Annotated in this window: 187 protein-coding genes, 6 tRNA genes and 1 pseudogene (1 of these 194 cut by a window edge); 78 read left to right on the top strand and 116 right to left on the bottom strand. The window is 61.8% G+C overall.

Annotation, left to right across the window (positions count from 1 at the left end; all coding sequences use genetic code 11):
• The 3 genes from moaC to lexA all read left to right on the top strand — a co-directional run.
• Positions 1-204 carry the 3' portion of a cyclic pyranopterin monophosphate synthase MoaC gene (gene moaC, locus GRI97_RS13035; RefSeq protein WP_161391594.1) on the top strand. The gene continues 267 nt to the left of window position 1, outside the view, so 204 of the gene's 471 nt are visible here — the last part of the coding sequence; its start codon lies off the left edge, out of view; its stop codon occupies positions 202-204.
• A complete protein-coding gene (locus GRI97_RS13030) occupies positions 201-1,397 on the top strand; it encodes a molybdopterin molybdotransferase MoeA (protein ID WP_161391593.1) in 1,197 nt (398 codons plus the stop codon). The genes moaC and GRI97_RS13030 overlap by 4 nt, the downstream gene beginning before the upstream one ends.
• A 78-nt stretch (positions 1,398-1,475) precedes the next feature.
• Positions 1,476-2,162 (top strand): transcriptional repressor LexA, encoded by a 687-nt coding sequence (gene lexA, locus GRI97_RS13025; protein WP_161391592.1) that lies wholly within the window; start codon positions 1,476-1,478, stop codon positions 2,160-2,162.
• Positions 2,163-2,741: 579 nt separating this feature from the next.
• Here lexA and GRI97_RS13020 read toward each other — a convergent pair.
• A complete protein-coding gene (locus tag GRI97_RS13020; protein ID WP_235917786.1) occupies positions 2,742-4,994 on the bottom strand; it encodes a ComEC/Rec2 family competence protein in 2,253 nt (750 codons plus the stop codon).
• Positions 4,995-5,080: 86 nt separating this feature from the next.
• Here GRI97_RS13020 and gltX point away from each other — a divergent pair, with 86 nt between their 5' ends.
• Positions 5,081-6,517 carry a glutamate--tRNA ligase gene (gene gltX, locus GRI97_RS13015; protein WP_161391590.1) on the top strand — a complete coding sequence of 479 codons (1,437 nt, stop codon included), beginning with the start codon at positions 5,081-5,083 and terminating at the stop codon, positions 6,515-6,517.
• A gap of 32 nt (positions 6,518-6,549) precedes the next feature.
• A complete protein-coding gene (locus GRI97_RS13010) occupies positions 6,550-7,836 on the top strand; it encodes a citrate synthase (RefSeq protein ID WP_161391589.1) in 1,287 nt (428 codons plus the stop codon).
• 116 nt (positions 7,837-7,952) lie between these two features.
• Here the strand turns inward: GRI97_RS13010 and GRI97_RS13005 are convergent, their stop codons facing one another.
• The 4 genes from GRI97_RS13005 to GRI97_RS12990 all read right to left on the bottom strand — a co-directional run bounded on the left by GRI97_RS13005 (position 7,953) and on the right by GRI97_RS12990 (position 11,939).
• Entirely contained in the window at positions 7,953-9,323 is a 1,371-nt protein-coding gene (locus GRI97_RS13005) for a sensor histidine kinase (RefSeq protein ID WP_161391588.1), read from the bottom strand.
• Complete coding sequence (locus GRI97_RS13000) at positions 9,323-10,291, bottom strand: hypothetical protein (RefSeq protein ID WP_161391587.1); 969 nt, start codon at positions 10,289-10,291, stop codon at positions 9,323-9,325. Before GRI97_RS13000 ends, GRI97_RS13005 begins: the two co-directional genes overlap by 1 nt.
• A 35-nt stretch (positions 10,292-10,326) precedes the next feature.
• Positions 10,327-11,334: a hypothetical protein gene (locus tag GRI97_RS12995; RefSeq protein ID WP_161391586.1), complete on the bottom strand. Its 1,008-nt coding sequence runs from the start codon at positions 11,332-11,334 to the stop codon at positions 10,327-10,329.
• A gap of 293 nt (positions 11,335-11,627) precedes the next feature.
• Positions 11,628-11,939, bottom strand: coding sequence for an Hpt domain-containing protein (locus GRI97_RS12990; protein WP_161391585.1), 312 nt, complete (start codon positions 11,937-11,939; stop codon positions 11,628-11,630).
• Between the two features lie 70 nt (positions 11,940-12,009).
• Here GRI97_RS12990 and GRI97_RS12985 point away from each other — a divergent pair, with 70 nt between their 5' ends.
• Positions 12,010-14,583, top strand: coding sequence for a coiled-coil domain-containing protein (locus tag GRI97_RS12985; protein ID WP_161391584.1), 2,574 nt, complete (start codon positions 12,010-12,012; stop codon positions 14,581-14,583).
• A gap of 87 nt (positions 14,584-14,670) precedes the next feature.
• Here the strand turns inward: GRI97_RS12985 and GRI97_RS12980 are convergent, their stop codons facing one another.
• The 20 genes from GRI97_RS12980 to ndhC all read right to left on the bottom strand — a co-directional run bounded on the left by GRI97_RS12980 (position 14,671) and on the right by ndhC (position 33,262).
• A complete protein-coding gene (locus tag GRI97_RS12980; RefSeq protein ID WP_161391583.1) occupies positions 14,671-14,973 on the bottom strand; it encodes a DUF1467 family protein in 303 nt (100 codons plus the stop codon).
• A 6-nt stretch (positions 14,974-14,979) separates the two neighbouring features.
• Entirely contained in the window at positions 14,980-16,629 is a 1,650-nt protein-coding gene (locus GRI97_RS12975) for a ribonuclease J (RefSeq protein WP_161391582.1), read from the bottom strand.
• Positions 16,626-17,405 (bottom strand): type III pantothenate kinase, encoded by a 780-nt coding sequence (locus GRI97_RS12970; RefSeq protein WP_161391581.1) that lies wholly within the window; start codon positions 17,403-17,405, stop codon positions 16,626-16,628. The genes GRI97_RS12975 and GRI97_RS12970 overlap by 4 nt, the downstream gene beginning before the upstream one ends.
• Positions 17,405-18,130: a biotin--[acetyl-CoA-carboxylase] ligase gene (locus tag GRI97_RS12965; RefSeq protein ID WP_202392730.1), complete on the bottom strand. Its 726-nt coding sequence runs from the start codon at positions 18,128-18,130 to the stop codon at positions 17,405-17,407. Before GRI97_RS12965 ends, GRI97_RS12970 begins: the two co-directional genes overlap by 1 nt.
• A 1-nt stretch (position 18,131) precedes the next feature.
• Complete coding sequence (gene nuoN, locus GRI97_RS12960) at positions 18,132-19,595, bottom strand: NADH-quinone oxidoreductase subunit NuoN (RefSeq protein ID WP_161391580.1); 1,464 nt, start codon at positions 19,593-19,595, stop codon at positions 18,132-18,134.
• Positions 19,595-21,130, bottom strand: coding sequence for an NADH-quinone oxidoreductase subunit M (locus GRI97_RS12955; protein WP_161391579.1), 1,536 nt, complete (start codon positions 21,128-21,130; stop codon positions 19,595-19,597). Before GRI97_RS12955 ends, nuoN begins: the two co-directional genes overlap by 1 nt.
• Complete coding sequence (gene nuoL / locus GRI97_RS12950; protein ID WP_161391578.1) at positions 21,130-23,214, bottom strand: NADH-quinone oxidoreductase subunit L; 2,085 nt, start codon at positions 23,212-23,214, stop codon at positions 21,130-21,132. The genes GRI97_RS12955 and nuoL overlap by 1 nt, the downstream gene beginning before the upstream one ends.
• A gap of 3 nt (positions 23,215-23,217) precedes the next feature.
• Positions 23,218-23,523, bottom strand: a complete 306-nt coding sequence (gene nuoK / locus GRI97_RS12945; protein WP_161391577.1) for an NADH-quinone oxidoreductase subunit NuoK — start codon at positions 23,521-23,523, stop codon at positions 23,218-23,220.
• The gene (locus GRI97_RS12940; protein ID WP_161391576.1) at positions 23,520-24,140 is read right to left on the bottom strand and encodes an NADH-quinone oxidoreductase subunit J; all 621 of its coding nucleotides are present in this window, start codon (positions 24,138-24,140) and stop codon (positions 23,520-23,522) included. The genes nuoK and GRI97_RS12940 overlap by 4 nt, the downstream gene beginning before the upstream one ends.
• A 26-nt stretch (positions 24,141-24,166) precedes the next feature.
• On the bottom strand, positions 24,167-24,652 hold the full coding sequence (gene nuoI / locus GRI97_RS12935) for an NADH-quinone oxidoreductase subunit NuoI (protein ID WP_161391575.1): 486 nt from the start codon (positions 24,650-24,652) through the stop codon (positions 24,167-24,169).
• A gap of 82 nt (positions 24,653-24,734) precedes the next feature.
• Positions 24,735-25,781 carry an NADH-quinone oxidoreductase subunit NuoH gene (gene nuoH, locus GRI97_RS12930; protein ID WP_161391574.1) on the bottom strand — a complete coding sequence of 349 codons (1,047 nt, stop codon included), beginning with the start codon at positions 25,779-25,781 and terminating at the stop codon, positions 24,735-24,737.
• Positions 25,778-27,787 carry an NADH-quinone oxidoreductase subunit NuoG gene (gene nuoG / locus GRI97_RS12925; RefSeq protein ID WP_161391573.1) on the bottom strand — a complete coding sequence of 670 codons (2,010 nt, stop codon included), beginning with the start codon at positions 27,785-27,787 and terminating at the stop codon, positions 25,778-25,780. Before nuoG ends, nuoH begins: the two co-directional genes overlap by 4 nt.
• Before the next feature lie 97 nt (positions 27,788-27,884).
• Entirely contained in the window at positions 27,885-29,177 is a 1,293-nt protein-coding gene (gene nuoF / locus GRI97_RS12920; protein ID WP_161391572.1) for an NADH-quinone oxidoreductase subunit NuoF, read from the bottom strand.
• Positions 29,177-29,845 (bottom strand): complex I 24 kDa subunit family protein, encoded by a 669-nt coding sequence (locus GRI97_RS12915; protein ID WP_161391571.1) that lies wholly within the window; start codon positions 29,843-29,845, stop codon positions 29,177-29,179. The genes nuoF and GRI97_RS12915 overlap by 1 nt, the downstream gene beginning before the upstream one ends.
• Complete coding sequence (locus GRI97_RS12910) at positions 29,845-30,150, bottom strand: nuclear transport factor 2 family protein (protein ID WP_161391774.1); 306 nt, start codon at positions 30,148-30,150, stop codon at positions 29,845-29,847. The genes GRI97_RS12915 and GRI97_RS12910 overlap by 1 nt, the downstream gene beginning before the upstream one ends.
• A gap of 22 nt (positions 30,151-30,172) precedes the next feature.
• On the bottom strand, positions 30,173-30,355 hold the full coding sequence (locus GRI97_RS12905; RefSeq protein ID WP_161391570.1) for a hypothetical protein: 183 nt from the start codon (positions 30,353-30,355) through the stop codon (positions 30,173-30,175).
• Positions 30,352-31,566 (bottom strand): NADH-quinone oxidoreductase subunit D, encoded by a 1,215-nt coding sequence (locus GRI97_RS12900; protein ID WP_161391569.1) that lies wholly within the window; start codon positions 31,564-31,566, stop codon positions 30,352-30,354. The genes GRI97_RS12905 and GRI97_RS12900 overlap by 4 nt, the downstream gene beginning before the upstream one ends.
• On the bottom strand, positions 31,563-32,333 hold the full coding sequence (locus GRI97_RS12895; RefSeq protein WP_161391568.1) for an NADH-quinone oxidoreductase subunit C: 771 nt from the start codon (positions 32,331-32,333) through the stop codon (positions 31,563-31,565). Before GRI97_RS12895 ends, GRI97_RS12900 begins: the two co-directional genes overlap by 4 nt.
• 9 nt (positions 32,334-32,342) lie before the next feature.
• A complete protein-coding gene (locus GRI97_RS12890) occupies positions 32,343-32,897 on the bottom strand; it encodes a NuoB/complex I 20 kDa subunit family protein (protein ID WP_161391567.1) in 555 nt (184 codons plus the stop codon).
• Complete coding sequence (ndhC, locus tag GRI97_RS12885) at positions 32,888-33,262, bottom strand: NADH-quinone oxidoreductase subunit A (RefSeq protein ID WP_161391773.1); 375 nt, start codon at positions 33,260-33,262, stop codon at positions 32,888-32,890. Before ndhC ends, GRI97_RS12890 begins: the two co-directional genes overlap by 10 nt.
• 327 nt (positions 33,263-33,589) lie before the next feature.
• Here ndhC and GRI97_RS12880 point away from each other — a divergent pair, with 327 nt between their 5' ends.
• Positions 33,590-34,783, top strand: coding sequence for an acetyl-CoA C-acyltransferase (locus tag GRI97_RS12880; protein WP_161391566.1), 1,194 nt, complete (start codon positions 33,590-33,592; stop codon positions 34,781-34,783).
• 101 nt (positions 34,784-34,884) lie between these two features.
• Here GRI97_RS12880 and GRI97_RS12875 read toward each other — a convergent pair whose 3' ends face one another.
• The 7 genes from GRI97_RS12875 to GRI97_RS12845 all read right to left on the bottom strand — a co-directional run bounded on the left by GRI97_RS12875 (position 34,885) and on the right by GRI97_RS12845 (position 43,006).
• Positions 34,885-35,319 carry an SH3 domain-containing protein gene (locus GRI97_RS12875; RefSeq protein ID WP_235917785.1) on the bottom strand — a complete coding sequence of 145 codons (435 nt, stop codon included), beginning with the start codon at positions 35,317-35,319 and terminating at the stop codon, positions 34,885-34,887.
• Between the two features lie 159 nt (positions 35,320-35,478).
• The gene (locus GRI97_RS12870; protein WP_161391565.1) at positions 35,479-36,885 is read right to left on the bottom strand and encodes an NAD(P)H-dependent flavin oxidoreductase; all 1,407 of its coding nucleotides are present in this window, start codon (positions 36,883-36,885) and stop codon (positions 35,479-35,481) included.
• A gap of 26 nt (positions 36,886-36,911) precedes the next feature.
• Positions 36,912-37,472 carry a class I SAM-dependent methyltransferase gene (locus GRI97_RS12865; protein WP_377019313.1) on the bottom strand — a complete coding sequence of 187 codons (561 nt, stop codon included), beginning with the start codon at positions 37,470-37,472 and terminating at the stop codon, positions 36,912-36,914.
• A gap of 304 nt (positions 37,473-37,776) precedes the next feature.
• Positions 37,777-38,904, bottom strand: a complete 1,128-nt coding sequence (gene prfB, locus GRI97_RS12860) for a peptide chain release factor 2 (protein ID WP_161391563.1) — start codon at positions 38,902-38,904, stop codon at positions 37,777-37,779.
• A 134-nt stretch (positions 38,905-39,038) separates the two neighbouring features.
• Positions 39,039-39,581 carry a peroxiredoxin gene (locus GRI97_RS12855; protein ID WP_161391562.1) on the bottom strand — a complete coding sequence of 181 codons (543 nt, stop codon included), beginning with the start codon at positions 39,579-39,581 and terminating at the stop codon, positions 39,039-39,041.
• 24 nt (positions 39,582-39,605) lie between these two features.
• The gene (locus tag GRI97_RS12850) at positions 39,606-42,128 is read right to left on the bottom strand and encodes a penicillin-binding protein 1A (protein WP_161391561.1); all 2,523 of its coding nucleotides are present in this window, start codon (positions 42,126-42,128) and stop codon (positions 39,606-39,608) included.
• A gap of 59 nt (positions 42,129-42,187) precedes the next feature.
• Entirely contained in the window at positions 42,188-43,006 is an 819-nt protein-coding gene (locus GRI97_RS12845) for an N-acetylmuramoyl-L-alanine amidase family protein (protein ID WP_328598551.1), read from the bottom strand.
• 496 nt (positions 43,007-43,502) lie between these two features.
• Here GRI97_RS12845 and GRI97_RS12840 point away from each other — a divergent pair, with 496 nt between their 5' ends.
• From GRI97_RS12840 to zapE, 3 genes are all read left to right on the top strand, one after another.
• Positions 43,503-46,370 (top strand): Rne/Rng family ribonuclease, encoded by a 2,868-nt coding sequence (locus GRI97_RS12840; RefSeq protein ID WP_161391559.1) that lies wholly within the window; start codon positions 43,503-43,505, stop codon positions 46,368-46,370.
• Between the two features lie 147 nt (positions 46,371-46,517).
• Positions 46,518-47,303, top strand: a complete 786-nt coding sequence (locus GRI97_RS12835; RefSeq protein ID WP_161391558.1) for a succinate dehydrogenase iron-sulfur subunit — start codon at positions 46,518-46,520, stop codon at positions 47,301-47,303.
• Positions 47,300-48,418 (top strand): cell division protein ZapE, encoded by a 1,119-nt coding sequence (zapE, locus tag GRI97_RS12830; RefSeq protein ID WP_161391771.1) that lies wholly within the window; start codon positions 47,300-47,302, stop codon positions 48,416-48,418. The genes GRI97_RS12835 and zapE overlap by 4 nt, the downstream gene beginning before the upstream one ends.
• 35 nt (positions 48,419-48,453) lie before the next feature.
• On the opposite strand, the gene GRI97_RS12825 is transcribed toward zapE, so the two are convergent.
• The 13 genes and pseudogenes from GRI97_RS12825 to GRI97_RS12765 form a co-directional block, all read right to left on the bottom strand.
• Complete coding sequence (locus tag GRI97_RS12825) at positions 48,454-49,377, bottom strand: crotonase/enoyl-CoA hydratase family protein (protein WP_328598550.1); 924 nt, start codon at positions 49,375-49,377, stop codon at positions 48,454-48,456.
• Positions 49,378-49,592: 215 nt separating this feature from the next.
• On the bottom strand, positions 49,593-51,491 hold the full coding sequence (locus GRI97_RS12820) for an XrtA/PEP-CTERM system amidotransferase (protein ID WP_161391770.1): 1,899 nt from the start codon (positions 51,489-51,491) through the stop codon (positions 49,593-49,595).
• 10 nt (positions 51,492-51,501) lie between these two features.
• Positions 51,502-52,983 (bottom strand): exosortase A, encoded by a 1,482-nt coding sequence (gene xrtA / locus GRI97_RS12815; protein WP_235917784.1) that lies wholly within the window; start codon positions 52,981-52,983, stop codon positions 51,502-51,504.
• Positions 52,984-53,047: 64 nt separating this feature from the next.
• On the bottom strand, positions 53,048-54,292 hold the full coding sequence (locus GRI97_RS12810; protein WP_161391556.1) for a TIGR03087 family PEP-CTERM/XrtA system glycosyltransferase: 1,245 nt from the start codon (positions 54,290-54,292) through the stop codon (positions 53,048-53,050).
• Positions 54,289-55,347 carry a FemAB family XrtA/PEP-CTERM system-associated protein gene (locus tag GRI97_RS12805; protein ID WP_161391555.1) on the bottom strand — a complete coding sequence of 353 codons (1,059 nt, stop codon included), beginning with the start codon at positions 55,345-55,347 and terminating at the stop codon, positions 54,289-54,291. Before GRI97_RS12805 ends, GRI97_RS12810 begins: the two co-directional genes overlap by 4 nt.
• The gene (locus GRI97_RS12800; RefSeq protein ID WP_328598560.1) at positions 55,344-56,228 is read right to left on the bottom strand and encodes an XrtA system polysaccharide deacetylase; all 885 of its coding nucleotides are present in this window, start codon (positions 56,226-56,228) and stop codon (positions 55,344-55,346) included. The genes GRI97_RS12805 and GRI97_RS12800 overlap by 4 nt, the downstream gene beginning before the upstream one ends.
• Before the next feature lie 1,040 nt (positions 56,229-57,268).
• Positions 57,269-58,165: pseudogene (locus GRI97_RS19010) on the bottom strand (XrtA/PEP-CTERM system-associated ATPase); the annotation flags it as partial.
• Between the two features lie 2 nt (positions 58,166-58,167).
• Entirely contained in the window at positions 58,168-59,844 is a 1,677-nt protein-coding gene (locus tag GRI97_RS12790; RefSeq protein WP_161391552.1) for a preprotein translocase subunit YajC, read from the bottom strand.
• Between the two features lie 5 nt (positions 59,845-59,849).
• Positions 59,850-60,980, bottom strand: a complete 1,131-nt coding sequence (locus GRI97_RS12785; protein ID WP_202392729.1) for a P-loop NTPase family protein — start codon at positions 60,978-60,980, stop codon at positions 59,850-59,852.
• An 11-nt stretch (positions 60,981-60,991) separates the two neighbouring features.
• On the bottom strand, positions 60,992-62,515 hold the full coding sequence (locus tag GRI97_RS12780) for an XrtA system polysaccharide chain length determinant (protein WP_161391551.1): 1,524 nt from the start codon (positions 62,513-62,515) through the stop codon (positions 60,992-60,994).
• A gap of 13 nt (positions 62,516-62,528) precedes the next feature.
• Complete coding sequence (locus GRI97_RS12775) at positions 62,529-63,170, bottom strand: XrtA/PEP-CTERM system exopolysaccharide export protein (RefSeq protein WP_161391550.1); 642 nt, start codon at positions 63,168-63,170, stop codon at positions 62,529-62,531.
• A 192-nt stretch (positions 63,171-63,362) separates the two neighbouring features.
• On the bottom strand, positions 63,363-64,589 hold the full coding sequence (locus tag GRI97_RS12770) for a pyridoxal-dependent decarboxylase, exosortase A system-associated (RefSeq protein WP_161391549.1): 1,227 nt from the start codon (positions 64,587-64,589) through the stop codon (positions 63,363-63,365).
• Complete coding sequence (locus tag GRI97_RS12765; protein ID WP_161391548.1) at positions 64,586-66,121, bottom strand: acyl-CoA ligase (AMP-forming), exosortase A system-associated; 1,536 nt, start codon at positions 66,119-66,121, stop codon at positions 64,586-64,588. Before GRI97_RS12765 ends, GRI97_RS12770 begins: the two co-directional genes overlap by 4 nt.
• 21 nt (positions 66,122-66,142) lie before the next feature.
• Here GRI97_RS12765 and GRI97_RS12760 point away from each other — a divergent pair, with 21 nt between their 5' ends.
• The 4 genes from GRI97_RS12760 to GRI97_RS12745 all read left to right on the top strand — a co-directional run bounded on the left by GRI97_RS12760 (position 66,143) and on the right by GRI97_RS12745 (position 68,958).
• Complete coding sequence (locus tag GRI97_RS12760) at positions 66,143-67,129, top strand: GNAT family N-acetyltransferase (RefSeq protein WP_328598549.1); 987 nt, start codon at positions 66,143-66,145, stop codon at positions 67,127-67,129.
• Positions 67,130-67,201: 72 nt separating this feature from the next.
• Positions 67,202-67,510, top strand: a complete 309-nt coding sequence (locus GRI97_RS12755; RefSeq protein WP_161391547.1) for an acyl carrier protein — start codon at positions 67,202-67,204, stop codon at positions 67,508-67,510.
• A gap of 9 nt (positions 67,511-67,519) precedes the next feature.
• Entirely contained in the window at positions 67,520-68,185 is a 666-nt protein-coding gene (locus GRI97_RS12750) for an alpha/beta hydrolase family protein (RefSeq protein ID WP_161391546.1), read from the top strand.
• The gene (locus GRI97_RS12745) at positions 68,182-68,958 is read left to right on the top strand and encodes a hydrolase 1, exosortase A system-associated (protein WP_161391545.1); all 777 of its coding nucleotides are present in this window, start codon (positions 68,182-68,184) and stop codon (positions 68,956-68,958) included. Before GRI97_RS12750 ends, GRI97_RS12745 begins: the two co-directional genes overlap by 4 nt.
• A 5-nt stretch (positions 68,959-68,963) precedes the next feature.
• Here GRI97_RS12745 and GRI97_RS12740 read toward each other — a convergent pair whose 3' ends face one another.
• The 3 genes from GRI97_RS12740 to ilvD form a co-directional block, all read right to left on the bottom strand.
• Positions 68,964-70,175 (bottom strand): class I SAM-dependent RNA methyltransferase, encoded by a 1,212-nt coding sequence (locus GRI97_RS12740; protein ID WP_161391544.1) that lies wholly within the window; start codon positions 70,173-70,175, stop codon positions 68,964-68,966.
• Positions 70,172-71,557, bottom strand: coding sequence for an NAD(P)H-hydrate dehydratase (locus GRI97_RS12735; protein WP_235917783.1), 1,386 nt, complete (start codon positions 71,555-71,557; stop codon positions 70,172-70,174). The genes GRI97_RS12740 and GRI97_RS12735 overlap by 4 nt, the downstream gene beginning before the upstream one ends.
• Before the next feature lie 80 nt (positions 71,558-71,637).
• Positions 71,638-73,500: a dihydroxy-acid dehydratase gene (gene ilvD / locus GRI97_RS12730; protein ID WP_161391542.1), complete on the bottom strand. Its 1,863-nt coding sequence runs from the start codon at positions 73,498-73,500 to the stop codon at positions 71,638-71,640.
• Between the two features lie 171 nt (positions 73,501-73,671).
• Between ilvD and GRI97_RS12725 the strand changes: the two genes are divergently transcribed.
• Complete coding sequence (locus GRI97_RS12725; RefSeq protein ID WP_161391541.1) at positions 73,672-74,217, top strand: MSMEG_1061 family FMN-dependent PPOX-type flavoprotein; 546 nt, start codon at positions 73,672-73,674, stop codon at positions 74,215-74,217.
• A gap of 16 nt (positions 74,218-74,233) precedes the next feature.
• On the opposite strand, the gene GRI97_RS12720 is transcribed toward GRI97_RS12725, so the two are convergent.
• Complete coding sequence (locus GRI97_RS12720; RefSeq protein WP_161391540.1) at positions 74,234-74,818, bottom strand: hypothetical protein; 585 nt, start codon at positions 74,816-74,818, stop codon at positions 74,234-74,236.
• Positions 74,819-74,851: 33 nt separating this feature from the next.
• A complete protein-coding gene (locus tag GRI97_RS12715) occupies positions 74,852-77,110 on the bottom strand; it encodes a putative bifunctional diguanylate cyclase/phosphodiesterase (protein WP_161391539.1) in 2,259 nt (752 codons plus the stop codon).
• Between the two features lie 187 nt (positions 77,111-77,297).
• Between GRI97_RS12715 and GRI97_RS12710 the strand changes: the two genes are divergently transcribed.
• The 3 genes from GRI97_RS12710 (at position 77,298) to GRI97_RS12700 (ending at position 79,868) form a co-directional block, all read left to right on the top strand.
• Complete coding sequence (locus GRI97_RS12710) at positions 77,298-77,732, top strand: MarR family winged helix-turn-helix transcriptional regulator (RefSeq protein WP_161391538.1); 435 nt, start codon at positions 77,298-77,300, stop codon at positions 77,730-77,732.
• 53 nt (positions 77,733-77,785) lie between these two features.
• Entirely contained in the window at positions 77,786-78,532 is a 747-nt protein-coding gene (locus GRI97_RS12705; protein WP_161391537.1) for an SDR family oxidoreductase, read from the top strand.
• Positions 78,533-78,647: 115 nt separating this feature from the next.
• The gene (locus tag GRI97_RS12700) at positions 78,648-79,868 is read left to right on the top strand and encodes a hypothetical protein (RefSeq protein ID WP_161391536.1); all 1,221 of its coding nucleotides are present in this window, start codon (positions 78,648-78,650) and stop codon (positions 79,866-79,868) included.
• A 31-nt stretch (positions 79,869-79,899) separates the two neighbouring features.
• Here GRI97_RS12700 and GRI97_RS18920 read toward each other — a convergent pair whose 3' ends face one another.
• The 3 genes from GRI97_RS18920 to GRI97_RS12685 are packed head-to-tail and all read right to left on the bottom strand — an operon-like array spanning position 79,900 to position 82,261.
• A complete protein-coding gene (locus GRI97_RS18920; protein ID WP_161391535.1) occupies positions 79,900-81,255 on the bottom strand; it encodes a sensor histidine kinase in 1,356 nt (451 codons plus the stop codon).
• Positions 81,252-81,950 carry a response regulator transcription factor gene (locus GRI97_RS12690; RefSeq protein WP_161391534.1) on the bottom strand — a complete coding sequence of 233 codons (699 nt, stop codon included), beginning with the start codon at positions 81,948-81,950 and terminating at the stop codon, positions 81,252-81,254. Before GRI97_RS12690 ends, GRI97_RS18920 begins: the two co-directional genes overlap by 4 nt.
• The gene (locus tag GRI97_RS12685; protein ID WP_161391533.1) at positions 81,950-82,261 is read right to left on the bottom strand and encodes a PepSY domain-containing protein; all 312 of its coding nucleotides are present in this window, start codon (positions 82,259-82,261) and stop codon (positions 81,950-81,952) included. The genes GRI97_RS12690 and GRI97_RS12685 overlap by 1 nt, the downstream gene beginning before the upstream one ends.
• A gap of 108 nt (positions 82,262-82,369) precedes the next feature.
• On the opposite strand from GRI97_RS12685, the gene GRI97_RS12680 reads away from it, so the two are divergent.
• Positions 82,370-82,654, top strand: coding sequence for a PepSY domain-containing protein (locus GRI97_RS12680; protein ID WP_161391532.1), 285 nt, complete (start codon positions 82,370-82,372; stop codon positions 82,652-82,654).
• A 51-nt stretch (positions 82,655-82,705) separates the two neighbouring features.
• Here GRI97_RS12680 and GRI97_RS12675 read toward each other — a convergent pair whose 3' ends face one another.
• Positions 82,706-83,254 (bottom strand): SMI1/KNR4 family protein, encoded by a 549-nt coding sequence (locus GRI97_RS12675; RefSeq protein WP_161391531.1) that lies wholly within the window; start codon positions 83,252-83,254, stop codon positions 82,706-82,708.
• A gap of 111 nt (positions 83,255-83,365) precedes the next feature.
• Here GRI97_RS12675 and GRI97_RS12670 point away from each other — a divergent pair, with 111 nt between their 5' ends.
• Positions 83,366-83,614, top strand: coding sequence for a type II toxin-antitoxin system ParD family antitoxin (locus GRI97_RS12670; protein ID WP_161391530.1), 249 nt, complete (start codon positions 83,366-83,368; stop codon positions 83,612-83,614).
• Positions 83,611-83,913 carry a type II toxin-antitoxin system RelE/ParE family toxin gene (locus GRI97_RS12665; protein ID WP_161391529.1) on the top strand — a complete coding sequence of 101 codons (303 nt, stop codon included), beginning with the start codon at positions 83,611-83,613 and terminating at the stop codon, positions 83,911-83,913. Before GRI97_RS12670 ends, GRI97_RS12665 begins: the two co-directional genes overlap by 4 nt.
• Positions 83,914-83,919: 6 nt before the next feature.
• Here GRI97_RS12665 and GRI97_RS12660 read toward each other — a convergent pair whose 3' ends face one another.
• Genes GRI97_RS12660 through GRI97_RS12650 form a run of 3 tightly spaced genes read right to left on the bottom strand, consistent with a single transcriptional unit; the run spans position 83,920 to position 87,153 of the window.
• The gene (locus tag GRI97_RS12660) at positions 83,920-84,651 is read right to left on the bottom strand and encodes an N-formylglutamate amidohydrolase (protein WP_202392728.1); all 732 of its coding nucleotides are present in this window, start codon (positions 84,649-84,651) and stop codon (positions 83,920-83,922) included.
• A 36-nt stretch (positions 84,652-84,687) separates the two neighbouring features.
• Positions 84,688-85,497 carry a 4-(cytidine 5'-diphospho)-2-C-methyl-D-erythritol kinase gene (locus GRI97_RS12655; protein ID WP_161391527.1) on the bottom strand — a complete coding sequence of 270 codons (810 nt, stop codon included), beginning with the start codon at positions 85,495-85,497 and terminating at the stop codon, positions 84,688-84,690.
• A 12-nt stretch (positions 85,498-85,509) separates the two neighbouring features.
• Positions 85,510-87,153: an electron transfer flavoprotein-ubiquinone oxidoreductase gene (locus GRI97_RS12650; protein WP_161391526.1), complete on the bottom strand. Its 1,644-nt coding sequence runs from the start codon at positions 87,151-87,153 to the stop codon at positions 85,510-85,512.
• A 110-nt stretch (positions 87,154-87,263) separates the two neighbouring features.
• Between GRI97_RS12650 and GRI97_RS12645 the strand changes: the two genes are divergently transcribed.
• From GRI97_RS12645 to GRI97_RS12625, 5 genes are all read left to right on the top strand, one after another.
• Positions 87,264-88,013, top strand: a complete 750-nt coding sequence (locus tag GRI97_RS12645) for a hypothetical protein (protein WP_161391525.1) — start codon at positions 87,264-87,266, stop codon at positions 88,011-88,013.
• On the top strand, positions 88,013-89,785 hold the full coding sequence (locus tag GRI97_RS12640; RefSeq protein WP_161391524.1) for a transglycosylase SLT domain-containing protein: 1,773 nt from the start codon (positions 88,013-88,015) through the stop codon (positions 89,783-89,785). Before GRI97_RS12645 ends, GRI97_RS12640 begins: the two co-directional genes overlap by 1 nt.
• Positions 89,785-90,312, top strand: coding sequence for a molybdenum cofactor biosynthesis protein B (gene moaB / locus GRI97_RS12635; RefSeq protein ID WP_161391523.1), 528 nt, complete (start codon positions 89,785-89,787; stop codon positions 90,310-90,312). The genes GRI97_RS12640 and moaB overlap by 1 nt, the downstream gene beginning before the upstream one ends.
• Positions 90,313-90,385: 73 nt before the next feature.
• Positions 90,386-91,456, top strand: a complete 1,071-nt coding sequence (locus GRI97_RS12630; RefSeq protein WP_161391522.1) for a PA0069 family radical SAM protein — start codon at positions 90,386-90,388, stop codon at positions 91,454-91,456.
• 272 nt (positions 91,457-91,728) lie between these two features.
• Entirely contained in the window at positions 91,729-92,841 is a 1,113-nt protein-coding gene (locus tag GRI97_RS12625; protein WP_161391521.1) for an OmpA family protein, read from the top strand.
• 191 nt (positions 92,842-93,032) lie between these two features.
• On the opposite strand, the gene dnaE is transcribed toward GRI97_RS12625, so the two are convergent.
• The 3 genes from dnaE to GRI97_RS12610 are packed head-to-tail and all read right to left on the bottom strand — an operon-like array spanning position 93,033 to position 98,483.
• The gene (dnaE, locus tag GRI97_RS12620; RefSeq protein WP_161391520.1) at positions 93,033-96,500 is read right to left on the bottom strand and encodes a DNA polymerase III subunit alpha; all 3,468 of its coding nucleotides are present in this window, start codon (positions 96,498-96,500) and stop codon (positions 93,033-93,035) included.
• Positions 96,501-96,547: 47 nt separating this feature from the next.
• Complete coding sequence (locus GRI97_RS12615; protein WP_161391519.1) at positions 96,548-97,249, bottom strand: ABC transporter ATP-binding protein; 702 nt, start codon at positions 97,247-97,249, stop codon at positions 96,548-96,550.
• Positions 97,242-98,483 carry a lipoprotein-releasing ABC transporter permease subunit gene (locus GRI97_RS12610; RefSeq protein ID WP_161391518.1) on the bottom strand — a complete coding sequence of 414 codons (1,242 nt, stop codon included), beginning with the start codon at positions 98,481-98,483 and terminating at the stop codon, positions 97,242-97,244. Before GRI97_RS12610 ends, GRI97_RS12615 begins: the two co-directional genes overlap by 8 nt.
• 111 nt (positions 98,484-98,594) lie before the next feature.
• Between GRI97_RS12610 and GRI97_RS12605 the strand changes: the two genes are divergently transcribed.
• Positions 98,595-99,806 (top strand): sensor domain-containing diguanylate cyclase, encoded by a 1,212-nt coding sequence (locus GRI97_RS12605; RefSeq protein WP_161391517.1) that lies wholly within the window; start codon positions 98,595-98,597, stop codon positions 99,804-99,806.
• A 64-nt stretch (positions 99,807-99,870) separates the two neighbouring features.
• Here the strand turns inward: GRI97_RS12605 and GRI97_RS12600 are convergent, their stop codons facing one another.
• Positions 99,871-101,298, bottom strand: a complete 1,428-nt coding sequence (locus GRI97_RS12600) for an aldehyde dehydrogenase family protein (RefSeq protein ID WP_161391516.1) — start codon at positions 101,296-101,298, stop codon at positions 99,871-99,873.
• A gap of 116 nt (positions 101,299-101,414) precedes the next feature.
• Here GRI97_RS12600 and GRI97_RS12595 point away from each other — a divergent pair, with 116 nt between their 5' ends.
• Entirely contained in the window at positions 101,415-102,341 is a 927-nt protein-coding gene (locus GRI97_RS12595; RefSeq protein WP_328598548.1) for a LysR family transcriptional regulator, read from the top strand.
• 4 nt (positions 102,342-102,345) lie between these two features.
• On the opposite strand, the gene recG is transcribed toward GRI97_RS12595, so the two are convergent.
• A complete protein-coding gene (gene recG / locus GRI97_RS12590; protein WP_161391514.1) occupies positions 102,346-104,406 on the bottom strand; it encodes an ATP-dependent DNA helicase RecG in 2,061 nt (686 codons plus the stop codon).
• Positions 104,407-104,560: 154 nt separating this feature from the next.
• Between recG and GRI97_RS12585 the strand changes: the two genes are divergently transcribed.
• The 3 genes from GRI97_RS12585 to mfd all read left to right on the top strand — a co-directional run bounded on the left by GRI97_RS12585 (position 104,561) and on the right by mfd (position 109,214).
• Entirely contained in the window at positions 104,561-105,289 is a 729-nt protein-coding gene (locus GRI97_RS12585; protein ID WP_161391513.1) for a tetratricopeptide repeat protein, read from the top strand.
• A 31-nt stretch (positions 105,290-105,320) separates the two neighbouring features.
• Positions 105,321-105,593 carry an FAD assembly factor SdhE gene (locus tag GRI97_RS12580; protein ID WP_161391512.1) on the top strand — a complete coding sequence of 91 codons (273 nt, stop codon included), beginning with the start codon at positions 105,321-105,323 and terminating at the stop codon, positions 105,591-105,593.
• A 129-nt stretch (positions 105,594-105,722) separates the two neighbouring features.
• Complete coding sequence (gene mfd / locus GRI97_RS12575; protein ID WP_161391511.1) at positions 105,723-109,214, top strand: transcription-repair coupling factor; 3,492 nt, start codon at positions 105,723-105,725, stop codon at positions 109,212-109,214.
• Here the strand turns inward: mfd and GRI97_RS12570 are convergent.
• Positions 109,135-110,517: a bifunctional diguanylate cyclase/phosphodiesterase gene (locus GRI97_RS12570; protein ID WP_161391510.1), complete on the bottom strand. Its 1,383-nt coding sequence runs from the start codon at positions 110,515-110,517 to the stop codon at positions 109,135-109,137. The genes mfd and GRI97_RS12570 overlap by 80 nt on opposite strands.
• Positions 110,518-110,641: 124 nt before the next feature.
• Here GRI97_RS12570 and GRI97_RS12565 point away from each other — a divergent pair, with 124 nt between their 5' ends.
• The 3 genes from GRI97_RS12565 (at position 110,642) to GRI97_RS12555 (ending at position 112,499) form a co-directional block, all read left to right on the top strand.
• Positions 110,642-111,427: an NAD kinase gene (locus tag GRI97_RS12565; protein WP_161391509.1), complete on the top strand. Its 786-nt coding sequence runs from the start codon at positions 110,642-110,644 to the stop codon at positions 111,425-111,427.
• Positions 111,428-111,494: 67 nt separating this feature from the next.
• A tRNA-Asn gene (locus GRI97_RS12560) sits at positions 111,495-111,569 on the top strand.
• Positions 111,570-111,698: 129 nt separating this feature from the next.
• On the top strand, positions 111,699-112,499 hold the full coding sequence (locus GRI97_RS12555; RefSeq protein WP_161391508.1) for a heavy metal-binding domain-containing protein: 801 nt from the start codon (positions 111,699-111,701) through the stop codon (positions 112,497-112,499).
• 591 nt (positions 112,500-113,090) lie between these two features.
• On the opposite strand, the gene GRI97_RS12550 is transcribed toward GRI97_RS12555, so the two are convergent.
• Both GRI97_RS12550 and GRI97_RS12545 read right to left on the bottom strand, forming a co-directional pair.
• On the bottom strand, positions 113,091-113,327 hold the full coding sequence (locus GRI97_RS12550; RefSeq protein WP_161391507.1) for a hypothetical protein: 237 nt from the start codon (positions 113,325-113,327) through the stop codon (positions 113,091-113,093).
• A gap of 133 nt (positions 113,328-113,460) precedes the next feature.
• The gene (locus GRI97_RS12545; RefSeq protein ID WP_161391506.1) at positions 113,461-113,907 is read right to left on the bottom strand and encodes a DUF3597 domain-containing protein; all 447 of its coding nucleotides are present in this window, start codon (positions 113,905-113,907) and stop codon (positions 113,461-113,463) included.
• A gap of 302 nt (positions 113,908-114,209) precedes the next feature.
• On the opposite strand from GRI97_RS12545, the gene GRI97_RS12540 reads away from it, so the two are divergent.
• The gene (locus GRI97_RS12540) at positions 114,210-114,680 is read left to right on the top strand and encodes a pyridoxamine 5'-phosphate oxidase family protein (protein ID WP_161391505.1); all 471 of its coding nucleotides are present in this window, start codon (positions 114,210-114,212) and stop codon (positions 114,678-114,680) included.
• A 70-nt stretch (positions 114,681-114,750) separates the two neighbouring features.
• Here the strand turns inward: GRI97_RS12540 and GRI97_RS12535 are convergent, their stop codons facing one another.
• Entirely contained in the window at positions 114,751-116,292 is a 1,542-nt protein-coding gene (locus tag GRI97_RS12535) for an amino acid permease (RefSeq protein WP_161391504.1), read from the bottom strand.
• Positions 116,293-116,501: 209 nt separating this feature from the next.
• On the opposite strand from GRI97_RS12535, the gene panB reads away from it, so the two are divergent.
• Positions 116,502-117,371 (top strand): 3-methyl-2-oxobutanoate hydroxymethyltransferase, encoded by an 870-nt coding sequence (gene panB / locus GRI97_RS12530; RefSeq protein ID WP_161391503.1) that lies wholly within the window; start codon positions 116,502-116,504, stop codon positions 117,369-117,371.
• A 47-nt stretch (positions 117,372-117,418) separates the two neighbouring features.
• Here the strand turns inward: panB and GRI97_RS12525 are convergent, their stop codons facing one another.
• From GRI97_RS12525 to GRI97_RS12510, 4 genes are read right to left on the bottom strand one after another with little or no spacing between them, the layout of a single operon-like run.
• A complete protein-coding gene (locus tag GRI97_RS12525) occupies positions 117,419-119,167 on the bottom strand; it encodes a tetratricopeptide repeat protein (protein ID WP_161391502.1) in 1,749 nt (582 codons plus the stop codon).
• Positions 119,168-119,198: 31 nt separating this feature from the next.
• The gene (gene prsR, locus GRI97_RS12520; RefSeq protein ID WP_161391501.1) at positions 119,199-120,563 is read right to left on the bottom strand and encodes a PEP-CTERM-box response regulator transcription factor; all 1,365 of its coding nucleotides are present in this window, start codon (positions 120,561-120,563) and stop codon (positions 119,199-119,201) included.
• Complete coding sequence (prsK, locus tag GRI97_RS12515; RefSeq protein WP_161391500.1) at positions 120,563-122,680, bottom strand: XrtA/PEP-CTERM system histidine kinase PrsK; 2,118 nt, start codon at positions 122,678-122,680, stop codon at positions 120,563-120,565. The genes prsR and prsK overlap by 1 nt, the downstream gene beginning before the upstream one ends.
• Positions 122,677-124,062 carry a TIGR03013 family XrtA/PEP-CTERM system glycosyltransferase gene (locus tag GRI97_RS12510; protein ID WP_161391499.1) on the bottom strand — a complete coding sequence of 462 codons (1,386 nt, stop codon included), beginning with the start codon at positions 124,060-124,062 and terminating at the stop codon, positions 122,677-122,679. The genes prsK and GRI97_RS12510 overlap by 4 nt, the downstream gene beginning before the upstream one ends.
• A 210-nt stretch (positions 124,063-124,272) precedes the next feature.
• Between GRI97_RS12510 and GRI97_RS12505 the strand changes: the two genes are divergently transcribed.
• Entirely contained in the window at positions 124,273-124,653 is a 381-nt protein-coding gene (locus GRI97_RS12505) for a hypothetical protein (protein ID WP_161391498.1), read from the top strand.
• A gap of 43 nt (positions 124,654-124,696) precedes the next feature.
• On the opposite strand, the gene GRI97_RS12500 is transcribed toward GRI97_RS12505, so the two are convergent.
• The 3 genes from GRI97_RS12500 to efp form a co-directional block, all read right to left on the bottom strand.
• Positions 124,697-124,780: transfer RNA gene (locus GRI97_RS12500), tRNA-Leu, on the bottom strand.
• Positions 124,781-124,837: 57 nt separating this feature from the next.
• Positions 124,838-125,659, bottom strand: coding sequence for an inositol monophosphatase family protein (locus tag GRI97_RS12495; RefSeq protein WP_161391497.1), 822 nt, complete (start codon positions 125,657-125,659; stop codon positions 124,838-124,840).
• Between the two features lie 177 nt (positions 125,660-125,836).
• The gene (gene efp, locus GRI97_RS12490) at positions 125,837-126,400 is read right to left on the bottom strand and encodes an elongation factor P (RefSeq protein ID WP_161391496.1); all 564 of its coding nucleotides are present in this window, start codon (positions 126,398-126,400) and stop codon (positions 125,837-125,839) included.
• A gap of 126 nt (positions 126,401-126,526) precedes the next feature.
• On the opposite strand from efp, the gene GRI97_RS12485 reads away from it, so the two are divergent.
• A complete protein-coding gene (locus GRI97_RS12485; RefSeq protein WP_161391495.1) occupies positions 126,527-126,862 on the top strand; it encodes an elongation factor P in 336 nt (111 codons plus the stop codon).
• Between the two features lie 46 nt (positions 126,863-126,908).
• Here the strand turns inward: GRI97_RS12485 and thiE are convergent, their stop codons facing one another.
• Complete coding sequence (thiE, locus tag GRI97_RS12480) at positions 126,909-127,520, bottom strand: thiamine phosphate synthase (RefSeq protein WP_161391494.1); 612 nt, start codon at positions 127,518-127,520, stop codon at positions 126,909-126,911.
• A gap of 212 nt (positions 127,521-127,732) precedes the next feature.
• Between thiE and GRI97_RS12475 the strand changes: the two genes are divergently transcribed.
• Entirely contained in the window at positions 127,733-128,125 is a 393-nt protein-coding gene (locus tag GRI97_RS12475; protein WP_161391493.1) for a hypothetical protein, read from the top strand.
• A 62-nt stretch (positions 128,126-128,187) separates the two neighbouring features.
• Here the strand turns inward: GRI97_RS12475 and GRI97_RS12470 are convergent, their stop codons facing one another.
• Genes GRI97_RS12470 through tkt form a run of 3 tightly spaced genes read right to left on the bottom strand, consistent with a single transcriptional unit; the run spans position 128,188 to position 132,388 of the window.
• Positions 128,188-129,387, bottom strand: coding sequence for a phosphoglycerate kinase (locus GRI97_RS12470; RefSeq protein ID WP_161391492.1), 1,200 nt, complete (start codon positions 129,385-129,387; stop codon positions 128,188-128,190).
• Between the two features lie 10 nt (positions 129,388-129,397).
• A complete protein-coding gene (gene gap / locus GRI97_RS12465; RefSeq protein ID WP_161391491.1) occupies positions 129,398-130,405 on the bottom strand; it encodes a type I glyceraldehyde-3-phosphate dehydrogenase in 1,008 nt (335 codons plus the stop codon).
• A gap of 15 nt (positions 130,406-130,420) precedes the next feature.
• Complete coding sequence (gene tkt / locus GRI97_RS12460) at positions 130,421-132,388, bottom strand: transketolase (protein WP_407924101.1); 1,968 nt, start codon at positions 132,386-132,388, stop codon at positions 130,421-130,423.
• 254 nt (positions 132,389-132,642) lie between these two features.
• On the opposite strand from tkt, the gene GRI97_RS12455 reads away from it, so the two are divergent.
• The 4 genes from GRI97_RS12455 (at position 132,643) to GRI97_RS12440 (ending at position 134,131) form a co-directional block, all read left to right on the top strand.
• Positions 132,643-132,810 (top strand): hypothetical protein, encoded by a 168-nt coding sequence (locus GRI97_RS12455; RefSeq protein WP_161391489.1) that lies wholly within the window; start codon positions 132,643-132,645, stop codon positions 132,808-132,810.
• Positions 132,807-133,103: a cell division protein ZapA gene (locus GRI97_RS12450; protein ID WP_161391488.1), complete on the top strand. Its 297-nt coding sequence runs from the start codon at positions 132,807-132,809 to the stop codon at positions 133,101-133,103. The genes GRI97_RS12455 and GRI97_RS12450 overlap by 4 nt, the downstream gene beginning before the upstream one ends.
• Positions 133,104-133,331: 228 nt before the next feature.
• The gene (locus tag GRI97_RS12445) at positions 133,332-133,919 is read left to right on the top strand and encodes a 5-formyltetrahydrofolate cyclo-ligase (RefSeq protein WP_328598547.1); all 588 of its coding nucleotides are present in this window, start codon (positions 133,332-133,334) and stop codon (positions 133,917-133,919) included.
• Complete coding sequence (locus tag GRI97_RS12440) at positions 133,919-134,131, top strand: DUF2842 domain-containing protein (RefSeq protein WP_161391486.1); 213 nt, start codon at positions 133,919-133,921, stop codon at positions 134,129-134,131. Before GRI97_RS12445 ends, GRI97_RS12440 begins: the two co-directional genes overlap by 1 nt.
• Positions 134,132-134,255: 124 nt before the next feature.
• Here the strand turns inward: GRI97_RS12440 and GRI97_RS12435 are convergent.
• Positions 134,256-134,332, bottom strand: a tRNA-Asp gene (locus GRI97_RS12435).
• Between the two features lie 180 nt (positions 134,333-134,512).
• A tRNA-Asp gene (locus GRI97_RS12430) sits at positions 134,513-134,589 on the bottom strand.
• Positions 134,590-134,773: 184 nt separating this feature from the next.
• Between GRI97_RS12430 and GRI97_RS12425 the strand changes: the two genes are divergently transcribed.
• A complete protein-coding gene (locus GRI97_RS12425; protein WP_161391485.1) occupies positions 134,774-135,163 on the top strand; it encodes a hypothetical protein in 390 nt (129 codons plus the stop codon).
• A gap of 22 nt (positions 135,164-135,185) precedes the next feature.
• Here the strand turns inward: GRI97_RS12425 and GRI97_RS12420 are convergent, their stop codons facing one another.
• From GRI97_RS12420 to thyA, 4 genes are all read right to left on the bottom strand, one after another.
• Positions 135,186-136,472, bottom strand: coding sequence for a dihydrolipoamide acetyltransferase family protein (locus GRI97_RS12420; protein WP_161391484.1), 1,287 nt, complete (start codon positions 136,470-136,472; stop codon positions 135,186-135,188).
• 5 nt (positions 136,473-136,477) lie between these two features.
• Positions 136,478-137,533 carry an alpha-ketoacid dehydrogenase subunit beta gene (locus GRI97_RS12415; RefSeq protein WP_161391483.1) on the bottom strand — a complete coding sequence of 352 codons (1,056 nt, stop codon included), beginning with the start codon at positions 137,531-137,533 and terminating at the stop codon, positions 136,478-136,480.
• Positions 137,530-138,822 carry a thiamine pyrophosphate-dependent enzyme gene (locus GRI97_RS12410; protein ID WP_161391482.1) on the bottom strand — a complete coding sequence of 431 codons (1,293 nt, stop codon included), beginning with the start codon at positions 138,820-138,822 and terminating at the stop codon, positions 137,530-137,532. The genes GRI97_RS12415 and GRI97_RS12410 overlap by 4 nt, the downstream gene beginning before the upstream one ends.
• Positions 138,823-138,933: 111 nt before the next feature.
• A complete protein-coding gene (gene thyA, locus GRI97_RS12405; protein WP_161391481.1) occupies positions 138,934-139,887 on the bottom strand; it encodes a thymidylate synthase in 954 nt (317 codons plus the stop codon).
• Between the two features lie 282 nt (positions 139,888-140,169).
• Here thyA and GRI97_RS12400 point away from each other — a divergent pair, with 282 nt between their 5' ends.
• From GRI97_RS12400 to GRI97_RS12350, 11 genes are all read left to right on the top strand, one after another.
• The gene (locus tag GRI97_RS12400; RefSeq protein ID WP_328598559.1) at positions 140,170-141,021 is read left to right on the top strand and encodes a class I SAM-dependent methyltransferase; all 852 of its coding nucleotides are present in this window, start codon (positions 140,170-140,172) and stop codon (positions 141,019-141,021) included.
• 83 nt (positions 141,022-141,104) lie between these two features.
• Positions 141,105-141,181 (top strand) — tRNA-Pro (locus tag GRI97_RS12395).
• Between the two features lie 308 nt (positions 141,182-141,489).
• The gene (locus tag GRI97_RS18915) at positions 141,490-143,307 is read left to right on the top strand and encodes an HAD-IIIC family phosphatase (protein ID WP_161391479.1); all 1,818 of its coding nucleotides are present in this window, start codon (positions 141,490-141,492) and stop codon (positions 143,305-143,307) included.
• A complete protein-coding gene (locus tag GRI97_RS12385; protein ID WP_161391478.1) occupies positions 143,300-144,070 on the top strand; it encodes a polysaccharide deacetylase family protein in 771 nt (256 codons plus the stop codon). The genes GRI97_RS18915 and GRI97_RS12385 overlap by 8 nt, the downstream gene beginning before the upstream one ends.
• Positions 144,071-144,169: 99 nt before the next feature.
• The gene (locus tag GRI97_RS12380) at positions 144,170-145,132 is read left to right on the top strand and encodes a class I SAM-dependent methyltransferase (protein WP_161391477.1); all 963 of its coding nucleotides are present in this window, start codon (positions 144,170-144,172) and stop codon (positions 145,130-145,132) included.
• Positions 145,133-145,340: 208 nt separating this feature from the next.
• Positions 145,341-146,699 carry a hypothetical protein gene (locus GRI97_RS12375; protein ID WP_161391476.1) on the top strand — a complete coding sequence of 453 codons (1,359 nt, stop codon included), beginning with the start codon at positions 145,341-145,343 and terminating at the stop codon, positions 146,697-146,699.
• A 224-nt stretch (positions 146,700-146,923) separates the two neighbouring features.
• A complete protein-coding gene (gene rfbB / locus GRI97_RS12370) occupies positions 146,924-147,985 on the top strand; it encodes a dTDP-glucose 4,6-dehydratase (RefSeq protein ID WP_161391475.1) in 1,062 nt (353 codons plus the stop codon).
• The gene (locus tag GRI97_RS12365) at positions 147,982-149,145 is read left to right on the top strand and encodes an acyltransferase family protein (RefSeq protein ID WP_161391474.1); all 1,164 of its coding nucleotides are present in this window, start codon (positions 147,982-147,984) and stop codon (positions 149,143-149,145) included. The genes rfbB and GRI97_RS12365 overlap by 4 nt, the downstream gene beginning before the upstream one ends.
• A 60-nt stretch (positions 149,146-149,205) precedes the next feature.
• A complete protein-coding gene (locus GRI97_RS12360) occupies positions 149,206-151,470 on the top strand; it encodes a hypothetical protein (RefSeq protein ID WP_161391473.1) in 2,265 nt (754 codons plus the stop codon).
• Positions 151,471-151,523: 53 nt separating this feature from the next.
• Positions 151,524-152,957, top strand: a complete 1,434-nt coding sequence (locus tag GRI97_RS12355) for a lipopolysaccharide biosynthesis protein (protein WP_235917782.1) — start codon at positions 151,524-151,526, stop codon at positions 152,955-152,957.
• A gap of 107 nt (positions 152,958-153,064) precedes the next feature.
• Positions 153,065-155,671: a hypothetical protein gene (locus GRI97_RS12350; RefSeq protein ID WP_161391471.1), complete on the top strand. Its 2,607-nt coding sequence runs from the start codon at positions 153,065-153,067 to the stop codon at positions 155,669-155,671.
• A gap of 83 nt (positions 155,672-155,754) precedes the next feature.
• Here the strand turns inward: GRI97_RS12350 and GRI97_RS12345 are convergent, their stop codons facing one another.
• Both GRI97_RS12345 and GRI97_RS12340 read right to left on the bottom strand, forming a co-directional pair.
• Positions 155,755-156,954: an NHL repeat-containing protein gene (locus GRI97_RS12345; RefSeq protein WP_161391470.1), complete on the bottom strand. Its 1,200-nt coding sequence runs from the start codon at positions 156,952-156,954 to the stop codon at positions 155,755-155,757.
• A gap of 64 nt (positions 156,955-157,018) precedes the next feature.
• Positions 157,019-157,843: a sulfite exporter TauE/SafE family protein gene (locus tag GRI97_RS12340; protein WP_161391469.1), complete on the bottom strand. Its 825-nt coding sequence runs from the start codon at positions 157,841-157,843 to the stop codon at positions 157,019-157,021.
• A 159-nt stretch (positions 157,844-158,002) separates the two neighbouring features.
• Between GRI97_RS12340 and GRI97_RS12335 the strand changes: the two genes are divergently transcribed.
• Complete coding sequence (locus tag GRI97_RS12335) at positions 158,003-158,905, top strand: LysR family transcriptional regulator (protein WP_161391468.1); 903 nt, start codon at positions 158,003-158,005, stop codon at positions 158,903-158,905.
• A 4-nt stretch (positions 158,906-158,909) separates the two neighbouring features.
• Here the strand turns inward: GRI97_RS12335 and GRI97_RS12330 are convergent, their stop codons facing one another.
• The 6 genes from GRI97_RS12330 to GRI97_RS12305 all read right to left on the bottom strand — a co-directional run bounded on the left by GRI97_RS12330 (position 158,910) and on the right by GRI97_RS12305 (position 166,439).
• Positions 158,910-159,593, bottom strand: coding sequence for a Fe2+-dependent dioxygenase (locus GRI97_RS12330; RefSeq protein WP_161391467.1), 684 nt, complete (start codon positions 159,591-159,593; stop codon positions 158,910-158,912).
• Positions 159,594-159,603: 10 nt separating this feature from the next.
• Positions 159,604-160,389: an energy transducer TonB gene (locus GRI97_RS12325; protein ID WP_161391466.1), complete on the bottom strand. Its 786-nt coding sequence runs from the start codon at positions 160,387-160,389 to the stop codon at positions 159,604-159,606.
• A 220-nt stretch (positions 160,390-160,609) separates the two neighbouring features.
• Positions 160,610-163,042: a TonB-dependent receptor gene (locus GRI97_RS12320; protein ID WP_161391465.1), complete on the bottom strand. Its 2,433-nt coding sequence runs from the start codon at positions 163,040-163,042 to the stop codon at positions 160,610-160,612.
• A 524-nt stretch (positions 163,043-163,566) separates the two neighbouring features.
• Positions 163,567-164,304, bottom strand: a complete 738-nt coding sequence (locus GRI97_RS12315) for a class I SAM-dependent methyltransferase (protein ID WP_202392727.1) — start codon at positions 164,302-164,304, stop codon at positions 163,567-163,569.
• Between the two features lie 79 nt (positions 164,305-164,383).
• Positions 164,384-165,580, bottom strand: coding sequence for an MFS transporter (locus GRI97_RS12310; protein ID WP_161391464.1), 1,197 nt, complete (start codon positions 165,578-165,580; stop codon positions 164,384-164,386).
• Positions 165,573-166,439: an SMP-30/gluconolactonase/LRE family protein gene (locus GRI97_RS12305; protein WP_235917830.1), complete on the bottom strand. Its 867-nt coding sequence runs from the start codon at positions 166,437-166,439 to the stop codon at positions 165,573-165,575. Before GRI97_RS12305 ends, GRI97_RS12310 begins: the two co-directional genes overlap by 8 nt.
• 175 nt (positions 166,440-166,614) lie before the next feature.
• Here GRI97_RS12305 and GRI97_RS12300 point away from each other — a divergent pair, with 175 nt between their 5' ends.
• Positions 166,615-167,124 carry a hypothetical protein gene (locus GRI97_RS12300; protein WP_161391462.1) on the top strand — a complete coding sequence of 170 codons (510 nt, stop codon included), beginning with the start codon at positions 166,615-166,617 and terminating at the stop codon, positions 167,122-167,124.
• Positions 167,125-167,246: 122 nt separating this feature from the next.
• On the opposite strand, the gene secA is transcribed toward GRI97_RS12300, so the two are convergent.
• Together secA and GRI97_RS12290 are read right to left on the bottom strand one after the other, a co-directional pair.
• Positions 167,247-169,997: a preprotein translocase subunit SecA gene (gene secA / locus GRI97_RS12295; RefSeq protein ID WP_161391461.1), complete on the bottom strand. Its 2,751-nt coding sequence runs from the start codon at positions 169,995-169,997 to the stop codon at positions 167,247-167,249.
• 91 nt (positions 169,998-170,088) lie between these two features.
• Positions 170,089-170,343 (bottom strand): hypothetical protein, encoded by a 255-nt coding sequence (locus GRI97_RS12290; RefSeq protein WP_161391460.1) that lies wholly within the window; start codon positions 170,341-170,343, stop codon positions 170,089-170,091.
• Between the two features lie 141 nt (positions 170,344-170,484).
• On the opposite strand from GRI97_RS12290, the gene argJ reads away from it, so the two are divergent.
• Both argJ and GRI97_RS12280 read left to right on the top strand, forming a co-directional pair.
• Positions 170,485-171,711: a bifunctional glutamate N-acetyltransferase/amino-acid acetyltransferase ArgJ gene (gene argJ / locus GRI97_RS12285; protein ID WP_161391459.1), complete on the top strand. Its 1,227-nt coding sequence runs from the start codon at positions 170,485-170,487 to the stop codon at positions 171,709-171,711.
• Positions 171,708-172,517 (top strand): inositol monophosphatase family protein, encoded by an 810-nt coding sequence (locus GRI97_RS12280; RefSeq protein ID WP_161391458.1) that lies wholly within the window; start codon positions 171,708-171,710, stop codon positions 172,515-172,517. Before argJ ends, GRI97_RS12280 begins: the two co-directional genes overlap by 4 nt.
• Before the next feature lie 125 nt (positions 172,518-172,642).
• On the opposite strand, the gene trxA is transcribed toward GRI97_RS12280, so the two are convergent.
• From trxA to ahcY, 8 genes are all read right to left on the bottom strand, one after another.
• The gene (gene trxA / locus GRI97_RS12275) at positions 172,643-172,963 is read right to left on the bottom strand and encodes a thioredoxin (RefSeq protein WP_161391457.1); all 321 of its coding nucleotides are present in this window, start codon (positions 172,961-172,963) and stop codon (positions 172,643-172,645) included.
• Between the two features lie 36 nt (positions 172,964-172,999).
• Entirely contained in the window at positions 173,000-176,479 is a 3,480-nt protein-coding gene (gene addA / locus GRI97_RS12270; protein ID WP_161391456.1) for a double-strand break repair helicase AddA, read from the bottom strand.
• Positions 176,476-179,436 carry a PD-(D/E)XK nuclease family protein gene (locus GRI97_RS12265; protein ID WP_328598558.1) on the bottom strand — a complete coding sequence of 987 codons (2,961 nt, stop codon included), beginning with the start codon at positions 179,434-179,436 and terminating at the stop codon, positions 176,476-176,478. Before GRI97_RS12265 ends, addA begins: the two co-directional genes overlap by 4 nt.
• The gene (locus GRI97_RS12260) at positions 179,429-180,145 is read right to left on the bottom strand and encodes a nucleotidyltransferase family protein (protein ID WP_161391454.1); all 717 of its coding nucleotides are present in this window, start codon (positions 180,143-180,145) and stop codon (positions 179,429-179,431) included. The genes GRI97_RS12265 and GRI97_RS12260 overlap by 8 nt, the downstream gene beginning before the upstream one ends.
• Positions 180,142-181,134 (bottom strand): aminoglycoside phosphotransferase family protein, encoded by a 993-nt coding sequence (locus tag GRI97_RS12255; RefSeq protein WP_161391453.1) that lies wholly within the window; start codon positions 181,132-181,134, stop codon positions 180,142-180,144. The genes GRI97_RS12260 and GRI97_RS12255 overlap by 4 nt, the downstream gene beginning before the upstream one ends.
• Positions 181,131-181,574 (bottom strand): tRNA (adenosine(37)-N6)-threonylcarbamoyltransferase complex ATPase subunit type 1 TsaE, encoded by a 444-nt coding sequence (gene tsaE, locus GRI97_RS12250; protein WP_161391452.1) that lies wholly within the window; start codon positions 181,572-181,574, stop codon positions 181,131-181,133. The genes GRI97_RS12255 and tsaE overlap by 4 nt, the downstream gene beginning before the upstream one ends.
• Positions 181,571-183,913 carry a PAS domain-containing sensor histidine kinase gene (locus GRI97_RS12245; RefSeq protein ID WP_161391451.1) on the bottom strand — a complete coding sequence of 781 codons (2,343 nt, stop codon included), beginning with the start codon at positions 183,911-183,913 and terminating at the stop codon, positions 181,571-181,573. The genes tsaE and GRI97_RS12245 overlap by 4 nt, the downstream gene beginning before the upstream one ends.
• A gap of 91 nt (positions 183,914-184,004) precedes the next feature.
• Positions 184,005-185,411, bottom strand: a complete 1,407-nt coding sequence (ahcY, locus tag GRI97_RS12240; protein ID WP_202392726.1) for an adenosylhomocysteinase — start codon at positions 185,409-185,411, stop codon at positions 184,005-184,007.
• A gap of 199 nt (positions 185,412-185,610) precedes the next feature.
• On the opposite strand from ahcY, the gene GRI97_RS12235 reads away from it, so the two are divergent.
• Entirely contained in the window at positions 185,611-186,090 is a 480-nt protein-coding gene (locus GRI97_RS12235; protein WP_161391449.1) for a peroxiredoxin, read from the top strand.
• A gap of 77 nt (positions 186,091-186,167) precedes the next feature.
• Here GRI97_RS12235 and GRI97_RS12230 read toward each other — a convergent pair whose 3' ends face one another.
• The 4 genes from GRI97_RS12230 to GRI97_RS12215 form a co-directional block, all read right to left on the bottom strand.
• Positions 186,168-187,460 (bottom strand): UDP-N-acetylglucosamine 1-carboxyvinyltransferase, encoded by a 1,293-nt coding sequence (locus tag GRI97_RS12230; RefSeq protein WP_161391448.1) that lies wholly within the window; start codon positions 187,458-187,460, stop codon positions 186,168-186,170.
• 41 nt (positions 187,461-187,501) lie between these two features.
• Positions 187,502-188,110 (bottom strand): GTP cyclohydrolase I FolE, encoded by a 609-nt coding sequence (gene folE, locus GRI97_RS12225; RefSeq protein ID WP_161391447.1) that lies wholly within the window; start codon positions 188,108-188,110, stop codon positions 187,502-187,504.
• Between the two features lie 116 nt (positions 188,111-188,226).
• Positions 188,227-189,693, bottom strand: coding sequence for a glycosyltransferase family protein (locus tag GRI97_RS12220; protein WP_161391446.1), 1,467 nt, complete (start codon positions 189,691-189,693; stop codon positions 188,227-188,229).
• A gap of 175 nt (positions 189,694-189,868) precedes the next feature.
• Positions 189,869-191,236: a tetratricopeptide repeat protein gene (locus GRI97_RS12215; protein ID WP_161391445.1), complete on the bottom strand. Its 1,368-nt coding sequence runs from the start codon at positions 191,234-191,236 to the stop codon at positions 189,869-189,871.
• Positions 191,237-191,529: 293 nt separating this feature from the next.
• Here GRI97_RS12215 and GRI97_RS12210 point away from each other — a divergent pair, with 293 nt between their 5' ends.
• Positions 191,530-192,543 carry a LysR substrate-binding domain-containing protein gene (locus GRI97_RS12210; protein WP_161391444.1) on the top strand — a complete coding sequence of 338 codons (1,014 nt, stop codon included), beginning with the start codon at positions 191,530-191,532 and terminating at the stop codon, positions 192,541-192,543.
• Positions 192,544-192,567: 24 nt separating this feature from the next.
• Here GRI97_RS12210 and GRI97_RS12205 read toward each other — a convergent pair whose 3' ends face one another.
• Positions 192,568-193,302 (bottom strand): GntR family transcriptional regulator, encoded by a 735-nt coding sequence (locus GRI97_RS12205; RefSeq protein WP_161391443.1) that lies wholly within the window; start codon positions 193,300-193,302, stop codon positions 192,568-192,570.
• A 41-nt stretch (positions 193,303-193,343) separates the two neighbouring features.
• Positions 193,344-196,199, bottom strand: a complete 2,856-nt coding sequence (locus GRI97_RS12200; RefSeq protein WP_161391442.1) for a TonB-dependent receptor domain-containing protein — start codon at positions 196,197-196,199, stop codon at positions 193,344-193,346.
• Between the two features lie 440 nt (positions 196,200-196,639).
• On the opposite strand from GRI97_RS12200, the gene GRI97_RS12195 reads away from it, so the two are divergent.
• Together GRI97_RS12195 and GRI97_RS12190 are read left to right on the top strand one after the other, a co-directional pair.
• Positions 196,640-198,151 carry a serine hydrolase domain-containing protein gene (locus tag GRI97_RS12195; RefSeq protein ID WP_161391441.1) on the top strand — a complete coding sequence of 504 codons (1,512 nt, stop codon included), beginning with the start codon at positions 196,640-196,642 and terminating at the stop codon, positions 198,149-198,151.
• A gap of 541 nt (positions 198,152-198,692) precedes the next feature.
• Positions 198,693-199,187 carry a hypothetical protein gene (locus GRI97_RS12190; RefSeq protein ID WP_161391440.1) on the top strand — a complete coding sequence of 165 codons (495 nt, stop codon included), beginning with the start codon at positions 198,693-198,695 and terminating at the stop codon, positions 199,185-199,187.
• Between the two features lie 925 nt (positions 199,188-200,112).
• Here the strand turns inward: GRI97_RS12190 and GRI97_RS12185 are convergent.
• From GRI97_RS12185 to GRI97_RS12175, 3 genes are all read right to left on the bottom strand, one after another.
• A complete protein-coding gene (locus GRI97_RS12185) occupies positions 200,113-200,304 on the bottom strand; it encodes a hypothetical protein (protein ID WP_161391439.1) in 192 nt (63 codons plus the stop codon).
• Between the two features lie 1,499 nt (positions 200,305-201,803).
• Complete coding sequence (locus tag GRI97_RS12180) at positions 201,804-204,287, bottom strand: TonB-dependent receptor (RefSeq protein ID WP_161391438.1); 2,484 nt, start codon at positions 204,285-204,287, stop codon at positions 201,804-201,806.
• Positions 204,288-204,343: 56 nt separating this feature from the next.
• Entirely contained in the window at positions 204,344-205,699 is a 1,356-nt protein-coding gene (locus tag GRI97_RS12175; protein WP_161391437.1) for an SMP-30/gluconolactonase/LRE family protein, read from the bottom strand.
• 235 nt (positions 205,700-205,934) lie between these two features.
• On the opposite strand from GRI97_RS12175, the gene copC reads away from it, so the two are divergent.
• Both copC and copD read left to right on the top strand, forming a co-directional pair.
• The gene (gene copC, locus GRI97_RS12170) at positions 205,935-206,318 is read left to right on the top strand and encodes a copper homeostasis periplasmic binding protein CopC (protein ID WP_161391765.1); all 384 of its coding nucleotides are present in this window, start codon (positions 205,935-205,937) and stop codon (positions 206,316-206,318) included.
• A gap of 4 nt (positions 206,319-206,322) precedes the next feature.
• Positions 206,323-207,243 carry a copper homeostasis membrane protein CopD gene (copD, locus tag GRI97_RS12165; RefSeq protein ID WP_161391436.1) on the top strand — a complete coding sequence of 307 codons (921 nt, stop codon included), beginning with the start codon at positions 206,323-206,325 and terminating at the stop codon, positions 207,241-207,243.
• A 58-nt stretch (positions 207,244-207,301) separates the two neighbouring features.
• Here copD and GRI97_RS12160 read toward each other — a convergent pair whose 3' ends face one another.
• The 3 genes from GRI97_RS12160 to GRI97_RS12150 are packed head-to-tail and all read right to left on the bottom strand — an operon-like array spanning position 207,302 to position 210,447.
• Positions 207,302-208,915 (bottom strand): GMC family oxidoreductase, encoded by a 1,614-nt coding sequence (locus GRI97_RS12160; RefSeq protein ID WP_161391435.1) that lies wholly within the window; start codon positions 208,913-208,915, stop codon positions 207,302-207,304.
• Positions 208,912-209,889: a glutathione S-transferase family protein gene (locus GRI97_RS12155; protein WP_161391434.1), complete on the bottom strand. Its 978-nt coding sequence runs from the start codon at positions 209,887-209,889 to the stop codon at positions 208,912-208,914. The genes GRI97_RS12160 and GRI97_RS12155 overlap by 4 nt, the downstream gene beginning before the upstream one ends.
• Positions 209,890-209,904: 15 nt before the next feature.
• Entirely contained in the window at positions 209,905-210,447 is a 543-nt protein-coding gene (locus tag GRI97_RS12150) for a hypothetical protein (protein WP_161391433.1), read from the bottom strand.
• Between the two features lie 194 nt (positions 210,448-210,641).
• Between GRI97_RS12150 and GRI97_RS12145 the strand changes: the two genes are divergently transcribed.
• Both GRI97_RS12145 and GRI97_RS12140 read left to right on the top strand, forming a co-directional pair.
• Complete coding sequence (locus tag GRI97_RS12145; protein ID WP_161391432.1) at positions 210,642-212,351, top strand: Hsp70 family protein; 1,710 nt, start codon at positions 210,642-210,644, stop codon at positions 212,349-212,351.
• The gene (locus tag GRI97_RS12140) at positions 212,314-214,170 is read left to right on the top strand and encodes a hypothetical protein (RefSeq protein WP_161391431.1); all 1,857 of its coding nucleotides are present in this window, start codon (positions 212,314-212,316) and stop codon (positions 214,168-214,170) included. The genes GRI97_RS12145 and GRI97_RS12140 overlap by 38 nt, the downstream gene beginning before the upstream one ends.
• A 46-nt stretch (positions 214,171-214,216) precedes the next feature.
• On the opposite strand, the gene GRI97_RS12135 is transcribed toward GRI97_RS12140, so the two are convergent.
• Positions 214,217-215,290, bottom strand: a complete 1,074-nt coding sequence (locus GRI97_RS12135) for a hypothetical protein (protein WP_161391430.1) — start codon at positions 215,288-215,290, stop codon at positions 214,217-214,219.
• Between the two features lie 81 nt (positions 215,291-215,371).
• Here GRI97_RS12135 and yghU point away from each other — a divergent pair, with 81 nt between their 5' ends.
• Entirely contained in the window at positions 215,372-216,241 is an 870-nt protein-coding gene (gene yghU, locus GRI97_RS12130; RefSeq protein WP_161391429.1) for a glutathione-dependent disulfide-bond oxidoreductase, read from the top strand.
• 64 nt (positions 216,242-216,305) lie between these two features.
• Positions 216,306-216,380 (top strand) — tRNA-Gln (locus GRI97_RS12125).
• A 397-nt stretch (positions 216,381-216,777) separates the two neighbouring features.
• Here the strand turns inward: GRI97_RS12125 and GRI97_RS12120 are convergent.
• Positions 216,778-217,485 carry a hypothetical protein gene (locus tag GRI97_RS12120; RefSeq protein WP_202392725.1) on the bottom strand — a complete coding sequence of 236 codons (708 nt, stop codon included), beginning with the start codon at positions 217,483-217,485 and terminating at the stop codon, positions 216,778-216,780.
• Between the two features lie 495 nt (positions 217,486-217,980).
• Between GRI97_RS12120 and GRI97_RS12115 the strand changes: the two genes are divergently transcribed.
• From GRI97_RS12115 to GRI97_RS12090, 7 genes are all read left to right on the top strand, one after another.
• The gene (locus GRI97_RS12115; RefSeq protein ID WP_161391427.1) at positions 217,981-218,883 is read left to right on the top strand and encodes a hypothetical protein; all 903 of its coding nucleotides are present in this window, start codon (positions 217,981-217,983) and stop codon (positions 218,881-218,883) included.
• A gap of 138 nt (positions 218,884-219,021) precedes the next feature.
• Complete coding sequence (locus GRI97_RS12110; protein WP_161391426.1) at positions 219,022-220,050, top strand: transferrin-binding protein-like solute binding protein; 1,029 nt, start codon at positions 219,022-219,024, stop codon at positions 220,048-220,050.
• A gap of 202 nt (positions 220,051-220,252) precedes the next feature.
• On the top strand, positions 220,253-221,260 hold the full coding sequence (locus GRI97_RS18445) for a transferrin-binding protein-like solute binding protein (RefSeq protein WP_202392724.1): 1,008 nt from the start codon (positions 220,253-220,255) through the stop codon (positions 221,258-221,260).
• Positions 221,261-221,366: 106 nt separating this feature from the next.
• Complete coding sequence (locus GRI97_RS18440; protein WP_202392723.1) at positions 221,367-222,335, top strand: HupA family protein; 969 nt, start codon at positions 221,367-221,369, stop codon at positions 222,333-222,335.
• 108 nt (positions 222,336-222,443) lie between these two features.
• On the top strand, positions 222,444-223,532 hold the full coding sequence (locus tag GRI97_RS18435; protein WP_202392774.1) for a HupA family protein: 1,089 nt from the start codon (positions 222,444-222,446) through the stop codon (positions 223,530-223,532).
• Between the two features lie 37 nt (positions 223,533-223,569).
• Complete coding sequence (locus tag GRI97_RS12095) at positions 223,570-223,953, top strand: VOC family protein (protein WP_161391425.1); 384 nt, start codon at positions 223,570-223,572, stop codon at positions 223,951-223,953.
• 235 nt (positions 223,954-224,188) lie between these two features.
• On the top strand, positions 224,189-224,980 hold the full coding sequence (locus tag GRI97_RS12090) for a HupA family protein (protein WP_161391424.1): 792 nt from the start codon (positions 224,189-224,191) through the stop codon (positions 224,978-224,980).
• 22 nt (positions 224,981-225,002) lie between these two features.
• Here GRI97_RS12090 and GRI97_RS12085 read toward each other — a convergent pair whose 3' ends face one another.
• On the bottom strand, positions 225,003-225,950 hold the full coding sequence (locus tag GRI97_RS12085) for a LysR family transcriptional regulator (RefSeq protein WP_161391423.1): 948 nt from the start codon (positions 225,948-225,950) through the stop codon (positions 225,003-225,005).
• Between the two features lie 183 nt (positions 225,951-226,133).
• On the opposite strand from GRI97_RS12085, the gene GRI97_RS12080 reads away from it, so the two are divergent.
• Positions 226,134-229,151 (top strand): TonB-dependent receptor domain-containing protein, encoded by a 3,018-nt coding sequence (locus tag GRI97_RS12080; RefSeq protein ID WP_161391422.1) that lies wholly within the window; start codon positions 226,134-226,136, stop codon positions 229,149-229,151.
• A 33-nt stretch (positions 229,152-229,184) separates the two neighbouring features.
• The gene (locus GRI97_RS12075) at positions 229,185-230,627 is read left to right on the top strand and encodes a sulfatase-like hydrolase/transferase (RefSeq protein WP_328598546.1); all 1,443 of its coding nucleotides are present in this window, start codon (positions 229,185-229,187) and stop codon (positions 230,625-230,627) included.
• Positions 230,628-230,686 lie beyond the last annotated feature (59 nt).

The raw sequence follows: 230,686 nt of genomic DNA, 5'->3' as shown, positions 1-230,686 counted from the left end.
TTTGAGGACGATGGCTTGCGCGTGACGGCGCGGGCATCACTTACCGGCAAGACCGGCGTAGAAATGGAAGCGATGACAGCAACTTCCATCGCGCTTCTGACAATCTATGACATGGCCAAGGCGATCGACAAGGGCATGGTGATCGACGCCATTCGCCTGATCGAGAAAACCGGCGGCAAGAGCGGCACCTGGCGCGCGGAATGAGCCTGCCTGCGCCTCTGCCGCTGGAGGATGCGCAACGGCGGCTGCTTGATCTGGTCACCGCGCTGGGCAGCGAAAATCTGCCGGTCGCCGATGCGCTGGGGCGGTGCCTCGCACAGCCGGTTCTCGCACAGCGGCGGCAGCCGGCAGCCGATCTTTCGGCGATGGATGGTTATGCCATGCGCATCGACGATCTGGCCGGGCCGTGGCAGGTGATTGGCGAAAGCGCGGCCGGGCACCCCTTCCCCGGGGGATTGCAGCGCGGCGAGGCGATCCGTATTTCGACCGGTGCGTTGATGCCGACAGACGGCGGTGCCGTGCTGTTGCAGGAAGAGGCGCTGCGCGACGGGGACCATCTGGCGCTGGCAGCCGGAGGCGAGGCGACCGCGAGACACATTCGCCATGCCGGATTCGATTTCCAGCCCGGCATGGAACTGCTGCGCGCCGGCCAACGGATCGGCCCGGCACAATTGGCGCTGGCACTTTCCGGCGGGCATGTGCATCTGCCTGTGGCTCGATTGCCCCGTATCGCGGTGATCGACAGCGGCGATGAATTGTCCACCAATCCAACGGATTGCGCGACACATCAGATACCGGCCAGCAACGGCGCCATGCTGGCAGCCATGGTTGCGCCCTATTCATCAAGCATCGATCGAATCGGGCCAGTGGCCGACGACATGGCAGCGCTGGCCCAAGCCCTGAAACAGGCCGAAGCCGCCAATGTGATCGTGACCAGCGGCGGCGCCTCCGTCGGCGATCACGATCTGATCCGTCCGGCATTGGCAGCCTGGGGTGCAGAGATCGACTTCTGGCGGGTGGCTATGAAGCCGGGTAAGCCGCTGCTGGTGGCGCGGCGCGGACATCAGTTCATCCTCGGCCTGCCGGGCAATCCGATATCGAGTTATGTCACGGCTTTCCTGTTTCTGCTGCCCCTGCTGCGCGCAATGGGCGGCGCGGAGCGCGCGGTGCCCCGCCCCCTGACCCTGCCGCTGCGTGGCACATTGCCGGCCGTGGGCAACAGGCTGGAATTCGTGCGCGCGCGCATGGATGGTGATGGCGTTGCGCCGTTGACCGAACAGGACAGCAGCGCGCTGGCAGCGCTGGCGCGCGCCGATGTGCTGATCCGGCGGGAAATCGGTGCCGTTGCAGCAACAGATGGGCATCTGGTGGCAGCCTATCTGCTCAATGCCGCTTAGATGCTTGACGGCATTACAATCGTTGCCTAATTGTTCCTCGTTCGTTCCCGTATTGGAACGGTTGCGGAGTGTGGCAGCATGTTGACCGCCAAGCAGCATGAGCTCTTGCTGTATATTCAGCGCAAGCTGGAAGAGACGGGCATTTCGCCCAGTTTTGAAGAGATGAAGGAAGCGCTCGATCTCAAGAGCAAATCCGGGGTGCACCGATTGATCTCTGCGCTGGAAGAGCGTGGATTTCTACGCCGCTTGCCCAATCGCGCGCGGGCGCTGGAAGTGGTCAAACAACCGGACAACCAGCCGGTTCGCGCCACTGCCGCCAATGATCAGCAGACCCTGGCCCCCATGGTGCGCGCGCCCAGCGTTGCGCCGCAGCCGGCCAATGATGTGATCGAAGTGCCCTTGCACGGGCGGATCGCCGCCGGCGTCCCGATCGAGGCACTGGAAGACAGCCGCAGCCTGCCTGTTCCTGCCGCCCTGCTGGGTGCGGGCGAGCATTATGCGCTGGAAGTTTCCGGCGATTCCATGATCGAAGCGGGGATTTTCGACGGCGATTATGCGCTGGTCAAACGCACCAGCACAGCGCGCGACGGTGAAATCGTCGTCGCCCTGATCCGCAATGAAGAAGCCACGCTGAAATATCTGCGGCGGGAAAACGGCATGATCCGGCTAGACCCGGCCAATGCCGCCTATGATCCACAAATCTATCGCCCCGATGAAGTGGAAGTTCAGGGCAAGCTGGCCGGGTTGCTGCGCCGCTATCACTGATCGGACTTCGCTGATCAGCAAGACGTCTCCAAGGATTTGTTAGACACTTTACAGCAAGACTGGAGGTGGATGATCGGGGGACGTCTTGTGAAGCGGATTGCGTCCATCGTAACGGCGACAGCCATTCTTGGCGCTTGCGCCGCCACATTGACGTCGTCCGGCCTGGGCGCGAGCAATGAAGCCTTGGGCGAGCCTGCCGACAGCCATGTCTGCCGTGCTTCCGCTCCGCCAATCGAGGCCATGCCGGCGATAGCTTCGATGAGCCCGAGCGGCAGGCCACGGCCGGAACCGCCCGAACAGCCCCCTCAAATGATGGGATGTCTGAGCCGCGATTACCCCCTGCGTACCAGAGAAGCCCCCGGCGCGCTGGCGGCGATTGCCATTGCCGAAGATCCAAGTTCGATTGCCGAAATTCACGTCTTTTCCAACGCTGAGGTTCGCGATGCTCTGGTCGTCGAATGGTTGAAGCCCGCTCAGTCGAGCGAGGAGCCTATGGCGATGTGGATCGCGGATTGGCAGCATATTGCCGTGGCGGGAAAGCAACGCACTGTTTTTGGCGCCATGGTTCCCAACCAGAATTCAGGGCGCCTGTGCCTCGTCCGGGCCAATTCGGCTGCGCTGAGGGATGCCCTGCCCGTGCTCAACAATTGGTGCATGGATTTGTTGAAGCTCTGGCGTGAATGATGCCCGCGGCGATGGTGGCGGCAGGCCGGCAAGCCACCAGCCATGGTCGCCCTGCGCATCCGCCACGCTGGTGATTTTCTGCCCATCCAGCACGATTGCCAGGCCGCCGCTTTGCGACAGCATGGAGCGATCCGCCTTGAGCCAGCGTGGCCGGCATGACCGGGGCAGCCAGCGTTCCGACACAACGATATCAGCGCGTTCGCAGGCGGCAGCGAGAGCGCGTTCCTCGATCCGCTGGCGGCTGCGGCCCATCAGCACATCCCAGTCCCGCCCGGCGCGATTGAACCTGATGACGCAGAAATCGCGGCTGCATTTGGCACCGGGCCAGGCGGACAGTGGCAGGGGTTCCCCTTCGGCGCCGGACAGTTCGCGCAGGTTGTCGAGCGTGAAATCGCTGTTCGTATCGCGCAGCAGCAGCAAGCGATCCCCCTCCCCGGTAATGGCGACATGTCGGCCATCGCCGGTGATCAGCAAATCGGGTACAGGCGTGGCGAGCAGCATGACCGTGGCGATGGCGGTCGGCACCAGGCCGAGCAGGCGGGCCTTGCCGCGCCATAACGCGAGCCAAAAGCCGCCGGCGAGGAACAGCGCGAAGGTCGGATAGTCCATCTGCGGCATCAGGCGCACGGCGCCGGGACGATTGGCCGTATATTCTGCAATGGCGATCAGCAGATCGAGCGACTGGCCCACCAGCCACCAGGCAGGTCCGCCCAGCCCAACCAGGTCAAGCAATAGCGCAAGCGCGATCAGCGGCATGGAAATGAATGTTACCAGAGGAATAGCAACGACATTTGCGAAGGCGCCGTAGGCCCCGGCGCGATGAAAATGGAAAAGCACGATCGGCATCAGGGCGATTTCGATGACGATGCCGGCCAACAGCAAGATGGCCATCCGCCGCCCGCCGCGCATGAGCCAGCCTTCTTCTCGCGGCGCGAGAAAGGTGCGAACCGGTTGGCATTCGTGCAGCGCGACCAGCGCGATCACGGCGGCAAAGCTCATCTGGAAGCTTGGTCCTGCCAGGGCTTCGGGCCAGAGCAGCAGAACAAAGGCGGCGCCGACCGCCACCATGCGGAGCGAAAGCGCCTCGCGCCCCAAGGCCAGTGCGATCAGCACCAGTACGGCGCCGACGCAGCTGCGGATCGTAGGCACTTCGGCGCCGGTCAGCAGGGTGTAGAAGATGCCGGTCAATGCCCCGAGCCCGGCCGCCATCAACGGCAGGCGCACGCGCAGCGCCAGCCAGGGCAACAAGGCCAGCAGGCGCAACGCGAGCAGATAGGCGGCGGCGATCACGGCGCTGACATGCAGCCCGCTGATTGACAGCAGGTGGGTGAGGCCTGAATCGCGCATCGCCTCTTCGTGTTCGGGCGCGATGCCGCCGCGATCGCCGCTGGCGAAGGCCGCAGCAATGGCGCCCGCCGATCCGCCCAATTGGCTGCGGATATGATCGGACAGGCTGCGTTGCCATTGGGCCAGGCCACTGCCCTGATTCGATGATGCAACCAGAGTGATGTCGCCAATGACATTGCCCGTCGCGGCAAGCCCCTGAAACCATGCGGTGCGGGCGAAATTGTAGGCGCCGGGTACCATCGGTGGCGCTGGTGGCATCAAGCGGCTCCGCAACTGAACCACGGCCCCTTCGCGAAAGTCGGCACTATCCTTTTCCAGCGGGACGTTGATCCGCACGCGCAGCGCGCGTTGGGTTTGCGGATCGCGGATGGCCAATACCAGGCGGGTGCGCCCCTCTGCCGGCTGTTCGATGCGGTCCAGCACCCGCCCCGTGATCGTCATGACCTGGGTCCGTTCCAGCGGCGGCATGCCCGCCATTTCGGACCGGGACCAGATCAGCGCCACACCGAAAGCGAATAGCAGGGTGACGGAGGCGATCGCCGCCAGCAGATGCACCCGATCGTCCCGCATCCGCCATTGGAGCCAGGCAAGGCACAGCAAGATCAGGGGGATGGCCATGGCCAGCAACCAGGATGGCCGATCCGGCAGCACGAACCAGGTGGCAATTCCAGCCAGCAGCGCAACCGTCAACCACGGGCCGCGATCAAAGCCGGCAGAGGCCAGGAACTGATCGGCACGGCCGTTGATCCATCCGCCCACGCTGGACAAGCGCGCGCGGCTGCGCCAAGGCGTATGCCGCATCGCAGCATCTCCCGGCTGTTCCCCCAATGGAACGATCGGTGGCAGGCGCGGCGCCATGGAAGAATTTGATAGAAAGTGCATGAAGAATGGCAAGCGATAGCGTAACGGGAACCGCAGCAGATCGCCCGGTCGTTACCCGTTTCGCCCCCTCGCCCACCGGATTTCTCCACATCGGTGGTGCGCGAACCGCATTGTTCAATTGGCTCTATGCCCGCCATTTCGGCGGCAAGGTGCTGCTGCGGATCGAGGATACGGACCGCAAGCGCTCGACGCAGGAAGCGATCGACGCGATTCTCGACGGGCTCGACTGGCTGGGTCTGGATTTCGACGGGGATACGGTGTTCCAGTTCGAACGCGCAGCCCGGCACGCAGAGGTTGCGGAAAAGCTGCTGGCCAATGGTCATGCCTACAAATGCTTCGCAACCCCCGAAGATCTGGAAGCAATGCGCGAAGAACAGCGCGCAGCGAAGAAGCCGCTCCGCTATGACGGGCGCTGGCGTGACCGCGACCCGGCAGAAGCACCCGAAGGTGCGCCATTCGTCATCCGCCTCAAGACCCCGCAGGATGGCGAAACCGTCATCGACGATGCCGTGCAGGGCCGCGTGACGGTGAAGAACGTCGAAATCGACGACTATGTGCTGCTGCGCGGCGATGGGACGCCGACCTACATGCTGGCGGTCGTGGTGGACGACCACGACATGGGGGTAACCCACATCGTGCGTGGTGACGACCATCTGAACAATGCCTTCCGCCAGTTGCCGATCATTCGTGCGATGAACGCGCTGGAAGGCGGCTGGCCCGACCCGATCTATGCGCATATCCCGCTGATTCACGGCAATGACGGGGCCAAGCTGTCCAAGCGGCACGGGGCGATGGGCGTGGACGCTTATCGTGATGAGTTGGGCATCCTGCCCGACGCACTGTTCAATTATCTGCTTCGTCTTGGCTGGGGCCATGGTGATCAGGAGGAATTCACCCGCGAGGAAGCCATCGCGGCCTTCGATCTGCCAGGCGTGGGCAAGAGCCCGTCACGTTTCGACATGAAGAAGCTGCTGAGCATGAACGGCAATTACATCCGGACGGCGGATGATGCGCAACTGGCCGAACTGATCGCCCCGCGTATTGGCGCTGCAGCCGATGTAGGTTTGCTGACGCAGGCGATGCCGGTGCTCAAGACCCGCGCGCGCGATCTGCTGGAGCTGGCCGATGGGGCAGCCTTCCTGTTCAAGACCCGGCCGCTCAAACTGACCGAGCAGGCCGCAGCCCTGATCACGCCCGAAGCGCGTGAACTGCTGGCCGGCATTTCCGCACGTCTGACCGCTGAACAGGACTGGACAACGGCGGCGTTGGAAGCCAATCTCAAAGCCTATGCCGAGGATCTCGGGCTGGGCCTGGGAAAACTCGCGCAACCGCTTCGTGCGGCGCTCACGGGGCAAACCACCTCGCCGGGTATTTTCGATGTGCTGGCGCTCCTCGGCCAAGAGGAAAGTCTGGCGCGGATAAACGCGCTGGCGTTGGCATAAAATAACTAACATGGATCGCAAGGAGACTGGTTTTGGCGGATAAACAGGCAAAACTCTCTGTAGACGGCAAGGAATTCGACCTTCCCGTGCTCAATGGTACTGACGGCCCGGATGTTATCGACATCCGCAAGCTCTATGGCCAGACCGGGAAGTTCACGTTCGACCCGGGCTACAAATCCACCGCTTCATGCGAAAGCGCGCTCACCTACATCGATGGTGAAGAAGGCGTCCTGCTTCACCGCGGCTATCCGATCGGCCAACTGGCCGAAAATTCAACCTTCATGGAAACGGCTTACCTGTTGCTGAACGGCGAACTGCCCGACAGCGGCGAGCTGGACGATTTCAACAACACCATCACCCGTCACACCATGCTGCATGAGCAGCTCTCGACGTTCTATCGCGGCTTCCGTCGGGATGCGCACCCGATGGCCATAATGTGTGGCGTAGTCGGCGCGCTGAGCGCCTTCTATCACGACAGCACGGATATTTCCGATCCGAAGAACCGCCGGATCAGCAGCCACCGCCTGATCGCCAAGATGCCGACCATTGCGGCCATGGCGTATAAATATTCGGTCGGTCAGCCGTTCCAGTACCCGGACAATTCGCTGAGCTATACGGGCAATTTCCTGCAGATGACCTTCGGCGTTCCGGCCGAAAAATACGAAGTCATCCCCGAAGTCGAACGGGCGCTGGACCGCATCTTCATCCTGCATGCCGACCACGAACAGAATGCATCGACGTCGACCGTGCGTCTGGCCGGTTCTTCGGGCGCAAATCCCTTCGCCTGTATCGCAGCGGGTATCGCCTGCCTGTGGGGCCCTGCCCATGGCGGCGCGAATGAAGCGGCGCTGGAAATGCTGCGTGAAATCGGCACACCGGACAAGATCCCGCATTATATCGAGCGGGCCAAGGACAAGAACGATCCGTTCCGTCTGATGGGCTTCGGCCACCGCGTGTACAAGAACTACGATCCGCGCGCGACCGTGATGCAGAAGACAGTGCGTGAAGTGTTCGATGCGCTGAACGTGAAGGATCCGCTGTTCGAAACTGCGCTGCGTCTGGAAGAACTGGCGCTGAGCGACGATTATTTCGTCGAAAAGAAGCTGTTCCCCAATGTGGACTTCTATTCGGGCATCATCCTGTCTGCGATCGGTTTCCCGACCACCATGTTCACCGCATTGTTCGCCCTGGCCCGCACCGTCGGCTGGGTCGCGCAGTGGAACGAAATGATCTCCGATCCCGGCCAGGTCATTGGTCGTCCGCGCCAGCTCTATACCGGGCCGACGCAGCGCGATTACATTCCGCTCGACAAGCGTTGAGCGAAGCAAGTTTGTTGAACGGGAAAGGCCGGCACGCGAGTGCCGGCCTTTCTTGCGTCTGAGGCTATGAGCTGATCTGCGGGCGTGCGAGCAGCAGGCGGCACAAATGGGCGCGATCAGCCGCCGGAACTGTCGGCCGGAAGATCGAGCGTAAATCGCGCGCCCTTGCCCGGTTCGCTATCGACCGTCAGAGTGCCTGACATGGCTTCCGCGAGGCGGCGGGAAATATAGAGACCAAGGCCGGACCCGCCATCCCCGCTGCGGCCGAGGCGTTCGAACTTCTCGAAAGCGCGGGCCTGCTGTTCCTGGCTCATCCCATCGCCTGCATCGCCCACGGTAATCTGCGCCCGCTTTCCGTCTGTCGCGACGCTCAGCCAGACATGCGAACCGCGCGGGGCATAGCGGATCGCATTGCCGAGCAGGTTGAGAAGGATTTGCAGCACACGACGAAATTCGCCGATGGCCGGCGCCGATTCTCCGAGCGGCGGGGTATCGACGATGATACCGTTTTCCCGCGCACGCACGCCCAGAATGCCAACGGCCCGGCGGGCGAGATCGGCAAGATCGATCTGGTCAGGTGCGGTGGTAAACTGTTCGTCTTCCACCACTTCGAGATCGGCAAGATCGTCGATCAAAGCCAGCAGATGTTGCCCGGCGGCCGCGATGTCTGCGGCATAGCTGCTGTATTCATCGGCCAGCGGACCGGCCAGTTGGGTGCGAATGGTTTCGGCATTGGCGATGATCCGCGCAATCGGCTGCCGCAGCACCGGGGCAATTTCACGCCCCAGCGCCGCGTTGAAACTGCGATCCTGATCCTGATCGGCGGACGCGCCTGCCCTGGTCAGATCGGGAAGCGGCTGTTCGGCAACCAGCAGCAATTCGTAACCCGCGCTGCCTGGTACCGGCCGGCCCAGCGGAACAAGTGTCGCCCGCCAATCGCGCCGTGATCCATGGAGACGCAAACGGGCGTTGTTCAACCGGTGCCATTCCGACGGCAACGGTGCATCGGAATCGGCCAGGGCGACATGATCGAGCCACGAGCGCACCGGCCCTTCGTTCAACCGCGCGGCAAAATCAGCCAGATCCGCTGCCTCGGCCGTAAAGGTGATGACCGACAGCGACGTATCGAGCCGGGCGGTAAAATCGGCCAGCTGGCGCGCCAGTGCGATCTTGCGCGCATCATCGCCATCATCTTCATCCGAGCGGGGCACAGGCATTGCGCGCCAGCCTGTCAGCGTCACCGAGCAACCTGCACCGTCACTGTCAGGAACCACTTCGACCCAGGCACTGATCTGCTTGCCATCAATCTGGGTGCGAATGGTGCGCGCTAGTTTCAACCCGTAGCTGCGCGATTTGCGCACAAGTTCCAGCAGCGCCGGGATCACGATCGGCCCAGGCAGCGTGCCGCCGCCCAAAGTCTGCAACTGGTCCAGCGGCTCATCTGCGGTCAGCAGCCAGTCGCGCGCGTCGGTGCGTCCGCTCGACATCAAGAAACCGGATCCCCGGCATAGGGCGAAGCCGCCGCCAGCAGTGCGGCCGCACGGTCGGCCGATAGCCCCAACACCTGCTGGGGCACGGCAGCGCGCGGGTGAATATGGTTGAATTGTTCGCGCAATGCACCGTCCGACAGTTCCGCCGCCCGCAAGGCCAGCCCGAGACGGAGTTTCTGCCGTTCGCTGAACGACAGGATGATGAGATCACGTTCCTGATGCACGAGCGTGGCCAGCGCGGTGGAGAAGATCGCCAACCCGGCTTCCTCAACCGCCAGCGCCTGGCAAGTGCGAGTGCCCAAAGCCGCCACGAAACGCGACAGCGCGCCCAACCTGCTCTGCCCTTCGGCATAATCGGCCCGCAACCGGGCAGCCGCACGGGCAGCCGGTTCGGCATGATCGGCTGACAGGCACATCAAGGTCACAACCACCTGATGGAACAATTCGCCCGGCAATTCGGCGAGCGGCAAGGCCATGCGTGCCTGCTGCCGCATGAAGCGTGCCTGCGCCGCAAGTACCGCCATGGCCAGCCCAGCCAGCACGGCATCGGAACCGGCAGCCTCATCCTGAATCAGGGCCGTCAGCACGGGATCTACGCCGCTGGTTTCCAGCAGCCGGTCGGTCAGCTGGGCCTCCAGCGTCAAAACATGCGCATGGGCGAGCAATTCGGCATTTTCGGAAAGGCCGGCAGCGCAGCTTTCTATCCGATCCTCCACGAAACGGTCGCGGTGGGGCAGTTGGGCCGCCTCCGCCAGGGCCAACAGCCACTGGCGCGCGATATCGTGCAGAATACCGCGCACGCGGGCAATGATTTCATCGTTGAACAGCGTATCCCGGTCATTGTTGACCAGGTGCAGCAGGACCGGGCGCGCCGTGGCCAGCACAGCATCCCCGCTGGCCAAGGCATCGCGCAGCGATTCCTCAACCGTATCGGCCGTCTGTTCGATTAGCGCACCCTCGTTCATCGCATTGTTCTAACGCGCCCAGGGTTAATCTGACGTTATTCGCTGTCATCCGCTTTTGCTGCTGGCGACAACAAAATTGCCACCAGGCCGGCCAGCATCAACACCGGTTCGAACAGACCGAGCGCCGCCGCCAACGCCAGAATCACGGACAGAAGGAAGCGGTCACCCGCCAGCGCCTTCCACCCCGACTGACGCTGGGGTTCAAGCCGGTGCAGGACCAGCAGCAGCACCAGCATGGGGAACAGGCGCACAGGCCATGCCGCATCGCTGGCGAACCACGCAGTGGCCAGCAGGGCCGCATCAATCACCCAATGCGGCCATTCCCGCGTTGCGCGCGGAGCCGGCGGCACAGCATAGGGCGCAAAGGACAACAGGCGCTGGCCATCACCCAACACCGCCAGCAGCCAGGCGGCGGCGATCAGCAGCAATCCCGGCGCAACCAGGCCAACCATGGCCAGGCTTGCCCCGCCAAGGGCCAGCAATGCGCCGGCAGCCCCGATCCCCCGCCCATATTTCCACGCTGCAAGATGGAGACCGGAACGCCGGAGAATACGGTTGGAGATGATCGCGGACAGGGTGGCGGCCGTTGATTGCACCGGCATATTGCGGTCGAGCCAATGTTCTTCGATTTCGGCCAGGCGTTCGTGCGTGACCAGCGACCATGCCCCGTCGACCACGGCGCGGGCCGAAAGCGCGCGATAGGCGAGCCGGGATTGAAGGGCGATCCGCAACAAAGCCGCCGGCGTGTCGGTTTCCGCCGGAAGTTCCGCAAGACGTTCGACCAGGGCACCGGGCAGCAGCATCGCCCCGGCCCAGACCCAATCTGCATCAATGCGTTCAAATCCGGCAGCCGCCCCCTGCCCCGCCGGCAGGACCACAATCCCATCACGATCCAGCAACGCTAGAGTGAGGTCCGATTCCGGCAGCAATTGCCGCGCCAGGACGAGCACGTCATCGCTGGTGCTCACGGTGCCCAACAGGGCGTGACCATCCGCGACGGCGCTGAAACGGGCACCGGCCTGTTCCACGGCGTGACGGGTCAAAATCGCATCAGACGATGCGCCATCACCCAAAATGACGATTCGATCGCAGCCGGCCGCCAAAGCGAAATCGACCTGTCGCAAACACAGCGGTTTCCCCGCGATGCGCGGAGAAGGTCCGTTCTGGTTTCCGATCGATATCAGCGCGACCCGCAAGGCAATGGCTCCTGTCCTGTGCCGGAGCGGACCTAGGCCTTCCGGCGCAGCATGCCAAGCGCTGGCCGGAGCCATGCGTGTAAACTATGAAATGGATAAAGCCGGCACGATGGCGACGGCGCCCGTCACAGGGTTGGGGCTCAGTCGGCGCGACCGACGCCGAAGTCTTTCATCAGTTGCCGAAAACGTCGCAGAACCACAGGGTCACCCGGCGCACTGTCCAGCGCGAGCACCGACAGATCGACCAGATCGGGCGAATGGAAACTGGCGCCGAGCCCGCGCAGACGAAGCGCGGCCATTTCCCAGTTCCCGTCGCAACGAGCGCGATGCAGCAAATCCACCTGATGCGTCAGGCTTTCCACAAAGCCCGCGCGCAATTCGGCCAGCAATACGGGATCATCCCCTGCCGCTGCGGAAAGTGTCGCGTCGAAATCTGCTGCCTGGATGGCCATAGTACACCCATTAAGCATGAAAGAGTTAAACTGAGGTTTATCCTGCCCGCCCTTGTGATATCTGTTATCAATGACCGGGAGGAATAATCTGATCGCAGTCGGCCAAGCAGCCGATGAACCGCAGGATACGCTCGTCCTCGACGAAGCCTATAGCGCGACGGTGGAAGATGTCGGGGACGAATTGCCCTGGCATTCCGGCTTCGACGAAGAACCGGCAGCCCGCCCGCAGCGGGAATGGCTGCTGCCGGCCGCAGCTGGACTGGTGACGATGGCCTGGACCGGGTTTTTCCTGTGGGCGAACAGCCGCGCCATATTGAATGGCGCGACCCCGGCGAAATGGTCTGCCCTGATCAGCGAGTGGGCCATTCCGGTCGTGCTGGTGGTTGGCATATGGATGCTGGTGATGCGCAGCAGCCGGCGCGAAGCCAACCGGTTTGGCGATGCCGCCCGGCTGTTGTCCGAAGAATCCCGCCTGCTGGAAACGCGGCTGGAAACGGTCAACCGCGAACTGAGCCTCGCGCGCGACTTCATCGCGGCGCAATCGCGCGATCTCGAATCGCTGGGCCGGGTGGCGGCTGAGCGGCTGTCTAGCAACGCCGATCGGCTGCAGCAGCTGGTGCGCAACAATGGTGCGCAGGTTGAAGCAATCGGTGCCGTCAGCGTTACGGCAGTCGAGAACATGGATCGGCTGCGCGATAGCCTGCCGGTGATTTCCAATTCCATGCGTGATGTTGCCAGCCAGATCGGCCAAGCCGGCAATGTCGCCCACACCGAGCTGGAAGGGTTGGTAGAGGGCTTGGGGCGCCTGAAGGACGCCGGCACGCAAAGCGATCAACAGATCGCCAGCGTCCAGCGGCGGGTTGAAGAGGTGGTCAGCACGTTCACCACGCAGGCCGAGCATATGGATAATGTCGCCACAACCCGGTTCGGCATGCTGGCAGAACGCAGTGCCGCCTTCCGCGCGGAACTGGATGGGCGAGAAGTGGAAGCCTTCGCCGCCTTGCACCGCCGGGCCGATGCGCTGAGTGAAGAGCTGGCCCAGCGATCCGAAGCGATCCGTTCCGGGGAGGAGGAGGCCGTTGTTGCCATGCGTGAGCGCATGGCGGCCCTGCGCCAGGAAGGCACGCAGCTGACCGCCGCGTTGCGCGATGGGCAGGAGCAGGTCAGCGATGTCTGGGGCCAGGCGATCACATCGCTTGAAGCCCAGCTGTATGAAGCGCTGGAACGCATGGCAGCCGCCGACAGCAAGGCGCTGGACGCAGCACGCCAGCGGCTGGACGCGCTGGATGCGCAGGCGCAGCAGATCGATACTACCATCGTGCGTCGGCGCGAATTGCTGGATGCAGAATTCGAACGGCGCAGCCGCCAGGCGGACGATCGCGAAGCCACGGCCATCGCCGGGCTGGAAGCGCGGATGGCCGGTTTCGACCAGTTGATGGTCGATCAGCAGAAAGACCATCTGGCGCATCTGGCTGCGATCGCGCAGCGCTGCGACGGGCTGCAGCTGCGGCTGACGCAGCTGACGGACGGACTGCAACGGCTGACATCCGAAGGAGGCGAAGCACAGGAACGTGTGGCCATCGCGTCTCACGATCTTTCGATCAGCCTCGACCGCAATCGCAATGCGTTGAAGGACAGTGGCGAGCAATTGGCACGCCTGACCGAAGACAGTATGCGATTGCTGGAAATCATCCGGTCTGGCGCGCAGCACAGCCGCGAGGAACTGCCCGATGCGCTGGAAGAGGCAGAGACCCGACTGAACCGTTTCGACACGCGCGCACAAGAGCTGACCGCGCTGATCGTCGAAGCCAATCTCAACAGCGCCAATCTGGCCAACCATGTCGAAAACGCCTTCATCAGCGGGCAGATGACGGTCGAACAACTGCAGCAGATCGAAAAGCGGCTGAACGGCCTTGCCCAGTTGTCAGAAGCTCTTTCCGTGCAATCACGGTCGGAACTGGCGGCAGCGGTGGCCACGCTGGAACAGAAGGCCGGCAGCGTGCTGTCAGCGCTGCGTTCGGAAAAATCGGAAGCGATCCGGGAAATCGCCGAACAGCTGGCCATCGAAAGCGGTGCTGCAGTGGATCAGGTGCTGAGCGAACGTGCCGCGACCAGCATCGCGTCACTGGAAGATATGGCCCGCAGGGCGGGAGAAGCAGGACGTGAGACGCTGTCCCAGCTGGGTGCCGAGCTCGACCGGGTCAGCGAGTTGGCGGACAGTCTGGAAACCCGCGTTGCCGATGCCAGGGAACAGGCCACCGAGCAGGTCGACAATGATTTCACCCGCCGCACCGCGCTGATCACCGAAAGCCTCAATTCCGCTGCGATCGACATCGCCAAGGCGCTGGAAAGCGAAGTGTCCGACACGGCATGGGCAAGCTATCTGCGCGGCGATCGCGGCATATTCACCCGCCGTGCGGTCAAGCTGCTGGATGCAGCTGATGCGCGTGGCGTGACAGACATCTACCAGGCGGACGACGAATTCCGACATACCGTCAACCGTTACATCCATGATTTTGAATCCATGCTGCGAACGGTGCTGGCGACGCGGGATGGCCATTCCATGGCAGTGACCCTGCTGTCGTCCGACATGGGCAAGCTTTACGTGGTGCTGGCCCAGGCGATCGACCGCTTGCGCGATTGATGCCGCAAACCGGCAAGCCTTCGCCCGACAAAAAAAAGGGGGCGCACGATTGGATCGTGCGCCCCCTTTTTTGATAGCTGAATCCGCTTACTGCTGGGCCGGATAATCGAATTCTTCCAGATTGGGCGGCGTGCCGAACATGTTGATGTCCTCCACGCCAATCCAGCCATACTTGTAATTGAGCACGAACAGCGCGCACAGTGCCGTTGCCAGCACGGTGGCGCGCAGGATCACCTGCCAGGGACGGAAGTTGGAGGGTGCGCTGGGCGCCTGCCCCGGCACCAGCGACTTGCCTTCCTCATTGTCCGTGCGGATTCCCAGCGGCAGGACGATAAAGGCACTCATCGTCCAGATCAGCAGATAGATCGCAAGGATGGAGGTCCATTTCATCGCCCGTCATCCATTGGTCAGGATGACGCGAGTCTGCGGCTTCTTGCCCGACCAGCGCTGCGCCGCACGCCGCGCGGCCAGCCGTGCGGCTTCGGAAACCACGCCCCGATCCTGCCGATCCGCGCCGCGCAGTTTCTGCAGCGCTGCGGTAATGTCCCGTTCGGCTTCGGCCACGAATTCGGGATAGTCTTCCTCCAGCGGCAGGCCCACGCCTTCCACCTGAGGGCGCCCTCGCCCGTCAATGACTACGATCAGCAAGCCATCGCGCGCCAGCCGGCGGCGCGTGGTGATCGCATCGCCATTGGCAGGAACGATGATGTCCCCATCCAGCACCAGGCGTCCGGTGCGGGTAACCGCCAGCTTGCCAGGCTTGCCGGGCGCGAGGCGCACGATATCACCGTTTTTCTGCGATACGGTGTGAGCGATCCCCCGTTCCTTGCCCAGGCGCGACTGTTCGAGCATGTGGCGGATCTCCCCGTGCACCGGCACAAGGATTTCCGGGCGCAGCCAGCTGTACAGCGCTTCCAGTTCGGGGCGGCCAGGATGCCCGGAAACGTGAATTTCGCTCTGCCGATCGGTGATCATGGTGATCCCGCGATCGGCCAGCGCGTTCTGGATCTTGCCAATGGCCAGTTCATTGCCCGGGATCTGACGGCTGGAAAACAACACCACATCGCCGGCCGTCAGGCTGATCTGGTGGTTTTCTTCCGCGATCCGCGCCAGGGCAGCGCGGGCTTCGCCCTGACCACCCGTCGCGATGATCAGCACCTGACCACGCGGCAGATCCATGGCCCGGTCAAAATCGATCGTCTGCGGAAAATCCTGCAGATAGCCATTATCCTGCGCGACTTCGATGATGCGATCGAGCGAGCGACCGGCCACGCACAGCTGGCGGCCGGTTTCCTGCGCGATGTAGCCCAAGGTCTGCAGCCGAGCGACGTTGGAGGCAAAGGTAGTGACCAGCACCCGCTTGCCGCTGTGACGGCGCACTTCTTCCAGCAGGCCGCGATAGACTGCGCCTTCCGATCCGGACGGGGCAGGGTTGAAGACGTTGGTGGAATCGCAGACCAGCGCCAGCACGCCTTCATCGCCGATGGCGATCAGTTCTTCTTCGGTGGCCGGTTCGCCGATCAGCGGTTCTTCATCCAGCTTCCAGTCGCCCGTGTGGAACACACGCCCGAAAGGCGTTTCGATCAGCAGCGCGTTGCCTTCCGCAATCGAATGGGCGAGCGGAATATAGGTAATCTCGAACGGACCGAGCGCGATGCTGCCGTGGTCTTCTTCGATGATGTTGAGCTCAACCTCCCCCGCAATGCCGGCTTCCTGCAGCTTGCGCAGGATCAGTTCGGCGGTGAAAGGCGTGGCGTAGAGCGGAACACCCAGATCGGCGGCGAAGTACGGGATCGCGCCGATATGATCTTCATGCGCATGGGTCAGCACGATGCCGAGCAGATCCTCCGCCCGATCCTCTATGAACTCCATGTCCGCGAACAGCAGCTCGGTGCCGGGATATTCATTCGCGCCGAAGCTCATCCCCAGATCGACCATCAGCCATTTGCCGCGGCAACCATAGAGATTGACGTTCATGCCGATTTCCCCCGACCCACCCAGGGCGAGGAACAGCAGTTCGTCTTCGGGAGCAAAATTCTTCTTCATTGTGTTTTTGCCTGTTCGGCCAGCATTGCCAGCCCTTCCAGAGTAAGGTCAGCTTCGACCGCATCGAACATGTCCGTGTGCCGATCGAACAATATGGCGAGCCCGCCGGTGGCTATCACCTGAGCTGGCCGCCCGATTTCTTCCTTCAGCCGGGCAATCAGCCCTTCCATCATGGCCACATAGCCCCAGAACACACCGATCAGCATCGCATCTTCGGTGTTCCGCCCGATGACCGAGCGATTGCGGGGGCTTTCGATCGCAATACGCGGCAGCTTGGCTGTGTTGTTGACCAGCGCATCCAATGACAGATTGATCCCGGGCGCGATGATCCCGCCCTTATAGGCGCCGTTGAAATCCACCACATCAAAAGTGGTGGCGGTGCCGAAATCAATGATGATCAGATCGCCCGGATAACGGGCATGGGCGGCGATAGCGTTGACCGCCCGGTCCGCCCCCAGCGATCGCGGTTCATCCACATCGATCGGGATGGTCCAGGCTGCAGCCCCCTCCCCCGCAAACAGCGGAGTCAGACCGAAGTACTTCTGGCCCAGCACTTCGAGATTGTGCCGCGCGCGCGGCACGACCGTGCTGACGATCATGCGCGTGATGGCCGCGCGATCGATCGATTCCAGCTGGAGCAACTGCATCAGCCAGACGGCATATTCATCACCGGTACGGCGGGCGTCGGTGGCGATACGCCAGCGGGTGCGCAGTTCGGCCCCATCATAAAGGGCGAACACGACATTGGTGTTCCCGACATCAACAGCCAGCAGCATCAGCTTCCCTCCACCACGACATCCCCGGCATGAATGACATGCACCCGGCCATCATCCAAGCGCAGCCGCAGCGCGCCATCGAGTTCCAGGCCGGCGAAACGACCATGCACGCGAATGCCGCGCCCGTCATGGACCGAAAGCGCCGATCCCAGCGGATGGGCGGCGGCAAGCCAGCGGGCCAGCAAGGGCGCAAGCCCGAACTGCCGCCAGCGATCGAGTTCCCTGCTCAGACAATCGGCCAGCCCTATGGCAAAACCGTCTCGATCCGGTGCGGGCCCGCTCTGCGCCAGGCTGCGCGTCTCTCGATCCGGCAAGGCCGGGGCGGCGGCGAGATTGACGCCAATCCCCAGCACAGCCCAATCACCTTCGCGTTCAAGGAGAATGCCGACGAATTTGCTGCCCGACAGCAGCACGTCATTGGGCCATTTCAGCATCAGACCCACAGGCTGCGCCAGATGGGCCAGGATGGCTTCATACACGGCAAGAGCCGCCACGAAGGACAGGCTGGGCGCAGGCGGTTCACCGGGGTGCAGGCGAATTGCCGTCGACCCCATGAAGTTGCCGGGGGCATCGATCCACTGCCTCCCCTGCCGGCCGCGACCGGCCCGCTGGCGGTCCGCAACCAGCCAATGCCCTTCAAGCAGCGGCTCACCAGCGGTGAGCCGCGCTATCAGATCGGCATTCGTCGAACCTGTTTCGGCAATGGTTTCGATGCGGGGTGGCAAATCAGCTCAGCAAGAACAGCGTAGCGGCGGCGCGCTGCGCCAGATCGCCGAACCAGCTGGTGGCGAGATATCCCAGCGGGGAAATCACCAGCGTGCTGATGATCAGCAAAGCCCAGTGAACGCCATCGCTCTTGCCCAGCACCACGCCCGAAGGCTGATCGAAGAACATCACCTTGACGATCTTGATGTAGTAGAAGGCGCCGATCACGCTGGCCGCAATCGCCAGCAACGCCAGCACGACCAGATTGGCATCGACAGCCGCCTGGAACACCACCAGCTTTGCCCAGAAACCCAGAAACGGCGGGATGCCGGCAAGGCTGAACATCATCGACATCAGGCAGAAGGCGAGAACCGGGCTGACCGACCGCAAGCCGGACAAATCGGAAATCGATTCAAGCTGATCGCCGTTTTCATTCTTCAGCATCAGCAGGGCAACGAAGCTGCCCACCGTCATTGCCACATAGACCGCCAGATAAAGCAGCATCGAAGCTGCACCCTGCGCGGTACCCGCGGCCAGGCCGACAAGGATGAAGCCGACATTGTTGATCGAGGAATAGGCGAGCAGACGCTTGATGTTCTTCTGCCCGATTGCGCCGAGCGCACCGACGATGATCGAAGCCAATGCGGCGAATACCACCACCTGGCGCCAGGCATCCACCTGAGTACCGAACGCTTCGAGAGCGACGCGGGCCAGAAGGGCCACGGCAGCAACCTTCGGCGCGGAGGCAAAGAAGGCCGTCACCGGCGTGGGGGCACCCTCATACACGTCCGGCGTCCACATGTGGAACGGCACGGCGCTGATCTTGAAGGCAAGGCCGACCAGCATGAAGATCAGCCCGAACATCGCCCCACCCGACAGACCACCGGCAACGACCGTGCTGATGGCATTGAAATTGGTGGTTCCGGTGAAGCCGTAGGTCAGGCTCATGCCGAAGAGCAGGATGCCCGATGCCAGGGCGCCCAAAACGAAATACTTCAGGCCAGCTTCGGCAGAGCGGGAATCCGACCGGACGAAAGCCGCAAGGACATAGGCCGCCAGCGAGTTCAGTTCGAGCCCGATGTAGAGCGTCAGCAGATCGCCGGCCGAAACCATGATGCTCATGCCCAGCGTCGCCAGGATGACCAGCACCGGATATTCGGCGCGCATCGCGCCAACCCGTTCAAGATAGTTGGGTGCGATCAACAGCGCAGCCACGCTGCCGGCATAGATCAGCAGCTTGGCAAAGCCGGAAAAGGCATCAGCCTTGAACTGACCGAAGAAGGCCACCGCATCGGGTCCACCGACGCCGGCGCATACGCGCGGTGCAACAATAGCGAAGCAGAAGGCGATCGCGATGCAGGCAGCAATGCTGTTCATGCGGGCGGTCTTGTCACCACCCCATGCACCGATCAGCAGCAGCGCCAGGGCCGACAGCGACAGAACGATTTCCGGCGCAATCAGCGAGAGGGAAGCCTGTAATTCCATTAGTGCGCCCCCTCATGCGCGGCATGTTCATCGGCAGCAGCTGCCTTTTCGGTAATAACCAGTTTCGCATCCCCATGCGGCGCTGCACGGGCAAGACGCGCGTCCAGGGTGGCGATATCCTTGCGCATCGGCGCCAGGAAGCTTTCGGGATAGACACCCATCCACAGCGCAGCGGCCGCCAGCGGTGCCAGCATCAGCCATTCACGTACGTTGATATCCTTCATGGCGGCGGCATCGGCATTCACCTGATCGCCAAAGGCAACCCGACGATAGAGCAGCAGCATATAGGCCGCGCCCAGGATGATGCCCGTGGTGCAGACCAGCGCCACCCAGCTTGACACCTGATAGATGCCCGCCAGCGACAGGAATTCACCCACGAAGCCGCTCGTCCCCGGAAGGCCGATGCTGGCCATGGTGAAGAGCAGGAAGAACATCGCGTACATCGGCATGTTGATCGCTAGGCCGCCGTAGCGGGCGATTTCACGAGTGTGCAGCCGATCGTAGATGATGCCGACGCACAGGAACAGCGCGCCCGAAACCAGGCCGTGGCTGAGCATGACGACCATGGCGCCTTCGAGGCCCTGCACGTTGAAAGCGAACAGACCGATCGTCACGATCGCCATATGCGCGACCGACGAATAGGCGATCAGCTTCTTCATGTCGGCCTGCACCAGCGCGATCAGGCTGGTGACGACGACAGCCACCATGGACAGCGACCAGATCAGCCAGCCAAACTGCGCGCTCGCTTCCGGGAACATCGGCAGGCTGAAACGGATGAAGCCATAACCGCCCATCTTCAACAGCACGCCGGCCAGAATGATCGAGCCCGCCGTCGGTGCCTGCACGTGTGCATCAGGCAGCCATGTGTGCACCGGCCACATCGGCATCTTCACCGCAAAGCTGGCGAAGAAGGCCAGGAACAGCCAGGTCTGCGCGCCGGCCGGGAAATCATAGGCCATCAGCGTCGGAATGTCGCTGGTGCCCGCTTCGCGAACCATCCACAGCATCGCGATCAGCATCAGCACGGAGCCGAGCAGCGTGTAGAGGAAGAATTTGTAGCTGGCGTAGATGCGGTTGTCCCCACCCCAGACGCCGATGATCAGATACATCGGGATCAGGCCGGCTTCGAAGAAGATGTAGAACAGCAGCAGGTCCTGCGCGGTGAAGACGCCGATGATCAGCACCTCCACCATCAGGAAGGCAGCCATGTATTCGCCCACGCGCTTGGTGATCGATGACCAGCTGGCACCGATGCAGATCGGCATCAGGAAAACTGTCAACACCAGCAGCATCAGGGCAATACCATCAATGCCCAGCGCCCACTGGAAGCCGGCGAACAGATCCGCCCGTTCCGTGAACTGCCACTGCGCGCCGCCAATATCGTAACTGGCCCACAGGACGATACCAAGGCCCAGATTGGCCAAGGTCGCGACAAGAGCGATGATCCGCGCCGTCTTCGCTTCGGAAAACAGGCAGGCGATCGCGCCGATGAACGGCACGAGCAACATCAGCGAAAGTATCGGGAAGCCCCCCATTACACAAGCACCCAGCTGATAGCAGCAACAAGGCCGAGCAGCATCACAAGCGCATAGCTGGTGAGATAGCCCGACTGGACCTTCTTCGCGAGGACGGCGCCCCGATCGACAAGCCATGCGGCGCCATTCGGGCCGAAGCGGTCAATCAGGCCGACGTCGCCCCGCTGCCAGAACTGGCGGCCAAGCCACAGCGCCGGCTTGATGAAGACGACATGGTACAGCTGGTCGAAATACCATTTGTTGAAGAGGAAACGGTACACCGGCCCCAACTGTTCAGCCACGCTGCGCGGGAAATTGGTATTACGAATGTAGCCATACCAGGCGATCAGCAGGCCGAGCAGCATTACGATCAGCGCGGCGTACTTCACCAGATAGGGCACTTCATGCATCGCATGCATCAGATGCTCGTTATACGCGATCGAACCGTTCCAAAAGGCAGCGGTATCGAGGAACGCGCCCTTGAACACCTGACCGGCGGCAACCGCACCGACCGACAGCACGATCAGCGGAATGAGCATCACCAGCGGGCTTTCATGCGGATGATAGCCGCCAGTGCCGTCACCATGATCATGCGCATGATCATCATGGCCATGATCGGCGTGTGCCGCATGCGCACGATCATCATGTGCTGTGTGGGCGTAGTCGGCATGGTCATCGTGATGGCCATGCGCGTCATGCACCGCATGCTGGATATGCTCGCTCTGAATCCAGCGCGGCTTGCCCCAGAAGGTCAGGAACATCAGGCGCCAGGAATAGAAGCTGGTCAGCAAGGCGGCGAACACGCCGATCCAGAAGGCAAACCGGCCCACTTCCGTGCCGCTGGCGTAAGCAACTTCGATGATGGCATCCTTGGAGAAGAAGCCCGCGAAGCCAACGCCCAGATGGTACACGCCCACCCCGGTGATCGCCAGCGTGCCGGCCATCATCGCCCAGAAGGTGATCGGAATATGCCGGCGCAGGCCGCCGTAAAAGCGCATGTCCTGTTCGTGATGCATCGCGTGGATCACACTGCCCGCGCCCAGGAACAGCAGCGCCTTGAAGAAGGCGTGCGTGAACAGGTGGAACATGGCCGCGCCATAGGCACCGACGCCGGCAGCGAAGAACATGTAGCCAAGCTGCGAACAGGTCGAATAGGCGATGACGCGCTTGATATCCCACTGGGTCGTGCCGACGGTGGCAGCGAACAGGCAGGTGGCGGCGCCGATGAAGGTCACCACGCCCAGCGCGATCGGAGCCGCCTCGAACATCGGAGACAGACGGCAGACCATGAACACGCCTGCGGTCACCATGGTGGCTGCGTGGATCAGCGCCGACACCGGGGTCGGGCCTTCCATCGCGTCCGGCAGCCAGGTGTGCAGGCCGAGCTGGGCCGATTTGCCCATCGCGCCGACGAACAGCAGCAGGCAGAGAACGGTCATGGTATCGACGCGCATGCCCAGGAAGCCGATGCTCGATGCGCCCTTCAGCGCCGGAGCTGCAGCCAGGATTTCAGGGATCGAGGTCGTCTGAAACACCAGGAAGGTGCCGAAGATACCCAGCATGAAGCCAAGATCGCCGACCCGGTTGACCACGAAGGCCTTGATCGCGGCAGCGCCCGCGCTCGGCTTCTTGAACCAGAAACCGATCAGCAGATAGGATGCCAGGCCCACGCCTTCCCAACCGAAGAACATCTGCACCAGATTGTCCGCCGTCACCAGCATCAGCATGGCGAAGGTGAACAGGCTCAAATAGGCGAAGAAACGCGGCTGATCCGGATCTTCATCCATATAGCCCCAGCTATACAGGTGAACGAGCGCGGATACGCTGGTGATGACCACCAGCATGATGGCCGTCAGCGTATCGACCCGCAGCGCCCAGTCGAAGCTCATGCTGCCCGACTGCACCCACTTGAGGACCGGCACGACCTGCGCCGGCACGTCGCCGCCGAGGTAATGGATGAAAATCGGCCAAGACAGGCCGCAGGAGATGAACAGCCCCGCCGTGGTGATGATCTTGGCCGGAACATTGCCGATGTGGCGGTTGCCCAGCCCGGCAATGATCGACGCCAGCAGCGGCGCGAAAACGATGATCAGAATGGAGGACACGTGTTACCCCTTCATCCGATTGACATCGTCGACCGCAATCGTGCCGCGACCACGGAAGTAGATGACCAGGATCGCCAGACCGATCGCAGCTTCACCCGCCGCAACCGTCAGCACGAACATGGCGAAGATCTGCCCGGTCAGATCGCCGAGGAAGGCGCTGAAGGCGACGAGATTGAGGTTCACCGCAAGCAGGATCAGTTCGATCGCCATCAGGATAATGATGACATTCTTGCGGTTGAGGAAAATGCCGAGCACGCCGAGCACGAAGAGGATCGAGCTGACCACGACATAATGTTCGATGCCGATCACAGCTGCACCCCCTTCCCGACTTCCGGCTTGGTATTGACGATCGCGTCTTCCGGCTGGCGTGCGATCTGCTTGGCGATGTTCTGATGGCCACGCGGAGCCCGCTGTTCACGATGGGTCAGCACGATCGCGCCGATCATCGCCACCAGCAGGATCAGGCCGGCGGTTTCGAACAGGAACAGGTAGCGGCCGTACATCAGGGCACCGATATTCTCGATATTGCTGGCGCCCAGAATGGGGGCAGCGCTGCCGTCAGGAACGCCCAGTTCCAGCGCGCCGGCGCGATAGGCGCCAATGCCCAGAACCAGTTCCGCCAGCAGCACCAGCGCTATGGCGATGCCGACCGGGAAGTTCTTCATGAAGCCGGCGCGCAGTTCCGCAAAATCGATGTTCAGCATCATCACGATGAACAGGAACAGCACCGCGACGGCACCGACGTAAACGATGACCAGCAACATGGCGATGAATTCGGCGCCGATGATGATCATCAGCCCCGCCGCGTTGAAAAACGAGGAAATGAGCCACATCACGGAATGCACCGGATTGCGGGCGAGAATCGTCAACGCAGCGCTGGCAATGACCATGGCCGCGAAGAGATAAAAGGCGAGTGTCTGAATCATGGTGCCCCGTTCAGTCTGCTGCGCGCCTAGCGATAGGGCGCGTCGGCTTCAAGGTTTGCGGCGATTGCGCGCTCCCACTTGTCACCGTTGGCCAGCAGCTTTGCCTTGTCATAGAGCAGCTCTTCGCGCGTTTCGGTCGCATATTCGAAGTTTGGCCCTTCCACCACGGCATCCACCGGGCAGGCTTCCTGACAGAAGCCGCAATAGATGCACTTGGTCATGTCGATATCATAGCGCGTGGTGCGGCGGCTGCCGTCTTCACGCGGTTCGGCTTCGATCGTGATCGCCTGCGCCGGGCAGACCGCTTCGCACAGCTTGCACGCGATGCAGCGTTCTTCACCGTTGGGATAACGGCGCAGCGCATGTTCCCCGCGAAAACGCGGCGACAGCGGGTTCTTTTCGAACGGATAGTTGATCGTCGCCTTCGGCTTGAAAAAATACTTGAGCGTCAAGGCGTGCGCCTTCACGAATTCCCACAGCGTAAACGCTTTGACGAATTGAACGACGGTCATTTGCAGGCCTTCTGCGTCTCTGTGAAAAGGGACAAGCGCAGCATCTTCGCGCCCGAATGGGAATGGGGTGACCGATTGCGCATCATACCCCGTACCTCGTCAGCATCAGCCAACCAGAGATCAGCACCACGAACAGCAGGCTGAGCGGCAGGAAAATCTTCCAGCCCAGACGCATCAGCTGGTCGTAACGGAACCGCGGCACGGTGGCCTTGATCCAGGAGAAGACGAAGAAGAAGAAGAAGATCTTGATGAATAGCCAGAGCCAGCCCGGTACGTAATAAAGCAAAGACCATTCAACCGGAGGCAGCCAGCCACCGAAGAAGAGCACGGCGTTCAGCGTGCACATCAGCAGGACGTTGGCATATTCGCCGAGCCAGAAGAGCGCGAAGCTCATCGAAGAATATTCGGTCTGGTAACCAGCGACGAGTTCACTTTCCGCTTCGGTCAGATCGAATGGCGCGCGTGCGGTTTCGGCCAGCGCCGAAATCAGGAACACCACCCACATCGGGAACAGCAGCGGATTGAAGAAGAAGCCGTTGACGAAGCCGAGCCCATGGCCCTGCTGCGCCAGGACGATGCCGTTCATGTTGAACGTACCGGCCCAGAGGACAACGCAAACCAGCGTAAAGCCGATCGAGACTTCATAGCTGATCATCTGCGCGGCGGCGCGCATGGCGGAGAAGAATGGATATTTGGAGTTCGAGGCCCAGCCCGAAATCACCACCCCGTAAACGCCGAGCGAACTGACCGCGAGAATGTAGAGCAGGCCGACATTGATATCCGCCAGCACCGCGCCCGAATTGAACGGGATCACCGCCCAGGCAAGCAAGGCCACCGTAAAGGTGATGATCGGCGCGAGCAGGAACAGACCCTTGTTCGCCGCCGAAGGAATGATGGTTTCCTGCAGGAACACCTTCAGACCATCGGCAAAACTCTGCAACAGGCCGAAGGGGCCGACCACGTTCGGACCCTTGCGCAGGGCCATGGCGGCCCAAATCTTGCGATCAACATAGATGATCATGGCCACCGCCAGCATCAGCGGCAGCGCGATCAGCAGAATGCCGGCGATGGTCGAGGTGAACCACGCCCATTCATAGGTCATCCCGAGGGATTGGAAAAAAGCGGTCACTCCGCGGCCTCCAGCACGTCTTCACCATGGAGCAGTTCCGAAGAACACTCCTGCATGGTCGCGCTGGATCGCGCGATCGGGTTGGTCAGATAGAAATCCTTGATCGGATAGGCAGCGATCCGCCCTTCCGCCTTCGCACCGGCAACGGCAGCCGGAAGCGCGCCATAATTGGCCAGCCCTTCCACGCCCAGCGCCGGCACTTCCGCCACCATGGCAGCGCGCAATTGCGGGAAGCTGTCGAACCCGACCGTCACGCCCAGAGCATCGGCCAGAGCGCGCAGAATGGTCCAGTCTTCACGGGCATCGCCGGGCGCGAACACCGCCTTGTCCGCATATTGCACGCGGCCTTCGGTGTTCACATAGGTGCCGGGCTTCTCGGTATAGGCGCTGCCGGGCAGCACGATATCGGCCGCGGCCGCACCCTTGTCGCCATGATGGCCGATATAGACCTTCAGCGCGCCGTCGAAAGTCGCGAAGTTTACTTCGTCTGCCCCCAAGGCCAGCAGCAGTTTCGGCTTGGCGGCGATCAGATCGGCAATTCCGCCAGCCTGCGCGAAGCCCAGCATCAGCGCACCCATCCGGGCAGCGGCCATGTGCAGCACGTTGAAACCGTTCCAGCCTTCACGGACCAGGTTCCAGCCTTCGGCCAGAGCCAGCGCCGGAGCCAGCGCGCCATTGGCCAGTGCGGCACCGCCTAGAATGACGGCCGGGCGTTCCGCACCCTTCATCGTGTCATTCACATAATCGGGCAGATTGTTGAGCACGGTCAGATCTTCACCGAGGAATTCGGCAGCGAAAGTGGTTTCCCATTCCGCGCCAACCAGGAAGATTTTCGCACCACGCTTGGCCGCCTTGCGCAGGCGCACATTCACCAATGGCGCTTCCCAGCGAATGTGGCTGCCGACGATCAGGATCGCATCGGCCTCTTCAATGCCGGCCAGCGTCGAATTGAAATTCACGGCAGCAAGATTGTCCACCGGATAGGACATGCCCGTCTGGCGACTTTCGATCAGCGTCGAGCCGAGCGCGCCGAGCAGCTTCTTGGCCGCGAACATGGTTTCACAATCGACCAGATCGCCGGCAACGGCGGCCACGCTGGCGCCGGCATTGACGGCTGCAATGGCACGGAACGCTTCATCCCAGCTGGCGCGGGCCAGCTTGCCATCCTTGCGGATCCAAACCTTGTCGAGCCGGCGACGGGTCAGGCCATCAACCTGGAAGCGCGCCTTGTCGCTGATCCATTCTTCATTCACGTCATCATTGATGCGCGGCAGGACACGGAGCACTTCGCGCCCACGACTGTCGACGCGGATGTTGGCGCCGACGGCATCGCTGACATCGATCGAGAGCGTCTTCTTCAGTTCCCACGGACGGGCTTCATAAGCATAGGGACGGCTGGTCAATGCACCAACCGGGCACAGATCGATCACATTGGCCGACAATTCGTGTTCGGCCGCGCGTTCGAGATAGGTGGTGATCTGCATGTTTTCGCCGCGATAGAGCGCGCCGATTTCATCCACGCCGGCAACTTCTTCAGAGAAGCGCACGCAGCGGGTGCAGTGAATGCAACGGGTCATCGCCGTCTTGATCAGCGGACCCATGTATTTTTCGGTCACGGCGCGCTTGTTTTCATCATAACGCGATCCGCCGCGGCCATAGGCCACCGACTGATCCTGCAGATCGCATTCGCCGCCCTGGTCGCAAATCGGGCAGTCGAGCGGATGGTTAATGAGAAGGAATTCCATCACCCCTTCCCGCGCCTTCTTGACCATTTCGCTGTCGGTGCGGATTTCCTGCCCATCGGCAGCCGGCAGGGCACAGCTGGCCTGCGGCTTCGGCGGCCCAGGCTTCACTTCGACCAAGCACATGCGGCAATTGCCGGCGATGCTGAGCCGTTCGTGATAGCAGAACCGCGGCACTTCCTTGCCGGCAAGCTCACAGGCCTGCAGCACGGTGGCCCCTGCGGGGACTTCGATTTCCTGTCCATCAACGGTTACTTTAGGCATTAGCGTTCACTCGCTTGCGCGTTTTGATCATTGGCAGCCCCGGCAGACGACGAAGCATTAAAGGCAACCGAGGTTGCAGCAAGGCGCGCGGCCAGCTTCACTCGGCAGCTTCCTGTAGTGCGGCTTCGCGCACGGCGATGCGGTGTTCCAGTTCCGGGCGGAAGTGACGGATCAGGCCTTGGATCGGCCAAGCAGCCGCATCGCCCAGAGCGCAGATCGTATGGCCTTCCACCTGCTTGGTCACCTGCTGCAGCATGTCGATTTCCTCGACCGCAGCATCACCGGTGCGAAGACGTTCCATCATGCGCCACATCCAGCCCGTGCCTTCCCGACAGGGTGTGCACTGGCCGCAGCTTTCATGCTTGTAGAAATAGCTGATCCGGCTGATCGCCCGGACGATATCGGTGGACTTGTCCATCACGATCACCGCTGCGGTGCCCAGCCCGGACCCGACGGCCTTCAACCCGTCGAAATCCATCGGCGCGTCCATGATCTCTGCTGCCGGAACCAGCGGAACCGATGATCCGCCCGGGATCACCGCCAGCAGATTGTCCCACCCGCCGCGAATGCCGCCGCAATGCTTTTCGATCAGTTCGCGGAAAGGGATGCTCATCGCATCTTCAACCACGCAGGGCTTTTCCACATGGCCGCTGATCTGGAACAGCTTGGTGCCCTTGTTGTTTTCCCGCCCGAAGCTGGAGAACCAGGAGGCACCGCGCCGAATGATGGTCGGCGCGACCGCGATCGATTCCACATTGTTGACCGTGGTCGGGCAACCATAGAGGCCAGCGCCGGCCGGGAACGGCGGCTTGAGGCGCGGCTGGCCCTTCTTGCCTTCCAGGCTTTCGATCATCGCGGTTTCTTCGCCGCAGATATAGGCGCCCGCGCCGCGATGGACGAAGACGTCGAAATCATAGCCCGAACCACAGGCATTCTTGCCGATCAGACCCGCGTCATAGGCTTCGGCCACAGCGGCAAACAGTGTTTCGGCTTCGCGGATATATTCGCCGCGAATGTAGATATAGGCCGCACGAGCGCGCATCGCGAAACCGGCAACCAGCGCCCCTTCGATCAGCTTGTGCGGATCGTGGCGGATGATTTCGCGATCCTTGCATGAACCCGGCTCGGATTCGTCGGCATTGATCACCAGGAAGCTGGGACGACCATCCTTGCTTTCCTTCGGCATGAAGGACCATTTCATGCCGGTGGGGAAGCCGGCGCCGCCGCGCCCGCGCAGGCCGGACGCCTTGATTTCGTCAATGATGGCATCCTGACCCTTGGCCAGAATGTCCTTCGTGTTGTCCCAATCGCCACGCTGCCGGGCGGCATCGAGCCGCCAGGACTGGAAACCATAGAGATTGGTGAAAATGCGATCCTTGTCGGCAAGCATTACCAAGCGCTCCGGTAATCGTGATTTTCGGTGACCATGTCCTTCAGCGTGCTCAGCGCATTGGCCGGTTCGCTGGTGTGGCGACCGGGTTCCTGCGTGCCTTCCTTCGGCTGTTCGCCGCGAGCGAGCAGATCGAGCACGACATCGAGGCGGTCCGCCGTCAGATCTTCGTAGTTGGCGTCATTGATCTGGACCATCGGCGCAGTCGCGCAATTGCCCATGCATTCGACCTCGGTCAGGGTCCACAACCCATCGGCCGTGGTGTGCCCCTGCTTCATCCCGCGCTTGTAGCAGGTTTCCAGCAGATCATCCGATCCGCGCAGTACGCAGGGCGTGGTGCCGCAGACCTGGACATGGAACCGCCCGACCGGGGCGATGTTGTACATGGTGTAGAACGAGGCGACTTCGAGCACGCGGATCACCGGCATGTCGAGATAGGCCGCCAGATACTCCATCACCGGAATTGGCAACCAGCCCTGGGTGTTGGTTTCTTCACCCACCTGCCGCTGGGCCAGATCGAGCAGCGGCATGACCGCGCTGCGCTGACGACCTTCGGGATAACGGGCGACGATTTCCTTCGCCTTCGCCTGGTTGGCTTCGTTCCAGATGAAATTGCCCCAGCGCGCGCGCAGTTCGGGGCTGTCAGGGTGGGGGGCGCGATCAGCCATTAGCGAATGAACTCCACACGCGCGCATTTGTCGTCTTCGAAAGTGTACACGGCCACCACGTCGAAGGGTTCAGATGCGTTCGAACGCCACACGCGTTCATGGAACACGACATAATTGCCCAGTTCCTGGCTCCAGATCACCTCTGCACGGTTTTCCGGGAATTCGACGAACATCTTCTTGAGACCTTCGCGCGTCCCTTCCTTGCCTTCGCGCACGACGGCACCGCGATAGCCGGCTTCGCTGGCGTCATCGGTCATCAGCGCGACATAGGCGTCCGCATCCTGCGCATTGTAATGCGCGATCATCTGCTGGGCGATGGAAAGACGGTCAGCCACGGGCCAATCTCCGTTCGATGTAACGGCCGACATGGACACCAACCGTGCCGGCAAATGCGGTAGACAGCACATCCTTCAAGGAAGACGTGCCATGAAAGGCAAACAGATAGGTCGCCACGGCCGAAGCGAAGGCGGCGAACACCATCACAGTGATCAGCACTTCGCGCAGCATCACCGATCGCATTCCCCGAACACCACATCGATGGCGCCCAGAATGGCAGTGGCATCAGACAACATGTGACCCTTGCACATGAAATCCATCGCCTGGAGGTGGCTGAACGCGGTCGGGCGGATCTTGCAGCGATAGGGCTTGTTGCTGCCGTCACTGACCAGATAGACGCCGAATTCACCCTTCGGGCTTTCGGTCGCCACATAGACTTCGCCCGCCGGGACGTGGAAGCCTTCGGTATAGAGCTTGAAGTGGTGGATCAGCGCCTCCATCGACTGCTTCATTTCGCCGCGTTTCGGCGGAACGACCTTGCGGTCGCTGCTGGCGATCGGTCCTTCGGGCATTTCGGCCAGGCACTGCTTCATGATGCGCGCAGACTGGCGCACTTCTTCAAGCCGAACCATGAAGCGGTCATAGCAATCGGAATTGGTGCCGACCGGCACGTCGAAATCCATGCGATCATAGACATCGTACGGCTGGCTCTTGCGTAGATCCCATGGAATGCCCGCAGCGCGGATCATCGGGCCGGAGAAGCCCCAGGCCAGCGCATCTTCCTTGCTGACCAGGGCGATATCGACATTGCGCTGCTTGAAGATGCGGTTGCCCACGACCAGACTCATCGCATCGTCGAACAGCTCTGGCAGGCGAGTGTCGAGCCAGTCACCGATATCGGTCAGCAGCTTGAGCGGCACATCCTGGTGTACGCCGCCGGGACGGAACCAGGCGCTGTGCATGCGGGCGCCCGAAGCGCGTTCGAAGAAGTTGAGGCAATCTTCGCGGATTTCGAACAGCCACAGGTTCGGCGTCATCGCGCCGACGTCCATCACATGGCTGCCCATGTTGAGCATGTGGTTGCAGATGCGCGAGAGTTCCGCAAACAGCACGCGCAGATATTGCGCGCGGATCGGCACCTCTATGTTCAGCAGCTTTTCGACGGCGAGCACATAGCTGTGCTCCATGCACAGCGGACTGCAGTAATCGAGCCGGTCGAAATAGGGCAGCGCCTGCAGATAGGTCTTGTATTCGATCAGCTTCTCGGTGCCGCGATGCAGCAGCCCGACATGCGGATCGACGCGTTCGACGATTTCGCCGTCCAGTTCCATGACCATGCGCAGCACGCCATGCGCCGCCGGGTGCTGAGGACCGAAATTGATCGTGTAATTTGTGATGACTTCGTCACCGGTGGTCGGTGATTCTTCGAGTTGGAGGCCGCTCACTTGCCACCCTCCTTGTCCTTGGCCGCATCGTCGATGGCGGGCGCATCAGACTCGGTCTTTTCCGCAGCCTTTTCATTGGCCTTGTTACCAGCGCCGGTTTCAGCAGGCTTTTCCGTGGTCTTGGGCTGTTCGACGGGCGGCGGCGCAGGCACCGCCTTCTCGTCACCGGGCAGAATGTAATCTGCGCCTTCCCACGGGCTCATGAAATCGAAGCTGCGGAAATCCTGCACCAGTTCGATCGGTTCATAGACCACACGCTTTTCCTCTTCGGAATAACGCAGTTCCTGATAGCCGGAGAGCGGAAAATCCTTGCGGAAGGGATGCCCTTCGAAACCGTAATCGGTCAGGATCCGGCGCAGATCCGGATTGCCTTCGAACAGCACTCCATACATGTCGAACACTTCGCGTTCGAGCCAGCCAGCATTGGGCCATACGGTGGTGATGGTCGGGACCGGCGTATCTTCTGCGGCGCGCACCTTCACCATCACGCGATGGTTGAGGGTCACCGACAGCAGCATATAAACCACGTCGAACCGTTCCGCGCGCTGCGGGTAATCGACGCCGGCGATTTCCATCATCTGCTGATATTCGTGTTCGTCACGCAGCAGGCGCAACGCATCGGCGATGCGTTCCCGCACCACGCTGATCACGATTTCGCCGTGTTCTTCCTTGCTGGTGATGACCATGTCACCCAGCGCCGCAACCAGCGCATCGCGCCGGCCGGCATTGGAAGCAAACTTGGGTGCGGAATGCAGCACTGCAGCCATGTCAGCCTCTCAGCGTTCGATCGTGCCGATGCGGCGGATTTTCCGCTGCAACTGCATCACACCATAGAGCAGCGCTTCTGCAGTCGGCGGGCAGCCGGGCACATAGATATCGACCGGAACAATCCGGTCACAGCCGCGCACCACCGAATAGCTGTAGTGGTAATATCCACCGCCATTGGCGCAGCTACCCATGGAAATGACATATTTCGGTTCCGACATCTGATCGTAAACCTTGCGCAGCGCGGGTGCCATCTTGTTGCACAGCGTGCCCGACACGATCATCACGTCACTCTGGCGCGGGCTGGCGCGGGGGGCCGCACCGAACCGCTCCATGTCATAACGCGGCATGTTCACATGGATCATCTCGACCGCGCAGCAGGCGAGACCAAAGGTCATCCACCACAACGAACCGGTACGGGCCCACTGGAACAGATCTTCGGTCGTGGTGACGAGGAAACCCTTGTCATTCACCTCTGTCTGCAGGGCATGAAAATAATCGGCGTCGGGACGAAGCACGTCACCTGGCTGCGCCGCAGGCGTCAGCACTGTATCGGTCACTCCCATTCCAGGGCTCCCTTCTTCCACGCATAAGCAAGGCCGATTGCCAGTTCGAAGAGGAACACCATCATGGTGATCCAGCCTGGCCAGCCAGTGAGATCGAGACTGACCGCCCATGGAAACAGGAAGGCCGCTTCAAGATCGAAAATGATGAACAGCATCGCCAGCAGGTAGAACCGGACGTCGAATTGGCTGCGCGGATCCTCGAATGCTGGAAAGCCGCATTCATATTCGCTCAGCTTTTCTGCGTTGGGATTGTGGGCACCGGTGAGATGCGCAACCCCCATGGGCAGAAAAACGAAAGCGGCAGACAGGCCGGCCGCAATCACGAGGAAAATCAGGATCGGCAGATATTGGCTTAGATCGACCAACGGGCTGACTCGCATGACATGGAAAACTTGCCCGGGCCCTAGTCTGACCCGGACATGGGTTCAAGGCCTTCGGCGCCTTTTCGGAGCCAAACCGCTGCATTGCAGCAACGCTAAACCGCAGATTTTGGCCGTTTTGCAAGTGCGAGTCATGATCAACAGCGGCGGACCCGAATCTGACACATGATGACACAGCTATCAGCCATAGCAATGTGATTGTTATTGCTAATAACACCTATCAAATTCTTGCCTGTCCGGAGATTGCCATAGTCCCGGGCCATGACTACCCTTCAGTTGTCACCACCCCCCGCAAGAGAGGTTTTTCCTTCAATGAGCCATTTTTCCGCGTCCGATCCTGTCGTTATTCTTTCATATGCCCGCACCCCGATGGGTGGCATGCAGGGCGTGTTCTCTGATGTGTCTGCGACAGAGCTGGGTGCCACTGCTGTGAAGGCGGCCGTTGAACGGGCTGGCTTGCCGGGAGAAGATATCGACAGACTATATATGGGTTGCGTATTGCCGGCCGGACTTGGCCAGGCGCCTGCGCGTCAGGCGGCACTGAAGGCTGGCCTGCCCAAATCGGTTGAGGCTACCACCGTCAACAAGGTTTGCGGCAGTGGGATGCAAACCGTGATCATGGGTTCGGAAGCGCTTGCAGCTGGCACAGTCGATGTAATTGTGGCCGGCGGGATGGAGAGCATGACCAACGCCCCCTATCTGCTGAAGAAGCATCGGTCGGGCGCGCGTCTGGGCCATGACACCGCCTATGATCACATGTTCCTGGATGGGCTGGAAGACGCCTATACTGGCGGTGCCATGGGCTCATTCGCGCAGGAAACGGCCAATGCCTACCAGCTGACTCGCGAAGACATGGACAATTATTCGATTGAATCGCTCGCCCGCGCGGTGAAGGCAATCGAAAGCGGCGCCTTCTCCGATGAAATCGTTCCGGTGACGATCAGCGGCCGCAAGGGCGACGTCACCGTTGACACGGACGAGGCACCGGGCAAGGGGCGCCCGGAAAAGATTCCGCAACTCAAACCCGCCTTCGCCAAGGACGGCACGATCACCGCAGCATCGTCATCATCGATTTCCGATGGTGCAGCAGCCCTGGTCATTACGCGCGAAAGCGTTGCGACCGCAAAGGGTCTGGCCCCGGTGGCCCGCATCGTTGGCTTGGCCGCCCATGCTCAGGAGCCGAAGGATTTCACCACTGCTCCAGTCGGTGCCATCGAAAAGCTGTTGCAGCAGACCGGCTGGTCTGTCGACGATATCGACTTGTTCGAAGTCAACGAAGCCTTCGCTTGCGTGGCGATGTTCGCTATGCGCGACATCGGCATTCCGCATGACAAGATCAATGTGAACGGCGGCGGCACTGCCTTGGGTCACCCGATAGGTGCGAGTGGCGCGCGTATTCTTGTGACCCTGATTTCGGCGCTGAGGAACCGTGGCGCAAAGCGTGGCATTGCCGCCCTGTGCATCGGTGGCGGTGAGGGCACGGCTGTGGCGATCGAACTGGCATGATCGAGGCGCGCCGGGGTGGCATTTGCTGGCTCCGGCGCCCTTCCCCAGCAATTTCGTAAAAGATGCAGCGGATCACCGCTGCCCGGCAGACACGGCAGCGATCAGGGCTGCCCTGCCCCCCACAGTCGATCTTCCCGGACCCAGCCATTGCGGCCTGTCACATCGAAGCGACACCAGCCATTGTCACAATCGCCGAGTTTGCCAACGACGCCTGGTTCGGCACGCCAGCGAACGGGGGCTTCGCCAGAGGGCGCCTCGCGGATTTCCACCGGATCATCGCCAATCACGATCGCACCACGCGCGGGATTAAGCAGCCGCGCGGCAATCCATCCGCGGGCGCCATCCGGATCTTCGACCAGTCTCCAGCCCTGGTTGAGGCGTACCACCTTCATCGGCAGCCCCTGACGCCGATAAACCCATTCGATAGGATAATTGCCGCTGGGGCCGGTGCGCATATTCACCTCATCTTCCCGCAGGGTGGCCCAATAGGGGACTTCCCGATCCTGCGCGGCAGCAGGGACGGCGGCAGCAAGCATCGCAGCGGCAAGGGGAATCGCGGAAACGGAGAAACGCATGGTGAGAGACATACAGCCGTGAAGCACCCCGGACCAAGCGCCGATTTGCTCTGCCTGGCCGATGCCATCGGCAGAGCAAGTTCGATCGGTCCGGAATACCCGCGACCGTTCAGTACATGATCAGTCCCCAGTCAGTATTCGGTCGACCAGTTCCTTCACCGTCGGCGTAAAGTTATTAGAATAGAACGGATCTTGCTTGAAGCGGTATGCAGCATGGCCAGCAAACATCAGATTTTGTTCGGTGTCACCGCCATGCGCGATATCCTGCAGAGTCTTCTGAATGCAGAAACTGCGTGGATCAGCGAGACGTCCGGTAGTGTAATCATCGTGATCCTTCCACGACGAGAAACCGCAATGCGACAGGCACCCCATGCAGTCGGCCTGATCTTTGCGGATTTCGCCGCGTTCGTCCTGACTCACGAACACCACCGTATCATCGGGCGTTTTGAGCGCTTCGGTAAATCCGTTCGCCACCCAGCCCCGGGCGCGATCGCGATCCTTGGGGGTAACCCAGAAGTTTTTACCCTTTACGCCCACGTCCAGTTGCACGGTATGTTCACCGGCTTCCACGCGGGAATAGGGGATCTGCCGTTCGCTGCGCCCCTCGAGACTGCGCAGGAAGGGGTTGCGCACTGCCGAACTGTAGAAGCCCGTTGGACTGAAACGGTGCAGCAGCACATCGCCCGGATCGAGCGTGCGCAGACGGTCTTTCCATTGCTGCGGGATGGGGCTTTCATGCGTCAATAGAGGACGGGTACCGAACTGGAAAGCGATCTGTCCCAGTTCCGGATTGTCGATCCAGTCGTTCCATTCGCGCAGGAACCATACGCCGCCAGCCATGACGATCGGCACGCTTTCCGACACACCCTCTGCCCGCATGACATCGCGCAGCGCCTTAACGCGGGGATAAGGATCTTCCGGCTTGGTCGGATCTTCTGCATTCGACAGCCCATTGTGCCCGCCCGCCAGCCAGGGATCTTCATACACCACCGCCGCCAGCAGATCAGCGACCTTGTGGTAGGACCGTTTCCAGAGCGCGCGGAAGGCGCGGCCGGAACTGACGATCGGCAGATAGTTGACGTTGTGGCGCGCGGCGATTTCCGCCAGCTTGTAGGGCATGCCCGCACCGCAGGTCACACCGGTGACGAGGCCGGGGGTCTGTTCCAGCACACCTTCGAGCACGGGTTGGGCGCCGCCCATTTCCCACAACACATTGATGTTGATTGCTCCGCGACCACCAGAAATCTCGTGAGCCCGGCGAACCTGTTCGACTGCCCCATCGATCGCATAGCGTATCAACTGTTCATGCCGGTCCTTGCGGGTCAGCTGTTCATACACCTGGGGTATGATCTTGCCTTCGGCATCATAGCTGTCTGCGTTGACGGCACTGACCGTGCCGATCCCCCCCGCAGCAGCCCAGGCACCCGAACTGGTATGATTGGTCGCCGCAACACCCTTGCCGCCTTCGACCAGCGGCCAGACTTCGCGGCCGCCATAGGTGATCGGTTTAAGACCTTTGAACGTCATTTTAGACCCTTAATACCCCTCGAGCATCATCCAGAATTGGAATCGCCCGTTTCCGCAGTTGCGCTTGGCTGACTGCAGGGTTTCATATCTTTCGGTTCCGGGCGTTTTCCCACCGCCTCGAACTGAGCATAATAGCCTGCGAGTTCGGGTTTACGCACAAATTCAACGAGGCGAAAGCCCACATGATCGAATTCACAAAACAACAAGGCTGGTGAAATACCATGCTGACCGCCATTCCGGTCGACATCCACCACGATCACCTGCCCGCCCGCACGCAATGCCGGCCGCAGCCGCCACAAGAAAGCGTAAGGCTCTGTAACTTCGTGATACATGTGGATCAAAAAAATGCGATCAAAGCTGTTTTCCGGCAATCCCGGATCATCTTCCGCGCCCAGCTTGATCGATACATTGTCCAGACGTTCGTGTTCGACACGGGTACCCAACCGGCGCAGTGCATCCTGGTTGATATCCTGTGCCAGAACGCGACCATTTTCGCCCACTCTTTCCGCCAGGCGGACGGTGTAATAGCCTTCACCTGCGCCGATGTCGGCCACGGTCATGGTGGGGCGGATCTGCGCCAGATCCATGACAGTCACCGCTTCGCGCCGATCATCGCGCGTCTGTTCGGCGAAGAAATCCGTGGCCCCGCCCGGGCCGACTGGGCGATCGGCTTGCGGGAAGTCGCGCGCGGTTTCCGGGCGGCCGTCATCCACGGTCGTCGGCTGGCACCCGGCCAGGGCAACCAGGGCTACGAACCCGAACAACGTGACACCTGACCGAAACATCGCGCGCATTTAGCGACTGAGTCCTGAAATGGCAAAGCGGACGATGTGGACGGCGAAAACCGTGCGGGGGCGCCCGATCAGGACGCCCGCACGCCTCGCATGCCGATCACTCGACGTCTTCGACCTCTACGGCTTCACCGGTGACCCGCTGCGCCAGCGCAGCCGCGATGAAATCATCGATATCCCCGTCCAGCACGTCATCGGGACTGGTCGAAGTGGTCCCGGTACGCAGGTCCTTCACCAGCTGATAGGGCTGCAGTACATAGCTGCGGATCTGATGTCCCCAGCCAATGTCGGTCTTTTCCTGGTACTCACCGGCGGCTTCGGCTTCGCGCCGGGCCAGTTCCGCCTCGTACATGCGCGCCTTCAGCATGTTCATCGCAGTTGCGCGGTTCTTGTGCTGGCTGCGATCGTTCTGGCTGGCTACCACGATGCCCGAAGGGATGTGCGTGATGCGCACAGCGCTGTCGGTCGTGTTGACGTGCTGACCGCCGGCGCCGCTGGCGCGATAGGTGTCGATGCGCAAATCGCTCTCGTTGATCTCGATATCGATATCGTCATCGATCACCGGATAAACCCAGACGGAGCTGAATGAGGTGTGCCGCCGGGCCGAGCTGTCATAGGGGCTGATCCGGACCAGGCGATGCACGCCGCTTTCCGTCTTGGCATAGCCATAGGCGTTTTCACCCTTGATCAGCAGGGTTGCGGATTTGATGCCGGCCTGTTCGCCCGAATGGTAATCGACCAGTTCGACCTTGTAGCCTTTGCACTCAGCCCAGCGCGTATACATGCGCTGCAGCATTTCCGCCCAATCCTGGCTTTCGGTGCCACCGGCGCCCGCATGCACTTCCAGATAGGTGTCATAGCTGTCGGCTTCACCGGCCAGCAGCGCCTGCACCTTGTCTGCATCGGCCCGGTCGGCCAGATTCTTCAGCGTCAGCAGGCCATCGGCAACGACATCGTCATCGCCTTCCATTTCACCGAGTTCGACGAATTCAACGGCATCCGCCATTTCGGAGGTGATTTCGCGCACGGTGCCGATCGCGGCATCCAACCTGCGCCGTTCCCGCATGACCTCTTCCGCCTGCTTGGGGCGATCCCACAAGCTGGGATCCTCTACCCGGGCGTTGAGTTCATCGAGCCGGCGGACAGCACGGTCCCAGTCGAGCGAACGGCGTACCAGCGCCAGAGCCGCTTCGATCCGGTCAATATTGGCCTGCCCTTCGGCACGCATGCACTATCTCCAAACAACAAGCGGCCCGCCTAGCGCAGGTCGTCACAATACGAAAGTGGGGCACGACAAAACTCTGCCCGATGGCAGCAATTGCTGCCTGGCGTCAGCGGCGGAGCCAGGCCCCGCCCGCCGGTTCAGCGACGCAGAGCCCGCACCGCTGCGAGCGAGCGGCTGACATGTTCGCGCCAGTCCAGATCGGAATGGGCCATCACGATCCGGCCATCCTGCGCGATGACATAGGAGGTGCGGTCCGTCACACCGGTATCCTTGCCTTCCCGCGTCAGCGTCACATCATAGGCGCGGATGGTGGCCGGGGTGGCGGTGGCCACCGCGAATTTGTCGCGGCATTCCTTGGTCGAGAATTCGCGCAAAGTGTCGAGATCGTCGGCCGAAAGCCCGACAACCGTGGCGCCGGCGGCCTTGAAGTCATCCATCGCTTCCGCAAAGGCATTGGCTTCCAGCGTGCAACCCTGAGTGAAAGCCTTAGGGAAGAAATACAGCACCACCGGCCCATTGCGCAGCGCCCGGTTGAGATCGAAATTGATCACCCGGCCCGCGATCGCACCGCGCGTATGGAAGTCCGGCGCACGCGTCCCCTGCTGCAGGGCGGCGCTGCCCGGTGCCGGAGCCAGCGTGGCGGCCAAGGCCACTGCAGCTATCATCAATGCTCGCTTCATGCCCGATCTTCCTCTCACCGCAGCCTAATAGAGGCCGCCCTGTTCCTGTACGAAATCTACCGTTTCTTCACGCTGCGATGCGGCGCTGTTGCTCTGCTGCGCCCCGGCCCGTTGACGCCGCAGTTGCGCCAGTACCAGTTCCCGCAGTTGATCGACCTGATCGCTGCGCTTTTCCCGTGGAGGTTCCGTATCCGGCTTGAACGCTTCCCATATGATCGCGGCGCGCGGATCATCGCTGGGCGAACCGTCAAACACACGCTTGCCGCTGCGCCGATCCACCCGGACCATGCGCACGCCTTCGGGCGCGATAAAGGGCCGCCCGGTCCAGCGTTCGCGCGTTTCCTTGATGAATTGCTTGATGATCGGCGCCGCCACCGTGCCGCCCTGTGCGTAACCGCCCATGTTGCGTGGCTGATCAAAACCGACGTAGACCCCGGCAACGATATCTGGCGAGCCGCCGACAAACCAGGTTTCCTTCGGTCCGGTGGTGGTGCCGGTCTTGCCGAACAGAGGAATGTCGAGATCGCGCAGAACCGTACCGGTGCCGCGCTGAACCACGCCTTCGAGCATGTGCACGGTCTGATAAGCCGTACGACCATCCATCACCTGACGCCCGCTTTCGCCGAAGCGCGGCATCGGATTGCCATCCCATTCCGCCATGTTGCAGCCGGTGCATTCGCGTTCATCCGCGCGCCAGATCACCTTGCCACGCCGATCCTGCACGAAATCGATCACCGTCGGCGCATTCAGCCGCCCATGATTCACCAGGGCCGAATAGGCATTGACCATCCGCAACACGGTGGTTTCGCCAGCACCCAGCGCAAAAGACGGATAGGAATCATATTTACCGATGCCCATGCGATCGAAGGTGCGGATGACATTGTCCATGCCGCTGTCCATGGCGATCCGCACGGTCATCAGGTTGCGGGACTGTTCCAGCCCCCAGCGCATGGTGTGAACACCGCCGCCACCACCGCCCGAATTACGGAAGCACTTGTTGCCCAGGCGTGCACCCTGAAAGAAGCAATAGGTCTGATCGGGGATCATGCTCGATGGGGACATGCCGTGATCGAGGCCCGTCGCATAAACGAAGGGTTTGATGGTCGAACCCGGCTGCCGCATCGCCTGCGTTGCGCGGTTGAACGACCCGAGGCGGAAATCGAAACCGCCCTGCAGCGCCAGCACGCGACCATTGTGCGGATCCTGCGCGACGAAGCCGCCCGATGCCTCGGGCACGGTGCGCACGCGCCACCCGCTCCCCGCCGGCGATACGGCGATGACATCGCCGGTCTTCAGTGCATCTGGCAGACCACTGAGCGGCGCTTCTGATCCGTCGGAGAAGCCAATCCGCGCCGAACCGCCCGAGCGACTGACCACGACACCAACACGCCAGTTTTCATAGTTGATGCCCAGTGCCGAACTGGCCAGCTGGCTGGTCAAATCGCCGTTGCCCGGATCCAGCGTAGCCACCGGCCCACGCCAACCGCGACTGCCATGATAACGCAGCAGCCCCGCACGCAACGCATCGCGGGCTCCATCCTGCAATTGGGCATCCAGCGAAGTTCGCACCCACAAGCCGCCTGCATAGACGCTATAGGGCCCGTTTTCAGCCTGTTCGCCGTAGCGATCGATAAGCTGACGCCGGACTTCTTCGAGGAAATAGCCGGCATCCGAAGTATTGGGATCGGACCGCTGCGCCACCAAGCCGAGCGGCTGGGCTTTGGCCGCGCTCGCCTCTGCGGCCGTTATATGGCCATTGCTGACCATCTGATCGAGCACGAAATTGCGCCGACCTATGGCGTCATCGACGAACTTTGCCCGGCCATAGCGTTCCGGCGCCTTGGGCAGAATGGCCATGAAAGCCATTTCATGCAGGTCGAGATCGGCAACATCCTTGTCGAAATAGGCCCGGCTGGCAGCCTGCACGCCGAAGCTGCGGCGACCGAGGGGTATTTCGTTTAGATAGAGCGTGATGATTTCCTGCTTGGACAGCACGCCTTCGATGCGGCTGGCCAGCAGCATTTCCTTCAGCTTGCGGGTAACGGAATATTCGTCACCCACCAGAATGTTCTTCGCCACCTGCTGGGTGATGGTCGAACCGCCCACCGCACGCTCACCCGATCCGATCTTGCGCGTGTAGTCGATAACCGCGCCGACAAAGCCGCCCAGATCGATCCCGCCATGCGTCCAGAACGTCTTGTCTTCGGCCGAGGTGTAGGCGTCTATCAGGCGTTTGGGAAAATCCTTGAACTGCAACTGCACCCGACGTTCGCGGGCATAGGAATGGACGATTTCCCCGTCGATGCCCCGCACCATGGATGGCAGCGGCGGTTCGTAATCGAGCAGCGTCTCTGCATCCGGCAGGTCACGCGCGACGAATATCCACAGTCCGAACAGCCCGATCAGCGCAACCATAAGGGCGTAACACGCACCACGCAGCCAGCGATTCTGCCGCCAGGCATTGCGCAGTTTCGCAAACAGGCCGCTGGCATCGCGGCGAATACGGTATGCAGCGGATTCATCCGCGCCCTGGATGGTATCGGACATGACGCGGCGCTGTAGCATGCAGATTGCAGATCGCGCCAGTTTCAACCGCGCAGTGAAAACTATTCTGAGGGGTTGCGGGCAAAATATATCCTTATCGCCCGCGACAGTGCCTCGGCAAAGCGCTTGCGCCCAGCGGGCGAGGCCAACCTTTCGGCATCCTCGGGATTGGTAATGAAGCCTGATTCAAACAACACTGAAGGAACATCCGGGGCCCGCAACACGCGCAACGCTGCCGAACGCTGCGCCGGGGGCAGAAACTGCAGCGCCCCCTGCCCTTCGCGTTCAATCAGCCGGGCGAATTCCGCCGATCCTTCGGAGGTGCGTCGTTGGGAGAGTTCGACCAGAATAGCATCGACGGTCTGATTGCGGCCCGAGAGTACCACACCGTTAACCGCATCGGCGGTGTTCTCGCGCGCCGCGAACCGCGCTGCAGCCTCGCTCGATGCCTTTTCCGAGAGAGTGTAGATGCTGGCGCCCGACACCGCAGCCTTTTCACCGGCAGAATCCGCGTGGATCGACAGGAACAGATCTGCGTCCAGCGCCCGGGCAATCTCGAACCGTTCCTCAACCACCAGAAATCGATCGTCATTACGGGTCAGTGCCACCCGGATCCCACCCTGAGCCAGCAAATCATCGCGTAGCGCCTGGGCAAGGCCGAGCACGATATCCTTTTCTCGAAAACCATCCCCGCTTGCCCCCGGGTCGCGCCCACCATGCCCGGCATCGATCACGACCAGCGGGCGGGCAGGATCGTCGGGCCCCTGCACCACCGGCAGTTGCGCCGGCTCACCCGCTTCGGGCAGGGTGAAACGAATGACGTAGTTCTCCCCAAGCCGCAGCATCGGAAGGTTCACGCCCAGCACAAACAAGCCAGCCACAAGGGCCAGCGGCGCAAGAAACAGCAAGAGGATCTGCAGGCGATAGGACATTCTTATCCAAGGGGATATTGATGTCACGCCGCTGCTGCAAAGCGATTTTTAGGCTTTCACGCAATAAGGTTGCCGTCAGAATTTGCCGGTGCTAGCAATGCCATTAGCCGGAAACACAGCGTTTCGGCACCGGCCGGGCTGGTATTTCCAATGCCCGGAATAGCTTACAGGTTGATGCCCAGAATGAGAAGCAAGAGCCACTCCGCCAATTCGCAGCATACAGGCTGCGTCACGGCGGCAGGCGCGCTCGCGCAGGCAATTTCGCTGCGCCTTCCTTCCCCGGCAATAACATTCCGCAGCGCGGCCCGGCCTATGCCCGGACGCGCCAATCCTCTCTCCGCCCCATCGGCCTGCAGGGTTCTTTCGCGGGGCGGAATTCACACAGATAGGCACGTTTCGGCGCCTGGCATAGCCGCGCCCCGGAACAGTGCCCGGAGAATATTTAATGGCAACGCGCATGTTTATCGATGCGCGCCACTCGGAAGAAACACGGGTGGCGGTCCTCAAAGGCAATCGCATTGAGGAGTTTGATTTTGAATCTGCTGAACACAAGCAGATCAAGGGTAACATCTATCTCGCCAAGGTAACGCGGGTCGAACCGTCTCTGCAGGCGGCATTCGTCGATTTCGGCGGAAATCGGCATGGCTTCCTGGCCTTCAGCGAAATCCATCCCGATTATTACCAAATCCCCTCTCAGGACCGCGAGGCTCTGCTGGCCGAAGAACAGGCCCATGCGGATGAAGAGGCTGCGCTTCGCGCCGCTGAAGAAGACGAGGAAGACGGCGAGGATTTCGAAGACAACGGCAATGATGGCTCCGGCGTCGAGGAAATCGATGCCCATGCATCCGACGAAGTCGCGACCATCGAAGACGGCCATGTCGACCATGACGATGATGAGGATCACGGCGAAGATGATGGCGAGCATGCCGCCGAAGACAATGACAATGGCGACGAAGGGCAATCTCGCGACCGCCGTGGCCGGGGCCGGCGCCAGGGCCGTGGCGGCAATGGCCGTGCCAAGGAAATGGACGAGCTGCGCGCCAAGCGTCAGGCGCTGCGCCGTCGGTACAAGATCCAGGACGTCATCCAGCGCCGGCAGGTGCTGCTGGTTCAGGTCGTTAAGGAAGAACGCGGCAACAAGGGTGCCGCGCTGACCACCTATCTCAGCCTGGCCGGTCGTTACTGCGTGCTGATGCCCAACAGCAGCCATGGCGGCGGGATTTCGCGCAAGATCAATTCGGCCGGCGACCGCAAGCGATTGAAGCAAATCGTTTCGGAACTGTCGCTGCCGCGTTCGATGGGCCTGATCGTCCGCACCGCCGGGCTGCAGCGCACCAAGACCGAAATCAAGCGCGACTTCGATTATCTCGCCCGCCTGTGGGACGAGATCCGCGAAAACACGATGGCGTCCAGCGCTCCGGCCCTGATCCATTCGGACAGCGACCTGATCAAGCGCGCCATTCGCGACATCTACAACCGCGATATCGAAGAAGTGATCGTGGAAGGCGAGGAAGGGTACAAATCCGCCAAGGCCTTCATGAAATTGCTGATGCCCAGCCATGCGCGGCGGGTGAAGGCCTATTCCGACCCTGTACCGCTGTTCCAGCGGGCCGGTGCAGAAGACCAGCTGTCGGCCATGTATGATCCGGTCGTGCAGCTGAAAAGCGGCGGCTATCTGGTGATCAACCCGACCGAGGCGCTGGTGTCGATCGACATCAACTCTGGCCGGTCAACCAAAGAGCACGGTATCGAACAGACCGCGCTCAACACCAATCTGGAAGCGGCCCGCGAAATCGCGCGTCAGTTGCGCTTGCGCGACATGGCCGGTCTGGTGGTCATCGACTTCATCGACATGGAATATGGTTCCAACGTCCGCAAGGTCGAGAAGGCGATGAAGGAATCGCTGAAGAACGATCGCGCCAGGATCCAGGTGGGCCGTATTTCCGGCTTTGGCCTGATGGAAATGAGTCGCCAGCGCCTGCGCACGGGCGTGCTGGAAGCAACCACCCGTTCCTGCCCGCATTGTGACGGCACCGGGCTGGTGCGGACGGCATCCAGCGCCGGCCTGTCTGCGCTGCGCCTGATCGAAGACGAAGCAGCCAAGGGCAAGGGCACGGTGATTTCGCTGTTCGCCTCCACCGAAGCGGCGATCTATCTGCTCAACACCAAGCGTGCAGATCTGGCCGAAATCGAGCTGCGTTACGGCGTGACCGTGGAGGTCATTCCCGAAGGCGAGGACGAAGGCGCCAAGATGCGCGCCGCCAGCTCCGGCCCGCGCCCGGCGGTGGCACCCCGGTTCGATCCGATCATCGAGGAAGATGATGACGATCTGCCTGAGGACATCGACGAGGATGAGGACGAGGCAGAAGAAAAGGAAGCTGCAGAAGAAAGCCGTGAAGCCCCCGGCGAAGATGACGAAGGGCGCCGCAAGCGCCGTCGCCGTCGTCGTGGTGGCCGCAACCGGAACCGCCAGCGGGAAGATGGCGAAGGTGAAGGTGATGATGCCGAAGCCGTTGATGATGCCAATGGCGAAACCGAAGACGGTGCGGATGAAGCCGCCGATGGCGGGTCTGCACAGGCCGGTGGTGAAGCCGGGGCCGAAGCCGAAGATGGCGAGACCCCACGCCGTCGCCGTCGTCGCGGCGGTCGACGTCGGCGCAAGCAGAACGGCGAGACCAGTGAGAACGGCGATGCCCTGGATGCCGATGAAGCTTCGGACGATACAGCCGAAGGTGAAGAGCCCGCCGCCAGCGACGGCGACGCCGAGGTAGCAGCAGAAGCGCAGGTTGAGAGCGAAGCAAGCGAGACGGTTGAGGCCGTCAGCAAAGCAGCCGAGCCGGAAGCCGTAGCCGAGGTCGAGGCAGCACCGGCCGCCAAGCCCAAGCGCACCCGCCGCAAGAAGGCCGATGCTGCAGCGGAAGTGCCGGTAGAAGCTGCTGAAGCTCCTGCCGCCGAAGCGCCCGCTGAAGACGCAACGGCTGAAGAGGCTCCGACCAAGCCCAAGCGCACCCGCCGCAAGAAGGCCGATGCTGCGCCGGCAGAGCCCGCAGCGGACGAAGCCGCACCGGCTGAAGAAGCACCGGTCAAGCCCAAGCGCACCCGCCGCAAGAAGGCGGATCCGGTTCCCGAAGCACCGACAGAAGCCCCTGCCGTCGCTGAAGCTGATGCGGTCGTCGAAGCGGCTGACGAAACGCCCCCCGCTCACGCGACTGCAGCTGGTGACGAAGGCACAGCTCAGAACGCCGAGGCTGAAGACGATGACAATGATGGCCCCCCGCGACGCGGATGGTGGCAGCGCACTTTCGGCGCATAAGCATTACTGCCGGCCCCGGATCCAATCCGGGGCCGGTCTGCTTTTATGGCACATGTTGCGGCTATGCCGCAGTGTAGGGACAGTGCGCCCTTGAATGCCCCGCCTGAGACGCTACTAGACCGTCAACGCTCCGAAGGACGGATAAAAATGGCTACGTTCACCCTCCCCAAGAACAGCAAGATTTCAGCGAAGGGCCGCGATCACACCGCGCCCGGCGCAACGCGGGTGAAGAAGTTCCGCATTTACCGCTGGGATCCGGAATCCGGCCAGAACCCACGCTACGACACGTTCGAGATCGATCTTGACGAGTGCGGCCCGATGGTTCTGGATGCGCTGATCAAGATCAAGAACGAGATCGACCCCACGCTGACCTTCCGCCGGTCTTGCCGCGAAGGGATTTGCGGTTCCTGTTCGATGAACATGGAAGGATCCAACGGTCTTGCCTGCACCACGGCGATCGAGGATTTGAAAGGTGGGACGATCAAGATCACCCCGCTGCCTCATATGGAGGTGATCAAGGACCTGGTCCCCGATTTTACCCATTTCTATGCGCAGTATGCCTCGATCCGCCCCTGGCTGCAGACCGTCACCACTACGCCGAGCGGCAAGGAACGGCTGCAGAGCCCGGAACAGCGCGAAAAGCTGGACGGTCTGTATGAGTGCATTCTGTGCGCCTGCTGTTCCACCGCCTGCCCCAGCTATTGGTGGAATTCGGACAAGTTCCTGGGCCCGGCCATTCTGCTGCAGGCCTATCGCTGGCTGGCCGACAGCCGCGACGAGATGACCGGGGAGCGCCTGGACAATCTGGAAGATCCGTTCCGCCTCTATCGCTGCCACACAATCATGAACTGCGCCAATGTGTGCCCCAAGGGCCTAAGTCCGGCCAAGGCCATTGCCGAGATCAAGAAGATGCAGGTGGAGCGGCACATCTGACCAAGCTCCTTGCAAGATACCATGCCCTGATCGCCGCCGGCGAGTTGCGCCCCGACCGGGAACAGCTGGCCGCGGCAGAGCGGCTGGCCAGGCTGCAGGGCGAACTGGAAGCTGGTGACAGGCGCCCGACCGGGTTTCTGAGCCGTTTCCGGGCCAAGCCTGCGCCCATTCGCGGCCTATATATGTGGGGCGGCGTGGGGCGCGGCAAATCCATGCTGATGGATCTGTTTGTCGATACGCTTGCAATAACCGACAAGCGCCGGGTGCATTTTCACGCCTTCATGCTGGAAGTCGATGGGCTGATGCGGGAAGAACGCCGCAAAGAAAGCGGCGATCCGATCGGTCCGGTGGCGGCGCGTATTGCCCGCAATCTGCGCTGCCTGGCGTTTGACGAAATGATCGTCAACAATACGGCCGATGCCGCGATCATGGGGCGGCTGTTTACCGCGCTGATGCGGGACCAGCATGTGACCATCGTCACCACATCCAACCGACCGCCGCAGGATCTTTACAAGGACGGGATCAACCGTTCGCTGTTCCTGCCTTTCATCGATCTGATCGGCCAGGACATGGATGTGATCGAACTGAACGGCCCTACGGATTACCGGCTCGACCGGCTGGGCGGGATGGATACCTGGCATTCCCCGATTGGCGCGGACGCGACGGCACAGGTGCGGCAGGCATTCTTCCGGCTGACCGACTACAATCCCGAAGACGCCGCAAATGTCCCATCCGCCGAATTGCCAGTGTGCGATGGCCGAACATTGTTCGTACCCAAAAGCCTGAAGGGCGTGGGCGTGTTCAGTTTCAAGCGGCTGTGCCAGCAACCGCTCGGCGCTGCGGATTATCTCGCGGTTGCCCGCGCCTATCACACTGTCATCGTGGTCGGTATTCCCATGCTCAGCCCGGAGAACCGCAATGAGGCGATCCGCTTCACCAAGCTGATCGACGCCCTGTATGAATATGGGGTCAAGCTGATCACCACAGCGGCGGCCGAACCAGCAAAACTTTATCCATCAGGCGATGGCAGCTTCGAATTCGATCGGACTGTCAGCCGGTTGATGGAAATGCAGAGCCTGGACTACCTCGCACGCGGCCACGGCGTTTCCGGATAGTTGCGGCACGCGGAGGCCACGCCCCCGCGCACCCATCAGGCAGCGTTCTGCACCACGCGATCCTGCGCCCTGGTCAACCGCTTCATGATCTTGAGATCGCTTTCGGTTACCTTGAGCGCAGCATCCGCCCACAAATCGACAATCCGTGTAAGTTCAGCCAGTTCAATCGGGTGCGTCAGGCGCATGGCCCGGCGGGCATTGACCAATCCGGCATGGCGCCGTTCGGCCTTGCGAATGAATTCGCGGCAATAGGCCAGCCCTTCCCCAGCCTCTGCCAACTCATGCACGATCCCCAAATCGTACATTTCTTCAGCGGTATAGGTGCGGTTCGATCCGATCAGGCGATCGGCCATGGCCGTGCCCAGCTTGCGCGACAAGATCGCATGCGCCCCCATGCCCGGGAACAATCCGAACAGCACCTCGGGCAAGCCAAACGTCGCCCCGCGTTCAGCAATAATATAATCGAAAGACAGTACGGCTTCGAACCCGCCACCCAGTGCAGCGCCCTGGACCAAACCGATTGTGAGCAACGGAAGATCAAGCCCACGCATGTTGCGATGGAGAATTTCCACGCAGCGATGGCCATATTGTTCCAACCCGCGCCGGTCACCTGCCCGGATGAGCTTCTGGAACAGATCCAGATCCCCGCCATAGCAGAACACATTCGGCGCACGGCTGCCCAGGACCATGTACCGCAATGGCACCTTGCCAGCGCCGAAGCTGGAATGGATCAGGCGCTGCCATTGCTGGAAATCCTGCAGCATCGCCGGTGAAAAGCTGGGCCGTCCCGCCGGTCGCATGAAGGTCCACAGCGCAGCAGCTGCATCGTCATAAAGAACATCGAGTTCCTGCAGGTCAAACAGCCCTGCATCGATACTGGAATAGCGTACGCTTTCAGCGATCAGCTGATCATCAACCGACGCCGAAACGTCAGTATCCGACGCAACTTCGTCGCCCACGCAGCCTAAATGCCCTGCCAGCCGATCCATAGCCACCCCTGGTATTTGCAGACCCGATGCGCTCGCTTCCTTGCCAGATGTCGAACGCTGGCCCGATGCTATGCAGCTATCAGAGGGCTGGCAATGTCATATTCGCCCAATTGTCCCTTTATTGGAATCCTGCCTCAAAATGGCATGGTTTGTGCCAATCATGGCCCGATCCCAACAGGGCTGGCTCAGCCGGTGATTTCAAGTCTTTGCAGGGAACGGTCGAGCATGAGCAGCTGCCACAGCAGGCGCGAATTGTCGGAACGCCCGGAAATATGCGATTCTGCCAGCCGCCCGATGGCCGCACCATCGAACCAGCCTGTCTGCGCCAGAATGTTGCTGGCCCCCACGGCGCGGGTTTGTTCCGCCAACGGCCCGCGCAACCATTGGGCGATCGGTGTCACGAAACCTTGCTTGGGGCGATAGAGAATATCGTCAGGCAGATAGCGCCGCATCGCCCGCTTCAGCAGATATTTCCCCTGCTTGCCGCGCACCCGCATATTATCAGGCAGGGTCGCGGCAAATTCGATCAGCCGGTGATCCAGCAAGGGTTCGCGTGCTTCGAGGCTGACCGACATGCTCGTGCGATCGACCTTGGTCAGAATATCGCCAGGCAACCAGAATTTGAGATCGGCGTATTGCGCCCGGTCAAGCCCGCTGCGGGCCGGCGCTCGACTCATCAGTTCGATCAACGGCTGTTCGCCACGGTACCCTCCCAGCCGGCGGGCAAAATCGGGAGAATAAAGCTGCAGACGCACCTCCGGCGGTGCTGCGCTAAGGCCACGGGCATAACCTTGCGCTCCACTACCGGCGAGCGACAGCAGCGTCGATTTGAAACGCAGGGGACGCGGCGCCCAGTCTGCTTTGGGCCAGACGCTGCCAAGCCCGCCCAGCAGGCCGCGCCTGACCGGCGCAGGCAGCAGTGAACGCGCCTTCTCCTCATGCGCGTGGAAAACTTGCCGTCGGTATCCGGCGAACGCTTCGTCAGCACCATCGCCCGACAGGGCCACGGTCACCGTCTCCCTTGCCAGCTGGCATACCCGCCAGGTCGGCAAGGCCGAAGCATCGGCGAAAGGTTCGTCGAACATTTCCACAAGCGTCTCGACAGCATCGAACTGATCGGATCCGACCTGCCGCGCCTGATGCATAGTGCCGAACAATTCGGCGATTTGCGCAGCATAGGATGTTTCATCGACCGCAGCGACGTCGAACCCGATCGAACAGGTCCTGACCGGAGCTTGCTGCGCTTCAGCCATCAGCGCAACCACCGCAGACGAATCCACGCCACCGGAAAGGAAGGCGCCGAGCGGAACATCGGCGACCATACGGCTGGTCACCGCCTCGCGCAGATGGTGCAGCAATTCCGCCTCAAGATCGCGTTCATTGCCGCGGCGCCGATCGGCGAAGCTGATATCCCACCATTGTTGCGGTGACGCTGGCGGCGCATCATGCCGCAGCAACTGGTAATGGCCAGCGGGCAGTTTCTCGATCCCTTTCAGGATCGAGCGATTATCTGGAACATAACCCCAGGTCAGATAGTCCTCGACCGCGAGTGGATCTACCTCGCGCCGCAGCAAAGGGTGGGCGAGCAATCCCTTCAGTTCAGAAGCAAAGGCCAGGCTGCCATCCGCCAGTTGTGCGGTGAAGAGCGGCTTGACGCCCAGACGATCGCGCGCCAGCAGCAGGCTGCGGCTGGAAAAATCATACAGGGCAAAGGCAAACATACCGTTCAGCCGATGCAGGCAATTGACGCCCCAGCGTTGCCAGGCGGCCAGAATGACTTCGGTGTCGCCATCGGTGCGGAACTGTATGCCCTCGGCAGCCAGTTCACGCCGCAATTCCCGGTAATTGTAGATTTCGCCGTTGAAGACGATCGCCGCGCGACCATCGGGGGAATGCATCGGCTGCGGCGAACCGGCGAGATCGATGATCGACAGGCGCCGATGCCCCAACCCGACGCCCGGGGCGGTCCAGACGCCCGATCCGTCCGGCCCGCGATGGGCCATGACGTTGCACATCCGTTCGATCCGCGTGGGATCAACGGGCTTGGGTGTTCCGCAATGAAAGAGGCCGGCTATTCCGCACATGGTGGTACCGTTACGGCAGCTGAGCCAGCCGGTCCATCCACGAACCGACGGGGCCGATGCCAGCCAGGAACGCATCGATCGCTTCGGCCGGCGGCGGGCCGTCCCCACTCTCGCTCGACAGAATCAGTACCGCCGTTGCCCGTTCGCGCATCAACAGGCGATCAGCCATGTTGGCCAGCTTGAGCCGCGAATTGCTGCCGGTCAGCAGATCGCCACTGCGGTACCAGGTGAAGGCGAGCCGTCGCACGTTGCCGTTGGCCTGCAGCCATTCGGCCATGGCATCGCCAGGCCCTGAAGCAGGCTCCTGCCAGCGCCAGGGTGTTTCGGGAACCAGCGCCCCTTCGCCGAAACCGCCCGCTTCTCGCCCATCATCCTGACCGGAATAGAGCGCAAAGAACACATCCACCTCATGCCCGGCTTGATCACGGAACCGGGCCATCAAGCGATGATCGGCGCCGGCTGCGCGCGGTTCCCACCAGACGGCAGGGGTGTAATCAACCATGGTCCAGCCCGCCGGCGCCTGCAGGTGCAACTGGTCCGGCATTGGCGCATCCAGCGCGCGCGCAGCCTGGCCCCAGGCGATCCCGCCCAGCATCAATCCGATCGCAGCGACGACCGCAAGGGCGATATGCAGCGAAAAACGGTCCAGCCAGCGCAACCAAGGCGTGTTGCTGATGGCAGCGGCATCAATGAAGCGATCATCGAGAGGACGATCAAAAAACCGCCAACCCATGGCAAGCAGGATGATCATCACCAAGGCAAAGAACACCCAGCCGTAGAAAATGTGATCGAAGCCGGCGGCAAATTCGATACCCTGCGATTGGGCGATATAGATCGTGCCCCAGGCCCGCACACCATTGGCGAAGATCGGGAGGATAATGGCGACCAACATGAACAGCAGCCGCCGGCGCCAATCGACATAGCAGACATGCGCCACCAGCGTGCCGAGCGCCACCATCGCGATCAGGAACTTCACGCCAGAGCACGCTTCTGCCACTTCGAACAGGCCGACCGGCGTATCAATGAACACGCCATCTATTTCCGCGGGAATGCCGCTGAGATGGGTAAAAGCGATGGTGATATCGGCCGTGATCATCTGCAGCGGCGGGACCAGCATATCGCCGAATGGCACCAGAAACAGCATGTAGAGAATGGGAAACAGCAGCGCCCAGCTGACCATTGGGCCAAGCACAGTCAGCACGGCAGCCTGCATCATGATCACCAGCCCCAGATGGCTGGCGAGGTTCAACCCTGACATATTGCCGAGCAGCCACAGGAACGTCGCCCCGGCGAAGGGGATGAGGCCCGGCCACCATGCACGCGGTGTCAGCTTCACGAGCTCCGCGCTGCGCATGTGCACAAGCCAGGCGAGGATCGGTGGCACCAGCAGGATGTGGTTGTAGGTTGAGGAATCCCACCATTGATGGGCCATGTCGCCCCAATCGCGCAGGAACAGCACCACGATTGCCAGCCACACGAGCGTCAAAGACATCAAAGGGCGGCGCCAGGCCTGGGGGACCCGAGCCAGCGTGATGCCGTGACCAGACAGGGAAAGATCAGGCTGCATCGCGTCGTCCATCATCATGCGCGCCCTTCGGCGGCGCACTGACCAAGCCGGCCAGATCGACCAGCATCGCCGGCCAGTTCATATCTTGCGATACCAGATCCCGCGCAGCGCCCCCCAGCGCGGCCCGATCATCCGGTGCAGCCAGCAATCGCAGGCAGGCATCGATCAGGGCATCATCCTGTTCAGCGATGGCCAGATGCACGCCATCAGTGGCGGGAATGCCGGTCGCAGCCGGTGGCGTCAGCACCACCGCGCGGGCCATGGCCATGGCTTCCAGCACCTTGTTCTGCACCCCGCGTGCAATCGTAAGCGGTGCAACGACCAGATCTGCCGCACGCAGGAAGGGGCGAACATCGGCCACCTCTCCCCATATATGACAGCCCTCCACGCCATCGAGCGCGCGCACCTCTGCAGTGGGCGCACGGCCGACGACATGAAAGCGAGCGCCAGGATGGCGGCGACGAATGCCCGGCATGATCTGCCGCACCACGCGCTCCACCGCCTCGATATTGGGGGCGTAATCCATCTGCCCGGTAAACAGCAGATGCGGACCCGGTTCGCTGACAAAAGCGGCATGGCGGGTGACCGCCGCCGGATCGTAACTGGCGACATCGATCCCGTTACCCATGGCGCGAACCCGCCCTTGCAGCGATGCTGGAATGCGGGAACGGAACAGATCCGCCTCCTGCCTGCTGATCAGCAGCACATGATCTGCCTGCGCGGCCAGCCGCTGCTCTTCGGTTCGCAGCAAGCGCGCTTCCCGCGCGTTCACCCAGCGCATCACCGGATTTCCATCGGTCGCGTAAGCTTCGAATTTCGCGGAATCGACATCGACCAGATCAACGATCAGCCGACCGTTCCAGTCATCCGGCACATATTGACCCATCTGTCCGGAAAATACATAGATCGTGTCGATCGCATGGGTTGCCAGTGTGGTCTGCACCCAGTTGGCAAGCGTCGCATCGCGAAATGCTGCCAGACTGACGGGTTCATGCTTCAAGACGGCCTTCAACCCGGCGAGGAGCAGCCGCGTATCACGCAAAGGCATGCAATGGCTGGCGGCAACCGCCTTTAGCGCATGTTCATGCTGATAGTCGGCCGGACTTTCCGCAAAACAGCCGACATGCACCGGTGCCAGTTCGGCCAGCGCGCGCAGCAGATGATGGGATCGGATCTTGTCCCCCCGGTCTGGTGGGAATGGCAGCCGGTGGGCCAGGAACAATATCCCCGTCACCCCAGCCCCCGCGCGATCAGAGGGCCGATCCGGTTGGACAGGGCCAGCGGCAGGCGTTTCCACAGGGCGATGCGTGCGGAGTGCTTCTCGCTGTTGGGATCGATATCCCGCTTTTCCACGCCCGGCGCGGTCCAGCTGGCATAGGCCAGCGGCTCTGGCTCGAAACCCCAGTTTTTCTTGAAGAAATAGGCGCCGCTGCTGGTCTTGCTGCGGCCGAAATCAAACCGGTCGCTCCCGCGCCGCCGAGCATGGAGCATGAGCTCGTAATACATTCGGTCATTGGCGCGCAGTTGACGCGCGGCAAAGGTACCCCCGCCCCAATAGGGCATGACGGCGCCGGCATGATAAATCGACAGGACGCTGGCGACCGGAATGCCATCATGGCGCACGGTCAGGATGTCGGCGTCGAGCGCATCAAGCGCGGCGTCGAACAGGGCGCGTGGGAACACCGGCGTGCCCAGATTGCGGACGCTCTCGGCGTAGACGGCGTAATGCGCGGCACGATCCTCTGGACCGGTGCCGATCGAAATGTCGAGCGGGTTGCTCAGCGCCTTGCGCACCTCGGCGCGCTGCTTGCGCGGGATGACGCCCAGTTGCGCCTCATCGCCGCTTTCCAGCGCCGCAACAAAGCCGCAGTGGCTGTCTGTTCTGATATGCCAGTCATCTGGCGCCGGGCCGCCGCGCAGCTCCACCCCGCTGCATGACAAGCGCACCGCATATTCTTCCGCCGCGCGGCACAGCAGCACTGCCGTATCGGGCCGGTCGGCGATCACCCCGCCTTCGACAGCAAACCCGCTGGAGGCCAGTACGCGCCCGAACACCGGGGAGTGAATTTCGTTGAGCGGCAGCCAACCGGTCAGTTGCCCGGCCCGTTCGGCCACCAGACCGCGTGCCCGCTGGCCCGTGCCCTGTTCCACGGCACGCAGCCATGCTGGGCGCTGGAATACGCTGCCCCCGCGATCCGCCACATAGGCTTCGATCCGCCTGCATTCATCGGCTTCGCGCAGATTGGCCACGCGAAGGGTGTCCCGCTGCAGGGGAAAGGGCGCGTTCATGCTGATGCCGCCTGCAGGCGCATCAGTTCCTGCTCTGCCAGATCGTCCATCCGGCCCCAGGCGAAATCCCGCACCAGCCGGCGCAGCTTGGGCGCCATGCGGGACAGATTGGTGTAATGGCGCAACCGCGACTTGAGCGGCGCATTGGGTACGCGCGGCTGATCGGGGTCCACTTCCCAAGGGTGAAAATAGAAGATCGCCGGGCGACCATCGTCGCGGTTGACCTGGCGGATGGCCCAGCGGCTGAACCCATAGGGCAGCACACGGAAGAACCCGCCCCCGCCGGCAGCCATGCGCCGATTGGCGAGCATGGCGGTGGTGACCGGGATTTCGATCAGCGAGGAACCGGGCAGCGGATGAAAGGCAAAGCGGGGCGCTTCTTTCCAGCCGTAATGATCATGAGCGATCGGTGCGACGCTGGAAGAATAGGCATAACCCTGTTCGGCCAGTTCCTCGAATGCCCAGGTGGTGCGCTGATCGATCGAGAAGCTGGGCGCGCGATAGCCGGTGACGGCTGTGCCAGATACATCCTCGATCACCTGGCGGGCGCGGGCGATATCCTGGCCGAAACTCTTGCGATCGAAGCGGAACACCCGTTGATGATCCCAGCCATGGCTGGCCATTTCATGGCCCCGCGCGGCGATTTCACGCAACAAGGGCCCATGCCGCTGCGCCACCCATCCCAAGGTGAAGAATGTCGCCTTCGCCCCGACTTCATCGAACAGATCAAGGATTTCGCGCACGTTGCGATCCACCCGATCGGTGAGCCCATCCCATTCGGCGCGGTCGATCACCCGTTCGAACGCGCCGACCTGGAACCAGTCTTCGACATCGACCGACAGGCCGTTGACGATTGCCGAAGCACCGGCAGGTGCACCCACAACAGTCGGATCGGCCGCAGCGGGCCGGTGATCAAAGCTCACCGCGTTCACCGATTTCCCCCTTATGCGGCCCGGGACTGATCCGATTCGCCTTCGATCCATTCGATCAGCATGGTCAGCGTCTGACGGATCGTCTGCTCCTGCTCGACCAGCTTGGCATCCAGACGTGCCAGCTGATCCTGCATGGCGTCGATTTCCGGACGGACCACCGCAGCCAGTGCATGGTCGCGGTCGCTCGACAGTTCGACGATCGCCTGCTGCAGTTCGGTAATCTGCGTGTCGCGATAGGCCAGCATCGCATCCAGCTGATGCCGTTCGATCTCCGGCGCGGGCGGGAGCGGAATATTCGCCAGTTCTTCGCGCAATTCGGCGATCTGCGCATCGCGATCGGCCATCATGGCGTCCAGCTGAGACCGGTCGAATTCGGGCGCAGCAGGGGCTGGAATGTTTGCCAGAGCGTGCCGCAGCTCTGCGATCTGGTCGTCGCGATCCGCCAGCATTTCATGCAGCTGATGAAGGCCAATGCCGGGGGCCGGCGCAGGGATGTTAGACAGCGCATCACGCAGTTCCGCAATCTGCGCGTCACGTTCTGCCAGCATGGCATCCAGCTGGTCGCGCTCCACCTCCGGCGCGGGCGGCGCAGGAATATTCGCCAGCGCATCACGCAGATCGGCGATCTGGGCATCGCGATCCGTCAGCATGGCATCGAGCTGGCTGAAGCCGATTTCCGCCTCCGTCGGGGCAGGAATGTTCGCCAAAGCCTGCCGCAGTTCGGCGATCTGTGCATCACGGTCTGACAAGAGCATGTCGATCCGCGCTGCATCCACGCCCGGTTCGGACGGGGGCGGGATGTCTGCCACTGCGCGTTGCAGTTCAGCAATCCGGGAATCGCGTTCCGCCAGCATGGCGTCAATCGCTTCCAGATCGATCTGCGCAACCGCGGGCGCAGGTTCTTCCGCAGCCGGGCTTGCGATATGGTCTGCGCCCAGTTCCACCGCCTCCTCGGCGCCGGCCGGTACGCGTGCGGCAAAAGGCACGATCCGGGGGTCTTCAACCGGCTCCGAACGAAATTCCTGCCGTGCGTCTGGCCGGGGCATCGGCGCCGGTGCGGCCTGGGGGAAGTATTTTTCCCCTTCCATTTCTTCCAGCACCGCCTTCAGCATGGCGGAATCAATGCGAGAGCGTTCTTCCACCGCGCCCAGCAGCAGCAGGCGGTTGGCAATCTGATTGACCCGGCGCGGAATACCGCCGCTGGCGTCATACATTTCGGTGAAGACGCGCTGATCGAAGGCCGGATTGCCGTTCCAGCCCACTTTCATCAGACGATGGAAAATATAGGGTTCGATTTCCCCCTTTTCCATCGGCTCCAGATGATGGGCCGCGATCACGCGCTGGCGCAGCTGTTCCAGCGAGGGATGCTGCTGCAGCGTGGTGCGGAATTCCGGCTGACCCAGCAGCAGCGTCTGCAGCAGCGGATGGTTGCCCAGCTGGAAGTTCGACAGCATGCGCAGTTCTTCCAGCGCATCGACCGACAGGTTCTGCGACTCATCGACGACCAGCAGGCAGCGACGGCCCGCGCGCGCCTCTTCATGCAGCAGCCCTTCGATGGCACCCAGCGCGCTCGCCTTGTCATGCCCTTCGATATCCAGGCCGAAGCTCTGGGCCACGACATGGATGATCTCTTCTTCATTCAGCTTGCTGGTGACGATCTGCGCGACGGTCAGACGTTCGCGATCAACCGAGGTGGTCATATGGGCGACGAGCGTGGACTTGCCCGCCCCAACCTCCCCCGTGATGACGATGAAGCCTTCACCCTGTGCCAGGCCATAACCCAGATAGGACAGTGCCTTGCGGTGGGTTATGCTGCGGAAATAGAATTCCGGATCCGGGGTAAGCTGAAACGGCTTTCCTTCGAGCCCGTAGAAATCATCAAACATACTCAATCTCCTCGGGTCGGGCGGAAGGAATAGCGCAGACCAACCAATGCGGATGCCGCCATGAAATCATTCAAATCCGGCCTGCTGATACCATCCAGACCGACCGCAGCCGTGGCGCTGAGGCCACCCATCAGATTGCGGAAATATGCGAGCGAAGCACTGTAACCCACGGCTGTGCCACTGTCGTCGAAACCGCTGTTCATCCAGTTAACGCTGCCATTGGCGGTCAAGCTGGACTGGCGGTCAAGCTGGGTGCTGGCATAGGCCGCCAGCCAGACGTTTTCATCGACGACCCCGTTGGCACTGGCCAGAACCGTACCCGGTGCGCCAATATATTTGCGGTTGTCGTAACCAGCGCCGAACCCGAAGCTGGTGCGGCCGAACTGCCGGGAATAGCTGCCCGCGATGCCGCGATTGCGGAATACGGAAGAGCGGATCGAGCCAAGCCCGCTGCCGATGCAATTGCCACCTTCGAGCGCCGCGACACATCCGCCGATATCGCCGGTAATCGGATTGCGCAGGGCATCGAACTGCGTGGGCAGCGAAGACAGCCGGTTCATCAGCGCACCGCCAAAGCCGTTGACGCTGTCATAGGCCGAAATATTGATCGAGGTCCGCTCGCTTGGCGCGTAGGCGAAAGTGCCATAATAGGTCGACGACCCGTAACGGCGGCCCACCCGCGCTTCCAGCGATGTCCGCGTACTCGGCCGCCACATCACGCCGGCATCCCAGATCAACCCGTCCGTCTGATAGGCGATCCGGCGCGGACCGCTGGAGTCGGTCACATAGCGACCGTCACTGCCGATGATCGGGATTCCATCTTCATCGCGCACAGCATCGCGGCTGGAAATCTCGACATCTTCATAGCCGACCCCGCCGACCAGCGCGAGCGTGGGGGTTACGGGCACAGTCACATCGGCCCGCGCGTAGCGATCACTGACGCGCTGATCGAGGTTGGAGATGTTCTGTTCATTCCAGCCACCGCCCACGCTGAGGCCCACCGGCAGGACCGTGCGCGGAGCCACGCCGACGCGTGCCTGCGCCGAATGGGTGGTGCTGTCGTCGAATACGTCGATTGGCGCCGTGTTGGGCGCCAGCACCAGCGCATCGGGGGTCTCGACGCGGGTGTACCCGAAGCGGTAATGCCCTTCGACCTGCAGCGGGCCGGCGGTGGTGCGGACCGATGGGCCGGCATAGGCCGAATAAATCTGGCTGGTGCCGCCGTCGGTGGTCCCGAAACCGCCGATCGAAGTATTGCCATCACCCTCGACCCGGGTGCGGGAGGCCAGACCGCCCGCCTCGATCGTCAGGACATTGGGCACCAGCGCCAGCGAACCGCGCGCGATACCGCTGATCGTGTCACCGTCCAGGCTGCCGTCTTCCCAACCGATGCGCCGTTCATAGCGTACACCGATGGAACCCGAGCTGTAGCGATTGGCAACCGTCGCATCCACACCGACAGCCAGCCCGGTATAGGTGACCGTGTCACTGCCCGGCTCAAGCTCGGTGGTCAGAACCTGACGTGCTTCGATATAAGGGTTGATGTCGACCACCCGGCTGCGGCTGCCGCCGTCGCGCGTGTTTTCTTCCTGCTCGGTCGGGCCCGTCTGGGCGAAAGCCGTGCCTGGCAGGCCGAAAACGACCAGCGCCAGGGCAAGCTTATGAGCGGCGGTATTCATCGCGATTATTCCCCGTATCCGTAATAGGCGCCAAACCGGCGCCCGCTGGGACTGAAGTGGGTGGCGTTGAGGATCAGCTTGATGTCCGGGCAGGCGGACAGCAGCGACAATGCGTCTTCGAGCGCGCTCTGCCCGGTCTTGTCGGCGCGCGCCACGACCAAGGCCTGGCCAACCAGCTTGGCCAGTTCGGCCGCCGGCGATGCCGCGAGTGCCGGTGGACTGTCAAAGATCAGGATGCGGTTGGGCGCGCCCTGGGTGAGCCGTTCCAGCACCATCGTCGTCTGGAGGCTGGAGAGATATTCGCTGTCAGTCGTGGTCTGATTGCCTGCTGGCAGGACATAGAGCCCGCCCACATCAGTCGGGATGACACAGTCTTCCACGCGCACGGCCGGGTTTGCCAGCGCATCCATCAGGCCCTTGCCTTGCGTCTTCAATCCGAACAGCGACAGCACCGATGGCTTGGCGAAATCCGCGTCCACCAGCACAACCTCCGTGTCCTTTTCAGACGCGATTGCCAGCGCGAGATTGGCGGCGCAGAAGGTCTTGCCTTCACCCGGCAACGGGGAGCAGATCAGCATCCGCTGCGCCGAAGCGCCCTGCCCCGCGCGCTGAGCGTCGCGGATCGCCAGCAGCACCTGCCGCTTGATGATCCGGAATTCCTCGAACAGCGCTGTCACCTGACCATCCGGCACAATCAAGCCAAGATCGCGCAGATGGGCCCGATCGATATGATGCCGCTGGGCCGAAAACTCGACCCGCTGAGCCAATTGCGGAAGCGAGGCGCGCGGCGCCTCTGCCTCGGACGCCGGTGCAGCGACCGTTGCCGGCGGAGACGCCGTGGGAGCCGGTGCCGATGAGGGCGTCGGAGCAGGCGCTGCAGTGTGAACAGGCGCCTCGACCGGTTCCGGATCGGAGCCCATCGGCGTCAACACCACGCCTTCGGACAGGCGTTCTTCCTCGGTCATCGGCACGGCGCGACGCGGCACCGGCTTGTCGGGGCGACGGTTGAGGCCCGGTTCCAGCTTTTCAGGCACGGGCGCCGGAGCGAAATCGCCCAGGCCGAAATGCCCGTCTGCCCGTTCGAACAGGGATTTGCTGCGCTTTGGAGGAAGCGGGATCTTGGTATGCTCAGTCATATCCCTGCTCCTCAGGCGACCATGCCGCGCTGAATGAATTCAGCGCCCAGCAAGACCACAAAGACAATTACCAGTGTGCCGGTCGCTGCCGCAAATTGCCGCAGCCGTTTGCGCTGAAGCTTGCGCGCGGCGTCGGTCAGCATGTGCGAAACGGTCCCGATCACCGGCAGATCAAAAGTTCGTTCGAGCTTGCTGGCGGTGGCGAAGGTGGAATTGAGCTGCCCCAGTGCGAAGGCAAGCCCGGCACCGGCGCCAATTCCCGCCACCAATACACCGAGCAACAGCACCGGCCGGTTGGGCGCGGCCGGAACACGCGGCGTCGTTGGCGGATCGACCACTTCGAACTTCACCGCGCTGCGTTCGGTTTCAACCTGGCCGCGCAGCCGCAGCTCTTCGCGATCCTGCAGCAATTTGTCATATTGCTGGCGCAGCACATCATAATCGCGGCTGATCCGCTGGGCTTCCGCTGCCGCGCCGGGTTCCTGCGCCTGGCTGGCGCTGATGGAGGCGATTTCCGACCGCAGCGCCGCCGCGCGCGATTGCAGGGACTGGACATTTGCCTGGCGCTCGACCCGCATGGCCTGGAGCGAGCTGTAGGCCGGATTGGGAGCGGAGCCGGAGTCACTGCCCGCATTGGCAACCTGCTGACGCAGCGATGCGATCTGCTTGTTGAGCGACACCATATCCGGGTGATTGTCCGTCAAGCCACGGGCCTGCATGGCGGAATAATTGGCCTCTGCCTGGGCCAGTGCCCCGCGTGGGCCGCCACCAGCGCCAGCTGTAACAAGCGTGCGCGGCGTGCCGGCAATCTGACCATCCATGGCTGCCAGCGCGCTCTGCGCGGCAGCAAGATCGGCCTCGACGCTGCGCAGTTCCGACCGGATCGATCCGAGTTGGGTCGCCATGCCCTGCGCACCACCGGCCAGTTCCGGGTGTCGGGCTTCGAAATTCAGTCGGGCCTGTTCTGCCTCTTCCAGAGCGCGTTGGCGCGATGCCAGCTGCTGATCAAGGAAGTCGATTGTTTCGCGCATTTCACCGCGCGAGCCGCCAATATTCTCCTCCCGGAAAATATCGATCATCCGCTGGGCGATATCCTGAGCCAGCTTGGCGTTGTCCGCATCGGACAAATAGCTGCGACCGCTCGATGCGGTGATTTCGAACAGATTGTTCTGTTCACTGACCACCAGAATATCCTTGCCGACGGCAGCAACGGCCGCTTCCATCTGGCTCGGGGTGGTGACTTCGTCGCCCAAGCGGGTGGCGCGCACGACCTTTTCCAGATTGACCGCGCTGGTCAGCGTTTGCCGGACGCGCTCGATATCCTTCTCCCGGCTGCCGGAACCGATACCGATCTGCTGGGCCAGGACATCATCCAACTGGATGAAAATCCGGGCCTTCGACTGATAGGTATTGGGGATCATGGCCACGGCCAGCCAACCGAGCAGGCACACCAGCCATGCCACCGCCAGCGCCAGCCAGCGGCGGTTCCACACCGTCCAGAGCGCTGTGCGCAGCTCTTCGAGAAGAAGGTTCAAGCGCCGGCTCCTGTCAGAACATGCTTTCGGGGATGATGATCACATCGCCCGGCATCAGCATCACATTGGCTTCGCTGTCGCCACGCTTGAGCAGATCCGCCAGGCGCAGCGCATATTCACGCTGGCTGCCGGTGGATTTGTCGAACCGGATCAGCTTGGCCCGATTGCCGGCCGCATATTCGCTGAGCCCGCCAACCGAAATCATTGCGTCGAGCAGGGTCATATTGGCGCGATAGGGCAGCGATGCCGGCTTTTCAGTAGCACCGACGATCCGGACCTGCTGGCTGAATGTGCCGGCGAACTGGTTGACGATCACCGTCACCAGCGGTTCTGCGATATATTGCGACAGCTGCAGGCGGATATCCTCGGCCAGCATAGTCGGGGTCTTGCCCACGGCGGGCAGGTCCGCCACCAGCGGCGTAGTGATCCGCCCATCGGGGCGAACCTGAATCTTGGCGCCCAGTTCTTCATTGCGCCAGACATGGATGGTCAACTCATCAAGCGGACCGATCACATATTCTTCACCAGGACCTTCCTGCATGGCCACAAAGCTGGCCGGGGCAAGCTGCTGCCCGCCAGAGCTGGCACAGCCCGAAAGAAGCAGGCCAACCAGCGCCGTCGCGCCTGTGACTCGGGTGATAAAACTCTTTCGCATTCTGACGCGTCCTCGCGGTTTCGGGCAGCCAGGTGGAGCGGCCTGAAGGTCCGCACATGACCCGCCACCCGCGGATCCGGTCACTTTTTCGCCAAAAAGGGTGAACATTGCGTTAGCTGTTCTATCCAGAACCGCATGATTTGGCCGGATTTTACACATCAGTCCCAAAGCGGGACAGAGCTGCCACATCGATTAAATCAAAATCTCTGCGGCTGCACCCTGCCCCAGGAAAGCCGAAGGGCTGGCGCTGGCGCCATAGGCACCGGCACAGAACACAACCACCAGATCGCCGACATCGGCGCGCGGCAGTGCGGCCTGATCGGCCAGCCTGTCCAGCGGGGTACACAGGCAGCCCACGACATTGGCATCTTCTTCCGCCGGAGCCCCATATCGGCTGGCGATGGCGACCGGATAATTGCGCCGCACCACGGTGCCGAAATTTCCCGACGCGGCGAGCTGGTGATGCAATCCGCCGTCGGTGATCAGGAAAACCTGCCCATGGCTTTCCTTCCGATCGATGATCTGGGTCAGGTAAACCCCCGCTTCGCCGACCAGATAGCGCCCCAGTTCCATGGCAAAATCAGTGCCTGCCAGTTCGGGCGGCAGGGATTCCAGACGGTCCGCCAGAGGCCTGCCGACAGCGGCAGGGTCCAGCGGCTGATCCCCGTGAAAATAGGGAATGCCCATCCCGCCACCCATGTTGAGATGCGGCAAGGGGACGCCGATCTCTGCGGTCAGCCGCGCGGCCAGCGTCAGGACATTGTCCTGGGTTTCGACGATCGCAGCGGCATCGAGGGCCTGGCTGCCGGTGAAGATATGCAGGCCCCGCCACTGCGCGCCGGAATCGATGATCAGGCGCGCGGCATCGACCACGAGCGCTTCATCCATGCCGAACGGCTTGGCCCCGCCGCCCATTTTCATGCCCGATCCGCGCAGTTCGAAGGATGGATTGACCCGGATGGCCAGCTGCGGGACCCGTCCGACGCGATCGGCGATGGCAAGCGACCGCCGGATTTCTGCAGGGGATTCGCAGTTCAGCGTGACCCCATGGACAATCGCCTGTTCAAGCTCGCCATCGCGCTTGCCCGGTCCGGCAAAGCTGATGCGCGCCGGATCAAGCCCGGCATTGATTGCCATGGCCAGTTCACCGCCGCTGGCGATATCGAAGCCGTCGACCAATTGCCCCATCAAGCGCAGCAGCGGTGCAAAGGGATTGGCCTTCATCGCATAGTGGATATGCAATTGTTCGGGCATGGCCGCGCGCAGGGCCGCCATCCGCGCGCGCAACATATCCGCCGAATAGACGAACAAGGGTGTCTGACCAGCCTGCTCGACAATCGTGCTGGCGGTTAGTCCGGCGATGGCCAATTCACCATCGATAACCGCAAAGCCAGCGGGGATAGGGCCTAGCGGCTTCATTGAGTAATTCCTGATTTAGCCTGATCCAGCAGGGCATTGCGATCGATCTTGCCATTGGGATTGATCGGCATCGCATCCAGCCAGCGGATCACCTGTGGTTGCATGAAGTTGGGCAGCTCGGCGCGCAGCAAGGTCGCCAGCGCATCGGCATCGGAATTGCCTCCGCTGCGCCCGCGCACCACCAGATGGACGGCATGGCCCAGGCGGTCATCGGGCACCCCCAGCGCCACAGCCTCCACCACCAGGCCGGTGGCGAGGGCTGCCTCCTCTACCTCCTGCGGGCTGATGCGATTGCCAGCGCTCTTGATCATCGTGTCGCGCCGACCGACGAAATAGAGCAGCCCATCGGCATCCCGGGTCACCCGATCGCCGGACCAGACGGCCATGCCGCCAGAGCGGGAGGCGGACGGTGCCGGGCGGAAGCGTTCGGCCGATCGTTCCGGGTCCTGCCAATAACCCAGTGCGACCAGCGGACCGCAATGGACCAGCTCCCCTTCTTCGCCAGACTTTGTCGGGGCTCCCTCATCATCGATGACGAGAATTTCGGCAAAGGGAATAGCCTGCCCCATCGATGTCGGATGGGCATCCACCAGATCGGGATCGAGGAAGGTCGAACGGAAGGCTTCGGTCAGGCCATACATCGGGAACAGCCGGGTGGTGGGGAACAGGCCGCGCAAGCCGCGCACCATATCCACGGTCAGCGCGCCGCCGCTGTTGGTAAGGCGGCGCATCCCCTGAACAGCGCGCTCCGGCCATTCCTGCCCCAGCAATTGCACCCACAGCGGGGGGACGGCCGCCAGCGTGGTGACGCCGTGACGTTCGCAGGCACGCACGACATCACGCGGGGTAAGATAGTCGAGCGGAACGACACAGCCCCCTGCCCGCCAGGTGGACAGGAGTTGGTTCTGGCCATAATCGAAGCTGAGCGGCAGTACGCCCAGCACCACATCATCGGATTCCAGGCCCAGATAATGCGCGACACTGACCGCACCGAGCCACATATTGGCATGGCTGAGCACGACGCCCTTGGGCCGGCCGGTAGAACCGCTGGTATAGAGAATTGCGGCAATGTCGTCCGGATCGGCTGATGACAGCGGCAGCGGATCGAATTCCCCAGCCCAGGCCAGTTCCTCCCCCTCTTCGAAGATCTCGCAGCCTGGCGGCACGTCGCCATCGGCCAGCGTTCCAATTCGCCCGGCATTGGCGATCAAAAGTTTGGCGCCGCTGTCGGCCAGGATATGCGCCACCTGCGCGCGTTTGAGCAGCGGATTGATCGGCACATGCACCATCCCGGCCCGCGCCGCTGCCAGCGGCAGCAGACAGGTGAGTTCACCCTTGGCGGCCCAACTGGCCACGCGTGCCCCCGGGCCCGGCAATTGCGCCTGCAGCCAGGTCGCGAGCGTGCCGACACGGGTTCTTAAGTCCTTCCAGCTAAGCGCTGTGCCACGCAGTTGCAGCGCGATCGCCGCAGCTTCGCCAAACTCGGTCAGATGATCGAGCGGACGGGGTACGGGATCGAGCGCTACGGGCATGGCATTCCTGGAGAAGAATGAGTGACAGCGATCAGCTATCACCGGACGGTTAACGATCTGCAAGGGCAAGGCTGGATTGCGGAAAATCCCTTTGCCCGGACAGAGTGGTTCGGCATGCTGGAAACCGGCATCGACCGTCCGCTGTTTGCCATGGCGCAGGATGGCGACCAGGCTGTGGCGCTGCCACTGGCCGATCACAGTCGCAGGCTGACCCCTTTGTCCAACTGGTATGCCTTCACCTGGGCCCCGATGGCGACCGCCGGGGATCAAAGCCCCGCCTTGCTGGGATCGCTCGCGAAAGACCTGGCGAGGCGGACCCCTGCCATGGTGCTGGACAAGCTGCCCGACGAAGACGGCACCGCCAGTCGGCTGGAAACCGCCTTTCGCAAAGCGGGTTGGCTGGTGCAGCGGGAGATTTGCGATACCAACCATGTGTTGCCGGTGGGCGGGCGCAGCTATGCCCAGTTCCTCGCCGATCGACCCGGCGCGCTACGCACCACGCTGAAGCGCAAGGCAAAAAAGGTCGATGTCGAACTGTTCACCCGTTTCAATGCCGAGGCATGGGACGAATATGAAGCGGTCTATCGCGAAAGCTGGAAGCCGGAGGAAGGCGATCCGGCGCTGCTGAGGCGGTTTGCGATGGCGGAGGGAGGTGCCGGGCGGATACGGTTCGGCCTGGCCCGGCATGATGGCGTAGTGATCGCGGCCCAATTCTGGACGGTGGAAGGCGGCACGGCCTATATCCACAAGCTCGCCCATCGCGAAAGCGCCAAGCCGCTTTCTGCCGGCACCACGCTGACCGCGGCGCTGTTCGCCGAAGTTATTGATAATGATGGCGTTGAACTGGTCGATTTCGGAACGGGCAACGATCCCTACAAGCGGGACTGGATGGAAACCATCCGCCCGCGTTACCGGCTGACCATGTGGCGCCGGGAAAATCCGCGCAATTGGCCGGTGATCGCACGAAGCTGGCTGCGTCAGCTTGTTTCGCGGCGACGCGATGTCTAGAGCAATCCATGACCCGATTTGCCGGGTTACCGTTCCGCTTCCCTTTGTAAGGAACGGAAAAGAGGGGCAACGATGACCATTGATCCGCAGGACGGCACTCAGCCGAGTGAAGCAGACGAAGCGGCATTCGTCGATCGCACGCTGCGCGGCGTGCTCCGCGACGTGCTGGGCCTGAATGACGACCGCGTGGCCGCCATTGACGGAAACACCGGCCTGTTCGGCCATCTTCCCGAAATGGATTCCATGGCCGTGGCCGGCCTGCTGACCGAAATCGAGGACCGGCTGGATATCGTCATCGAGGATGACGAGGTTGACGGCGAAATGCTGGAAACTTTCGGTGCGCTGCTGGCCTTCGTCCAGTCCAAGCGCGCACAGGGCTGACGCTCCACCATGCTGGCCGACTGGCCTGGCTCACCTGCCGGATCAGAGCTGGCCGTGACCTTCGATCGCGGTCGGGTGATCCGTGTGCTGGTGCTGCCGGCGCTGTTTGAAGAGGCGAACAAGCTGCGCCATTTCACCGTGGCGACCATGCGCCTGCTGGACCAGCAGGGAATCGACTGTTTCCTGCCCGATCTGCCCGGCTGCAACGAGAGCCTGGCGCCACTGCAGACGCAGACCCTGACCGGATGGCAGGCCGATGTGCAGCGGGCCATCACCCATTTCGGCGCCAGCCATGTGCTGGCCCTTCGCGGTGGAGCGATGATTGCGCCGGCCGGCTATCCCGGCTGGGCACTGGCGCCGATTGGCGGTGCCGCCTTGCTGAGGGCCATGCTGCGCGCGCGCGTGCTGGCCAGCCGGGAAGCAGGACGCGAAGAAACGCGTGAAAGCCTGCTGGAGACCGGGCGCAGCGCCGGGCTGGAACTGGGTGGTTGGCAGCTGGGGCCCCGCATGATCCATGCCCTGGAAAGCGCCCAGCCCCTCGCCACGCTGCGCCGTATCGCGCAGGAAGATCTTGGCGGCGGCGGCGCCCTGTGGCTGCGGGCTGAGCCCGATCACAACCCGCAGCAGGCCGCAGCCCTGGCGACAATCATTGCCGGAAGGCCGGCGGCCGCATGACCCGCCGCCATCTGAGCTTTGTTTGCGCGGGATCCACCCTGGCCGCAACCTTGGACGACGCCTCCGGCACCAGCGGGCTGCTGCTGGTCAGCGGCGGAAATGAGCTGCGATCGGGTGCCTTTTCCGGGCAGGCCCGGCTGGCTGCCCGCGTGGCCGAGGCCGGATTTCCCGTGATGAGGTTCGATCGGCGCGGCATTGGCGACAGCGAAGGCGAAAACGCCGGTTTTCTGGGCAATGGCGAAGATATTGCCGCCGCGCTGGAGGCGTTCCGGGCCGAATGTCCCGATCTGACCCGAGTGGTTGGTCTGGGCAATTGCGATGCCGCCAGCGCTCTGATGCTGAATGGCGGCGGCGGTTGCGATGCGCTGGTGCTGACCAACCCCTGGACCTTTGAAGAGGATGCCCCGGCGGACGCCATGCCGCCCGCCGCCATTCGCGCGCGTTATGCCGAAAAGCTGGCCAATCCGCGTGAATTGCTGCGGCTGGTCAGCGGCGGCGTATCGGTACGCAAGCTGGCATCCGGCGTGGTGCGTGCGCTGCGCCCGCCCCCGCCGCCAACCACGCTGCTGCAGGACATGCGTAATGGCATCGCCGCCTATCCTGGCGCGATCCGCTTCCTGCTGGCCGGGCGCGACCGGACGGCGCAGGCATTTCGGGATGGCTGGGGCGGCGCGGATGACCGTGTCACCACACGCCCTGATGCCGATCACGCCTTTTCCGATCCGGCGGACAATGACTGGCTTTTCCGCCAGATCATCGCCGCCTTGGCGTAAAACCGTCAGGATTGCGCCGCATCCTTCACGAACAGGCTGGCCAGTTCGACATGGGTGGACCAGCGAAACTGACCAACCGGGCGCAGTTCGGCCAGTCGATATCCGGCATCCACCAGCGTCTTGGCATCGCGGCCCCAGCTTGACGGATTGCAGCTGATATAGACGATGCGCGGCACATCGCTGCCGGCCAGCCGGAGCACCTGCTCCCGCGCGCCGGCGCGCGGCGGATCGAGCACCACCCCGTCGAAGCCCTTGAATTCCTCCGGCCGGACGGGGTTGCGGAACAGATCGCGATGCGATGCTTCCACCGGAACCCTCGCGCGTTTGGCTGCCATGCTGCATGCCAGATGCGCATCTCGCGCGGCCTCCACCGCTACCACCTGAGAGCGATCGGCGAGGGCGAAGGCAAAGGTTCCGAGGCCCGAAAACAGATCCATCACCCGCGGAGCATCGGCCAGCCATTCGCGCGCCGCAGCGACGAGCGCCGCTTCGCCATCGGGCGTCGCCTGCAGGAAAGCGCCGCTGGGCATATCGACGCGCACGCCCGAGAGGGTGATCGTCGCGGGTTCGGGTTCCCACATGGTTTCCGCGCCATAGCCCATGTCCAGCGCCATGCGCGCCAGCCGGTTGTCGCGACAGAAATCGAGCAAAGCCTCGGTCTGTTCGAGGCCTTCCAATTCCAGCCCCTTGATCGCGCAATCGACCCCTTGGTCAACCAAGGTCAGCACGATATCAAAGCCATAGCGATCGCGCCGCTTGCCCAGCATGCGCCGCAGCGGTTCGATCAGGGCGAAGAGTTCGGGCGCCAGAATGGTGCATTCGCGCAGATCGATGACGCGGTGCGACCCCGCCTCCCGAAAACCGATGACCGGCCGGCCGCCGCCGTTCTGCGCGCGCAGGCTGGCGCGGCGGCGGCTGTGCGGCGGGGACAGATGGGTGGGGGCGAGCTTGTCTGCCGTGATGCCGTTGTTGGCGGCGACGAACACCGCGCGGCCGGTGATGTAGTCGATCAGGCTGGGATCGTCGCAATGCTGCAGCTCGCAGCCGCCGCAGTGAAGGAAATGGCGGCAGGGGGGCGTTGCGTGATGCGGGCCGGGTTCCACCCGCCCATCACCATGCAGCAGATCACCCGGAGCAGCCAGCGCCGCATGGCGGCCGGATGCGGTTACGCCGTCGCCCTTGGACGCGATTCGGAGAATTGTTTCAGCTTCAGTCACAACAAAGCCGCGTAGGCAGCGGGGAGCGCCTTCACAAGCCCGTCGGCGTTCCAGGCCGCGCCGGAAGCGCGCGCTGCCTGCGCATGGATACGGCTGGCCTGCGCCGCAGCACGCACGGGCGCCGCCCCGGTCGCGAGCCGACTGGCCAGCAATCCGGCCAGCACATCGCCGGTTCCGGCGGTCGAAAGCCAGGGCGTAGCAGGCGGCAGGATGGCGCAATATCCGTCCGCTGCTGCCAGAACCGTGTCCGGTCCCTTGGCCAGCACGGTCAGGCCGGATACCTGGCTGAGCGCCTGCACGCGGGCGAGCTTGCTGCCAGCGGGAATTCCGAAGCGGGCGCAGAGCCGGGCCAGTTCGCCCTCATGCGGGGTGACGACCAGATCGCTGCGCCCTTTGACCATGCCGGGTTCGAGCAGATGCAGCGCGTCGGCATCGATGACGGTAGGGCGGGCGGCAGCCAGCACCTTGGCCAGCCGCTCCAAAGCTGCATCGCCCCGCCCCAATCCCGGACCGACAAGGAGCGCAGCGAAACGCGGATCGTCCAGCGCATGAGGCAGCGGCTTCGTGTCGACAACCAACGCATCGGGCACGACGGCAGGCGTTTGCTGGGGCAGCAGTTTCACGTAACCCGCGCCGCCATGCATGGCCGCCTTTGCCGCCAGCAGCGCGGCGCCGGGCATGTCCCCGCCGATCACGCCGACCATGCCGCGGGTGTATTTGTGGGCGTCGGGCGCCGGGGCATTCAGGGGATCGGACAACGCCAGCCGCAAGCCGCCGGTGATGGGTGCGAGCCCGATCTCCACCCGCTGGCGCAAGCCCATATGCATGGCGGCGGGCATCAGCCAATGGGCCGGCTTCCAGGCGCCCAGCGCCAGGGTCATCGCCTGGGTGGCAACAGGCCCGAGCAGGGCGCCGCTGTCAGCGTCGACATTGGCCGGCAGATCGATTGCCACCACCCGGCGATGCCGTGCGACGCAATGATCGAGCAAGGCTTGGGTAGCTACATCGAGCGGGCGGTTCTGGCCGGTGCCGAACAGGCATTCGACCAGAATATCGCCCGAAATATCGCCAGCGGATGGCTGTACTGGGCCGCCATAGAGCTCGGCTGCGCGGCGGGCAGCGTCGGTGCGGGGTGGTTGCAGGGCGATCACGCAGACGGGCGAGCCTTTGGCGCGGAGCCATTTGGCCAGGACATAGCCATCGCCGCCATTGTTGCCGGGGCCGCACAGGACGGTAACCGGGCGGCCGGCCGCCATGCGCCAGACCCAGGCGGCCGCGCCCTGCCCGGCCCGGCGCATCAATTCATGCACATCAGTCCCGTCATCGATCAACTGCTGTTCGGCGGCGCGCATCTGCGCCACGGCCAGGATCGGATCAGACATCGGCATGGGCACGCCATACACCAATGGAGGCGGCGGCGCACCAGCGCGCCGCCGCCTCCATGACAGACACATCAACTGGATCAGCCGCGCTTCTGGGTGATCTGGGTCACGTCGCGGACCGCCCCGCGCGCGGCGCTGGTGGTCATGGCGGCATAGGCCTGCAGCGCGACGGACACCTTGCGCGGGCGCGGTTTGGCCGGTTGCCAGGCGCTGGCGCCCTTTGCCTCCATCGCAGCGCGGCGGGCTGCCAGCACATCGTCGCTGACATCCAGCGTGATCGTGCGGCCGGGGATGTCGATATTGATGATATCGCCATTTTCCACCAACCCGATGGTGCCGCCTTCGGCCGCTTCGGGCGAGACATGGCCGATCGACAGGCCCGAGGTGCCGCCGGAAAAACGGCCATCGGTGATCAGCGCGCAGGCGGCGCCCAGCCCCTTCGACTTCAGATAGCTGGTGGGGTAGAGCATTTCCTGCATGCCCGGCCCGCCACGCGGTCCTTCGTAACGGATCACCACGACATCGCCGGCAACCACGTCCCCGGCCAGAATGGCGGCAACGGTGGCATCCTGGCTTTCATACACCTTGGCCGGGCCGGCGAACTTGAGGATGGAATCATCCACCCCGGCAGTCTTCACGATGCAGCCGTCGATAGCGATATTGCCGGACAGCACGGCAAGCCCGCCATCCTGGCTGAAGGCGTGCTCTGCCGAACGGATGACCCCGGTTTCGCGGTCCAGATCGAGCGATTCCCAGCGGCGCGACTGGCTGAAGGCCGTCTGCGTCGGCACACCGCCGGGGGCGGCGGCGTAGAATTCATGCACCTTGTTGTTGCGGGTGCGGCTGACATCCCAATCATCCAGCGCATCGGCCATGGTCGGGCTGTGAACCGTGGGCAGCGCGGCATTGATCAGGCCGGCCGTTTCCATCTGGCCCAGAATGGCCATGATGCCGCCGGCGCGGTGCACATCTTCCATATGAACGTCCGCCTTGGCCGGGGCGACCTTGCACAGCACCGGCACCTTGCGCGACAGCCGATCGATATCGGCCATGGTGAAATCGACCCCCGCCTCATGCGCGGCGGCCAGCAGATGCAGCACGGTGTTGGTCGAACCACCCATGGCGATATCCAGCGACATCGCATTTTCAAAGGCATGGAAGCCGGCGATGCTGCGCGGCAGGACGCTGAGATCGTCTTCTTCGTAGTAGCGACGCGCCAGCGTGACGACCAGCCGCCCGGCCCGTTCGAACAGCTGCTTGCGGTCCGAATGGGTCGCCAGCTGAGAGCCATTGCCGGGCAGCGACAGGCCCAGTGCTTCCGTCAGGCAGTTCATCGAATTGGCGGTGAACATGCCCGAGCAGCTGCCGCAGGTGGGGCAGGCAGAGCGTTCGATGGCGGCGACGTCTTCATCGCTCATGCTCTCATCCGCTGCGGCGACCATGGCATCGACCAGATCGAGCGCGTGTTCCTTGCCATTCAGGATCACCTTGCCCGCTTCCATCGGGCCGCCGGACACGAACACGACCGGGATATTGATCCGCAGCGCGGCCATCAGCATGCCGGGGGTGATCTTGTCGCAATTGGAAATGCACACCATCGCATCGGCGCAATGGGCATTGACCATATATTCGACGCTGTCGGCGATCAGATCGCGGCTGGGCAGGCTGTAGAGCATGCCGTCATGCCCCATGGCGATGCCATCATCCACAGCTATGGTGTTGAATTCCTTGGCCACGCCCCCGGCCGCCTCAATTTCCCGCGCGACGAGCTGGCCCAGATCCTTGAGGTGGACATGGCCCGGCACGAACTGGGTGAAGCTGTTGACGACGGCGATGATCGGCTTGCCGAAATCGCCATCCTTCATCCCCGTCGCACGCCAGAGACCGCGCGCGCCGGCCATGTTGCGGCCATGGGTGGAGGTGCGTGAACGATAGGCAGGCATAGAACGCTTCCAGATTGCTGAATTCATATATGGGGATGAGACAGAGCCCCGGTAACCCGCGCCCCTATAACATGTGCGCAATCAGCGGAAGAACGCATTGCAGGCGGATGACAGTCACCCCGGCGGGTGTGCTATGGCCGCGTCACCCGGAATGGCCGGGCGGAGAGAATTGTGCAGGAGATCGCGAGCATTGCGGAACTGGAAAGCCTGTATGGCGCGGCCCGGCCTGATGCGCTGGCCAAGGTCGCCCGCCATCTGACCCCGGCGTATCGGCAATGGATCAGCCAAGCGCGGTTCGTGGTGCTGACCACTGTCGGGCCCGATGGCACCGATGCCAGTCCGCGCGGCGACAGCGCAGCTGTGGTGCGGATTGCGGGCGACACCACCCTGCTGCTGCCCGATTGGCGCGGCAACAATCGGCTGGATTCGCTGAGGAACATCGTGACGGACGGGCGCGCAAGCCTGCTGTTCATGGTTCCGGGCAGCAACAATGTGGTGCGGGTGAACGGCACAGCTGTGGTGACGGCCGACGCGGAACTGACGCAATCGTTTATGCACGACGGGAAAGTTCCCCGTTGCGTCATCGTGGTGACGGTGCGCGAGGTGTATTTTCAGTTTGCCAAAGCGCTGCGACTGTCGCGACTGTGGGACAGCGCGGATGAAAGCGTGCGGGTGCCGACCGAAGAGGATTTTGTCCGTGAGTCTACGCAATTCTAGTGCTAAACTTATGAACTTATAATCCTGTAACCAAACCGGCTTCAATATTCCATTCTGAGAAGAATACTTTTTCTTCTAAATATGGTTTTTCTTTAAAATAATACTTGAACATGAAAAAACCATCATATCCAAATCTTAAAATTCCTATAAATGATTTTGATAAAATAGGATAATTTCTCTCTCCATCTCTAGAGAATATTTTTTCAGCCTCCCCGGATGGAAAAAATTCTACGAAACCACATTCGAAATACTCGATATCTTGACATGATGTAATCAAGAATGGTGATTGAGGAATTTGTGGCCCAGACAATGACCAAGTCATATGCTGATCTCGCGTATGAACATAGGAAATACCAGCAAAAACTCGCTCTTTGCCAAAGCTGGATATTAGGAAAAACTCTCCTTCATCGCATTTCTTTCCCTCGACACCAAAACCGAATTCTCCGTTGAATTGAAATCCCGAGACTATAAATTTTTTATCCTGAAATTGTTGCACATTGTTAACCCATATATTTAAATGATGATCATGTATCATCCAAATAACCCGTAAAAATGATTGGCTAGCTGAAGCAGAATAGGTCTTGAACAGTTGCGAATGCAAGTCTGCTGAAGGCTGCTCATATACCCTCCCAGCCTAAGCCGCGAAATCAGGCCGTTCCCACCGCGTCTCCAGCAGCGCATTCATCTCCGCTTCCGGCATCGGGGTGGAGAAATAATAACCCTGCAATTCGTTGCAGCCGGCCGCTGACAGCAGGCGTTGCTGATCGCGGGTTTCGACGCCTTCGGCTGTCACGGTCAGGCCCATGGCGTGGCCCAGGGTGACGACCGAGGCGACGATGGCGCTGGCTTCGGTGTCATGACCCAGATTGCGGACGAAGGAGCGGTCGATCTTGATCTTGTCGACCTTGAATTGCCGCAGATAGCTGAGGCTGGAATAGCCGGTGCCGAAATCATCCAGCGCGATGCGGAAACCCGCGGCCCTCAGCTTTTCCAGAATGCTGCGCGCGACGTCATCCTTTTCCACCAGCACGCTTTCAGTGATTTCCAGTTCGATGCGGTGCGGATCGCAATTGGCGCAGGCGGCGATATCGATGAAGCGTTCCGCCAGTCCGGCGGTGCGGAACTGCACGGCGGACAGGTTCACGGCGATGAAGATGTCAGGCCAGCGGCTGGCCATGCGGCAGGCGTTCTGCAGCACGAATTCGCTGAGCGGCGTGATCAGCCCGGTTTCTTCGGCAAGGGGGATAAACTGATCGGGGAAGATCGCCCCCCGGACCGGATGCTGCCAGCGCAGCAGCGCCTCCAGACCCAGCACGGTGTTGCCATCCGGGGCCATTTCGGTCTGATAATAGACCTGCATCTGATCGCCCGCCTGGATGGCCCGGCGCAGATCGTCTTCCAGTTCCGCGCGCAGTTTCACGCTGTCGTCCATGGACGGGGTGAAGATGCGGAACTGCCCCTTCCCTTCCCGCTTGGCGCGATAGAGGGCGATATCGGCCTTGCGCACCAGATCGCCGCGATCAAGCCCTGCCTCCGGGATCAGCGCCACGCCGATGCTGACCCCGACATAGACCTGATGACCGATCAGGTTGAAGGGCTGGCTGACGGCCGCCAGAATGCGGTCACACAGGTTTGCGACATATTCCTGCCGTGAAGTGTCGCAGAGCAGAATGAAGAACTCGTCGCCGCCCAGGCGCGCCACCGTGTCCCCGCTGCGGACCAATCCGTTCAGCCGGACGACGAATTCCCGGATCAGCGCATCGCCCGCCGTATGGCCAAGTGAGTCATTGACCTGTTTGAAGCGGTCCAGATCCAGCGCGAGAATGGCGCAGGGCTGCCCCCGCCGCGCGCGGGCCAGCGCCTGATCGAGCCGATCATAGAACAGCGCGCGGTTGGGCAGGCCGGTAAGCACATCATGGAAGGCCAGATGCTGCGCCTGGGCCTCGCTGGCCTGCAGATCGACCACCGTGTTGGACAATTGCCGACCCGATCGCCAGAGCGAGCGCACCAGCCACCCCATCACGACGAGCAGCAAGGCGGCCAGGCCTGCCGACAAGGGGCCGATGAACATCAGGATGGTGGTGCCCGGAAGATCCGGCCGCCAGAGGAAGAAGCCGATCGATCGTCCCTGCTGATCCTCGAAGGCGGTGGAGGCTTCGCCCGGCTGCAAAGCGGAAGAGGCGGAAAATCTGAGGCCGTCGATCTGCCGGCTTCGGCCGAGCCCGGCCAGATAGGGTTCGTCGAGAAAGCGAATGCTGACGATTGTCGCTGTCCCCGGTGCGCGGTCTTTCGCCCCGCGCCCGATCGGCTGAATGCTGACCGCTGCCGGATGTCCGGCGATCAGATAGATGTCCGCACCTTCCCGCATTTCAAACTGAGATGGCAAACCCGACGCCGGCGAAGATGGCTGGCGATCCTGCCCGTTCGATGTTGGATAGGTTTGCATGGCACCAATCAGGGGGAGCAGGTCCGCCACAATCCTGTCGAGACGGGATTCCGGCGGAGCGCGAACCGATCGATAGGAATAGAGGACCTTGTCGTCGCCTCCGAAGATCAGCGTGGCATGATGCTGAAAAACGTCCTCCAGCCAGCCGCCAATCTCGAAATCCAGCCACGCCTTGTCGAGCGGACGCTGCTGCATCTGGTCGATCAGCGGTTCCCAGTCGGCAATGCTGCCCTGTTCATGCGCCAGCTGCGACGCGCTGCCACGAATGGCGAGGGTGACCGCTTCGGTCTGGCGGACCAAAGCGACCTCGTCACTTTTGCTGGTGGACCAGTAAAGGCCCAGGCTCGCGGCAAGAAGTACGGCGAGAATGACAAAGGCAATGGGCCAGATTACCTGACGAATGAAATAGCTCTTGAATGCAGCGGGGTCCGCAGGTGAACCGACCATGTGTGTTTATCCTGTTCTCCCTCGGCGCAACATGTGATTCGACAGTTTCCGAACCGTTAAAATTGCAAACGCAGGTTTTGCGCCGGAAGCATGTACGAATTGAGATCGTTTTGTTTCCGCCATTCTGCTTGCCAACAGATTTCAATATTGAAATGGAAAAGCCGGCTGGAAGCTGCTTCAAGGCCGCATGACCGAACCGACCCAGAGCCAGATCGACCAACTCACCATCGCGTTCGAACGCTTCACCCGGCGGTTCAAGGTGGCCGAAGCGGGTGCCGCGATGGAGCACAACCTCAACGCGCTGGATGTGCAGGCCTTGCTGTTCGTGGAGGATCATCCCGGCTGCAGCCTTGGTGATGTCGCGCGTTATCTGCAGGTGGCCATGACGACCATGTCATCTGCTGCCGACCGGCTGGTGCGGCGGGACATGATGGAGCGGCAAAGGCCCGAAGCCAACCGACGCAGCGTGGCGCTGACCCTGACGGCAAAGGGCAAAGCATCAGTGGCGGGTTACATGGCCGGATATGGCGACGCCTGCCGGGCGATGCTGGATCCGCTGGATCCGGAAGAGCGGATCGAGTTTTTGCGCCTGACGGACAAGATGGCAAAATACGATATTTGAATATTACGAATATCGTATTATATTATCTGCCCTAAGCTGTCAGGGAAAACGTCATGACCAATCTTGCGCCCATCGCCCTCATCACCGGGGCCAACAAAGGTATCGGGCTGGCGATTGCCCGCCAATTGGGGGCGCAGGGCCATGCTGTGTGGCTGGGATGCCGCGATCTGGCACGGGGTGAGGCCGCCGCAGAGCAGTTGCGGCAGGCTGGCATTGCTGCACGCGCGGTGCAGCTGGATGTCACCGATGATGCCAGTGTTGGCGAGGCGGCCCGGTTCGTCACGCAGGAGGCCGGGCGGCTGGATGTGCTGGTCAACAATGCCGGGCTGATGTTTGCACCGCCCCCCAGCACCGCACAGGAATCCATCGGTGACATGCGGCAAATGTTTGAAACCAATGTGTTTGGTGCCATGCGAGTGACCCAAGCCTTCTTGCCGCTGCTGCGCTTGTCTGCTGCAGGGCGGATCGTAATGATGAGCAGCGGCTTGAGTTCGCTGGGGGATGCGCTCGACATGCGCAGCGAGACATGGGGCGTGGGCTTCGCCGGCTATTGTGCATCGAAAACCGCGCTCAACATGCTGACGGTCAAGCTGGCCAAGGAATTGGAACGCGACGGGATCAAGGTCAATGCGGTCGATCCCGGGCTGACCTCCACCGACATGACCGGTAATGGTGCCGGCCATTCGCCCGATGACGGGGCCCGGCCGGCGGTCGCCTTGGCGATGACGCATGCCTATGGCCCCACGGCAGGGTTCTATGCCTGCGGACCTTCAGGGGATCTGGTGGCAAAGAACTGGTGAGGCCGGGAATGCGGACCCGGCATCCCATCTTGGCGCTCCCCTTTGTGAGGTCAGCCGGGCTTGCCTTTTCGTCAGTGTGCGGCTGAACTTCAGCCTGCGCAATGAATGGTGATGCATGTCGAACGCCCCCGATACGAACCCTCCCGCAGGCAGTCTGACCGATGCCGGTCGTTATCCGATCGACCTGACCGGCCCGGCCAGCCACACGCTGGTGCGGGAAACGGGGGTTGGCGGGCTGAGCATCGGGCCGCCATCGCTGGGCAAGCGGGCGGACCTGCATGTGGCGCCCGACGCGCCGATCCACTGGAATGTGTTCGACACCTTCGCCACGCCGGCCGGATCACCCTGGCCGCGTGGACTGCGTTATGCGGGGGAGGATGCCGGATTCTTAGATTGGGCGCGGGACCGCCCGATCGAGACGATGCGATGGACAGCGGCCTTGCCGCACAATCGGACAGTGGATGCCAGCGAATCGCAGATCCAGGTGCTGGAGATCGTGCTGGAAGACGGTGGGGCGCGGCTGCATCTGGTGTTGCCGGTCAAGGGCAGGAATCCCCACCACCATCTGATGCTGACCGGCGATCTGGCGCGTTTTTCGGCCGAGGGGGACTTGCCTGCGCAACTGACCCTGGCGCCAAAGACCAGCAGGCGCCGCACCGCCCCAGCCTGCATCCTGCCCAACATGGGCGTGCTGACGGCGATGGAAAATCTGTCTCTGCGCAATGATCCGCTGGCGCAGCCCATATCGCTCAAATCACTGGCCCAGTTCCCCAATCTGAAATCGCTCAGCCTGGAAGGCAATTTTACCGATCTGCCGCAATTGGCGGAAATGCAGTTGCTGGAAAATCTCGAGCTGCGGTTCATCCCCGATCTTGCCGCCATGCCCGAACTGGACACATGGCCCCTGCTCGACCGCTTCATCGCCTTCAATGTCGACGAGGCGGTGGGCAAGAATCTGCGCAAGGCGGTGAAGGCGCGCGCAGCGGTGCGTCCATGGGCTGGCTACACAGGCGTCAGCCAGTTGCGGAAGCCGGAATGGTGGGACAAGGAGTATGGCCGGCCCTTCTCCGGCTGGAACAGGGCATCGGCAAAAATTGCCAATCAGGCCTATGACGCGGCGCTTGATGCCCTGGCGCAGGGACAGAGCCGAGCCGATGCTGAAGCCGCGATCAAGGAATTTTCTAGGCGCTTCAATGGCATGAAGCAGATCGAAACGACCGAGCGGGAGGATATCGGCGATGCCGTCTGGCAATTGAGCCAGACCGCTGATGCGGCGAGGCTGGGGGTGTCGGAAGACATGGCACAGGAATGGTTTGACGCGGTTCGCGATTACTAAGCTTCACCGGTAGATCGGTAACGCAAGCGGTTCAGCCGCGCTCGTCCAGTTCCGGCCAGTCCATACGGACCGACAGCCCGCCATGTGCGGATCGGGTAAGCGACATCTGCCCGCCCGTCGCCTCGACAATATCGCGAGCGATGGCCAGACCCAGGCCATGCCCTGGTTCTACCTCGTCCAGGCGCTGGCCCCGCTGCAAGGCACGGCCAAGGCTGGCCTCATCCATGCCCGGGCCGTCATCGTCCACTTGCACCAACACCATATCGCCCTGGCTGGCGGCGTGAATCGAGACGGCGCGACGGGCATGACGCGCGGCATTTTCCAGCAGGGCGCCCAATATCTCGGTCAGTTCCGGCGCAGGGACGGGTATTTGCAGATCATCGGCACAGTCGACCGCAAACACCACCCGCGCGCCCGCCTCGGTCTGTTCAAGCACGGCGATCACTGCCTCTGCCACGGGAGCAAGGGCAGTCTGGATATGGCCCGCCCCACCGGCCAGCGCGCCCTTGGCGCGGGCCAGTTCCCCGTCCAGCGCCTTGCGCGCGGTGGCCAGCGTGCGATCCATGGCTTCGGCAGCCAGGGGCGCGCCTTCTGCGCGGGCACGACGGCTGAGCGCAGCCATGGCCGCGAGCGGTGTTTTGAGACTATGCGCCAGATCGGCGGCGCGATGGCGCGCGCGCTGGATTTCCGCCGCACGCGCATCGGCCATGGCGTTGATCGCATCGACCAGTGGCGCGATTTCCTGCGGATGATCAGGTGACAGCCGTTCATCGGCATTGCGCTGCAACGCCCGCAACTGCCGCGCGACACGGCGCAGCGGCGCCAGGCCGAGCCGGATCTGGATGGCTATCGCCATGACCAGCGCCAGCCACAACAGCGCCAATGCCAGCGCGGTTTCGCGACGAAATTCCCGCAAGGACCGCATTGATGCATCATCATCGCTGGCGAGTTGCACGATGATGGGCGGATTGTCGCGACCGACCCGAATGATGCGCGCTATGACGAACAGCTGATCGCCAAACGGCCCGGCGATGCGGCGGGCGGTCCATGCTTCCCCCGACGCATCCCCGGGGGTCGGCAGCCGCTGATCCCACAGCGATCGCGAACGGGCGATCCCGCTGCGCGTTTCCGCCTGCCAGTAAAGCCCGCTTGCGGGACGGTGGAAGCGGCCATCCCCTGGCAGACGGGCGACGGACGGTTGCCCCCCTGCCCCAAGCCGCAAGGCCGGCAGCAGGCCCATTGCCTTTTCTTCCAGCGACATGATCTCCCGCCGTTCGATATGGCGTTCGAACAGCCAGCCGAGGCCGGCGCCGGTCAGCATCAGCGCCAGCAATATGGCAAAGCCCGCGCCCAGCAGCAGCCGCATGCGGATGGAGCGGATGTTCACAGCGCCTGTTGCCGAGCATCTGGTGCTGCGGAAAGGCGCTGATCCGCGATAAGATAGCCCATGCCCCGCCTGGTTTCGATCAGATCGCTGCCGATCTTGCGCCGCAGGCGGGTGACCAGTGCCTCGACAGCATTGGTATCGCCCGCGTCAGCGGTGCCATAGATATGTTCGGCAATCTCATGCGCGGGTGCCGGTTGCCCCGGCTGATGCATCAGCAGTTCCAGGAAACGGTATTCCAGCACCGACAGGCGCACCGGACGATCATCGACGAAGGCCGACATGCGCGATGTATCGAGCCGCAGGCGCCCGATGGTGACGGCCGCCGTCAGATGGCCGGCCATGCGCCGGATCAGGCCGCGCAGCCGGGCGATCAGTTCGCCCATGGCGAAGGGTTTGGCCAGATAATCATCCGCCCCCGCCTCTATCCCGGCGACTTTTTCGGTCCAGTCGGCGCGCGCCGTCAGCACCAGCACGGGAAAGCGGCGCCCGTTTGCGCGCCAGCCGCGCAGCACCGACAGGCCATCCAGCCGTGGCAGGCCCAGATCGAGAATGACGCCGGCATATTCCTCCGTATCGCCACGGAAGGCCGCCTCATCCCCGGTACGGACCCATTCGACCACGAAGCCGGCCTCCGCCAGGGCATCGGCCAGATCCTGCCCCACATCGGCATCATCTTCCACCAGCAGAATGCGCATCAATCATCTTCCACGGACAGAATGCGCCCGTTGCGGGCGTTGATGGCAATTTCGACCACGCGGCCCGACCGGGTCAGGATTTTCACTTCATAAACCAGGCGACGGCCGCGCTGATCCAGTTCGACCTCCAGCATACTGCCTGGGACGCGCGCGCGCGCGATCGCTAGAATGCGCGGCAGAGGCAATATCTGCCCCCTGGCAACGGCCGTGCGAACTCGGGCCGCCTCATCCCGATCCATCGCAGCGGCCGGGGGCGTGGCGCAGAGCAGGCCGGTGGCGGCAAGGAGAAAGGCGGATTGCAACAGGCGCATCGCATTTTCCTAGCAAGGCTTTGCTGACGCCAGGCTGACGGGTGCCACAGGAAGGCTGTCAGTATGGTCGTGGCAGAACCATCGCTCCACGACGAATGGAGACAGAACATGAGCATTACCCGTACCGCAAAAGCACGGACGATCAGCCTGATGGCCGCAGCAGGCATGATTGGCGGCGCCTTCCTAGCCGTGCCGGCAAGCGCCGACACACCCGGCCCGCGCTGGATGAATGTGGCGCAAGTTACCCGGGCGATTGCCCGCCAGGGTTACCGCGTGGTGGAGATCGAGGCTGACAATGGCCGCTGGGAAGGCGAAATGATCCGGGGTTATCGCCGGTTCGAATTCCACGCCAATCCGCGGACCGGCCGGCTGACCTGGATCCGTCGCGACTGATGTACCGGCAATCCGGGGTGATGCTGATATATCACCCCGGTTCGCCCGCCTCTATTCCTCCGGCACGAATTCCTCGGCCTGTTCCAAAAACCAGGCGAGCGATTGGGCCAGATAGCTCTCTCCGTCGGGCGCCAGCAGGGTGATCTGATCGGGATCATGCACATAGGCGATGACCTGCCCGACAAGGCCGCCGGGGGCCGGATCGCAATCGGCAAAAAGAACGATGGTGCTGCCGCCGAAAGCCGCGAACGGGACCCACCCATCGAGAAACCAGCCGGGCCGCACGCGCGGATCACGCGGCTTGTCTTCCTGCCAGCCAACGAAGTTTCCGGCGATGCCGCGCAGTCTGTCACGCAGGGCCAGCGCTTCAGCCAGAGGCAAGAAATCCGCGCCGGTAAAATAATTCGGGCGGGTGAACACCGGCTGCCATGAGGGCCCTCCATCCGCCACGCGCCAGAGTTCGGCCAGCCAATGCGGCAGTTCGAGTTTGCCGAGCGTGAGAGCCGTGTCTTCGGGAGACAGGGGCTGATGCAGTTCGAAGGCAGCATCGAACTGCGCATAGGCCGCGCGGATGGCTTCGAGATAGGCGATGGGGGTCATCCCGACTATCAATGCATGTTGCTCCCGGCATGGGCAATGGCTACTGGCGCACATAGTGCTGACTTTACGAAAATATTCATATATACGGGATATGAATATTTGGAGGTTTGCATGGCCAACACCAGCCTCACGCTGGGCGAACATTGGGAAAAGTTCATCCGCAGCGAAGTCGGCAGCGGCCGATATGGCTCTGCCAGCGAAGTGGTGCGTGATGCATTGCGAGTGCTTGAACGCCAGAAGCTCCAGCTAGAGACGTTGCGCGCTCACCTTGCCGAAGGCTCAAGCCAGGCTCGAAATGGTGTGTTTGAAGAGGATTATTCGATCGACCGCCTCATCGAGGAACTGGACGCAGAAGGGTGAGTTCCGGCATCCGCGTCACCCCGCGCGCGACGGCAGATCTCAGGAATATCGGGCGCTACACACTCCAACGCTGGGGGCGGGATCAGCGCAATTCGTATTTGCGCGCATTGGATGCGCGGTTTTCCTTATTGGCCAAGCAGCCTGAACTGGGTCGGAGGCGGGATGATGTCGCGCCAGATTACTGCAGCTATCGTTACGAGGCGCATATCATCTTCTACCTGATCCGGGACGGTGGCATTGACGTTATCGGTGTGCTGCATCAGGCGATGGATGTGCCTCGCCATCTCGGCCAGCCATAAGCGGCTCTATCCTGGCATAGCGACGGCTACCGCATTGCAGACGCGGTGGAGGCGGGAGGCCCAGCGCAGTTGCGCGGCGGCGTCGGGAATTTCATCCTGCCGCAATTCGATGCCCAGATAAGGGCGCCCCTCCGCCTCCGCATGGCGGTTCATCGTGGCATTGAGCAGCTTGCCCGAATAGGGCTGCTGATCGCCGACCGCGAGGCTTTCGGCAGTGAGCATGGGAATGGCCAGCCGGGCGGCGCGATCATCCTGATTGTAGAGCACGCCGATTTGCCATGGCCGTGCCTCCTGAGGGCGGCTGGCGAGGCTGGGCGTGAAGCTGTGCAGCGAGACGATCAGCGCCGGCGGTGCGCGGTCGAGCAGATCGGCCAGCGCATCATGATAGGGGTGGTAGAACCGGTTCAGCCGGGCTGCCCGACCGGCGTCATCGAGTTCGTTCCCGGGGATCGCATGGCCGTCGCTGATGTCGGGGATGACGCCGGGTGCGTCTTCTTCGCGGTTGAAATCGCACACCAGGCGGCTGACACCGCCAAGGAAGGCAGCGATGCCAGCCTGTTCGGCCATATGTTCGGCCACGGCGGCAACACCCAGATCGACCGCGACATGTTCGTTCAGCAACGCGGGATCGATGCCGAGATCGATATCCGCCGGGACATGGTTGGAGGCATGATCGGCAATGATCAGAATTCCGCCGAAATGCGGTTCGCCAACAATCCGCCAGGCTTCATGCGTCATGCCCATTCCTTTCATGCTTGTTCGCAATGTGCTGCGTCAGCGCAGCCGCCCCTGCAACTGCCACCAGCCGGGCTGTTCTTCTGCCAAGGCGGATGCGGCGGCCTGCATCGTTTCGTGATCAGGATAGAGCGCAAAACAGGTCGCGCCCGATCCGCTCATCCGGACCAGATCGGCCGGGCCGGCGCGCAGGGCGGCGAGCACGTCGGCGATCACCGGGCAGAGCGATATTGCCGGCGATTGCAGATCGTTGCGACCATGTGTTGCGATTTGTTCTGCGCCACCTTGCGGCATGGCGCCGCGATCAATGCCATCCCAGGCGCCAAACACTGGACCGGTGGCAAGCGGCACGCGCGGGTTGACCAGCAGCACCGCCCGCCCCGCCATGTCATTGTCGATCGGTTCCAGCTGCGTGCCCGTACCACGCCCGATGCAGGCCCGGCTTTCCACGCAGGCCGGCACATCGGCACCCAAACGGGCAGCGCGTTGTGGCCAATCTTCTGGCAGGCCATGCGCATCGCGCACGAGACGGAATACCGCGCCGGCGTCGGCTGATCCCCCGCCCAGCCCGGCCGCCACGGGCAGGTTCTTTTCCAGCGTGATCGCCATGCCATCTGAACGTGGCAGGGCTGACAAGGCCTTGGCCACGATATTGCCGAAGGGATCGGTCAGCTGATCGGCGAACTCACCGGTCAATTGCAGGCTATCCTGCGCTGCCGGGCGCGCCGTCAGCCGGTCCCCCGCATCGACGAAGGCGAACAGGGTTTCCAGCTCGTGATAGCCGTCATCACGCCGGCGCCGGACATGCAGCGCTAGGTTGATCTTGGCATAGGCGGTTTCGGTGGGCATCGGCGCGCGCGATCACATGTTCGGATAGTTCGGGCCGCCGCCACCCTCCGGCGTGGTCCATTCGATATTCTGCGGCGGATCCTTGATGTCGCAGGTTTTGCAATGGACGCAGTTCTGCGCGTTGATCACGAACTTCGGCTTGCCTTCAGCCACGCCGGTATATTCATAGACCCCCGCCGGACAGTAGCGCGTGGACGGGCCGCCATAGACCGGCAGCTCGATCTGTGTCGGAATGGCCGGATTCTTGAGCACCAGATGGCACGGCTGATCTTCTTCATGATTGGTGCCCGACAGAAACACCGAAGACAGGCGGTCGAAGCTGATCACACCATCGGGCTTGTCATACACGATGCGCGGATACAGATCGGCGCGGTTGGTGGCGGAGGCATCGGTGTGATGCTTCAGCGTCAACGGCAGATTGATCTTCAGCGTGCGCAGCCACATGTCCGTGCCAGCCAGCAGGCTGCCGATGGCACCGCCGAATTTGGCCACGAAAGGCTGCGCATTGCGGACCAGCTTGAGCTCGGTGGCGATCCAGCTGGAGCGCACGGCGGCGTCATAGTCGGAAAGCTGATCATGCTCCCGCCCGGCGGCGATGGCCGCGACGATCGAATCAGCGGCCAGCATGCCGCTCTTCATCGCGGTGTGCGTGCCCTTGATCCGCGGGACATTCACGAAACCGGCGGAACAGCCGATCAGCGCGCCACCGGGGAAGGCCAGCTGCGGCACGCTCTGCCACCCGCCTTCATTTATCGCGCGCGCGCCGTATGACACGCGCTTGCCGCCTTCGAGGATGGCACGGATTTCCGGGTGCTGTTTCCAGCGCTGGAATTCCTCGAACGGGCTGATCCAGGGATTGGCGTAATCGAGCGCGGTGACGAAGCCGAGCGCGACCTGGCCATTGGCCTGGTGATAGAGGAACCCCCCGCCCCAGGCATCGCGTTCGGCCAGCGGCCAGCCCTGGGTGTGGATCACCCGACCCGGCTCATGCTTGTCGGCCGGGATATCCCACAATTCCTTGATGCCCAGACCATAGACCTGCGGCTGGCAGTCGGCATCCAGCGAGTAGCGGTTCTTCAGCTGCTTGGTCAGGCTGCCGCGCGCGCCCTCTGCAAACAGGGTGTATTTGGCGTGGAGTTCCATGCCCGGCTGGTAATCGGCCTTGGGCGAACGATCCTGCCCCACGCCCATATCCTGCGTGGCCACACCGATGACGGTGCCGTTTTCATCGTAGAGGATTTCCGACGCCGGGAAGCCGGGGAAGATCTGGACGCCCAGTTCCTCCGCCTGTTCACCCAGCCAGCGGCAGAGATTGCCGAGCGAACCGGTGTAGTTGCCGTGGTTGGACATCAGCGGCGGCATGAACAGATGCGGCATGGCAATCTTGCCGGTGCGGGTCAGCACCCAATGCAGATTGTCCGTGACCGGCTGCTGCGCCAGCGAACATGTCTCCCGCCAATCCGGCAGCAGCTCATCCAGCGCGCGCGGATCGATCACCGCGCCCGAAAGAATATGGGCGCCAATCTCGGAACCCTTTTCCAGCACCACGACTTCGAGATTTTCATCAAGCTGTTTCAGCCGGATAGCAGCAGACAGCCCGGCCGGGCCGCCGCCGACAATAACCACATCAACCGGCATGGATTCGCGTTCTGTCACGCGCAATTCTCCGTTTTCAGGCCGCTTTTCAAATCTGGCCTGGCAATACAAAAAGCTGGATCGGGCTTGATCGCTGCGCCCCGGCAGGTCAAGACCCGCTGCAGCCCCCTATGCAGACCCGTATCGCCCTTTCCGCTGACCGGCACATTGCCGCCACACTTGACTGGTGGCGCCTGGCGGGGGTCGACTGCGATTATCTGGATGATGCGCAGAACTGGCTGGCAGAGCCTGAAAAGGCGGCTGCCGCAGAAACGGTGCGCAAACCGACCAGCTTCACCCGGGCAGAACCCGCCCCTCCCGCGCCGAAACCCATGATCGGAGGCGAACCGGCGCAATGGCCGGGCACGCTGGAGGCGTTTCAGCTGTACTGGAGCAGCGATGCCAGCATGGATCTGGGCGGTTCGCGGCAGGGTTTCCGCCCCACCGCACCCGCCGGCCTGCCGCTGATGGTGCTGGTGCCCATGCCGGAAGCCGATGGCAGCCTGTTCGATCCGGCGGTCGAGAAGATGGTCGCGGCCCTGCTCAAGGCCGCCGGGCTGAGCATGGATCAGGTCTATTTTTCCTCTGCCCTGCCCCGCCATATGACCATGCCGGACTGGGGCACCTATTCGGCCGAGGGGCTGAGCAGAATCACATGCCATCATGTCAGCCTGGCGTCGCCCAAGCGGCTGCTGGTGCTCGGCAGCGACATCCTGCCGCTTCTCGGGCACGATCCGGCGCAAGCCTCTCCCCGTGATAATGTTTCCGAGATTCAAGGGAGCCTATTGCCCACATTGACCACAGTCGCGCCGCATTTTCTCTTCGCACAGGCTAGGGAACGTGCCCGGTTGTGGCAACGCTGGCTGGACTGGACGATCTGATGAAACTTGCACACCGTATATCCTGCGTGATCGCGGCGCTTTCCGGCGCTGCCGTGGCGCTGCCGGCCGCTGCCAATTCCTCCAGCGAATATTTCGTGGCGCAGGCCTCGGCCCGCTCGGCGCCGACTCAATTGTCCGATCGCGACCGGGAGTATTACAGCGCCGTGTTCCGCGCGATCGACCGCGCCGACTGGACGCAGGTCGAAAGTCTGCTCAGCCAGCGCGATAGCGGCCCGCTGCAAGCGGTTGCCCAGGCGCAATATTATCTGTCGCCCAATTCTCCCCGCATCGAGTTGCCGCGTATCCAGGCCTGGCTGCAGATCGGCAGCAATCTGCCGCAGGCCGAACGGCTGGCGCGCCTGGGAATGACCCGTGGCGCAACCAGCATGCCCGGTCTGCCAACGGCCCAGCCGCTGACATCGCGCGGTGGCTTCCCCAAACGAACCCGCCCGCGCGCCGTGCAGGACGGCACCATGCCCGCTTCCATCGCGGCCGCCATTCAGGACCGCATCACCAATGATGATCCGGACGGCGCCCGTGCCCTGCTCGACAGCGCGGACCCGGGCCTGAGCCCCGAAGCGCGCGCCGAATGGCGGCAGCGCGTCGCCTGGAGCTATTATATCGAGAATATGGACGCCCAGGCGCTGTCCCTCGCCCAGACCGTCGGCGATGCCGGCAGCGGCGAATGGGTGGCGGAGGGCGAATGGGTCGTCGGCCTTGCCTCCTGGCGCCTGGGCGATTGCGACCGCGCCGGCGCCGGTTTCGAAAGATCCGCCTATGGCGCGACCAATCCCGAAGCGCGCGCCGCCGCCTATTACTGGGCCAGCCGCGCCGCGCTGCGGTGCCGTCAGCCCGAACGCAGCGCCGAATTGCTGCGCGGCGCGGCCAACAATGATGAAACCCTCTATGGCATGCTGGCCGCAGAACAGCTTGGCCAGGCTCTGCCTGCCCGCGTATCTCGCGCCGATCTGTCCAAGGATGATTGGGACCGCATCGGGCGGATAGAGAATGTGCGCGTCGCCGCTGCGCTGGCCGAGATCGGGCGCGACAATCTTGCATCCGAAGTGCTGCTGCATCAGGCGCGGATTGGCGATGCCGGCGATTACGGCCCGCTTTCGCGCCTGGCTCGCGATCTGGGACTGCCGTCGACGCAATTGTTCATGGCCTACAATGCCCCGGTGGGCGGCGATGCCGATCCTGCGTCGCATTTCCCGGTGCCAAAATGGGTGCCGTCGACCGGTTGGCGGGTCGATCCGGCACTGGCCTATGCCCACACGCTGCAGGAATCCAATTTCCGCGACCGCGCGGTCAGCCCGGCCCAGGCCCAAGGCCTGATGCAGATCACCCCCATCACCGTGCGGCAGCATGCACCGGCCCTGGGGATGAGCGCGAGCCAGGTCGATATTTTCGATCCACGCGTCAATCTCGCCTTCGGGCAACAGAATCTGGAAATGCTGCGCGACACGCCGGCGACCGGCGGCGCCCTGCCCAAGATCATGGCGGCCTATAATGCCGGCCTTTCCCCGATCACGCGCTGGAACACGGAGATCAACGATTTCGGCGATCCGCTGCTGTGGATGGAATCGATCCCTTATTGGGAAACGCGCAGCTATGTCGCGATCGTGATGCGCAATTTCTGGATGTATCAGCGGCAGGCCCGCGCCGGATCGGAAAGCCGCGCCGCGCTGGCCCAGAATGAATGGCCGGCCTTCCCCGGCGCGCAGGCCACCAGCCGTGATGGCCGGGTCTATCTGTCGGCGGAGCGGAACTGATGGCCATAGACGAAAGCCGCCAGTTCAAGCCGATCAATATTGCCCTGCTGACCGTATCCGACACGCGGGGCCCGGATGAAGACACATCGGGCGATATTCTGGCGGCGCGGATCACCGGCGCAGGCCATCAACTGGTGGCGCGAACGATCCTGAAGGATGACGCCGACCTCATCACTGATCTGCTCAACCGTTGGATCGATGATCCGTCGATCGACGCGGTGGTGTCGACCGGCGGGACCGGACTGACCGGGCGCGATGTCACGCCGGAGGCGCTGGACCGGATCAAGGACAAGGATATCCCCGGCTTTGGCGAATTGTTTCGCTGGATCAGCTTTGGCACCATCGGCACCAGCACCGTGCAGTCGCGCGCCTGCGCGATCGTGGCGCGCGGCACCTATGTCTTCGCCCTGCCCGGATCGAACGGCGCGGTGAAGGATGGTTGGGACAATATTCTGGCCGAACAGCTCGATGCGCGAAACCGGCCGTGCAATTTCGTGGAACTGATGCCCCGTCTGCGGGAAAAATAGCGGCTGCATTTCCAGGCCTGCGCCCTCTGCAACAGCCATGGCGCAGCCGCTTTGTTCGTGATATGTTCCAGACATGGAACCGACCAAGGGCAGAGGCGCACCAAGCAATCGGGAAAGCAGCCGGTTCAACATCCCGCAAAGCGAAGCGGATGGTGACTGGCTGGATGATCGCGAACAAATAGACGGCCCGGCTCGTGCCTGCCCGACCAGCGTCATCGAACTTCATCCGCGAACGATCCTGTCGTTCAACAAATCCCCGGACATTCCCTTCGACCGGTCGATCAATGCCTATGCCGGATGCGAGCATGGCTGCATCTATTGCTTTGCCCGGCCGACACATGCCTATCACGATCTGTCACCCGGGCTCGATTTCGAAACCCGGCTGTTCGCCAAGCCCGACGCAGCCGAACTGTTGCGGGCGACGCTGGCGCAGCCGCGCTATTTGCCCCGGCCGATTGCCATGGGCACCAACACAGACCCCTATCAGCCGATCGAAGGACGATATCGTATCACCCGAGCGCTGCTGGAACTGTGCCTCGAAACGCGGCATCCTGTCACCATTACCACCAAATCGGATCGCGTGCTGCGCGATCTGGATCTGCTGACGGAACTGGCGCGTCACAATCTGACCAGCGTGATGATTTCGGTCACCAGTCTCGACAACCATGTGTCCCGCCTGCTTGAACCGCGGGCAACGGCGCCCGCCAAAAGATTGGCTGCATTGGGAAAACTGGCAGCGGCCGGCATTCCGGCCCATTGTTCACTGGCCCCGGTCATTCCTGCGATCACCGATGAATATATGGAAGGCATCATAACCAGCGCTGCTGCCCAGGGCATTCGATCGGCCGGCTGGATACCCTTGCGACTGCCGCATGAGGTGGCGCCGCTGTTTCGCGAATGGCTTTCCCTGCATTTTCCGGATCGCGCCACCAAGGTGATGGGCATCGTGCGCGAGATGCGGGGCGGCCGGGATAACGACCCGAGATTTTACAACCGCATGAAGCCACAGGGAATTTGGGCCGATCTGTTCCGTGCCCGTTTTCGCCTGGCCTGCCGCCGCTCAGGCCTGACAAAGCAGCGGGTGGAACTCGATTGCACAGCCTTTCGACGGCCGGATGTAACCGGCCAACTGCCGCTATTTTAACGATATTTCTGCAACACACCTGCGACCATAATGTCTCACCTAGCGGTGATCCGTGCATTCGTTCAGCTATGCAGTTGTCTTGTCATGCCAAGCCGCTAAACAGACCCGGCCTTGGGAGAGGATAGCGACGTGACTGCGAACGGCCTGAAAATCTGCTGGTCTTGTTCCTTTTTGCGGAACCTATCCTAACTTCAAACGTCTAAGCGCCGGGTTCCGGCGCGGATGAGGCTTGAATAAGCCCCTACAGGCGACCCGACATGAAAGGGAGCAACATGAGAAAATTGATTTTCGGCCTGGCGACTGCCAGCGCGGTTATCGCCAGCCCGGCGGTCGCTCGCGACGATCAGATGTATATCGGCATCGAAGGCGGCGTTAACTTCCCGGAAAACCGGGACTACTCGGTTAACGGCACTAGCCTTGAAGTGGAAGCTTCGGGCAAGCGCAGCTGGGAAGCCGATGCCATCATCGGTTATGACTTCGGGATGTTCCGTCTCGAAGCCGAAGGCGGCTACAAGCGCGTCGGCGGCAAGCGCATCTACGTCCCGACCAACAGCTTCATCCCCGGCTCCGCCGGCACCTATGATGTGCACGGTCAGGCCGAAGTGTGGAGCGCCATGGTCAATGCGCTGGTCGATATCGGCGGCAACGACGGCGTTGGCCTGTCCTTCGGTGGTGGCGCCGGTTACGCACTGGCAAACCACAAGTTCGGCGTTGGCTCGGGCGGCTACAACCTGGTCGACGACCGCGGCGGCAGCTTCGCCTGGCAGGGTATCGCGGCTCTGCGCGTTCCCTTGGGCGAAAGCGTCGACCTGGGCGTGAAGTATCGTTACTTCAACATGACCGATCACGATCTGGTCGCAGCTGGCAACACCGCCGTGACCACCGATCTCACCACCCACTCGGTGCTGGCATCGCTGATCTTCAACCTGGGTGGTTCGGCTCCGCCGCCGCCGCCGCCTGCTCCCCCGGCTCCGCCGCCCCCCCCGCCGCCGCCGCCGCCCCCCCCGCCCCCGCCGCCCCCGCCGGCACCGGTGTGCAACAAGGGTCCGTACATCGTGTTCTTCGATTGGGATAAGTCGAACATCACGCCGGAAGCAGCGACCATTCTCGACAGCGCAATCACGGCCTACAACAACTGTGGTTCGGCTCCGATCATGCTCGCAGGCTACACCGACCGTTCGGGTTCGCCGCAGTACAACCTGGGCCTGGCCGCACGTCGTAACGCCAGCGTTCAGACGTACCTGACCGGCAAGGGTATCCCGGCTGCTCGCATTTCCAGCGAAGCATTCGGTGAAGCCAACCCGCGCGTTCCGACCGCCGACGGTGTTCGCGAACTGCAGAACCGCCGCGTGGAAATCACCTACGGTCCGGGTTCGGGTCGCTAAGGTTTTCCGCCGTAAGGCACAGAATTGGGGCCGGGAGAGCAATCTCCCGGCCCTTTTTCTTTGGTTTATCGATCGGCTTGCCTGTCATGTAATTGGATCGTCAGATTCCCGCCCGCAGCGAAGCACGCGCACAGATCAGCCAACCGCCAAGCGGCGGTAGCCTCAATCAGAACCGGGAACCGGAAAAGCGGTCAGGCAACCAGACGCAGCTGGCTCGCGCCGCGCTGAGGCCGCAGAGAGACATCATGAATGCCCTCAATCGTAGCCAGCCGTTCCGCCAGGTCACCATCCAGCGCATAATCGCGCCCGATCCGCAAAACCGGCAGCTTGCCGTCATCAAGGCGCAGACGGATCACCACTTCCCCCTTGCCCGGATCGCCGGGCTGCAGCGCCATCTGCAGTTCCTGCAGCGCGGCCTCGGTCGAAATATCGAGCATCAGCAGCATACGTGCAGCATTGGTCACTTCAGCCAGCGGTCGCCCGCCCCGGATCGTCACGCGCGGTGGCTCTTCCGGGCTCGGGGAATCCAGCTCCACATTCAGCAGGATGCAGGTGCCGTCCTGGGCCCAGCGCATGAAAGAAGGCACCAGACTCTCTTCGAAACAGGCGGCAGAAAACTGGCCGGATGAATCGGAAAAATCGGCCCGTACGAATTCAGCGCCCTTGCGCGTGCGCCCCTTGCTGACATTTTCCACCATGGCGGCCATCACCGCCTGCTGCCGCCCGCCAGTGACCGCGCTTTCCATCAGGCTGGCATAGCTGCGCGCACCATTGGCCGATGCGATCAGTCGAAACTGTTCGACTGGATGGGCGGCAAAATAGAAACCGAAGCAATCGCGTTCCGCCGCCATCTGTTCGTTGCGGTTCCATTGCGGCGCTTCCGTAAGGCGCAAATCCGGCTGGGCGTGGTCTTCCCCGCCGAACAGGCCGGCCTGGCCGCTCTGGCGTTCGCGCGTAGCCGCGTCCGCGATCCCCAGCAGCATGTCCGCACTGGCCAGCAGCCGCGCACGGTTCGCGTCCATGCTGTCAAACGCGCCAGCAGCCACCAGACCTTCCAGCTGGCGCCGGTTCATCGCCCCAGCGGGCATGCGTTGGAACAGATCCTGCAGCCCCTCGAACAGCCCGTTTGCCTCACGCTCGGCGACGATCGCATCCATCGCCTTTTCGCCAACGTTGCGAATGCCGGCGAGTGCATAGCGGACAGCCAGCCCATCCTCGACTCGCTCAACCGTGAATTCTGCCTCGCTGGCGTTCATATCCGGACCCAGCAGGATCAGGCCATTGCGCCGCAAATCATCCACGAACACCGCCAGCTTTTCCGACTGATGCATGTCGAAGCACATCGATGCTGCGTAGAATTCTTCGGGATAATGCGTTTTTAGCCAGGCCGTCTGATACGACAGCAGCGCATAGGCGGCCGCGTGGCTCTTGTTGAAACCATAGCCGGCGAATTTGTCGATCAAATCGAACAGTTCGTTCGCCTGCGCCTTCTCGATATTGCTGACTTCCTTGCAGCCCTGAACGAAGCGCAACCGCTGGGCATCCATCTCCGCCTGGATTTTTTTACCCATCGCGCGACGCAGCAGATCCGCGTCCCCCAGCGAATAGCCGGCCAGGATCTGCGCGGCCTGCATCACCTGTTCCTGATAGACGAAGATGCCGTAGGTTTCGGCCAGGATGCCTTCCAGCTTGGCATGCGGGTACTCGATCGAGGCTTCGCCGTTCTTGCGTTTGCCGAACAGCGGGATGTTATCCATCGGGCCCGGGCGATAGAGCGAAACCAGCGCGATGATGTCGCCGAAATTGGTCGGCTTGACCGCCGCCAGCGTGCGCCGCATCCCTTCCGATTCCAGCTGGAATACGCCCACCGTGTCGCCGCGCTTGAGCAGTTCGAAGACCTGCGGGTCATCCCAGGCCAAGGTGTCGAGATCAATGGTGATGCCGCGCCGGGCGAGCAGATCCACGGCCTTGCGCAGCACGGAAAGGGTCTTGAGGCCGAGAAAGTCGAATTTGACCAGGCCGGCATCTTCGACGAACTTCATGTCGAACTGGGTGACCGGCATGTCTGAGCGCGGATCACGATAGAGCGGTACCAGCTGGCTCAGCGGCCGGTCCCCGATCACCACACCGGCTGCGTGGGTGGAGCTGTTGCGCGGGAAACCTTCCAGCTGCATCGCCAGATCGATGAGGCGCTTCACCTCATTGTCGTTCTCATATTCGCGCCGGAAATCAGTCGCGCCGTTCAGCGCGCGCGGCAGGGTCCAGGGATCGGTCGGATGGTTGGGCACCATCTTGCACAGGCGATCGACATGGCCATAGCTCATCTGCAGGATACGCCCGGTATCGCGCAGCACGGCGCGCGCCTTCAGCTTACCGAAGGTGATGATTTGCGCCACATGATCATGGCCATATTTGCGCTGCACATAGCGGATCACTTCGCCGCGCCGCGTTTCGCAGAAGTCGATGTCAAAGTCGGGCATGGAAACGCGTTCGGGATTGAGAAAGCGTTCGAACAGCAGGCCCAGCCGGATCGGGTCGAGGTCGGTGATGGTCAGGACCCAGGCAACCAGCGACCCGGCACCCGAGCCACGGCCTGGCCCGACCGGAATGCCCTGAGACTTCGCCCATTTGATGAAGTCGGCCACGATCAGGAAGTAGCCGGGAAAACCCATGCGGATGATGATGCCGATCTCGAATTCGAGCCGGTCATCGTAAACCTTGCGCTCGTCCGGCGACATCTCTCCATAGGGCGCCAGGCGCGCCTCCAGCCCGCGCCGGGCATCTTCGGCCAGCAGCCGGGCCTCCCCTTCGATATCGCCGGCAAGGCTGGGCAGGATCGGCTTGCGTTTGGGCGGCGCGAAGGCGCAACGTTGTGCGATCACCAGCGTGTTTGCGGTCGCTTCGGGCAGATCGGCAAACAGCTCCTCCATCATCGCCGCCGATTTAACGAAGGCTTCCTTGCTCGATCGCGGACGGTCGGCGCTGTCGATTTGCGTGGAATTGGCGATGCAGAGCATGGCGTCATGCGCGGCATGCATATGCGGTTCGGCAAAATTGGCCGGATTGGTGGCGACCAGCGGCAGATCCAGCGCATAGGCCAGATCGATCAACCGATCTTCAGAGGCGGTCTCGACCGGATTTCCACGCCGGGCCACCTCGATATACAGCCGTTCCGGAAACAGATCAGACAATTCCTGAGTCAGTTCGCGCGCACGATCATCGCGCCCATTGGCAAGCAGGCGGCAAACAGCACCATCGCCGGCGCCGGTCAGGGCAATCAGGCCGGCGGTATGCCCAGCCAGATCCGCCAGCTGGACATGCGGGACCAGTTCAAGCGGGCGATCCAGATGAGCGCGGCTGACCAGATGGCACAGATTGTTCCATCCATCTTCATCCTGGGCAAACAGCGGCAGGTGATCGACCGGGCCATCGGGTTCCACTGAAAGGCCCAGCAGCATGCCGATGATCGGCTGAATGCCAGCGCCCTTGCACGCCCCGGCGAAGGCAGCGCTGCCGTAAAGGCCATTGCGATCGCAGATGGCGATCGCCGGAAATTCCCGATCCTTCGCCAGCTTGGCGATATTCTTGGGGTCGATAGCCCCTTCGAGCATCGAGTAGCTGGACAGTACACGGAGCGGAACGAAGGGAGCAAAAGGCATGAGCCGAATTTGCTATCGCAACCCGCCAGGATCAAGTCATGCCGGGATCACATCGGGGGAAATCCCCCAACCGATCCTTCTTCCAGTACCCCATCATGCAGACGGACAAAGCGGTCCATCCGCATGGCCAGCCGTTCGTTGTGGGTTGCCACCAGCGCCGCGCTGCCCTGCCCGCGCACCAGTTCGAGGAACTGGGCCAGCACTCTGTCGGCTGTGGCTTCGTCTAGATTTCCAGTCGGCTCATCCGCAAGAACCAGTTCCGGACGATTGGCCAGCGCGCGCGCAACCGCCACGCGCTGCTGTTCACCGCCGGATAGCTGGCTGGGGCGATGGTCGAGCCGGTGTTCAAGCCCCAGCGCCACGAGCAGTTCGCGCGCCCGCTTGTCGCACTCGCTGCGGTCAGTTCCGCGCACGAGTTGTGGCAACACGACATTTTCCAGCGCGGAAAAATCGGGCAGCAGATGATGAAACTGGTAGACGAAGCCCAGATGTTCGCGCCGCATCGTCGTGCGTTGCGCGGCGTCGATATTGCTGGCGTCCTTGCCGGCGATCACGATCTGCCCGCCAAAGCCACCTTCCAGCAGCCCCACGGCCTGCAGCAAGGTCGACTTGCCCGATCCGGACGGGCCAAGCAGAGCGACGATTTCCCCTGGCCGGATCGTCAGATCGACCCCGCGCAGCACGTCGATCCGCACTCCACCCTGTTCGAAACTCCGGGTCAGACCGGAAAGTCGCACCACATCATTCATAACGCAGCACCTCTACCGGATCGGTTCCGGCCGCGCGATAGGCCGGGTAAAGCGTGGCCAGGAAGCTGAGCCCCATCGCCATCACACAGATTGCCAGCACTTCGAACGGATCGGTGCGGGCAGGAAGTTCGGTCAGGAATCGGATTTGCGGATCCCACAGATTTTGCCCGGTGATGATTTCTATTCCGCGCACGATCGGCTGACGGAACAACAGAATGGAAAAGCCCAGCGCCAATCCGGCAAATGTGCCGATCGCGCCGATCGCAGAACCCGTGGTCACGAAGATTTTCAGCAGGCTTTGGCGCGTTGCGCCCATGGTTCGCAGGATCGCGATATCGCGCGTCTTGGACCGGACCAGCATCACCAGCGAAGACAGAATGTTGAACGCCGCCACCAGCACGATGATGGACAGGGCGAAGAACATGGCGACCCTTTCCACCTGCAGGGCTTCGAACAATTGGCGGTTGTTGGCCTTCCAATCGGTCAACAGAGCCTGACCTTGCAGCTTCTGTTCGATCGGTGCCAGAATTTCTCCGACCTTGTCGGCGTCGGTCGTCGTCACCTCGATCATCTGGATTGAATCTCCGATCAGCAGCAGTGTCTGCGCATTGGGGATCGGCATGACGACGAAAGCCTTGTCGAAATCATAGACGCCGACTTCGAAAATGGCCGTGACCGTATAGGCGACCTGGCGCGGCACGGTGCCGAAGGGTGTGGCGCGCCCCTGCGGATTGATCAGGGTGATGACATCGCCGATCCGCGCGCCCAGATTGGTGGCCAGGCGCGACCCGATGGCGACGTTGTTTTCACCCACTTTCAGCGTCGACATGTCACCGGTCACAACGCTGGCGGACAGCTCTCCGATGTCCTGCGGGGTGCTGCCTCGCACCAGCACGGCATCCGCCCGGCCGTTGAAAGTGACCATCAACGGCTGTTCGATCAGCGGGGAAGCCTTCACGACACCATCGGTCTTGCGCACATCCTGCAGCACGCCTTCCCAGTTTTCGATCCGGCCGCCGTAACCCTGGATGATGGCGTGGCCGTTCAGCCCGACAATCTTGTCGAGCAATTCGGCGCGAAAGCCGTTCATGACGCTCATCACCACGACCAGCATGGCAACCGACAGCATGACGACGCCGATGCTGATCGACGCGACCAGCGCGATGACCGCTTCGCCACGACCGGGCAGCATGTAACGCCGCGCAATCGTCCGTTCAAAAGGGGATAGGATCAAGGAAGCGCCTGCCTGAAATATCGAGAAACTGCGCTGTACGGGCACGGAAGCGGCCAGGCAACCGCTTAGGAATTAACCCGATTGATACGTTAGGTGTGGTTTGTGTGGCCAATGGCTCGCCCGTTTCCAACTCTGACATCTGCCTGGAATCGTATATTCTACCCCAAGGCGCGCAAGGGCACCTATGCCCTGGCGGCCACGCTGGTGATGGCGCTGCTGGTTGGTGCGTCTGCCTTGCTCAATCACCAGGCATCGCGGGAACGGCGCGAATCGAATGAATGGGAACTGCGCACGCATCATGTGCTGGATCTCACGAGCAGGCTGAAAACGGCCACATTGCTCACCACCCGCTATGAGCGTACTTTTCTGCTGACTCAGGACAGCAGCTATCTGGTGCCCTATCGGCGCGCGCGAACAGAGGTCTATCGCGTCGTTTCCGAACTGGCGCCGCTGATCGAAGGGCAGCAGCAATCGGGTGCCCTGTCCAATATTCGTGGGCAGCTGGATGGCCAGATCGCCAGCATGGAAAAACTGATCTCCCTGACCCGCAGGGGGCGACATGAAGAGGTGATGGCGGAACTGGGCACCGGAATTTCCCGCCGGTCGATCGACACCATCCTGACAGAACTGGACGAATTTGAACGCGTCGAACGCCAGCAACTGGCCGCCCGGGCAGAGCGCAGTGCGGTCGCAACGCGCAATTCCGAACGGCTGGTCGATCTGCTGACTGCGGTAAGTCTGATCCTGATCGCGGGGGGTTTCATTTCATCGCTGGCCCTGCGTCGGGCGCTGCGGAGCGAGGCCGAAACCCGTGAAGAGCTGCGCCGGATGGCGACAACCGATGAACTGACCGGGCTGGCCAACCGGCGCGAGGTGCTGAGCGGCATAGATCGGATGATCGCCGCATCACACCGGCATTCCCGCCCGCTATCGATAGCCATTCTGGACATCGACCGCTTCAAGCAGGTCAACGACACCCACGGCCACCCAGCCGGGGATGAGGTGATCCGGACCATATCCGCCATGGCCCTGACCATGATGCGCAAGCAGGATCTGGTGGGCCGGCTGGGCGGCGAAGAATTCATCATCGCCATGCCCGATTGCGATTCCCGCAGCGCGGTGCTCGCTTGCGAGCGGGTGAGGGAAGCGGTCGCAGCCCTGCCGATCGTGCTGTCGCATGGTGCGACGCTGAAGGTCACGCTCAGCACCGGGATTGCCCAGCTTGCGCATGCAGAGGACCGCACGCGCCTGATCGTGCGCGCCGACGAAGCGCTCTACAGCGCCAAGAACACCGGCCGGGACCGCGTCCTGCTTGCTGCCTGATCCAGGCGGGCATTGAAAAAGGGGCCCCGCTGGCGGAGCCCCTGTTCCTGTAGCAGTTGGCCAATCAGACCGAGAAGGCGCCGATCAGAGCCTTCTTTTCCATGAATTCTTCCAGCCCGAACTTGCCGAATTCACGGCCATTGCCCGACTGCTTGTAGCCGCCGAACGGGCTGTTGAAGTCCAGCCCGCCGGCGTTGACGAACACCGAACCCGCGCGGATCTTGCGTGCAACCGGGCCGGCTGCAGCCGGATCACCGACGATGTAGGCGCCCAGACCATAGGGTGTGTCATTGGCGATCTCGACTGCCTGATCGACATCGTCATAGGGAATGACGACCAGCACCGGCCCGAAGATTTCTTCCCGGGCGACGGTCATGTCATTGGTGACATCGCGCAGCACGGTCGGCTGCACATAATAGCCCTGATCCTTGCCTGCCGGACGACCGACGCCGCCCACGGCAACCTTGGCCCCTTCTTCGATGCCCTTGGCGATCAGATCCTGGATCTTGTCGAACTGGCCCTTGTTGACAACCGGTCCGATATGATCGCCTTCCTTGGCCGGATCATCGACCGTCTTGCCCCCGAAAATCGCCGCCAGGTGATCGATCGCCTCGTCATACTGGTCCTTGTGAACCAGAAAGCGGGTCGGCGCGACGCAGCTCTGGCCGCTGTTGAGCAGGATGCCGCCGGCGCCGCCGGGCAGCGCCTTGTCCAGCGGCGCGCCGGGCAGCACGATGAACGGGCTCTTGCCGCCCAGTTCCTGATGCACGCGCTTGACCGTATCGGCGGCATTCTTGGCCACCTGAACGCCGGCGCGGGTGGAACCGGTGAAGCTGATCATGTCGATATCGGGATGCTGCGCCAGCGCAGTACCGACGCCGGGCCCATCGCCCTGCACCAGATTGAACACGCCAGCAGGCACACCGGCGGCATCAAGGATTTCGGCGAAGATATGGGCCGATCCCGGGGTTTGTTCCGACGGCTTCAGGATCACCGCATTGCCGGCGGCGATGGCCGGGGCAACCTTCGCCACGATCTGATTCATCGGCCAGTTCCACGGGGTGATCAGAGCGACGATGCCGGCAGCTTCATACAGCACCTTGTTGTCGCCGGTTGGTTCGATGAATTCGAAATTGGTCAGCGCATTGATGGTGGAACCGATATGGCCCATGCCCGAACCGGACTGCGCGGTGCTGGCCATGGAAATGGGGCAACCCATTTCTTCGCTGATGGCTTTCGCGATATCGGGGATGCGCTTGGCATATTCGGCCTGGATGCGGCCGAGCAGCGCAAGCCGTTCTTCCTTGGTGCTCTGCGAAAACACAGGAAACGCGGCCTTGGCCGCAGCCACCGCCCTGTCCACATCCGCCGCACTGCCGAGCGCCACTTCGCTGACCGGCTGCTCGGTGGCGGGATTGATTACCTGCTTGGTTTCGGTGCCGGTGCTGTCCACCCATTCACCGCCGATATAGTGCTGCAGATATCTGTTCATCGGTCATCCTCGCGTGTCGATTGACGTAAAACTCGCGGGCCATATGGGCGCTGATCCGGCAAATGCCAGTATGAAGCCAACTGAGCCGGCATTGCCTGTCCTGATAAATTATGCGAGTGACTCGCATTATAGGAGTCACCCCAATTCTCGCCCGTTTCGACCCAAATCTGCTGATTATTCTGGCCCAACTGCTCCGCACGCGGAGCGTGACGCGCACGGCTGCCCAATTGCGGACCAGCCAGCCGGCGGTCAGTCGCGCGCTGGCCCGGCTGCGCTCACTGCTGGACGATCCGCTGCTGGTGCGGACCGGCAATGGCATGACGCTGACCCGAAGGGCGGAAGATCTGGTGGAACCGGTGCAGCTGTGGCTGGCATCGACCATGACGCTGCTCGACCCGCCGACATTCGAGCCGGCCACGCTTGAACGCCGTTTCCGCGTGGCCTCGACCGATTTCGGGGTGATGGCGGTGGTCGCGCCGATGCTGCCGGAATTCATGACACTAGCCCCACGTGCCGCGATCGAGATCGTGCCCTTGAAGGGCAGCATGGGTGACGAGCTGGCTTCGGGTGAAGTGGATCTGCTGGTGTCCGGGCTCGATTCCGATCCCAGCCTGGCCCATGAGCAGTTCCTGTTCATGGAGGATTTTTCCTGTCTGTTCCGGCACGATCACCCGCTGGCGCAGACGCCTGGGCAGCTGGGAATCGAAGAATTTCTCGACTGGCCGCATGTGTCCTTCACCGTGGGTGAACACGACTTCGACCGTGTTGACGCGCGTCTGGGCGTAGCTGGCGCGCGCCGGCGCGTGGTGGCGAGCATCCCCTATTTCGGCATAGCGCCCGGCATTGTCGGTTCGGCAGATGCCATCATGACGCTGCCATCCCGGGCCGCCCGATCCTTCGCCGCGACCTATGATCTGGCGATCCGACAGGCCCCGAAGGAGATCGGGGCACTGAAATATCAGCTGCTTTGGCATGCCCGGACGGCCCGCGATCCAGCCTCCATCTGGCTGCGTGATCTGATGGCAAAATCCTTTTCCGAATAAGGGCTTAGCCGCCCCTGAGCAGCTGCACGCCCCAGTCCCGCTCAAACAGATAAAGCAGTACGCGGGCCGCTTCTCCGCGTGGGGAAGCCAGGCCGCCGTCGCGTTCGACCAGCAGGCGGGCGTCGTCATGGGCCATGGGCAGCAGGCGCTGAATCTGTTCCAGATCGGCGATGCGGAACGGGGTTTCGCCAGACTGGCGCGTGCCGAGCAATTCCCCGCCGCCGCGCAATTGCAGGTCTTCCTCTGCCAGGCGGAAGCCGTCCTGGGTTTCGCGCATCAGGGCCAGACGCTGCCGCCCGACTTCGCCCAGCATCTCCCCACGCAACAGTAAACACACGGATTTTTGCGATCCGCGCCCGACCCGGCCACGCAGCTGGTGCAGCTGGGCGAGGCCGAAACGCTCAGCACCCTCGATCACCATCAGCGTGGCATTGGGCACATCCACACCCACTTCGATGACGGTCGTGGCCACCAGCAGCCGCGCCTCCCCGGCGGCGAAGCGGGCCATCGCGGCGTCCTTCTCATCCGGCTTCAACTGCCCGTGGACCAGCGCCACAACCCCGCCAAACCGCGCCTGGAGTACGCCGAAACGCGCCTCGGCAGCGGCCAGGTCCTCATTTTCGCTTTCGTGGACCATCGGGCAAACCCAATAGGCCTGCGCCCCGCTTTCCACGTGGCGGGCCAGCCCGTCGATGACGTCGGCCAGCCGATCCTGCGAAATTACCCGCGTGTCGATCGCCTGCCGCCCGGGGGGCAGTTCATCGAGCTTGCTGACATCCATCTCGCCATATTGGGCGAGCGTCAGGGTGCGCGGAATCGGGGTGGCGGTCATCGCCAGCGTGTGGGGGGTGCGGCGGCCCTTCTGCGTCAGGAGCAGGCGTTGCGAGACGCCGAAGCGATGCTGTTCATCGATCACCACCAGCCCGAGATTGCGATAGCTGACCGCGTCCTGAAAAATCGCGTGGGTGCCGATCAGGATGTCGATGCTGCCGTCAAGCAGGCTCATCAGCGTGCTTTCCCGCGCCCTGCCCTTGTCGCGGCCGGTCAGCAGGGCGATACGCACGCCGGTGGGTGCTGCGAGGCGGGACAGGGTTTCGAAATGCTGGCGGGCGAGGATTTCGGTCGGGGCGAGCATGGCGGCCTGGGCCCCAGCCTCCACCGCCAGCAACATCGCCTCAAGAGCGACGACGGTCTTGCCCGCGCCGACATCACCCTGCAACAGCCGCAGCATCGGCGCCTGCTGCGCCATGTCGCCTTCTATTTCGGCAATCGAGCGGCGCTGGGCACCGGTGAGCGGGAATGGCAATTGCAGCTTTGAGCGCAAACGCCCGTCCCCCTGCAGAGACTGCCCGCGCCGCTGGCGATTGTCCGCCTTGACCAACATCAGCGCCAGCGCATTGGCGAGCAATTCATCGTAAGCCAGCCGATCGCGCGCGGTACCGTCCGGCCCGGCATGGCCGCGCTGCACGGCATCGCGCCAGGCTGGCCAGCCATGTTTGGCGAGCACGCCCGGCTCGATCCATTCGGGCAGATCGGGGCAGCGCTGGATCGCCTGATGCGTCAGCCCGGCAACCCGTGGCTGCGTCAGCCCCTCCGCCAGCGGATAGACCGGTTCGAGCAGACGGCCCATGGCGGCGCTGCTGTCTTCTTCCACCTGATCGGGATGCACGATCTGCAGCATCTGGCCATATTGGTCGATCTTGCCCGCGACCCAGCGCTTTTCACCCACCGGCAACAGCTTGCGCCCGGTGTAGGACGCGCGCCCGAAATAGGTGAGCGCGATGACATTGCCCTTCGCATCCTGCGCCATCACGCGATAGGGGGCGCGGGTGGAACCGCCGCTGCGATGTTCGATCACGGTCAGCGGCACGACCACCTGTTCGCCCACGCTCGCATCATCGAGATCGGCTATGGAGCGGCGCTGCACGAAGCGATCCGGCAGATGATAGGCCAGATCGCGAATGCGGGTGAGGCCAAGCTTTTCCAGCGGCTTCTTCAGCTTGGGCCCGACGCCATCCAGGCTTTCCGTTTCGGCAAACAGCGGATTGAGAAGATCGGGACGCATGCCGGTGCTCTAGGGCAGATCAGGCCCTGCCCGCCAGTGTGAACAGCCGCGCGATCCATTCCCTCCACCATTTGTGCCAATCGCAAATGTCACGCTTACGATCGGGCTTTTCCGTGATAGCTTGGCCACTTCATGCGAACAGGGGAGAGTAAGCATGGGTTTTCTAGCGGCATCTGTGGCAGCGCTGTTTCTGGCCACTGTTCCGGCCGGGGTTGCGGTGGAAGCCCGCCAATTGATGGACGCCGGCAAGGAAGCACAGGCGTTCAACCTGGTGGAAGAAGCTGCCAACAGGAACGATCCGGAAGCTGTCGACTATCTTGCCTGGTTCTATGAGCAGGGGCGCCATGTGAGCAAGGACATGGCCAAGGCCGTGGCGCTGTATCGCCGCGCCGCCAGCCTGGGCGAGCCGCATGCACAATGGCGGCTGGGCGTGCTGATCGACACCGGCGTCGATCGTTCGGCAACACCGGGAGATGCCGTCGCCCTGTTCAAGAAGGCCGCGGACCAGGGATATACCGACGCGATCGTCAGCCTGGCGGTGATGCAGGCGGGTGGACGCGGGACTGCGGTGGATTTCACTGCAGCGATGGGCAATTTCCGCAGGGCCGCCAAGCTTGGCAATGTCCACGCGTTCAATGAAATCGGCGTGATGCACGCACTGGGCGAAGGGGTGCCGGTGAATATCGTCGAGGCCGGGGCCTGGATGATCATTGCGGCAGGGCGTGGCAATGAACCCGCCGAGCAACATCTGAATCGGATATTCAACGCGCCGGATATCGACCCCACCGCGATGTTCCGCCGGGCCAACGAGATCGAGCGGGAATTCGGAATTCCGCTGACGCCGTGGGAACAGGTGGAAGAAGATCCGCAACAGCCATCGTGACGCGCAGGCAATCTGCGCCTAAGGGGCATGGATGACCGACAACAGCCCCCTGCCCGCCCGTTTCGCCCGCGCCAAGTTCCGCGCCTGGCATCGTGGTACGCGGGAGGCGGATTACATGATCGGGTGTTTCTTCGACACGCGCCATGCCGGCTGGGGCGAGGCTGAGCTCGCCTGGTTTGAGGCGCTGATCGAAGAGGAAGACGTCGACATCATGGCCTGGGCCATGGGCGTGCAGCCGGTGCCGGAAGAATTTCGCGGGCCGCTGATGCAGGACCTGCAACGGCTGGACTTCGTCACCATATAGTTTGCGGAAGGCCGCGCATTTACCTAGGCCTGCCGATCAAGGCTGCGAACCCGCCCGACCGCGTCCCCCCACAAGTACGCAGGCGGGTATTTGCGCGTGGCCGCCATTTTACCAGCAGAAGCCGAGCGCATGCCTGATCTTTCCCGTATTCTGAAATCGACCCAGCCGCTGACCCTGGCATCGGTGCCGCGCGGGGCGCAGCCGCTGGTCATGGCCGATCTGGCGCGTGCTGCGACCGGCCGGGCGGTTTTCATCGCGCCCGATGAGCAGGCGATGCGCGCGATTGCCGATGCGGCGCAATGGTTCGCCCCGGAATTGCAGGTGATCGAATTCCCGGCGTGGGACTGCCTGCCCTATGACCGTGCCAGCCCTGCCCTGTCGGTCAGCGCCCGTAGGCTGGCCGCTTTGCATCAGCTGCAGGCGGGCAAGCAGGGCAGTCAGCTGCTGGTCACCACGGTCAATGCCGTGCTGCAGCGGGTGCAGACGCCGTTTCGCATTCGGGAAAATGTGCGGGAGCTGAAGGTCGGCACGCGGATCGGTCATGAAAGCCTGGCCGCACTGCTGCAGAAGCAGGGCTATACCCGCACCGACACGGTGATCGACAGCGGTGAGTTCGCCGTGCGCGGATCGATCTTCGACATCTTTCCGTCCGGTCTGGAACAGGGGCTGCGGCTCGACTTCTTCGACGATGAGCTGGAATCGCTGCGGCTGTTCGATCCGGGCACCCAGCGCACCACCGATCGCATCGACAATCATCTGTTGCTGCCGGCAAGCGAGGCGCTGGTCGATGATGAGAGCATCAAGCGGTTCCGCACGCATTACCGCGAAATGTTCGGCGCCAATGCCACGCAGGATCCGCTGTATCAGGCGGTGAGCGATGGGCGCCGGCTGGCGGGAATGGAGCATTGGTTGCCGCTGTTCGAGGAACGGCTGGTTACCCTGTTCGATCATCTGGCCGCCGATGATGTGGTGGTGATGGATTCAGGCGCGGTGGGCGCGGCGGAGGAGCGGCTGGGCGATATCGGCGATTATTTCCGCCAAAGGACCGAAACATCGGGCCAGGCCGCCGGCAGCTATCGCCCCTTGCCGCCCGAGGCGCTCTATCTGGGCAAGGATGAATATGCCGCGGCGCTGGCGAAGCACCGAATGCATCGTTCGGTGATCTTCGCGGAGCCCGAAGGCCCGGGCGTGGTCGATTTCGGGTTCCGGTCGGCGCGCGACTTCACCCCTGAACGATCGCAGGGCGCCAATGTGTATGAGGCAGCGGCCGCCCATCTGAAAACGCTGGGCAAGGCCGGCAAGCGCCCGCTGTTCGCCGCCTATTCCGAAGGGTCGCGCAGCCGGATCAGCTCGATCATCGGCGAGGCTGGCACAGAAATCAAAACCGCCACCAGCTGGCAAGACGCGCTGGGCAAGGCCGCGCGCGGCGCCCCGGTGGCGATGGTGCTGCCGCTCGATACCGGTTTCGCCAATGACGAGCTGGAACTGATCACCGAGCAGGATCTGCTGGGTGACCGGCTGGTCCGCCGGCGCAAGCGCAAGAAGGATGCCGACGCATTCCTGGCGGAACTGTCCGCGCTCAACAGCGGCGATCTGGTGGTTCATGTCGATCATGGCATCGGCAAATATCTGGGGCTGGAACCGGTCACCGTGGGCAAGAGCCAGCATGACTGCGTGATGCTGGCCTATGCCGGGGGCGACAAGCTCTACATTCCGGTCGAGAATATCGATGTTCTGACCCGCTATGGCTCTTCGGATGAAGGTGCCTCGCTCGACAGACTGGGCGGCGAAGCCTGGCAGCGCCGTCGAGCCAAGCTGCGCGAGCGCATCCGCGAAATCGCCAATGAGCTCATGCGCACGGCCGCCGCGCGGGCGCTGCGCAAGGCGCCGGTGATGGAGCCGGAGGAATCGAGCTGGAACCAGTTCGTCGAGCGCTTCCCGTGGCAGGAAACCGAAGACCAGGACAATGCGATTGCCGATGTGCTGAAGGATCTGGCCGAAGGCAGCCCGATGGACCGGCTTGTCTGCGGCGATGTCGGCTTCGGCAAGACCGAGGTCGCGCTGCGCGCTGCCTTCGTGGCCGCGATGAGCGGAAAACAGGTTGCCGTGGTGGCCCCCACCACCCTGCTGGCGCGGCAGCATTTCCAGGGCTTTTCCGAACGCTTCAACGGTTTCCCGCTCGAAGTCGGGCGCCTGTCCCGGCTGGTCGGTACGAAGGAGGCCAAGGAAACCCGCGACGGACTGGCCGAAGGCAAGATGGATATCGTGGTCGGCACCCACGCCATCCTGTCCAAGACCACCAAATTCCGTGATCTGGGCCTCGTCATCGTGGATGAGGAGCAGCGGTTCGGGGTCAATCACAAGGAACGGCTGAAACAGCTGCGCGCCGACGTGCATGTGCTGACGCTGACGGCGACGCCGATTCCGCGCACGCTGCAGATGGCGATGAGCGGGCTGCGGGAGCTTTCGACCATCCAGACCCCGCCGGTCGACCGGCTGGCGGTGCGCACCTATGTGATGGAATGGGACGACATGGTGATGCGCGAAGCGCTGCTGCGTGAGCATCATCGCGGCGGGCAGAGCTTCATCGTGGTGCCGCGCATTTCCGACATGGATCAGGTGGCCGACTGGCTGCACGAACATGTGCCCGAAGTGAAATTCGTGACCGCCCATGGGCAGATGAGCGCGGGCGAAGTCGAAGAGCGGATGAGCGCCTTCTACGAGAAGAAATATGAGGTGCTGCTGGCCACGACCATCGTGGAAAGCGGGCTCGACATCCCCAGCGCCAACACCATCATCATCCACCGCGCCGATCGGTTCGGACTGGCGCAACTCTATCAGCTGCGCGGCCGGGTCGGCCGGTCGAAGCTGCGTGCCTATGCCTATCTGACCACGCCGCCGAACACGCAATTGTCAGAGGTCGCGGAAAAGCGGCTGAAGGTGCTGGGCGATCTCGACAGCCTGGGCGCCGGGTTCCAGCTGGCCAGCCATGATCTGGATATTCGCGGGGCCGGCAATCTGCTGGGCGACGAACAAAGCGGCCACATCAAGGAGGTCGGCTTCGAACTGTATCAGGCGATGCTGGAGGATGCGATCCTGGCGGTGAAGGCCGGCGATTTCGGCCTGGAGCGCGAACGCGAAGGCCTGAGCCCGCAGATCACCGTCGATGCGCCGATCATGATCCCCGAGGATTACGTGCCCGATCTGACCGTGCGCATGGCGCTCTATCGCCGGTTGAACGACGCGCGCGGCAAGGCGGAAATCGAATCGCTGGCGGCCGAGATGATCGACCGGTTCGGTGCGCTTCCGGCGGCCACCGCCAATCTGATCAAGCTGATAGAGATCAAGCACCAGGCCATCGGCGCGCATATTGCCAAGATGGATGTGGGCGCGCGCGGCACGCTGGTCACATTCCACAATGACAGCTTCCCCGACCCCGCCGGCCTGATCGCCTATGTCGAACGGCTGCAGGGCACGGCCAAGTTGCGGCCAGACAACAAGCTGGTGATCAACCGGGTCTGGGGCGACCCACAGAGCCGTCTCAACGGGCTGTTTCAGTTGACGAAGGGTTTGAACGGGATTGTTCGCCGGGCAGAGAAGGAGGGGAAGGCTGGGAAGTAGCCCCGCCCTTCCCGGAGGCCGCAAACAACGCGCGGAATTCGCCGTCGGTCAACGGTGTCGCGCCGAGAAAACCCTGCCAGCTGTCGCAGCCTTCGCGCTGGATCACATCGCGCACCGTTTCGTTTTCGACCCCTTCGGCGATGACCGCCAGGTCCAGGGCGTGAGCCATGGCGACGATGCCGCGCAGGACAGCAAGATCGCGGGCATCCTCCGTAATCCCTTCGACCATGCTGCGGTCCAGTTTCAGGTAATGCAGCGGCAACAGCTTGAGATAGCGGAAGTTGCAGAAGCCGGCGCCGAAATCATCCAGCGCCACGCGCACGCCCACATCGACCAGTTTCTGCAACCGTCCGGCGGACCGGTCCAATTCGGCCACCAGCGCCTTTTCCGTAATCTCCAATGTCAGGCGAGACGGTGAGAAACCCGCCTGCTCCACAAGTTCGGCAATGCTTTCGGCAAAATTGCCAAGCGAGAGATCGACCGGGGTAACATTGAGCGACAGGCGCAGCGGTTCGGGCCAGCTGGCCGCCGCGCGCAGGGCTGCGCGGGCGATATGGCGCGACAATTGTCCGACATGATCGGCCCGCTCGGCAATCGAGAACAGCGTGTCCGCGCCGATGCGACCGAGTTCCGGATGCTGCCAGCGGGCCAGCGCCTCGGCCCCGACGATCCGCCCGTCATCGCTGGCGAATTGCGGCTGGAACAGGATTTCGATCTCGTTGCGGTTGAGCGCGGCGAGCAGATCGGCTTCCAGTTGCTGGGCCGGCCGACCGGACACGGTGACATCGCCATCAACCCATTCGATGCGTCGATCAGTGTGATGCTGCGCCCTTTCCAGAGCCTCCCCCAAGCGCAGCAGCATGCGTTCGGGCGGTTCATCCAGTCCGGCGCGAAGCAGGGCCATGCGAGGCCAGGGGCGGACGGTGTCGCCGCCCGGATCGAGGATGGGCGCGCCGATGACCTGGGCCAGTTCCTCAGCCAGCCATTGCCAACGTTCGCGGCTGCAGGCTTCATTGGCGACCAGCAGGAAACTGCCCCCGCCTACGCGCGCCACCAGCCAGGCATTGTCGAATTCGCTGTCGGCGAAATGCACGAGCCGTTCGGCCACCTCCACCAGAGCGCGATCCCCGGCATCAGCGCCAAAGGCCAGGTTCACGGCGGCAAAGCGTTTGAGCCCCAGCAGCATGGCATGGACAGGGGCGGCTTCGCCCCGCCCTTCCGCTGCATGTTGCCATTGGGCAATCTGTGCCACGGCCGCATCCGCGTCGATCAGTCCTGTCAACCGATCGCGATCCTCGGCCATTGCTACGCGTCCTTCCGCTGGGATTGAGCGACAGGAATTGGCGCGAATTCCCGATCTTTGCAACGCAAGTTGCAAATCCGGGCCCTGCTACATAGGCTGCGTACCGGACGGGGACAGGAAGCAGATGGACGTGAACAATTTCGGGCGACTGGCCCTGGTGGTGTCGCCCACCGATCGCGCCCGTGAAGCGGCGGAAAAGCTGCAGCGAGCCGCCGACTGGGTGCCGCTGCATGAAGCCGATGCGGCGGTCGTGCTGGGCGGCGATGGGCAGATGCTGGATACGCTGCACCAGATGCTGGACGCGAAACGGGTGATCCCCGTCTATGGCCTGAACCTGGGCACGGTCGGCTTTCTGATGAACCGCTTCACCCGCCATTTCGACCTGCACCGCCGCCTGGCCGAAGCGCGGCTGATCGCCGTGTCGCCGCTGTTGATGGAGGCGGTGACGCAATCGGGCGATACCGAGCATCTCTATGCAATCAACGAAGTGTCCCTGCTGCGCGAAAACCGGCAGACAGCAAAGATCGAGATCAGCGTGAACGAGAAAGTGCGCATTGCGCAGTTGGCGGCAGATGGCGTGCTGCTGTCCACCCCGGTGGGTTCCACCGCTTACAACTATTCTGCCAATGGCCCGATTCTGCCGCTGGATTCGCAGATGCTGGCCCTCACCCCGATCAGCCCGTTCCGCCCGCGGCGGTGGAAAGGCGCCGTGTTGCCCGATCGGAGCCGGGTGACATTCCGCGTGCTGGAGCCCGACAAGCGCCCGGTCGCCGCAGTGGCCGACATGCGCGAAATCCGTGACGTGGCGGAGGTTCACCTGCGGATTGCACGCGAAATGGAGATGACCCTGCTGTTCGATCAGGGCCATGCGCTGGACGATCGCATCGTGGCCGAACAATTTGCATATTAAGTGCGTTGAGGGCCTTGCCAAACCATTCGGTGCCCCATATAGGCGCACTCCTGCCCGCAAGGGCTGCTCCCCGATAGCTCAGCGGTAGAGCATTCGACTGTTAATCGAATGGCCGTAGGTTCGAATCCTACTCGGGGAGCCAACTACTCCTAAAAAGATCAAGCACTCCAATGGGATTACATCCCGTGATGGCATATCTTTTGCTAGGTAAGGCAATTAGTCGTCGGCCGTGAAGCCGCAAGATTAGCTTCTAATTGCGCTCCCATCCCATATGGGCTCCTGCATAGCGGGTACTTCTTATACCCTGCTGAAATTTGGAGTAGGTTCGTCGTTTCGCTGCCGCCCGTTCAGCGCTTACAGCATCGCTGGCTTTAATGAGCGATTCCACTCCAGCCACAGGGGAAAGGCAATGCCGGAAAATTGCGGTAACTGCGGCGCGACGATCACAACCGGCTCCGCGTTCAAATTGGCCAATCTACGTAGAGACGAATTGTGGGTTCGGTTCGCAAATTTCATAAATTCTGCGGACTATTCGGATCTTTGCGGACAATGCGGGGACTTGCCGATTTCAGAGGCTCATAATCGCATTGATGAGCTTATCGCCGACAGGGTCAGCTTTGTTCGCGAGCACATCACCGATTTTCCGATGTTCACCATCTCGTGGCTGCCAGCGAATGTCGAGATTCGCTACAAGACCATGATTACGGCTAACGTCACCGTAGGAACCGGGCTGTTCAACGAATTCAGCCAAGGCTTTTCCGATTTCCTCGGCTGCGTGAACACTCAGTCAGGCATGAGCGCAAAAGTAAATCAGGGAGAAGCCAATGCGCGATCGATTTTGGTTTCAAAGGCACTAGCGGTGGGAGCAAATTGTGTTGTCGGTGTCGATATCGATTACGGGGTAACAAATAATAACTCTGCCACCATCAATATGCAGGGTACGGCAGCTCATGTGAAAAACATGTCGTCGTTGCTTCACGAGGCGGAATTGGAGCGCGCTCAAGCTATACACGATGCTTACGCCAGAATTGATCAACTTCGCCAGTGGCGCGCTGGCGACATCCCGGCATAACAAAGTCAACCGCCTATCAACGGAATACACTGAACCTCGGCAACCGAGGACCAGTATTCGTAGTTCATGGCATGCTCTTCAAGTAGCCAAGCCTGTTTGACGGCGGTGGCTGCAGCGCAGCGCTCGTGCCAAGTGGCAGAGCTTCCCGCAACGATCCTATATCGCCGCTCGGCAGCTAATGCTGAAGATTGAGAGCCCCAGATAGACTGTGAAAATTGCCCTAGAGGTGACGGCCAACTCACAAGCACATATCCGCTGACGCAGATGCCAATCAACAACCACCATTGCCATATAGGTATCGACGCCAGATCATGAGGATCGCGCTGTCTATCATCATTGCCCATAGGCACCTCTAGATTGGGCCAACATACCTTCCTCGCATCAGCCCAGCTTGCATCCATTCTTATCTGGTTGTGGTAAAATGAGGCGGTGGCCTAGTCGCCCTGATCGGCGCCAACTGATCTCAATGACCCCAGAGATGCATGCCAAGGCCCGCACCTGCTCTACGCCCGAAACACTGGGATCACCACGCATCTAGCGTAGCTGGATGAAACTGCTCAAGGGCTTTACATTGACCAATATTCATCAGTATCACGCGACCGCTCTCGTGTCGGCGGTAAACAGTTGGTCGATCTCGAAACCACCGTCCCTCGCCTCATAGGGCGCGCCCAGCAGCATCGCTTCGCTGTCGGACAGTTCGCCAGCCAGGTGGGCGGCGTGCTTGACCTCATCGAGATAAGCGGAATGCACATGCCAATGCACCACGACGAAACCATTCTCCACACGCTGATCCCGGAAAGCGCGCATATCTTCAAATAGATGCTGCATGATGGGGCTCCCTTCGTTGTTCACGGTCGTTCATCAATCTTAACGCAGGAGGGCGGCCTGTGGTTTCCGTAAACGGCCAGGAACGGACGGGCGAACGGCCACTGCCGGCCGCCCTCCCGACCGCAAAACGAGATCAGTCGACCAGATCGGCCGGCACGCGGCCGCCATTCTGGGCCAATTTGCGCATCACGGCCTTGTGCAGCCAGATGTTCATTTCCGCGCTACCGCCCAAGGCGCCGGTGTAACCCAGTTCACGGGCCAGCTCTTCGCGGTTCTGCAGGCTGGAATCGATGTCGAGCAGCTTGAGCAGATCGACAATCGAGGTCCGCCAGTTGAGCGAAGAGTTCTTTTCTGCAGCGATCCCTTCCAGATTGGCGACGACATCGACCTCGCTGACCGGTGCGGGATTGAAGGTTTTGTTCAGCGTCTCGGAAACGATCGAACCGATGGTGGCGCCGGACGGCGCAGGTGTCGCTGCGGGCTGCGCAGCCGGAGCCGTGGCGGGTGCCGCTGGGGCAGGCGTGGGGGCCGAACTGGCGCGGCCGAAAATCTTGTCCTTGATCTTGCCGAAAATGCTCATCGTCGTCTCCGTTGGATACCAGGGTTAACCGGTACCCAACGCAGCGATGGCGATAATGTTGCAGGTTTGATTGCCATCGCGGGAAGCTGGATCAACTCACAACGGATAAGATCAATTTCTCTATTCCCCATCCAGCCCATCAGTTGGAGGTTCGCCCGCGCGCCGAACGCCGCGAACAATCCCACCGATAGTTCCGCTCCTGACCGCTCCCAGCACGGATCACCATACACATCGCGCGATTCCGCGCGGAACTGCGGAACATTGCTCCCCCCTTCCCCGTTTGGACGGGAAAGGAGGAAGCAATGACCGATACGAAGGATCTGAAGACACGGTTCTGGAATCACCTGGCCGAGAGCCCTTACGTCTTTTTGCAGAGGGATGCCGATGTCGGCAGCGCCGTGCCGATGACGGCCCAGCTCGATGTCCATGCGAACCACGCGATCTGGTTCTTTTCCACCAAAGACAGCCATCTTGCAAAAGGTGGTTCGGTCACGGCGACCTTTACGGCGCGGCATCATGATCTGTTTGCCCGTTTCAGCGGTGTGCTGAGCCATGAGTTGAGCCAGGAAAGGCTGGACGCGCTCTGGACCACGACAGTTTCTGCCTGGTATCCCGGCGGAAAGGAAGATCCATCCCTGCTGTTGCTGCGGATGGACCTTGGGGGCGCGGAGATCTGGAACAATGATCTCGGCCTGATCGACAGCGTCAAATTGCTGCTTGGCATAGAAAGCCGCGACGAACCTGGAATTGAGCACGTCCAGACCCGCCTGTAACCGCGCTCTTCCGTATCACGGTAACGAATGGGCCGCCTCTTTCGAGGCGGCCCATTCTGTCTCACCGGAGCTATTCCACCGGGGGGACAGGCTGCGGGGGAGCATCCGCGTCCTGTTCGTGCACCTCATCCACTATACCACGGCCCACGTGGCTGCGGCTGCGGCTGTAGAGGAAATAGACCGCCAGCCCGATCACCGCCCAGATGATGAAGAGCAGCTGGCTCTTCATATCAAGTTTCAGGAAAAGATAGGCGCAGCCGGCGATCGCGATCGGCGCGGTGACGAAAATCGCCGGCGTGCGAAACGGACGATGCCGGGTCGGATCGGATTTGCGGATCACCATCACGGCGATCGACACCGCGGCGAAAGCAAACAGAGTGCCGGAGTTGGAGATGTTGGCGAGCTGGCCGACTGGGAAGAATGCCGCAAACAGGGCGACGAAGACGCCGGTCAGAATGGTGATGACATGCGGGGTGTTAAACTTCGGATGGATCTTCGAAAATGCTTCCGGCAGCAAGCCATCGCGGCTCATGACGAAGAAGATGCGGGTCTGGCCGAACATCATCATCAGAATGACGGACGGCAGTGCCAGACCAGCGGCGAGACCCAGCAGATTGCCGATCTGCGGCCAGCCGATTTCACGCAGCGTGAAAGCCAGGGCTTCCTTCGAACATACGACATCCTTGATGCCTTCTGCAGCGCGCGCCACACATTGGGCGGCCAGTTCACGGCTGCCCGGCTCCATCGCGGCGCCTGCGGCATCGACGATCGGCTGCGAGCTGAGACCAGGGGCCCCGATCACGCCGGCGGCAACCAGCAGGTAGAAAATCGTGCAGATACCCAGCGAGCCGATCAGGCCGATCGGCATGTTGCGCTGAGGATTTTTCGTTTCTTCGGCCGCAGTGGATACGGCATCGAAGCCGACATAAGCGAAGAAAATGGAGGCGGCAGCAGCACCGATGCCGCCGAAACCCAAGGGTGCGAACGGTTCGAACTGTTCCATGTTCATGACCGGAATGGCCAGGATGATGAACAGGGTGAGCGCGGACACCTTGATCGTGACCAGAATGGCGTTGATCGTTGCGCTTTCGCGGGTTCCGATCACCAGCAACATGGTGACCACGCCTGCGATAAACATCGCGGGCAGATTGATCACACCGCCATCAAACGGACCAAGGACCCAGGCCTTGGGTATGGTGACGCCAAAGGCATTTTCGATCAGCCCCACGACATAACCGGACCAGCCGACAGACACCGCCCCCGCCGCCACGGCATATTCCAGGATCAGGGCCCAGCCGACCATCCAGGCGATCAATTCACCCATGACGGCATAGCTATAGGTATAGGCGGAACCGGAAACTGGCACCATCGATGCCATCTCAGCGTAACAAAGTGCTGCAAAAGCACAAACAAGCCCGGCGATGATGAAACTGATCATCATGCCCGGCCCAGCCTTTTGCGCAGCTTCGGCTGTAAGAACGAAAATGCCGGTGCCGATCACGGCCCCTATTCCCAGCATGGTGAGCTGGAACGCCCCCAGCGACCTTTGGAGAGACTTTTTCTCCGCTGTCGCCAAGATGGCGTCCAATGGCTTAACGCGGCCAAAAATCATCCAGTGTGTGCCCCTTTGTAGCCCGCACGGGGGTGGTCCCATCAGCCGGCAGCGGGGCGTATTTTTATCCCGAATGGCTTTTCAGACAAGCGTATCCGGCGATCTTTCAGCAATATGTGTCAAAATGCGGCTCAGTCGCAGGATTCCAGCGCTATATTGCGCTGCAAAATGATCCTCGCATGGATAGCGTCATTTGCTACAATGCAATCATGTCCACGACCTTCCAACTCGACACCGGCACCAGCCGGGCAAACCCGACCCCGCAGGTGATGAAGCGCCTCACAGTCCCGGCGATTCTCCAGCGAAAGCAGGATGGCATCACCGCCGATCCGATCGTGATGCTGACCGCCTACACCGCCCGCCAGGCGCAACTGCTTGATGCGCATTGCGATATGTTGCTGGTCGGGGATTCGCTGGGCCAGGTGATCTATGGTCTGCCCTCAACCATTCCCGTGACATTGGAGATGATGGCCAACCATGCCGCAGCGGTTGTTCGCGGCAGTTATCATTCGGTTGTCGTGGTGGATATGCCCTTCGGTTCCTATGAAGAATCCCCGCAACAGGCCTTCGCCAGTGCAGCACAGCTGCTGAAAGCGAGCGGGGCAGCAGCGGTCAAACTCGAAGGTGGGGCCGCGATGGCCGAGACGGTGGCGTTCCTGGTCGGGCGAGGAATTCCTGTCATGGGACACATCGGATTGACGCCGCAGGCCGTGAATGTGCTGGGTGGCTATGCGGCCCGCGGACGCAGCGATGCGGAGGCGGAAAAGATCGTTGGCGATGCGAAGGCGCTCAGCGACGCAGGCGCGTTTTCCATCGTGGTGGAAGGCGTGGTGGAACCGATTGCCATTGCCGTGACAAATGCCGTCCCCTGCCCCACGATCGGCATCGGCGCATCAGCGCTTTGCGATGGGCAGGTGCTGGTGACCGAAGACATGCTCGGCATGTTTGAACGGGTTCCAAGGTTCGTGAAACGCTACGCCGATGTGGCGACCACCATTTCTGGTGCTGCAGACCTCTATGCGCAGGAGGTTCGCGCCCGCAGCTTCCCTGGTGCCGAGCAGACATACCAACCGAAATAACGCGCGCCTTGACCGAGGCTGGCGATCGGAAAGAGGGGTGTTTGCCGTCAGTCGGAAACCGGTTCGGCAAGCTTGCCGATACTGTTGGCCTTCGCCAGCAACAAGGCGGCCCTTTGCGAATTGCTGGCATTCTGGAGGGCCCGGCCGTAGATCAGGGACAATCGCCCATTGGTCCGCTGAAGAGCATAGGCACGGCGCGCCAGTCTGACAGCCTGATCCTTTTGCCCGGTCTGCAATTCAGCCACGGCCAGATCGGCAAACAGCCTGGAATCTGCACCCGCGCGCTCAAGCTGCATGGCGTATCGCAGCAGCCCGGCCGCCCGATCCCACTCCCGCTGACTGGCGGCAATCCGCGCAAGCATGGCGGCAGCTTGAGCCTCGCGAGGATTCTGCCGTAAAAAATCGCTCAGCACCAAGGCTGCTGCGTCATCACGCCGTTGTTCGCGATAGGCTGTCGCCATGCGTTCAACCAGGGCCCAATTGCGGCGGATTGCGGCGGCATCTTCGTAATGGGCCAGGGCCTCCGGCGCGCGGCCGGCCATCAGCGCGGCATCCCCGGCCAATTCAGCAACGTCGCCCGATGCCGGGAAACTCTTCACCAGTTGTCGCGCCTGATCCAGCGCGCTGCCGTCTTCGCCGCGCCCCGCGCGTTGCCGAACTTCCATCACGCCCATGGGTATCGGGCCAGTGCCGAACAGGATCGGCGCCAGATCATCGCCACGCGGAACAGCCAGCGCCACCAGCACCCGCTGGGGCCCTGCGGCGGCTCGATCCAGATAGGCGGCAGCGTCCTTTCGTTGCCCGGAATGCTCAAGCGCGCGACCGACCAAGGTCAGTTCATAAGGCGAAGCATCGGGTCGATCCGCCAGATAGCGAAAGCGTGCCAGCAGTTCATTCGCTTCCCCGCTGGCGAGAAGCGCGCGCGCTAGCAGCAATGTCGCGACCCGGTTGTCCGGCTGCCGGCGCACCAGCGGATCAAGCAGTTCGATGGCCTGGGCAGGATTGCCGGAGCGAAGTTCCAGCGCACTGCCCAGGAGGATAACCGCCGGCAATTCCTGATAGCTTTCACCGGTCTTGAGCAGCAGCCGGCGGGCGAGATCGTCATGACCCGTGCGGCCGGCCAGCACAGCCTGGAGAAAATACGCGCGCGGGTGCGTGCGATCAATCTGCACCATCTTGCGAGCCACCACCAGCATATCGGCGTTTCGCCCGAGTTCGCCCAGCGTGGCGGCGTATTCTCCCAGCAGGCCCATGTCTTCTGGCTGTGCTTCAACGCCGCGTTCGAACCATGACAGCGCGGCCTTCAACCCTTCCGCATCGCGAGCGAGCTGCCCACGGAATTCCAGGGCGCGCGGATCATTTGGGTCGCGTTCGAGGGCGCGGGTGGCGGCGGAAAATGCCAGGCTCTGTTCCCCGGAACGATAGCGCATACGGCCGATATCGACCCAGAGCTGAGCACTACCCCTCCCGCGAGACAGCACCTTGTCGAAGGCGCGAGCCGCAGCGGGGAAGTTGCCCTGCTGCATTTCCAGCCGGGCCAGCGCGTGAAAACCGGATTCGAAGCTGGCGTCCGAGAATGCACCCGGGGCGAGCCAGCGCCGGGCATCGGCCAGGCGCCCCTGTTGCAGCGCGGCCTCCCCAAAATAGGCGTTCAGCTCGATATCGGGAATGCCTGCTTCACGGGCAGCGCGCGCGCGCGCCTCCGCAGCGATGCCATCGCCGCGCGCCAAGGCGTTGATCACAGCATCGAGCGGTGAGGGCTGTGGCGCTGCTGCTGCCATGGTGGACAGCAGCATAATTGCCAGCAGCGTCAGGACCGGTCGCAGGTCAGACCTGCAGATCATACTGCTTTAGCAGATCATACAGCGTCGGCCGGCTGATCCCGAGCAGCTTTGCCGTGCTGGAAATATTGCCTTCACTACGGGCCAGAGCATGGCGGATCATCCGGCGATCCGATTTTTCCCGTGCGCTCTTCAGGTTGAGGGCATCGCCATCCTCCTGATCCGGATCTTCCAGATCAAGATCGGCAGCAGCAATCAGCTTTCCGTCAGCCATGATGACCGCGCGTTTCACGCGATTTTCCAGTTCCCGCACATTGCCTGGCCAGTTCCAGGCATCGATTGCCGACAGCGCATCGGGGGCAAACCCCGTCACCTGGGGATTCATCTCTTTGGCAAACCGCTTCAGGAAGGCCTTGGCCAGCAAGGTGGGATCGCCCGGACGTTCGGCAAGGGCGGGAATTTTCACCACCACTTCTGCCAATCGATAGAACAAATCCTCTCGGAAGCGCCCGTCAGTGATCATCGTTTCAAGATCCTGGTGCGTGGCGCAAACAATGCGGGTATCCACGGCAATGGTCTTGCGCCCTCCCAGACGTTCGATGGTCCGTTCCTGCAGGAAGCGTAGCAGCTTGACCTGCAACTGCAGCGGGATGTCCCCCACTTCGTCGAGAAACAGCGTCCCGCCATTGGCCTGTTCGATCTTGCCCTCGGTCGTCTTCACCGCACCGGTAAATGCACCCTTTTCATGGCCGAACAGTTCACTTTCAAGCAGGTTTTCCGGTATCGCTGCGCAGTTGATCGCCACATAAGCGCCCTTGGCGCGGTTGCTCGCGTCATGCAGTCCGCGTGCCAGCAACTCCTTGCCCGTACCACTGGCGCCCAGCAGCATGGCCGAAACGTTAGTGTTGGCGATCCTTTCGATGGTTCGCGCCACCTTCACCATTTCCGGGGCAGCCGTGATCAAGCCGCCCAACACCCTGTTCCCGTCGCCGGTCTTTTCCGCGAGCACGCGGTTTTCGGCTTCGATCTGGTGCAGGTTGAAGGCACGGCGGACGATCAGGCCCAGTTGTTCGATATCCACCGGCTTCTGATAGAAATCATAAGCCCCCTGTTCGATCGCCAGAAGCGCGCTTTCCCTGGCGCCGTGACCACTGGCAACGATGACCTTGGTATCGGGCTTCATTGCCATGATCTCGTTCAGCACAGCAAAGCCTTCGCTCGTTCCATCCGGATCGGGCGGCAGGCCGAGATCGAGGGTTACCACAGCAGGTTCCTCCGCCCGCAAGGCCGCAATCGCACTGGCGCGATCGCCCGTGATGACGACCTCGAAATCTTCATACGCCCATTTCAACTGCGCCTGCAGGCCCTGATCGTCTTCGACGATCAGAAGTTTCGGTTTGTTGTCGGCCATCATGCTACCTCGGCGCTGTTCTGTCGGATTGTTCTGGGGCTTTCGAGCAGATGGTTGGCGGCCAGCGGTATGCGCAGGATGAAGCGCGTTCCCATACCTTTCCTGGATTCGACATCCACCCGCCCGCCCATCGCGCGCACCAGTTCCCGTGCCTCAAATGCGCCAATGCCAAAGCCGCCAGGTTTGGAGGAATGGAAGGGCTTGAACAGCCGGGTGCGGACGAATTCGCTGCTCATGCCATCGCCGGAATCGATCACTTCGATAACGGCGAGATTGTCTTCGATGCGATGGTCCAGAAGGATCGGGCTGCCTTCCGGGCTCGCCTCCAGAGCATTCTGCACCAGATGAACCAGCGCCTGATCGAGCGCTTCAACGTCAGCCATAACCAGGCATGCGGGCCTGTCGGGGACCACCACATTGGCCTGTCCACGATATCGGCGTGCAATGCCTTGAAGCACATCACGCAGGGCCGCCGGGACAGAATGTTCACCGCCATGTGCACCATAGCGGCCAAGCCTCGCGAGCAGCGCTTGCAGCTTGTCGGCACTGTTGCGCAGGGTAATCAGCATGTCTTCCCGGAATTCCGGTTTTTCGGCATGTTTTTCCGCATTGGTCGCCAATAGCGACAACTGGCTGGCCAGGTTCTTGATGTCGTGCATCACGAAGGCGATGCGCCGGTTGAATTCATCGAAACGCTGCGCTTCGCTCAATGCATCTTGGCTTGCCTGTTCTGCCAGATAGCTGGCCAATTGCCGCCCCACCACCCGCAACAGATCGAAATCTTCCCAATCCAGCAGCCGTGCGGCAGGTGGTCGGGAAAGCACGATCACCCCAACCAGCCGACCATAATGCAGCAGCGGAACCAGCGCCCAGGCGTCTTCATGCAGCATCAGCCAATCGGGCTGCGCGGTGGGCGGAACAGCGCTGTTTCGGCCTGTGCGAATCTCATCGAGATCCAGAATGAAATTGTTGTCTTCGAAAAACCGCTGCGCATCGAGCCCGATCGCGTCGGGCGGAACATCGATCGTGTCCCATTGCCATCTGGTGTCGAGCGTAAGGAGTCCATCCTCGCGCGGCGTTAACAACAGGCCGGAGGGGCTGTCCGTGATATCGGCCACGGCCTGGATAATGCGTTCACGCAGCGGCGGCGCGGAGGCCCCTGCCCTGCCTATTGTGTCGGTAAATCTCAGCCATTCAGCCCGATAGTCATAGCGGTGCTGGAACAGATTCTTGATCAGGGTGACCCGCAGAGCGCTACGCAATCTGCGTGACGACAGACCAATGATCGCCACGACGCACGCAACCACCAGCACCCCCGCCTGCACCACTTCGGCCCAGTCCGTCCACGCGTGAGCCATGCTCTGCGCAATGAGGTCCATGACCAGCAGATAGCCACCGATCACCAAAAGCGAGAAAGACTGAAACGCAAAGGACCGCGACGGGCGGAAGCGAAGATTGGCGCCGCGCCGGGCAGCGCCAAGGGCGAGCAGCGTAACCGATACGAGCACGACCGTTGTCCGCATGGCAACCAGCAGGCGGGGCGTGCTTTCCCCCAGATAAGCAATGGTCGAAAGGTTGAGGTCGTACAGCCACAACAGCGCCAAGGACGCAGCCGGCCAGCGCAGCGCTTCGCGTGCCTGCACATTTGCCCCAACATAGAGATTGTGGACCAGCACGAGGGCGCCCACGCAGAACAACAAGCGGAACGAGAAAGTGAAGCGCAGCAAGAGTCCGTCAGTAATCGCCCCACCGTCAAAACTGACGCTGGCCAGTGCCAGGGCGATTTGCAGCAGTTCCACGAATGCCAGAGCCAGCACGACCATGCGAACCGGGCCGGCCGATCCTTCACGCGCATTCGTCCCGAACAATCGGTAAACCACCCACAACCAGGCCAGATAGTTGAGGCTGAGCAGGGTTATGGTAACCGTATCAAGCGAGCCCCGAAGGCAGTCCGCAACGGCCCAGCAGGCCGTGAGAACGAGCGCGGAGACTGTCGCCCGCACGGCTGGCCCCCGGTCCCCCTTGCGCGCAGCGACCCAGCCGGCCAGCGCCAGTGCCAGAACCACCGTGAGCAGGTAAGAAAGCTGTATCGCCAATATGATGGCGTGAGCGGTCATCTGGCGCCTTCGGACCAGAGAATGACGCGCAGAGTCTGCAGCAGGATCAGCAGGTCGAGGAAGGGCGTATAATTCTTTGCATAATAGAGATCGAATTCGAGCTTGTGCCGGGAATCTTCGATCGATGCGCCATAGGGATAGTTGATCTGCGCCCAGCCGGTGATCCCGGGTTTAACCATGTGGCGTTCTGCATAATAGGGCAGCCGGTCTTCCAGATCCTCAACGAATTGCGGCACCTCAGGGCGTGGACCGACAAAGCTCATCTGCCCTTTCAGCACGGTGTAGACCTGTGGCAGTTCATCGATCCGCACCTTGCGGATGAACCTGCCCAGCCGTGTTATCCGAGGATCGTTTTCTGCCGCCCATTTCGCGCCGTCCTTTTCCGCATCGGTCCGCATGGAGCGCAGTTTGATCAGTTGGAACGGCTGGCCATAGAGCCCCACCCGAGTCTGGCGGAAAAACGCCGGGCCCTTGCTGTCGAGCTTCACCAGCACGGCAAAGATCAGAATTACCGGGAGGGTCAAAACAAGCAGCAGCATGCTGGCGCAAATGTCGAAGGTTCGCTTGGCGAAGCTGGAAATCGCCCGACCGGAAGAAAAGCCATCGGAAAAGATCAACCAACTGGGATTGAGCGTGTCGAGATCGACCCGCCCGGTTTCACGTTCCAGGAAGCTGGAAAAATCATTTACGTGGACGCCGGTCGTCTTGATCCGCAGCAGATCCTTGAGCGGCAGCGCATTGCGGCGCTCCTCAAGGGCGAGAACCACCTCGCTTGCACCCAGATTCGCTACGAAACCCGACATGTCGGGAACCGCAGAACGTGCAATCGCTTCCGGAATGACGGGCTGGCTTTCGGTCATGCCGATGTAGCCGACGATGGTGAAGCCGCTGCCCGGCTTTTCGCTGAGCTTCCGCAGACGATCTGCGCGCAGACCCGCACCAAGTACCACCACCCGGCGGCGGAATGCCGACGCCCCGAGAATGCCGCCGACAATCAGGCGATTGAGCATCAGCAGCGCAATCGAAAAGCCCATCGCGTAGAGCAGTGTCGAACGCCAGAACGTCTTTCCCGGCATAAGGAAATCGAGGAGCGCCAGCGCGATAATCGAAAGGCTGACCGCCACCAGAAGCCTGGCACACGCGAAACGCATGGAGCGCAAAGCTTCGCTGCCATAGACGCCGACCGAGATCATTGCCGAGATCACAACCACGGAAAAACCACCGAGCATCGCAAGGCGATCGGCAAGCAGGCCTTGATCCATCCCGATCTGGGCCGCGCGCAGTTTCCACGCCAGATCGCCGCTGACAAACAGCAACATGAAATCGATCAGGCCCAGCAGCAGCACGGCGTGCGGAACGTAATGTTTGAAAAGTCTGACCATTGCTCCAGCCGGCTGCGTCTGACGGTGATGACAGACACCTCCGCTTATCGCCAAGATGTGAAATGTCGGTAAACTTTACAGCATCGGCTTCCTGTTCAAAGGATGGCGACGCAGGGCGCGTTAACCATAAAGAGCGAAAAGATCGTTAATAGGTCGCCCCTAATGCACATGGGCATGGCACGTCCCCCTTTGCATATGAGCGGATCGCCGATGGAACGCGCACGCGCGACACGTTCCGCATCGATGACCCGCAAGACGACTTTCGCTGCGATAACGGTGGTCGTGGTCGCCACAGCGGCGTCTTTCCTGCTCGACAATTTCGGCAGCAGCAACAGGCAGCCAGAACCTATTGAAGCCGGATATGTGACTGCGCCCATCGAGGTGCCGCAGGCGGATTCACCCATTGCACCCGTAGAGCCTCAGACAGTCTGGGCCGACGAAGGCGACGATGCCGGCGTGTTCTATGAGGACAACATCGTCGAGGAATCCGATGGCGATGCCATGATGATACCGCCGGATGACGGAACAGGTCAGATGACCTACTCATCTTCGGACATCGTGACGATGCCCCCCGAGTTCGATGAACCGTAACGACACATACCGCGTTGGCTGCATCGTTCAAATGCCTTGAAAATGGTGCCCCTGGCCAGACTCGAACTGGCACTCCCGAAGAAACTCGATTTTGAGTCGAGCGCGTCTACCATTCCACCACAGGGGCTCCGCAATCAGCGGCAACTAGCTGGCTCTTTGCTCCAATTCAAGCAAATGCGCAGCCTTATGCTTTCAGCGCACCGGCGACCAGCTTGTGCAGACGCGAATGCAGCGGATCATTGGCCGCAATCACCTGCGAAGCGCAAATCGCATCGGAGCGGCCGCGGTAATCGGTGACAAAGCCACCGGCTTCGCGCACCAGCAAGCAACCTGCAGCCGTGTCCCAAGGGGAAAGATCGCTTTCCCAAAAGCCGTCGAAACGGCCAGCCGCAACCCAGGCCAGATCCAGCGATGCCGCGCCGAAACGACGGATGCCCGCCACCTGAGGGCCGATCGCGCCGTAGATCTTCTGCCATTCATCAAAGTCGCCATGCCCCTGATAGGGCATGCCCGTGGCAATCAGGGCTTCGGACAGATGCCGACGCCCGGATACGCGCAAACGACCATCATGCAGCCAGGCTCCGCGCGACTTTTCCGCCCAGAAGGTCTGGTCGGTGATCGGCTGATACACGACACCGGCAATGACATCGCCCCACCCCGACCCATCAAGCAGCGGCTCCTGCGCTGCGATCGAGATTGCAAAATGCGGAATGCCATGAAGGAAATTGCTCGTGCCATCGAGCGGATCGATGATCCAGCGTGGCTTGGTCGGATCACCTTCAATAGTGCCGGCTTCTTCCATGACGAAACCCCAATCCGGGCGCGCAGCGCGCAGTTCGTCCCAGATCGTGCGTTCCGCCTGCTGATCGGCCTTGGACACGAAATCCGATGGACCCTTGCGGCTGACCTGAAGGTGTTCGACCTCCCCGAAGTCGCGGCGCAGGCGGCTACCGGCCTTGCGGGCGGCCTTTTCCATGACGCGAATGAGACCGGATATGGCAGCCATCGGGCACTTCCTTGTTTTTGGTTCGTGTATCCCGTGCGCCTGAAAACAGGGCGGCGCCGGATATGCAAGGGCGGAGCGGTCGGGTGAACCCTGGTTCACCCGACCGGATCAGCCTGAATTGTTGTGCGGATGCCGACCGAGCAATGTTCCGATCAGTCGACATGCCTGCAATTTGGATCAGCTGGCCTTACCGACATAGCTGCGCTCGTAAACGTCAACCACGATGCGGGTACCGCTCTCGATGTGCGGCGGAACCATAACCCGCACGCCATTTTCAAGCACGGCAGGCTTGTAGCTCGAACTGGCAGTCTGCCCCTTCACCACGGCGTCGGCTTCGACGATAACCGCCTCGACCTGTTCCGGCAGCTGGACGGAAATGGGCTTTTCCTCCCACATTTCCAGCATCACCTCCATGCCATCTTCCAGGAAAGCAGCCGCATCACCGATCAGATCGGTCGGCAGCTGAATCTGGTCATAGGTGTCCTTGTCCATGAACACCAGCATGTCGCCTTCGGCGTAAAGGTACTGAAAATCCTTGGTATCCAGACGCACACGTTCGATCGTGTCAGCACTGCGGAAGCGGACATTGGTCTTGCGACCGTCCTGCAGGTTTTTCATTTCAACCTGCATGTAGGCACCGCCCTTGCCCGGCTGCGTGTGCTGGATCTTGGCAACCTTCCAGATGCCGCCTTCGTATTCCAGGATGTTGCCGGGACGGATGTCCACGCCGCTGATCTTCATCGCTCAACCTTCGATATCGGGAAATTGTGCCGCGCGCCCTACCCTTTTGACGCGTTCATGGCAATGCAAGCGACAACACGCTATGCTGGTTGGATGCACAAATCTATCATTCGATCATTGCTAGCGGTGGCACTGATCAGCCCCGCCGTTGCTGTTGCGCAAAATCGGGGGCCGATCGACACTCTGCCGCGCGGACAATATGTTTGCGAGTTGCCCGGCAATGCAGGCGGGCGGGTTGGAGTCGTGCAGCCGGACGACAGCTTCGCGATCGAAAACGCATCCCGCTACAGTTCGAAGAAGGGCGCTGGCACCTATTTGCGGCGCGGTGATCGGCTGACATTTACCAGCGGAGCACGATCGGGCGAAACCTACGCCATCATTTCAGACGGATTTCTGCGTCGGATGGAAGGAAATCAGCCGGGTCGCCTGCGGTGCGTGCGCGAAGGGTCAGAGCAAGGATGATGCGATGCGCCCCCGCTTTCAGTAAAGTGGGGGCGATCGGTTCAATTCAGGCGAGCAATTTGGTGAAAGCCTGGACCGCTTTTGCTTCGTCGCCACCCCAAACAGCGTTGCTCACTGCCAGAAAATCAGCCCCTGCACTGATCAGCGGGCTGCAATTTTCAGGGGTAATCCCTCCAATCGCAACGCAAGGTATTTCCATCATCTGCTGCCACCATTCGAGCAATTCCAGCTCTGGCCGATGCTCGCTGCTCTTCGTGGTACTGGGAAAGAAGCTTCCGAAGGCGACATAATCAGCACCCGCATCGCCTGCGTCCATGCCCATATGTCGACTGGCATGGCAGGTAACGCCTATCTGAGCCTCCCGGCCCAGCTCTTCACGGGCGAAACGCACATCGCCGTCCTTCTGCCCGAGATGCACTCCATCGGCCTTCAACCGCTTGGCGAGCGATATGCTGTCATTGACGATGAAGGCCACATCCGCTTCGCGACAAATATCATGCAGCGGAGCCGCCAATTCTGCCGCAGCATGGGGATCCACATCCTTCACGCGGAACTGAAACGCCGCGACAGGCCCCGCCCCCAGAGCATTTTCAAGACGGCGTGGAAAGCTGCCCCCCACATCGAGGGGCGAAATCAGGTAAAGTTGGCAATCAGACATCAGACGCCCTTATCCGCACTGCGCCTGCACGCCCAGCCCTTTCTGGAACGGATCCCGACCGGATTTCATCGGATCGCCGCTCTATTTTCTTTTGTTTGTCGCGCCTTTCCAGTCAGCAGATGATGTCACCCGCGAAATCGCGCTTACGGATCGCCATGAATCCTGGCTATTTGTTCACGTGACTGAAAGCTGGCCTGCCGTTAGATACTGCGGTGAAAAGCGCCGTTAGCCTCGCCCTTGCAATTCTGCTTGCAGGCTGCACCCAGACGGTGCCTTCCGCCACTCATGAAAACTCCACGCCAGCCCCGCAGCCTGCAGCAGCGGGTTTCGATCAGGAACAGCGGGTGGGCAGATTGATAGTCACGCCCCTGGCCCTGATCGAAGACAGTCGGTGCCCGATCAATGCGATATGTGTATGGCAGGGACGCCTCATCCTGTCCGCGCGGGTTGCGCTTAATCGGCAGGTCGATACTGTTCGGCTCACTTTGCGGGAACCGAAGAAGGTCCATGGCCGAACCATCACCCTGGAAACCGCAACCCCCAACAGGCAATCGGGTGTCGTAATCGCACCGGGCGACTACCGCTTCGGTTTCAGCGGCGGATAGTAGGATAGAGGTGTGCGGCCCCCGACCGACCTATGTGGTCAGCCGGGCTACTGCATGCGTGTTCAGGCCTGCAGAATGGCCACGCCAGGCAGAACCTGACCTTCCATCCATTCGAGAAATGCCCCACCTGCCGTTGAAACATAACTGAAATCGCCAGCAACACCGGCCTGATTGAGCGCCGCAACGGTATCACCGCCGCCAGCAACAGAGACCAGCGATCCTTCCTTCGTAAGGGCAGCGGCAACCCTTGCCAGCGAAACCGTGGCAACGTCGAAAGGTTGCGTTTCGAACGCACCGAGCGGACCATTCCAGACCAGCGTACGGCAGGTTTTCAACACATCGGCCAGAGCTTCCACGGCATGCGGCCCGATGTCGAGAATCATCTCATCCTCTGCCACTTCGTGAACATTGCAAGTCCGCAGGCTTGGCGGATTGGCGGCAAATTCCTTTGCCACGACCACATCATAGGGCAGATGCACGGTGCAGCCGGCGCGATCGGCCGCGTCCATGATCGCCTCTGCCGTGGCAGCCAGATCATGCTCGCACAGCGATTTTCCGACATTGACCCCACGACCAGCAAGGAAGGTGTTGGCCATGCCACCGCCGATGATCAGGTGATCGACCTGACCCACAAGATGTCGCAGCACTGCCAGCTTGGACGACACCTTGGCGCCACCCACGACTGCAGCCACTGGCTTTTCCGGGGCGCCAAGCGCCTTGTCCAGCGCTTCGAGCTCCTTCTGCATGGAACGCCCGGCAAAGGCGGGCAGAATGCGGGCCAGACCTTCTGTACTGGCGTGTGCACGATGCGCGGCAGAGAAGGCATCATTGACGTAAAGATTCGCGTTGGCAGCGATACTGGCGGCGAATTCCGGATCATTTGCCTCTTCACCCGGCCAGAACCGGGTGTTTTCCAACAGACCGATGTCGCCATTGCCGAGGATGCCGATGGCCTGAGCCGTTACCGGGCCGGCGACTTCCGGAATGAACATCACTTCGCGGCCAAGCACATCCTCAATGTCGCCCTGCACCATGCTGAGCGACATCGCCGAATGACGTGCCCCCTTCGGACGCCCGAAATGCGCGAGCAGCAGCACCTTGGCGCCGGCATCGGCCAGTTCCAGGATGGTTGGCGCCACTGCCCGTGCCCGGGTCAGATCGGTAGCACGGCCATCGGCCATGGGCAGGTTCAGGTCCACACGGACGAGAACCACCTTGCCGGTGAGTTCACCGATGTCGTCGAGCGTCTTGAAGGAGGCCATCAGTCGTTCCTCAGATCAGGCCAGCCATCAATCCGGCGGTATCGATCATGCGGTTGGAGAAGCCCCACTCATTATCGTACCAGGACACAACGCGAGCCAGCTTGCCTTCCAGCACGGCGGTTTCCAGGCTGTCGACGGTCGAGCTGGCGGGGAAGTGGTTGAAGTCGCTGCTGACCAGAGGCTGGTCCGTGTAGGCGAGCACGCCCTTCATTGAACCTTCGGCGGCAGCCTTGAGCAGAGCATTGAGTTCTTCTGCCGTGGTATCGCGGCCCGGAACGAAGGTCAGATCGACGAGACTGACATTCGGGGTCGGCACGCGAACCGACGAACCGTCCAGCTTGCCCTTCAGTTCGGGCAGAACCAGCCCAACCGCACGGGCAGCGCCAGTGGTGGTCGGGATCATGTTCACCGCACCGGCGCGGGCACGACGCAGATCGCCATGGATCTGGTCCAGCATGCGCTGATCATTGGTGTAGGAATGGATCGTGGTCATGAAACCGCGTTCAATGCCCACGGCATCATTCAGCACCTTGGCCACCGGTGCCAGGCAGTTGGTGGTGCAGCTGGCGTTCGACACGATGATGTCGTCGGCGGTCAGGCTGGCATGGTTCACGCCATAGACGATAGTGGCCGAAACGCCGGTCGCCGGGGCGGAAATCAGCACGCGCTTGGCACCGGCATCCAGATGCGGCTTCGATGCTTCGTGCGACTGGAAGAAGCCCGTGCATTCCAGCACGAGTTCGATGCCCATTTCCTTGTGCGGCAGCTTGCCCGGATCGCGTTCCTTGGTGACGGCAATACGCTTGCCGTTAACCGTGATGCTGTCATCGTCCGACGTCACCGTGCCGGGAAAACGGCCGTGCGTGCTGTCGTAGGCGAACAGCAAGGCGTTGTCCTTCGGGGAAGCGAGATCGTTGATCGCAACCAGTTCCAGATCGTGATCGTCACGTTCCAGAAGCGCCCGTGCGACGAGCCGACCGATGCGGCCGAAGCCATTGATCGAAACCTTGGTCGTCATGGAAAGAACTCCTGATCAGTTGCCGAGCTTGGCAAGGATTTGCGGAACAATGGCTTCTGCGCTGAAGCCGAAATGCTTGAACAGAACCTCTGCCGGGGCGGAGGCGCCGAAGCGGTCGAGACCGATATTGAGACCATTGGCCCCAGTCACTGCCTGCCAGCCCAGCGTGACGCCCGCTTCGATCGATACGATCAGCGCGTCGGCCGGAAGCAGTTCTTCGCGATATGCCTGGTCAGCCTGCTGGAACAGTTCGACACAGGGCATGGAAACCACGTCTGCGCCAATGCCCTGTTCTTCCAGAACCTTGGCGGTATCGACTGCCACCGAAACTTCCGAACCCGTGGCAACCAGCACAACCTTGCGTGCGGCAGTAGCCGGCTTCAGCAGATAGCCACCCTTGGCCGAACGGTTGGTCTGACCCGTCCATTCCGCATCGCCTTCACCGCGCACCGCAGGCAGGTTCTGACGCGACAGGGCCAGCACCGACGGTGTTTCGGTGGTCTGCAGTGCCAGCGCCCAGCACTCAGCCGTTTCGATGGCGTCGGCAGGACGATAGACATTGAGGTTCGGAATCAGGCGCAGGCTCATGACATGTTCCACCGGCTGGTGGGTCGGGCCATCTTCACCAAGGCCGATCGAATCATGCGTCATGACATAAACGACGCCGGTTTCCTGCAGTGCCGACATGCGGATCGCGTTGCGGGCATAATCGCTGAACACCAGGAAGGTGCCGCCATAGGCCACGACGCCGCCATGCAGCGAAAGACCGTTCATGGCCGCTGCCATGCCGAATTCGCGAATCCCGTAATACAGGTAACGCCCGTCATAGCTGCTGGCGGTCAGCGGCGTGGTTGCGCTGGTCTTGGTGTTGTTCGAACCGGTGAGGTCAGCCGAACCGCCGATCAGCTGCGGCAGCGCTTCGGTTAGCGGGCCAAGGGCCATTTCCGATGCCTTGCGGCTGGCCACCTTGGGCTGATCCTTGGCCAGACCGCGGATGAAATCCTGCAGCGCCGGTGCAGCCTTGTCGGCAACGCTGCTCAGCTGCTGTTCGAAATCAGCCTTCTTGGCGCTGGCTTCGAGCCGGGCCTGCCAGGCGATGTTCGCTTCTGCGCCGGCTGCACCCAGTGCGCGCCAGTCGGCCAGGATATCGGCCGGCACGACGAAGGGTTCGGCTTCCCACCCCATTTCAACACGTGCGGCAGCCACTTCATCGGCACCGAGCGGCGAACCATGCACGGACGATGTGCCCTGCTTGTTAGGCGCGCCCTTGCCGATGATCGTCTGGCAAGCGACCAGCGAAGGACGCGGATCGGCCAGCGCTTCATCGATTGCGCGGCGGATATCGGCCGGATCGTGCCCGTCGCAGCTGACGGTATGCCATTTTGCCGAACGGTAACGTTCCGGCACGTCTTCGCTCGACGACAGGCTGACTGCGCCATCGATGGTGATGCGGTTATCGTCCCACAGCACAATCAGGTTCCCAAGGCCGAGATGGCCGGCAAGCCCGATGGCTTCGTGGTTGATGCCTTCCATCATGCAACCATCGCCAGCAATCGCCCAGGTGCGGTGATTGACCAGCTCATCGCCGAACTTGGCATTGAGGTGCCGTTCCGCGATCGCCATGCCCACAGCCATTGCGAGGCCCTGCCCCAGTGGTCCCGTGGTGCATTCGACGCCTTCAAGAAGGAAGTTTTCCGGATGGCCGGCGCAAGGGCTGCCGAGCTGACGGAAATTGCGAATGTCGTCCATCGTGGGCTGCGCATAACCGGTCAGGTGCAGCAACGCGTAGGTGAGCATGGAGCCATGACCGGCCGACAACACGAAACGGTCGCGATCCGGCCATTTCGGATCGGCTGGGTCAAAACGCAGATAATCCGACCAAAGCACCGTCGCGACATCGGCCATGCCCATCGGCATGCCCGGGTGGCCGATGTTCGCCGCCTGCACCGCATCCATGGACAGGGCGCGGATCGTATTGGCCATTCCGGCAAGGCGGGCGGGATCAGCTGGCATGTAACAAGGCTCCGGAAATTACTGATGAAGGACCGCGATTCGGTTGCGCGTTCCTTGCGGAGCGGGTGCCGCCACGTCAAGCGGCGCGCGGCGTTGCGACCAGCGGTTGTCGTTAAAGGGCGAAGCAGAGGCTTATTCACAGCTCACCTGGGCAAAGCATTGCTTCGCAAGGCAGTTTTTGTTACGTCCACTGCGTAATGGATGCCGAGCGGATAAAGCGGGCTATGGCCCGTATCGAAACAGCAGCGGAACGAGTCGAAGCCGCACTTGCCGCACGTGTGCTTGTCAAAGCGCAGGATTTGCAGCTGCAGCAAAACTATGAGGCGCTGCGTGCCGAGGCGCATGCAGCACTGACCGATCTCGATCGACTGATTGGATCCATCGAGCGATGAGCAATGCTTTCCTGACAATCGGTGGCCGTGAGTATACGGTTGCCTGCGGTGATGGCGAGGAACGCCATATCGCCAGCCTTGGGGCCCAGATCGACGGCAAGCTGGCCCAGATGCCCGGTGTGGCCGGCCAGTCCGAAGCACGTACCCTGCTCTATGCGGCGTTGCTGCTGGCGGATGAATTGCATGAATTGAAGAACGCCAGAACGGCCATCCAACCGGAAATCGTCGAATCCATGGCCGATTGGCTGGAAAGTCTTGCAGCACGCCTTGAGAGTGAACTGCCAAGCGCCTAGATAGAGGGTGGCGGGACTGCCCGGCACGAGCCGTTGAGAATATCCCTGAGGCTATAAGCAATCCATGGGAGTTGTCCCTGCCCGGACCACGGGTTCGTCCTGGTGGTTCGGTGCATACGGCGCCCACCTGACGTCGAGGCGTCAGAGGATTTCTCGGAAAACGACCAATGGTGGTTCCGCCACTTTCCCGATAGCGCAATGCTATCGGGAAATCGGAGGAGAACCGAGGTGAGTGAAGATATTGCCGCGCGCAAGGCAGCCCTGCGCACGGAACTGCGGCGCAAGCGGCGCGATCATGCCGCATCGCTGCCACCTGAAGTCAGCGCATTGGTGTTCAACCGCCCGCCGGGCGTGGTGCTGGACATGGTTCCGGAAAATGCCTCCATTGGCTTCTACCGCGCGGACCCAGGCGAAGCGCCTGCCGGATCCTACATGAAGTTCTTCTTCGAACGTGGCCATCGGCTGGCGCTGCCCCGCGTTACCAAGATTTCTGAACCCATGGTTTTTCACCATCACGCCGATCCTTTCGACGAAGGCGATCTGGTCGATGGCCCGCTCGGGCTGCGCCAGCCGCGCGCGGATGCGCCGATAATCGAACCGGATGTCCTGTTCATGCCGCTGTTGGGATTCGACCGGACCGGGCAACGCCTCGGCCAGGGGGGCGGTTTTTATGATATCTGGCTTGCCGCCCACCCTAGCACGATTGCGATCGGCATGGCCTGGGACGTGCAGGAAGTCGAAGATCTGCCACTGGAGTCGCACGATATGCCGCTCGCCGCGATTATCACCCCCACCCGTCTGCTCGGGCCGTTCTGATGCGGGATGGGCCGACCCTGCGGATCCCGTTTGGCATATTGCTGCTGCTGGCCGGGCTCACCCTCTACGTGATGGGCGTCGTCTGGGCTTCTCAATGGATCGAGCGTGTACCCGTTCTGGTGCAGACGATCATCTACCTTGCGCTGGGCATCATATGGCTGCTGCCTTTGCGCCGCTTCCTGATCTGGATGGAAACCGGGCGCTGGCGGTGATCGGCGGGCAGATGTTATCAGGCTGCCGATCACATCTGTCGCCTTCGCATGACACCGCATGCGATGATTTGCTTGTGAGCTTTCAGCGGCAAGCCGTTAAATTTGTTCTAAAGAAAGTCCCAAGTGGCGCGAGTGACGGGGCTCGAACCCGCGACCTCCGGCGTGACAGGCCGGCGCTCTAACCAACTGAGCTACACCCGCATAAAGTGGTGCTGCACCGCTTGGGAGAGGCGCCTCTAAGGGACACCAAGAAGCCTGTCAACGACTCCTGAAAAATCTTTCGACAAAGCCGCCAAGCCAGACGAAAAATGGGCAAAAGCCGCATCATCCGGCAGGCAATACTGCCGAAAGAGCCATTCAGTTTATGAAGAATGTCCCAAGTGGCGCGAGTGACGGGGCTCGAACCCGCGACCTCCGGCGTGACAGGCCGGCGCTCTAACCAACTGAGCTACACCCGCATAATGGTGCTGCACCGCTTGGGAGACGCGCCTCTAAGGGAGGGTCTTTGAGCTGTCAACACAGACTTGGACCAGTTTTTCATTCCGTTCGAAAAACTTGCGATTCCCCTGCTTAACTTTCTGTTGGGAGCTTGCCCTTTATATCGCGCGCAGGCGGCTGCTGCCGCGAAAAGGGGGAATTCGCATGCGCTGGACCTTGGTCTGTGCAGCATTATGCGCTGCGCAACCGCTCGCTGCTCAAAGCGGCGTGGTGGTGGAAAGCTCGATTTTCGTTGAAGATGGTCAGCGGCTGAGCCAGCTGGAACCGTCAGCAGAACTGATGCGCGGTGACCGCGTGATCACCGTGATGCGCTGGAAGGCGCCGGCACGCGGCAGCTATACAGTCACCAATCCCATTCCGCGGCGATTGGCTCTGGAAAGTGCCAGCCGGGGAAATTTTGAAGTTTCCACCGATGGCGGCACGAATTGGCAATTGGTATCCAACCCGGAACGCATGCCGCAGGGGGTGACCCACATGCGCTGGAGAACCGGCGCAGGAGAAGGTCGATTGACCTATCGTGCGGTCGTGCGCTGATCCGTACTATCCAGTCCCTTGATTATCCGACCAGCAAGAGCGACGGCGTTTCGATCAGCCGCTTTACCGCCTGCGCGAATGCGGCAGCGTCATAACCGTCAACCACCCGGTGATCGCAGCTGATCGAGATGTTCATCAGCTTTCGCCGTGCAATGCGTTCTCCTCCGCTATCATCGCGCACAAACATGGGCCGCTCCACGATCCGGTTGGGCGCAAGAATCGCCACTTCCGGTCGGTTGACGATCGGGGTCGAGGCAATGCCTCCCAGTGGTCCAAGGGATGACAGGGTGAAGCTCGATCCTGAAAGCTCACTGCTTTGGGCGGTGCCATTGCGGGCAGCCTCTGCCAGGCGCGCGATTTGGGCAGCCAATTGCCAGAGGTTTTTGGCCTGGGCATCGCGAATGACCGGGACCATCAGGCCGGCATCCGTCATGGTCGCCACGCCCAGATGCACCGCGCCAAGCCGGGTAATGACATTGGCCTGATCATCATAATGTGCGTTAAGCATCGGGAAATTGGCCAATTCCCGACAGATCGCGGCAATCAGTAACGGCAGCATTGTCAGGCGCGGACGTTGCGCGCCGCCTGATTCGCGGGTTGCATTCAGTTCTGCGCGCACCTTTTCCAGTTCGGTGACATCGCATTCCTCGACATAAGTGAAATGCGGGATATGCCGCTTTGCCGCAGCCATGTTTTCAGCAATGCGCCGCCGCAGGCCCACCACCTTGACCGTCTCATCTGCGCGAACCGCTCCGCTGACGGCATACCCCTGTCTGGCGTTGTAAGTGATAAAGGCATCCAGATCGGCATGGCGCACCCGTCCATCCGCAGCCGGCCGCACATCCGCAAGATCAATGCCGAGATCACGAGACCGCTGCCGTACAGCCGGGCTGGCAAGCACTCGCTGGTCCGCAACACGACGGTCGTGCGAGGCTTCGACCTTGCTGTCATCAAGAGCGGGCGACGTTTGGGGAACAGCTGCCGGGGGAGCTTCAGGCATCCCGCCAGCATCTGCGGCCGCAACTGCTGACAGTGATTCACTTCCCTGAGGTTCAGGCGCTTGTGTCGCCTCGGTCTCAAGCACCACCAAGGGGGTGCCGATGGCGATCACATCACCCACCTCACCGGCAATTTCGATTACCTTGCCAGCCACCGGGCTTTCCATCTCCACGGTAGCCTTGTCCGTCATCAAATCCGCGATACGCCCATCTTCGGCTACGTGATCGCCAAGCTTTACATGCCAAGCAACAATCTCTGCCTGGGCAATGCCTTCGCCAACATCGGGCAAGTTGAATGTGAAACGCGCCATCGCTGTTACTCGCTCAGAAGCTTGTCGATACCTTCGCCGACACGGACAGGCCCGGGGAAATAGGCCCATTCAAGGCTGTGGGGGTAAGGGGTATCAAAACCCGTCACCCGCTCCACCGGCGCCTCAAGGTGATAGAAGCATCTCTCGGTCACCAATGCGGAAAGTTCCGCGCCAAAGCCCGATGTCCGTGTGGCTTCATGTACGATCAGGCAGCGACCGGTCTTGCGCACGGATTTTTCGATCGCCTCGATATCAAGTGGAACCAAAGTGCGCAGATCGATGATTTCGGCGTCTACCGCCTTTTGCCGGCACACCGCCTCGGCCACATGCACCATAGTCCCGTAAGCCAGCACCGTCAGCGCGTCCCCCGCCCTCACGATCCGGGCCTGGCCAAGCGACACGGTGTAATGGCCTTCAGGAACATGGGCGTCGGGGTGCCCCTTCCACGGTCGGGTCGGCTGGTCGTAATAGCCGTCGAACGGTCCATTGTAGATGCGCTTGGGTTCGAAGAAGATCACCGGATCATTGTCTTCGATCGCAGCGATCAACAGACCCTTGGCGTCATATGGCGTGCTCGGGACAACGGTTTTCAGCCCCGCCACATGGGTGAACAGAGCCTCCGGGCTCTGACTATGAGTTTGCCCCCCAAAAATGCCGCCACCAAAAGGTGTGCGCACGGTCATCGGAGCAATGAATTCCGCCGCCGAACGGTAACGCAGCCGTGCTGCCTCTGACACCAGTTGATCAAGCCCAGGATAGATATAGTCGGCGAACTGAATTTCCGGCACCGGGCGCAAACCGTAGGCCCCCATCCCCACCGCGACACCAATGATGCCGCATTCGCTGATTGGCGTGTCGAACACCCGGGTCTTGCCGTGCTTTTCCTGCAGTCCTGCCGTTGCGCGGAACACGCCGCCGAAATAGCCGATGTCTTCCCCCAACAGGATTACATCGGGATCGCGTTCCAGCATGATGTCGAGTGCCTCGTTTATCGCCTCGATCATGGTGAGATCGCGCGTATCACCTGCTGGGGTTCTCGAGATGGATTCGACCTCACTCATGCGGTGTCTCCATCCGGGTATTTGACGCGCCTTTCGTGGACCGCCTGCGCGGCCTGTTCCTTCAGATGCCAGGGCTGATCTTCAAACACATCCTCAAACATGGTTCGATCCGGTTGGTGCAAACCATGGCCCAGAATGCCATTCTTTTCCGCTTCCCGGGTGGCAGTTTTCACCTGTTCATCCAGTTCACCATCCATGGATTCATGCTGGGCGATCGACCATTCGCCGATGGCGATCAGATGATCGCGCAACCGTGCAATCGGATCCCCCAACGGCCATTCCACACCCTCCTGGGCGCTGCGATAGGCCGTGGGATCATCGGAGGTGGAATGGCCTTCAGCGCGGAAAGTGAAATATTCGATCAGCGTCGGCCCGGCGTTCGCCCGGGCACGGTCAGCCGCCCACCGCTGCGCAGCGTAAACGGCCAAGACGTCATTCCCATCGACCCTGAGCCCTGCAATGCCATATCCGATAGCCCGGGCTGCGAAGGTGGCCCGCTCCGCACCGGCAAATCCGGAAAAGCTGGATATCGCCCATTGGTTGTTGACGATATTGAAGATGACAGGTGCGTTATAAACGGCCGCGAACAACAGCGCGGAATGGAAATCCCCTTCTGCAGTCGAACCTTCGCCAACCCAGCCAACCGCAATCTTGCTGTCACCCCGGGACGCGCTGGCCATGGCAAAGCCGGTCGCCTGCGGCAGTTGCGTGGCAAGATTGCCGGATATGGTGAAGAAATTGACCGATTTCGCCGAATAGAGGATCGGCAATTGCCGGCCTTTCAGCTTGTCGGCGCGATTGGAAAATATCTGGTTGATCATGTCCACCAGAGGGTATCCCCTGGCGATCAGGCAGCCTTGCTGACGATAGGATGGAAAGATCATGTCCTCGAAATCGAGCGCATGGGTCGCCGCTATCGAGGTTGCCTCTTCACCCGAGCACTTCAGGTAGAAGCTTGTCTTGCCTTGCCGTTGCAGCCTGTACATCCGACTGTCGAACGCGCGGATCAAAGCCATTTCTCGCAGAATGCGCCGCAGTTGATCGGGAGCAAGCCGCGGGTTCCATGGCCCCTGCGCCTGATGATCATCATCCAGCACCCGCACAAGATCGGTGCAGAGCGCGAAGGTCTCCCGCGGATGGCAGCTTTCATCCGGCCGCGGCTGCAACCCGGCATGAGGAATGACGAGATGCGTGAAATCAACCTTGTCGCCGGGCCGGAACAAGGGTTCGGGAACATGCAACGACAGGCGCGGTCGGTTCTGCCGCGTGGCAGCGTCATGTTCGGCCATCGCATTCTCCCATGGCGCTAATGCGGCGTCTTGGGACGCCTTTCGATGATCTTGCGCCTTCCTGCTCAAATATTGGTTTCAGTTGTTACCGTCAACAATCCTACAGCAAAGTTATACCGCCACCGGTGCGCGGATAGCGCCCTGCGGCTGATAGTCACGCACGACAAAATTTTCGAAGCGATAGGAAAAGATCGATTCCGGAACATCGATCAAATCAAGCACCGGGGCGCCATCCGGTTCCCGCGCCAGTTGCTCTGCCACCAGATCACCGTGGTTGAGGTAGAGATGCGTATCGCCCCCTGTCCAGACAAGTTCACCCGGTTCCAACCCGGCCTGAGCCGCGATCATGCGCGTGAGCAGTGCCGCACCGAACAGATTGAATGGCAGCCCCAATGCGACATCGCAACTGCGCTGGAACAGCAGGCAGTTGAGCCGCCCCCGCCCGACGTGAAACTGATAAGTCTTGTGGCATGGTGGCAAAGCCATCTGGTCAAGCTCGGCGACGTTCCATCCTTCGATGATATGGCGGCGGCCACCGGGATTGTCGCGTAATCCTGCAACCAATTGATCGATCTGGTTGATCCCTGGCCCTGAACGATAGAGTCCGTCGCCGGCCGGTTGGTACGTCGGCCAATCGACCCATTGCTTGCCATAAACCGGGCCCAGATCACCCCAGCGCAACGCGAATGCATCATCAGCCACGATTCGTCGCTCGAAATCATCCTGCGAGATATCCTCACCGCTGACCTGCCGATATTTTGCCAGTGGCCAGTCACTCCAGATCGTCACCCCTTCCTGCAGCAAGGGGCGAATATTTGTGTTGCCGGTGAGGAACCACAGCATTTCCCGCGCCGCAGCCTTCCAGAAAACCCGCTTGGTGGTGAGCAGTGGCACCTTGCCACCAGACAGATCAAAGCGAATCTGTGGCCCAAAAATGGAGCGCGTTCCTACCCCTGTTCGATCAACCCGTTCATCGCCATGATCCCAGATATGACGCATCAGATCGAGATATTGCCACTCCCAATGGCGGGAATCGCGGGCGGCGTAGGGTGCAAATCCAAGCATGTCCGAGGGCTACCACCCGCAGGCTGGCCTTTCCAGTGGCCGCCGATTTGCGCGAAAGCCGTGCTCGCCAGACGGGAGGTACGAATGTATCACGATCTGTGAGGGCTTAACGACAACAGGAGTATCGTCATTCTCGTCCGCGACATCGCGCAGATCGGCGATCTTCTCGCCTGCCCGGGCTGTAAGGCACCTTTCCCCCATCAAACCGGCGCAGCACTGCAATGTGCAACGCCCGCCTGCCCCACAGGTGACAGCGCGGTACCAGTCATCGACGACACTTTGGTGCTGGTGGACTTTTCGCGCAGTTCGCTTGATCGCAGCGCCACCCTCGCCAGCGGCGGGGCCAGTACCGTGCAGCGGCAGCGTTGGCGTGAAGTCCTGGCCCGCACGGTGGATGGTCGCAACCCACTGGCCCGCACCTATGCCGACCGGATGATCGCCGACCTGACGAAAGCCGGAGGCGCACCCAGCCGGGTACTGGTCGTCGGCGGAGGCCAGATCGGCGATGGATCGGCGGCGCTCTACGCAGCCAGCGGGATCGAGATCATCGCTTTCGACATCTATCTTTCAGGTGACGTGACTTTCGTCGCTGACGCCCACGCCATTCCGCTGCGGGACAAGAGCGTCGATGCCGTTTGGGTGCAATCCGTGCTCGAGCATGTCCTTGATCCGGTTCAGGCTGTTGCCGAAATTCGCCGGGTGCTGAAGCCGGGCGGACTGCTGTTTGCGGATGCGTCCTTCCTGTGGCCCGTGAACGAAGGCGCGTATGATTACACCAGATGGACGCCGGCCGGCTTCCGCTGGTTGCTCCGCGACTTCGATATCATCGCCGGGGGGTCATCGTCCGGACCGGGTACGGCAACGCTCATGGCATTGCGCTACCTACTGCAGTCGATGCTTCGCAGCCGCAAGCTGGGGCAAATCGCCGCCTTCCCTTTCCTCTGGCTGCGCCTCCTTGACAGGCTATGTGATCGCCCAAGGGCCCTAGAGGCGGCCGGCGGACTGTCATATTATGCGCGCAAGGCGAAAACGCCGGCGCAGGCCCGCGACCTGCCGAACTTCTACAACCGCCTCCCAACCCTGCGAAAAGGAGAACTGCCCTCCTCAAGGGCAAATGAGGAGAAGATTTTTTAGTGGAAAAACCCCGCTTGCAAGTCTGAAAACCCGTCTCTATAGGCGCGGTCTGCCTGGCGCCGCACACTGTGTGGCGCATCGGTCGGGGAGTAGCTCAGCCTGGTAGAGCACTGTCTTCGGGAGGCAGGGGCCGGAGGTTCGAATCCTCTCTCCCCGACCAAACATTCCATTGATTTGCGACGATAATTTGCCCCTTTAGGGGTAACAATCTGCGGGATTGCCGCTTCATCGCAAACATCAACTCCATGCTTGGCCTGCTCTCAAAACTGGGTTCTTTGTTGCCAGCGGTTGCAGCTGGCTCCCCGTACCGCTTGCCTTTGCACCTGATCTGATGGACGAGCGCCCGATCGCTCTGCCTGCCAGCTCCATAAGTTGAAAAGCATATCAAGCTGTCCGACAGTGGCTGCGCGATTGCAGGTTCCAATTGTGCTGCCTAAATGTGGTGAGACTACAGCGTCAGGATAATTCGTGCAGGAAACAGTATGGCAATCGGACGCGGGTGGACGCGGGGGTGGCCTAAGCGCACCGATTCCTGCTGAATTTGGCGAATTCCGTGCTTCGGTAACTGCTCATGGCGGTCTGGTATGGAGCGAGCATTGCTCCGAATGCTCTTTCCCGGTCTGCCAGTTCACCTGTGCCTATTACACCCCTCGCCCCGATCTGATCTGCCAGCGCTTCGAAGCCGGGATTGAACAGGTCGGTTCCGATGACGCTCCGATCAGCCGCATCCTCTTTCGCAAATGGGGAAAGCTGGAGGCGCCGGGGCCGGCACGTTTCGTGTCTGCACGCTCGGGCAGCCTGTTGCGCCGGGTGGACAAGCATATCGGCCGAGCGCTGAAGGCCGCGCCCCTCCCGTTTCATCCAAAAACGCAATGGATCCGCCGGTGGAACGATCGCAAGGATCGTCTGCCTTCGGCGAGCAATATTTCGCCTCAGGCCTTTGTGGTTGAAGCATGGTCGCCGGCAGGGGCCACCATCCCCCTCACTCTTAGCTTCATTTCCGCCACCGACGAGCGCATGTTCCAGCGCAGTTTCACGGCCGGTGAAACCTATTCACGATTGTCAGTAGCTTATGCCGACATAGCCGGAGCGATTGATCTAAGCGCCCCCTATCTTGTCCAGATCGAACCGGTTGGAGACGCGGAGGGGCTGGAAATCTGTTTCGGGCTGATGGACTTCGTCGCCACCGACATTGTGGCCCCCGCACCCATTGCCCTGCCTGCAGATAACAGAATTCCGAAAGCCAAGGTGATAGTCTGGGATCTGGACAACACACTTTGGGATGGAACTCTCGTTGAGACCGGTGTCGATGGCCTGACCCTTCGCAACGATGTGGTGGAGGCTATTCGAGAATTGGACCGCCGCGGTATCCTGCATGCGGTTGCCAGCAAGAATGACGAAGCGGAAGCTTTAGCTGCCCTGGCCCATTTCGGCCTGCAGGATCTGTTTCTTGCGCCGCAGATCGGCTGGGGTCCGAAGAGCGATTCGATCTCCGCGATCGCAGCGGCACTCGATCTGGGGATCGACAGTTTCATCTTTGTTGACGATCAGCCATTCGAACGTGGCGAGGTGCAGGCCGCGCATCCCGCCATCGCTGTCCTGACACACGAAGATGCGCCTACGCTCCCCGGGCATCCCCGGTGCGATGTTCCCATTACCGCTGAAAGCGGGCGGCGGCGAGACATGTACCGTGCAGAAGCGCAGCGTCGAGAAGCCCAGGCTTTTCAGCCCACAGATTACCTTGGCTTTCTGATCGAGAGCGGCATTCACCTGACCATCACTGCGCTTGACGAGACCAATGTCGAGCGGGTCTACGAGTTGTCCCAGCGGACCAATCAGCTGAATTTCCGCGGAACCCGCTTCACCAGGCAGCAGGTCCAACACATGATCCATGATCCGCACCGGCTCGGCATGGTGCTAAGCTGCGACGATCGTTTCGGCGATTACGGCATCATCGGCTTTGCCGTGCTTGAGCCCGGCAGCGGGACATTGCTCGATTTCTTCATGAGTTGCCGCGTTCAGCGTAAGCATGTCGAGCATGCAGCCTTTGCCTATATGCTGGATGAGCTTCGCCGACATGGTCAAACACAGATGAAGGCACTGATGCGCCGCACCGACCGCAACCGCGCTTCATGCAGCCTGCTCGAAAACCTTGGTTTCGTCAGCCATCCGGGGAGCAATGGCGAAGAAATCTGGCATCGTGACACCGCCCAGCCTATCCCGCAGGCGGATGTGGTCCGGGTTACGGCATCGATCGTTTCGGCAGAGGAACCTGCCAGTGCCTGACCGCAAACCCTTCGGCACAAAACTGCGAGACTTCGTCAATTGGCGGCTCAGCCGCCATGTGCCGGTGAAGACGATGGCCAATCAGCTTGATCGGGCCATTGCCAGCTTCACTTTTGACGATTTCCCGCGTTCGGCCTTGACTATGGGCGGCAGCATCCTCGAACGCCACGGGGTTGTTGGCACCTATTACGTCGCTGGCTCCATGGCTGATACAGAGGCCAACGGCATTGAGTATTACCGGGCGGATGATCTTCCCGATCTGGTTCAGCGCGGACATGAGGTCGGCGACCATACCTTCGGCCATCTGCGGGTCACCGATCATGCGCGCGCTGCGCTGATGCAGGACGAAGTCGACAACCGCCGCTTCCTCAACGGCCATTTGCCCAATGTGATCGCGACCAGCTTCGCCTTCCCTTATGGCCTGGCTTCGCTGCGGACGAAGCATCATTTCTCCCGCCAGTTCGCCTGTGCTCGGGGGACAGGCTTTGGCATCAATCACGGCACGCTGGATCTCTCGCAGCTCCGCGCCGTCAGTCTGGAACGCGACGGGCCAGATTATGACCTGGCCGCACTGCTGGCTGACGCCAAGGCGAAACGTGCCTGGATCATTTTCTATACGCATGACGTTTCTGCAAACCCGAGCGCCTATGGATCGCATCCCGATGTACTGGAGCGCGCCGTGACCGCCTGCCTTGAGGCGGACATAGAAATCTTGCCGGTGCGCAATGCCCTGGCTCGCGCGTGCTTCGGAGCCTTGGGTTAGGGGTCGAAATTCATCGCAAACAATGCGACAGCGTTGCCACAACAGTCAAAACCCAGGGGCTGGCATTCCTTGCCGGCCGGATTTTCGGAAAGCGGATCGATGTCGAAAAACAAGCGCCCCTATCGGGTATCGCGCGGTCGCGCGCTGGTTGAGGCGGTGCTTCCCCTGTTCGATCTGTTCCTCGCGCTGCTGACGATCATCTGTTCGCCCGTTTTGTTTCTTGCTTCCCGCATTGGCTGGCGTGGCAAGGCAACCCGGGCCGTGACAGACCGGCTTGGCCTATCGATCATGCGGCATCACTATTATACCCCCGTGACCTTCGCATCTGATTTGCATGGCGAGTTGGACGCCCCGCGTGATCTGCCCGGCATCGATCTGCGAGAGGCGCAGCAGGTAGCACTGCTCAGTCAACTCAGCTTTGCCGGTGAAACCACCGAAGCGCTGGCGGATTTTGATTACGACAATCCGAACTTTTCCCGCATTGATGCGCTGGTGCTATATTCCATGCTGCGGCATCTGCGCCCGGAACGGGTGTATGAAATCGGATCGGGATTCTCCACGCGCGTGGCCGCCGCCGCCCTGGCCCGCAACGGCAATTGCCAGCGGCATTTGTGCATCGAGCCCTTCGAAATGCCTTGGCTGGAGCAAACCGGAGCCGAGGTGCTGCGTCAGCGGATCGAACATGTTCCGCTCGATCTGTTCGATACGCTCAAGGCTGGCGATGTGTTGTTCATCGATTCGTCGCACGCCATCCGACCGCAGGGCGATGTGGTGCGCGAATATCTGCAAATCCTGCCTGCTCTACCATCGGGCGTGATCGTGCATATCCACGATGTTTATACACCCCATGATCTGCACCCCTATCTGGTGCTGGAACAGCGCAAGATCTGGGACGAGCAATATCTGATGGAAGCGCTGCTGAGCGGGGGCGACCGCTTCGAGATCATGCTGGCCAACTATTGGATCTGCCGCCAGCACCCGGAAGCCTTCGCACATGTCGTGCCGGGCCATACCAGTCCCCCGGAGCGGGATGGATGCTCGTTCTGGATGCGTCGAGTCTAGGGTGCGCTGTAAAGAAAGGTAAATGGGATGAGTTTGCTTGCGTCGCCTTTCACCCATGCTACGTCAGCAGCATGATTTTTTCGGATTTCGAGACATCCGCGCTGCGTCATAACCAAGCAGTTGTTATCAAATCAAAAAATAGGGTCAGCCAATATTGTGACGCGATGACTCTCAAATATCTTTACCGACATCTTGCGGCGAATATCTGATGAACGAAATCACCGCATCCGATACCGTCAAGAAGGCTCGCTACCGACCCGCATTCCAGACGCCTCAACTGCGTCTGGTAAGACGGCCCTCGCTGGCAAAGACGCTGCTTGTCGTGCTCTTGCTTTGCCTGTGGGAAGGGCTGCCGTTCTCGTTGTTCGGGGGCAACCCGCTCATCGCCTTCCAAACCTACGCGGTCATCGCAGTCGCAGGCATTGGCATCTATCTGGTCGGTGTGTTCACCAATCGCGTCAAATCGCAATGGTGGGAATGGGTGGCGGCGCTGCTTTTCGCCTGGTGCCTGTTCGTATCGTTCTACTACAGCACCTGGCAGTTGCCGCAGCCGGTGATCCAATGGCTTCCCTCTGCCTATACCGTAACGCCCGTGCTGACGATTTTCCTGCTGAAAGGCGTCAACTGCGAGTTGGAGGATGTGGTGCGCGCAATCCTCTGGACGGGCTTCGTCGCGTCCTGCGTGGTCATTGTTGACGTATCGCTAGGCACTGGGCTCTTGGATTACTACTCGCGCGGCTCTGCCTTTTCCGATGGTCGCGTGGTGTTTCTGAAAGCCACATCCGGATTTGCGTTGATTATAGCCTTCACCAGGCTCGCACAGTCACCGCCGCAGATGTTCATACCCAACCTGCTGATCATGCTGCCGATTGCCTACAACATCTTTGTCCTTACGGAGAGCCGCATCTTCATTCTGGCGATCTTCCTGGCGATCGGCCTGCTCTGGCTGCTGGTGCTGCGGGGCACGCACAAGGTGTTTCTCGCCGCTTTGGCGCCCTTCACCGCCATTCCCTTACTTATTTTCGTGGCAGACCGTTATTTCTCCAATTTTCGCGGTCTCGATCAGTACATGGCGCAGGATGTCAGTTCCAAATGGCGTGCGATCACCATCGAGCATTTTTCAGAGCATTTCGACAGGTTTACCGATGGACTTGGATTCGGTTTCATGTCTGCCAATCCAATCTACAAAAACTTCCTGTCATTCTCGACCAATGACGCGGGCGCGCTACATGGCGTTGCCGGTTATGCCGTGGCGCTGGACGACATCGGATTGTACTCGGCACTTTTCCAGTTCGGTTACGTCGGGTTGATCCTGATCATCGTGATGACCTTCGTCTGCATCTTCAAACTTGGTCGTGCCCACCGGATCCTGCGGCGGCTGGCGCCCGTTTCTGCCATGGGCTTCCTCATGGCGACGCTGATGATCAGCCCGATTTCCATGAACTGGTTCACTCTGTTCTACACTGCTCATTTGGGCGGAATGCTATGGTTCATGGCATCGCGCGTCGATCAGATCATGCGATCACCAAGCTTTGTTCCTGTCGAATCCACGCCTGCCGAAGGCTGATTTGCACAGGTCACAACCAGAACCCATCGCAGAATGTTGCAGTGCAACCTAGCAGGTGACTTCATGTTGGGAGCTTGTTAAAAGCCGCGCGTTTCTTCCTGAAGTCATTGTTCGGACTTTGCGTGGGAGGCCTCCGCCGATGCTTTGCAGGGTGAAAGGCGGCCGCTACGGGCGATCTTGATGGTGAGTGGCGGAAGCAAGCCTTGGTCAGGGAGCCAGCGAAAATGCGTATATTGGTTACAGGTGGTGCAGGTTTCATTGGGTCTGCCGTATGCCGTCACCTGATCACCGATCTTGGTCACGACGTCGTGAACGTGGACGCGCTGACCTACGCCGCCAGCCTCACCTCACTTGATCCGGTATCCAATTCCGGGCGCTATGTCTTCGAGCAGGCGGACATTCGTGATCGCGCCGCGATGGACGCGGTGCTGGAACGGCATTCGCCTGACGCCATCATGCATCTGGCTGCAGAAAGCCATGTGGACCGTTCCATTTCAGGTTCGAGCATCTTCCTCGAAACCAACATCATGGGGACTGCCACTCTGCTGGAAGCGGTGCGCGCGTGGCGCGATCGGCTGCCGGCGGACAAGGCCGCAGCGGTTCGAATGCTGCACATCTCCACGGATGAGGTTTACGGATCTCTCGGTGATGATGGACTGTTTACAGAAGAAACGCCCTATGATCCTTCATCTCCATATTCGGCTTCAAAGGCCGCGTCGGATCATCTGGTGCGGGCGTGGGTACGAACCTATGGCATGCCCTGTGTGATTTCCAATTGCTCGAACAATTATGGGCCTTACCACTTCCCCGAAAAGCTGATCCCGCTGGTTATCTTGAACGCCCTGGAAGGCAAGGAATTGCCCGTTTATGGAGATGGCAAGAATATCCGCGACTGGCTATATGTAGAAGATCACGCGCGCGCATTGGTGATGGTGCTGCTCAAGGGCCGGTTTGGCGAGAAATACAACATTGGTGGCCGGAACGAGCGCACCAATATTCAGGTGGTGGAACGCATTTGCGACTTGATGGATGGCATGGCACCGAAAGGACATGCACATCGCGATCTCATTCGGTTTGTGACAGATCGCCCAGGCCACGATCAGCGCTACGCCATCGACGCAACCAAGACCGAGAATGAGATCGGCTGGCGCGCGCAGGAGGATTTCGACAGCGGCATAGAAAAGACCGTGCGCTGGTATCTCGACAACGAAAGCTGGTGGCGTCCGCTGCGTGACAAGGTGTATTCGGGGCAGCGTCTTGGCACGCTGGAAACCAGCAAGCAATGACAACGCCTGCCACCCCGGCAAACAGCGACCGGGGAAGTCAGTTTCTCTCGATCCAGGCGCTGCGCTTCATCGCTGCGCTTGCCGTCGTGGTGCTGCATTCGACATTCTACACCATGGAACGGCTGCACAGCAGCACCAGCGTGTATGATGTTGGCGCCAATGGCGTTCGATTGTTTTTCGTAATCAGCGGATTTGTGATGATCATCTCGTCACAAAAGCTGCTCAATACCCAGCGAGGCTGGTCGGTTTTCGCCTTTAAGCGGATCGTACGGATTGTGCCGATCTATTGGGCAATCACCTTGATCAAGGTCGCCGTGCTGCTGGTAACCCCGGCAGTCGTGCTGCACTCGGAACTGGATTGGGGCTACATTCTCAAATCCTTCTTCTTCATCCCGGAATACAATGTTGATGGAGAAATACGACCGCTGCTGGGCGTCGGCTGGACCCTGAATTTCGAGATGTTCTTCTATCTGTTGTTTGCGCTGGCCCTTGCCTGCCGCGTCCGACCTATACGTTTCATCGCTCCAGTCCTGATCGTCATGTCGGCGCTCTCCCTGATAAAAACACCAGACTGGCCCGTCGTCGCCTATTTTCTGTGTGATCCAATCGTGATCGACTTTCTGGCTGGTATGCTGATTGCGCATTGGGTGCAGCGCGGCTGGACTGGCCCATCGCAGGCCGCAGCGTGGGCTGCCGCCGGTGTGGGGTTGATCTATCTGTTCGTGCCAGGAGTACCTCGGGCAGAATATGGCACTATGTTTGCCTCCTTGATCACCACGTTAGCGGCCGGATCGGTGATCATTGGCGCTGTTGGCATCGAGAAATCCATCGGCCGCCGTATTCCACAGTGGATGGTTTACATGGGGGCGGCCTCTTATTCCCTTTACCTGGTTCACCCAATGGTTTCCCCGGCCGCCCCAGCTCTGTTTGCAAAAATTGGGCTTACTGGCGGGTTCATGGCTTGGCTGGCTGTGGTGACAGCGGTCGCCGTGGCAATGGGGGCTGCGGTGCTGGTCTATCGTTATGGTGAAGTCCCGTTCACGAAATGGCTGAACCGCCGCGTGCGTGACGCTGGACTGTTTGATACCGGACCACGGTCGCGGAGTTTACCGGCCACACTCGCTGCACCGTTGCGGGAACGCTCCCAGAGTGAGGAATAGGATCGTGAGGGCGAAAATTTCCAGCAAGCTGAATCTGGCGCCCAACCGGACCGCCTTCCGATGCCCCCATTGAAAGCTGCATCCGGTGCCCTGCTGGCAGCAGCATTGCTGTTTACGGGAAGCGCGGTGCCTGATGTCGGCCAAGCCGAACCATTGGGCGAATGGCTGATCGTTCCACCGCAATCCTTGCTGATCGATGCCGGAAACCCGCTCGATTTTTCCAGCCTTGTCCCACAGCAGCCGGCAGGGTCATCAGGGCAATTGCTGCTGCAGAGTGATGGAAGGCTTGGCTTTGAAGCCACCCCGGATCGGGCACAGCGGTTTAATTGTGCCATGCTTGCATCTGGGCCACATCAGGAAGCCCGCTTCCCTACCCACGCCGAAGCCGATGTGATCGCAACACAGTTGCGGCGCCATGGCTATACGCTGGTCCGCCTCCACAACACCGATTACTTGCTCACCCGCCATGCAGACCGGTCGCTGGCGATTGATCCAGAACAGTTGGACCGGTTCCATTATTTGCTCGCAGCGCTCAAACGCGAAGGCGTCAGTTGGATGCTGGATGTGCTGACACAGCCTGCCACAGACATGACCGCTCAGGCCTGGAGCAAGGGCTCCTCCCCTGATGACCTGCGCGTCAGGATCCATTTCGACCAACAGGCAAGACAAAAATGGCTGGCGCTGGTGGACCAAGTGTTCAGCACCACCAATCGGTACACCGGGCAATCACTTCTGGCGGATCCTGCCCTGGCCTTTGTTATTGGTGCCAACGAAAACAGCATCGCCTTCGCGGCCAAGGCGGACCGCCCCTATCCTGCGGGATTGGATGATGTATTCGACCGTTGGCTGCATACCAATTTCGACGCTGCTCAGTTGAACCGCGCAATTCCCGATCTGACTTCAGCGGAGCGCGCCGGCACAGCAAGAATCAAACCACCAGCAAACTGGGACAGCAGCGGTGAGCGGATGGACCTGTTTCAGCGCTTCATCAGCGAAACCGAGGTCGGGCTTTATCGCTGGATGGGTGGGCATTTGGCGGAACGCGGCTATCGTGGGCCGATGCTCGGTTACCACGAATGGTATCGCGGGGCGAACAACCGAACACGATCCCAGCTTCCGATCATCGACATGCACGCCTATGTCGGCGAAGTGGCCAGCCAGAGCGCGGGCGCGCATTTCGTCTTGCCCAGCCTGACAGACGATCGTGGGCTTGGTGAAATGACGGCCAGTTTCAGCAATCGCTGGCTGGACCGCCCTATGGTTTTTTCGGAGTATGGCCAGCCCTTCCCCAATCCGACGCGGTATGAAAGTGGGTTGTTCTACCCGGCCTTGGCAGCCTTTCAGGGGTTCAGCACGATCTGTCGCACGGCTTTCCTTCCGGTGGAAGGAGACATTCCCTCGCCCGCCTCAGGCAGCCGGCCCCTGCGCGGCTATAGCGTGGGCCTCGACCCTAATGAGCGGGCGCAGGAAACATTATCTGCGCTGCTGTTTCTGCGCGGTGATGTGTCGCCTGCGACCAGTACGATTGCCGTGCCGTTCGGTCCTGTGCAATTTCGTCAGGCTGGCTCTGCCTCTCTGCCAGCAGAGATCAAGCGTGCAGCGTTGATTGCACGCCTGGGGCTGATTACACCGGAGAAGATTGATCTACTCCCTCCCAGCACACCGCTTCTGACTTTGGGAAACGTGCCTTTTACCTTGCCAGAAAAGCTCATCGACCGGGCTGGCTCAATCATTACGAACCGGACGGAACGGCGGCTGGCTGAGTTGATGGCTTCCATGCGGGCCAGCGGCGATTTGCCAGCAGACAACCTCACCGATCCCGCTGCCGGCATTTTCCAAAGCCAGACCGGTCAAATCACCCTGAACCAGCGGGCCGGAACAATCAGCGTGGTGACACCCCGAACCGAAGCCCTCAGCACCACTGGGGCCATTGACCACATACGGCTTGGCAACTTGGCCGTCGAATCCATAGATGGTGGCGCATTGCTCGCGGCGAGCGCGCTCGACAATCTCCCCCTGGCTTCAAGCCAGAAAATCCTTTTTATCCTGACCGGCGACACGACCAACACCGCCCTCTCCCTCAACGGCAGCGGGATCAATCGCCAACTGGTCGATTGGGGGAGGTTGCCCATCATGATGCGCCGCGTGAAAGCCAAGGTAAGTCTGGCCGGGCCGTCAGGCGGCAGATTAACCGTACTCGCGCTCAACGGTCGCCCGCTGCGCAGCACCTCATTTACAGGCGGCCGATCCGGGATGGAGCTGACACTTGATATTGGCGCTATTGCCGCACAGCCGACCACATTCTTCCTGTTTGAACGCGACTGATCGGTCATCATCGATCAGCCGCGCTCTCTCCTCAATCAGAACGAAAGCGCATGATGTCGTCTGCCCTGCTGACCCGTTTCCCGCAGATTTCGAAATTGCAGAAGCTTGGCAATCTCGGCTTTGGCGGTTTTTCGCGCATCTTCTCGCTCGGATCACAGTTCGTGGTTCTGCTGCTACTTGGGAAGCTGCTTGAAAAATCCGATTTCGGCGACTTCATGATCGTTTTCGCACTGATGCGGGTGCTGTCGCTCGGCTTGGGTTCCGGGCTTGCTACGCTGCTGGTCTATCACATCTCCCGCAATGCCAGCGAAGAGCAGGAAGATCGGCTGCATCGCTCGGTTGGATTGCTGGGATTGGTTCTGGCCGGGATCACGGCGCTCGTTCTCACGCTGGCCGCACCCTGGATCGCGGAGGCATTCGATAAGCCTGGTCTGGCGTTCTGGATCGGCTGGATGGCACCGTTCTTCCTGTTTTCGACCATGCTTACGGTCAGTTGCGGGGCACTTGATGGACGAGGGCGAATAACCCGGTCGATCGTTTTTTCGGAGTTCCTGCCCAATCTCATCCGCCTGATGTTGTTGCCCGCTCTGTTGCTGCTTGGTTACGGCAATCTGGCCGTTGTGGCAGTCATGCTTGTTTCTGTGGTCATGCCCTGGCTGTTCATGCTGCCAATGTTCAAGCGTAACCTCCGTGCAGGTTTTGCCCGGCTGACTGGCTGGGATTTAAGCTATTCGGGAAAACTGACCCTTCACAGCTTCGCCGCCATGCAGATGCAGGGCATCGATATGCTGGTGGTCGGCTGGCTGTTTTCCTCCACCGCTGCTGCAGATTACGCCATCGCATCCCGCGTGGCCGCGCTGGTACCTTTCCTGCAGCAGATCATCGTCAAAGGCTTCATGTCCAAGGCTGGCAAGGCTATTCATGAAAATGCGCATGACACATTGCAGACTGAAATCGACAAGAGCCGTTACACTGCCGCGCTTCTCGTAACCGCCACGGCCGTGGCGGCCATGATAGCATACCCGATCCTGATGCTGGTCATGGGTGATTTCGGCGGCTCCATGCCCCTGTTCACCCTGCTCGCTGCAGGCGCGATCTTCCGCAGTTACTTTCCGGGTGCCGATGCGCTGATCCGGGTCGCGGGTCACGCGAATTTCAGTTTAGGCATCATGCTGACATCAGCGGCCATGCTGCTGGTGATGCCGTTTATTCTGTCGGAGTGGATCGGGACTTACGCCGTCGCCTTGTCCATGCTCGTTTCAGGAATGGTGCTGAACCCGGTCATGGCCCGGTTCATCCACCGCAACCTCCATGTAACTTTGATCGACCGATCGTCGCTTATCCCGATGATGATTGGTTTAACTGGGCTGGCCATCGCCTTTGCAGGCGGACAGATGATCACGTCTTGGGTGGCAGGTACCTTGGTACTTACTGCTAGCGCACTGCCTGTTTTTTTAGTCTGGCGTAAACGTGAGCACGCGACCTGATCCTTGGCGAGAACCAGAAATCGCCACTTGTAATGTAGGAAAATAACCATTTAGGTTCGCAGTCTCAATTCCCGGCAATTGGCGGGAGTGAAAAAGGAGACTGCGATATGCCCAACGACTTTCGCACTGACATGAATTCGAGCCTGGCGATCGCTGCGCCACTCGATTGCAGCCTGTGGCCCGATAAAGGGCCAATGCCGGATTTCTTTGGCACCACGGTGACAAATCCGGGCTGCCCCACAACTGTGGACTGCTACGGCCGTGTTAAAGACGCTGTGCCTGGCGAGGCACTGTTTTACGGTGCACGTCGTGTGGAAAATCTGCTGCGCTTCAGCGAGCACCTCTCCTACGTTGGCGGTGGCGGATGGCAGGTCAATGCCGGCGCGGCCATCGTGCCAGTAACTGATAGCCGTCGGCCCGGTTCAGACGGAGGAATGACCTGCTGGAAGCTGTCGCGCTTCACGTCGGCCAATAGTGTGATCCGCCAGATTGCGGGTATACGGCGCATGGGCCGCCCGGCCGGACTCGATTTGCTGCAACCTGTGCCGCACGCGGCCGCGGTCAACATCCGCCGGTCTACCACCAACATCGTCAATACGGCGGAATTGCGTGTCTACACCCTTGGCGGCGCCACTCACGCCACCAGCGTGGTCAACATTTCCGATACGCTGCAAACCTTTGCCGTAATCTTCACCCCTGCTGCGCCCAAGCGCATCACCGGGTTTTCCTGGGCGAGCGGAACGCTGACGGTTACAGTGCCAGCACATGGGCTGTCGAACACCACCGTCGTGCGACTGTCGGGCAATCTGCCAGTCTCTTTTGATATCGAGGCAGCCATTACGCTGGTCGATGCCAATACTTTCACCATGCCTCTTGCCAGCAATCCAGGCACAAGCACCAGCTTTGGCTGGATGCAGCAGAGCTATTACTTCGGCATCGCGGCGGACAGCTTTGGCGCCACCGGCCTGGGCGATGTGGAAATCGAATATCCCTATGTGTCAGAAATCGAGGGATACCCGCAGGGGACGATCTGCGAATATGTTCCTCGCAACCGCATTCCAGCAGACAAATACTGGTATGGCGCCGGCGTCGATGGTGTGCGCTATTACAATACCGCTGCGGCCTATCGCTTCGACCCTGCGACGGGCGCGGTTGCGCGCAATCTTGGTCCGAAGCTGTCCACGACTCGCGGTATCACACTTTACACCCAGACCCAGTCGCTGATCCCGCGCAAATTCGCAGAGCTGCTGTCTGACTGGGGCAAGAGTGTGCCTGGGCTGGGTCTGGTGGATGCAGTCAGCCGCTCCCCAATGGGCGGGCTGGAAGCAAGCCGGATCATCGAAGGGACTGAAACCGGGCGGCACTATGCGCAGTTGCCGGCAGGGGTCCTCACCGCATCCAACACTGCAAATGGCTTTTTCAGTTCACTAACAGCCTACCTCGCCACTCCGGGTGGCACGGCCGGCCGCGACTGGGCATGTATCAGCTTCGTTGATCGCGCCGGCGTCGAACAGCATGCCTACGTCAATCTCGCCACCGGTGAATCCGGATCTTCGTCCAGCGGGGTCCGCAACGTCCATCTCGAACCCCTCGCGACCATAGATGGCCTGCCCTATTGGCGCGTCCATGTGCAGGTCACTACCGGCACGGGCAGCAATGCGCCGGTGATTAGGATCGGGCTTGCCAGCGCGAACAACAGCAACAGCTACGCCGGTGGCGGATCACGCTATCTGGTCTGCTGGGGCGTCGCCTTTGTGGGTGGCAATATTCAGCGCCCGATCGCAGCTCCTTACGGTCGCCAGCATCATGAAACCAATGCGATCCTTGCAGGGGCAGCATTGCAGTATGAAACCCGCGGTATTCTGGGTTACGGCAACATCACTGTCGCGACCACGTTTACGCCCTACTACAAATCGCGGCAGGTCGACAAATTCGACTATGCGGGTGCCGTTTATCTGCGCGCTGAATCGCCGCAGATGATATCGTCCGCCACGCCAGGCGTCCTGCTGCCCGTACCGATGGAACGTTTCGGGATCGTTATTCGTCCCAATGCCAGCCCGGGCCTTCCGGTCAACGAACTCTGGGCGTTCGACCACTACAATGGCGATCCGAATGCCTTCTACATGTTCAAGGAAGGCGGTTACTACAACATCGGCGATACGGTGATCTCCACCGACACTTTGCCAAATATGGCCAACACCCGGTATATGTACACGGTGACGTCGGTCACGGGTCCTGCCGGTACCGAACCGGTGTGGCCAATTCCGGGCGTCACCCTGCCCAGTGCCCCTGTGACGAGTGGCGGTGTCACCTTCCAGTGCATTCACAACAATGGTATCCGGGGCATCTGGGAACCGTACAATGGTGCCGTCTTCCTGCCACCAAACGATTTCATGGCAGAAATTCGCCTCGCCTTCTTCATCGGAAAGGATGATTATGGCGTCGCCATGAACGGCGTATTGGGTGAAAAGCAAACCTACCCGCAGCCGGTAAACCCGATCTATCGCTACGATATGCGGGCACCCATCCGCACGCTGGTGGTCGGTCAGCTTGGTCATACGCTCGGCGTGGATCTACAGTCGCAGACCCCCTACATCGGGGCCGATGGTTCGGCATTGATGCCGCGCCACACCTCATTCACCAAGAACCTGTATGTCTGGACTGAAGAAGCAGAGCCGACATCTCTCATCCAGATGACGTCTCAGCAGATGTAATTGAACATGGCAGGGGCGCCGACTGGCGCCCCTGCTTATAATCGTGTTTTCCGATCACCACAGTTCCGCGACGAACTGCCGGATCACTCCACGCCGGTGAACACCAGCTTTTGCACCCGGCGGCCCGTGTTGACCTCACTGACGTAGAGATTGCCCTTGGAATCGATATCGATGCTGTGGAGCCAGGTGAACTGCCCGGCCTGGCGACCATTGCGGCCGATGGCGGCGATGACTTGATCGGTTTCGCGCAGCAGGATCCAGATGCGTCCGTTCATCATGTCGGCGACGTAGAGATATTTGCCATCCGGCGAGATGGCGATATCGGTGACCGTGCGGGTGCCGCCAGTCTCCGGGGCGATCACGATGTCACGCACGAAGTTCAGCGTGCCGTCGGCGGCCTGGCTGAACAACTGCGCGCGGTTGTTGCGCCGGTCGCAGACATAGACATGGCCATCGCCGCTCGGCACCACGCAATGGACGATATCGCCGAAGCTGCGCGATTGCGGATTGGCGCCGCCATCTGTGGTGCTTGTCGCCTGGCTCTGATCGAAGTTCCCTTCCCTGCTCGGCCCCTGTGGTGCCTGGGCATAGGCACCCCAAGCCCCGGCGAAGCTGGCGTCGTCTCCGGTGAAGCGGATCACGCGCTTGTTCTTGTAACCATCGGCGATCAGAATCTGGCCATTGCCGACATAGACATCGGCCGGGTTGCCGAGCAGCGCCTGATCGGTGTTGCCATTGGTCTGGCCATGGCGGCCGATGCTGCGAATAAACTTGCCGTCATGGGTAAAGTTGAGCACTGCATGATCGCCATCGCCATTGCCGCCGAACCAGACCGTCTTGTCGTCATCGACGAAGACGCCGTGGATGCTGCGCGGCCATTGGTTGACGCCGTCGATCACCGGGCCGGTTTCCGACGTGCCCCAGCCATCGAGATAGCGCCCGTCATGGGAAAAGCGCACCACGGTCGGCGCGGGCTTGCAGCAGATGGCAACCGGCGGATCCTGCGCCAGGCCATTGTCGGTCGCGGTCAAAGAATGGGGGCGGTGAACGACCCAGACATCATCATCCTTGTCCACCGCCACGCCGGAGACCTGCCCCAGCATCAGATCACCGGGCATCTGCGGCCAGGCGGCATCGACCCGAAAACGGGGGAATGGCACGCCCTGGGCAATCACCTCCGTATCCAGGGTGACCAGCGCGGCCGCTGCAGCGGTGGGGGCCGGTTCGGCGGCGCTGCAGGCGCCCGCGATCAACAGGCTGCAGCCGGCCAAGGCCTGAGCCATGAATGTCATTCCGCGCCGTGCGCCAGGTGCTGTCATCTGCATTCCCCGTTCCTTTCCATGAAGTTCATACCGTCAGCCCGCGTTGGATCATCACCGCGCCAATCACGATCAGATAGATACCGAATACCAGCCGCAGCCGATCGGGAGGCAATCCGTGCACAGCCGCCACGCCAAGGGGTGCGGTCAGCAGCGCGGTGACCATAATGGCCAGCGCCGCCGGAATATTGACATAGCCGATCGAGCCCGGCGGCAAATCGGGCTGACCGAAACCGGCCAGCATGAACCCGATCATGCCAGGTATGGCGATGAGCACGCCCAGCCCGGAGGCCGTGGCGATGGCGCGGTGGAGCGAGCGACCGCACAAAGTCATCACGATCACCGCGATCGTGCCGCCACCGATGCCGAGCAGCGCCGAGAGCGTGCCCAGCCCGCCGACGATGGCCACGCGCGCAACGCCACCGGGCATGGTTTCCGACAATTGCCTGCCCCGGGTGAACGGGGTGAGGAAATGCAGCGACATCAGCAGCACGCCGGCGCCGAAGATGGCCAGCAGCACCGGGCCCGGCAGGATGGTTGCCAGCCAGCTGCCGAAGATGGCGCCCAGGATGATCCAGGGCGCCCAGGATTTCAGAATGTCGAATTCCACCGCCCCGCGCCGGGCGTGTGCTTGCAGAGACCGCAACGAGGTGGGGATGATCGTCGCCAGCGAGGTGCCGATGGCGACATGGGCCAAATGATCGGGCGATCCGCCGAGCAGCGGCAGCACCAGCAGCAGCGCGGGCACGACGACAAATCCGCCACCGATGCCAAACATTCCCGCCGCAAAGCCCGACAGCAGGCCGGCGAACAAGATGGCGCCCAGTGGCAGCAATTCGATGCCCGCGATCATAAGGGTAAAGCCCGGCCTCCATCACGTATCAGCTGTGTATCACCAATCGCGCCGAGACCGTCGCCCAAATGGATGATTTTTAGAATAGCGATTGCGGGCGAGGAATTATCAAACCAGAGTTGAGGATCGACAGCTTTTTTCCTCACGGATCCTGCCCGCATGCTCGACGATCTCAATGAATTGAAGACCTTCCGCGCTATCATGGAGCATCGCAACCTGACCGCGGCGGCCGGCGCGCTGGGGGTGAGCCTGGCGGTGGTGAGCAAGCGGCTGGCGTCGCTGGAGCAGCGGATTGGTCTCAGGCTGCTGCACCGCACCACGCGGCGACTTTCTCCGACAGCTGAGGGGCTGGAATTGCTGGAAAGCGTGGCACGATCGCTCGATGCGCTGGAAGAAGGCGAGGAGCGGCTGTCGCGCGGGCATGTCGAGGCGGTTGGACTGCTGCGGGTGACGGCGCCGGTGTCGTTCGGGCGCACGCATGTGACGCCCTTGCTGGGCCGGCTATCCGACGAACATCCACGCCTGCGGATCGATGTGCGGCTGACCGATTCCCTCGTCGATCTGGTGGCGGGGGGATATGATGTGGGGATCCGGATCGGCGGATTGGGCGACAGTTCAACGGTGATGCGCAAGCTGGCGGACAACCGCCGGATCCTGCTGGCATCACCCGCCTATCTCGAACGGCATGGGCGGCCCGGGACTGTGGCAGATCTGCAGGGCCATACGCTGCTGGGCTATGGCGATGCGAATGTGCCCTGGACGCTGACCAGGGCTGACGGAACGCGGGCCACGGCGACCACCAACTTCCGCCTGGCATCGGACAATGGCGATGTGGTGCGCGACTGGGCGGTGGCCGGGCATGGCATCACGATGAAATCGCATATCGATGTGCAGGCAGATATGGCGAGCGGAGCGCTGGAACGGGTGCTGCCCGGCTGGCACGGCGGCGATGCCGCGATCGTGGCGCTTTATCCGTCGGCGCGGCACATGCCGTTGAAGACCAGCATCTTGCTGGATGCGCTGTCAGACGAATTGCGATCGGTCGAAACCGCCGCTGCGTGATGCGTCAGGCGTCGGCCCAGCGGCGCAGCAGATTGTGGTAGACGCCGGTGAGGCGGATGATTTCCGCATTGCCATGGCCGAGTTCGGCGGCGAGCCGCTGAATGCTGCCGTCCAGATCGAACAGCATCTGCCGCGCGGCATCATCACGGACCATGGATTGCAGCCAGAAGAAGCTGGCGACCCGGCGCCCGCGCGTGATCGGCTGCACCCGATGGAGCGAGGATGAGGGGTAGAGCACCGCATGACCGGCGGGCAGCTTCACCTGCTGCACGCCGAAATGGGTTTCCACGGTCAGTTCCCCCCCATCATAGGATGCCGGATCTTCGAGGAAGACAGTGATCGACAGGTCGGAGCGGACGCGAAAGCCGGTGCTGGCCTGGATGCGCACGGCATTGTCCACATGCACGCCGAAGGAGTGCCCTTCCCCATAGCTGTTGAACAGCGGCGGAAAGATCTTGAGCGGCAGGGCGGCGGCGATGAACAGCGGATTGCTGCCGAGCGCGGACAGCACGATCCGGCCAGCTTCCTTCGCGGCGGCGGAATCTTCCGGCAATTGCATGTTCTTCTTGGCCAGGGCGGATTGGTGGCCGGAGGTGATGTTGCCATCCACCCATTCGCCGGCATCCATCTGCGCACGAACGGCGGCAAGCTGCCCGGCATCGAGCAGGTCGGGAATTGCGATCAGCATGAGGACTCTCTTACGCGCGTCCCTGCAACTGGAACGGAATTTCAACCACGCCCTGCGCGATGACCGGCTGGCCTTCTCGCGTTGGCGGGGCCCAGCGCCAGCGCTTTACCGCGTCCATCGCCGCATCGTCCAGCCGGGCGAAGCCGCTGCTGCGTGAGACGGAGATATTGGCCACGCGGCCATCGGTGCCGAGCGTCAGGAACAGCACGACCGTGCCCTGTTCATGCTTGCGCCGGCTTTCCGTAGGGTAACGCGGCGGGCGGCCGGAAACCATCTGCGCGCCGATATCGCCCAGATTTACCGTTCGCGGAGCCGGCGGAGCAGCAGCAGCCGGTGGCGCGGGGGGCGCCGGGGCCTGCGCGACAGGGGCCGGCGGGGTCACGGACACCTGCATCGGCACAGGGGGAATGTCCTGTGCCACGGCGACCTGAACCGGCGTTTCGCGCGGCAGGATGATCGGCGGAATTTCTGCAACCGCCTGTTGCGGCGGGGTTGGCGGCTGGGGCTGCGCCGGTGCGGGCGGCGGGGGTGCGGGGGACAGGTCCATCGCCACTATCCGGGGCTTGTCTTCCCGAATATACTGCGCGCCCAATTGCAGCAGGGCCGCAGCCAGCACGACATGGACGGCAACCGTCAAGGCAATCGCAGCCGGGCTGGCGCCACGGCGCTGGCCATAGCCGCCGCCACGGACATAATCGGGCGAGGCAGCCGGGCGCAGCGGGGCTGCGTCACCGAAGCTTGCGGTTACATCATCGGTATCGACCGCAAGTGGATTGGCATAAGCTTGCAATGACATCGGGGCCCCCTTTCGCACCCACGAGCAGCTTGGGACCCGCGCCCAATACAATAGCGCGAGTCATTAGCAAGTTCGCAGCGTTTTTGACAGTGCTAAACAGGTGATGCGGGCGGCACGTGTTTCCACGCACCACCCGCATCCCATCCGGCCTTCTGGCGTGGGGCCGGATGGCGGTATTAGCCAGAGTTCCGTTTGACTGAACTCCGGTCAGTCAAACCGATCAGAACGTATAGCCGATGCTCAGCACCGCCGAGCGACCCACACCGGGCTGTGCCCAGCTGCCGCCAACCGCCGTGCGGACGGTGGTGACATAGTCTTCATCGGTCAGGTTCTGGATGTTCAGCTGCGCGTTCAGATTGTCGTTCAGCTTGTAGCCGACCATCAGACGATGGGTCAGATAATCGGGAACGTTGAACGTCGTCGGGACTGTGGCAGTGGGAACGGGGTTAAGAGCATGGCTGCCCTGATAGGTAAAGCCATAGCCAATCTGCAGCCCGAACGGGAAACTGTAGCTGGTGAACAGGCTGCCCGAATGATCCGGAGTAGCCGGCAGCATCGTGCCCGCACCTGGATCAGGCACCTCGACGGTGTTTGTGCAATTGTCCTTCCCGGGATTTTGGAGGCAGTATTCGGAAACGCTGCGGATCAGCTTGCTGTCCAGATAGGTGTAGTTGGCGACGATCGACCATGCCGGGGTGATATTGCCCGAAGCGCTGAGCGAAATGCCATCGACCCGCGAATGGCCGTCGAGCACCTGATCGTTGAGACCGGGTTCGCCCGAAGCCACGCGATATTTGTCGCGTTCATTGCGGAACAGGGCTGCCGCCAGTTGCAGGCCGCCGCTGAACAGATCGGCCTTCGCGCCGATTTCATAGTTCTTCGCCGATTCCGGTTCGACGCTGCAGGTATTGTTGTTGGCGTCCAACGTGTTGGTGCAGGCGGCATCGATCGAACCCTTCGACGGGGTGCGCGAATTGCCGAAAGCGACATAGGTGCTGATATTCTCGGCCGGCTTGAACACCGCGCCCACGCGCCACGAGAACAGTTCATCGCTGGACGTCGTGCGACCATTGTTGGCGTTCGGCGTGAACACACCGCCAGCGACGGACCAGACATTGTTGCGGCCGTCGTATTTTTCGTAACGAACGCCACCGTTGATTTCGAACATGTCCGAAAACTTGATCGCGTCGAACAGATAGGCAGCATAGCTTGCCTGGACGCCACGGTTGCGGCTGGTGTGGTTGAAATTGACGGGGCCGGTGTATTCGTTGTTGCCGTAAACACGCACCAGATCGCCGCCACCGGTGCCACCTGGGCCAGCGATGATTTCATTCGGATTGGCGATGTTGACCAGCGGGTAATAACCCGGAGCCGTCGGCGCGGTCAGCAGGCTGCCGCCATCCTGGGTGAAGCGTTCCCACAGGCTCGAGAAACCGAGTACGAAGGTGTGTTCGAGCCCGCCGGTGTTGAATTCGCCCGACAGATCGAACTGCGTGTAAGCCGTCTGGTTGCGAATATAGCGCGGATTGCCGCGACCGCCGGTCGGCAGGAAGTAACCGGCCGGAATGACCAGCTGCGGACCAGTCTGCGCATTGCCAATGCGCACGGTGCAGGATGCTGCGGTTGCGCCGGGGGTGGTGGATGTCAGCGGCTGCAGATTGTTCGACAGGCAGAAGGTGCCGGCCGGCTGGCTGGTGACGGTGTACTGCTGAATGTTTTCGTAGCGGGTCAGATTGCGGAAGCGCAGTGTCTCGCTGAAATCATGTTCGAAGATCGCCTGCACCGAATTGGTGATCGATTCCTGCGTATCGACATTGCGGAAGCCGTAATAGGCTTCCTGATTGAAGTCGGGCAGGAAGCCGCCGAGCATCGGGAAGTAGCGCAGGCCATATTGTGGCATGCCCTTGTCATCGAGATGTTCGAACTGCAGCGTCAGCCGGGTCGGGCCGTTGATGCCGGCGGTGACCGAGGGAGCGATGCCCCAGCGTTCGTAGAATTCGACCTGGCGGCCAGGAATTTCATTCTGGTGATAGACCGCGTTCAGGCGGACCGCGATGTCGCCGGAAACGAAGTTGGAATCGACCGTGCCGCGATAATATTCATCGGTGCCGACCCCGGCATTGATGACCGTGCGATCATAGTTGAGGGGCTTCTTGGTCACCAGATTGATCGTGCCGCCAACCGAACCGCCGCCATTGTAGACGGAGTTTGCGCCATTGGTGACTTCGACCTGTTCGATGTTGAAGGTTTCGTTGCGGTTCATCACCGCGCCGCTGCGGACGCCATCAACCGAGATGTCGTTGTTCGCGCTGTAGCCGCGCAGGGTGATGCGGTCGCCATAGCCGAAGCCGCCTTCGCCGGCGGCAAAGGTGATACCCGGAACCGTGCTGAGCACTTCGCGCAGGGTCAGCAGGTTCTGCTGCTGCAGGGTTTCGCTGGCAATGACGGTGATTGTCTGCGGCGTATCAAGCAGCGGACGGACATATTTGGGCGAATCCGCCTTTTCCACTTTCACGCCTTCGTCGTCGATCGCCGTATCGACCACGGTGACGCCGCCCAGGCGTGGTTGATCCCCGCTCTGCGCCGTCGCAGGAACGGCAAAAGCTGCCGCACTGACACAGCCCAGCGCCAGGAAAGATGTCGATTTACTCAATGGGTGCCTCCCTCATGATATCGCTAATGCGACACGTTCGCGCCCCTGAGCCTATTGCATGTCATTTGCAACATCGTCGCAAGTTTGTTTCCGAATATTGCTGGGCGTGATATTCCTGCACCCATCAAAAAATTAATGGACATGGATAGTAGAAATCAGTTTTTGATATGACCTTGCCCGAACCGCCCTCCCCGACTCCACATCGCCACCAGGCTTTGTGCAGTTGCGTCCATTTTGTGGGTTTTCGCGGGGAGGAATTCTGGTCGGCCGTGCGGCTATGGGGGCAACCCCATTATGTGCATATCGGATGGGATCGCCGGGCCGCACAGGATGTGGCGCCCGGTGACCTAGTGATTTTCGCACAGGGAGAATGGACGCAGCCGGTCGCACGGGGAAACTTCCCCGATATGCTACCCGGCCCGGTATTCGCGTTTTGCTGACTGCAGACCGGGCCGCTAAAGCTATTTCCGAATCAGCAGGTCATTCCACCTGCCTGGAAATCGCTTCAAGCCCGCGAACCCGCCCTATTCCGGCTTGCGGAAACGCAGGGCGAATTTGTCGGTCTTGCCCGCGACCTCAGCACTGCGCACGGCGACATCATGCGGATCTTCCGGATTGGCGAGCACATCCGATTGTCCTTCCAGCGCGAAGCCGGCGGCGGTGACCTGTTCGATCACGGCGGCCGGATCGATCCGATGCAGGGTGGAGGTGACCGTCAGCCCGGTTCCGGGCGCGGAATGATCTTCGACGAAATAGGCGCCGCCCGGCTTCAGCGCGCGGAACACGGCCGCATTGACCCCGGCGATATTGGCGGTCGGGCCATTCTGGAAATCATGGTAATTTTCGGTCGTCCAGACCAGGTCAACCGGCTTTTCCACCGTGAAATCGGTGAAGTCGGCCACCACCACGGTGACATTGCCGTAATGCGCCGAGATGGCGTTGATCGCATCAAGCCCGCCGGGTCGATTGGCGAAGGCGGCCGGCATCACCGCATAGACATGGCCTTCGGAACCCACGGTCCGTGCCAGGATGCGGGTGTAATATCCGCCGCCCGGGGCCAGTTCCACCACAACATCGCCTGGCATCACCCCGGCGAAGGCGGTGATTTCGGCCGGTTTGCGGTTGATATCGCGCGCGGTATCGGCAGCGGGGCGATCAGGATCGGCCACGGCAGCCTCCACCGCCTCCAGCCCGTCCTGCGCCTGCACCATCGGCGTGCCCAGCATCAGCATGGCGCCGGTCAGCGCAAACAAAGCAGCCATTCTCATCGCGATATCTCCCTGCGGTCGTCCGCTGTCGGGCCGACATGATAGCTTAACATGCCGGCCCGGCAATCGGGATCTAAGCCGATGCGGCGGCGCGGGCCCGGTCGCTGATGCGCACCGCCGGCCAGCCCGCCAGCAGCGCCACAAGTCCGATCATCGCCGCGCCGAGATACCAGGGCGCATCATGCCCGAGATTTTCATAGATCAGCCCGAAAGCCGGCGGAGCAATGATCCGCCCCACGGCGTTGGATGCCATCATCAGGCCCATGGTGCTGCCCTGCCGTTCGGGTGGGGTGTTGCGAGAGAGCAGCGCGCCGGAGGATGGAAAGGCCAGGCTGTGGCCGGTCATCAGCAGCCCCATCAGCAACACGCCGGAAACCGGCAGACGGATAACCGGCTGCAGCAACATCGACAGCGCCAGCACGCCCAGGCCGATCATGATCACCCGCGCTTCCCCGAAACGCGCCACCAGCGGACCGATCAGCAGCAATTGCGCCATCAGCCCACCGCCGCCGATGGCGAGGAAAGCAAAGCCCAGATCATGCGCGCTCCAGCCGAAATTGGCTTCACTCCACAGGCCATAGATCGCCTCCATCGAAGCGAAGGCGGCAATCCCGAAGAAGGAAATCACGAACAGGCGAGAGAGCAGCGGCTGCGAGCGGACGAAACCAAGCGCCTCGCTGTAGCGCGGCAATGGGGCCCCCTTCCCCCGTGGCGGCACGGCATCGCGCAAAACCGCGAGGCACCAGAGCGAGGCGAGGATCGACAGGCCGCCGGCGATGAAGATCGGCGGGCGGAAACTGGCGGCCACGGCTTCGCTGCCGGAAAATACGCCACCCAGCACCGGGCCGAAGGCGAAGCCCAGGCTGAAAGCGGCGCCGAAATAACCCATGGTCTTGGCCCGGCGCTCTGGCGGGGAAACATCGGCGATGAAGCCCTGAGCAACGCTGAGCGTGCCGGAGAAGAACCCGCTGACCACGCGAATGCCGATCGCCACCCACAGGCTGGGCGCGAAGGCAAAGGCGAAATAGCTGATCCCGGCCACGAAAGTGGTCAGCGCCAGCACCTTGCGCCGCCCCCACACATCCGATTGTCGCCCCCAGTGGATTTCGCCGAAGACATTGCCGAAGCTGTAGGCGGCAAAGAGCAATGCGATTTCGAACGGGCTGGCGTTGAACACCTGCCCATAGAACGGCAGCAGCGGCAGGATCAGACTGAAACCGCCGATATTGATGAAGACCGCGACCAGCAGCGGCGGCAGGCGCTTATCCATTGTAGCGCGGTTCCGGCAGGCCGCGCACGCCCAGCCCGTCGATCACGTAACACCAGCCATCCCCATCGGCCGGTTCGCGACCGAGGAAGGAGGGATCGATGCTGGGCACGAACAGCCGATCGAGATCCGGGCCGAAGAACATGCAACTGGCGGGCAGCTTCGTCGGCATCTCGATCACCTGCTTGACCTCTCCCTTGGGAGAAAGCTGCAGCACCACCCCGCCTTCGCAGATCGCCACCCACATATCGCCATTCTCATCGATGGTCGCGCCATCCGGGATCGGGCCGTAGGGCGTGGTATCGAAGAACAGCCGCCGGTTGCTGGCCGCACCGGTTCCGATGTCGTAATCATAGGCAAGGATCGCCTGGCGCATGCTGTCTGCGTGATAGAGCGTGCGGTTGTCGGGCGAAAAACACGGCCCGTTGCCGAGCACGTAGTCCCGATCGAGCCGAGTAATGGCATGATCCTCCCCCAGGCTGAACAGCCCGCCCAGTGGCTCCTTCGCCTGGCGGTGGCTGGTGCCGAAGAGGAAGCGCCCTGCCCGATCCACCTTGCCATCGGCCAATTGGATCGCCGGATCGACGGGATCGAACAGAGCCAGCGGCGTGACCGCGCCGGTGGCGGTATCGAGCGCGTGAATGCCATCGGGCAGCGCCACGATTGCCCCGCCCGCTTCGCGCACAGCCATCGACCCGATCATGTCGGGCACATCCCATGATTGATGCGCGCCATTGGCCGGATCCCAGCGGAACACCTGCCTGGCCAGAATATCAATGTAATAGAGCGCCTGTTCGGCGACATCCCATACTGGCCCCTCTCCGACTTTGCAGCGGGGCAGATCAAGCCGCGTTATTTTCATCACGGTCCCTCCCGGCCGCGATACTAACGAGCGTTACGATTGGCGCAAGCGTGGTGTGGCGAACGGTTGGACGCACAGCCATCCTTGCCCAAGGGCGGGACCGGATTGGCCCGAAGTAACCGGAGTCGGACATGCAGCGATACGAGCGTTAACCAACAATCCATCACTGGCGCGGATGCCAGCGAAAAAGCAAAAATCCGCTAAGATTTCGTCATTTACTGACGTAAAAAATCGTAACGGTACCCTCAATATACAGTTTCATATTGATTTCCATCATCCAAGCGGCATGCTTGAAGCCTGTTTTGAGGGAGTATTCATGAAAAAGCACATCACACTCGCGCTCGCAGGCATGCTGGTTCTGGCTGGCTGTTCGGAAAAGTCGGAAGAAACCACCGCCACCGACACCACCGCAGCAGCGCCCGCCGCTGATGCTGCTGCCGACGCACCGGCTGCAGCCCTCGCAGGAACCACGGGCGTCGCCGAATGCGATGATTATCTGGCAAAGGTTAAGGCCTGCATCAGCGACAAGGTACCGGAAGCGCAGCGCGCGCAGTTCGAACAGGCGATGGAACAGTCGACATCGGCCTGGGCCTCCGTCCCTGACAAGGCTCAGCTGGCACAGATGTGCAAGCAGGCCACGGAACAGGCCAAGACTGCCTATGGCGCCATGGGTTGCGATATCTGATCGGCTAAAATGGACCAACACCGCCGAGTTTGTTCTGAAGGCCGGCGGTGTTGCATCTGACAACAAAAAAGGGGCGGCCTCACAAGGCCGCCCCTTTCTGTTTCAACCGTTGCGCAGGCTGATCATACCGCAGCGCCGTGGCAATGCTTGTACTTGTTGCCGGATCCGCAAGGGCAGGGAGCATTGCGGTTGAGGTTGAGCTCCCGGTAGGGATCTGCACCCTCGGCCCCACCCGGGCCCGCGGTCGCGGCCGGGCTGGCGGCCAGTGAGCCGAGGATCGCTTCCGAGCCGGTCGGACGGCTGGTGCCGTCGGAATCGTCACTGCCGAAGAACGGATCGATGTGGCCGGTCAGGAAGTCCGGCAGTTCGGGCAGTTCCAGCGGCGGCGGCGGGGCAGCGATGCGCAGCTGGCTGGTCATCAGCACCCGGGTCACATCCTCGCGGATATGTTCGAGCATGTTTTCGAACAGGCCGAAGGCTTCGTGCTTGTATTCATTGATCGGCTGCTTCTGTGCATAGGCGCGCAGGAAAACCACCTGGCGCAGCGCGTCGAGCGTGGCGAGATGTTCTTTCCAGTGGTGATCCAGACGGTCGAGCAGGATGCTCTTTTCTACCTGGCGCCAGATTTCGTGATCCGCTTCGCCCATCTTGTCGGCCATGGCCTGATCGGCGAGCGCCTGCAGCCGTTCCTCGATCAGTTCGGGATCGACGGAATCTTCTTCCAGCCAATTTTCGATCGGTACATCCAGGGCAAGAACGTCCTGCACCCGATCCTTCAGGCCAGCGATATCCCATTGTTCGGGATAGCTTTCCGGCGGACAGGCCGTGCCGACCAGATTGTTGACGGTTTCCCGCCGCATGTCGATCACGACATCATCCACGGTGGCGCTATCCATGATTTCCGAACGCTGTTCGTAAACCACCTTGCGCTGATCGTTCATGACGTTGTCGTATTCGACGACCTGCTTGCGCACTTCGTAATTGCGCGCTTCGACCTTCTTCTGAGCGGTCTCGATCGCCTTGGACAGCCACTTGGAACCGATGGCCTCACCATCGGCCAGATTGCTGTTCATCATCTTGGAGAACAGCGTGTCCGGGCCGAAGATGCGCAACAGATCGTCTTCCAGGCACAGATAGAACCGGCTCAGACCCGGATCGCCCTGACGGCCCGAACGGCCGCGCAGCTGATTGTCGATGCGACGGCTCTCATGCCGTTCGGTGCCGAGCACGAACAAGCCGCCGGCGGCCAGCACCTGCTGGCGCTCAGCGGCAACATCCTGCTTGATCCGGGCGATCGCAGCATCGCGCTCAGGCCCTTCCTCAACGCCGGACAGTTCGTCTTCGGTACGGAATTCGACATTGCCGCCCAGCTGAATATCGGTGCCGCGACCGGCCATATTGGTGGCGATGGTCACCGCGCCAAGCCGCCCGGCCTGGGCCACGATATGGGCTTCCTGTTCATGGAAGCGGGCGTTCAACACGGCGTGCTTCACCCCTTCAGCGTCCAGGAAGCGGCTCAGCAGTTCGGATTTTTCGATCGAGACCGTACCGACCAGCACCGGTTGCCCGATCAGGTTCTTTTCCTTGATCGCCTTGGCGATGTTCAGGAACTTGTCCTGCGTGTTCTTGTAGAACTCGTCATCTTCATCGATGCGCTGGACGGGGAGATTGGTGGGGATTTCCACCACATTAAGCTTGTAGATATCCCAGAACTCGGACGCTTCGGTCGCGGCGGTGCCGGTCATGCCCGACAGCTTGGGATACATGCGGAAATAATTCTGGAAGGTGATCGAAGCCATGGTCTGGTTCTCAGGCTCGATCTTCACGCCTTCCTTGGCTTCGACAGCCTGATGTAGGCCGTTGGACCAGCGGCGCCCGTCCATCATACGGCCGGTGAATTCATCGATGATGACGACCTTGTCGTCCTTCACGATGTAATCGATGTCCCGCTTGAACATGACCACCGCGCGCAGCGCCTGATCCAGATGATGGACGACCTGGGTATTTTCGACATCATAGAGATTGTCGGACGTCACCAGGCCGGCCTCGATCAGCCGCCGTTCAATCTCTTCCACGCCGTCTTCGGTCAACGAAACGCTCTTCGCCTTTTCGTCAACCTCGTAATATTCCTTTTCCAGGTTCTTCACGACTTCATCGAGCGCCAGATAAAGATCGCTCTTGTCGTCGGTCGGGCCGGAAATAATCAGCGGGGTCCGGGCTTCGTCGATCAGGATCGAGTCCACTTCATCGACCACCGCGAAGTTGAACGGCCGGTGCACCTGCTGGCTGCGTTCATGCTTCATGTTATCGCGCAGATAATCGAAACCGAATTCATTGTTCGTGCCGTAGGTGATATCGCAGCCATAGGCTTCGCGGCGCGCAAATTCCTGCATATTGGGCACGATGACGCCGATCGTCAGGCCCAGGAATTTGTGAATGCGACCCATCTGTTCCGCGTCGCGGCGGGCCAGATAATCGTTCACTGTAACCACGTGAACGCCCTTGCCCTCAATGGCGTTGAGATAGGTGGCCAGCGTCGCGACCAGCGTCTTGCCCTCACCCGTGCGCATTTCGGCGATTTCGCCGCGATGGAGCACGATGCCGCCAATCATCTGCACGTCGAAATGCCGCATGCCCAGCACGCGCTTCGACGCCTCGCGCACCGTTGCGAAGGCTTCCGGCATGATATCATCCAGCGTGCGCCCTTCGGCCAGCTGGTTGCGGAATTTCTGGGTCTGCGCGGCCAGTTCCTGATCGCTGAAATCTTCCAGCTGAGGTTCGAGCGCGTTGATGGAATCGACGATTTTCTGCGCCGATTTGACGTAGCGATCGTTGGCGGAGCCGAAGAGCGATTTGGCGAGCGTGCCGAACATAAACGGATTCCTGATATCTTGATGCTGATGCAGCCGCGCATCGGCGCGGCCAGAAAGGCGAAATGCCGAAGAAAAAGGTGCCGGTGGCGCGCTATTCGTGCGCGCGGTCTGCCTGCAGCATGACGGGCGGAATACGCAGCACGATCCGCGTCGAGGGGCATGATCCACGGCGTGGAGCGACCCGTCGCGGACGGGGCGCCATCTGTGCGGATTTCCTGGCTGCCTGCGTGCTGCAGGCGAAGGCTGCGCCTTCCGCCAGCCGGACGCTCTCTACATTGACCGCACGCGCCTGCGCCGGTTCGGCCAAGGCGGCCAGACCGGTAAAAAGTGCTAAAAGGGCGATCAATTGTCGCAGCATGCGCAAAGCTAGATAGCGATCCCTGCTTTCATGTCCATGAAGAAGGGTGGCTTTGCCGGTGATTTACTTTCGCCTGGGCCCTTCACGCCATGTTGTCGGCGGCCCGCGCCGGTTCTATGGCCCCGCCCCATGGATATTGCACCCTCGCCGCTCGCCCAGCCCTTCCCCGCGATTCCGCCGGTTGCCGGTGTGACGCTGCGAATTGCCCGCGCCCGTTACAAGCAATGGGATCGCTGTGATCTGACCTATGTCGAACTGGCACCGGGAACGACGGTCGCCGGGGTGTTCACCCGCAATGTTTGCTGTTCGACGGAAGTGGAAATGGGGCGCGAACAGGTGCTGCTGGGCAGCGCCCGCGCGCTGGTGGTCAATGCCGGTAATTCCAACGCCTTCACCGGGTTTCGCGGCCGCGAAGCGGTGGAACAGATCATGGCGCAAGTCGCCCAGCATCTCGAGTGCAAACCGTCCGATGTCTTCGTCTCCTCAACGGGAGTGATCGGTGTTCCGCTGCCGCTGGACAAGGCAGAGGCCGGCGTGGCCGCCGCGCTGAATGCTGTACCCTGCAGCTGGGAAGATGCCGCCAACACCATCGGCACCACCGACACCTTTGCCAAGGGCGCCGTGGCAACCGCCGTGATCGGCGATCGCACGGTCACGCTGGCCGGGATCATCAAGGGCAGCGGCATGATCGCGCCCGATATGGCCACCATGCTGGGCTATATCTTTACCGATGCTGCCGTTGATCCGGCCTTCCTGCAATCGGCCCTGTCGGCCGCCAGCGACACCAGCTTCAACTGCATCACCGTCGACAGCGATACATCCACCAGCGATACCGTGCTGGCCTTTGCCACCGGCGAGGCCGGCAATATGCCGATCGCGTCCTTCGACGATACCGGCGCGGATGCCTTTGCCGCGGCACTGTTCGACATCTGCCGCCAGCTTTCCCACCTGGTGGTGCGCGATGGCGAAGGGGCGCAGAAGTTCATCGAAATCGAAGTGACCGGGGCCGACAGCGACGAAAGCGCCCGCCGGATCGGCCTGGCGATCGCCAATTCGCCACTGGTAAAGACCGCCATCGCCGGGGAAGACGCCAATTGGGGCCGCGTGGTGATGGCCGTGGGCAAGGCTGGCGAGCCTGCCGATCGCGACAAACTGGCCATTCGCTTTGCCGACAAATGGGTGGCGCAGGCCGGCCTGGCAGTCGACAGTTATGACGAAGCGCCAGTAGCGGAACATTTGAAGGGCCAGGATATCAGCGTCGGCGTTGACCTGGGCCTGGGCGATGGCAAGGCCAAGGTGTGGACCTGCGACCTGACGCATGGATATATCTCGATCAATGCCGATTACCGGTCGTGAACGCGCAATCGCTGCATGATGCGGTGGCAGAACTGATCCGCCATGTCGCGCAGACCGCCATCCAACCGCATTATCAGAGGCTCGCCAGCCACCAGATCGAGGCCAAGGCCGCAGACGATGTGGTGACCGTGGCGGACAAGCTTTCCGAAGAAATGCTGACAGAAGGGCTGATGAAAATCATGCCTGGTCTTGCCGTGGTAGGCGAAGAAGCGACCCATGCCGATGCTGGCGTGCTGGATGGGTTGGCTGGTGACTGCTGGATCGTGGACCCGCTCGACGGCACGCGCAATTTCGCGGCCGGCAAGCCACCCTTCGGCATTCTGATCGCCATGGCCAGCGGTGGAGTGACCCATACCGGCTGGATCTATGACGTGCTGACTGACCGGCTGTGCGTGGCCCATCAGGGCAAGGGAGCCTTCGTCAATGGCGAGAGGATCACCGCGCGGGTGACCGGCGAAACCCCGCCGGTGGCAGCGCTGTCGCTGATTTTCCTGGATCCGGCGCGGCGGCAGGCCGTGCTGGACCACGTCGCCCCGCATTATCGCATGGTCGATGTGCCCTATTGCGCGGCGGAACAATATCCGCGGCTCGCACTGGGTGAAAACGATGTATCGATCTTCGAACGCACGCTGGCCTGGGATCATGCCGCCGGCGATCTGTGGCTCAACGAAGCCGGCGGGCGCTGTGCCCGACCCGATGGATCACCCTATCGCGTGGATGAAATCACGCGCACCGGGCTGATCGGTGCGGCCAGCCCTGCCCTGTGGGAGGATATGGCGCGGCGGATGGAAGCCATACCGGGCTGACGTTTCCGCCAGCCCGGCAATAGAGCGGCGATCCGATTGCATCGGATCGCCGCCCTATTTTCTTTTGTTTGCCGCAATTTCCGAGTCAGCAGGTGATCCCACCTGCTTAGAAATTGCTCTAGAATTCAGATCGCGCTTTCGATCCAGGCCTTCAACTCGCTCTTGCGCGCGGCGCCGAGCTTCTGGGCGATCGGCTTGCCATCCTTGTAGATGACGAGAAAGGGGATCGACTGCACGCCGAGGCCGCCCGGAACGTCCGGATTTTCCATGATGTCCATCTTGGCGATGGTTACCTTGCCGGCCAGTTCCTCGCTGATTTCTTCCAGCGCGGGGGCGATCATCTTGCAGGGGCCGCACCAGTCGGCCCAGAAATCGACCAGCACCGGCGTCGCGGAGTCGAGAACATCTTCCTGGAAGCTGGCATCGGTTACATTCTTGGTGGCCATGTCTGGTTTGCTCCTAATTGTTGCCCCCTATCTAGGTCAGACGGGCGGCGAGGCAACGCCCAAGGCGCCAAAGCTTTGCTGATAATCGGACAAGCCGGGTTTGTGCGCCGCCAGAACATCAGCCGGCAGGGCGATCAGCAGCGGCAATTGGGTGTAAAGCAGTGCCGCCTCTATCCGGCGTCCGGGATAGATTGCCTGCAGCGCCACCGCATAAGCGCCCATCTGCCGCAGCGTGTGCGCCGGCACCTGTGCCAAGTCGCGCGGCGGGCGGCGGGCGGTCTTGAAATCGACGACGAGCACCCGATCCGGCAGCACCAGCAGCCGGTCGGCCGAACCGGCGATCACGCGGCCATCCACCGTGGCCGCCAACGGCACCTCTGCCAAGGCGGCAGGCCCGAACAGATCACGCCATTCGGGATGCGCCAGCACATCGCGCGCCAGGGTGAGCATTTCGGAACGTTCGGCGGGGGAAAACTCCGCCCCATTGCGGGCGAGCCAACGCTCCCCGGCGACCGCACGATCGGTTTCGGCAATGTCAGGCAGGCGTTCGAGCAGGCGGTGCATCAGCACGCCACGCTTCGCCGCCTTTTCCGCGACTTCGGGCGGCAGCGGCGGATCGGAGCCCTGATCCTCCCCCGCAGATGATGGCGCCAGCGGGCGCGGTGGGCGCGGTTCGGGGCCGATCGGGCGCAGCGCCCAGGCGGGGAGCAGCGGCAGACTGGCCTGAAGCGGCGCGACATGGCCGGCCAGGGCATCGGCTGCTACGCCGCTGAGACGGGATTCGCCCCAGATCGGATCGGGCATGGCTTCGCCTGCGACAAGCGGGGCGAGCCGGGCATACCAGCTGTCTGGCGCGGGCATGCCCCGGTCGCGCGCGCCCAGGGCGCCGCCGATGAACAGTGCCTCTTCGGCGCGGGTCATGGCGACATAGAGCAGGCGCCAATGTTCCTGCCGTTCCTCGCGCGCGACACGTTCTTCCTGTTCACGGATCGGGCCGATCTTTTCCGTCTTGCGCAGATTGGGCAGCGGAATGCTGCGCTCTCCATCCGGCAGGGTCAGCCCACGCGTGGGCGAGGTGTCGGGATTGCCGGCAGCATCGGCCAGGATCACGATCGGGGCCTGCAGCCCCTTGGACCCGTGGACCGTCATCACCCGCACCAGATCCGGGCTGGAGCCCGGTTCGCGCTTCAGTTCCCCTTCCCCCGCGTCGAACCACTGGATGAAGCCCTGCAGGCTGGGCGTATGGGCAGAGGCATAGGCGTGGGCCGCGTTGAGCAATTCGTCGATCGGATCGTTGGCTTCGCGCCCCAGCCGCGCAACCAATTGCCGGCGGCCCTGCCACGGACCGATCAGCAGCCAATGAAGCAAGGCCTGCACCGGTTCGTAATCCGCCCGTGCCAGCAGCGGATCAAGCAGCAGCCGCAGCGCCTGGACATCGGGATGATCGGATGTGCGCAACTGATCCCACAACCGCCTGCCGCGCGGACGATAGCCATGCAGCAACAATTGATCCTGGCTCCAGCCGATCAGCGGGGAAACGAGCAGCGCGGCGAGGCTGAGATCATCGAGCGGCTGGGCAGCGAAGCGCAGCGAAGCCATCAGATCCTTCACCGCCAGCGGGGCGCCCAATCGCAGGCGATCGACCCCGGCCACGGGCACGCCGCGCGCATGCAGCCGCGCCACGATCAGCCCGGCGAGATCGCGCCGCTTGCGCACCAGCACCATGACATCGCCCGGACCAGCGCTGCGTTCCTGCCCCTTCACCAGAGGGAAGCCGTTATCGAGCCAGGCGCGAACCTGCCGCGCAATGCGATCGGCCATTTCGCGTTCCGGCTGGGAAATCCAGTTTTCCGGCCCTTCGGCGGTTTCATCCTCTTCACCGCCAGCATCGACCGGGGGCCACAGGCCGACAAGGCCGGGACGCATGTCGCCGATATGGCGGCCGGGATCTTCGCTGAGGCCGAAGGAAGCAGGGCCGATCGCCTCGATCGCGGCGTCGACGAAATCGAGCACCGGCTGCGCGGTGCGATAGGACCGGTCGAGCCCGAGATCGACCAGGCCACGCGCTTCCAGTGGCAGTTCCAGTTCGCGGGCGCCCTCTGCCCGTTCCGTCAGAGCCTTGGCAAAGCGCGATTTGGCGGCGGCGAAATTTTCCGGGCTGGTGCCCTGGAAGCGGAAGATCGCCTGCTTGTAATCGCCCACCACAAAGATCGTCCGCAGCCGATCCTCATGCGTGCCGAAGCCGGTGAAGAAATCGCCGGTCAGCGCATCGATGATCGACCATTGCGCTTCATTGGTATCCTGCGCTTCATCGACCAGCAGATGATCGAACTGCCGATCCAGCTTGTAACGGATCCATTCGCCCAGCCCCGGCTTGGCCAGAAGTTCGGCGGCGCGGCGGATCAGATCGTCGAAATCGATGAGGCCTTCACGAGTCTTGGCCGCATCCCACGCCAGAGCGAAGCGACGGCCGACCGACAGCGCCGGGGTCAGCATGGCGGCGAGATCGATCTTCGCCTTCAGATCCTGCACCGCCTGCATGCATTGCGCGACCCGGCCGATATAACTGCCATAATCCGGATCGCGCTTTTCCAGATTGCTCAGCGACTTGGGCGCGCCATCGCCGGCGTTGAACAGGGTGCCGCTGAAGCTGCGCAGGGCGCTGACACGTTCGGCGGGCGCCAGCGCCAGCCAGGCGGTAATCGCCTCGGCACCGGCCTGCCCCGTCTTGGTGCCCCAGCCGGCCAGCACATCCATGCAGCGGCGCAGCGATGCCACATCGAAGCCTTCGTCCGTGCACAGCGCAGCCAGATCGGCCGCCCCTGCATCCGCTGCCAGGCCGAGCAATTGCCGCACGCGGGTGTCCATCGGTTCCTGCCATCCGCCCGGGCCGAACCAGGCATCGCGCGCCTGCGCGCATCGCATCAACCAGGCGCGTGCTTCGTCCGGGCCCATGCGTTCGCTGAGCATTTCCAGCGCCGAAAGCGGACCGTTCTGGCCATCACGTTCCCATTCCAGCAGCAGATCGGCCAGCACCCGATGGGCAAGCAGATCGCGGTCGCGATCTTCCATCGGCTGGGTGCCGGGAAGCAGCCCCGCCTCTTCCGGGAAAGCGGCCAGCAGCCATTGCGAAAAGGCATGGATCGTATCGATCCGCAGCCCGCCGCCGGGGCAATCGAGCACGCTGGCAAACAGGGTGCGCGCCCGCTTGAGCGCATCGGGGTGATTGTCTGCCCCCAGCGCGATCAGGTCGGCCGAAAGTTCGGTATCCGGCAGGCGCACCCAACGGGCCAGCACCGCGTTCACCCGCTCTGCCATTTCGGCGGCGCCGGCCTTGGTGAAAGTGAGGCAGAGCAGATGTTCGGGGCGGACATCGGGCCGCAACAGCAGGCGCAGCACACGCGCGGACAGCACCTGGGTCTTGCCTGTGCCGGCCGAGGCCGAGAGCCAGACGGAATCGCGCGGATCGACCGCGCGAGCCTGCTGCCCCTGAAGCCGGTGGACCTTTCCGCTCATGACAGGTCCCCCACCCATTCATCCAGCCGCATCAGCTGATCATAGCTGTTGTAATTGACCGCATCGGGATTGAGCCGTGCGGTGAAGGGTTCTTCGCCCAGGATCCATTTGCTCAGCGCATCATCCAGGAAATCTTCCGCCAGTGGCAGGAAAGAACCCGGTTCCACTCCGGTGCGCTTGCGGTCGATCTTCAGCGGGGTAGTGACATAGCCGAAGCCCGTGTCGCTCTTCTCGCTCTTGCCCAGCGACCAATATTCGAAGGCAGTGGCTTCCCCAGCCACGCCGCCGCCGAAGGCACCGCGTTCCGCCATCAGGCCGAGTGTGCCAAGCTGGAGAGCGAAGCCCTGTTCAACCTGATCGGAGGATGGCGGGCTGCCGGTCTTGTAATCCACGATGGCGAGCGTGCCATCGGGCAGGCGGTCGATCCGGTCGACCTTGCCCTTGATGGTGATACCGCGTTCGACCATTTCGCCCCATTGTTCGAAGGCGATCGGCACCCGGTCTGGCGCGGCAGCGATCTGCCCTTCCACCCAATCCAGCGCCTTGAGCAGGCGCGGCCGCCACAGCGCGCGCATCAGCGGGTGGGAATTCATCTGCTGCAGCACTTCGCTGGCAATGTCATGCATCGGGCCGGCGCCCTTGTGCCATTCTTCCAGCACCTTGTGCGCGACCGTGCCCTGCCAGGCGGCGGTGGGTTCAGCGTCGAGCGCGTCGAGTTCGGACAGTGACAGAATGGCCGAGGCGTAGAATTGGTAGGGATCGGAACGCAGCCGATCGAGCGATGTGACGCTGAGCGATACGCGGCGCTGCTCGGCCGAAGGCATCGGCTGGGGGCGCGGATGCGGTGCGGCCGGCGGGCCCAGATCGATCGCGCGGGCGAGATCCACCATTTCGGTTTCGCGGTGATCGTCGATCAGCCTTTCACCCAGCAACGCCTCGACGCGCAGCCAGAAGCGGCTGGCGATGGCCGGACCGCCGGCATCACGCCGCGAACGGCTGAGCACCACCTCCGGCGCGCCCAATGCACCGGCCAGATCATGCGCGGCCAGCCCGATGCGGAAATCGCCGCCGGGTACTCCCAGGGAGCGCAGCACCGCCGGGGCGAGCAGCGGTTCGGCGCCCGAACTGCCCGGCCAGACGCCTTCGTTCAGCCCGGCACAGATCGCCAGTTCCGCGCGGGTCATGCGCGATTCCAGCAGGCCGTAGATCGCCACGCGTGGATGACCGCCATAGGGCGGGCGCACGGAAAGGCTGTCCATCGCATCGCGCAGGACGGCAGGCAGATCGGCAGGGCTGATGCGGGTGCCGACGAGGCGTGCCTGCAGGCGCAAATCTTCCACGAAATCGGCCAGGGCGCGGCCATCTTCGCGGGCCCACAGATCCTCCCCGCACAGAGCCTCCCCCGCCACGGCCAGGCGGTCGATCAGATCCGCCAGCGGCGCATCCTGCCGATCCATCAGCGGCGCGAGCACGGGTTCCACCTGGTTCCACCAGGGCAACACGTCAGCCTTGGCAGCAATATCACGCAAAGGTTCGAGCCCCGGTGCGGGCCGGGGTCCGCGCAGTTCGCGTTCGAAGGCGCGCGCCTGGACCAGCCATTCGCCGCGCAGGCTGCCCATATCGACCAGCGGATGTTCGAGCAGCCCCAGCAGGGGCACCGGCGCGGCCTGTTCAGCAGCTACATCGGCGAGCAGCAACAGGATGCGCCCGGCCGGCGTCTGCGGCAGCGGGCGGCCCGCCGTGTCATCGGCGGCGATGTTCCAGCGGCGCAGATGCTGCACCACGCGCGCGGCAAGCCCGCGATCCGGCGTGATCACCGCCACCCGACGTTCGGGAATTTCCAGCGCCTGCCGCACCAGCAAAGCAATGGCCTGCGCTTCTTCTTCCGGATTTGCGCATTCCATCAGCCGCACGCCGGCCAGCCGGCGCCGTTCGGGCGGCAATTCCGCCCAGACCCGGCTTGCCTCTGGTGGCAGGAACAGGCTGGAAATGGCGTGGCTGCGTTCGGGTGGCCCCTTGGCCATGCCCGCGCGATGCCAGGGCTGCACCTCCTCCCGCGAAACCATCAGCCGGTTGAGCAGCAGCTTCATGTGATATTGCGGGTGAGTGACCGCGTCACCGCGTCCGATCGGCAGATCGGCGTCACGCGCGCCGGCCGTGCCCAGTTCGCTCCACACCGCATCATCCAGGTTGAGATCGAAATCGGGCAGCACCACCGCCCCATCGGGCAGGCGAGCAATTCGGCGCAGCAGCGCGGCCAACCCCTTTCCCGGGCTGGTGATCCCGGCGGCAATCACCGGATGGGCTGGCGGATGATCGCGCCAATGTTTCGCCGCATGGCGGAACAGCCGGTTGCGCCGGTCGGCGGGATCGACCTGCCCGCGCGCCATCAGTTCCTTCAACCAGCGATCCTGCACCACCATGAACAGGCGCAGGCCGCGTTTCCAATGGTCCGACAATTCGCCAAGCAGGCCCAGCACCTTTTCATCGAACAGTTCTTCCGGCCCGATCTCATCGGCGAGCAGCCGATCCATCGTCTGCCCCATTTCGAGCGCCATGCGCAGCAGAGCGCTGCCTGCAGGCGCACTGCTGCCCTGTTCTTCCCGGATCAGTTCGGCGAGCCGCAACCAGCGGAAAGTGAGATCGACCGCCGGGGGAATATCTTCCGCCGCGCCAAGCGGATCGAGCAGGGGCCCGAGCGTTTCATCCAGATCGAGATCGCCGACCACCGCCATGCGCGGCATCAGCAGCCCGCTGCCCGAATGACGGATGAAGGCTTCGCTGATGGTGCGCGCGGCGCGGTTGCTGGGCAGCAGCAGCGTCAGCCGGGCAAGGCCGAAATCCGGTTCGGAATAGCGCGGGACGATCCCGGCAACCAGCGCGTCGGCAAAACCCCGGTGCGCGGCGATCGAATAGATCCGCGTTCCGCGATGGTCACTGCCCTGCCGATCAACCACCGGCAAGCGCGAGTTCGGTGGGCGCGATGCTCTGCGGCGTGCCGACTTCGAACCATTTGCCGGTGAAGGCGACACCATAGAGCCGTTCTTCGGCTATCGCGCGATCCCACAGGATATTGGTCGAAAACGGCCCATCGGGCGCATCGCGCAGCAGCCGTTTCGAAACCAGCTGAATACCGGTGTAGACAAAGGGCGCGATCCGGCCGGTGCGGCGGCGTTGGAGCAGGCCGTTGCCGTCCATGCCGAAATCACCCTTGCCGCGAAAGTTATGTGCGCCGGTGTGCGGCACCAGCAGCAGCAGCGCGTCCATCTTGTCCGCATCCCAGCTGTCCGACAGCACGCGGAAAGTGTTGTAAGGCCCATCGAGCCAGATATTGTCGCTGTTCACGCAGAAGAACGGATCGGGCAGCAATTCCTGCGCCCGCACCATGCCGCCACCGGTTTCAAGCAGCTGATCCCGTTCGTCCGAAATGCGCACGCGCGGCATGTTGCGTTCGAGCACATGGGCTTCGAGCGCGTCGGCCAGATAATGCACATTCACCACAGCACGGGCGATGCCCGCCTCTGCCAGCCGATCCAGCGCGTGATCGATCAGCGCCTTGCCCGCCACACGCACCATCGGCTTGGGCTGGGATGCCGTCAGCGGGCGCATACGCTTGCCTAGCCCAGCTGCCAGCACCATGGCGCTATCGGTTACCAGAGGTTTCATCCCTGAAACTCACCCAGCTTGCCGCCATGCGCCTGGCGAACGGCCGATGGAATATTGTCGGCAAACCACTGTGCCACCGGCGCCAGCGCGGGTTCCGCCAGATCACGCTCCATCGCTTCCCATACACGCGGGATCATCGGCAGATAACGCGGCTTGCCGTCGCGCTGCCACAGGCGCGCAAAGATGCCGACGATCTTGGCGTTACGCTGCGCCCCAAGCACCGCGTAATCCGACAGGAAGTGATCCCCGCCATCGACCTGCGCCAGATAATGCCGGAGCATCGCCTGTTCGAGTTCGGGCGACACATCACGCCGTGCATCCTGCAGCAGCGAGACCAGATCATAAGCCCGGTGCCCGATCAACGCGTCCTGAAAATCGATCAGCCCCTGCGGTTCGCCAGCGCCGAGCAGCATGATGTTTTCAGCGTGGTAATCGCGCAGCACGGTGACGCCGGGCTGCTGGCGTTCCAGAACCGGCTGCAACACCGCATCCCATGCAGCGGCCCAGCCGGCAGCATCGACGTCGAGGCCTGCGGCCGGGCAATACCATTCGGTAAACAGCGCCACTTCGCGCTGATAGACGGCCATGTCATAGGGCGGGAACGGGCCAGCCGAATGGCCATGCAGCGCCACCAGCGCATCGATCGCCGCGCGGTAGGTTTCCACTTCCTGATCGGGATGCAGATCCAGCACATCGCGCATCCGGTCGTCACCGAAATCTTCCAGCAACACCCAACCGTCTTCCGCGCGGGCGGCGTATATCACCGGTGCACGCAGACCCTGCGCATGCAGCCATTCAGCCACTTCGAGGAAGGGGCGCGGATCTTCATGCGGCGGCGGCGCATGCATCAGCATGGCCTTGCGCCCGTTCGATTCGATCCGGAAATAACGCCTGAAACTGGCGTCGCCCGCCAGCGGATCAACGCTGGCGCCGTGCCATCCGGCAGAATCGAGAAATGCGTCGAGCCCTTCGGGCAGCCTGTCGTTCATGGGATGCGGCTTTGCCAATCCGCGCCCGGTTCGACAATTGCCTTGCGACCATCGCCGGAAATTTCCAGTGCAATTGTCAGGCAGGCCGGCTCATGCGCGAAGCCACCGGCGTGGTCGGGCCATTCCGCCAGCAGCGCGGCATCAATGCGATAGTGATCGAGCCCGATCTCTTCCGCTTCATCGGGATGTTCGAGCCGGTAAAAATCGGCATGCACCAGCGGCAATCGCACCGCTGGTGGATCATAGGTTTCAATAATGGTGAAGCTGGGTGACGGCACATCCCCTTCATGCCCCAGTGCGGCAATGATCGCCCGTGCCAACGTGGTCTTGCCAGCACCCAGCCCGCCGTGAAGCGCCACCACGTCGCCGGGCTGAAGCAGATCGGCGATCTTTGTGCCGAAGGCGGTCATTGCCGCCAGATCAGGCAGTTCCACCATCATGGCAGGGCAATCGTCACGGTGGTGCCAGCACCGGGCTCCGATTGCAGTTCCAGCTTCCCGCCATGCCCTTCGATCAATTGCTTGGCCAGTGGCAGGCCCAGCCCGCCGCGTCGCGGCAGCGGCTTGCCGTCCGTGCCAATGGCATAGCCATCCAGCGCGCGCGCACGTTCCATCACCCCCATGCCGGGCCCATTGTCCGACACGACGATCCGCACCCCGTTGCGGTGGCGAACGATGGCAACCAGAATGCGCCCTGCCGTGGGGGTCGCTTCAATCGCATTATCGAGAAGATTCCCCAGCGCCCGGCCGAACTGCCGCGCATCGGCGTGGATCTTGCCCGCGCTGCGATCCCCGCGCAGATCCAGGGTGATCGATTTGGCCTCGATCGCTGCTTCCCTATCCCGCACGACCTGCGTCACCAAAGGCATCAGTTCCACCTCCACGGCGGCAATGGGCAACAGGCCGGCTTCGCTCTGCGTCAGATCGAGCACCGTGCCGATCTGTGCGCCCAGCCGTTCCACCGAAGACAGAATAGCGGCGACATATTCCTGCGCCTGATCCGTTAGCTCCCCAGCGATCCCGCCCTGCAACAGCTCCGCAAACCCTTGGATGGATGTCAATGGCGTGCGGAATTCATAGGACATGTTGGCGAGGAAACGGGTCTTGACCGCATCGGCCTCTTCGAGGGCAACAGTGCGTTCGCGCAGCGCGTCTTCGGCATTCTTGCTGTCGGTGACATCCAGCAGGGTCAACAGGCCATTGCCATCGGGCAGAGGAACGCCGGCAAATTCCAGCGTCCGCCCATCGGCCAACTGCACCCGCCCGCCGCGCTGGGTGCGATCCAGCGTTGCCGCGCGGACCACTTCGCCGATTGCCGCTCGCTGCCCCGGGCGCGCAAGGCTTGCTCCGATACGGTCTAGCAGTTCCTCGATCCGAGGATGTTCGTCGAGATAGTCTTCCGCCAGCCCGAGGATCTGCGGAAAGCGACGGTTCCACAGCTGCATGCGACCGTCAGGCGAAAACACCGCCAGCGATTCGAACAGGCTGTCGAAGGTAGCGGTGCGGGTGCGCAAGAGTGTGTCGCGCGTGGCCGACAGCGCCAACTGTTCCGACCGATCCTCCGCCACAAGCACCAGCCCGCCATCCGGCATGGGTTGGGCGACGATCCGCAGATGGGTTCCGTCGCTGAGCGTCCAGGCGTCCTCATGCGGGCCGGCAGGTGCGAACCATTCGAGCAGTTCCCGCTTCCACGCCGGATAGTCGCGCATTTCCGGCACCCGCCCATTGTCGCGGGCCATGTCCAGAAAGCGTCCGAAATCCGGGGGGTCGAGCAGCAGATTGCCGGAGTTCGCGAAAATCCGCTGGAAAGGCTGATTGGCAAAGGTCAGCCGCTTTTCGGAATCAAACTGCGCCACACCGACAGACAGCTGATCGAGCATGGAACGCTGCGCTTCGCGGAAGGCGCGAAAGGCGCGGGCCTGTTCTTCCATTTCCTCGATATCGATGGCGTAGCCGGCGACACCATCCTGGCCGAGCGGCAGATCGCTGACCTTCAGCGCACGCCGCTGAGTGCCAACCGTTGCCTGAACGATCCGCTCGATCGCCATATCTTTCTGATGCGCCTGTCCGGCGATCTGCCCGGCTGTCAGCCCATCAACCGATTCGATCAATTCGATCTGTCCGTCGATGACTTCACCGGCGTGATTGGCGCCGACCGCCGCAACATAGGCATCATTGACCAGCCGCAGTTGCATGTCTTCACTACGGAACCACATGGGCATGGGTGCCGCCTCGATCAGGCCGACCAGCGCGGCAAAATCGCGCCGAGCATTGTCGGTTTCCTCGCGCAGGCGCGCCAGTTCGGCATGGCTTTCGGAAAAATCGAACCACCACAACACAGCGCCGCCATTGGCCGACAGCGCCGGATCAGCAAGATGCCCGCGAATGGCCAGATTGCGCTGAGACCCCCGCGGGGTCACCACCATGGCAAAGGGAGACGCGGTTTTCTGCGTGCGGCGCACGGCATCGCGCAGATCGGCCAACGCCTGTTCCGACAGGCCGCAATCTTCGCCCTGCAATTCACTGAGATAGGAAGGCAGCCGGGCCAGCCCCAGCCAGCCGGCCAGCCGTTCAGGCCCTTCGATCTTGCCATCCGCCCGCACCAGCAACGGCACGGCCGGCGAACTGTCGATCATGCGGGTCAGGCGTCGCACAGTGCTGCGCGCGTTGCGCGCCTGGCGCGAACGGGCCTGTGCCCCCAGCACCAGCCACACGGCACCCCCGGTCCAGGCGGCGAGCAACAAGCCCAACAAAACCAGAGTGGTTGGCGATAATTCCATGCCCGACAGCTATGGGCCGGATCGCCGCAATGCAATGGGCCGCCGCCCGGTCCCCACCATTATCGGGACCGGGCGACAGCATTAGGCATAATCAGTAACGGTAGTGTTCCGGCTTGAACGGACCAGCGACCGGCACGCCGATGTAATCGGCCTGCTTCTGCGTCAGTTGGGTCAGTTGTACACCCAGCTTTTCCAGGTGCAGTGCAGCGACCTTTTCATCCAGGTGCTTGGGCAGCACATAGACGTCGTTCTTGTACTGGTCGGACTTGGCATAGAGTTCGATCTGCGCGAGCACCTGGTTGGTGAAGGAGCAGCTCATCACGAAGCTGGGGTGACCGGTGGCGCAGCCCAGGTTCACCAGTCGGCCCTTGGCCAGAATGATGATCTGCTTGCCGTCCGGGAAGGTCACGATGTCCGTGCCCGGCTTGATTTCCTTCCAGGCATAGTTGTCGAGTGCGGCAATCTGGATTTCGGAATCGAAGTGGCCGATGTTGCACACGATGGCCATCGACTTCATCGCCTTCATGTGTTCGGCGGTGATCACGTCTTCATTGCCGGTGGTGGTCACGAAGATGTCGCAGCGCTTCACCGCTTCTTCCATCGTCACGACTTCATAGCCTTCCATCGCCGCCTGCAGGGCGCAGATCGGATCGATTTCGGTGACCATGACGCGGGCGCCGCCGTTGCGCAGCGAATCCGCCGAACCCTTGCCCACATCGCCGAAGCCCGCAACGCAGGCGACCTTGCCGGCCAGCATCACGTCGGTTGCGCGACGGATCGCATCGACCAGCGATTCCTTGCAGCCATAGAGATTGTCGAACTTCGACTTGGTCACGCTGTCGTTCACATTGATGGCCGGGAAAGGCAGCTTGCCCTGCTTGGCCAGCGAATAGAGACGGTGCACACCGGTGGTCGTTTCTTCCGACACGCCCTTGATGGTCTGCACGGTCTTGGTCAGATAGCCCGGCTTGCGAGCGATGAATTCCTTCAGCGCGCGCTGGAATTCGATTTCTTCGGCGTTGCCCGGTTCGGGCAGGGTTTCACCAGCTTCGACTCGCGCGCCCCAGAGGGCGAACATGGTGGCATCGCCGCCATCGTCCAGGATCATGTTGCAAGTGACGTCATCACCCCAATCGAAGATACGACCGACATAATCCCAATATTCGGCCAGGCTTTCACCCTTGATGGCGAAAACCGGAATGCCCTGCGCGGCGATCGCGGCAGCGGCGTGATCCTGGGTCGAATAGATGTTGCAGGTTGCCCAGCGTACTTCGGCCCCCAAGGCCACCAGTGTTTCGATCAGCACGGCGGTCTGGATCGTCATGTGCAGCGAACCGGTGATCAGCGCGCCCTTCAGCGGCTGGGCAGCCCCATATTCTTCGCGCGTGGCCATCAGGCCCGGCATTTCGGTTTCCGCAATCGCGATTTCGTCGCGGCCATATTCGGCCTGCGCGATATCGCGGATGATATAATCGTTCTCAGCCACGGCAGTTGCCATCGGAATTCTCCTGTCTGTTTTCGGATGAAAGCACCGCCGGGGCTCCACGCGGGCTAATGTAGCGGGCGCACATATAGTGCCGGGGGAGCAGAGGTAAACCCCGCCACTGCAACACGGTCTGCGGTTGCGCTGTGTTGCCGAACGCCTATCTTCCGCCAGCAATCACACGCATCCCCGATGGGACAGAGAGGACAATTGCATGACGATTTCCAAAGGCGACACCATTCCAGAAGTGACCCTGGTCAAGGCGACCGCCGAAGGCCCGCAGAAAGTGCAGTCCAGCGAATATTTCGCCGGCAAAAAGGTCGCGCTCTTTTCCGTACCCGGCGCATTTACTCCGACCTGTTCGGCCAAGCACCTGCCAGGCTTCGTGGAAAAGGCTGCGGAACTGAAGGCCAAGGGCGTGGACGAAATCGCCTGCACGGCCGTAAACGATGCCTTCGTGCTGGGTGCCTGGAACAGCAGCAGCGGTTCGGCGGACATCACCATGCTGGCCGACGGCAATGGCGATCTGGTTGAAGCGCTGGGTCTGACCATGGATGGCAAGGGTTACGGCATGGGCACGCGCGGCCAGCGTTTTTCCATGATCGTCGACAATGGCACTGTGACGGAGCTGAACGTCGAAGCACCGGGTGATTTCAACGTCAGCAGCGCCGACCACATGCTGGGTCAGCTCTGATCTCAACACCTGAGCTACAATGAAAAAGGGCGCCTGCGGGGCGCCCTTTTTTTGTTCGATTGAAGGGTCGATGCCGATTAGCTGACCCACTGCACATCGGCGCCGAGCGAGACGAAATTATCCACGAAACCCGGATGCGCACGACGGATGGGATCAGCATCGAGAATGGTCGATTCCCCATCGATGGAACTGGCAACCATCAGCATTGCGATGGCGACGCGGATGATATAGGGGCTGGTGACCGTTGCCGGGGCCAGCTTGTCCCCGCCGAAGGTGATCAGCCGATGCGGATCGCACAGCAGCGTATGGGCACCGAACAGCGACAGTTCGGTGTGCCAGGTCAGCCCGCCCTCATACACCTTGTTCCAGAACATCGTCTGCCCCTGCGCGCGCACGCCCAGAGCGATGAAGATCGGCAGCAGATCGGCCGGGATGTAGGGCCACGGGGCCGCCTCCACCTTCGTGATCAGGTGAGAGGTGAAGTTTTCTTCCACCTTCAACTGGCTGGGTGCGCGCAGGCGTGACCAACCGTCGGCATGGGTCACTTCCGCACCGAATTTGGCAAAGGTGCGGTCGATCAGATCAAAATGTTCGGGATGCGCGTTGCGCACCGAGATATCCCCGCCGGTGACGGCCGACAGCGCCAGGAAGGTGGCGATTTCGTGGAAATCCTCAATGAAGGTGTAATCCGCCCCGCCCAGGGCGTGGCCGCCTTCGATCGAGACCATCGACGTGCCCTTGCCGATGATCCGGGCGCCGAGCAGTTCGAGGAAGGCGCACATTTCCTGCACATGCGGTTCGCAGGCGGCATTAACGATCTGCGACGTGCCCGATGCGGTCAGCGCGCTGAGAATGAAGTTCTCGGTGGTGGTGACAGAGGCATATTCCAGCCACATCCGCGCCGCTTCACCGCCACCCTTCTTCCGAAAGACGATCTGATGGCCGGCCTGGCTGACTTCGGCACCGAAGGCGCGGAACACGGCAACATGCGGATCGATTTCCCGCGCGCCGAGCGTGCAGCCCTTCACCTCGTTTTCCAACCGCGCCTCACCCAAGCGAGCAAGCAGACCGGGGATCATCATGATAGATGCCCGCATCGCCTGCGGCAAAGTCGCGCTCGCGCCAGACAGCACGGTGGAATGGTCAATTTCCAGCCGCCGGTCAGCCTTGTCCCAAGTGACGGAAGAACCGAGTTCGCGGAAGAAATCCACGATCCGGTTCACGTCGGTGATGTCAGGCACATTGCGCAGCGTGACCGGTGCATCGGTCATCAAAGTCGCGCACAGCACGGGCAGCACGGCATTCTTGTTGGCAGAAGGTTCGATGCGACCGGTGAGCTTTTGCCCGCCCCGGACGAGAAGCGCCGTCATTCAATCATTCTCCGCTGGACACCAGACCTATCAGGCCGGAGTCAGTATCCCATCAATTTCAGAACTTCCTCACGACTGCGCTGGTCGCTGCGGAACAGGCCCATCACCCGACTGGTGACCATGCCAACGCCCGAGGTGCGGACACCGCGAGCGGTCATGCAGGCATGGCTGGCTTCGATCACGACGGCTACGCCCTTGGGATTGAGATTGTCCCAGATGCACTGCGCCACTTCCGCCGTCAGCCTTTCCTGGATCTGCAACCGCCGCGCATAGGCGTGCAGCACGCGGGCGAGCTTGGAAATTCCCACCACATGATCGGTCGGCAGATAGGCAATCGCCGCCTTGCCAATGATCGGGGCCATATGGTGTTCGCAATGGCTCTGAAAAGGGATGTCTTTCAGCAACACGATTTCATCATAGCCGCCCACTTCCTCAAACACGCGGCTCAGATGATGGGCAGGATCTTCATCATAGCCCTGGCAATATTCCTTCCAGGCGCGCGCGACCCGCTTGGGTGTGTCAAGCAGCCCTTCGCGGGTTGGATCATCACCCGACCAGCGGATGAGTGTACGGATTGCTTCCTGCACATCTTCCGGAACCGGGATCTTGCCGCGCGATTCGTCCGAATCCGGGATCACAGCGGTGCTCATGCCTGTCCGTACCTGGGTTTTGCGTAGTTCATGGCCTCGCCAATAGTCCGCCCGAATGGAAAACACCATGTCTAGCACGATCGTGGCAAAACAACCCTGCTTGCCCGCCCAGCGGTTCAGCGGGTCGGCAGTGGCATGGGCCGTATATCGGAAACGCAGCGAGCCCGAGGGGCACGTTCCGGCGCATTCGCGGCGCCGATCCGATAAATGTAATAGCGTTTGCCATCATAACCGGGATCGATGACGGCCAGTTCGCGCACATCCGCTGCCGCTTCCAGCCGGATGTAGCTCAGCAGATGGAAGCTGCCGGTGCGACGGGCAGTTTGGGTTACCCATGACGCCAGAGGGCGCGGCACGTCGGAGCCCTTGGCGAAATTCCAGCGAATGAAATCGCTGGTGCAACCTTGTGCAGCATTTTCGAACAGCACGCCTGTAAGGGCGGAAACGCCCTGGCCATGCTGTGCCGGAACCGACACCCATGTTTTGTCCTGCAGGCCACGATTCCGGATGAAGGCAGCCACGCGCGGTGCGGTGTCGAATGGCAGGGCCAGCCCGGCATAGATGGCGACCATCCCGCAGGCTGTGCCGGTCAGCACCCACAGGCGAAACGGCCAGCGCGCGACTATACCATCGCGCGCCTGCTGCCAGTGCAGCCCGACCAGCAGTACCCCGGCCAACATCATGTGACGGATGGTCAAAGGATAAAGGAAGGCGAAAAAGCCGAGCGTAACAAGCAGGAATCCGGCCATCGCCAGCCGGTCCAGCACTCTGTCGCGGGTCTGCGAATAAGCGACAGCCAGGAACCCGGCCCACAGCACCATGGAGGATGCCAGCGCGGGCACCATGTCCCACTGCAGCCCGTCCTTCCATTGAAGAGGCACGGTCACCACGGAGAGCACCAGCATCCATAGCAACACGCCCTGTGCCGGTGAGGTGGTCGCGTAATAGACCGGGACCATGTCCGGCGCAGGGATGATCGTCCAGGCGGCGAACAGGCTGCAAACGGCAAAGACAGCAGCGCCGGGCCACCAGATCGTCTTCCATGACGATCTTGGCCCGAAACGCACCAGCAGCAGGCAGGCAGCCATCACCCCGAACAGGAATTCGGTCATCGGCAGGAGGGACAGCGGCAACCACGCCAACCGCCGCCCGTCCCAACTGGCCAAGGCCCAGAAAAACAGCATAACGCCAAGCGTATAGCTGCGAGACACCGTGCCATATTCGAAGAGGATGGGCTCGCTCAACGCCAGAGCCAGACGCAACCAAAGCGGGAACGGGCTGCGGAACAGGATCAGCCATTGTGTGGAAAGCGCAAGCAGCAGGCTGGCGACCGGCAGAGCAGCATGCGGCCCGACCACGGCGGCAAGCGCACGCAGCAGCAGATGCCAGAGCGGCGGATGTCCTTCATATCGCAGATTGGCGAACAGAGCAGCAATATCAGGCGTTTGCACCGCAAGCTGTAGTGCCTGCCATTCGTCGACGAAGTAATCGTGCCGCAGGATCAGCGCCACCTGCAGCGCCATCACCAGCCCGGCGAAGCAGTGCCAGGCTAGGTTATGCCGGCGGGATCCGTCCGCTTTCAATCCATTATCCCGCCACAGTGGCTCCACAGAACGATCCCTATTCATTCACCAGGAACGGCCGGCAATAGGGCCAACCTCATTCGCGATCGTTAACGCCCTGCCTGCGCATTTCACGCGCTGCCTGCGCATGGATACGCGCGAGCGATTCTATTCGCTGCTGCCGGACTAAGCGAAATCAGCTGGCAGCGGTGACCAGAGCACGGGCCCGGCGGGCGAGCAGCGAGCGCATTTCGGGATCGTTCTGGACCACCGGCTGGATGCGGCGGGTCATGCCGGCCGAGCCCCAGTTTTCATCCCGGCTGTCGGCCGCCTGCAGGATCTGGCGCAGGCTGACCCGATCGCCGATCATGGCAGCGGCGAAGGCGGGGAAGGAATGGTCGCGCGATGGATCACCATCGGCCTGCGCCGCCAGTCCGCTGACCAGCACCCGCCAGGCGGCAGCCTCGCCGGTGGAGTCCAGAGCGGCGGCGACCCGTTTGCTCAGATCGATGTCGGCGCTTTCACCGCGCAGTTCGGCGTAGCGGGAGAAATCCCGCGCGAAGGCATGCACATTGCGGTCGGCCAGATGGATGACGCTGAGGCAATCGAAGATGACAAGGAAATCGGGATTCTCGCGGGCCAGCCGATCCAGCAGAGTGCGGGCTTCGTCGTCACGGCCGGCGGACCAGAGGGCCCAGCCGTAATCGGTCTGGATCGCGACCGAGGCCGGTTCGAGCAGGCGGGCCTGGTTCAGTTGCTGCAGGCCCTGGGCATATTGGCCGTTGTCGACCAGCACATTGCCGTACCAGAAATGCGTCTGCGCCACATCGGGCGCCAGTTCGATCGCGCGGCGGAAGGCGTCGCCGGCACGGACCGGATCGCGATCCGACCAATAGCGGACGAAGCCCATCGCCCGGTGGGCGTCGGCCAGCGTGTCATCGATCTCCAGCCCTGCCTCCGCCGCGAGGCGGGCCCGGTGGAAGGCATCGCGCCGGTCCATGTCGCCGAATTCCTGCGACAGCAGATAGACATCGGCCAAGGCGGCAAAAGCCGGAGCAAAGCCGGGTTCGCGGCGGGTGATGGTTTCCAGCGCCCGGCGGGCCCGCATCAGCGATTCCGGGGTGCGCGTGGCCCAGTCTTCCCGGGCGTCGAGATAGGACTGCGCAAGCGTGGCATCCTGCGGCAGAGCGGCGGGGCGACTGCCGAAGGGCGAGACCAACCACAGCCCGCCCGCAACGGCGATGGCCAGCACGGCACCGCCGATGATCAGGCCCCGGCGTTTGCGGGGTTCGGCAAGCGAGGGTGGCAACGGCGGGAGTGGCGGGAGCGGCGGCATGTCGGACGAGCGTTCGGGCACCGGATCGGAAACCTGTTCCAGTTCTTCACCCGCTTGCCCGCGGATCCACTGGTCCAGCTCGCTCTTCAAGGCATAGACGCTGGCCTTCTTCCCGCCGGGAACCCGACGGATCGGCAATTGCCGTTCCGTATACCAGCGAATGGCGGTCGACCGGTCGCGGCCGAGATGGGCCGCGATGGATTTCCAGCCATTAATCCGGTCCGACAAACTGCCCCCCTACCCCATCCTGCAGCGCGCGTGCTTACCAAGGGTGGAGACGGGCACAAGCCATAAGGTGCATGGAGGCCGACCCACGCAGTTTCACCCGGGAAAGAAATGCTTGGCCCACCAAGGGCGTTCGTTTGGATGTGAACGGTTGTCAGCGCCGCCTATGCGGCATACCCATTTGCTACGGCTACCCTGCGCTGGGTGTCTCGACATTTCTGGATGAGAGACATGGCACAGAGCAATATCCGCGCGTCCGCGCGCCAGCGGCCCATTCGGGCGCAAAGGCCGGCGGCATGAATTTCCAGCAATTGCGCTATATCCGCGCGGCGGTTCAGCATGATCTGAACCTGACACGGGTCGCCAATGAGCTGTTCACATCCCAATCGGGGGTGAGCAAGCAGATCCGCGAGCTGGAGGCCGAGCTGAAGATGGACATCTTTGTGCGGCGGGGGAAACGGCTGGTCGGGCTGACCGAAGCCGGCCGCAGCGCGGCGACGGTGATCGACCGCCTGCTGCAGGAAGCCGAAAACCTGAAACGGCTGTCCGACCAGTTCATCGGCGAGGATCACGGCCGGCTGGTGATCGCAACCACGCACAACCAGGCCAATTACGTGCTGCCGCCGGTGCTGATGCGCTTTGCCGCCGAATATCCCGATGTCGAGGTGGAACTGCGCCAGGGCACGCCGACCATGGCGGCGGAAATGCTGCTGCATGGGGAGGCCGATCTGGCGGTGGCGACCGAGGCGATCGACCGGCATGCCGGGCTGAACACCTTCCCCTGTTTCAGCTGGGACCATGTGGCGATCGTGCGCCATGGGCATCCGCTGTCCCGGATAGCGTGCCCCACCCTGGCCGATCTGGCCGCCCATCCGATCATCACCTACACCCCGGAATTCAGCGGACGGTCGAACATCGATGCCGCCTTTGCCGAGGCCGGGATCAAGGCCGATATCCGGCTGGCAGCGGTGGATGCGGATATCATCAAGACCTATGTCCAGCTGGGCATGGGGGTCGGGATCGTGGCGCAGATGGCGATCACCAATGATCCGCGCGATGCCTTCGTCACCATTGCCGGATCGAGCCGGTTCTTCCGCCCGTCCAGCACCAAGGTGGCGGTGGCGCGGGGATCGTTGCTGCGCAGCTATGCCGTGCGGTTGATCGCCATGCTGGCGCCGCATCTGGACCTGCGCCGGCTGACCGCCAGCGAGCAGGCGCCGCAATCGGATATCCTGCCCGCACTCAGCCCGTTTTCGCAGCGGCCGGATTTGCATGTTCAGCCGGAGCTGATGCACGCCGGCCAGGCGTGAGAGCGTAGCCGGAGCTGACCCCGGTCAGGCCGGGCCCAGCCGGGGCATCAGCGTTTCGGCGCAATCGCGCAAATCTGCCACGATGGCCTGGCGCGCGGCTTCGCCATCCCGCCGGTCGATGGCATCCAGCACGGCCCAATGGATCGGCATGGACTCGATCAAGCTTTCCCGATCCGGCATCATCTGGCGGACATAGGGACCGATGCGCAGCCAGCGCATTTCGATGAATTTCATCAGCGTGGGCTGACGGCTCGCCGCGTAGAGCGTGGAATGGAAGGTCCAGTTTTCCGTCACATAGCAGTCGCGATCATAGTCTTCGGCCGCCGCCGCCATGCCGGTGCAGGAAGCGCGCATGATTGCAGCCTCTTCCGCGGTGATATGGCTGCAGGCGCGGAAGGCGGCGTATCCTTCCAGCAGGACGCCGATATCGAGCATTTCCTGATATTCGGCCTGGGACATTTCCGGGATCACCAGCGTCCGCTTGCCGCCACGGGCCACCAGGGCGCCGGCGATTTCGAGCCGTTGCAGCGCCGAGCGGGCCGGCATCGGACTGGTGCCCAGGGCTTGGGCCACGGCGCGGATGGTGATCGGGGTGCCCGGCCGGAACATGCCGCCCATCACCGCATCGCGCAGCTGATCATAGATCTGGTTCTGCAGGGTGGAGCGATCGACCGGGGCGAACTGGACGGCGGAGACCTGGGTCCCCGCCGCCGGTTGGCCCGCCTGAAGCAGCAGCCCTATGGCATCATCATGCATCATACAGAGGACTTATGCCCGGTTCAGGGGGTAATCCAACCCCATCAGAACCTGTGGTTCAGAACGGCGAGGAAAGTGGTCCCCAGATTGGGATAGATCGAGGCTTCATTGATGCCCTGGTGGATATTCGCCCCGCGTGCCGGCGGCTTCACATCGAACAGATTGTTGACGTTGAGCCGGATGCTGGACTGTTCCGTCACATCGAAGGCAATCGACAGATCGTTGATCAGATAGCTGCCGGTTTTCGGCAGATCGAACTGATCGGCCGGGCGCCCGGCGGCGATGTTGATCGATCCGTTGACGTCCGTGCTCTGGATATAGCGCGAACGCAGGGTGAAGCCCCAGCGATCGAGCGACCAGGTGACAGCCGACTGCAGCTGCAGCTTGGGATCACCCAGATAACCTTCGCGCTGATTTTCGGATGACGGATTGTTCGCATCGGTCAGTTCGCGCAGCTTGAGCAGATAATTGCCGGTCAGGCTGAGATCGAGCGCGCCCGGCAGGCCATCGGCAATGTCCGCCAGATCGGTGCGATAGGCGATGGTGAAATCGATGCCCTGGGTTTCGATCGCACCGATGTTGAGGGATGTCGCCACGACATTGGTAATCCCCCTGGTCGCCGGATCACGGGTGATCAGATTGCAGAGCGGATTGGCGGAGGGAGCGTCGGGCAGATCGACGCAATTGTTGAGGATGGTGGCGATCGGGATGGAGCCGATCGCGTCCTTGATCTGGATATCGTAATAATCGGCCGTGATCGTCAGCCCGCGCGCGAAAGTGGGCTGCAACACCGCGCCTACCGTCCAGGTGTACGCGGTTTCGACATCCAGCTGCGGATTGCCGCCCACGCGGGTGGCCGTGGTGCGGCCATTGGTGGGCGCGTTGAAATCCGCCGGAATGCCCAGCGCTGCACAATTGGCCGCGCGATTGGCGGTCTGATCGCGGAAAGCGGCATCGCAGGGATCCTGCACGAAGCTGAAGCTCTGGTTCGCGGGCGAGAACAGTTCCGAGACATTGGGCGCGCGCACGGATTTGGAGCGCATGGCGCGCAGCCGCAGCCATTCAAACGGGCTGTAGACGCCGCCGATGTTCCACGAGGTATGGGTGCCGTTGATATTGTAATCAGACACGCGCCCGGCGGCCTGCAGCGTCAGTTCGCGACCGATGACGGAATCGGCCAGCAAGGGGATGCGCAGTTCGCCGAAGGCTTCCTTCACGGAAATCGTGCCGGAGACCGGGGCTTCCTGCGGGTAGTAGGTCCGGCCTGACTGCAAGGCGGCCGAAGGCTGGGTGCGCGCCTTGTTTTCCCGCGCTTCGATCCCGAAGGCGGCCTTCACCGGGCCGGCAGGCAGATCGACCACGGTGCCGTTGATGCTGCCCCCGCCCATCAGCGCGGATACGGTAGACCGGTAGACATCGTTGAACAGGCTGTAAGCGATGCCATCCGGGGTGGCGGAGGGGTTGAACACATTGAGCGGGGTGCAGCCTGCCGCGCGGGCCGCCGCATCGGCGCAGACGATCTGGCCATCGAGCATGATGGCATCGACCGATTCCAGGAAGCGATCCTGATGGCGGCCGTTGAGCAGCTGGGTGTTGGCGCGGGTGTGGCCATAGCCGGCGAAGACTTCATACTGCCAGTCGCCGAACAGTTCCCCGTCCAGACCAGCGGTGTATTGCTGCATCAGGCGATCTGCATCGCTGCCGCGCCGGCCATATTCGTCATAGACGCGGTAGACGTTGAAGCTTTCGATCCCGGCCGCGCGGGCCGCCGTAGCGAAATCCTGCGGGACGAAGGGATTGTCCACGCTGATCGAGGGGGCGGCGTAGACGAAATCATCCGCCACCGGCTGCCAGAAAGACAGCACCTTGCTGTTCATGATGCGGGCTTCGACGAACAGCCGCGCGGCGGGGCTGAATTCGAAGCTGGCATTCAGCGACCCGCCGAAGCGTTCGATCGGCAACGAGAGATTGTCATATTGTTCGAAGAAGCCGCCATCGCCGCCGATGGTGCGGCCCGAACGATTGCCGATTTCGCCCAGATCATAGGGGCGGCTGGACAGGCCATCAGGCGTGAAAATCGTGTTGCCGAGCGAGGTGGTGGTGCTGGCCAGATGTGTCGGGCCGGAAAAGCGGATGCCCGGCACGGTGATGAAATTGGGAATCGAGTCATTGTTGCCGGTATTGGCCGGGTTGCTGATCGTGTTGATGCCGTTCACGGCATAGGAGCGGGCGGTCGCCTGCACCCCTTCGACATTGTCATAGATGACATTGGCGTTGATGTTGCCGCGGCCATCGGCGAAATTCCTGCCCGCGGTGACGCTGAGGCCGTAGGATTCCCCATCCCCGCGCGAAGTGATGCCGGCGGTGCCGCGCATTTCGAGCCCTTCGAAATCCTGCTTCGTAACGACATTTACCACGCCGCTGACCGCATCCGCGCCATAGACGGCGCTGGTGCCGCCGGTGACAATATCCACCCGTTCCACCAGCGCGGCCGGGATGGAATTGAGATCGATCGCGGCGGAGAGCGGCACGCCCGGCACCTGCCGGCGGCCATTGACCAGCACCAGGGTGCGGCCCGCGCCCAGGCGGCGCAGGTTGATGGCATTGATGCCGACGCTGGTGGCGCTGCGCTGCGTGTTCGCATCGTTCAGGCCGACGCCGATCTGCGGCATGTCCGTCAGGATATCGGCCAGATTGGGCTGACCGGTCTGGGCGATCATTTCCTCACTGACGGTGGCGACGGGCGCGACCGAGGCGATGGCGCTGTTACCGATGCGCGAACCGGTGACGACGATCGCATTGCTTTCCTCAGCCGCGACTGGGGCCGACTGCGCAAAGGCGGGGGTGCCTGACATCGCCGCGATGGCGATCAGCGAAACGGTGCAGAAATTCGACCTCATGTCTTAACTCCAGAACGCGGCACAATCCTGCACGGGTCTCTGCCCGCTTGCATGATCGGCGGCCTGCGGCCGCGCCCCTTCCCAAAACTCGCGCTTTGCCCGATTGCGCGATGCATTCCTTTATGCTTTGTGATCACAAAGATCAAAATACAAACATGACGTCAAGCATAGATCAAAAATCGGTCAATGATCACGGGTAGGCACAGAGACACTCACCGCGCGGACATCAGCTCGCAAGGGTTGGTTTTACGCCATTTCTTCGCCCAGAGCCGGCATGTGGCCTGATCGCCTTGTTGCATGGCTGCACCATCGAAAGGTAGATTTGAAAAACAAGCCACCAAACAGAATATTTTGATCTTTTGCTGCACATTTTCCTGATTTTCCGCCTCAAAGCATCACGCAATCGTCAATTTTCTCATTTCCGCATGGAGAATCCATCAATGATCAAGGCCAGCCACATCGCCCTCGCCCTGCGCGCCTCGATTCTGCCGTTCCTGGCCCTGCCCGCCGCCTTGCAGGCACAGGCACCTACGCAGGTCGCAGCGCCTGCAACGGCAGCGACACCGGCACAGGATGCAAAGGAGCAGGAACAGCAGGAGGCCTTCGCCGTGATCGATGGCTGGCTGAAAGCGATGACCGCGTTCCGCCAGGTGCCGGGCCTGTCAGCCGGCGTGGTATCGGGCGATGATCTGATCTGGTCGGCCGGATATGGGCATGTGGATGCGGCGGGCAAAATGCCGGCCACGCCCGCCACCGTCTATCCGATCTGTTCGATATCCAAGCTCTACACCGCGATCGCCACCATGCAGGAGGTGGAGGCCGGCCGGCTGCAGCTGGACAAGCCGCTGACCGATGCCCTGCCTTGGGCCCAATTCCATGAAGTGGACCCGGCGAGCGGGCCGGTGACCCTGCGTGGATTGCTGACCCATGGCGCCGGCGTGCCGCGCGAGCCGGGGTTTGAATACTGGGCCCCGCCCTTCACATTTCCGACGCGGGATCAGGTGCGGGCAACCTTCGCCGGTGAAGGCCAGACGCGGCTGTATGGCGGGTTCACCCATTACCAATACAGCAATCTGGGGCTGACCCTGGCGGGCGAGGCGGTGGCGGCATCGAGCGGACAATCCTATGCCGATTATGTCACCCTGCATATATTGCAGCCGCTGGGCCTGAGCCACACCACCCCCTTCCTGCCGGCCGAGGCGATCGGCCGGGGCAAGGCGGTGGGCCACGGCTTTCCCAAGCGGGACGGCACGCGGGATGAATTGCAGCCCTTCAATGCGGAGGGGATCACGCCCGCCGCCGGCTTTGCCAGTTCGGTGGAGGACATGGCGAAATTCGCCGCCTGGCAGTTCCGCCTGCTGCGCACGGGCGACACCGAAGTGCTGACCAGCGGAACCCTGCGTGACATGCAGCGCATCCAGTTCGTCGATCCGGATTCCGATCTGACGCGCGGATTGGGTTTCGGGGTCTATCGCGAAGGCAGGAAGAGCTATGTCGGGCATAGCGGCGAATGCCCGGGCTTCTTCTCCCAGATCCTGATGCACAATCCGTCCGAAACCGCCTTGATCGTGATGATGAATGCGGCTGAACCCTCCCGCCCATACATCAATGCGATCTTCGGCATTCTGGACAAGCGGCGCGGCTTTGCCTTCAAGGGCGGCGCCCCGATGGCGATGGATCTGGCCCCGTACAAGGGATTGTATTCGGCGCAGCCCTGGGGATCGGAACGGATGGTGATGCCCTGGGCCGGTGGGCTGGCCGTGCTGGGCCTGCCGAATATGAACCCCAGCGATGGATTGAGCTTCCTGAAGCCTGTTGCCCCCGACCAGTTCCGCCGCGTGCGCGACGATGGCAGCGAGGCGGAACTGGTGCAGTTCGAACGCGGCGCGGATGGCAAGGTGACGCGGCTGGTCTGGCATGCGACACCTTCCGTGCGGATCGGCGATTTGTAAGTTTTGGATCGGTCTAGGGAGGCGAAGGGCGGATGTCTGGGTGACGGGTATCCGCCCGTTGACGGCCCGGCTGGACGAGGAGGACCGCGATGTGGCCAGCAGAATAAAAGCGGCAGCTAAGGAGCTGACCGCCAACCCGTGGTTTCCAGATGGGAGAAGAAAGCGTCGATGGCTTCGGGAGCCAGTTCCAGTTGGACGCGGCATCCTCCCTTTGAATGCTCCTCAAGGATTGCGATCTCGCTCGCCCCAGGTGCGCCGCGGCTTCAACCCCACAATTAGTATTGTGTCCCCAGAACTCCCACAGGCATTTCGAACCATCGCTCATGCCAGCGGGTTTTTGGGAAATTGCAATTAGGTATTGTATCCTTGGAATAAATCTATCATTTTCGTCACTTACTGGGTTTGCCCAATCGCTGGTGAGGAGGAATGGTGTATCCAATTTATGAGGACAATATTATGCGTTAACTGAGACGCCGGCATCAGACAAAGATATCGATAATTTTCTTAAAAAAGATAATCTCTGCTAAATATCGAGTGATTCATGAAGAAAGCTGCCTTACTCATATTATTGGCATCCGCTGGCTGTGGCGTCGGAAATAATGACGGCAAAGAGAGCTGCGAGCGAGGCTCTTTGACTCAACAAGAACTTGCAGGAACTTTAATAAAATTGCAAGATTCAAATATTAAGAAAATTGATGAAATGTTTCAGGGTGTAGTCGATGACCATGCAAATGGACGGGATTCGTTTGAGGCGACCCTTGATATGAGGTCGCGATTTGAATTAAAGGATGTTGAGGGATACGAGTGGCATGCTGTTAAGGTTTTCGGTTTTTTTGGTGAAAATAGGGAAGATTCCCTAAATTATTATGATTTGTATTCAAATATAATTATATATTATTTTCCAGAATCAAAGAACGCAGTCATATCTACTGCCACTCCGCACTCAAATGCAGTGACGCCATCATCTTTTTGGTCTTTTGTTAATCTTCCGGAGGATATGCAAAAAGTCAGTTTTGAATGTGCTAGGTTCGAATAGAGCATAACAAAAAATTATGATAAGAAAATATCCTACAAAACTATTTCGCATCGATTTCAGACTATATAATTAGAAGTTATGTTTTTGTATAAAATTATTCTCATTTATTAATATATGAAATTCCGGCGGCACAATATTCAACTCACCCCGCAATCACAGACGTTTCAAGCCATCGCCCATGGCAGCAGGTTTAGTGAAATCGCAATTAGGTATTGCGTCCCCGGAACTCGATGACGCGGCTGGTCTGGCATGCGACGCCGTCCGTGCGGATCGGCGATTTGTAGGTTTCGGATCGCGCCAGCCAGATGCGAGAGAAAAGAAGGCCAAATATCCGGTTGCAGCCAAGCGCCTGCGCGTACAGGCGGCACCGTATTAGCGCCGCATTGAGGGCACGGTCGATCCGCCCATCACCAATGGGATCGCCCCGCCAACGATACAGGGATTGCGAGGGATGATCTGGGCGCCGATGGAGACACCAGTTCTGAAACTTCACCCGTCATGACATGTAGGTAAAGGATCGTGGATGGGTGGTGAACGCATAATCGGTAGGCCGCTGACGACGCTAGCGCTAGACTGAAGCGATGACGAACCGAGTTGAACCCACCAATGATGAAGTGGAGAGCGAGCGTGGGCGTGTCGCTCTATGGTTGGACCCGTCTGACGTAGATTGGTTATCGCGTAGGTGCGACTGTCCAGAGGACGCCAGCGAAGAGCAGCATGAACGGTGCGCGCGTGTCCGTTTTCGCGCTCGGGCAGCACTTCACAAAGCTGGCCTAACTGAAGGCTGACTTTTTGCCTAAGTTCCGGGACGCAATACTCAATTCACCCCACTCTCGCGCATCGGCTTCAGCTCCACAATTGGTTATTGTATCGACATAACATCTTATTCGGGCAAATTCGCCGAGACTGCGAACGGCGCGTTTGGTCACTCCTGTTTGTAGAAAGTGTGCCCACGATTATCTGGTTTCAGCAGGCGGTAGATGGGCGCTGATGCGGTTTCCTCTGCCTCCAGTTCCAGCGTAACCGCCCCCGCCGTGACCCAGCCAGTTTGCCTGTCCAGGTTTTCCCGAACACGTCGGAATGCGATTTCCTGAGCGTTGCGGATCGTCGATGCCAACACATAGCGATGGCAGTAAACCCCGTCGGCTTAAAAGCCTCACTATCACCCTCAGGTGACGGCGAAACCGCGCTCCTATCCAGCCGGCCATGCACAAGGACATAATAGCACTTCGTGCGGGCAGGATGCTCAGTTCCTGCGATAGACACAATAGCAACGACGGCCTTTGACGTGGTGCCTGTCGATTGACTCAATGCTGTTTTTTGCAGGCAGGTTCGAGTTCGCGGAACACGATGTTCACATCACCCTGTCATCGCGTATTGGTTGCCGCGCAGGCACCAGGCATTGTGCACCTGCAATATTCAGGCACCCACTTCTCATCCCGCTTAAATGGTGCAGTCAAAGCGCCAGACAGCCCACTGTGAATGAGGGGGAAGCAAGCCTGCGCCCGCCCCTGCGGCGGTGGCTGCATGGATACCGGATCAAGTCCGGTATGACGGTGTGAGTCGGCGATGGGTTGCGATTCCTGTCTGGTCGAGCATCGCCGGGACTTGCACCGGATTTGCCCTTGCCTCGTGGCGCGGCCTTCGACGGGCTCAGGCTGCGCGGATGGTTTTGCAAAAACTCCAGGGACACAATACCCACCCCACCATCACGTCTCGGTTTCCGTGCAGGCATCAGGTATTGTGCCCCTGCAATATTCCGGCACACACTTCTCATCCCGCTCGGATGGTGCAGTCAAAGCGCCAGACTGCACATTGTGAATGAGGGGGAGGCGAGCCTGCGCCTGACCCTGCGGCGATGGCTGCATGGATACCGGATCAGGTCCGGTATGACGGTGTGAGTGGGCGATGGGTTGCGATGGCTGTCTGGCCGAGCATCGCCGGGATCTGTGCCGTGCTGGCCATCGGATCATGGCGCGTGGCCTTCGACGGGCTCAGGCTGCGCGGATGGTTTTGCAGAAATTCCAGGAACAAAATACCCAACTCATCCAACAATCACGGTTTCCGCGCAGGCATCAGGAATTATGCACCTGCAATATTCCGGCATCCACTTCTCATCCCGCTCGGAGGTGCGGTCAAAGCGCCAGGCTGCCCACTGTGAATGAGGGGGAAGCGAGCCTGTGCCTGACCCTGCGGCGATGGCTGCATGGATGCCGGATCAAGTCCGGCATGACGGTGTGGGTGGGCGATGGGTTGCGATTGCTGTCTGGCCGAGCATCGCCGGGATCTATGCCGTGCTGGCCTTCGCATCATGGCGCGTGGCATTCGACGGGCGCAGGCTGCGCGGATGGTGTCGCAGAGCGAAAGGCGGCTGTTCGCAATTTCTGCAGCGCCCTGCCCAACTTGCCCGAAGTTGGTGCCCCAAGCAAACATGGCGCGGTGCCTCTGCCCTTCAGCGCGAGAAGAAGGGCGGATATCCGGTTGGAGGATATCCGCCCGCAGTTGAACCCGGATGGACAAAGAGGACCGGCGCGAGGCCGGGACACCGGGTATCATGTCGCATGGGCCGGACCGGTGCCCACCTTCCGGACCATGCGACATGAAGGGGAACGGGGATCAGAAGCTGGCCCTAACCACCGCGCTGATCTGGCGGCGGGGGCCGATGCCGTCGAAGCCGACCGGAGCGTTGTTGCTGAAATCATTGACGCTGGTGGTGTAATGCACATCGAACAGGTTCTTGGCGGCGATGCCGATCTGGGTGCGGACACCGCCGATCTCCGTGATCACGCCCGCGCCCGCATCGGTCAGATGATAGGCACCCTGCCAGCCATAGGGGGACAGCAGCTGTTCCAGATTGTGCGATGAGCGATAGGTGTTGTTGCCCCAGGCGTAGAGCGACAGGCCGGAACTGCCGATTTCGCGTTCGAAATTGAAGCCCAGAATGCCGGTCCACTTCGGGGCGCCGACGATCTGGCGCCCGGTGTTGTCGCAGCTGACGACCGAGGACGGGAAGGACCGGGGGCAGGTGGCGTTGGCCCAGTCCGAATAGGTTGCGTCATTGTAGGCACCGCCGAAGTTGATCGTCAGCCCGTCAAACGGGGTGAGCGCGGCATCGAGTTCCACGCCCTGGGCGCGCAGCTTGGGGATGTTGCCGAGCACGGAGCTGAAGCCGGTGGCCGCGGTGGGATCGGCGATATTGGTGACCGCCTGATAGTTGCGGACCTGGGTGTGATAGAGATTGGCGTTGAATTGCAGCACGCGGCCGAACAGCTGGCCCTTGATGCCGAATTCGAAATCCGTCGTTTCTTCCGGCGCGACATTGCGGCGGGTGCCGTTGTTGTCGAAGGCGACCGCGCCCGATTTGCCGCCGCCGCTGGCCGACGCATAGAGCAGCACGTCATCGGCGAGCTGATAGCTGGGGTTGATCAGCCAGGCGAAGGCGCCGTCATCGATCGGTTCCCCGATGACGGTGGCATAGGGCGTGTTGAGCTGCGTGGCGCGGATCGCATCGGCGGTGGCGTTGCCGGTGGAGACCAGCGGCGATCCGTCTTCGCGCCCGATGGTGCGGGTGATGGTGCTGGTTTTCTGTTCGCGGGTGTAGCGGATGCCGGCGGTCAGCGTGGCGCGATCGGTGAGTTTCCAGTTCGCCTGCGCAAACACGGCCTGGCTGTTGGAAATCGGATGCTGATTGGTGACGCTGCGCGTGCCCGCCAGCGAGGCCTGCAGCAATTCCCAGCCCGCCGGAGTGTTAAGCGCGGCATATTGGGCATGGGTGGCGAAGAAAGCGCCGGCATCGGGGCCAAAACGGCTGCGGCCGTTGCTGTCGGTTTCGATCCGCATCAGATAGATGCCGGCCTGATAATCGATGCTGTCGGTCACATCGCCGGTGAAGCGCAATTCCTGAGACAGCTGCTGCGTGGTCACCAGCGTGCCGCTGCGCGAGATGGCGAAGCGGGTCTGTTCCTGATCATTGGTGGCGTTGAAATAGAACCAGCGCGCCGCCGTGATCGATTTGATTTCCAGCGCGCCGACATCCCAGGTGGCGACGGCCGAGCCGCCATAGTTGCGGGTGACGAGCGGCAGCGCCTCATCGATATCGATGGTGTTCCATGACCCGATGGTGGGCTGATACCCGCCGAAATAGCTGCGCGCGAGGCGGGTGCTGTAGGTGGTTCCGCGCACCGAGCCATCGTTCAGCGTGGCCGGATCGACCATGAAGGGCTTGGTGTTGCTGTTCTCGTTCGTTTCGGCGAAATCGGCGTTCAGGCGGAGGGAGAAATTGTCTGCCGGTTCGAGCAGCAATTGCACCCGGCCGCCATAGCGGTTCTGTTCATGCCAGCGCCCGCCGACGGCCGGATTGGTGTTGAAGATGTCCCCATCCTGCTTGTCCACGAAGAAGGAGGCGCGGAAGGCGAGCAGATCGGGCGCGAGCGCATCGGAGAAGGAACCGCGGGCGCGGAAGGCCGGCTGGCTGAGCCCGCCTTCCAGTTCCAGCGAAGCCTCCGGCGCAAAAGACGGCGCCTTGCTGGTGTAGCGGATGACGCCGAGCGAGGTGTTCTTGCCCAGCAAGGTGCCCTGCGGCCCGCGCAGGATTTCGACCTGCGCGAGATCGGTGAAATCCTGATAGGTCATGCCGACATGGCCGAGGAAGACGTCGTCGACGATCACGCCGACGGCGGCCTCCATATTGTCATTGCCGCTGGTCTTGCCGATGCCGCGCAGCGACACGCCGGTGCGGCGGGCGTTGGGCGTGGTGGCGGTGAGGCCGGGGGCGCGCTGGCTGATATCGGCGATGGTCAGCACCCGCTGCTGCTGCAGGGTTTCGGCGCCGAGCACCGAGATCGGGATCGGCACGTCTTCCAGCCGTTCCTGACGATTGCGGGCCATGACGAGGATGGCGTTGCCGTTGCGCTCTGCCTCTTCGGCGGCGGCGGCTTCTGCGGCGGCATCATCGGCTGCCGCAGTGAGGGCGGTTTCTGCGGTGGCGTCCTTTGCGGATGCGATCTGCGGTGTGGCCCCGGCGATCAGGGCTACGAGGGCGGCATTGGCAAGCCACAGGGCGCGCGATTCCAGCGCCGCGCGAGGCGGTTTTGCGAGCATGGTATGGTCTTTCAAAAGGGGCCGGCCAAACGGATGCGTCCCGGGCCGGCGGAAACTCACTTGCCGGGTCGGTCGACGCCCCGGGTCTGCGTGGCGATGCGATAGACAGAGCCGCGCCCGACCACATAAAGCTGCGCCCGGTCGGCGCCGCCGAAGGCCAGGTTCTGCGGCTGTTTCGGCAGAGCGATCACGCCCAGGCCTTCGCCGGTGGGGGAGAACACCTCCACCCCTGCGCTGCTGGCGACATAGACCCTGCCCGTTGCATCGACAGCAATGCCATCCGCACCGCTGACCGGCCCGTCGGGCGTGGTCTTGAACCCGGCCAGGCGGGCGAAGTTGCCCCGGCCCGAAACGCTGCCATCGCGGGCGACATCATAGGCGATCAGATGTTCGCCCCAGCTGTCTGCCACATAGAGCGTCTTTTCATCGGCGCTGAGGGCCACGCCATTGGGGCGCGGGATATCATCGGCGATCAGGGTGACCGCGCCGCGCGGGCTGAGGCGGTAGAAGCCGGTCTGCACCGGCGGCGAGGATGCGCGGGTGCCAGCGGGAGGTGCGACGCCGGGATCGGAGAAATAGATGTCCCCCGTGCGGGCCAGCGCCAGATCATTGGGGCGGCTGAAGGGCTTGCCGGAGAAATCGCCGGCCAGCACCTGCGCCGTGGGCTGCAGCCGGGCGACGCGCGGGGTGGCGGTCTGCACCGCGACCAGTTCGCCCTTGGCGCCGATGGCCAGCGAATTGGCGCCGCCCGATGGTGCGAGATAGGTGGACACGCTGTTGTCCGGCGCGATGCGGATCAGCCGGTCGGCGCGGTTTTCGGTAAAGACGATCGAGCCGTCGGGCAGCGCGACCGGCCCTTCGGTGCCGTCGAACCCTTCGCGAATGACCTCCACCCTGGTGCCCTGCGCCACGACGCCGGCGATGGCCGGGGTGAGGAAGGTGCGGCCATAGAGCGTGCCGCCCTGCGCGGCGTAATCTTCCACCCCGACGGCGCCGATTACGGTGTAGCCCTGCCCCGACAGCCAGGCGGCGGCCCGGCGGGCGCGGCCGGCGTGGTTGGACAGGGTGACGATGCGCCGATCGCGCGGGATATAGGCGGCGAAGCGATCGAGTTCGGACGCCTGGATGTTCAGATAGACCGGCACGCTGCCGATGGTGGCGATCTCATCGGCGCGGCGCACGTCGATGAAGACGACATCGCCGGGCGCGGCGATCAGCTGATCGATCTGTTCGCGGGTCAGGCCGGGCGCGGCGGGGGCTGCCTGCGCAGGCGCGGTTTGTGCTGCGGCGGCCGCGGTTTGTGCTGCGGCGGGCGCAATGGCCATTCCGGCAAGCCCCAGCATCATCGCAGCGAGTACCCCGCGCGAGGAAGTGATGGCAAACAATCCCGGAACGCGAACTGACACAGACATGGACGACCCTCATTTGACTCTGAGGGTGGGGGATATTTTCACCGGGGCGCGATTTGAACGAACATCTCCGCCTTTCGATAGTCCATCCGGTGCTTAGGATGTTGCAGCTTCATCGCCAATTCAGCGGTGCTGCGCCAGAGATGCGCCGGACACCGCCATTCTTGTGCCGCGCCAACCTGCCGGTTAGGACGCCCGAGCGCACCGGATATGTTCGGGTGATGACAAGGAGTGAATGATGCGTCTGCCCAATTTCGCCTTCGCCCTGGCCGCTGCCGGCCTGATCATGCCGCAGATCGCACTCGCCCATACGCGGATGGTGTCTTCCACCCCCGCGGCCAATGCCGATGTCGCCGCGCCGACGACTATCGTGCTGCGTTTCAATGAGGCGCTGATCGCGCCGACCGCCAAGGCAGAGATCGCCATGACCGGAATGCCGGGAATGGCCAATCATGCGCCGAGCCCGATCACCGGATTTACCACGCAGCTGGCGCAGGATCGCAAATACATGACACTGCAGCTGGCCCGCCCGCTGGCCAAAGGCACCTATCGCGTGACCTGGTCTGCCGCCGGTGCCGACACCCACCGCATGAACGGGAATTTCAGCTTCACCGTGAAGTAAGCGGATGGAGAACCTGCCGGTCATCGCCATCCGCTTCGCGCTCTATGCGGTGCTGATGGTACTGGCCGGCCTGCCCGCCTTTTCGCTCTATGCCCTGCCCCAGCGGGAGCGCAGCGGTGCTGTGCTGCCGCTGACGGGCATTGCCGTGACCCTGGCATTGCTGGGTCTGCTGCTGTCCGCGCTGGGTATGATTGCCCTGGTTGCGGCAATGATGGGCACCGGGCTCTGGCCCGTCGATTGGGAGATGCTGGGCGGCGTGGTGCAGCAAAGCGCCATTGGCACCGCATGGATCGTGCGGATGGCGGCGCTTACCGTCGCGCTGCTGGCCGCGCTGGCGTTGCGACGGTTTCCGCTGCCGGCCCGGATCATGCTGGTGGCGAGCGCGGGCGTCGCCATCGTCACGCTGGTATGGACTGGCCACGCCGGCGCGAGCGAGGGCATGATTGGCACGATCCACCAGGTCAGCGATGCGGTGCATATGCTGGCAGCAGCGGTGTGGATCGGCGCGCTGGTGGGTTTCTGCCTGCTGCTGCAGCCCGGGCGCGCATCGCAGCCGCAGCGGGTTGCCATCGCCGCTCGCGCGCTGGAGCAATTTGCCCGCATCGGCACGATCGCCGTGCTGCTGATCGTGGCAACCGGGCTGATCAACGGAATCATCCTGCTGGGGCTGCCCAGCCTGGTGGCGCTGGTGGCGCTGGTGGCGTCTTTTTATGGCCAATTGCTGTTGGTCAAGCTGGCGCTGTTTGCCGCGATGCTGGGGCTGGCGGGCGCCAATCGCTGGCGCTTCACGCCGGGATTGCGGGCAGGACATGCGCCTGACTCGGCGCTGGGCCATTTGCGGCGTAGCCTGGCGCTGGAAACCGGCGCAGCATTGGCGATATTGGGTGTGGTGGCGTGGCTGGGAACGCTTGATCCGGGTGCGTGAGGCGACAGCGCTCGCTGTCACCTCACACTTTCACTTCGTTCTGCTGAACAATCCGGGCTCAGGCCGCGATCTTCGCCCTGACCGCGTCCAGCACCAGAGCGCTCGCGCGTTCGCCGATCATGATCGAGGTGGCGTTGGTGTTGCCCTGAGGGATAGTCGGCATGATGGAGGCGTCTGCCACCCAGAGGCCGTCCACGCCGCGCACCCGCACGTCGGGGCCGACCACCGCGTCGGGATCGCTCGCCGCGCCCATCTTTGCGGTGCCGACCGGGTGAAACATCGGCAGGGTGGCGAGGCCGACATAGCCGCGCAGCGCTTCGCGGCTGTCTGCCGCTGCGCCGGGGCGCACTTCGCCGGTGACCTGACCGGCGAGCGCCGACTGGCCCATGATGCGGCGGGCGATCTCGATCCCTTCGACCAGCTGCTGCGCGTCATCTTCCACGCCGAGCAGCTGGTGGTTGATCAGCGGCGGCGCATCGGGATCGGCTGAGCGGAGCGACAGCCGCCCGCGGGCTTCCGGCCGCATCAGGGCGATGAAGCTGGCGACCGAGCTTTCCTGACGGAGCGCCAGATTGCCCTGCGGCGTGACGTCGAAGGCGAAGGCGCTGAAGGCGATCTGCAGATTGGGCGCCGGCAGCCCCTCCCGGCTGGAAACGAAGGCCTGAGCATGGCCAATGCCGGTGGTGAGCGCGCCCTTGCGCGCAAAGAGGAACTTCAGCAGCTGACCGAAACCGGCCAGGCCCCGGGAATCATCGTTGAGCGTCTGGGCCGAGACATTGTTGACCAGATGGCAGCCGGGATGTTCCTGCAGATTGCCGCCGACGCCGGGCAGATCGGCCACCACGGAAATGCCATGTTCAGCCAGATGTGCCGCCGGGCCGATGCCGGAGAGCATCAGCAGACGCGGGGTGTTGAGCGCGCCGGCGCTGAGCACCACGCCATGACGGGAGGCGAGTTTCCGCACCTGCCCGCCCTGGCGGATGGTGACGCCGCTGACGCGGCCGTTCGAGGTTTCGATCTTCAGCACCTGGGCCTGGGTCAACACATCGAGCCCGGAGGGCTTGTTGCGCAGATAACCCGCCGCGGTCGAACAGCGCAGGCCGGCCCGCTGCGAGAGCTGGATGTGATCCACCCCTTCGTTCATCGCGCCATTGAGATCGGGCGAACGCGGATAGCCCGCCTGCTGCACGGCGGCGATCCAGTCCTCGGTGACCTGATAGCGCGAACGGATTTCGGAGACGGAGATCGGCCCGCCCTGCCCGCGCCATTCATCGGCGCCGCGTTCATTGTCTTCCATCCGGCGGAAGAACGGCAATACGCTGGCATAGTCCCAGCCGGTCGCGCCTAGGCGGGCCCATTGGTCATAATCCCAGCGGTGCCCGCGAATGAACATCATGCCATTGATCGAAGAGCCGCCGCCCAGCCGCTTGCCCGCGGGCCATACATCGGGACGCCCGCCCACGCTGGGATCGGGCTCCGCGCTGTAGCACCAGTCGAAATCGGGCTTGTGGACGATACCGCTCATCAAAGCGGGAACGCGCAGGCGGATATCGTCATAGGCCTTGCCCGCCTCCACCAATTGCACGCGCTGGCCCGCTTCCGCCAGCCGGGTGGCACAGGCCAGCCCGGCCGAGCCGCCACCGATCACGATAAAATCCGGTTCGCCTGTCATATGCCCCGTTCCCAAATCCCATTGCCCGGCAGGCGTTCGCGATCATGCGGGGTGGTCAGATCGACCCTGGGCCCGATGGCGACGATGCCGTGTTTGTCCGCTATCTGGTAATATCCCGAATGGATCAGGTCGAGCCGTACGGTTTCGGCAATCCCCGGCCATTGATAGAGTTCGCGCAGATAGTGACTGAGCGCCGGATATTCGTCGATCTTGCGCAGATTGCATTTGAACGCGCCGTAATAGCCGACATCGAACCGCACCAGCGTGGCAAAGGCGCGCCAATCCGCCTCCGTCAGCCATTCGCCCGCCAGATAGCGATGGGTGGCCAGATGCGCCTCCATCGTGTCGAGCGTGTCGAACACCTGGCAGACCGCCTCATCATAAGCATGCTGCGTGGCGGCGAAGCCGGAGCGGTAGACGCCATTGTTGAGGGTGGGATAGATCAGATCGTTCCAGCGATCGATCTGATCCCGCAGCGGCGCCGGGTAGAGATCGTGCCGGTTGCCGGTGATGCCATCGAAGGCGCTGTTGAGGATTCGGATAATCTCCGAACTTTCATTGTTGACGATCCGGCGGCTCTGCCTGTCCCACAGCACCGGCACGCTGACCTTGCCGGTATAGAGCGGATCATGTTCGACATAGAGGCGGTGGAGCGGATAGCCGCTCTCCACCGGTCCATCGGGGCCTTCATCGAACACCCAGCCCTGTTTGGGCAGGCCCGGCTGGGCGTAGCGGACATCGATCACATCGGTCAGCCCCTTGAGCGCCCGCCAGGCCAGCGTGCGCCCGGCCCAGGGGCAGACCCAGGCGACCCACAACTGATATCGCCCCGCTTGTGCCGGGAATTCAGCCGCCGGATCGGCGCTGATGGTACCGCGAAAGGCGCTGTCTTCCCGGCGGAAACGACCATCCTTGCCGGTTTCTTCCGCTGCAGGGGCGGTGTCGACCCATTCGCCCCTTACCAATTGTGCCATGCCTGTGCTCCTCGGTCAGCTGGCCGGCTTGTTCGGCACGGTGCGGATGATCGGGCGATCCTTCGCCGCTGCGCTGATGATCCCTTCCAGTTCCTCGATCGCCGGATAGCGGACGCGGCCGGATTCTTCGGTGCAGCCGGAATAGGTGCTGAGTTCGCCATTGCCGGCATCAGCGGTCCAGCGCAGCACGGCGGTTGGCATGTCGGTGACGTACATCTTGCATTCGAAACCATCGCTCTGCATCGCACGCACCAGCGCGGCCACACGGGCGGTCTGATCCGGGGTGAGCTGAAAACTGCGGATCTCGAAATCGAAATCCTGGAAGCTGCGCGGAGGCTGTTTGCCGGTCGCATATTCGCCGCTGCCATCCGCGTTCAGCGTCCACCAGGCGCGCTCGATCCCCCAGCTGGTGTGGGAATTGCGCAGGCTGGCGAACCATATGCCGCCCTGCGCGGCACTGGAGGAGCCGGACGGCGCGGGGGTCTGGCTCTCGCCAACGGCGCAGCCTGCCAGGCACAGAGTGATTGCGGCTGCAAGGGTGGCGATTTGCCGGTTCATGCGCGTCTCCATAATGAAGCGGATGCTGTTTTGCAGACCAGACTAGCTTTCGGGTGGGGCCCTGTCAGCCACGCATGCGCTCTGGCGCAAAATGCCATGGAGGCAAAACCTGATTGCACCATCGGCTTGCTTAGTCTGGCGGGGGCCATAAATCTGGCCGTTCATATTCGCAGGATTACAGGGGGAAATGATTCGTGCTGATCGGCATCGATCTGGGCACCACGAACAGCGCGGTGGCGATCTGGCGTGATGGAACTGCAGAACTGGTGCCCAATGCACTGGGTTCTTTCCTGACCCCGTCCGCCGTGTCCGTGGCCAAGGATGGCACCATCTGGGTCGGCGCCGCCGCGCTGGACCGGCTGGCCACCCACCCGGCTGAAACCGCCACCAGCTTCAAGCGGATGATGGGCACCCAGCGTTCCGTCCGGCTGGGCAACAAGCGCGATTATTCCCCGGAAGATCTGTCTGCCCTGGTGCTGGCATCGCTGCGCGACGATGTGACGGCCATGACCGGCGAAACGCCGACCGAGGCGGTGATTACCGTGCCGGCTTATTTCAACGACCGGCAGCGCAAGGCCACGCGGCGCGCGGGCGAGCTGGCCGGGCTGACGGTGAAGCGGCTGATCAACGAACCGACCGCTGCAGCGCTCGCCTATGGGCTGCAGGATCGCGACGATCGCGAACCCTTCCTGGTGTTCGATCTGGGCGGCGGCACCTTCGACGTGTCGATCGTGGAAATGTTCGACGGCGTGGTCGAGGTACGCGCCTCCACCGGGGACAACCGGCTGGGGGGCGATGATTTCAACCTGGTGATGATCCAGCTGGCGCGCCCGAAACTGCAGGCTGACATGCAGTTGCAGGCCATGCAGACCGACAAGCGGGAAGCGCTGCTGTTCCTGGCCGCAGAGCGCGCCCGGCGCCAGTTGACCGTTGCAGATACCGCCGATTTTTCGATCACCATTGGCGATACGGCCTTCACCGCCCAGGTCAGCGGCGAGGAATTCGAAGCCCAGAGCCAGGCCCTGCTCAAGCGCCTGCGTGAACCGGTGATCCGGTCGCTGCGCGATTGCGGCATGAGCAGCCAGGAATTGAGCGAGATCGTGCTGGTCGGCGGGGCAACCCGCATGCCGGTGGTGCGCAAATCGCTGACCCGCATGTTCGGCCGGTTTCCCAATTCGGGCGTTCACCCCGATCACGCCGTGGCGCTGGGCGCAGCGGCGCAGGCCGGGCTGATCGAGCGTGGCGGCGGACTGGATGAAATCCGCATCACCGATGTCGCGCCCTTCACCCTGGGGGTCGATGTTGCCGAACGCGATACAACCGGCGGGCTGCGCCAGGGGATATTTTCCCCCATCATCGATCGCAACACGCCGATCCCGACCAGCCGCGAGCATGTCTATTCAACGCTGAGCGACAACCAGCGGGAAGTGCGGCTGGGGATTTTCCAGGGCGAAGCCCGGATGGTGGCGGACAATATCAAGCTGGACGAGCTGCGCATTCCCGTGCCCGCCGCCCCGGCCGGCCAGATCGCCGTGCATGTGCGTTTCACCTATGACAGTTCGGGCCTGCTGGAGGTGGATGCCAGCGTGCCGGCCAGCGGGCTGACCCGCAATCTGGTGATCGTCGATGAGGAAGACCGGCGCGACAAGGCGGAGCTGGAACGGCGCCGGGCGGAACTGGCCAAGCTGAAATTCCACCCGCGCGACGAGGCGGAAAATGTCGCGCTGCTGGCGCGGGCGAACCGTTGCTACGAGAATTTCACCGGCCCGGCGCGCGACATGGTCGGGCAGTGGATCGGGCAGTTCGAAGCCGTGGTGGAACGGCAGGATCCGCGCGATATTGCAAGCGCGCGCGAACAGCTGACCCGTGGGCTCGACGATCTGGAGGGGCAGTCCCCGCTATGAAGTGCTGGGACAAGAGGTTTCGGGCGTGAGCGGCAGCTATCGGCGGGAGCCCTGGCGGACGCTGGAGATCGACGAGACCAGCGATCGGTCGGCCATCCGGCACGCCTATGCCGCCAGGCTCAAGACGCTCGATATCGATCGGGAAATCGCAGCCTATCAGCAATTGCGGGAGGCGCGTGACTATGCGCTGATGCTGGCGCGGGAGCAGGAACACGGCGCCGGCGATTATGCGGCGCCGCTGTCTCCGTTCGACGATCCCGCCAGCACCGATGAGCGTGCGACCGAAGCTGAAGGGGGTGAGCGGGATCGCGCACCCGCCTTCGACGCGCCTGCAGGTGACGCACCGTCAACCGATGCCGATGGTTCGCGCGATCTGCCTGCAACGGACGGGGGCGATGTTGCGGCGGAGGAACAGCCGCCCGCCCCGCCCGCGCAAATGGGCGTGGCGCAGATCGCCGCCCCTGAGCCAGAAGAGATAGAGGCGACCCAAGCGGCAGAGCCCGAAGCGCAGGAAGCGGCAGAGGAGCATCCCACCGCCCCGCAGGTCCTGCTCGCCATCCTCTATCCCGGTCAGGAATACAGCGCTGAACCGCTCGACCATGAGATGTTCTCCCTCGCCTGCGCGGCGCTGGGCCAGGTGCTGGCCGAGGCGGAGGAATCCGCCATCGATCAACAGCAGGCGATCGAGGAATGGCTGGCCCATCATCTGGCCAGCAGTTGGCCGCGTTCGGCCCATCTGGTCGAACATGCGTCAGAGAATTTTTCCTGGCTGGATGAATCGGGCAGCCTGTCCGAACGACCGGCCGTCCGCTTCCTGAATGAGCGGCTGCGCGGCATGCGCTTTGTCGAAAAGGTGCAGGAGCGCGATCATCCGCTGCGCGATGCCTGGGTCGAACTGAGCAAGCCGGGCCGGCGACGCAATTTCTGGTTCTCCAAGGTGAACAAGGAAGAGGTCCGCCAACTGCTGGTCGGGCTGCGCGAACGCTATCCCGAAATCGAAAGCTATCTCGATCCCCAGCGGGTGGGATCATGGGAGGAGCGGCTGAACGGCGGTGGTGGTTCGCCATGGGGCACTTCGACGCTTATCATATTCGGCATATTGGCCCTTGTGCGTGTGGCGGGCGCGTTGGGCGGTTCGACCCAGAGTGAGCCGTCTTTGCCACCGCCGATCATGGTGCAGGATCCGCTTGAAGGCGCGACGCTGGACCAGGAAGCGATCGATGAAACCATCACCGATCTGTTTGGAACCCGGCTGCCCGATCTGGAGATCAGCGGCCAAACGCCAGCGAGCTTCTGGTCCGGTATCCGTCTGGTCGGTCGGATGGACGGCATGGGGCAAGTTGCGCAGGCTGCCCAGGCGGTGCCGTTGCAGCAACTGCGGCAACTGACCCAAATGGCGGCCCGCGATGCGCCATTCGAGCAATTGGTATCGATCAAGCAGGTGAAGCTGGATCTGCTGCGCAGCATCCGCGATCACGCCGGGGTGGATGCCTGCGTGGAATTCTCCCGCGGTCAGACCATCTCGCAGGTGTTTCCGGTCGAGGAAAGCGTGCGTTCCCGCGAACGCGCGCTGGCCGCCAAGCTGCTGGAAGCTGGGCTGCTGATGCCAAGTTCCAGCAAGTTTCCGGAAAGTGCCGTCATTCCAGGAAGTGTCGTGGACAAGGTGGTGAAGCGGGCCAATCTGACCGAGGATGAATTGGAAAAGACATCCCAGGGCCAGGGAGGCTCCGATATCCAGTGCCGCTATAACATCGCGCTGCTGGAAGCGGTCCTGCAGCGCCCGGGAGACGTATCGGCGGAATTGCTGCGCATGATGTGATCCGCCGCTGCACCGTAGGCGACGGCGCAGGGTTGTGCCGTAAAAATTATTGCGGCGGTTCGGCGAAGCCGTGATCGGGTTCCGGTATCGAGATCGAAATCCGGCTTGTCTGCCTGGACACAACATAGTCCTGTGCATTCACGCAAAAGTATGGCCGCGACGGATCATTGTCGATGTCTGCGGTACGGACCGGCAACCTCGTTTCGCAATCAGGGGTTGTGCAATAGCAAATGTGATAGCGCCCACGCTGAAACCGACCGCCATCGGCAGCAGGGTCATCGCTGACCTCCCCCAAAACGAAGCGCACATCTCCAAGTTGCGCGGGAAGAAGCCGGCTTGCCTCAGCAAAGGCTTCATCTTTCTCCTGCTGCAAGTCCCCGCTTCTGGCGCGTTGGGGGTTTGCGACAAGATCATCATATATTGGCCAACTCAGCCTGATGAATGCATCAGGATCGCTGTTCTGCAAGGCTTCGATCGCGGCCTTGACCGCAGCGACATACGGCACGACCTCCGGCGTCTCTGCCGGCACGCGGCGCACTTGCCATAAGGCTTCCGGGACATCGGCTGGCAGCAGGCGGAACACGGCCGAATGTTCCGTCTCACGATAGGCGATCGGGCGCAGGAAAGTTCCGATGGTGTAATGGCAATAGCCGCTGACACCCAGAATGGTGCCAGGGCTATCCAGCATCATCTGAATAACGGCGGCGTGTACATCTGCACATGATCCCAGCATGCCAACCACCTCTTCCCATCTGGGCCGATGGGGCTCCCGGCGCGGGTCATCCCTGTGGGTATTGATGCCCAGCGTATGGAGTTGATCGTGGCCGCCAAATGCATGTTCCAATGCAGCCATCCGATCATCGAGCAACCGCCAGCCATCATGAATGGCGCGAATGCGGACGCAGCGTCCGCGCCAGGCGTCGAAATCCGTGTTGATCTGCACGATCTCTGCCGGAACGGCATTGGCGAAGCTGCACGCTTCCTCATCCTCCTGCGCGGCCGCCGGAACGGCCCAGGTGGATAGAATGGCCGTCAGCAGAGTGAACAGATAACGCATCGGCAGAATATGCTGGGCGACCGCAATCGCCGTCAAACCAAAAGCTGTGCTGTCACCGGCCAAGCAAATTGTCCGCTTGATGCGGCGGCGGCGGCACGCCATCTTCCGGGCCGAACATCCCCCCAAGAGAGGACGCGCCTGCCCATGTCAGATGTCTATACCCCGCCTGAAGTCTGGAGCTTCGATCCCGAGAATGGCGGCCAGTTCGCCGGCATCAACCGGCCAACCGCCGGCGCCCGGGAAGAGGTGGAATTGCCCGTGGGGGAGCACAAGTTCCAGCTTTATTCGCTCGGCACGCCCAATGGCATGAAGGTCACCATCATGTTCGAAGAACTGCTGGAGGCCGGTTATTCCGAAGCGGAATATGACGCCTGGCTGATCAAGATCTTCGCCGGCGACCAGTTCGGATCGGGCTTCACCGATCTGAACCCCAATGGCAAGATCCCGGCCCTGCTCGACCGGTCGGGCCCCGAAGCCTTCCGCGTGTTCGAAAGCGGCGCCATCCTGGTCCATCTGGCCGAAAAGTTCGATTATCTGCTGCCCAAGACCAATCCGGCGCGTGCGGAAACGCTGAGCTGGCTGATGTGGCAGATGGGCAGCGCGCCCTTCATCGGCGGCGGTTTCGGGCATTTCTATGTCTATGCCCCCGAACGCTACAAATATCCGATCGACCGCTATGCGATGGAAACCAAGCGGCTGTTTTCGGTGGCGGATATCCAGCTGGGCAAGACCGAATATCTGGCCGGCCATGACTATTCCATCGCCGATATCGCCACCTACACCTGGCTCGGCAATCTCTATCACGGCGCCTACAACCGGGCCGATGTCTTCCTGAGCCTGGACGAATTCGAGAATGTCGGCCGCTGGGTGAAGGCAATCGACGCCCGGCCAGGTGCCATTCGCGGACGGCTGGTCAATTCGCAGAGCGGCCTTTCGGAACGCCATTCGGCGGCGGATTTCGACACGCTCGATCCTGAATTGCTGGCTCCGGTGCGCAAGCGCGCAGATTATTGATCGGCAGCCCCAATCCCCACCTTGTCAGCGAAGGCGGCCCCGTTTATGGGCCGCCTTCCGCTGATGGGGTGTAGCCAAGCGGTAAGGCACCGGTTTTTGGTACCGGCATGCGCAGGTTCGAATCCTGCCACCCCAGCCAGCGGGCGGCCAGCCCGCCCCACGCTCTCATGAAACCCGCTGCGCCCTTGCGAGCCGTCGGCGATGAGCCGCGGTAATCGCGTGCCTTTTTCGCTGCATAGAGCGCGGCATCCGCGCTGGCGAACAGCTGTCCGGATCGTAGCGGCAGAAATCAGGCGGCACGGCCATGCCGGTCGACACAGTGACCGTAACGTCTGATCCCGCAACGGCCGGGCGGAAAACTGCGCTGAGAGGTCATGCTCTCGATACATTCCGACGGCCTGGCATACTGCTCGACATGAGCCAATCAGTAGCTGACAGCCGTAAGAGCCGGCTTAACAATTGCGCCAAGCCAGAGCCATCAGCCGGAAAACGATCATTTTTCCGGCTGACACCGAGTTATGGGCGCCGTCACTGCCTCAGCAAGAGGGGACTTTCGTTGCGCCTTGCAGCGCATATTTGCCGTCTGCCTGGCGGACATAGGTTTCGCTGAAACTGTCCGTGCCGGTGTAGGTGACGGTGAAGCTCTTGCCCTTCTCCGCTGCGGTGATCTGGCCATCCAGATTGATCACGCCATCTTCCACTGCGCCGCCATTGGAATAGCCGATCGGGATAACGGCGATTTCTGTCGGCCCGTCTGCAGCCAAAGCTGTCAGCACCGCCTTGTCGCAGGCATAACCCTGCCACACGCCGCCGCCCTGGGTGTAGAGTACGGGCACATCGGCAATCGCATCGGTCCAGCCCCAGCGGCTGGCGGGATTGCCGACCACGCCGGTCATGCCCACGTCCAGCCATTCGCCGGTGACGCTGTAATCCGCCCTCTCGGGGCCGGAGAGATAGTGCACCGAATTGAGCCCGGCGCAGGCCTGCCCAGTGCATTCATTGGCGCCCGTGCTGATCAGGGCGGTCTTGTCCTCACCCAACGGGATCAGCGTCAGCGGTACGAATTCATAGGCGTTCTCCTGCACCTCGACCTTGGCGCTGTTGCGCTGCGCGGCGGGGAAGGCCTTTTCGAACGCGGCCGGCGTGCCGGCGGGAACGGTGTCACGGTTGACGTCCACAACCGGGAACAGTGGCTGTTGAGCCAGCGCGGCAGGCACCACCGCCAGCATTGTCAAACCTGCCACAAAGGCACCGGCAATCTGTTTCGAACGCATGTTGAACCCTTTCCTGGCAGGGTTATTTCCATGGCGTGGGGCCATGTGTCCCTGCTCCTGCCCTGATTGCTGCCGCGCCTGCCCGGCAATGACAAGCGCAAAACCTGCGCCGGGGATCCGGCACAGCCTGCCATTCATGCAGAATTGTGCGACGTATCGGAACGGTTTCAGCCAAGGTTCAGCGGGCGTTTCGCACGGCCCACCGCAGAGGGTGCCTTTCCCCCGTTCACACGTTAAAGCAATTGACAGCGTGTGCCGGCAGGTAGAGCACCGCCACAAACGTGATTTGAGGACGATACAATGAACAAGAGGGGATGGCTGGCGCTGCTGGCCTCTGCATCGATCGTGGCAAGCTGCGGCGGTGGTGACGATGACGCACCCACGCCGGCCCCTTCCCCGTCGCCCACAGATCCGACGCCGGGGCCAACAACCCCGGCCCCGCCCAGCTATGCGACCTGGGCGCAGATGCTTGCCATCACTGCCGACACCACCGGGGTTCCAGATGCCCTTAAACTGCCGCAGACATTCAAGACATCCTGCAGCAGCCTGCAGATATCCAACCAGGCGGTAACGCCCGCCACGGTATTCGGGACTGGGCCTACTCTGGTGCGCTCCGCTGCAGATACCTGGAAATTCACGGCCAATGGTGTCGACACCAATTTTGTCCCCGCAGACAAAGTCGCAGCAACGACAGGCTCCAGCGATGTAATTTACCGTCACACCACATCAGCGGGTGCGGTTGAAATCCTGCAGGTCACAGGACCGGTCACACCGCTGTTGCATATTGCTTACACCCGCCGCGTTGTTGCCACGGTCGCCGGGCCTGGCGGTGCCTTGTCGCGTCATGAATGCGTTCTGGGCGTTCCGACGCTGGCAACCGATCTGCCAACGACCGAAGCCGATATCGCCCTCGAACCGATGAACCTGACCGGCAATGGGGTGATCAGCGGCGGCGCGAATGCCGGCACCTATGTGTTTGTTCCCGGAGATTCCAAGGTAACGGCCGGCAAGGTCAATACCAAGAACAACACGCTGGTTTTGACGATCGAGCTGAAGGGTCGGAAAGTCGTGGACAGCACCGTGCAGACCACGGTTGTCGACCTTGGCACCTACACCACCAATGCGACGATCACACCCGCGAGCACCAGCTTTTACGGTGCGCTTACGAGCAGCAACAGGGACATCGTTGCGGCCCAGATCGCCGGCTGGTCGTTCGGACCGCGCATGACCGAGACCGGCTATTCCTTCTCGATCCAGTCGCGCGAGCCCGGCACCACGAACCAGTTGACCGCGACAGGGACGGCGATTGTGTTGCGCAAGCCGCTGCCCACGCCGACGCCCACGTCGAGTTCCACACCCACCACGTGATTGATACGAGGGGCACCCGCTGGTGCCCCTCGTTACCCAAATGTCGCAGTAAAACCGCTGGTTTGTGACATGATATCACCATGATTGACAGTTTCCCCTGCACTGTCATTTTGTATCAAACACATGTCAGGGGCTTTCATGAAATATACTGTGATGCTGACCGCGCTGCTCGGTACGGCAATGCTTGCCGCTTGCGGCAATGATGACAAACCGACCCCGGCACCGACGCCTGCACCCACGGCCAGCACACCGGCTCCCAGTCCCGAACCGACGCCGGAGCCGACCCCTACCCCGACTTTCACCTACAAAATGCTGAATGAACTGACCGGCGACCAGATGTTCGACACGGCATGCAGCCGTGTGGATTTTTCGGACAGAGCAGCCAATTTTGGCGCCGCGCCAGCAAGTTTCCGCACGTTTGGCAGCAATTACACTCTTGGCTGGACTTCCACCAGCGACGCCACTTTAGAAGATAACAGCTGGTATACCTATGATGGCGGTAAGATCACTTCGATGCTTGGCGGGCCGACAATGCTCAGCTCTTTCACGGCCGATCCCTTGCGCATGCAATATGCGATGAGGTCTGAATATGGCGGCAATGAGCCGGTGATCATATCGGCTGAATACCCGGCATCCGCGCGCCATGTTCAGCATGTTTCCCAATTCATCGACCGGGCATGGTCCGGCCACTCGCGCCAATATTGCGTGTTCGGGGCGCCGACCGATATCGACGATCTACCCTCCAGCGGGGTGATCAGCTACCCGAGCATGGGGTTGACCGGCACGATCTACGAATCCGGCACGCGGGCGAGCGACATTAGGCTGGCCAGCGACGGATCCAGCCTGACAGTGGATTTTGCCGCCAACACGGTCACAGGATCGATGAAGCTGCAGAAGCGCATCCGTGCCACGGCCGACACTGCTGAAAGCTGGGTCGATCTTGCCGGCACCATCCCTGTATCGGCCACGATCGATCGCGCCAATCGCCGCATTATCGGGACCACGCCGCCAGCGGGCACAAGCGGCAATTACGGCATCCATGGTTGGTTCTTTGGCCCCCAAGCCGCGAACATCGGTTTCGTTTTCGGGGACAGCGTGCCGGCCATCGGGACTTTTGCTGCCTCTCGCGAAGTGGCTCCGGCGACTTCCGCAGCAAGAACGCGCTAGCTGGCCAGGCCAGAGCAATTCAAGCGAAGAATCAATACCCTTCGGTTCATGATCACCTGCCCGAAATACTATGTAACTTGATCTGGTTGACGGAAGCGGCAAGGGCCGAAGGCCGCCTCTGCTCACAATCTGAGCAGAGGCGGTCAATGTTTGACATGGCCGCCCCTCGTGGCAGCAATATCAAAGAAAAAAGGGGGAATTGATGAAATACATTACCTTGACGGCCTTGTTGATGAGCACCGCGATGCTCGCCGCGTGCGACAACGACGACAGCCCCTCGCCCGCCCCCACTCCGGCGCCCACCAACAGCACGCCTGCGCCCAGCCCGGAACCGACCCCGGAACCAACGCCGACGCCGACATTCACCTACAAGCAATTGAATGAACTGACCGGTGATCAGACCTTCGATACGACCTGCGCCGGTTACGAAAGTCCGAACACCTTTGCCAACCCGGGGCCGCAGCATCCGGAGTACAGAATGTTCGGTTCCACCAATCTGGCCTGGACATCGACCGATAACACATCGCTGGAAGACAATTCCTGGCTGTACAAGCAAGGCGGCAGCGATATCGCCGGTATGGGCGCAATGGCGCTGAAGACCTTCACCGCCACGCCGCTGCTGATGGATTATTCGCGCAACGCCGAATATGGCGGGACCGACACGTTGACGATCCGCCAGCACCCAGCGACGGCACGCTATGTCCAGCATGCTGCATTCAGCCGCCACATTGCGCTGGGTCGCGGTTCCACCCTGTATGACAATTGCCTGTTCGGCGCACGAACGGATCCAGCGGATCTGCCCACCACCGGCACGATCAGCTACCCGACGATTGGCGCCGTTGGTCAGATTTTCATGGGCAATCTGCAGAAGGACAACCAGTATACCGTCCGCGTGGATCAAAGCGGATCGTCCATCACGGCCGATATGGCGGCGTCGACTTTCAATGCGTCGCTCAAGCTCCAGGGTTTGAAGGCCGGATCTGCCGATACGCCGGAAAACTGGGTCGATCTGGCCACTTATACGATCACCGGCCAGATCCATCGGGAACAGAGGCAGTTCACCGGCACGGTGACCAACAGCGACGACCGGGTGAACATGAGTCAGGTGAGAGGCTGGTTTTTCGGGCCGCAAGCTTCCGAAATCGCCATTCTTTACGGGGCAAGCAGTTGGTCTCTGTTGACGACCACCACGGTCGTTGGGGTTCGCTGAGGCGCGGATGCATGATGTTCGCACGGCGGGCAGGTTTGCTGCTCGCCGTGCGCTGGAGGGCCGTTGCGTTTTCTTTTGAAGACGAATTCACGGTATTGGGGGGAATATGAACCGTGCAAAATTGCTGACCTTTGCGGCCAGCACCGTCATTCTCGCCAGTTGCGGCAATGATGACAAACCGACACCCGCGCCCACACCGCCGCCTGCTGGCGCACCAACGCCGACCCCGTCCACACCGAGGCCATCCCCAACGCCGACATATGTCAAGGTGTCGGACCTGACTGCCGACAGAACATTTGCGTCCGCCTGCGCGATCCCGTCCCTCGGTTCGTCCAGCCCGCCTTTCTTCACCTCTCTGAGCGGGAAACCAAATTTATCTTACAGCGCGACCACGAAGAGCTGGACATTTCACGAAACAGATCTGGATAATATTTTTATCGAATCCGACAAGGTCAATCCCCAGCACCTCTTTTTTCGCAAGCCCTTGACACCAGTTGCCGGCTCTTTCTCGGAATCTTTCAGTTTTGGCTATACGGGCGCGAATACAACGGAATACGTGACGCCGGCTGACTTCATCCGATCTTTTGCTAGTGGCGGGCAGCGGGTTTACAGTTGCCTGGCAGGTTCGCCGACGCAGGCCAGCGATATGCCCATTCGAAACGAGTCGGCATATTCAGCGGTCAATCTTGTTGGGGGTGGTTCAATCCTTGAACCGGGTGCTCAAATACTTAACCTTCGCTTCGATCCTACAATCAGCACATTTGCGGCAACATTTGACGCTGCAGCCGGTCAATTGCGCATCACGCTGGACATCAAGGCAAGAAATTCATTTGATTTCAACCAAACAGGCCCGATCACTGATATAGGGATTTTTACTGGTTCAGTCGAAGTTGATACTGCAAACCAAAGGTTTGAGGGCTATTTGAAGAATGACGAGTTTGGCGACCATGCTGTCAGCTTGTCCGGTTGGTTTTTTGGTCCACAAGCTGCAGAAATGGGCTTCAACTTCGCTTCCTCCGCCAGCAATGGCCTGAAAAGTATCGGTGTTTCCGGAAAAATGTTGGCAAAACGCTGACACAGGTTGGCCCGGTCACTGCATGCTGGCCGGGCCTCAACAATTTTTGAACCTGTATAAACCCCAGCCGCCGCATGACAGGAACTGCAATCCGTTGACAAAATCCCGATGTCTGCGAGCCTGCAGGAATTCTTCGAAGTGTGGGGCCAAACTATGAAATATGTTGCTGTTCTTGCGCTGCTTGTCGGCAGCGCGGTCATTGTCGGGTGCAATGACGACAAGCCTTCTCCAGCGCCGACGCCAGCCCCCACTACCCCGGCACCAAGCCCATCGAGCCCCGCGCCAACCCCGGAGCCGACCCCGGAGCCAACGCCGGCACCCACGCCCACGCCGACCTTCAGCTACCAGACGCTGACCGAACTGACCGGCAATCAGATTTTTGAAACGGCGTGCAGTTCAATCGAGATTGTCGACCGTGCCACCGGCCATGGAGCGAGCCTGGGCGGGTTCCGCCGTTTCGCTGACATATATGGCATTGGCTGGGAATCGACCGACGACGCATCGCTGCGGGACAATGGCTGGTACAATTACCGGTCCGGCAAACTGAATGGATTGCTGGGCCGCCTTCAACAGCTGCAATCCTTCACCGCGGATCCTCTGCGAATACAGTATTCATTTTCGAACGATTATGGCGGAACCACAACCTCCCTGATATCCGGCGAATATCCGGCAACAGCGCGATATGTTCAGCACGCTCGATTACGCTCCGGCTATACCGGCGGCTCGTCCGTGCAGTTTTGCGTCTTCGGCGCGCCGACCTATGTGGATGATCTGCCCACCACAGGGGTCGCCACCTATCCCACTTTGGGCGTGATCGGGAGCGTCTACAGCTCCGGCAGCAGGGGTGAAGATCTCCGCATCGTCGCCGATGGATCGAGCTTGATCGTCGATTTCGCAACCAATACCGTAGAAGGGACGCTGAAGCTTGAGAAGCGGATCGCGGCATCAGGCAGCACCGCGGAAAGCTGGGTAGATGTTCCCGGCACCATTCCCATCGCAGCCACGATCGATCGCGCCAGCCGCAGGATCAGCGGCACAAATGCGCCCGCCGGCGTGGTCGGTGGCTATGGGATCCAAGGCTGGTTCTTCGGTCCGCAGGGCTCCAATCTCGGCCTGGCGTTCGGGGAAGGCACCCCATTGGCGGGCACTGTTGTTGGTGTTCGCCCCCTGTCGACGGCGGCAAAAAGTCGCCGATAATGTCATCGGCAACCCATTGATCCTGGAAGGAGATGATATGTCCGCCATCCGCCTGAACTTCTTCAAGCTGGCCGTGCCGGAGATGGAGCCAGCGCTGAACTTCTGGTGCGATGCCTTCGAGTTCGAGATCGCCGCCAGTTTCGACGAGGAGGAATTCCTCGAACATATCCTCTCCCTGCCCGGTGAACCGGGCGGGCCAAGCCTGATCCTGCTGCAATACAAGGATGGCCGGGCGATCGAGATCGGCAATGCCCATGGCCCGGTGGGTTTCCATTGCGATGACATCACCGTCAGCCATGATCGCCTGCTGGCAAGCGGCGCCAGCGACATCACCGGCGTGGTCGATGTCGGCCCGGTCCGGGTCGCAATCATGCGCAGCCCGGACGGGCATGAGATCGAACTGGTGCAGTTGCCGGCGTAAGCGCGGCATTTACCTAAAGCAGGACCAAGGGTTCATGAAGAAGACTTCGCCGCTGACCATTCTTTTCATCGGGGCCGCCCTGCTGACGGGCTGCAACAATGATGATGGGCCGGCCCCGACGCCGAGCCCAACCAGCCCGGTCACTCCGCCGCCAACACCTGCACCGCCCCCGCCCCCGCCCCCGCCGCCTCCATCGCCGGTCTATCACAGGCTGGCCGAGTTGGAGGGCGATCAGATGTTCGAGATGGCCTGTGCATCCTACGACACCATCTGGTGGGGCTTTATCGGGCGGCAGGTTCCCGCGCTTGCCGGATTTGGCGATACCGCCACGCTGTCGCGACAGGCCAATGGTACGCTTGCCCTGGCTGATGACAATTGGGCATTCAAACCCGACGGCACCAGAGAACATCTGTTCGGCGCCTCCGATCTGGCCGCCAGCAGCACCTCACCGTTGAAACTGGAGTACCAACGCACGGTCGAGTTCGAAGGGCTGAAAACTTTCCGGATTTCTACCTTCAGCCAGGGGGAAACCAAGGCTGAATTCGTGAACAACCTGTATTTTGCCGATGGTCAGGGCACTTCACGCACATATGATCTCATGCATCACTGCATGTTCGGCGCGCCAACGCTGACGGACGACCTGCCGACCACGGGAAGCGCAACATTCACGCCTGCCTTCGCCGATGCCGGGGGTGACGGCGCCACTGGTTTTGCAATCGATCCTGCCCGCTCCAGCATCAATGTGGATTATTCCGCATCGACCGTCAGCTTCACGCTGCAATTCATCAAGCTTGGGCGCACGGCTGCAGAAAATACCGATGTGGCTCTCCACTCCGGCAGCGGAACGATCGATAAGGCAAAGCGCCAGGTGTCCGGGACTTTGACAAACGCCACCTCACCGGACATTTCCTGGAAGCTGAGCGGCTGGTTCTTCGGACCTGGCGGCAAAGAATTGGCGTTTGCTGTGGCGGCCAGTGATTTTGGTTCACATATCCAGGGCGGGACGGTGATCGCACTGCGCCAATAGCCTCTGACCAGCCCCGCCGCCATCAGGCATAGGCGGGGTCGAACACTTTCACCGTAGGGTAATTGGCATCGCGCAGCAGTGCGCTGAGCAGGAAATCCTGCACCCGGTCCAGCCGGTCATCGCCGCCCTGATCCTTGCGATACCAGACCAGATGCCAGCCTTCGAGTGGGTAGAGCTGGATCACCTCTTCGCGCATGGAAGGTGGCAGGATCACCTCCGAAAATGAGGCCACGCCCAGCCCGCGTTCCAGCATGGTGGCCATGACATCGAAATATTGCGTGCTGGCCACCACCTGGCGCGGCATTATGCCTTCCTTGCGGTAGGAGCGCAGGACCATTTCTTCCTGCACGCTGCCGCTGTTGGGCATGAGAAAGGGCAGAGCGGATATCTCTTCACGCGAGAGCGGCAGGCTGCGCCCCTCGGCGAAGCGGCGGTGGCCGAATATTCCGCCACGCAGCAGCGCCACGGCCCGCATCGGCGGCGGCACCGGCTGATCCGCCCGCAGATGCAACAGAGCGAAATCATAGCCGCGATCGATAAGGTCATCGCCGATCTTCTGGCTGGGCGGTTGGGCATCGAATTCCATCGCGATATCGGGATTGTCGGCCAGGAAATGATCCAGCCGGGGGCGAATGAAATTGTCCACCAGCCCCTGCCCCACGCGGATGCGCAGCCTGAGCCGCGCGGGCCGGTCACTGCTGACCCGGCGATGGCGCGCCAGCACCTGCGCCGCTTCGTTAAAACCGCGCAGATCGTCGAGAAAGGCAATGCCTTCGGCCGTCAGCGCCGGGCGCCGACCGGCATGGCGGGCGAACAGCACGACGCCCAGCTGATCTTCCAATGTGCGGATCTGGTTGCTGACCGAAGCCTGAGAAATGCCCAGCTGTTCGGCGCAGCCGCGAAAGCTGCGCACAGTGGCCAGGCTGGCGAACACATCGAGCTGACGTAGCGTAAACGGCAGGTTCCCCATTATACCCTCCGCCTTATCCCATAACCCGAAACCTATCACCTGTCATCACTTTGCGATGCGTTGCTTCGCCGGCCTGGCAGGCAGAACATTGCGAACAAACAGCAAAAGCTGATGGGAGGGAGAACAATGATCAAAGACAGGCAAAACATCAGGCTGCGCCGCCTGCTGTGCGGAGGCACCTGCATGGCAACGCTGCTGGCAACACCGGCCTGGGCGCAGGATGCTGGTGAGCCTGAGCTCACGAGCGCCGAGGCACCCGCACCGGCGGCCCCGATCGTGGTCACCGGATCGCGCCTGCGCACCGATGGCACGCAGACGCCGATCCCGGTCACCGTGGTGGGCGCCGAAGCGCTGGATGCCATGGGTGCCGGCGGACTGATCGACGGCATCAGCCAATTGCCGCAGTTCTTCGGCAATCAATCGGTCGCGGCAGTGCAAAGTTCGGGCGTGTCCGGGCACGGCTTCTTCAATCGCGGCGGCTATGGCAATCTTGACCTGCGCGGGCTTGGCCCCAATCGCACGCTGACGCTGTTGAACGGCCATCGGGTCATTTCATCCGGCCCGTTCGGCGGGGTGGACATCAACACCTTCCCGGATGCGATGGTGCAGAGCGTGGAAACCGTCACCGGGGGCGCCTCTGCCGCCTATGGCACCGATGCCGTCGCCGGTGTGGTCAACTTCCTCCTCGACAAGAAATTCACCGGCCTGCGGGCATCGCTGCAAGGCGGCGTCAGCGATCGCGGCGACAATGGCAATTATGAAGCATCGGCAACCTTCGGCACGAAGATCGGCGATCGGGGGCATTTCCTGATCTCCGGCGAAATCGGCCGCCAGGATGGCGTGCATTCCTTCCGTGATCGGGACTGGTACCAGGCCTGGGGCATCGTCAACGGCCGCGCCTATCCCAATGTCGTATCGGCCAATGCCAGTTTCAGCGGCGTGATCCGTGCCCCGGGCACGGCGATCGACGGGATGGAATTCCTGGCCAATGGATCGGGGATCACGCCCTTCGTGCGCGGGGCTGTCGGTTCCGGCGCAACGGGCACGCCGCCGGCTGTTCATTCGATCAGCGATGGGGGCAGCGGGGACTATATCGGGAGGGATCCCTACACCGTGTTCCCCGATGCATCGCGCAACAGCATCTATGCCTTTGCCGATTACGAAGTGGCCGACGGGGTGACGGTGTTTGCGCAATATATGCGCGGACAGAACCGGACCTTCCGCTACAACGATCCGACCGGTTCCTTCAGCGGCACGCCGACCGTTGCCACGATCTTCGCGGACAATGCCTTCCTGCCGCAATCGGTGCGCGACACCATGGCGGCAAACAGCATCGCCTCTTTCCAGTTTCGCAAGATGGGCAGCTTTGCCGATATCGCCGAACACGCCTGGCTGCGCGACGACAATGTCATGAATTCCTTTTCCGGCGGCCTGACCTGGGACATCGCCAGCGACGGCTTCATGGCCGGCTGGCAGGCCGACCTCTATTATCAGTATGGCACCAACAAGCGCAAAGCCTGGCAAAGCGGGCTGCGGGTGGATCGGATCTTTGCCGCCCTCGATGCCGTGGATGAAGGGGAATACACCTCCGGCACGGCCAATGGGAACATCGTGTGCCGGGTTTCGCTGTTCGGTGATGCCTTCCCCGGATGCCAGCCGATCAATCTGTTCGGCCAGGGCAATGCCAGCGAAGGCGCGATCGACTGGGTGACCGGATATGAGCCCGGCACCACCATCACCACGCCGATCTATTACGCCGACACCGGCTTTGACCGGGGTGACAGCATGACCTTCACCACCGGCGAAGCGAAGCTCAACACCACGCGCATACGCCAGCATGTGGCCGAATTTTCCATGAATGGCGATCTGGTCGACAATTGGGCCGGGCCGATCAGCCTGGCTTTCGGTGGATCGTTCCGGCGGGAATCCATCCTGCAACTGGTGGAGGATGCGTCCAACCCATCATCCAACCATGCGACAGGCCATCCGGTGCTATGCAATGGCGAAGTTCCGGGGCTGCGCGGGGTTTCGGCGGGGGATTGCGTCAACACGGTCGGCACGCAATTTTCCAAGGTTTCCAACATCAAGGGCGCGATCAATGTGTATGAGGCGTTCGCCGAAACGCTGATCCCGCTGCTGGCCGACACCGGGCCGGTCAATGCCGCCAATCTGCACCTGGCCGGGCGCTGGGCCAATTACAGCGGATCGGGCACGGTCTGGGCTTACAAGGCCGGGCTGGATGTCGAACTGTTCGATTTCCTGCGCCTGCGGGGCACTTATTCGCGGGACGTGCGCGCCGCGAACCTGTCCGAACGCTTCGACCGCACCGGCGGCGCCGCGACGCTGGACGATCCGCGCACCACGGCGGTGGAGGCGATCAATGTCACCACCGTTTCGGGCGGCAATCCCAATGTCCTGCCAGAAAAGGCCGACACTTTCACGGCCGGCTTCGTCATTCGCCCGGCCGCCATCCGCGGGCTGTCGCTCTCGCTCGATTATTTCGACATCAAGGTGAAGGGTGCGATCGACCGGCTGGGCCCGCAGGCGGTGCTGAATGGATGCCTGGCGGACAACAATCCCGAACTGTGCAGTATGGTGACCTTCAATGCAGACGATGTCCCGATCATCGTGGCCGACACCTATATCAATGTGAACCAGAACCGCGTTCGCGGGCTGGATCTCGAAGCGAATTACGATACCGATCTTTCCCTGTTCGGCGGCGATGAAAGGCTGGCGCTGCGCGGCTTTGCCAGCTGGCTGTTCGAGAATTCGGAAACATTCGGCAATGGTACGAAGATCGATCGCGCCGGGCAGACAGGCATGCAGACCGATGGCGTTCCCTATGGACTGCCCGATTTCAAGGCGACCGGAAACATCACCTATTCGATCGGCAATTTTTCCGCCTTCGTGCAGGGCCGCTACATTGCCCCCGGCACGCAAGAGAACAATCCGCCGATCGCCAATTTCGACGCCAACCACGTGGATTCAGCCTTCTATCTCGATCTGCGGCTGACCCAGCGTTTCGACATTGGCACCAGTGGTTCGCTCGAAGCATTCTTCGCCGTCACCAATCTGACAGACACCGCCCCGCCTGTGACGGCGTACTACAGCGCCTTTGCCGCCCATTCGATCCAGACCAACAGCGTGTTGTTCGATCTGCTCGGGCGCCGCTACACCACGGGGCTGAAGCTGGCCTTCTGATCCCAGCCCCGCCCGATTACCGAAGGAGTGAATGTGACAACGAACAAGAGCAGTTCAGCCTGGAACGTGACCCGGCGCACGGCCCTGGCCGGCGCGCTGGGCACCGCGGCGCTGGCAGCAGCCCGCCCGGCGATCGGCCAGCAGGGCCAAGGCGCGCGCCAGCCCAACATCCTCTACATCATGGCCGATGACATGGGGTATGCGGATCTGTCCTGCTATGGCCGGCGCGATTACGAAACCCCGGTGCTGGACGGGCTGGCGCGGCAGGGCATGCGTTTCACCCATGCCTATGCCAACAGCGCCGTCTGCACGGCCACCCGCGTGGGGCTGATCACCGGGCGCTATCAATATCGCCTGCCCATCGGGCTGCAGGAACCGCTGGGCCAGGACGATGTCGGCCTGCCGCCGGAACACCCGACGATCCCGTCCCTGATGCGTGCCCAGGGATATCACACCGCACTGATCGGCAAGTGGCACCTGGGATCCTTCCCCAAATATGATCCGCTCAAGAGTGGTTATGACGAATTCTGGGGCAATCGCGGCGGCGGAGTGGATTACTTCACCCACAAGGCCGGCGGGCGGAAGGATCTGTGGGATGGCGATGTGCAGATCGAGGAGAGCGGATATTACACCGATCTGCTGGCGGACCGGACCATCGAGTTCCTGGACCAGCGGCAGCAGCAGGCACCGGACACACCCTGGTTCGTCAGCCTGCATTTCACCGCCCCGCATTGGCCGTGGGAAGGGCCCGAGGACGAGCGGGAATCCGCCCGGCTGGACGCGCAGCAGAAGGTGCGCGGGGGATTGGGCATTGATCATTTCGACGGCGGCAATCTGGCCACCTATGCCGAAATCGTCCGGTCGCTCGACAGCAATATCGGCCGCATCCTGGAACGGCTGACGGCGTTGGGGCTGGATGAAAACACCGTGGTGGTGTTCACCAGCGACAATGGTGGGGAACGCTTTTCCGACGTCTGGCCCTTTACCGGGCGCAAGACCGAGTTGCTGGAAGGCGGGCTGCGCATTCCGGCAATCGTCCGCTGGCCTGGGCTGACCACGCCGCTGAGCGAAAGCGAGGTGCCGATCATGTCGATGGACTGGCTGCCGACCTTCGTTGCGGCTGCAGGGGGCGCGCCCGATCCGGCCTATCCGACCGATGGCATGGACATCCGCCCGGTGCTGACGGGCCATGCCCTGCCCGATCGACCATTGTTCTGGCGGTTCAACAACAAGAGCCAGAAGGCCGTGCGGCATGGGCAATGGAAATATCTTTCCATCGGCGGCAATGAATTCCTGTTCGATGTCGTGGCCGACCCGCTCGAACGCGGCAATCTGAAGGAATTGCAGCCGGAGATCTTTGCCGATTTGAAGGCCCGGTTCGAAGCCTGGAACGGCGGGATGCTGTATGACCCCGCCGTGCCGAGTTATGGTTTTTCGCCCGAGCATCTGGCGGATCATTTCGGGATCGACAGTTGATGGCCGGCTGATTGGCTCATGGTGTGGATCTGTGCGGCGTCTTCGCAGCGCAGATCCCG

It is taken from the genome of Croceibacterium xixiisoli (genome assembly GCF_009827305.1).
In the GTDB taxonomy this organism is placed as follows: Bacteria; Pseudomonadota; Alphaproteobacteria; order Sphingomonadales; family Sphingomonadaceae; genus Croceibacterium_C; species Croceibacterium_C xixiisoli.
This window is presented reverse-complemented; position numbering and strand designations above follow the sequence as displayed.

Excerpts from the sequence above, each read along its gene's own strand:
- GRI97_RS13030 (WP_161391593.1), top strand. The coding sequence starts at position 201 with ATGAGCCTGCCTGCGCCTCTGCCGCTGGAGGATGCGCAACGGCGGCTG.
- lexA (WP_161391592.1), top strand. The coding sequence starts at position 1,476 with ATGTTGACCGCCAAGCAGCATGAGCTCTTGCTGTATATTCAGCGCAAG.
- GRI97_RS13020 (WP_235917786.1), bottom strand. The coding sequence starts at position 4,994 with ATGCGGCATACGCCTTGGCGCAGCCGCGCGCGCTTGTCCAGCGTGGGC.
- gltX (WP_161391590.1), top strand. The coding sequence starts at position 5,081 with ATGGCAAGCGATAGCGTAACGGGAACCGCAGCAGATCGCCCGGTCGTT.
- GRI97_RS13005 (WP_161391588.1), bottom strand. The coding sequence starts at position 9,323 with ATGTCGAGCGGACGCACCGACGCGCGCGACTGGCTGCTGACCGCAGAT.
- GRI97_RS13000 (WP_161391587.1), bottom strand. The coding sequence starts at position 10,291 with ATGAACGAGGGTGCGCTAATCGAACAGACGGCCGATACGGTTGAGGAA.
- GRI97_RS12990 (WP_161391585.1), bottom strand. The coding sequence starts at position 11,939 with ATGGCCATCCAGGCAGCAGATTTCGACGCGACACTTTCCGCAGCGGCA.
- GRI97_RS12985 (WP_161391584.1), top strand. The coding sequence starts at position 12,010 with ATGACCGGGAGGAATAATCTGATCGCAGTCGGCCAAGCAGCCGATGAA.
- GRI97_RS12980 (WP_161391583.1), bottom strand. The coding sequence starts at position 14,973 with ATGAAATGGACCTCCATCCTTGCGATCTATCTGCTGATCTGGACGATG.
- GRI97_RS12975 (WP_161391582.1), bottom strand. The coding sequence starts at position 16,629 with ATGAAGAAGAATTTTGCTCCCGAAGACGAACTGCTGTTCCTCGCCCTG.
- GRI97_RS12970 (WP_161391581.1), bottom strand. The coding sequence starts at position 17,405 with ATGCTGCTGGCTGTTGATGTCGGGAACACCAATGTCGTGTTCGCCCTT.
- nuoN (WP_161391580.1), bottom strand. The coding sequence starts at position 19,595 with ATGGAATTACAGGCTTCCCTCTCGCTGATTGCGCCGGAAATCGTTCTG.
- GRI97_RS12955 (WP_161391579.1), bottom strand. The coding sequence starts at position 21,130 with ATGGGGGGCTTCCCGATACTTTCGCTGATGTTGCTCGTGCCGTTCATC.
- GRI97_RS12940 (WP_161391576.1), bottom strand. The coding sequence starts at position 24,140 with ATGATTCAGACACTCGCCTTTTATCTCTTCGCGGCCATGGTCATTGCC.
- nuoI (WP_161391575.1), bottom strand. The coding sequence starts at position 24,652 with ATGACCGTCGTTCAATTCGTCAAAGCGTTTACGCTGTGGGAATTCGTG.
- nuoG (WP_161391573.1), bottom strand. The coding sequence starts at position 27,787 with ATGCCTAAAGTAACCGTTGATGGACAGGAAATCGAAGTCCCCGCAGGG.
- nuoF (WP_161391572.1), bottom strand. The coding sequence starts at position 29,177 with ATGCTTGCCGACAAGGATCGCATTTTCACCAATCTCTATGGTTTCCAG.
- GRI97_RS12915 (WP_161391571.1), bottom strand. The coding sequence starts at position 29,845 with ATGGCTGATCGCGCCCCCCACCCTGACAGCCCCGAACTGCGCGCGCGC.
- GRI97_RS12910 (WP_161391774.1), bottom strand. The coding sequence starts at position 30,150 with ATGATCGCGCATTACAATGCGCAGGATGCGGACGCCTATGTCGCGCTG.
- GRI97_RS12895 (WP_161391568.1), bottom strand. The coding sequence starts at position 32,333 with ATGGCTGCAGTGCTGCATTCCGCACCCAAGTTTGCTTCCAATGCCGGC.
- GRI97_RS12890 (WP_161391567.1), bottom strand. The coding sequence starts at position 32,897 with ATGGGAGTGACCGATACAGTGCTGACGCCTGCGGCGCAGCCAGGTGAC.
- GRI97_RS12880 (WP_161391566.1), top strand. The coding sequence starts at position 33,590 with ATGAGCCATTTTTCCGCGTCCGATCCTGTCGTTATTCTTTCATATGCC.
- GRI97_RS12875 (WP_235917785.1), bottom strand. The coding sequence starts at position 35,319 with ATGCTTGCTGCCGCCGTCCCTGCTGCCGCGCAGGATCGGGAAGTCCCC.
- GRI97_RS12870 (WP_161391565.1), bottom strand. The coding sequence starts at position 36,885 with ATGACGTTCAAAGGTCTTAAACCGATCACCTATGGCGGCCGCGAAGTC.
- GRI97_RS12865 (WP_377019313.1), bottom strand. The coding sequence starts at position 37,472 with ATGGATCTGGCGCAGATCCGCCCCACCATGACCGTGGCCGACATCGGC.
- prfB (WP_161391563.1), bottom strand. The coding sequence starts at position 38,904 with ATGCGTGCCGAAGGGCAGGCCAATATTGACCGGATCGAAGCGGCTCTG.
- GRI97_RS12855 (WP_161391562.1), bottom strand. The coding sequence starts at position 39,581 with ATGAAGCGAGCATTGATGATAGCTGCAGTGGCCTTGGCCGCCACGCTG.
- GRI97_RS12850 (WP_161391561.1), bottom strand. The coding sequence starts at position 42,128 with ATGTCCGATACCATCCAGGGCGCGGATGAATCCGCTGCATACCGTATT.
- GRI97_RS12840 (WP_161391559.1), top strand. The coding sequence starts at position 43,503 with ATGGCAACGCGCATGTTTATCGATGCGCGCCACTCGGAAGAAACACGG.
- GRI97_RS12835 (WP_161391558.1), top strand. The coding sequence starts at position 46,518 with ATGGCTACGTTCACCCTCCCCAAGAACAGCAAGATTTCAGCGAAGGGC.
- GRI97_RS12820 (WP_161391770.1), bottom strand. The coding sequence starts at position 51,491 with ATGTGCGGAATAGCCGGCCTCTTTCATTGCGGAACACCCAAGCCCGTT.
- xrtA (WP_235917784.1), bottom strand. The coding sequence starts at position 52,983 with ATGTCTTTGACGCTCGTGTGGCTGGCAATCGTGGTGCTGTTCCTGCGC.
- GRI97_RS12805 (WP_161391555.1), bottom strand. The coding sequence starts at position 55,347 with ATGAACGCGCCCTTTCCCCTGCAGCGGGACACCCTTCGCGTGGCCAAT.
- GRI97_RS12790 (WP_161391552.1), bottom strand. The coding sequence starts at position 59,844 with ATGAATACCGCCGCTCATAAGCTTGCCCTGGCGCTGGTCGTTTTCGGC.
- GRI97_RS12785 (WP_202392729.1), bottom strand. The coding sequence starts at position 60,980 with ATGACTGAGCATACCAAGATCCCGCTTCCTCCAAAGCGCAGCAAATCC.
- GRI97_RS12775 (WP_161391550.1), bottom strand. The coding sequence starts at position 63,170 with ATGCGAAAGAGTTTTATCACCCGAGTCACAGGCGCGACGGCGCTGGTT.
- GRI97_RS12770 (WP_161391549.1), bottom strand. The coding sequence starts at position 64,589 with ATGAAGCCGCTAGGCCCTATCCCCGCTGGCTTTGCGGTTATCGATGGT.
- GRI97_RS12765 (WP_161391548.1), bottom strand. The coding sequence starts at position 66,121 with ATGCCCGTAGCGCTCGATCCCGTACCCCGTCCGCTCGATCATCTGACC.
- GRI97_RS12755 (WP_161391547.1), top strand. The coding sequence starts at position 67,202 with ATGACCATTGATCCGCAGGACGGCACTCAGCCGAGTGAAGCAGACGAA.
- GRI97_RS12750 (WP_161391546.1), top strand. The coding sequence starts at position 67,520 with ATGCTGGCCGACTGGCCTGGCTCACCTGCCGGATCAGAGCTGGCCGTG.
- GRI97_RS12745 (WP_161391545.1), top strand. The coding sequence starts at position 68,182 with ATGACCCGCCGCCATCTGAGCTTTGTTTGCGCGGGATCCACCCTGGCC.
- GRI97_RS12735 (WP_235917783.1), bottom strand. The coding sequence starts at position 71,557 with ATGTCTGATCCGATCCTGGCCGTGGCGCAGATGCGCGCCGCCGAACAG.
- ilvD (WP_161391542.1), bottom strand. The coding sequence starts at position 73,500 with ATGCCTGCCTATCGTTCACGCACCTCCACCCATGGCCGCAACATGGCC.
- GRI97_RS12715 (WP_161391539.1), bottom strand. The coding sequence starts at position 77,110 with ATGGTCGGTTCACCTGCGGACCCCGCTGCATTCAAGAGCTATTTCATT.
- GRI97_RS12710 (WP_161391538.1), top strand. The coding sequence starts at position 77,298 with ATGACCGAACCGACCCAGAGCCAGATCGACCAACTCACCATCGCGTTC.
- GRI97_RS12705 (WP_161391537.1), top strand. The coding sequence starts at position 77,786 with ATGACCAATCTTGCGCCCATCGCCCTCATCACCGGGGCCAACAAAGGT.
- GRI97_RS12700 (WP_161391536.1), top strand. The coding sequence starts at position 78,648 with ATGTCGAACGCCCCCGATACGAACCCTCCCGCAGGCAGTCTGACCGAT.
- GRI97_RS12690 (WP_161391534.1), bottom strand. The coding sequence starts at position 81,950 with ATGCGCATTCTGCTGGTGGAAGATGATGCCGATGTGGGGCAGGATCTG.
- GRI97_RS12685 (WP_161391533.1), bottom strand. The coding sequence starts at position 82,261 with ATGCGCCTGTTGCAATCCGCCTTTCTCCTTGCCGCCACCGGCCTGCTC.
- GRI97_RS12680 (WP_161391532.1), top strand. The coding sequence starts at position 82,370 with ATGAGCATTACCCGTACCGCAAAAGCACGGACGATCAGCCTGATGGCC.
- GRI97_RS12675 (WP_161391531.1), bottom strand. The coding sequence starts at position 83,254 with ATGACCCCCATCGCCTATCTCGAAGCCATCCGCGCGGCCTATGCGCAG.
- GRI97_RS12670 (WP_161391530.1), top strand. The coding sequence starts at position 83,366 with ATGGCCAACACCAGCCTCACGCTGGGCGAACATTGGGAAAAGTTCATC.
- GRI97_RS12660 (WP_202392728.1), bottom strand. The coding sequence starts at position 84,651 with ATGACGCATGAAGCCTGGCGGATTGTTGGCGAACCGCATTTCGGCGGA.
- GRI97_RS12655 (WP_161391527.1), bottom strand. The coding sequence starts at position 85,497 with ATGCCCACCGAAACCGCCTATGCCAAGATCAACCTAGCGCTGCATGTC.
- GRI97_RS12645 (WP_161391525.1), top strand. The coding sequence starts at position 87,264 with ATGCAGACCCGTATCGCCCTTTCCGCTGACCGGCACATTGCCGCCACA.
- GRI97_RS12640 (WP_161391524.1), top strand. The coding sequence starts at position 88,013 with ATGAAACTTGCACACCGTATATCCTGCGTGATCGCGGCGCTTTCCGGC.
- moaB (WP_161391523.1), top strand. The coding sequence starts at position 89,785 with ATGGCCATAGACGAAAGCCGCCAGTTCAAGCCGATCAATATTGCCCTG.
- GRI97_RS12630 (WP_161391522.1), top strand. The coding sequence starts at position 90,386 with ATGGAACCGACCAAGGGCAGAGGCGCACCAAGCAATCGGGAAAGCAGC.
- GRI97_RS12625 (WP_161391521.1), top strand. The coding sequence starts at position 91,729 with ATGAGAAAATTGATTTTCGGCCTGGCGACTGCCAGCGCGGTTATCGCC.
- dnaE (WP_161391520.1), bottom strand. The coding sequence starts at position 96,500 with ATGCCTTTTGCTCCCTTCGTTCCGCTCCGTGTACTGTCCAGCTACTCG.
- GRI97_RS12615 (WP_161391519.1), bottom strand. The coding sequence starts at position 97,249 with ATGAATGATGTGGTGCGACTTTCCGGTCTGACCCGGAGTTTCGAACAG.
- GRI97_RS12605 (WP_161391517.1), top strand. The coding sequence starts at position 98,595 with ATGGCTCGCCCGTTTCCAACTCTGACATCTGCCTGGAATCGTATATTC.
- GRI97_RS12600 (WP_161391516.1), bottom strand. The coding sequence starts at position 101,298 with ATGAACAGATATCTGCAGCACTATATCGGCGGTGAATGGGTGGACAGC.
- recG (WP_161391514.1), bottom strand. The coding sequence starts at position 104,406 with ATGCGTCCCGATCTTCTCAATCCGCTGTTTGCCGAAACGGAAAGCCTG.
- GRI97_RS12585 (WP_161391513.1), top strand. The coding sequence starts at position 104,561 with ATGGGTTTTCTAGCGGCATCTGTGGCAGCGCTGTTTCTGGCCACTGTT.
- GRI97_RS12580 (WP_161391512.1), top strand. The coding sequence starts at position 105,321 with ATGACCGACAACAGCCCCCTGCCCGCCCGTTTCGCCCGCGCCAAGTTC.
- mfd (WP_161391511.1), top strand. The coding sequence starts at position 105,723 with ATGCCTGATCTTTCCCGTATTCTGAAATCGACCCAGCCGCTGACCCTG.
- GRI97_RS12570 (WP_161391510.1), bottom strand. The coding sequence starts at position 110,517 with ATGGCCGAGGATCGCGATCGGTTGACAGGACTGATCGACGCGGATGCG.
- GRI97_RS12565 (WP_161391509.1), top strand. The coding sequence starts at position 110,642 with ATGGACGTGAACAATTTCGGGCGACTGGCCCTGGTGGTGTCGCCCACC.
- GRI97_RS12555 (WP_161391508.1), top strand. The coding sequence starts at position 111,699 with ATGGGCTCCTGCATAGCGGGTACTTCTTATACCCTGCTGAAATTTGGA.
- GRI97_RS12550 (WP_161391507.1), bottom strand. The coding sequence starts at position 113,327 with ATGCAGCATCTATTTGAAGATATGCGCGCTTTCCGGGATCAGCGTGTG.
- GRI97_RS12545 (WP_161391506.1), bottom strand. The coding sequence starts at position 113,907 with ATGAGCATTTTCGGCAAGATCAAGGACAAGATTTTCGGCCGCGCCAGT.
- GRI97_RS12540 (WP_161391505.1), top strand. The coding sequence starts at position 114,210 with ATGACCGATACGAAGGATCTGAAGACACGGTTCTGGAATCACCTGGCC.
- GRI97_RS12535 (WP_161391504.1), bottom strand. The coding sequence starts at position 116,292 with ATGATTTTTGGCCGCGTTAAGCCATTGGACGCCATCTTGGCGACAGCG.
- panB (WP_161391503.1), top strand. The coding sequence starts at position 116,502 with ATGTCCACGACCTTCCAACTCGACACCGGCACCAGCCGGGCAAACCCG.
- GRI97_RS12525 (WP_161391502.1), bottom strand. The coding sequence starts at position 119,167 with ATGCTGCTGTCCACCATGGCAGCAGCAGCGCCACAGCCCTCACCGCTC.
- prsR (WP_161391501.1), bottom strand. The coding sequence starts at position 120,563 with ATGGCCGACAACAAACCGAAACTTCTGATCGTCGAAGACGATCAGGGC.
- prsK (WP_161391500.1), bottom strand. The coding sequence starts at position 122,680 with ATGACCGCTCACGCCATCATATTGGCGATACAGCTTTCTTACCTGCTC.
- GRI97_RS12510 (WP_161391499.1), bottom strand. The coding sequence starts at position 124,062 with ATGGTCAGACTTTTCAAACATTACGTTCCGCACGCCGTGCTGCTGCTG.
- GRI97_RS12505 (WP_161391498.1), top strand. The coding sequence starts at position 124,273 with ATGGAACGCGCACGCGCGACACGTTCCGCATCGATGACCCGCAAGACG.
- GRI97_RS12495 (WP_161391497.1), bottom strand. The coding sequence starts at position 125,659 with ATGGCTGCCATATCCGGTCTCATTCGCGTCATGGAAAAGGCCGCCCGC.
- efp (WP_161391496.1), bottom strand. The coding sequence starts at position 126,400 with ATGAAGATCAGCGGCGTGGACATCCGTCCCGGCAACATCCTGGAATAC.
- thiE (WP_161391494.1), bottom strand. The coding sequence starts at position 127,520 with ATGTCTGATTGCCAACTTTACCTGATTTCGCCCCTCGATGTGGGGGGC.
- GRI97_RS12470 (WP_161391492.1), bottom strand. The coding sequence starts at position 129,387 with ATGGCCTCCTTCAAGACGCTCGACGACATCGGTGAACTCACCGGCAAG.
- gap (WP_161391491.1), bottom strand. The coding sequence starts at position 130,405 with ATGACGACCAAGGTTTCGATCAATGGCTTCGGCCGCATCGGTCGGCTC.
- tkt (WP_407924101.1), bottom strand. The coding sequence starts at position 132,388 with ATGGCCAATACGATCCGCGCCCTGTCCATGGATGCGGTGCAGGCGGCG.
- GRI97_RS12455 (WP_161391489.1), top strand. The coding sequence starts at position 132,643 with ATGGCCCGTATCGAAACAGCAGCGGAACGAGTCGAAGCCGCACTTGCC.
- GRI97_RS12450 (WP_161391488.1), top strand. The coding sequence starts at position 132,807 with ATGAGCAATGCTTTCCTGACAATCGGTGGCCGTGAGTATACGGTTGCC.
- GRI97_RS12440 (WP_161391486.1), top strand. The coding sequence starts at position 133,919 with ATGCGGGATGGGCCGACCCTGCGGATCCCGTTTGGCATATTGCTGCTG.
- GRI97_RS12425 (WP_161391485.1), top strand. The coding sequence starts at position 134,774 with ATGCGCTGGACCTTGGTCTGTGCAGCATTATGCGCTGCGCAACCGCTC.
- GRI97_RS12420 (WP_161391484.1), bottom strand. The coding sequence starts at position 136,472 with ATGGCGCGTTTCACATTCAACTTGCCCGATGTTGGCGAAGGCATTGCC.
- GRI97_RS12415 (WP_161391483.1), bottom strand. The coding sequence starts at position 137,533 with ATGAGTGAGGTCGAATCCATCTCGAGAACCCCAGCAGGTGATACGCGC.
- GRI97_RS12410 (WP_161391482.1), bottom strand. The coding sequence starts at position 138,822 with ATGGCCGAACATGACGCTGCCACGCGGCAGAACCGACCGCGCCTGTCG.
- thyA (WP_161391481.1), bottom strand. The coding sequence starts at position 139,887 with ATGCTTGGATTTGCACCCTACGCCGCCCGCGATTCCCGCCATTGGGAG.
- GRI97_RS12380 (WP_161391477.1), top strand. The coding sequence starts at position 144,170 with ATGTCGAAAAACAAGCGCCCCTATCGGGTATCGCGCGGTCGCGCGCTG.
- GRI97_RS12375 (WP_161391476.1), top strand. The coding sequence starts at position 145,341 with ATGAACGAAATCACCGCATCCGATACCGTCAAGAAGGCTCGCTACCGA.
- rfbB (WP_161391475.1), top strand. The coding sequence starts at position 146,924 with ATGCGTATATTGGTTACAGGTGGTGCAGGTTTCATTGGGTCTGCCGTA.
- GRI97_RS12365 (WP_161391474.1), top strand. The coding sequence starts at position 147,982 with ATGACAACGCCTGCCACCCCGGCAAACAGCGACCGGGGAAGTCAGTTT.
- GRI97_RS12360 (WP_161391473.1), top strand. The coding sequence starts at position 149,206 with ATGCCCCCATTGAAAGCTGCATCCGGTGCCCTGCTGGCAGCAGCATTG.
- GRI97_RS12355 (WP_235917782.1), top strand. The coding sequence starts at position 151,524 with ATGTCGTCTGCCCTGCTGACCCGTTTCCCGCAGATTTCGAAATTGCAG.
- GRI97_RS12350 (WP_161391471.1), top strand. The coding sequence starts at position 153,065 with ATGCCCAACGACTTTCGCACTGACATGAATTCGAGCCTGGCGATCGCT.
- GRI97_RS12345 (WP_161391470.1), bottom strand. The coding sequence starts at position 156,954 with ATGGCTCAGGCCTTGGCCGGCTGCAGCCTGTTGATCGCGGGCGCCTGC.
- GRI97_RS12340 (WP_161391469.1), bottom strand. The coding sequence starts at position 157,843 with ATGATCGCGGGCATCGAATTGCTGCCACTGGGCGCCATCTTGTTCGCC.
- GRI97_RS12335 (WP_161391468.1), top strand. The coding sequence starts at position 158,003 with ATGCTCGACGATCTCAATGAATTGAAGACCTTCCGCGCTATCATGGAG.
- GRI97_RS12330 (WP_161391467.1), bottom strand. The coding sequence starts at position 159,593 with ATGCTGATCGCAATTCCCGACCTGCTCGATGCCGGGCAGCTTGCCGCC.
- GRI97_RS12325 (WP_161391466.1), bottom strand. The coding sequence starts at position 160,389 with ATGTCATTGCAAGCTTATGCCAATCCACTTGCGGTCGATACCGATGAT.
- GRI97_RS12315 (WP_202392727.1), bottom strand. The coding sequence starts at position 164,304 with ATGGCTGCTTTGTTTGCGCTGACCGGCGCCATGCTGATGCTGGGCACG.
- GRI97_RS12310 (WP_161391464.1), bottom strand. The coding sequence starts at position 165,580 with ATGGATAAGCGCCTGCCGCCGCTGCTGGTCGCGGTCTTCATCAATATC.
- GRI97_RS12305 (WP_235917830.1), bottom strand. The coding sequence starts at position 166,439 with ATGAAAATAACGCGGCTTGATCTGCCCCGCTGCAAAGTCGGAGAGGGG.
- GRI97_RS12300 (WP_161391462.1), top strand. The coding sequence starts at position 166,615 with ATGCCAGCGAAAAAGCAAAAATCCGCTAAGATTTCGTCATTTACTGAC.
- secA (WP_161391461.1), bottom strand. The coding sequence starts at position 169,997 with ATGTTCGGCACGCTCGCCAAATCGCTCTTCGGCTCCGCCAACGATCGC.
- argJ (WP_161391459.1), top strand. The coding sequence starts at position 170,485 with ATGGATATTGCACCCTCGCCGCTCGCCCAGCCCTTCCCCGCGATTCCG.
- trxA (WP_161391457.1), bottom strand. The coding sequence starts at position 172,963 with ATGGCCACCAAGAATGTAACCGATGCCAGCTTCCAGGAAGATGTTCTC.
- addA (WP_161391456.1), bottom strand. The coding sequence starts at position 176,479 with ATGAGCGGAAAGGTCCACCGGCTTCAGGGGCAGCAGGCTCGCGCGGTC.
- GRI97_RS12260 (WP_161391454.1), bottom strand. The coding sequence starts at position 180,145 with ATGAAACCTCTGGTAACCGATAGCGCCATGGTGCTGGCAGCTGGGCTA.
- GRI97_RS12255 (WP_161391453.1), bottom strand. The coding sequence starts at position 181,134 with ATGAACGACAGGCTGCCCGAAGGGCTCGACGCATTTCTCGATTCTGCC.
- tsaE (WP_161391452.1), bottom strand. The coding sequence starts at position 181,574 with ATGATGGTGGAACTGCCTGATCTGGCGGCAATGACCGCCTTCGGCACA.
- GRI97_RS12245 (WP_161391451.1), bottom strand. The coding sequence starts at position 183,913 with ATGGAATTATCGCCAACCACTCTGGTTTTGTTGGGCTTGTTGCTCGCC.
- ahcY (WP_202392726.1), bottom strand. The coding sequence starts at position 185,411 with ATGGCAACTGCCGTGGCTGAGAACGATTATATCATCCGCGATATCGCG.
- GRI97_RS12235 (WP_161391449.1), top strand. The coding sequence starts at position 185,611 with ATGACGATTTCCAAAGGCGACACCATTCCAGAAGTGACCCTGGTCAAG.
- GRI97_RS12230 (WP_161391448.1), bottom strand. The coding sequence starts at position 187,460 with ATGACGGCGCTTCTCGTCCGGGGCGGGCAAAAGCTCACCGGTCGCATC.
- folE (WP_161391447.1), bottom strand. The coding sequence starts at position 188,110 with ATGAGCACCGCTGTGATCCCGGATTCGGACGAATCGCGCGGCAAGATC.
- GRI97_RS12210 (WP_161391444.1), top strand. The coding sequence starts at position 191,530 with ATGAATTTCCAGCAATTGCGCTATATCCGCGCGGCGGTTCAGCATGAT.
- GRI97_RS12205 (WP_161391443.1), bottom strand. The coding sequence starts at position 193,302 with ATGATGCATGATGATGCCATAGGGCTGCTGCTTCAGGCGGGCCAACCG.
- GRI97_RS12200 (WP_161391442.1), bottom strand. The coding sequence starts at position 196,199 with ATGAGGTCGAATTTCTGCACCGTTTCGCTGATCGCCATCGCGGCGATG.
- GRI97_RS12195 (WP_161391441.1), top strand. The coding sequence starts at position 196,640 with ATGATCAAGGCCAGCCACATCGCCCTCGCCCTGCGCGCCTCGATTCTG.
- GRI97_RS12190 (WP_161391440.1), top strand. The coding sequence starts at position 198,693 with ATGAAGAAAGCTGCCTTACTCATATTATTGGCATCCGCTGGCTGTGGC.
- GRI97_RS12180 (WP_161391438.1), bottom strand. The coding sequence starts at position 204,287 with ATGCTCGCAAAACCGCCTCGCGCGGCGCTGGAATCGCGCGCCCTGTGG.
- GRI97_RS12175 (WP_161391437.1), bottom strand. The coding sequence starts at position 205,699 with ATGTCTGTGTCAGTTCGCGTTCCGGGATTGTTTGCCATCACTTCCTCG.
- copC (WP_161391765.1), top strand. The coding sequence starts at position 205,935 with ATGCGTCTGCCCAATTTCGCCTTCGCCCTGGCCGCTGCCGGCCTGATC.
- copD (WP_161391436.1), top strand. The coding sequence starts at position 206,323 with ATGGAGAACCTGCCGGTCATCGCCATCCGCTTCGCGCTCTATGCGGTG.
- GRI97_RS12160 (WP_161391435.1), bottom strand. The coding sequence starts at position 208,915 with ATGACAGGCGAACCGGATTTTATCGTGATCGGTGGCGGCTCGGCCGGG.
- GRI97_RS12155 (WP_161391434.1), bottom strand. The coding sequence starts at position 209,889 with ATGGCACAATTGGTAAGGGGCGAATGGGTCGACACCGCCCCTGCAGCG.
- GRI97_RS12150 (WP_161391433.1), bottom strand. The coding sequence starts at position 210,447 with ATGAACCGGCAAATCGCCACCCTTGCAGCCGCAATCACTCTGTGCCTG.
- yghU (WP_161391429.1), top strand. The coding sequence starts at position 215,372 with ATGTCAGATGTCTATACCCCGCCTGAAGTCTGGAGCTTCGATCCCGAG.
- GRI97_RS12115 (WP_161391427.1), top strand. The coding sequence starts at position 217,981 with ATGCTTGCCATCACTGCCGACACCACCGGGGTTCCAGATGCCCTTAAA.
- GRI97_RS12110 (WP_161391426.1), top strand. The coding sequence starts at position 219,022 with ATGAAATATACTGTGATGCTGACCGCGCTGCTCGGTACGGCAATGCTT.
- GRI97_RS18445 (WP_202392724.1), top strand. The coding sequence starts at position 220,253 with ATGAAATACATTACCTTGACGGCCTTGTTGATGAGCACCGCGATGCTC.
- GRI97_RS18440 (WP_202392723.1), top strand. The coding sequence starts at position 221,367 with ATGAACCGTGCAAAATTGCTGACCTTTGCGGCCAGCACCGTCATTCTC.
- GRI97_RS18435 (WP_202392774.1), top strand. The coding sequence starts at position 222,444 with ATGTCTGCGAGCCTGCAGGAATTCTTCGAAGTGTGGGGCCAAACTATG.
- GRI97_RS12095 (WP_161391425.1), top strand. The coding sequence starts at position 223,570 with ATGTCCGCCATCCGCCTGAACTTCTTCAAGCTGGCCGTGCCGGAGATG.
- GRI97_RS12090 (WP_161391424.1), top strand. The coding sequence starts at position 224,189 with ATGTTCGAGATGGCCTGTGCATCCTACGACACCATCTGGTGGGGCTTT.
- GRI97_RS12085 (WP_161391423.1), bottom strand. The coding sequence starts at position 225,950 with ATGGGGAACCTGCCGTTTACGCTACGTCAGCTCGATGTGTTCGCCAGC.
- GRI97_RS12080 (WP_161391422.1), top strand. The coding sequence starts at position 226,134 with ATGGCAACGCTGCTGGCAACACCGGCCTGGGCGCAGGATGCTGGTGAG.